General features: G+C 68.4%; 209 protein-coding genes, 2 tRNA genes and 1 riboswitch (2 of these 212 only partly in view). Of the genes, 143 read left to right on the plus strand and 68 right to left on the minus strand.

The annotated features are described in order from the left end of the window. Positions 1-1,244, minus strand: partial view of an ABC transporter ATP-binding protein gene (locus tag D7006_RS15870; RefSeq protein WP_237353712.1) — the 5' portion only. 556 nt of this gene lie to the left of the window's left edge; only the first 1,244 of its 1,800 coding nucleotides appear in the window; it begins with the start codon at positions 1,242-1,244; its stop codon lies beyond the left edge, outside the window. A 443-nt stretch (positions 1,245-1,687) separates the two neighbouring features. Between D7006_RS15870 and D7006_RS15875 the strand changes: the two genes are divergently transcribed. The 5 genes from D7006_RS15875 (at position 1,688) to D7006_RS15895 (ending at position 6,656) form a co-directional block, all read left to right on the plus strand. Next, entirely contained in the window at positions 1,688-1,948 is a 261-nt protein-coding gene (locus D7006_RS15875) for a zinc-finger domain-containing protein (RefSeq protein ID WP_169123200.1), read from the plus strand. 169 nt (positions 1,949-2,117) lie between these two features. Next, positions 2,118-3,305: an FAD-dependent monooxygenase gene (locus tag D7006_RS15880; protein ID WP_169122852.1), complete on the plus strand. Its 1,188-nt coding sequence runs from the start codon at positions 2,118-2,120 to the stop codon at positions 3,303-3,305. 232 nt (positions 3,306-3,537) lie between these two features. After that, positions 3,538-4,038 carry a GNAT family N-acetyltransferase gene (locus D7006_RS15885; protein WP_169122853.1) on the plus strand — a complete coding sequence of 167 codons (501 nt, stop codon included), beginning with the start codon at positions 3,538-3,540 and terminating at the stop codon, positions 4,036-4,038. 187 nt (positions 4,039-4,225) lie between these two features. Further along, entirely contained in the window at positions 4,226-5,446 is a 1,221-nt protein-coding gene (locus D7006_RS15890; protein WP_237353713.1) for an ABC transporter substrate-binding protein, read from the plus strand. Between the two features lie 124 nt (positions 5,447-5,570). Then, positions 5,571-6,656 carry a DUF3616 domain-containing protein gene (locus D7006_RS15895; protein ID WP_237353714.1) on the plus strand — a complete coding sequence of 362 codons (1,086 nt, stop codon included), beginning with the start codon at positions 5,571-5,573 and terminating at the stop codon, positions 6,654-6,656. Positions 6,657-6,690: 34 nt separating this feature from the next. On the opposite strand, the gene D7006_RS15900 is transcribed toward D7006_RS15895, so the two are convergent. Then, a complete protein-coding gene (locus tag D7006_RS15900) occupies positions 6,691-7,137 on the minus strand; it encodes a DUF6790 family protein (RefSeq protein ID WP_237353715.1) in 447 nt (148 codons plus the stop codon). Between the two features lie 404 nt (positions 7,138-7,541). After that, positions 7,542-8,978, minus strand: a complete 1,437-nt coding sequence (locus D7006_RS15905) for a class II 3-deoxy-7-phosphoheptulonate synthase (RefSeq protein WP_229643291.1) — start codon at positions 8,976-8,978, stop codon at positions 7,542-7,544. Positions 8,979-9,343: 365 nt separating this feature from the next. On the opposite strand from D7006_RS15905, the gene D7006_RS15910 reads away from it, so the two are divergent. Both D7006_RS15910 and D7006_RS15915 read left to right on the plus strand, forming a co-directional pair. After that, on the plus strand, positions 9,344-10,633 hold the full coding sequence (locus D7006_RS15910; RefSeq protein ID WP_237353716.1) for a multidrug effflux MFS transporter: 1,290 nt from the start codon (positions 9,344-9,346) through the stop codon (positions 10,631-10,633). 160 nt (positions 10,634-10,793) lie between these two features. Beyond that, the gene (locus D7006_RS15915) at positions 10,794-11,708 is read left to right on the plus strand and encodes an SHOCT domain-containing protein (RefSeq protein ID WP_237353717.1); all 915 of its coding nucleotides are present in this window, start codon (positions 10,794-10,796) and stop codon (positions 11,706-11,708) included. A gap of 165 nt (positions 11,709-11,873) precedes the next feature. On the opposite strand, the gene gor is transcribed toward D7006_RS15915, so the two are convergent. Beyond that, positions 11,874-13,235, minus strand: a complete 1,362-nt coding sequence (gene gor, locus D7006_RS15920) for a glutathione-disulfide reductase (protein WP_169122858.1) — start codon at positions 13,233-13,235, stop codon at positions 11,874-11,876. 154 nt (positions 13,236-13,389) lie between these two features. On the opposite strand from gor, the gene D7006_RS15925 reads away from it, so the two are divergent. Next, positions 13,390-15,504 (plus strand): glycosyltransferase family 2 protein, encoded by a 2,115-nt coding sequence (locus D7006_RS15925; protein WP_237353718.1) that lies wholly within the window; start codon positions 13,390-13,392, stop codon positions 15,502-15,504. A 239-nt stretch (positions 15,505-15,743) separates the two neighbouring features. Here D7006_RS15925 and D7006_RS15930 read toward each other — a convergent pair whose 3' ends face one another. From D7006_RS15930 to D7006_RS15940, 3 genes are all read right to left on the minus strand, one after another. Further along, entirely contained in the window at positions 15,744-16,304 is a 561-nt protein-coding gene (locus D7006_RS15930) for a DUF2059 domain-containing protein (protein ID WP_169122860.1), read from the minus strand. A gap of 24 nt (positions 16,305-16,328) precedes the next feature. Continuing rightward, positions 16,329-17,036: a ribose-5-phosphate isomerase RpiA gene (gene rpiA / locus D7006_RS15935; RefSeq protein ID WP_237353719.1), complete on the minus strand. Its 708-nt coding sequence runs from the start codon at positions 17,034-17,036 to the stop codon at positions 16,329-16,331. A 139-nt stretch (positions 17,037-17,175) separates the two neighbouring features. Next, positions 17,176-17,643 carry a hypothetical protein gene (locus D7006_RS15940; protein ID WP_237353720.1) on the minus strand — a complete coding sequence of 156 codons (468 nt, stop codon included), beginning with the start codon at positions 17,641-17,643 and terminating at the stop codon, positions 17,176-17,178. Positions 17,644-17,923: 280 nt separating this feature from the next. On the opposite strand from D7006_RS15940, the gene gph reads away from it, so the two are divergent. Next, positions 17,924-18,625, plus strand: a complete 702-nt coding sequence (gene gph / locus D7006_RS15945; RefSeq protein ID WP_237353721.1) for a phosphoglycolate phosphatase — start codon at positions 17,924-17,926, stop codon at positions 18,623-18,625. Positions 18,626-18,759: 134 nt separating this feature from the next. Next, positions 18,760-18,834, plus strand: a tRNA-Val gene (locus tag D7006_RS15950). 806 nt (positions 18,835-19,640) lie between these two features. Here D7006_RS15950 and D7006_RS15955 read toward each other — a convergent pair. The 4 genes from D7006_RS15955 to D7006_RS15975 all read right to left on the minus strand — a co-directional run bounded on the left by D7006_RS15955 (position 19,641) and on the right by D7006_RS15975 (position 22,616). Continuing rightward, a complete protein-coding gene (locus D7006_RS15955; RefSeq protein WP_169122864.1) occupies positions 19,641-19,967 on the minus strand; it encodes a hypothetical protein in 327 nt (108 codons plus the stop codon). Between the two features lie 148 nt (positions 19,968-20,115). Then, positions 20,116-20,622, minus strand: a complete 507-nt coding sequence (locus tag D7006_RS15960) for a ferritin-like domain-containing protein (protein ID WP_169122865.1) — start codon at positions 20,620-20,622, stop codon at positions 20,116-20,118. Between the two features lie 73 nt (positions 20,623-20,695). Next, complete coding sequence (locus D7006_RS25420) at positions 20,696-21,007, minus strand: general stress protein (RefSeq protein ID WP_169122866.1); 312 nt, start codon at positions 21,005-21,007, stop codon at positions 20,696-20,698. Positions 21,008-21,302: 295 nt separating this feature from the next. After that, positions 21,303-22,616, minus strand: a complete 1,314-nt coding sequence (locus tag D7006_RS15975) for a hypothetical protein (RefSeq protein ID WP_237353722.1) — start codon at positions 22,614-22,616, stop codon at positions 21,303-21,305. A gap of 366 nt (positions 22,617-22,982) precedes the next feature. Here D7006_RS15975 and D7006_RS15980 point away from each other — a divergent pair, with 366 nt between their 5' ends. Both D7006_RS15980 and D7006_RS15985 read left to right on the plus strand, forming a co-directional pair. Beyond that, positions 22,983-23,843 (plus strand): alpha/beta fold hydrolase, encoded by an 861-nt coding sequence (locus D7006_RS15980; RefSeq protein ID WP_237353723.1) that lies wholly within the window; start codon positions 22,983-22,985, stop codon positions 23,841-23,843. Between the two features lie 153 nt (positions 23,844-23,996). Further along, entirely contained in the window at positions 23,997-24,581 is a 585-nt protein-coding gene (locus tag D7006_RS15985; protein WP_169122869.1) for a L,D-transpeptidase, read from the plus strand. A 71-nt stretch (positions 24,582-24,652) separates the two neighbouring features. Here the strand turns inward: D7006_RS15985 and D7006_RS15990 are convergent, their stop codons facing one another. From D7006_RS15990 to D7006_RS16010, 5 genes are all read right to left on the minus strand, one after another. Beyond that, the gene (locus tag D7006_RS15990) at positions 24,653-24,859 is read right to left on the minus strand and encodes a cold-shock protein (protein ID WP_024278308.1); all 207 of its coding nucleotides are present in this window, start codon (positions 24,857-24,859) and stop codon (positions 24,653-24,655) included. A gap of 483 nt (positions 24,860-25,342) precedes the next feature. Further along, positions 25,343-26,359, minus strand: a complete 1,017-nt coding sequence (locus D7006_RS15995) for an ABC transporter substrate-binding protein (protein WP_237356929.1) — start codon at positions 26,357-26,359, stop codon at positions 25,343-25,345. 20 nt (positions 26,360-26,379) lie between these two features. Further along, positions 26,380-27,189: an ABC transporter permease gene (locus tag D7006_RS16000; RefSeq protein ID WP_237353724.1), complete on the minus strand. Its 810-nt coding sequence runs from the start codon at positions 27,187-27,189 to the stop codon at positions 26,380-26,382. A 3-nt stretch (positions 27,190-27,192) separates the two neighbouring features. Then, positions 27,193-28,005: an ABC transporter ATP-binding protein gene (locus D7006_RS16005; protein ID WP_237353725.1), complete on the minus strand. Its 813-nt coding sequence runs from the start codon at positions 28,003-28,005 to the stop codon at positions 27,193-27,195. Between the two features lie 152 nt (positions 28,006-28,157). After that, positions 28,158-31,151 carry a DNA translocase FtsK gene (locus tag D7006_RS16010; protein ID WP_237353726.1) on the minus strand — a complete coding sequence of 998 codons (2,994 nt, stop codon included), beginning with the start codon at positions 31,149-31,151 and terminating at the stop codon, positions 28,158-28,160. Positions 31,152-31,411: 260 nt separating this feature from the next. Here D7006_RS16010 and D7006_RS16015 point away from each other — a divergent pair, with 260 nt between their 5' ends. The 4 genes from D7006_RS16015 to D7006_RS16030 all read left to right on the plus strand — a co-directional run bounded on the left by D7006_RS16015 (position 31,412) and on the right by D7006_RS16030 (position 38,216). Continuing rightward, complete coding sequence (locus D7006_RS16015) at positions 31,412-32,245, plus strand: ImuA family protein (RefSeq protein ID WP_237353727.1); 834 nt, start codon at positions 31,412-31,414, stop codon at positions 32,243-32,245. Beyond that, positions 32,214-33,719 (plus strand): DNA polymerase Y family protein, encoded by a 1,506-nt coding sequence (locus D7006_RS16020; RefSeq protein WP_237356930.1) that lies wholly within the window; start codon positions 32,214-32,216, stop codon positions 33,717-33,719. The genes D7006_RS16015 and D7006_RS16020 overlap by 32 nt, the downstream gene beginning before the upstream one ends. Then, positions 33,692-37,015: an error-prone DNA polymerase gene (locus D7006_RS16025; protein WP_237353728.1), complete on the plus strand. Its 3,324-nt coding sequence runs from the start codon at positions 33,692-33,694 to the stop codon at positions 37,013-37,015. Before D7006_RS16020 ends, D7006_RS16025 begins: the two co-directional genes overlap by 28 nt. 175 nt (positions 37,016-37,190) lie before the next feature. Then, positions 37,191-38,216 carry a polysaccharide deacetylase family protein gene (locus D7006_RS16030; RefSeq protein ID WP_237353729.1) on the plus strand — a complete coding sequence of 342 codons (1,026 nt, stop codon included), beginning with the start codon at positions 37,191-37,193 and terminating at the stop codon, positions 38,214-38,216. A gap of 67 nt (positions 38,217-38,283) precedes the next feature. On the opposite strand, the gene D7006_RS16035 is transcribed toward D7006_RS16030, so the two are convergent. Beyond that, entirely contained in the window at positions 38,284-38,991 is a 708-nt protein-coding gene (locus D7006_RS16035) for an aldolase (protein WP_237353730.1), read from the minus strand. A 166-nt stretch (positions 38,992-39,157) separates the two neighbouring features. Here D7006_RS16035 and ltnD point away from each other — a divergent pair, with 166 nt between their 5' ends. The 4 genes from ltnD (at position 39,158) to D7006_RS16055 (ending at position 43,524) form a co-directional block, all read left to right on the plus strand. Continuing rightward, the gene (gene ltnD, locus D7006_RS16040) at positions 39,158-40,096 is read left to right on the plus strand and encodes an L-threonate dehydrogenase (protein ID WP_237353731.1); all 939 of its coding nucleotides are present in this window, start codon (positions 39,158-39,160) and stop codon (positions 40,094-40,096) included. Between the two features lie 139 nt (positions 40,097-40,235). Continuing rightward, complete coding sequence (locus tag D7006_RS16045; RefSeq protein WP_169122877.1) at positions 40,236-40,493, plus strand: cysteine rich repeat-containing protein; 258 nt, start codon at positions 40,236-40,238, stop codon at positions 40,491-40,493. Positions 40,494-40,775: 282 nt separating this feature from the next. Then, a complete protein-coding gene (gene glsA, locus D7006_RS16050) occupies positions 40,776-42,611 on the plus strand; it encodes a glutaminase A (RefSeq protein WP_371745120.1) in 1,836 nt (611 codons plus the stop codon). A 115-nt stretch (positions 42,612-42,726) separates the two neighbouring features. Then, positions 42,727-43,524, plus strand: a complete 798-nt coding sequence (locus tag D7006_RS16055; RefSeq protein ID WP_229643773.1) for a DUF2189 domain-containing protein — start codon at positions 42,727-42,729, stop codon at positions 43,522-43,524. Between the two features lie 39 nt (positions 43,525-43,563). On the opposite strand, the gene D7006_RS25425 is transcribed toward D7006_RS16055, so the two are convergent. Both D7006_RS25425 and D7006_RS16065 read right to left on the minus strand, forming a co-directional pair. Further along, positions 43,564-44,817, minus strand: a complete 1,254-nt coding sequence (locus D7006_RS25425) for an NUDIX hydrolase (protein WP_371744951.1) — start codon at positions 44,815-44,817, stop codon at positions 43,564-43,566. A 147-nt stretch (positions 44,818-44,964) separates the two neighbouring features. Further along, positions 44,965-45,717, minus strand: coding sequence for an SIMPL domain-containing protein (locus D7006_RS16065; RefSeq protein WP_237353733.1), 753 nt, complete (start codon positions 45,715-45,717; stop codon positions 44,965-44,967). 199 nt (positions 45,718-45,916) lie between these two features. Here D7006_RS16065 and D7006_RS16070 point away from each other — a divergent pair. Beyond that, positions 45,917-45,992: transfer RNA gene (locus tag D7006_RS16070), tRNA-Ile, on the plus strand. Between the two features lie 179 nt (positions 45,993-46,171). On the opposite strand, the gene D7006_RS16075 is transcribed toward D7006_RS16070, so the two are convergent. From D7006_RS16075 to D7006_RS16085, 3 genes are read right to left on the minus strand one after another with little or no spacing between them, the layout of a single operon-like run. Continuing rightward, positions 46,172-46,825, minus strand: coding sequence for a response regulator transcription factor (locus D7006_RS16075; RefSeq protein WP_229643772.1), 654 nt, complete (start codon positions 46,823-46,825; stop codon positions 46,172-46,174). Continuing rightward, positions 46,822-48,330, minus strand: a complete 1,509-nt coding sequence (locus D7006_RS16080; RefSeq protein ID WP_237353734.1) for an ATP-binding protein — start codon at positions 48,328-48,330, stop codon at positions 46,822-46,824. The genes D7006_RS16075 and D7006_RS16080 overlap by 4 nt, the downstream gene beginning before the upstream one ends. Further along, complete coding sequence (locus D7006_RS16085) at positions 48,327-49,028, minus strand: hypothetical protein (RefSeq protein ID WP_237353735.1); 702 nt, start codon at positions 49,026-49,028, stop codon at positions 48,327-48,329. The genes D7006_RS16080 and D7006_RS16085 overlap by 4 nt, the downstream gene beginning before the upstream one ends. A 508-nt stretch (positions 49,029-49,536) precedes the next feature. Between D7006_RS16085 and D7006_RS16090 the strand changes: the two genes are divergently transcribed. The 13 genes from D7006_RS16090 to D7006_RS16150 all read left to right on the plus strand — a co-directional run bounded on the left by D7006_RS16090 (position 49,537) and on the right by D7006_RS16150 (position 61,478). Beyond that, on the plus strand, positions 49,537-51,423 hold the full coding sequence (locus D7006_RS16090) for a methanol/ethanol family PQQ-dependent dehydrogenase (RefSeq protein ID WP_169122884.1): 1,887 nt from the start codon (positions 49,537-49,539) through the stop codon (positions 51,421-51,423). Between the two features lie 141 nt (positions 51,424-51,564). Beyond that, positions 51,565-52,524 (plus strand): methanol oxidation system protein MoxJ, encoded by a 960-nt coding sequence (gene moxJ, locus D7006_RS16095; RefSeq protein ID WP_237353736.1) that lies wholly within the window; start codon positions 51,565-51,567, stop codon positions 52,522-52,524. A 47-nt stretch (positions 52,525-52,571) separates the two neighbouring features. Continuing rightward, positions 52,572-53,174 (plus strand): cytochrome c(L), periplasmic, encoded by a 603-nt coding sequence (gene moxG, locus D7006_RS16100; protein WP_237353737.1) that lies wholly within the window; start codon positions 52,572-52,574, stop codon positions 53,172-53,174. 34 nt (positions 53,175-53,208) lie between these two features. Further along, complete coding sequence (locus D7006_RS16105) at positions 53,209-53,499, plus strand: methanol dehydrogenase [cytochrome c] subunit (RefSeq protein WP_237356931.1); 291 nt, start codon at positions 53,209-53,211, stop codon at positions 53,497-53,499. Positions 53,500-53,668: 169 nt separating this feature from the next. Then, complete coding sequence (locus D7006_RS16110) at positions 53,669-54,700, plus strand: MoxR family ATPase (RefSeq protein WP_237353738.1); 1,032 nt, start codon at positions 53,669-53,671, stop codon at positions 54,698-54,700. Continuing rightward, positions 54,697-55,557, plus strand: coding sequence for a DUF58 domain-containing protein (locus tag D7006_RS16115; RefSeq protein WP_237353739.1), 861 nt, complete (start codon positions 54,697-54,699; stop codon positions 55,555-55,557). Before D7006_RS16110 ends, D7006_RS16115 begins: the two co-directional genes overlap by 4 nt. A 70-nt stretch (positions 55,558-55,627) precedes the next feature. Further along, a complete protein-coding gene (locus tag D7006_RS16120) occupies positions 55,628-56,482 on the plus strand; it encodes a nonribosomal peptide synthetase MxaA (RefSeq protein WP_237353740.1) in 855 nt (284 codons plus the stop codon). After that, on the plus strand, positions 56,482-57,525 hold the full coding sequence (locus D7006_RS16125; protein ID WP_237353741.1) for a VWA domain-containing protein: 1,044 nt from the start codon (positions 56,482-56,484) through the stop codon (positions 57,523-57,525). Before D7006_RS16120 ends, D7006_RS16125 begins: the two co-directional genes overlap by 1 nt. Continuing rightward, positions 57,522-58,100 (plus strand): hypothetical protein, encoded by a 579-nt coding sequence (locus D7006_RS16130; protein WP_237353742.1) that lies wholly within the window; start codon positions 57,522-57,524, stop codon positions 58,098-58,100. The genes D7006_RS16125 and D7006_RS16130 overlap by 4 nt, the downstream gene beginning before the upstream one ends. Continuing rightward, positions 58,100-59,074 carry a vWA domain-containing protein gene (locus D7006_RS16135; protein WP_237353743.1) on the plus strand — a complete coding sequence of 325 codons (975 nt, stop codon included), beginning with the start codon at positions 58,100-58,102 and terminating at the stop codon, positions 59,072-59,074. Before D7006_RS16130 ends, D7006_RS16135 begins: the two co-directional genes overlap by 1 nt. Next, positions 59,071-59,619, plus strand: coding sequence for an SRPBCC family protein (locus tag D7006_RS16140; RefSeq protein ID WP_237353744.1), 549 nt, complete (start codon positions 59,071-59,073; stop codon positions 59,617-59,619). Before D7006_RS16135 ends, D7006_RS16140 begins: the two co-directional genes overlap by 4 nt. Then, a complete protein-coding gene (locus tag D7006_RS16145) occupies positions 59,616-60,548 on the plus strand; it encodes a YncE family protein (RefSeq protein ID WP_237353745.1) in 933 nt (310 codons plus the stop codon). The genes D7006_RS16140 and D7006_RS16145 overlap by 4 nt, the downstream gene beginning before the upstream one ends. A gap of 135 nt (positions 60,549-60,683) precedes the next feature. After that, entirely contained in the window at positions 60,684-61,478 is a 795-nt protein-coding gene (locus tag D7006_RS16150) for a DUF4239 domain-containing protein (protein ID WP_237353746.1), read from the plus strand. Between the two features lie 64 nt (positions 61,479-61,542). Here the strand turns inward: D7006_RS16150 and D7006_RS16155 are convergent, their stop codons facing one another. Beyond that, positions 61,543-63,063, minus strand: a complete 1,521-nt coding sequence (locus D7006_RS16155) for an aldehyde dehydrogenase (protein ID WP_237353747.1) — start codon at positions 63,061-63,063, stop codon at positions 61,543-61,545. A 19-nt stretch (positions 63,064-63,082) separates the two neighbouring features. Further along, positions 63,083-63,730 (minus strand): GntR family transcriptional regulator, encoded by a 648-nt coding sequence (locus D7006_RS16160; protein ID WP_169122896.1) that lies wholly within the window; start codon positions 63,728-63,730, stop codon positions 63,083-63,085. Between the two features lie 183 nt (positions 63,731-63,913). On the opposite strand from D7006_RS16160, the gene D7006_RS16165 reads away from it, so the two are divergent. The 6 genes from D7006_RS16165 to D7006_RS16190 all read left to right on the plus strand — a co-directional run bounded on the left by D7006_RS16165 (position 63,914) and on the right by D7006_RS16190 (position 69,533). After that, complete coding sequence (locus D7006_RS16165; protein ID WP_229643619.1) at positions 63,914-65,164, plus strand: ABC transporter substrate-binding protein; 1,251 nt, start codon at positions 63,914-63,916, stop codon at positions 65,162-65,164. Positions 65,165-65,423: 259 nt separating this feature from the next. Beyond that, the gene (locus D7006_RS16170; protein ID WP_169122898.1) at positions 65,424-66,284 is read left to right on the plus strand and encodes a branched-chain amino acid ABC transporter permease; all 861 of its coding nucleotides are present in this window, start codon (positions 65,424-65,426) and stop codon (positions 66,282-66,284) included. Then, positions 66,281-67,267: a branched-chain amino acid ABC transporter permease gene (locus D7006_RS16175; protein ID WP_237353748.1), complete on the plus strand. Its 987-nt coding sequence runs from the start codon at positions 66,281-66,283 to the stop codon at positions 67,265-67,267. The genes D7006_RS16170 and D7006_RS16175 overlap by 4 nt, the downstream gene beginning before the upstream one ends. Then, positions 67,260-68,003 (plus strand): ABC transporter ATP-binding protein, encoded by a 744-nt coding sequence (locus D7006_RS16180; RefSeq protein WP_237353749.1) that lies wholly within the window; start codon positions 67,260-67,262, stop codon positions 68,001-68,003. Before D7006_RS16175 ends, D7006_RS16180 begins: the two co-directional genes overlap by 8 nt. Next, entirely contained in the window at positions 67,996-68,712 is a 717-nt protein-coding gene (locus D7006_RS16185) for an ABC transporter ATP-binding protein (protein WP_229643621.1), read from the plus strand. Before D7006_RS16180 ends, D7006_RS16185 begins: the two co-directional genes overlap by 8 nt. After that, positions 68,712-69,533: an alpha/beta fold hydrolase gene (locus tag D7006_RS16190; RefSeq protein ID WP_237353750.1), complete on the plus strand. Its 822-nt coding sequence runs from the start codon at positions 68,712-68,714 to the stop codon at positions 69,531-69,533. Before D7006_RS16185 ends, D7006_RS16190 begins: the two co-directional genes overlap by 1 nt. A gap of 9 nt (positions 69,534-69,542) precedes the next feature. Here the strand turns inward: D7006_RS16190 and D7006_RS16195 are convergent, their stop codons facing one another. From D7006_RS16195 to D7006_RS16205, 3 genes are all read right to left on the minus strand, one after another. Then, positions 69,543-69,701 (minus strand): hypothetical protein, encoded by a 159-nt coding sequence (locus D7006_RS16195; protein ID WP_155982261.1) that lies wholly within the window; start codon positions 69,699-69,701, stop codon positions 69,543-69,545. A gap of 162 nt (positions 69,702-69,863) precedes the next feature. Further along, positions 69,864-70,838: an aldo/keto reductase gene (locus tag D7006_RS16200; RefSeq protein ID WP_237353751.1), complete on the minus strand. Its 975-nt coding sequence runs from the start codon at positions 70,836-70,838 to the stop codon at positions 69,864-69,866. Between the two features lie 67 nt (positions 70,839-70,905). Next, positions 70,906-71,607 carry a TetR/AcrR family transcriptional regulator gene (locus D7006_RS16205; protein WP_237353752.1) on the minus strand — a complete coding sequence of 234 codons (702 nt, stop codon included), beginning with the start codon at positions 71,605-71,607 and terminating at the stop codon, positions 70,906-70,908. 83 nt (positions 71,608-71,690) lie between these two features. On the opposite strand from D7006_RS16205, the gene D7006_RS16210 reads away from it, so the two are divergent. After that, entirely contained in the window at positions 71,691-72,512 is an 822-nt protein-coding gene (locus tag D7006_RS16210) for a crotonase/enoyl-CoA hydratase family protein (RefSeq protein WP_237353753.1), read from the plus strand. Between the two features lie 3 nt (positions 72,513-72,515). Then, a complete protein-coding gene (locus D7006_RS16215) occupies positions 72,516-72,935 on the plus strand; it encodes a DUF1330 domain-containing protein (protein WP_237353754.1) in 420 nt (139 codons plus the stop codon). A 37-nt stretch (positions 72,936-72,972) separates the two neighbouring features. On the opposite strand, the gene D7006_RS16220 is transcribed toward D7006_RS16215, so the two are convergent. Continuing rightward, complete coding sequence (locus tag D7006_RS16220) at positions 72,973-73,863, minus strand: LysR substrate-binding domain-containing protein (protein ID WP_237353755.1); 891 nt, start codon at positions 73,861-73,863, stop codon at positions 72,973-72,975. 113 nt (positions 73,864-73,976) lie between these two features. Here D7006_RS16220 and D7006_RS16225 point away from each other — a divergent pair, with 113 nt between their 5' ends. The 3 genes from D7006_RS16225 to D7006_RS16235 are packed head-to-tail and all read left to right on the plus strand — an operon-like array spanning position 73,977 to position 75,278. Beyond that, positions 73,977-74,450, plus strand: a complete 474-nt coding sequence (locus D7006_RS16225; RefSeq protein ID WP_237353756.1) for a cupin domain-containing protein — start codon at positions 73,977-73,979, stop codon at positions 74,448-74,450. Between the two features lie 7 nt (positions 74,451-74,457). Further along, positions 74,458-74,865, plus strand: a complete 408-nt coding sequence (locus tag D7006_RS16230) for a VOC family protein (protein ID WP_237353757.1) — start codon at positions 74,458-74,460, stop codon at positions 74,863-74,865. Then, entirely contained in the window at positions 74,862-75,278 is a 417-nt protein-coding gene (locus tag D7006_RS16235) for a nuclear transport factor 2 family protein (protein ID WP_237353758.1), read from the plus strand. The genes D7006_RS16230 and D7006_RS16235 overlap by 4 nt, the downstream gene beginning before the upstream one ends. Here D7006_RS16235 and D7006_RS16240 read toward each other — a convergent pair. After that, complete coding sequence (locus tag D7006_RS16240; RefSeq protein ID WP_237356932.1) at positions 75,242-76,486, minus strand: MFS transporter; 1,245 nt, start codon at positions 76,484-76,486, stop codon at positions 75,242-75,244. The two genes, D7006_RS16235 and D7006_RS16240, sit on opposite strands and share 37 nt — an antisense overlap. Positions 76,487-76,853: 367 nt before the next feature. On the opposite strand from D7006_RS16240, the gene D7006_RS25345 reads away from it, so the two are divergent. Together D7006_RS25345 and D7006_RS16250 are read left to right on the plus strand one after the other, a co-directional pair. Beyond that, positions 76,854-77,432 carry a DUF1190 domain-containing protein gene (locus D7006_RS25345; protein WP_305852676.1) on the plus strand — a complete coding sequence of 193 codons (579 nt, stop codon included), beginning with the start codon at positions 76,854-76,856 and terminating at the stop codon, positions 77,430-77,432. Then, positions 77,432-78,586 (plus strand): glutathionylspermidine synthase family protein, encoded by a 1,155-nt coding sequence (locus D7006_RS16250; RefSeq protein WP_237353759.1) that lies wholly within the window; start codon positions 77,432-77,434, stop codon positions 78,584-78,586. The genes D7006_RS25345 and D7006_RS16250 overlap by 1 nt, the downstream gene beginning before the upstream one ends. Positions 78,587-78,593: 7 nt before the next feature. Here D7006_RS16250 and D7006_RS16255 read toward each other — a convergent pair whose 3' ends face one another. Then, positions 78,594-79,196, minus strand: coding sequence for a cation transporter (locus tag D7006_RS16255; RefSeq protein WP_237356933.1), 603 nt, complete (start codon positions 79,194-79,196; stop codon positions 78,594-78,596). 85 nt (positions 79,197-79,281) lie between these two features. Continuing rightward, positions 79,282-80,154 (minus strand): undecaprenyl-diphosphatase UppP, encoded by an 873-nt coding sequence (uppP, locus tag D7006_RS16260; RefSeq protein WP_229643632.1) that lies wholly within the window; start codon positions 80,152-80,154, stop codon positions 79,282-79,284. Positions 80,155-80,597: 443 nt separating this feature from the next. On the opposite strand from uppP, the gene hflK reads away from it, so the two are divergent. From hflK to D7006_RS16275, 3 genes are read left to right on the plus strand one after another with little or no spacing between them, the layout of a single operon-like run. After that, positions 80,598-81,716 carry an FtsH protease activity modulator HflK gene (gene hflK / locus D7006_RS16265; protein ID WP_237353760.1) on the plus strand — a complete coding sequence of 373 codons (1,119 nt, stop codon included), beginning with the start codon at positions 80,598-80,600 and terminating at the stop codon, positions 81,714-81,716. Further along, complete coding sequence (hflC, locus tag D7006_RS16270) at positions 81,713-82,645, plus strand: protease modulator HflC (RefSeq protein ID WP_237353761.1); 933 nt, start codon at positions 81,713-81,715, stop codon at positions 82,643-82,645. The genes hflK and hflC overlap by 4 nt, the downstream gene beginning before the upstream one ends. Before the next feature lie 39 nt (positions 82,646-82,684). Next, positions 82,685-83,731 carry a YjbE family putative metal transport protein gene (locus D7006_RS16275; RefSeq protein ID WP_237353762.1) on the plus strand — a complete coding sequence of 349 codons (1,047 nt, stop codon included), beginning with the start codon at positions 82,685-82,687 and terminating at the stop codon, positions 83,729-83,731. 21 nt (positions 83,732-83,752) lie between these two features. Here D7006_RS16275 and D7006_RS16280 read toward each other — a convergent pair whose 3' ends face one another. Genes D7006_RS16280 through D7006_RS16295 form a run of 4 tightly spaced genes read right to left on the minus strand, consistent with a single transcriptional unit; the run spans position 83,753 to position 88,402 of the window. Next, positions 83,753-84,508, minus strand: coding sequence for an ABC transporter ATP-binding protein (locus D7006_RS16280; RefSeq protein ID WP_237353763.1), 756 nt, complete (start codon positions 84,506-84,508; stop codon positions 83,753-83,755). After that, positions 84,505-85,491: an iron ABC transporter permease gene (locus tag D7006_RS16285; protein WP_237353764.1), complete on the minus strand. Its 987-nt coding sequence runs from the start codon at positions 85,489-85,491 to the stop codon at positions 84,505-84,507. Before D7006_RS16285 ends, D7006_RS16280 begins: the two co-directional genes overlap by 4 nt. Continuing rightward, a complete protein-coding gene (locus tag D7006_RS16290) occupies positions 85,491-86,372 on the minus strand; it encodes an ABC transporter substrate-binding protein (RefSeq protein WP_237353765.1) in 882 nt (293 codons plus the stop codon). The genes D7006_RS16285 and D7006_RS16290 overlap by 1 nt, the downstream gene beginning before the upstream one ends. Positions 86,373-86,428: 56 nt before the next feature. Further along, the gene (locus D7006_RS16295; protein ID WP_237353766.1) at positions 86,429-88,402 is read right to left on the minus strand and encodes a TonB-dependent siderophore receptor; all 1,974 of its coding nucleotides are present in this window, start codon (positions 88,400-88,402) and stop codon (positions 86,429-86,431) included. Between the two features lie 107 nt (positions 88,403-88,509). Next, positions 88,510-88,709, minus strand: a riboswitch (cobalamin riboswitch). Between the two features lie 328 nt (positions 88,710-89,037). Between D7006_RS16295 and D7006_RS16300 the strand changes: the two genes are divergently transcribed. The 11 genes from D7006_RS16300 (at position 89,038) to D7006_RS16350 (ending at position 102,797) form a co-directional block, all read left to right on the plus strand. Next, the gene (locus D7006_RS16300) at positions 89,038-90,258 is read left to right on the plus strand and encodes an ABC transporter substrate-binding protein (RefSeq protein WP_169122919.1); all 1,221 of its coding nucleotides are present in this window, start codon (positions 89,038-89,040) and stop codon (positions 90,256-90,258) included. Between the two features lie 308 nt (positions 90,259-90,566). Beyond that, the gene (locus D7006_RS16305) at positions 90,567-91,466 is read left to right on the plus strand and encodes a branched-chain amino acid ABC transporter permease (RefSeq protein WP_237353767.1); all 900 of its coding nucleotides are present in this window, start codon (positions 90,567-90,569) and stop codon (positions 91,464-91,466) included. A 5-nt stretch (positions 91,467-91,471) separates the two neighbouring features. Then, on the plus strand, positions 91,472-93,463 hold the full coding sequence (locus D7006_RS16310; protein ID WP_237353768.1) for an ATP-binding cassette domain-containing protein: 1,992 nt from the start codon (positions 91,472-91,474) through the stop codon (positions 93,461-93,463). 10 nt (positions 93,464-93,473) lie between these two features. Then, positions 93,474-94,196 carry an ABC transporter ATP-binding protein gene (locus D7006_RS16315; protein WP_229643311.1) on the plus strand — a complete coding sequence of 241 codons (723 nt, stop codon included), beginning with the start codon at positions 93,474-93,476 and terminating at the stop codon, positions 94,194-94,196. A 503-nt stretch (positions 94,197-94,699) separates the two neighbouring features. Further along, entirely contained in the window at positions 94,700-94,789 is a 90-nt protein-coding gene (locus tag D7006_RS16320) for a K(+)-transporting ATPase subunit F (RefSeq protein WP_081762578.1), read from the plus strand. A 10-nt stretch (positions 94,790-94,799) separates the two neighbouring features. Beyond that, positions 94,800-96,509, plus strand: coding sequence for a potassium-transporting ATPase subunit KdpA (gene kdpA / locus D7006_RS16325; RefSeq protein ID WP_237353769.1), 1,710 nt, complete (start codon positions 94,800-94,802; stop codon positions 96,507-96,509). A gap of 1 nt (position 96,510) precedes the next feature. Beyond that, on the plus strand, positions 96,511-96,651 hold the full coding sequence (locus D7006_RS16330) for a hypothetical protein (protein ID WP_229643309.1): 141 nt from the start codon (positions 96,511-96,513) through the stop codon (positions 96,649-96,651). A 19-nt stretch (positions 96,652-96,670) separates the two neighbouring features. Further along, a complete protein-coding gene (gene kdpB, locus D7006_RS16335; RefSeq protein ID WP_237353770.1) occupies positions 96,671-98,734 on the plus strand; it encodes a potassium-transporting ATPase subunit KdpB in 2,064 nt (687 codons plus the stop codon). Between the two features lie 12 nt (positions 98,735-98,746). Continuing rightward, the gene (locus D7006_RS16340) at positions 98,747-99,355 is read left to right on the plus strand and encodes a K(+)-transporting ATPase subunit C (RefSeq protein ID WP_237353771.1); all 609 of its coding nucleotides are present in this window, start codon (positions 98,747-98,749) and stop codon (positions 99,353-99,355) included. Between the two features lie 38 nt (positions 99,356-99,393). Further along, a complete protein-coding gene (locus D7006_RS16345; protein ID WP_237353772.1) occupies positions 99,394-102,111 on the plus strand; it encodes a sensor histidine kinase KdpD in 2,718 nt (905 codons plus the stop codon). Continuing rightward, on the plus strand, positions 102,108-102,797 hold the full coding sequence (locus tag D7006_RS16350; RefSeq protein ID WP_229643305.1) for a response regulator transcription factor: 690 nt from the start codon (positions 102,108-102,110) through the stop codon (positions 102,795-102,797). Before D7006_RS16345 ends, D7006_RS16350 begins: the two co-directional genes overlap by 4 nt. 10 nt (positions 102,798-102,807) lie before the next feature. On the opposite strand, the gene D7006_RS16355 is transcribed toward D7006_RS16350, so the two are convergent. The 8 genes from D7006_RS16355 to D7006_RS16390 all read right to left on the minus strand — a co-directional run bounded on the left by D7006_RS16355 (position 102,808) and on the right by D7006_RS16390 (position 111,078). Continuing rightward, the gene (locus tag D7006_RS16355) at positions 102,808-103,716 is read right to left on the minus strand and encodes a CopD family protein (protein ID WP_237353773.1); all 909 of its coding nucleotides are present in this window, start codon (positions 103,714-103,716) and stop codon (positions 102,808-102,810) included. A 1-nt stretch (position 103,717) separates the two neighbouring features. After that, on the minus strand, positions 103,718-104,083 hold the full coding sequence (gene copC, locus D7006_RS16360; protein ID WP_210257736.1) for a copper homeostasis periplasmic binding protein CopC: 366 nt from the start codon (positions 104,081-104,083) through the stop codon (positions 103,718-103,720). 40 nt (positions 104,084-104,123) lie between these two features. Continuing rightward, positions 104,124-105,035, minus strand: a complete 912-nt coding sequence (locus D7006_RS16365; protein WP_237353774.1) for a hypothetical protein — start codon at positions 105,033-105,035, stop codon at positions 104,124-104,126. Positions 105,036-105,081: 46 nt separating this feature from the next. Then, a complete protein-coding gene (locus D7006_RS16370) occupies positions 105,082-105,501 on the minus strand; it encodes a hypothetical protein (RefSeq protein ID WP_237353775.1) in 420 nt (139 codons plus the stop codon). A 233-nt stretch (positions 105,502-105,734) separates the two neighbouring features. Beyond that, on the minus strand, positions 105,735-106,697 hold the full coding sequence (locus tag D7006_RS16375; protein ID WP_229643301.1) for an amidohydrolase: 963 nt from the start codon (positions 106,695-106,697) through the stop codon (positions 105,735-105,737). Positions 106,698-106,785: 88 nt separating this feature from the next. Then, positions 106,786-109,677 (minus strand): VCBS domain-containing protein, encoded by a 2,892-nt coding sequence (locus D7006_RS16380; protein ID WP_237353776.1) that lies wholly within the window; start codon positions 109,675-109,677, stop codon positions 106,786-106,788. A 210-nt stretch (positions 109,678-109,887) separates the two neighbouring features. Beyond that, positions 109,888-110,523: an NrsF family protein gene (locus tag D7006_RS16385; RefSeq protein ID WP_237353777.1), complete on the minus strand. Its 636-nt coding sequence runs from the start codon at positions 110,521-110,523 to the stop codon at positions 109,888-109,890. Positions 110,524-110,532: 9 nt separating this feature from the next. Next, positions 110,533-111,078 (minus strand): sigma-70 family RNA polymerase sigma factor, encoded by a 546-nt coding sequence (locus D7006_RS16390; RefSeq protein ID WP_169122936.1) that lies wholly within the window; start codon positions 111,076-111,078, stop codon positions 110,533-110,535. A gap of 451 nt (positions 111,079-111,529) precedes the next feature. Between D7006_RS16390 and D7006_RS16395 the strand changes: the two genes are divergently transcribed. The 7 genes from D7006_RS16395 (at position 111,530) to D7006_RS16425 (ending at position 118,947) form a co-directional block, all read left to right on the plus strand. Next, positions 111,530-112,603, plus strand: a complete 1,074-nt coding sequence (locus D7006_RS16395; protein ID WP_237353778.1) for a carbon-nitrogen hydrolase family protein — start codon at positions 111,530-111,532, stop codon at positions 112,601-112,603. Positions 112,604-112,684: 81 nt separating this feature from the next. Continuing rightward, positions 112,685-113,878, plus strand: a complete 1,194-nt coding sequence (locus D7006_RS16400) for a branched-chain amino acid ABC transporter substrate-binding protein (protein WP_237353779.1) — start codon at positions 112,685-112,687, stop codon at positions 113,876-113,878. Positions 113,879-114,151: 273 nt separating this feature from the next. Further along, positions 114,152-115,072 (plus strand): branched-chain amino acid ABC transporter permease, encoded by a 921-nt coding sequence (locus tag D7006_RS16405; protein ID WP_237353780.1) that lies wholly within the window; start codon positions 114,152-114,154, stop codon positions 115,070-115,072. A gap of 7 nt (positions 115,073-115,079) precedes the next feature. Further along, positions 115,080-116,273: a branched-chain amino acid ABC transporter permease gene (locus D7006_RS16410; RefSeq protein WP_237353781.1), complete on the plus strand. Its 1,194-nt coding sequence runs from the start codon at positions 115,080-115,082 to the stop codon at positions 116,271-116,273. Further along, positions 116,270-117,046 carry an ABC transporter ATP-binding protein gene (locus tag D7006_RS16415; protein ID WP_237353782.1) on the plus strand — a complete coding sequence of 259 codons (777 nt, stop codon included), beginning with the start codon at positions 116,270-116,272 and terminating at the stop codon, positions 117,044-117,046. Before D7006_RS16410 ends, D7006_RS16415 begins: the two co-directional genes overlap by 4 nt. Further along, entirely contained in the window at positions 117,043-117,804 is a 762-nt protein-coding gene (locus tag D7006_RS16420) for an ABC transporter ATP-binding protein (RefSeq protein ID WP_237353783.1), read from the plus strand. Before D7006_RS16415 ends, D7006_RS16420 begins: the two co-directional genes overlap by 4 nt. A 93-nt stretch (positions 117,805-117,897) precedes the next feature. Beyond that, the gene (locus D7006_RS16425) at positions 117,898-118,947 is read left to right on the plus strand and encodes a phenylacetaldoxime dehydratase family protein (RefSeq protein WP_237353784.1); all 1,050 of its coding nucleotides are present in this window, start codon (positions 117,898-117,900) and stop codon (positions 118,945-118,947) included. A 21-nt stretch (positions 118,948-118,968) separates the two neighbouring features. Here D7006_RS16425 and D7006_RS16430 read toward each other — a convergent pair whose 3' ends face one another. Beyond that, the gene (locus D7006_RS16430) at positions 118,969-119,862 is read right to left on the minus strand and encodes a LysR family transcriptional regulator (RefSeq protein WP_169122944.1); all 894 of its coding nucleotides are present in this window, start codon (positions 119,860-119,862) and stop codon (positions 118,969-118,971) included. Positions 119,863-120,025: 163 nt separating this feature from the next. Between D7006_RS16430 and D7006_RS16435 the strand changes: the two genes are divergently transcribed. Continuing rightward, entirely contained in the window at positions 120,026-121,204 is a 1,179-nt protein-coding gene (locus tag D7006_RS16435) for an amidase (RefSeq protein WP_237353785.1), read from the plus strand. A gap of 114 nt (positions 121,205-121,318) precedes the next feature. Beyond that, positions 121,319-122,224, plus strand: a complete 906-nt coding sequence (locus tag D7006_RS16440) for an AEC family transporter (protein WP_237353786.1) — start codon at positions 121,319-121,321, stop codon at positions 122,222-122,224. Here the strand turns inward: D7006_RS16440 and D7006_RS16445 are convergent. Next, on the minus strand, positions 122,211-123,623 hold the full coding sequence (locus tag D7006_RS16445; RefSeq protein WP_237353787.1) for a mandelate racemase: 1,413 nt from the start codon (positions 123,621-123,623) through the stop codon (positions 122,211-122,213). The two genes, D7006_RS16440 and D7006_RS16445, sit on opposite strands and share 14 nt — an antisense overlap. A gap of 25 nt (positions 123,624-123,648) precedes the next feature. Further along, entirely contained in the window at positions 123,649-124,503 is an 855-nt protein-coding gene (locus tag D7006_RS16450; protein WP_024278050.1) for an IclR family transcriptional regulator, read from the minus strand. Positions 124,504-124,797: 294 nt separating this feature from the next. Here D7006_RS16450 and D7006_RS16455 point away from each other — a divergent pair, with 294 nt between their 5' ends. From D7006_RS16455 to D7006_RS16480, 6 genes are all read left to right on the plus strand, one after another. After that, positions 124,798-125,841 (plus strand): NAD(P)-dependent oxidoreductase, encoded by a 1,044-nt coding sequence (locus D7006_RS16455; RefSeq protein WP_237353788.1) that lies wholly within the window; start codon positions 124,798-124,800, stop codon positions 125,839-125,841. A 12-nt stretch (positions 125,842-125,853) separates the two neighbouring features. After that, entirely contained in the window at positions 125,854-126,630 is a 777-nt protein-coding gene (locus tag D7006_RS16460; protein WP_237353789.1) for a DUF4286 family protein, read from the plus strand. Beyond that, a complete protein-coding gene (locus D7006_RS16465) occupies positions 126,627-127,466 on the plus strand; it encodes a fumarylacetoacetate hydrolase family protein (RefSeq protein WP_237353790.1) in 840 nt (279 codons plus the stop codon). Before D7006_RS16460 ends, D7006_RS16465 begins: the two co-directional genes overlap by 4 nt. An 11-nt stretch (positions 127,467-127,477) precedes the next feature. Beyond that, entirely contained in the window at positions 127,478-128,302 is an 825-nt protein-coding gene (locus tag D7006_RS16470; RefSeq protein WP_169122952.1) for an ABC transporter permease, read from the plus strand. A gap of 223 nt (positions 128,303-128,525) precedes the next feature. Next, positions 128,526-129,554 (plus strand): ABC transporter substrate-binding protein, encoded by a 1,029-nt coding sequence (locus D7006_RS16475; protein WP_237353791.1) that lies wholly within the window; start codon positions 128,526-128,528, stop codon positions 129,552-129,554. Continuing rightward, entirely contained in the window at positions 129,551-130,381 is an 831-nt protein-coding gene (locus tag D7006_RS16480) for an ABC transporter ATP-binding protein (RefSeq protein ID WP_371744952.1), read from the plus strand. Before D7006_RS16475 ends, D7006_RS16480 begins: the two co-directional genes overlap by 4 nt. Positions 130,382-130,447: 66 nt before the next feature. Here D7006_RS16480 and D7006_RS16485 read toward each other — a convergent pair whose 3' ends face one another. Next, complete coding sequence (locus tag D7006_RS16485; protein ID WP_237353792.1) at positions 130,448-130,747, minus strand: putative quinol monooxygenase; 300 nt, start codon at positions 130,745-130,747, stop codon at positions 130,448-130,450. A gap of 185 nt (positions 130,748-130,932) precedes the next feature. On the opposite strand from D7006_RS16485, the gene trxA reads away from it, so the two are divergent. The 3 genes from trxA to D7006_RS16500 all read left to right on the plus strand — a co-directional run bounded on the left by trxA (position 130,933) and on the right by D7006_RS16500 (position 133,133). Beyond that, positions 130,933-131,421, plus strand: a complete 489-nt coding sequence (trxA, locus tag D7006_RS16490) for a thioredoxin (protein ID WP_237353793.1) — start codon at positions 130,933-130,935, stop codon at positions 131,419-131,421. Between the two features lie 94 nt (positions 131,422-131,515). Further along, positions 131,516-131,854, plus strand: a complete 339-nt coding sequence (locus D7006_RS16495; protein WP_169122956.1) for a Rieske 2Fe-2S domain-containing protein — start codon at positions 131,516-131,518, stop codon at positions 131,852-131,854. A gap of 55 nt (positions 131,855-131,909) precedes the next feature. Beyond that, positions 131,910-133,133, plus strand: a complete 1,224-nt coding sequence (locus D7006_RS16500; RefSeq protein WP_237353794.1) for an NAD(P)/FAD-dependent oxidoreductase — start codon at positions 131,910-131,912, stop codon at positions 133,131-133,133. A 588-nt stretch (positions 133,134-133,721) separates the two neighbouring features. Here the strand turns inward: D7006_RS16500 and aroB are convergent. Then, on the minus strand, positions 133,722-135,512 hold the full coding sequence (gene aroB, locus D7006_RS16505) for a 3-dehydroquinate synthase (protein ID WP_371744953.1): 1,791 nt from the start codon (positions 135,510-135,512) through the stop codon (positions 133,722-133,724). A 409-nt stretch (positions 135,513-135,921) separates the two neighbouring features. Between aroB and D7006_RS16510 the strand changes: the two genes are divergently transcribed. The 4 genes from D7006_RS16510 to D7006_RS16525 all read left to right on the plus strand — a co-directional run bounded on the left by D7006_RS16510 (position 135,922) and on the right by D7006_RS16525 (position 142,007). Continuing rightward, positions 135,922-138,234: a PAS domain-containing sensor histidine kinase gene (locus tag D7006_RS16510; protein WP_237353795.1), complete on the plus strand. Its 2,313-nt coding sequence runs from the start codon at positions 135,922-135,924 to the stop codon at positions 138,232-138,234. Between the two features lie 246 nt (positions 138,235-138,480). Next, entirely contained in the window at positions 138,481-140,094 is a 1,614-nt protein-coding gene (locus D7006_RS16515; RefSeq protein WP_237353796.1) for a serine hydrolase, read from the plus strand. Positions 140,095-140,131: 37 nt separating this feature from the next. After that, positions 140,132-140,629 (plus strand): DUF6790 family protein, encoded by a 498-nt coding sequence (locus D7006_RS16520; RefSeq protein WP_237353797.1) that lies wholly within the window; start codon positions 140,132-140,134, stop codon positions 140,627-140,629. Positions 140,630-140,660: 31 nt separating this feature from the next. Next, positions 140,661-142,007: an AarF/ABC1/UbiB kinase family protein gene (locus tag D7006_RS16525; RefSeq protein ID WP_237353798.1), complete on the plus strand. Its 1,347-nt coding sequence runs from the start codon at positions 140,661-140,663 to the stop codon at positions 142,005-142,007. 179 nt (positions 142,008-142,186) lie between these two features. Here D7006_RS16525 and D7006_RS16530 read toward each other — a convergent pair whose 3' ends face one another. Together D7006_RS16530 and D7006_RS16535 are read right to left on the minus strand one after the other, a co-directional pair. Next, positions 142,187-142,900, minus strand: coding sequence for a sulfate transporter family protein (locus D7006_RS16530; protein WP_237353799.1), 714 nt, complete (start codon positions 142,898-142,900; stop codon positions 142,187-142,189). A 59-nt stretch (positions 142,901-142,959) separates the two neighbouring features. Then, positions 142,960-143,427 carry a DUF3574 domain-containing protein gene (locus tag D7006_RS16535; RefSeq protein ID WP_237353800.1) on the minus strand — a complete coding sequence of 156 codons (468 nt, stop codon included), beginning with the start codon at positions 143,425-143,427 and terminating at the stop codon, positions 142,960-142,962. Between the two features lie 207 nt (positions 143,428-143,634). Here D7006_RS16535 and D7006_RS16540 point away from each other — a divergent pair, with 207 nt between their 5' ends. From D7006_RS16540 to D7006_RS16575, 8 genes are all read left to right on the plus strand, one after another. Further along, on the plus strand, positions 143,635-144,273 hold the full coding sequence (locus tag D7006_RS16540) for a TetR/AcrR family transcriptional regulator (protein WP_229645541.1): 639 nt from the start codon (positions 143,635-143,637) through the stop codon (positions 144,271-144,273). Positions 144,274-144,374: 101 nt separating this feature from the next. Further along, on the plus strand, positions 144,375-145,619 hold the full coding sequence (locus D7006_RS16545; RefSeq protein ID WP_237353801.1) for an efflux RND transporter periplasmic adaptor subunit: 1,245 nt from the start codon (positions 144,375-144,377) through the stop codon (positions 145,617-145,619). Then, a complete protein-coding gene (locus D7006_RS16550; RefSeq protein ID WP_237353802.1) occupies positions 145,619-148,750 on the plus strand; it encodes an efflux RND transporter permease subunit in 3,132 nt (1,043 codons plus the stop codon). Before D7006_RS16545 ends, D7006_RS16550 begins: the two co-directional genes overlap by 1 nt. A 120-nt stretch (positions 148,751-148,870) precedes the next feature. Next, entirely contained in the window at positions 148,871-149,335 is a 465-nt protein-coding gene (locus D7006_RS16555; RefSeq protein WP_237353803.1) for a nuclear transport factor 2 family protein, read from the plus strand. Continuing rightward, entirely contained in the window at positions 149,335-149,898 is a 564-nt protein-coding gene (locus D7006_RS16560; RefSeq protein ID WP_237353804.1) for a TetR/AcrR family transcriptional regulator, read from the plus strand. The genes D7006_RS16555 and D7006_RS16560 overlap by 1 nt, the downstream gene beginning before the upstream one ends. 288 nt (positions 149,899-150,186) lie before the next feature. Further along, positions 150,187-151,317 (plus strand): methionine ABC transporter ATP-binding protein, encoded by a 1,131-nt coding sequence (locus D7006_RS16565; RefSeq protein ID WP_237353805.1) that lies wholly within the window; start codon positions 150,187-150,189, stop codon positions 151,315-151,317. Beyond that, entirely contained in the window at positions 151,310-151,996 is a 687-nt protein-coding gene (locus D7006_RS16570) for a methionine ABC transporter permease (RefSeq protein WP_371744954.1), read from the plus strand. Before D7006_RS16565 ends, D7006_RS16570 begins: the two co-directional genes overlap by 8 nt. A gap of 32 nt (positions 151,997-152,028) precedes the next feature. After that, complete coding sequence (locus D7006_RS16575) at positions 152,029-152,820, plus strand: MetQ/NlpA family ABC transporter substrate-binding protein (protein WP_371744955.1); 792 nt, start codon at positions 152,029-152,031, stop codon at positions 152,818-152,820. A gap of 9 nt (positions 152,821-152,829) precedes the next feature. On the opposite strand, the gene tam is transcribed toward D7006_RS16575, so the two are convergent. Together tam and D7006_RS16585 are read right to left on the minus strand one after the other, a co-directional pair. Further along, positions 152,830-153,603, minus strand: coding sequence for a trans-aconitate 2-methyltransferase (gene tam / locus D7006_RS16580; protein ID WP_237353807.1), 774 nt, complete (start codon positions 153,601-153,603; stop codon positions 152,830-152,832). A gap of 294 nt (positions 153,604-153,897) precedes the next feature. Then, positions 153,898-154,932: a glutamine synthetase beta-grasp domain-containing protein gene (locus D7006_RS16585; protein WP_169122972.1), complete on the minus strand. Its 1,035-nt coding sequence runs from the start codon at positions 154,930-154,932 to the stop codon at positions 153,898-153,900. Positions 154,933-155,460: 528 nt separating this feature from the next. Between D7006_RS16585 and D7006_RS16590 the strand changes: the two genes are divergently transcribed. From D7006_RS16590 to D7006_RS16605, 4 genes are all read left to right on the plus strand, one after another. Then, a complete protein-coding gene (locus tag D7006_RS16590) occupies positions 155,461-155,658 on the plus strand; it encodes a DUF2735 domain-containing protein (protein ID WP_169122973.1) in 198 nt (65 codons plus the stop codon). A 109-nt stretch (positions 155,659-155,767) separates the two neighbouring features. Next, on the plus strand, positions 155,768-156,082 hold the full coding sequence (locus tag D7006_RS16595) for a hypothetical protein (RefSeq protein ID WP_169122974.1): 315 nt from the start codon (positions 155,768-155,770) through the stop codon (positions 156,080-156,082). A gap of 225 nt (positions 156,083-156,307) precedes the next feature. Continuing rightward, entirely contained in the window at positions 156,308-158,014 is a 1,707-nt protein-coding gene (locus D7006_RS16600; protein ID WP_237353808.1) for a uracil-xanthine permease family protein, read from the plus strand. An 86-nt stretch (positions 158,015-158,100) separates the two neighbouring features. Then, on the plus strand, positions 158,101-158,766 hold the full coding sequence (locus D7006_RS16605) for a hypothetical protein (RefSeq protein ID WP_237353809.1): 666 nt from the start codon (positions 158,101-158,103) through the stop codon (positions 158,764-158,766). 4 nt (positions 158,767-158,770) lie between these two features. Here D7006_RS16605 and D7006_RS16610 read toward each other — a convergent pair whose 3' ends face one another. Genes D7006_RS16610 through D7006_RS16625 form a run of 4 tightly spaced genes read right to left on the minus strand, consistent with a single transcriptional unit; the run spans position 158,771 to position 163,875 of the window. After that, a complete protein-coding gene (locus D7006_RS16610) occupies positions 158,771-159,328 on the minus strand; it encodes a sarcosine oxidase subunit gamma (protein WP_237353810.1) in 558 nt (185 codons plus the stop codon). After that, positions 159,321-162,326 carry a sarcosine oxidase subunit alpha family protein gene (locus D7006_RS16615; protein WP_237353811.1) on the minus strand — a complete coding sequence of 1,002 codons (3,006 nt, stop codon included), beginning with the start codon at positions 162,324-162,326 and terminating at the stop codon, positions 159,321-159,323. The genes D7006_RS16610 and D7006_RS16615 overlap by 8 nt, the downstream gene beginning before the upstream one ends. Then, positions 162,326-162,613, minus strand: coding sequence for a sarcosine oxidase subunit delta (locus D7006_RS16620; protein WP_169122979.1), 288 nt, complete (start codon positions 162,611-162,613; stop codon positions 162,326-162,328). The genes D7006_RS16615 and D7006_RS16620 overlap by 1 nt, the downstream gene beginning before the upstream one ends. Positions 162,614-162,621: 8 nt before the next feature. After that, positions 162,622-163,875, minus strand: coding sequence for a sarcosine oxidase subunit beta family protein (locus tag D7006_RS16625; protein ID WP_229645530.1), 1,254 nt, complete (start codon positions 163,873-163,875; stop codon positions 162,622-162,624). Between the two features lie 488 nt (positions 163,876-164,363). On the opposite strand from D7006_RS16625, the gene D7006_RS16630 reads away from it, so the two are divergent. Genes D7006_RS16630 through D7006_RS16655 form a run of 6 tightly spaced genes read left to right on the plus strand, consistent with a single transcriptional unit; the run spans position 164,364 to position 171,815 of the window. Next, complete coding sequence (locus D7006_RS16630) at positions 164,364-165,284, plus strand: MoxR family ATPase (RefSeq protein WP_051460815.1); 921 nt, start codon at positions 164,364-164,366, stop codon at positions 165,282-165,284. Positions 165,285-165,297: 13 nt separating this feature from the next. Next, a complete protein-coding gene (locus D7006_RS16635) occupies positions 165,298-166,284 on the plus strand; it encodes a DUF58 domain-containing protein (RefSeq protein ID WP_237353812.1) in 987 nt (328 codons plus the stop codon). Then, positions 166,281-166,913 (plus strand): DUF4381 domain-containing protein, encoded by a 633-nt coding sequence (locus D7006_RS16640; RefSeq protein WP_237353813.1) that lies wholly within the window; start codon positions 166,281-166,283, stop codon positions 166,911-166,913. The genes D7006_RS16635 and D7006_RS16640 overlap by 4 nt, the downstream gene beginning before the upstream one ends. Beyond that, positions 166,910-167,968 (plus strand): VWA domain-containing protein, encoded by a 1,059-nt coding sequence (locus tag D7006_RS16645; protein ID WP_237353814.1) that lies wholly within the window; start codon positions 166,910-166,912, stop codon positions 167,966-167,968. The genes D7006_RS16640 and D7006_RS16645 overlap by 4 nt, the downstream gene beginning before the upstream one ends. After that, entirely contained in the window at positions 167,968-170,022 is a 2,055-nt protein-coding gene (locus D7006_RS16650) for a VWA domain-containing protein (RefSeq protein WP_237353815.1), read from the plus strand. Before D7006_RS16645 ends, D7006_RS16650 begins: the two co-directional genes overlap by 1 nt. Further along, entirely contained in the window at positions 170,019-171,815 is a 1,797-nt protein-coding gene (locus D7006_RS16655) for a BatD family protein (RefSeq protein ID WP_237353816.1), read from the plus strand. The genes D7006_RS16650 and D7006_RS16655 overlap by 4 nt, the downstream gene beginning before the upstream one ends. Positions 171,816-171,912: 97 nt before the next feature. Here the strand turns inward: D7006_RS16655 and D7006_RS16660 are convergent, their stop codons facing one another. Beyond that, complete coding sequence (locus D7006_RS16660) at positions 171,913-172,806, minus strand: LysR substrate-binding domain-containing protein (protein ID WP_237353817.1); 894 nt, start codon at positions 172,804-172,806, stop codon at positions 171,913-171,915. A 126-nt stretch (positions 172,807-172,932) separates the two neighbouring features. On the opposite strand from D7006_RS16660, the gene D7006_RS16665 reads away from it, so the two are divergent. From D7006_RS16665 to D7006_RS16695, 7 genes are all read left to right on the plus strand, one after another. Beyond that, positions 172,933-173,643, plus strand: a complete 711-nt coding sequence (locus D7006_RS16665) for an isochorismatase family protein (RefSeq protein WP_237353818.1) — start codon at positions 172,933-172,935, stop codon at positions 173,641-173,643. 232 nt (positions 173,644-173,875) lie between these two features. After that, positions 173,876-174,943 (plus strand): PotD/PotF family extracellular solute-binding protein, encoded by a 1,068-nt coding sequence (locus D7006_RS16670; RefSeq protein WP_237353819.1) that lies wholly within the window; start codon positions 173,876-173,878, stop codon positions 174,941-174,943. An 11-nt stretch (positions 174,944-174,954) separates the two neighbouring features. Continuing rightward, positions 174,955-175,896: an ABC transporter permease gene (locus D7006_RS16675; protein WP_237353820.1), complete on the plus strand. Its 942-nt coding sequence runs from the start codon at positions 174,955-174,957 to the stop codon at positions 175,894-175,896. A gap of 7 nt (positions 175,897-175,903) precedes the next feature. Then, positions 175,904-176,710 carry an ABC transporter permease gene (locus D7006_RS16680; protein WP_169122989.1) on the plus strand — a complete coding sequence of 269 codons (807 nt, stop codon included), beginning with the start codon at positions 175,904-175,906 and terminating at the stop codon, positions 176,708-176,710. Between the two features lie 12 nt (positions 176,711-176,722). Further along, positions 176,723-177,778: an ABC transporter ATP-binding protein gene (locus D7006_RS16685; RefSeq protein WP_237353821.1), complete on the plus strand. Its 1,056-nt coding sequence runs from the start codon at positions 176,723-176,725 to the stop codon at positions 177,776-177,778. Between the two features lie 40 nt (positions 177,779-177,818). Next, the gene (locus D7006_RS16690) at positions 177,819-178,793 is read left to right on the plus strand and encodes a dipeptidase (protein ID WP_237353822.1); all 975 of its coding nucleotides are present in this window, start codon (positions 177,819-177,821) and stop codon (positions 178,791-178,793) included. A gap of 178 nt (positions 178,794-178,971) precedes the next feature. Next, positions 178,972-179,502, plus strand: coding sequence for a 4-vinyl reductase (locus D7006_RS16695; RefSeq protein ID WP_237353823.1), 531 nt, complete (start codon positions 178,972-178,974; stop codon positions 179,500-179,502). 70 nt (positions 179,503-179,572) lie between these two features. On the opposite strand, the gene D7006_RS16700 is transcribed toward D7006_RS16695, so the two are convergent. Then, entirely contained in the window at positions 179,573-181,054 is a 1,482-nt protein-coding gene (locus tag D7006_RS16700) for a carbohydrate porin (protein ID WP_237353824.1), read from the minus strand. Between the two features lie 424 nt (positions 181,055-181,478). Here D7006_RS16700 and D7006_RS16705 point away from each other — a divergent pair, with 424 nt between their 5' ends. Further along, entirely contained in the window at positions 181,479-182,630 is a 1,152-nt protein-coding gene (locus tag D7006_RS16705; RefSeq protein WP_237353825.1) for a diguanylate cyclase, read from the plus strand. 23 nt (positions 182,631-182,653) lie between these two features. Here D7006_RS16705 and D7006_RS16710 read toward each other — a convergent pair whose 3' ends face one another. Beyond that, positions 182,654-183,574, minus strand: a complete 921-nt coding sequence (locus tag D7006_RS16710) for a LysR family transcriptional regulator (protein WP_237353826.1) — start codon at positions 183,572-183,574, stop codon at positions 182,654-182,656. Positions 183,575-183,678: 104 nt separating this feature from the next. Here D7006_RS16710 and D7006_RS16715 point away from each other — a divergent pair, with 104 nt between their 5' ends. The 8 genes from D7006_RS16715 to cls all read left to right on the plus strand — a co-directional run bounded on the left by D7006_RS16715 (position 183,679) and on the right by cls (position 193,444). Then, a complete protein-coding gene (locus tag D7006_RS16715; protein WP_237353827.1) occupies positions 183,679-184,851 on the plus strand; it encodes an MFS transporter in 1,173 nt (390 codons plus the stop codon). Between the two features lie 226 nt (positions 184,852-185,077). After that, positions 185,078-186,049 carry an ABC transporter substrate-binding protein gene (locus tag D7006_RS16720; protein ID WP_237353828.1) on the plus strand — a complete coding sequence of 324 codons (972 nt, stop codon included), beginning with the start codon at positions 185,078-185,080 and terminating at the stop codon, positions 186,047-186,049. A gap of 10 nt (positions 186,050-186,059) precedes the next feature. Continuing rightward, the gene (locus D7006_RS16725) at positions 186,060-186,881 is read left to right on the plus strand and encodes an ABC transporter permease (protein ID WP_169122997.1); all 822 of its coding nucleotides are present in this window, start codon (positions 186,060-186,062) and stop codon (positions 186,879-186,881) included. A 35-nt stretch (positions 186,882-186,916) separates the two neighbouring features. Continuing rightward, complete coding sequence (locus D7006_RS16730; RefSeq protein ID WP_237356936.1) at positions 186,917-187,747, plus strand: ABC transporter ATP-binding protein; 831 nt, start codon at positions 186,917-186,919, stop codon at positions 187,745-187,747. Positions 187,748-187,824: 77 nt separating this feature from the next. Further along, positions 187,825-189,702: an ATP-binding protein gene (locus D7006_RS16735; RefSeq protein WP_237353829.1), complete on the plus strand. Its 1,878-nt coding sequence runs from the start codon at positions 187,825-187,827 to the stop codon at positions 189,700-189,702. Further along, positions 189,692-191,065, plus strand: a complete 1,374-nt coding sequence (locus tag D7006_RS16740) for a sigma-54 dependent transcriptional regulator (RefSeq protein ID WP_237353830.1) — start codon at positions 189,692-189,694, stop codon at positions 191,063-191,065. Before D7006_RS16735 ends, D7006_RS16740 begins: the two co-directional genes overlap by 11 nt. A 16-nt stretch (positions 191,066-191,081) precedes the next feature. Then, positions 191,082-191,930, plus strand: coding sequence for a 3-keto-5-aminohexanoate cleavage protein (locus D7006_RS16745; RefSeq protein ID WP_237353831.1), 849 nt, complete (start codon positions 191,082-191,084; stop codon positions 191,928-191,930). Positions 191,931-191,998: 68 nt separating this feature from the next. Then, positions 191,999-193,444, plus strand: coding sequence for a cardiolipin synthase (cls, locus tag D7006_RS16750; protein ID WP_237353832.1), 1,446 nt, complete (start codon positions 191,999-192,001; stop codon positions 193,442-193,444). Positions 193,445-193,492: 48 nt separating this feature from the next. Here the strand turns inward: cls and D7006_RS16755 are convergent, their stop codons facing one another. Further along, positions 193,493-194,011: a MarR family winged helix-turn-helix transcriptional regulator gene (locus D7006_RS16755; RefSeq protein ID WP_371744956.1), complete on the minus strand. Its 519-nt coding sequence runs from the start codon at positions 194,009-194,011 to the stop codon at positions 193,493-193,495. Between the two features lie 139 nt (positions 194,012-194,150). On the opposite strand from D7006_RS16755, the gene D7006_RS16760 reads away from it, so the two are divergent. The 10 genes from D7006_RS16760 (at position 194,151) to D7006_RS16805 (ending at position 205,445) form a co-directional block, all read left to right on the plus strand. Further along, entirely contained in the window at positions 194,151-195,428 is a 1,278-nt protein-coding gene (locus D7006_RS16760) for an amidohydrolase/deacetylase family metallohydrolase (protein ID WP_237356937.1), read from the plus strand. Beyond that, entirely contained in the window at positions 195,425-196,288 is an 864-nt protein-coding gene (locus tag D7006_RS16765; RefSeq protein ID WP_237353834.1) for an alpha/beta hydrolase, read from the plus strand. The genes D7006_RS16760 and D7006_RS16765 overlap by 4 nt, the downstream gene beginning before the upstream one ends. Further along, positions 196,285-198,642: a xanthine dehydrogenase family protein molybdopterin-binding subunit gene (locus D7006_RS16770; RefSeq protein WP_237353835.1), complete on the plus strand. Its 2,358-nt coding sequence runs from the start codon at positions 196,285-196,287 to the stop codon at positions 198,640-198,642. Before D7006_RS16765 ends, D7006_RS16770 begins: the two co-directional genes overlap by 4 nt. Then, on the plus strand, positions 198,639-199,502 hold the full coding sequence (locus tag D7006_RS16775; RefSeq protein WP_237353836.1) for a xanthine dehydrogenase family protein subunit M: 864 nt from the start codon (positions 198,639-198,641) through the stop codon (positions 199,500-199,502). Before D7006_RS16770 ends, D7006_RS16775 begins: the two co-directional genes overlap by 4 nt. Beyond that, entirely contained in the window at positions 199,499-200,713 is a 1,215-nt protein-coding gene (locus D7006_RS16780; RefSeq protein ID WP_237353837.1) for a 2Fe-2S iron-sulfur cluster-binding protein, read from the plus strand. Before D7006_RS16775 ends, D7006_RS16780 begins: the two co-directional genes overlap by 4 nt. A 40-nt stretch (positions 200,714-200,753) precedes the next feature. Next, complete coding sequence (locus D7006_RS16785) at positions 200,754-201,908, plus strand: ABC transporter substrate-binding protein (protein WP_371745121.1); 1,155 nt, start codon at positions 200,754-200,756, stop codon at positions 201,906-201,908. A gap of 100 nt (positions 201,909-202,008) precedes the next feature. Next, positions 202,009-202,881 (plus strand): branched-chain amino acid ABC transporter permease, encoded by an 873-nt coding sequence (locus D7006_RS16790; protein ID WP_169123010.1) that lies wholly within the window; start codon positions 202,009-202,011, stop codon positions 202,879-202,881. Continuing rightward, on the plus strand, positions 202,878-203,927 hold the full coding sequence (locus tag D7006_RS16795; protein WP_229643746.1) for a branched-chain amino acid ABC transporter permease: 1,050 nt from the start codon (positions 202,878-202,880) through the stop codon (positions 203,925-203,927). Before D7006_RS16790 ends, D7006_RS16795 begins: the two co-directional genes overlap by 4 nt. Continuing rightward, positions 203,924-204,748: an ABC transporter ATP-binding protein gene (locus tag D7006_RS16800; protein WP_229643745.1), complete on the plus strand. Its 825-nt coding sequence runs from the start codon at positions 203,924-203,926 to the stop codon at positions 204,746-204,748. The genes D7006_RS16795 and D7006_RS16800 overlap by 4 nt, the downstream gene beginning before the upstream one ends. Next, entirely contained in the window at positions 204,741-205,445 is a 705-nt protein-coding gene (locus D7006_RS16805; protein ID WP_169123013.1) for an ABC transporter ATP-binding protein, read from the plus strand. Before D7006_RS16800 ends, D7006_RS16805 begins: the two co-directional genes overlap by 8 nt. A gap of 61 nt (positions 205,446-205,506) precedes the next feature. On the opposite strand, the gene D7006_RS16810 is transcribed toward D7006_RS16805, so the two are convergent. Both D7006_RS16810 and D7006_RS16815 read right to left on the minus strand, forming a co-directional pair. Continuing rightward, positions 205,507-206,871, minus strand: coding sequence for a UDP-N-acetylglucosamine-peptide N-acetylglucosaminyltransferase (locus tag D7006_RS16810; RefSeq protein ID WP_237353838.1), 1,365 nt, complete (start codon positions 206,869-206,871; stop codon positions 205,507-205,509). A gap of 141 nt (positions 206,872-207,012) precedes the next feature. After that, on the minus strand, positions 207,013-207,831 hold the full coding sequence (locus D7006_RS16815) for an N-formylglutamate amidohydrolase (RefSeq protein ID WP_237353839.1): 819 nt from the start codon (positions 207,829-207,831) through the stop codon (positions 207,013-207,015). A 104-nt stretch (positions 207,832-207,935) separates the two neighbouring features. Between D7006_RS16815 and D7006_RS16820 the strand changes: the two genes are divergently transcribed. Together D7006_RS16820 and rpsU are read left to right on the plus strand one after the other, a co-directional pair. Next, a complete protein-coding gene (locus D7006_RS16820; RefSeq protein ID WP_169123016.1) occupies positions 207,936-208,751 on the plus strand; it encodes a transglutaminase family protein in 816 nt (271 codons plus the stop codon). A 137-nt stretch (positions 208,752-208,888) separates the two neighbouring features. Continuing rightward, positions 208,889-209,173: a 30S ribosomal protein S21 gene (gene rpsU, locus D7006_RS16825; protein ID WP_169123017.1), complete on the plus strand. Its 285-nt coding sequence runs from the start codon at positions 208,889-208,891 to the stop codon at positions 209,171-209,173. Positions 209,174-209,237: 64 nt separating this feature from the next. Here rpsU and D7006_RS16830 read toward each other — a convergent pair whose 3' ends face one another. Continuing rightward, positions 209,238-209,609, minus strand: a complete 372-nt coding sequence (locus tag D7006_RS16830; RefSeq protein WP_169123018.1) for a hypothetical protein — start codon at positions 209,607-209,609, stop codon at positions 209,238-209,240. 143 nt (positions 209,610-209,752) lie between these two features. Here D7006_RS16830 and D7006_RS16835 point away from each other — a divergent pair, with 143 nt between their 5' ends. The 4 genes from D7006_RS16835 to D7006_RS16850 all read left to right on the plus strand — a co-directional run bounded on the left by D7006_RS16835 (position 209,753) and on the right by D7006_RS16850 (position 211,681). After that, positions 209,753-209,944 carry a hypothetical protein gene (locus tag D7006_RS16835; RefSeq protein WP_169123019.1) on the plus strand — a complete coding sequence of 64 codons (192 nt, stop codon included), beginning with the start codon at positions 209,753-209,755 and terminating at the stop codon, positions 209,942-209,944. A 203-nt stretch (positions 209,945-210,147) separates the two neighbouring features. Then, positions 210,148-210,357: a cold-shock protein gene (locus D7006_RS16840; RefSeq protein WP_024278120.1), complete on the plus strand. Its 210-nt coding sequence runs from the start codon at positions 210,148-210,150 to the stop codon at positions 210,355-210,357. A gap of 21 nt (positions 210,358-210,378) precedes the next feature. After that, positions 210,379-210,720, plus strand: coding sequence for a hypothetical protein (locus D7006_RS16845; protein WP_237353840.1), 342 nt, complete (start codon positions 210,379-210,381; stop codon positions 210,718-210,720). 286 nt (positions 210,721-211,006) lie between these two features. Further along, positions 211,007-211,681: a L,D-transpeptidase gene (locus tag D7006_RS16850; protein WP_237353841.1), complete on the plus strand. Its 675-nt coding sequence runs from the start codon at positions 211,007-211,009 to the stop codon at positions 211,679-211,681. Between the two features lie 93 nt (positions 211,682-211,774). Here D7006_RS16850 and D7006_RS16855 read toward each other — a convergent pair whose 3' ends face one another. Further along, entirely contained in the window at positions 211,775-212,104 is a 330-nt protein-coding gene (locus D7006_RS16855; protein ID WP_237353842.1) for a hypothetical protein, read from the minus strand. A gap of 172 nt (positions 212,105-212,276) precedes the next feature. Between D7006_RS16855 and D7006_RS16860 the strand changes: the two genes are divergently transcribed. Next, positions 212,277-212,540 carry a hypothetical protein gene (locus tag D7006_RS16860; RefSeq protein WP_237353843.1) on the plus strand — a complete coding sequence of 88 codons (264 nt, stop codon included), beginning with the start codon at positions 212,277-212,279 and terminating at the stop codon, positions 212,538-212,540. 45 nt (positions 212,541-212,585) lie between these two features. On the opposite strand, the gene oxlT is transcribed toward D7006_RS16860, so the two are convergent. Together oxlT and D7006_RS16870 are read right to left on the minus strand one after the other, a co-directional pair. Continuing rightward, positions 212,586-213,887 (minus strand): oxalate/formate MFS antiporter, encoded by a 1,302-nt coding sequence (oxlT, locus tag D7006_RS16865; protein WP_169123022.1) that lies wholly within the window; start codon positions 213,885-213,887, stop codon positions 212,586-212,588. 53 nt (positions 213,888-213,940) lie between these two features. Next, positions 213,941-214,375, minus strand: coding sequence for a cupin domain-containing protein (locus D7006_RS16870; protein WP_237353844.1), 435 nt, complete (start codon positions 214,373-214,375; stop codon positions 213,941-213,943). Between the two features lie 123 nt (positions 214,376-214,498). Between D7006_RS16870 and D7006_RS16875 the strand changes: the two genes are divergently transcribed. Then, on the plus strand, positions 214,499-215,782 hold the full coding sequence (locus tag D7006_RS16875; protein WP_237353845.1) for a mandelate racemase/muconate lactonizing enzyme family protein: 1,284 nt from the start codon (positions 214,499-214,501) through the stop codon (positions 215,780-215,782). A gap of 29 nt (positions 215,783-215,811) precedes the next feature. Here D7006_RS16875 and D7006_RS16880 read toward each other — a convergent pair whose 3' ends face one another. Continuing rightward, positions 215,812-216,861: a LysR family transcriptional regulator gene (locus tag D7006_RS16880; RefSeq protein WP_237353846.1), complete on the minus strand. Its 1,050-nt coding sequence runs from the start codon at positions 216,859-216,861 to the stop codon at positions 215,812-215,814. Between D7006_RS16880 and D7006_RS16885 the strand changes: the two genes are divergently transcribed. Beyond that, the gene (locus D7006_RS16885; protein ID WP_169123026.1) at positions 216,848-217,765 is read left to right on the plus strand and encodes an SMP-30/gluconolactonase/LRE family protein; all 918 of its coding nucleotides are present in this window, start codon (positions 216,848-216,850) and stop codon (positions 217,763-217,765) included. The genes D7006_RS16880 and D7006_RS16885 overlap by 14 nt on opposite strands. 72 nt (positions 217,766-217,837) lie before the next feature. Continuing rightward, positions 217,838-219,208 carry an NAD-dependent succinate-semialdehyde dehydrogenase gene (locus D7006_RS16890; RefSeq protein WP_237353847.1) on the plus strand — a complete coding sequence of 457 codons (1,371 nt, stop codon included), beginning with the start codon at positions 217,838-217,840 and terminating at the stop codon, positions 219,206-219,208. Between the two features lie 16 nt (positions 219,209-219,224). On the opposite strand, the gene D7006_RS16895 is transcribed toward D7006_RS16890, so the two are convergent. Further along, positions 219,225-219,896 carry a GntR family transcriptional regulator gene (locus D7006_RS16895; RefSeq protein WP_169123028.1) on the minus strand — a complete coding sequence of 224 codons (672 nt, stop codon included), beginning with the start codon at positions 219,894-219,896 and terminating at the stop codon, positions 219,225-219,227. 162 nt (positions 219,897-220,058) lie between these two features. On the opposite strand from D7006_RS16895, the gene D7006_RS16900 reads away from it, so the two are divergent. The 6 genes from D7006_RS16900 to D7006_RS16925 all read left to right on the plus strand — a co-directional run. After that, entirely contained in the window at positions 220,059-220,940 is an 882-nt protein-coding gene (locus D7006_RS16900) for a fumarylacetoacetate hydrolase family protein (protein WP_237353848.1), read from the plus strand. A gap of 31 nt (positions 220,941-220,971) precedes the next feature. Beyond that, the gene (locus D7006_RS16905; RefSeq protein WP_237353849.1) at positions 220,972-221,808 is read left to right on the plus strand and encodes a polysaccharide deacetylase family protein; all 837 of its coding nucleotides are present in this window, start codon (positions 220,972-220,974) and stop codon (positions 221,806-221,808) included. Between the two features lie 84 nt (positions 221,809-221,892). Continuing rightward, a complete protein-coding gene (locus D7006_RS16910) occupies positions 221,893-222,840 on the plus strand; it encodes an amidohydrolase family protein (RefSeq protein WP_237353850.1) in 948 nt (315 codons plus the stop codon). A gap of 88 nt (positions 222,841-222,928) precedes the next feature. Continuing rightward, complete coding sequence (locus tag D7006_RS16915) at positions 222,929-224,311, plus strand: MFS transporter (RefSeq protein ID WP_237353851.1); 1,383 nt, start codon at positions 222,929-222,931, stop codon at positions 224,309-224,311. Between the two features lie 91 nt (positions 224,312-224,402). Next, the gene (locus D7006_RS16920) at positions 224,403-225,890 is read left to right on the plus strand and encodes an aldehyde dehydrogenase (protein WP_237353852.1); all 1,488 of its coding nucleotides are present in this window, start codon (positions 224,403-224,405) and stop codon (positions 225,888-225,890) included. 589 nt (positions 225,891-226,479) lie between these two features. Continuing rightward, positions 226,480-226,607, plus strand: the beginning of a protein-coding gene (locus D7006_RS16925; RefSeq protein WP_237353853.1) for an MFS transporter. It continues 1,225 nt past the right edge of the window; 128 of the gene's 1,353 nt are visible here — the first part of the coding sequence; its start codon is at positions 226,480-226,482; its stop codon lies beyond the right edge, outside the window.

Consider the following 226,607-nt stretch of genomic DNA (forward strand, 5'->3'; position numbering starts at 1 on the left):
TGCCCGTCCACGATGACGCGCCCCGAAGAGACGTCGTGCATCCGCTGGATGAGCTTGACGAACGTGGTCTTGCCCGAGCCCGAATGCCCCACGAGGCCCACCCGCTCCCCCGCCGGGATGGTGACGGAGAGGTTCTCGTAGAGCGGCTTGTCGTGGCCGCCATAGTGGAAGGTCACGTTCTCGAACGCGATCGTCCCCTCCGCCACCTGCGCCGGCACCGCGTTGGGGGCATCGGACACGCCGACCTTCTGGTGGTGGATCTCAACCAGTTCCTCCAGCTCGTTCATGGAGCGCTGGAGATTGTGGACGTGCATGCCGATGTCACGCAGGTAGGAATGGATGACGAGGTAGGAGGTGAGCACATAGGCCACATCGCCCGCGCTCGCCTGCCCCTGGTGCCACAGCACCAGCGCCGTGCCGATGATGGACGCCTGAAGCGCCACCAGGGCCAGAAGCTGTGCCGTGCCCGCCCAGGTGGCCGCCATCCAGGTGCGGTAGGTGCGGGCGTTCCACTTGCCGAGCACCCGCTCCAGCCGCTCCTCCTCGCGGGCCTCCGCGCCATAGCCCTTCACCACGGCATTGCAGCCCACCGCATCCGCCAGCACGCCGCCGACGCGGGTGTCCCACGCATTGGAGAGGCGCGCCGCCGGGGCGACGTAGTGGACCGACAGGGCCAGCGTGAGCCCGATGAAGGCCACCGCCCCCACCGCCACCACGGCGCCCAGCACCGGCCAGTTCCAGCCGAGCAGCAGCGCCGTGCCGCCCAGCGCCACCACGGACGGGAACAGCGCCACCAGCAGGGTGTCGTGCAGCACGTCGAGGGACCACATGCCGCGCGAGATCTTGCGCACGGTGGAGCCGGCGAAGGACGAGGCGTGCCAGTCCGACGAGAAGCGCTGCACCCGCGCGAAGGCGTCCGCCGCCACGTCCGACATCATGCGCAAAGTGAGCCGCACGATGATGAAGTAGGTGGCATGCCGCGCGCTCACCATCGTCACGCCAAGGCCGACGATGGCGAGGAAGGCCATGGTCGCGAGGTGCCAGGCCGTCTCCCGGTCGGCGAGCGACAAAGCGTCGATCAGCCGGCCGGCGAACAGCGGCACCAGCACCTCGGCGAGGGTGGAGACGAGGACGGCGGCCAAAGTGGCCGCGATGATTCCCTTCCGCTTCGCCCAATGGGTGAAGAGGAAGGCGAAGATGGCGCGGAACGACACCCCGCGCTTGTGGGTCTGGAACAACGACATGACACGATCCGGCCGCGCCGCATGGGGCGCGAAAGGCCGGTCCCTGATTGGAACGGGAACGCGCGGCGCGCGACGCCGCGAAGGGAAGAGGACGGGGCGCGTCAGCGGCCCCCCGCCCCGCGCATCAGCGCAGGCGGGTAGCGGACCGCGGGCCCTTGGATGTCCGGAAAGCTAGCGGCGGGAGCCGGGCTGGCGGGGAATCACATCCGTGCAGTGGGCGCGGCGCAGAATGCCGCGTGGCACGGATGGGGCTGAGGACATGGTGTTGCTCATGGACATAACCCCTCCCTGCCGGAATGTTGATCCCGCGCGGCCCCAATGGGGGCAGCGCTTGCGGGAGGGACGGCCGATCTGCCGCGGCCTTTGCCGCGTTCCTGCCCTTCCGCAGGCGGCCATCAGACGCTAAGGTCGCGGCGCTTTTTTGGACAAGCATGGGCGGAACCATGGCGGACACCGGCATTCCCCACTTCTGCAACGACCTCGGCGTCACCGTCATCGAGGTGGGCAGCAAGGAATTCATGTGCATCGGTGCGAAGCCGCCCTTCGACCATCCGCACATCTTCATCGACCTCGGCGACGACGACGAGCACGTGTGCCCCTACTGCTCCACGCTCTATCGCTACAACCCGGCCCTCGCCGCCGGCGAGGCGAAGCCGGAAGCGGCCGTGTGGCACGGCGAGCCCGTGGCCAAGTCCGCCGCGTGACGCACCGGCCGGTAACGGCCCAGCTGACAAGACACGCGGCCTGACCGCCGCAGAACACCTCGCCGGCCTGATGCGCCTTTAGACGCATCTTGGGCCTGTTCGAGGCGGCCTGATCGCCGCCGCAAAGAAAGACTATTCGGCCGGCTCCTTCACGGAGCCGGGTCCTGCCATGGCCGATCCCATCCCCTTCCGGGCGAAACCCCGCACCGCCGCGCGCAGCGCCGTGGTGGTCGGCGCGGGTATCGGCGGGCTCGCCTGCGCCATCGCGCTACGCCGTGCCGGCCTCACCGTCCAGGTGGTGGAACAGGCGCGCAAGCTGCGCGAGGTGGGCGCCGGCCTCCAGCTGACCCCCAACGCCACCCGCATCATCCGCGAGTTCGGCCTGCTGCCGCGCCTGGAACAGGTAGCGGTCACGCCGCGCTCCCTCGACGTGCGCAGCGGTGCCAGCGGCGCCACCATCACCCGCGCCCATTACGGCCCGGCCGCCTCGCGCTACGGCGCGCCCTTCCTGGTGGTCCACCGCGCGGACCTGCAGAACCTCCTCGCCGAGGCGGCGCAGGCCGAGGGCGTGCTGATCGCGCTCGGGTCCGAGCTCACCGCCGTGGAGCCGGCCTTCGGCGGCGTGCGGGCGGTGGTGAAGCAGGGCGAGAATCTCATCGCCCACGGGGCGGACATCCTCGTCGGCGCCGATGGCGTGCGCTCGGCGGTGCGGGCGCATCTGGGCGTCGCCAAGCCGCCGGTGTTCGCCCAGCGCCTCGCCTACCGCGCCACCATTCCCGTGCCGGCCCGCCATCCGCCGGACGTGCGGCTCTATATGGGGCGCGACGCCCATCTCGTGGTCTATCCGGTGAAGGGCGGGGCGACGTTGAACCTCGTCGCCATCGTCAAGCACACCGAGCCGGTGGCCCGCTGGAGCGCGCCCGGTGACGGCGCCGCCGTCCACGCCGCCTTCGCCGACTGGGCGCCGGAGGTGCGCGAGCTTTTGAAGGCGGCGCCGCATTTCCTGTGCTGGGGCCTCTACGACATCGATCCCCTGCCCCGCTGGAGCACCGGGCGCGTGACGCTGCTGGGCGATGCCGCCCACGCCATGCTGCCCTTCCTCGCCCAGGGCGCGGCGCAGGGCATCGAGGATGCGGCGGCCCTCGCCCGCGCGCTCCAGAAGGAAACCGACGCCGCCACCGCCCTCAAGGCCTACGAGGCCGAGCGGCTGGGCCGCACCGCGCGCATCCAGTCGGAAGCGCGGCGCAACGGCATGGTCTACCACCTCTCCGGCGCCCCCCGCCTCGCCCGCGATCTGGTGCTGCGCCGGCAAGGCCCGGCGCTGCTGGACCGCTACGGGTGGATCTACCGGGCGTGAGGGGGAGTGAGCCCCCTCTCCCCTTGCGGGAGAGGAGAGGCATTCTCCCCCCGCTGGACCTTCCGCCCGCGCCATGCTATCCGCCCGCCCCATTCTCGTGAGGGGACCATGGGCCTTCGGCTTCAGCGACGACGACAGGACACGCTGCGCATCCGCGCCCGCGCCGTCACGCCCGCCTGAAGCCGGCCCGCCGAACTCGCGGGCCTTCTGCCCTGCCTTGCGAGTTTTCCCCATGACCGAGCTTCCCTTGTCCATCGCCGTGGAGACGGCCGCCGACGACGCGGCCATCGACCGGCTGCATGAGCGCACCTTCGGCCCCGGCCGTTTCGCCCGCACCGCCTTCCGCATCCGGGAGCAGACCGGCCACGAGCGCGCCCTCTCCTTCACCGCGCGGGTCGGCACCATGCTGGTGGGATCGGTGCGGCTCACGCGGATCAGCATCGGCACCACGCCGGCCCTGCTGCTCGGCCCGCTCACGGTGGAGCCGCCGTTCCAGTCGGTGGGCATCGGCGCGCGGCTGATGGAGCATGCGCTCGACGTGGCACGCCAGCAGGGCCACCGGCTGGTCGTTCTGGTGGGGGACGAGCCCTATTATGCCCGCTTCGGCTTCCGCCGCGTGCCCTTCGGCCAGGTGACTTTGCCCGGCCCGGTGGACCCCGGCCGCCTGCTTGTCGCCGAGCTGGTCGAGGGCGCCTTTGCCGGCGTGTCCGGCATGGTCAGCGGCAGCCGCTGACACGCGACGGTTACGCCCTTGGTCTAAGGCACAACTGGCGGGGCGGCTCGCGCTCCGTTAGCGTGGTAGCGAGATGCGAAACGGTTTGGCCTCAGGCCGACCGGACGACGGGAAGGACGGCACCGCCACGGTGTCGCCAAAGGCGTTCCCGCGCACCGCATCCGCGATGAAAGAGGGAGGAAGGACGATGACGTCTGGGATCATGCGGCACTCGCGCGCCCTGTTGGCGGCGGCGGCGATCGGCGCCCTGTTGACGGGCGCGGCCAAGGCCGAAGACACCACGGTGAAGCTCGGCGTGCTCAACGACATGTCCGGCGTCTACGCCGACATTTCCGGGCCCGGCTCGGTGGTCGCGGCGCAGATGGCGGCCGACGACTTCATGGCCAAGAACAAGGGCTTCAAGATCGAGGTCGTGGGTGCCGACCACCAGAACAAGCCGGACGTGGGCGCCTCCATCGCCCGCAAGTGGTACGATCAGGAGAATGTGGACGCCATTCTCGACGTGACCACCTCCTCGGTGGCGCTGGCGGTGAGCGACATCACCAAAGAGAAGAACAAGATCTTCCTCGTCTCGGGCGGCGGCACGTCCGACCTCACCGGCGCCAAGTGCTCGCCCAACACCGTGCACTGGACCTACGACACCTGGGCGCTCGCCAACGGCACCGGATCGGCGCTCACCAAGCAGGGCGGCTCGCCGTGGTTCTTCATCACCGCCGACTACGCGTTCGGCGCGGCGCTGGAGCGTGACGCCTCGGCGGCGGTGAAGGCGGCCGGCGGCAAGGTGGCGGGCAGCGTGAAGCACCCGCTCTCGAACACCGACTTCTCCTCCTTCCTTCTGCAGGCGCAGTCCTCCGGCGCCAAGGTCATCGGCCTCGCCAATGCCGGCAACGACCTCATCACCGCGGTGAAGCAGGCATCCGAGTTCGGCATCACCCAGGGCGGCCAGCAGCTCGCCGGCCTGCTCATCTTCTCGTCCGACGTGAAGGCCCTCGGCCTGCAGGCGGCGCAGGGCCTCGTGCTCACCGACGCCTTCTACTGGGACCTGAACGACGACACCCGCGCCTTCTCCAAGCGCTTCGGGGCCAAGTTCAACGGCAAGATGCCCACCAGCGCCCAGGCCGGCGTCTATTCCAGCGCCATGCACTATCTGAACGCCATCAAGGACGCCAAGACCAAGGACGCGCCCAAGGTGATGGAGCAGATGCGCGCCACGCCCATCAATGACCCGCTGTTCGGCAAGGGCGAGATCCGCATCGACGGCCGCGCCATCCACCCCATGTACCTGCTGAAGGTGAAGAAGCCCGCCGACAGCAAGGGCGAGTGGGACCTGTTCGAAGTGGTCTCCACCATCCCCGCCAACGAGGCCTTCCGCCCCCTCAAGGACGGCAACTGCCCGCTGGTGAAGTAAGACCAAGGCGGCCCCGCCGCCGATCGCGACCGGAAAGGCCCTCCCCCACGGGAGGGCCTTTTTCTTTGCCGCACGCCATGTGAAGCTGTATCTTCAATCCACCACACGCTAGGCGGGAACGGCCATGCGCATTATTGCCTCGCTCGCGCTCCTGCTGATCTCGACCGGGATCGCGCGAGCCGAGATCGTCCGCTCCCCGACCACCTGGCGGGTGGACCCGGCTCCGTTCCGCACCGACAAGGACGCGAACACCAGCATCAGCGGCGCCGCCTGCGCCACCGGCACGTCCACGTGCCTCGTGGTGAACGACGAGACGCGCTTCGCCCAGTTCTTCACCCTCGGGACCGGCACCATTTCGCCCGGCGCGGTCATCGGACTGCTGCCGAAGAAGGTCGACGGCGCCAAGATGAAGGAGCTTGACGCCGAAGGCGCCGCCTATGCGCCGCCGCGCACGCCGGGCGCGCCCGGCCATTTCTACGTCACCGGCTCCCATGGCGCCTCGCGCGAGAACGGCGTGCAGCCGTCGCGTTTCTTCCTGCTCCGCTTTCCCGTGGATGCCGCCACCGGCCTGCCCACCTTCGCCTTCGGTGCCGGTGACCCGCCGCGCGAGATCCAGCCGACCACCTCCCTGCGGACGGCGCTCGCCCGCCTGCCGGAGATCGGCGCCTATGCCGAAAAGCCGCTCGATGAGAACGGCCTCACCGTGGAAGGCTTCGCCATCCTCGACGGCGAAGCTCTGTTCGGCCTGCGTGCGCCGTGCATCGGCGGCCGGGCCTTCGTGGTGCGCGCCCCGCTCGATCCGCTGTTCTCGCGAGAGCCGGTCACCGCCCGGGCGAGCAGCCTTGCGGTAGGCGACAACACCGGCATCCGCGACCTCGCGGCCGTGCAAGGCGGCGTGCTGATCCTCACCGGCCGGAGCAATGATGCGCGGCGCGGAAAGACCTATTCCTGCGAGCGCCCCGTATCCGACACGGCAAACGACGCCATGGCCGGCGTGCCGGACGCCAAGGTCTGGTTGTGGAGCGGCAAGGACGCAGACCCGCCCCTTCTGCTCGGCACCCTGCCGGGCGTGTCCAAGGAGATGAAGGCCGAGACCCTTCTGGTGCTCGCGGAGGACGCCTCCGGCTATCGCATCCTCGTCTGGTTCGATGGCCTGCCGGACGGCGCGCCCCTGGAATTCACCGCGACCCGCCCGCAGGCCGGCAAATAGGGCCACGGGCGATCCGGCTGCGCGCACGCCACCCCTACAGCACCGCCGCCACTGCCAGCACCGCGACGATGCCAAGGTCGGAGACCATGGCGATGGTTTCGGTGCGGGTCTTGCCCGCCCGCAGCGCGTGCTTCACGCCGGCGAGGAGATAGAACAGCCCGCCACCCACCGCCGCCGGCACCAGGAAGGCCGGAAACGCGAGGGAGAGGAGGCCCAGGAGGCCGAAGGCGAGGTTGGCGAAGCCCAGTTCCTGAACGATCACCTGCGCCTTGGGATCGGCGATCTCAAAGATGGTCTCAGCCGTAAAGGCCGGCTGCGTCACCTGTTTCAGCCCGGCGAGGCCGAGCCGCGCGCCGACGCCCCAGAACACGAACCACTTCAACACCAGCCCCGCCAGCGGCCCACCCGCCACGAGCGCCTCGACGAGGATACTCGCGAGCGGGGCGATCAGCATCAGCACGAGGATGGCGGCGAGATACATGGGGCTGGGCTCCGGCGGCGCCTGTCAGCCGACAGGCTGACAGATGGCGTTGCCCTCCACAGTAGCGAACGCTGACCTGATTTGCTGCGTCATCCCCCGCCGCGTGCGGGGGATCCACCGTGGGGCTGGCCCGGCTCCAAGGCATCGAAGCGCGGCAAACGGCGAAGTGGATGGCCCGGACGAGCCGGGCCATGACGGCGATGGGGGTCGAGAGCGCTAAAAATACCCCCAGCAAAGTGGCGGCGCAGTCCAAAACGAAGAACGGCGGGCCGAGGCCCGCCGTCCGTTCATTCTCTTCGTTGGTCGAACCTGCGGATCACTCCGCCGCTTCCACCTCGTGGCGCCTGTGTACGCGGCGGATCACTCCGCCGCTTCCACCTTGTGGCGTCTGTGTACGCGGCGGATCACTCCGCCGCTTCCACCTGCGGCCGGCCGCGGGCAAGGCGCTCGCGCTTGAGCAGTTCGGCCACCAGGAAGGCGGTCTCGATGGCCTGCTCGGCATTGAGGCGCGGATCGCAATAGGTGTGGTAGCGGTCGCGCAGGTCCTCGTCCGAGATGGCGCGGGCGCCGCCGGTGCACTCGGTGACGTTCTTGCCCGTCATCTCCAGATGCACGCCGCCGGCGAAGGTGCCCTCGGCCGCATGGATGTCGAAGAAGGAGCGGATCTCCGACTGCACCCGCTCGAACGGGCGGGTCTTGTAGCCGGAGGCGGCCTTGATGGTGTTGCCGTGCATGGGATCGCACGACCACGCCACGGTGCGGCCTTCCTTCTCCACCGCGCGGATGAGGCCCGGCAGATAGTCGCCCACCTTGTCGGCGCCGAAGCGGCAGATCAGCGTGATGCGGCCCGCCTCATTGTCCGGCTGGAGGATGTCCAGCAGGCGGATGAGGCCCTCCGGGGAGATGGACGGGCCGCACTTGATGCCGATCGGGTTGCGGATGCCGCGGAAGTACTCGACATGCGCATGGTCCGGCTGGCGGGTGCGGTCGCCGATCCACAAGAGGTGGCCGGAGGTCGCGTACCAGTCGCCCGACGTGGAATCGACGCGGGTCAGGGCCTGTTCGTAGCCAAGCAGGAGCGCCTCGTGGCTCGTGAAGAAATCCGTCGAGCTCATCTCGGGATGGCTCTTGGGATCGATCCCGCAGGCGCGCATGAAGTCCAGCGCCTCCGTGATCCGGTTCGCCAGCTCTTGGTAGCGGGAGGACTGGGGCGAATCCTTCACGAACCCCAGCATCCAAGCATGGGCGTTGGCGAGGTTGGCATAGCCGCCGGTGGCGAAGGCGCGCAGCAGGTTGAGCGTCGCCGCCGACTGGCGGTAGGCGTCGAGCTGACGGCGCGGATCCGGCACGCGGGCCGCTTCCGTGAAGGCGATGTCGTTGATGATGTCGCCGCGGTAGCTGGGCAGCGTCACGCCGTCCACCGTCTCCGTGTCGGCGGAGCGGGGCTTGGCGAACTGGCCGGCGATGCGGCCGACCTTCACCACGGGCGAGCCGCCGGCGAACGTCAGCACCACCGCCATCTGCAGGAAGACGCGGAAGAAATCGCGGATGTTGTCGGCCGAATGCTCGTCGAAGCTCTCGGCGCAGTCGCCGCCCTGCAGCAGGAAGGCTTCACCGCGGGCAACCTTGGCGATCTCGGCCTTCAGGCGGCGCGCCTCACCTGCAAAAACCAGCGGCGGGTAGGAGGCGAGCTTGCTCTCGACCTCCTCAAGCTGCGCCTTGTCCGGATAGGAGGGCATCTGGAGGCCGGGATAAAATCGCCAGCTATCCGGACGCCAGCCTTCGGCGCGGCGGGAAGCCTCGGCGCCAGGGACGGGAGCGGACTGCGGGCGGGTCACCATTTGACTCTCCATTTGCATAAGGCCGGCCGGGTCCTCCGGTCGGTCCGTCCCGCTGGTGCGCCTCCGGCGTTCCTCTTGTGTTCGCGGGATCGGAAGGCGGGCTTATACACGAAGCAAGTGCGTACCGAAAGGATGCGGCGCAAGGGTGGTATGCCGCTCTGCGGCATGACCCCGAAGCAGGGCTGAAGCCCGACGGGCGCACGTCCTTCCGTGCAAGCCTTCCACCCGGGCCTTCTACCCGGGCCTTCTCTTGGCCACGCCCTTCGCCTATGAGGAGGAACGCGCCAGCGCGCTCCCGCCGTCCACCTCCGGCACCCCCTGAATGTCCGTGTCTGTTGCGGGACACGCCAACGCCCGAGCCTGTCATGTCACAGTCCCATCGCGCGCCGGCGCCGGCCTCCGCTTCTGCCTCGCGTCCGCGCGGCCCCGCGCCCGGACAGCCTGGCGCGGTCGGTCCCGGTTTCGTGGAGTTCGTCGCGCTCATCGCCCTGCTCATGGGCATGACCGCCTTCTCCATCGACAATCTGCTGCCCGCCTTCGGCGCCATCCGGGCCGATTTCGCGCTGGAAAATGCCAATCACGTCCAGGTGATGGTCTACGCCTATCTGATCGGCATCGGCGGCGCGCAATTCTTCTACGGCCCCATTTCCGATGTGCTGGGGCGCCGCCCCATCCTGTTCGCCGGCCTTGCGGTCTATGCGCTGGGCAGCCTGATCGCCCTGTTCACCCGCGACTTCAACGTGCTCATCGTCGCCCGCCTCATCCAGGGCATGGGCGCGGCGGCCGGCCGGGTGCTGGCCATCGCCATCGTGCGCGACCGCTTCGAGGGGCGCGACATGGCGCGGATCATGTCGCTGAGCATGATGGTCTTCCTCACCGTGCCGATCATCGCGCCGGCGCTGGGCAGCCTCATCCTCGTGTTCGGCTCGTGGCACCTCATCTTCGTGGCCATGCTGCTGCTGGCGCTCGCGCTGTTCGCCTGGTTCGGGCTCCGGATGCCGGAGACGCTGCATCCGGAATACCGCATCCCCTTCTCGATGCGCTCCATCGGCAAGGCCGCCATGCTCACGCTCACCACCCGCCGCTCGGTGGGCTATGCGGTGGCCATCGGGCTGATGATGGGCTCGCTGATGGCCTATGTGGGCTCCGCCTCGCAGGTGTTCCAGACCGACGTCTACCGGCTCGGCAACCTCTTCCCCATCGCGTTCGCGGCGGTGGCGGGCATCATGGCGGTGGCGTCCTTCCTCAATGCCAGCCTCGTGCATCGCCTGGGCATGCGGCGGCTGTCCCATGCCGGCATCCTCGGCTTCATCGCCGCGGGCGGGCTCATGGTGGCATCGAGCGTGATCTGGGACGGCAAGCCGCCGCTCGTGCTGTTCTGCGGCCTCGTGGCGGCGGGGCAGTTCCTGTTCGCGCTCACCGTGCCGAACTTCAATTCCATGGCCATGGAGCCGCTAGGCGCGGTGGCGGGCACCGCCTCCTCCTTCATCGGCGGCTTCACCACGCTGCTCGCCGCCGTGCTCGGCTTCGTGGTCGGCAGCAATTTCGACGGCACCGTGCTGCCGCTGGCTCTGGGCTATCTGGTGCTCGGCGCCATCGCACTCTTGTTCGTGCTGTGGGCGGAGAAGGGCAAATTGTTCGGCCACCAGCCCTAGGCGACCGAAGGCGGGCGGGCGCTTAGGCGGCATGGCTGCCCTGCGCCGGCCACGCTCAAGTGTGTCGGGGAACTGTCCGCAAGCCGTGGTAGAACACGCGCCAAAGACGACACGCCTGCGCCCTTCCGCGCCTGCCGATCGCACGACCTCAGGAGCCCCCATGCCCCAGCTCTCGCCCGAAGGCCAGGCGGCCATCAACGCCATTTCCCAGCGCACCGGCTTCAGCCCGGATGCGGTCACCTCCATGCTGTACTCGGTGATCGCCGGCAACGGTTCCATGGCCCAGTTCAACCATCCCGAATTCGGCGGGTCCGGCCAGTGGATGGCCGGCGGGATGACCATGGTCTCCGACATGTTCAACAGCTACCTCAAGGGCCGGGTGGACGGCCTGTGCAGCGAGCTGTCGAGCCTCGTCGCCAGCCAGCCCGGCCTCACCCAGAGCGGCAGCTTCCAGTCTCAGAACCAGGGCGGCGGCTATTCCGGCGGCGGCCAGTGGCAGACGAGCGGCGGCGGCGGGTTCGGGGGCAGCATGGGAAGCAGCTTCGGCGGCAGCCAGCCCAGCCTGTTCGTGCCGGATGCCTCCGGCAGCTTCAACTGGTGGCCGTCCGATCTCGGCCAGCCGGCCAGCACCGGCGCACAGAACGGCGTGCGCTACGCCTATTTCCCCGGCACGCGCCGCCTCGCCATCGATCTCAACGGGCAGGTGACCGTCTATGACAGCCTCGATCACCAGATCGGCGGCTTCTCCCAGCAGCAGGGCGGATCGGGAAGCCTGACCTTCACCAGCCAGTACGGCACGGTGTTCGTCTCCAGCCTGCCCGTCGTGAGCGGCGCGCCGCAGGCCCCGGCCTATGCGCCACCCGCACCCTCCTACGCCCCGCAGGCGCCCGTCTACGAGCCCGCGCCGCAGCCCCAGTCCTTCGCGCCGCAGCCGCAGACCTATGGCGGCGCCCAGCCGCTGGGCCAGAGCGAGATCATCTCCGCCATCGAGAAGCTGGCCGATCTCCACGCCAAGGGCATCCTCAGCGACCAGGAGTTCAGCACCAAGAAGGCCGAGCTGCTCAGCCGGCTGTGAGGGGGCGGGGCCCTCCGCTCCGCCGTCACCCGAACCGCCGTCGCCCTCCGGCCTGACCGGAGGGCCCATCCCTCCGCCGGCACCAGCCTGCGAAGTCCAGGGACAAACGGCGCCATGGGTCCTCCGGTCGAGCCGGAGGACGACGGTGACAACAGTCTTCTTCGGTCACGACGCCTTGGTGCGCAGCGTCACCAGTTCCTCGGCGGCGGTGGGGTGGACGGCGATGGTGCGGTCGAAATCGGCCTTCGTCGCCTTCAGTCCCATGGCCACGGCGGCGAGCTGGATCATCTCGCCGGCGGCCTCCCCCATGATGTGGACGCCGAGCACCTGGTCGGTCTCCCCATCCACGATCAACTTCATGAAGCTGCGCGTCTCGCGGCCGGAGAGCGTCGCCTTCAGCGGGCGGAAGCTGGTCTTGTAGATGTCCACCGGCCGCCCGGCGGCGCGGGCCGCTTCCTCCGTGCAGCCCACGGTGCCGATCTCCGGCTCGGAGAAGACGGCGGTGGCGACGAGGGAATGGTCGACCGTCCACGGCTTGTTGCCGAACACCGTATCGGCGAAGGCGTGGCCCTCGCGGATGGCGACGGGGGTGAGGTTGATGCGGTTGGTGATGTCGCCCACCGCATAGATGGAGGGCACGCTGGTGCGGCTGTGCGCATCCACCACCACGGCGCCGAGCTCGTCCAGGGCGACGCCCACCGCCTCAAGGCCCAGATTGCGGGTGCTGGGAATGCGGCCGATGGCGAGCATCACCTCGTCCACCTCCAGCTCCGAGCCATCCGAGAGAACCACGCGCTTGCCGCCGGAGATGGCCTCGATGGAAGCCAGCGTCTTGCCGCTGACGAGCTTGATGCCGGCGCGGGTCATCTCGGTTTCCAGATGCTCGCGCACTTCCATGTCGAAGCCGCGCAGCACCTTGTCGCCGCGATAGACCAGCGTCACCTCGGCGCCCAGCGCGCGGAACAGGCCGGCAAACTCCACCGCGATATAGCCCGCGCCCTGGATCAGGATGCGGTCGGGGAAGCGGGGCAGGTTGAACGCCTCGTTGGAGGTGATGGCCAGCTCGCAGCCGGGAATCTGCGGCCCGAGCGCCGGATGGGCGCCGGTGGCGAGGAGGATGTGGCGCGCCGCCACCTCCTCGCCCGTCTCCAGGATGCGCACGCGGTTCGGCCCTGCCACCACGGCGCGGGAGGCGACGATCTCCACCCCGGCGGCCTCGGCATTGCGCTTGTAGATGCCCTCGAGCCGGGCGATCTCCTTGTCCTTGTTGGCGACGAGGGTCGGCCAGTCGAACTCGGGGGCGCTCACCCGCCAGCCGAAGCCGGCCATGTCGTCGATGTCGTGGGCGAAGCGACCGGCATAGACGAACAGCTTCTTGGGCACGCAGCCGCGAATGACGCAGGTGCCGCCCATGCGGTATTCCTCCGCCATCATCACCTTGGCGCCATGCTGGGCGGCGATGCGGCCGGCGCGCACGCCACCCGAGCCGCCACCGATCACGAACAGGTCCACCTCGCGCTGTGTCATGTTTGGCTCCCGCCAGATCCCGATGCGTGGCGGGTGACTTGAAGGAGCCTCGCCGAGGCGTCAAGCAAAGTCGCCGTGGGGTGGCGGCTTGCCGCTCGCGCGCTTCGGTGCTTCAAGGCGGCGGGCGATACGGAAAGCCATCGATACGCAAGGCATGCACGACACCGAGATTCCCCCGCTCTGGCTGAAGAGCGCGCCGGCCGCGACGGGCCGCGCGGGCTTCGCCCTGCCCGCTGTTCTGCGGCTGCGTGCGCGGCGGGGTGCCCTTGCCATCGTGCTGGCGGGCGAGGGCGCGGACCCCCCCCTGCCCTTCACCTTCGCCACCGCGACGGGCGCGGCCCAAGGCGCGGCGGAAGGCGAGACGCTGCTGCCCGGCGTGCCCACGGTGGCGCTGGTGCCGGCGGGGGCCACGCGGATCGAGGTCGCGGACGCTCCGCCCGGCTTCCGGCTCGGCTACTACCCCGTTCACAAGGTGGCGCTGAAGCTGCACGCCTTCGCCAATGGCCGGTTTGACGGCCTCGGCCTGCCACGCCGCTGGAAGGCGGCGGGCGTTGCCGCCCGCACCCTGCGCGGAGCGCTCCATGCCCTCGTCTCCGCTGCCCCCGCCCGCCGCCGGGCCGAGGCCGCGCGATACCGCGCCTTCCGCGCCCGCTTCGTCGGCGACTTCGCCGAGGTGCCGGCGCCCGGGGCGGCGCCGCGGCTGAGCCTGCTCACCGACGGCGGCAGCGCCAGCGCGACGGACCTTGCCGCCTGCGCCGCAGCCCTCGCCGCCCAGACCGACCGGAATTTCGAGTGGGTGGTCGCCCTCCCGCCCGATGCGCCGCCCGCGCTCGCCCAAGCCGCCGCCGGGGCGCGCGTGGCGACGGCTGAAGGCGGCCCCGCCAAGCGCCTCGCCGCCGCGCTGGACGCTGCCGAAGGCGGGCTGGTGCTGTTCCTCGACGCCGGCGCGCAGCCGACGCGGGACGCTGTGGCGCTGATCCGCGACGCCTTCACCGGGCATCCCGACTGCGCCCTTGTTTATGCGGATGAGGAGCGGCTGGACGCGGCCGGCGCACCGCTCCACGGCGTCTATCACCCTGCCTTCAACCGGCATTTGATGGAGTCGTCGGGCTATCTCAGGCGCTTCGCCGCCCTGCCCCGCGCCGATGCCCTGCGCCTCGGCCTCGATCCCGCCGCCGGCCCAGCCGCGGTGTTCGACCTGCTGCTGCGCCACGCCTCCGCATTGCCCGAGGCGCGCATCCGCCATGTGCCGCGCGTGGCGGTGGGGCTGAAGGACCATCCGCCGGGCTTCGCGCCGGAGGAGATCGACGCGGCGGCCGCCGCGCTCGCCCGGCTACGCGGCGTCGGGGTGGACATCATCGGCCGCCACCTGCGCCCGCTCTATCCCACCCCCGCGCCGGGCCCGCTCGTCTCCATCGTCGTACCCACCCGCGACCGTGCGGCGCTGCTCTCCGTGGCGCTGCGCTCGCTCATCGCGCGGACCGCCTATCGGGCCTTCGAGATCATCATCGTCGACAACGGCTCGGTGGAGCCGGCGACCTTCGCGCTGTTCGAGGAGATCAAGGCCCTGTGGCCGGCCACCGAGGTGGTGCGGGACGACGGGGACTTCAACTTCCCCCGCATCTGCAATCTCGGCGTCGATGCGGCGCGCGGTGACATGATCCTCCTCCTCAACAACGACGTGGAGGTGATCGAGCCGGGCTGGCTGGACGAGATGGTCGCCCTCGCATCCCTCCCCGGCGCCGGCATCGTCGGGGCGAAGCTGCTGTTTCCCGATCGCACGGTGCAGCATGCGGGCGTGATCGCCGGGCTGTTCCGCTATGCGGACCACTGGTTCGCCCACAGCGCCGCCGATGCGCCGGGCTATGAGGATCGCCTGCGCGTGCGGCAGAACCTCTCCGCCGTCACCGCCGCCTGCCTCCTCATCCGCCGCGACGTGTGGGACGCCATCGGCCCGCTGGACGCCGTGCGCTTCGCCGAGGATTGCAACGACATCGATTTGTGCCTGAGGGCGCGGCGGTCGGGCTACGACGTGGTGTGGACGCCCTTCGCCACGCTCCTCCACTACGAATCCGCCTCACGCGGCAAGAAGCGCTCGCGGGAGCACCGGGCCCGGCTGAAGGCGCAGCGGGCGCGGATGGAGGCCATCTGGCACACCTCCACGCTGGTGGACCCCCACTACAGCCCCAATCTCGACAGGAAGAGCCTATTCGCTGCCCAGGCCGAGGCGCCGGAAGGCCCGCGCGGGCCGCGCACAAGCGGGGTCTAGAGGCCGCAGCGAAGGGCCGGGAGCAAGTGACCGGAGAGCGGGCCGTCATCCCCCGGCTTGTCCGGGGGATCCACGGGGTGTCCGGGCCGGCTTTCCGTATTGGCACCGCGCGAACGACGGGGTGGATGCCCCGGACAAGCCGGGGCATGACGGCGCAAGGACTGATGGTGGGAGAAATGCAAAAGGCCGGCCCCATGGGGGACCGGCCTTTTCCGTATCGGCGAAGCCGCCCGGATCGATCAGAGATCGACGCCGCGCTTCTTCATCTCGGCGCGCACGCGCTCCATGGCCTGGGCGTTGATCTGCGCGCCCCATGCCTGGATGCCCTGCACCGCTTCCTGCACGATCACCGGGCGGTCCTGCACCAGCTTGATGCCGGTGGAGCTGCGATAGAAGGCGATGGCCTCCTTCAGCTCGGCCTCGGTGAAGCGGGTGGCGTAGGAATTGGCGAGGATGTCGATGACCTCGGCCTGACGCTTCTCGAATTCCGGCCGCACCAGCACCGCGACTTCGCGCAGCTGCTTGGCGAGGTCGGGGTTGGTCTGGAGGAAGGAGAGCGCCGCGCCGTCCACGATGTTCGGGATGACGCCGTCGAAGGCGCGGCTTTCGCCGTTGGCGGTCACGAGGTCGCGGGCGAGCTGGAGCTGCGCGGCCGAAGGCTTGGCTGCGGGCGCGGCGGCGGGGGGAACCGGACGGGTCTGGGCCTCGGCCACCGGCGCGAGGAGCGCGGCGGCCGGAACCGACAGGGCCGCAGCGAGAAGAAGCTGACGGACAAGGCGGCCGGACATGGGATGACGCATGGAATTCTCCGGAAAGGGAAAAAGCTAGAAGCTGCCGGGCTCCAGCTCGGTGATGCCGTCCTTGCCGGCGAGCACGGCGCGCCGGGCGAGGCCGATGAACAGGCCGTGCTCGACGACACCGGCCACCTGCGCGACCGCCGCGGCAAGCGCTGCCGGGTCGGGAATGCGGCCGAGATGGGCGTCGAGGATCAGGTGCCCCTGATCGGTGACGAAAGGATGACCGTCGCCATCGCGACGGACGGTAATGTCACCAGCGCAGCCGGCGCTGCGGATCGCCTCGACCACCTGGCGGGTGATGGCGGCGACGCCGAAATCCACCACCTCGATGGGCAGCGGGAAGCGGCCGAGCACATCCACCTTCTTGGTGGCGTCGGCGATGACGATCATTTCGCGCGCGGCGCTGGCGACGATCTTCTCGCGCAGCAGCGCGCCGCCGCCGCCCTTGATGAGGGCAAGGCCGGGGCCGATCTCGTCCGCGCCGTCGATGCACAGATCGAGCGGGCCGGCCTCGTCCAGCGTGGCGATCGGCACGCCGAGGGACACCGCCTGGGCTAAAGTCTGCTCGGAGGTGGGCACGCCGAGCACGGTGAGGCCGCCGTGCACCTTCTCGGCCAGAAGCTCGACGAAATGCCGGGCCGTGGACCCGGTTCCGAGGCCGAGGCGCATGCCGTCGGTCACGTAGGTCAAGGCGTGGGCGGCGGCGCGGCGCTTCAGGTCTTCGGCGTGGACCATGGGATTTCCTTGCCTCAACGCCGCGCGCCGGCCCGGATGGGTCCTGCCGCAGCGGCGCTTCTTTTCTGGCGGAACGGCTTCAACCGCCCTGCTCCGGCTCTAGCCCCGATCGGAGCCGCCGACAAGCCGGCGCGACGCCTCAGCGCGCCGCCGGGGTGCAGACGAGGCTGGAATCCGTGCCGCCCGCAGCGCGCGCGGTCTCGCGCACGTAGCAGATGCTCATTTCCCCGGTGTCGCGATTCACCCGGAAGATGCCGGTTTCCCCTTCGTAATGGGTGGGCATCAGCGCGTAGTTGCCGGCCTTCTGCGGCCCCGCGCCCTCGCCCTGGGCGAAGCAGAAGGTGACTCCCACGCCGGCCGCGTTGGGCCGCTCGAACTGGCACACATTCATCTCGCCGGTCTGGCGGTTGATGCCGTAGACGCGGTTGGCCTGGGCGGAGGGGGGCGCGGCGAACTCGAATCCGGCTGCGGCGCCCGCCTGTCCCGCCGCAGGCTGGGCAGCGGCGGCTCCGATCCCGCCGAGACCCGCGGCGACGACCGCCACCGCGAGCAGCACCGCCGGATTGCGGCGCGCCGCGCGCCCGGTGCGAAAGGGAGTGGTCCGCATTCATGCCTCCTGATGGCCCATGGGCTGTGGCCCGGTCGCAGCCGTCCAGGCCACGATAGGCCGCAACCTCGGGCGCAGCCTTAAACTGCGCGCCGGGGCCGCAGCCCTCGAATCCCCGCGACGCTGGCGCGAAAAAGCGGCAGGATTTAAGGCAGAAGGCGAGGATATCCTCCGGCCGACCCTTTCCCCGCTGCCGGCGCGAGCGCACCGGAAGGGGCAGCCGAACCAGAACCCGCGGATATCGCCTGCCCCGATACCGCTTCCGGAAGGACCGCGCCCGATGACCAGCCTCACACAGCCAGCCCCCCGCCCTCTCGTCGCGTTCGATCTCGACGGGACGCTGGTGGACACCGCGCCCGATCTGCTCGACGCCCTCGACCTCGTGCTCTCCGCCCACAGGATTCCCCCCGTGGACCGCGCCGAGGCGCGCAACATGATCGGCGGCGGGGCGCGCCTCCTCATCGTGCGGGCGCTGAAGAGCGAAGGCATCGAGCTGCCGGACGACGAGATCGCCGCCATGACGCAGCGCTTCATCGCCCATTATGCCGACAACATCGCCGTGGGCTCCCGCCCTTTCCCCGGCCTCATGGAGGCGCTGGACCGGCTGGAGGCCAAGGGCGTGGCGCTGGCCGTGTGCACCAACAAGCTGGAGCATCTCGCCCGCCTGCTGCTCGACGCGCTGGAGCTGACGCCGCGCTTCGCCGTCATCACCGGCGCCGACACCTATCCCCGCTCCAAGCCCGATCCCCTGCCGCTGCTCTCCACCATCTCGGCGGCGGGGGCGGACGTGGCGCGCTCCATCATGGTGGGCGACAGCATCACCGACGTGCTCACCGCCCGCGCCACCGGCGTGCCGGTGGTGGCCGTCTCCTTCGGCTATACGGAGACGCCCCCCGGCGAACTCGGCGCCGACCGGCTGATCCACCATTTCGACCAGCTGGAAGAGGCGGTCGACGCCTTGCTGGCCAAGGCTTCCGCCTAGGCCTCCACCGGGCTCCGGCCCCGGCCGGGGCGGGTCTCCCGGCCAAATGATCCACAGGCGGACGCGGCCATCCGCGCGCCCGCCCTTGACAGGGGAGGCCCTGCGGCTCTAAACGGCCCTCCTCGCAATGGCGCGGGCGATTAGCTCAGCGGGAGAGCACTCCCTTCACACGGGAGGGGTCGCAGGTTCAATCCCTGCATCGCCCACCATTCCCTCCGCAATGACCAGAACGTATCTGTTCGCAGTCTGACTCGACGGCGACTTTCGGCTTGTATGCTTACAGACGTGCAAAGCTTCGTTGAGCTAAAGCCGGATCAATAGTTGTTTAGATGGGCGTTGCGTACCTTTTTCAACGCCGTATTTCCCAGATTCTCGGCCACCTTTAGAACGCCTCTCCAATTATCGGGAGGTCGTCAGGCTGAAGCCAGTGCTTCGCCATCGCTCCAAGGCACGATAATGCTCCGGATGAGCTAGGATGGATTACCCCCCGCTCGGTTACAACCTACGATCATCGAGTAAGCCACCAGAGGCTAGTGACGAAGACCACCATCCCGACGAACGCCACGATAGCCGGCAGCCCCTCAGCCTCTCCGCTGAGGAGACCAAGGAGTTTGAAGGACAACCTGTGTTTGGGATTTCCGGGCACTGGACACACCTCGCCTTAAAAATGAGACGATGTGTCAATCCCTTCGGGTATGGGGGCAGAAGTCGGGGATCGGGTCAATAGGGGCGCGTCACCCCAATTGTGGCCCCAATGTGCCCAAGTCGGCACAAGGGAGAGGTCGAGAGCCAGTAAGCTATTTGTAAATAAACAAAAAATGAGCGTAAGGCAGCGGTTTTCACGTGCACCCTATCCACAGGAACAGACGTGGACAAAGCGCGAATTCGAAGGAACTACGCTCCACGAAGGGAGCTTTCCGTTTCGAGTCTGGTCTCGCTCTCTGGTGACACCTTCAGAACAACGCATCTTCAGGCAGAAACGGCGCCGCGTGACTAGCGCAGCGCCCGCTCCCAGTCACTGGCAGGCGCACTCGTAATTCTTCGCGGCCACTTCCTTGCCGCCATACCCCACCCAGCAGGCGCTGCTCCATTTGGGCTTCAGATTGTAGCCGGGGCGGTAGCCGTTCATGTTGGTGGCGCAGATGTAGAATTTGTCCTGCGTCACCTGATTGCCGGGCGCGTGGACGCCGGAGTACAGCGCCGTGAGGCGGGCGGCGCTGCAGACCTGATCGCAGGAGCCACCGTTCGCCGGCTTCCATTGAATGTCGGCGGCGAAGCCGGCGGTGGGCAGGATCGGCGCGGCGAGGGTTGCGGCGACGAGAAGGGCTTTCAGGATTTTCATCGTTCCCCCAATGAATCGACCCCTGCATGGCGCAGGGAGATCGGCATCATGCACCAGGCTTGAGCGTGGGCAATCGAGCGGCCGATCGGGCCAATAAAAAACCCCGCCGTCGTACCGGCGGGGTTTTCGCGTGGGGAGGTGCGGCGGCCTATTCGGCGGCGCGCATGTTCAGCTTGGCCTCGGCGAGGCCGGTGAGCTTGGCGTCGGCGGCCTTCTCCTCGTCCAGGTTGCGCTGGAGCACGGAGGCGCAGTCGTTGCGGCCGAGCTGCTTGGCCCAGGCGATGAGGGTGCCGTAGCGGGTGATCTCGTAATGCTCCACCGCCTGCGCGGCGGCTGCCAGCGCCGCGTCCAGCACCTCGGGATCGGCGACCTCGGAGGCGACGTCCTCGGCCTCCTCGATGATGCCGTCGATGGCCTGGCACTTCACCGTCTTGGCCTCGACGCCGTGCATGCGGAACACTTCCTCAAGCCGCTTCACATGCCCCTCGGTCTCGCCGAGATGGCTCTGGAACGCCTGGCGGAGGGTGGAATTCTGCGCCTTCTCGATCATGGTCGGCAGCGCTTTCAGGATGCGCTTCTCGGCATAATAGATGTCGCGCAGGGTATGGACGAACAGGTCGTCCATGGAGTGGATGTCCTTGGAGAAAAGGCCCATGTGGCAACTCCTGTAAATATGAAGGGGAAAGGGGCGCGACCCCGGAAGGCCGCGCCCTGGGTTGGGGACGGCGTCAGCGCTGGCCGCCCTTGCGGTCCGGGTTCGACGCGGCGTCCTGATCCTGGGAGGAGCGCTTCTCCTCCTGCATGTTCTGGCCGCCCTTGCGGCCTGCCTCGGACGCGCGCTCGCGGTCCTGGGCGAAGTTGCCGCCGCCCTGCTGGCCGCGGCCGTGCTCCTGCTGGCTCTGCTGGCGGTTGGCACCGCCCGGCTGATCGCCCTGCTGGCGGTTCTGGGCGTTCGCCTCACCGCCCTTGCGGCCAGCCTCGGCGGCGCGCTCGCGATCGTTCTCGAAGTTTCCGGATCCGCCCTGCTGACGAGTGTTCATCGGTTGGTATCCTCTCTTGTGCCCCCGGCAGACAACGGGAGGCAGGGAGGATGGTTCCGGCTCGGAACATGGCAAAACTCAAGCAATCATGGCCAAAATGCGCAGCTTGAGCCCGACTGGATCAGATATCGATAAGTAATATTGACCGATATCGCTAAAGCTATGCCCTTGAAACTTGACCATTCAAGGCCAAACCTGAGCGCGACATTAGCCCAAAAACGCAGAATGCCCGGCACGCGGCCGGGCATCATGCGGTAACACAGCTCAGCGCAGCTTCAGCCGCGCCTGTCGCGCCTCAGTTGTCGTCGGCGGGGCTCACGTCGTCCAGGGCGAGGTTGGTGCAAGAGAGGCTGCCGTCCGGCTCGTCGAACGCCGTCTGGGTCAGGAAGCTGCACCGCGTGCCTTCGGCGGCAGCGATATAGGACACGAGGCGGTGGCTGATGGCCGCCACCTGGGAGGAATCATCCGCCGGCTTGAAGGCGGCATCCGCCGGGGCCTGCGGGCCGGCCTTCTTCGCCACCTTGAGATCGGTGACGAGAGGCACCAGCGAGACGGAGGCGGCGGTGTCGGCCGGCGTCACCACCGGCTGGAGCAGCACGGTGAACTGGTCCCAATTGCCCTTGGCGAGGCGGCTCGCCTCGGATTCGGCGGAGACCGTGGCCTTGTAGGCTGGCCCCGCCTCGCCCGGCACGACCGCCCCCGCCACCTTGAACTTGCGCGTGCCAGTGCCGCCCTCGGGCGCGGCGCCGGAGAGGACGCGCGCCAGCATGGTGTCGCCATAGGCCTTGAGCTTCGCCTCGGACACCTTGTCGGCCTCCATCACCTTGGCGCGCGGAATGGCGGCGAGCGCCATCTCCCCGCACAGAGACGGCAAGGTGACGGTCGCCACTAGCGGCACCTTGCGCAGATCCTGCGCGATCTTCGCCTCCGTGCCCAACGGCACGGCCACGTCCACCGAAACGTCGTCGCCGTCGCGGGCGGCGAGGCGCAGGCGGCTCCAGTAATCCTTCATCTTCACCTTCGCGGTGCCGCCCTGCTGGGGCGTGACCACGAGGTCGATCTCGGCGAGCCCGGCGGGCGCCACCGGCGTGCGGCCGAGCTCGGCGGCCTTGAGGTCCACCGTGAGGCCACCGGTGACGAGGCCGCACCAATTGTCCTCGTCGTGCTGGAGCACCAGCGCCGGCTCGGAGAAGCCGCCTTCCGGGCGGAACACCGTCACCGCCGTGAGGCCGGGGATGGCCGCCGTCTCCTCATAGATGTGGTGCAGGCCGCGCTGGTTCTCGGTGAAGGAGAGCGCGTAGCTGTCATCCCCCTGGCCGATGGTGAGGCGCAGCGCGCCGCTGGCCAGCGTGCCGGACACCGGGAGCGCGGCGCGCGCATCGCCCGCCGGCGGCGCGAGGGTGCCGGTGACCTTGCCGGCGCCGTCCACATCGAGCGTGGCGATGGCGGCGCGGTACGGCTTGAAGAAGGGCAGCCCCAGAACCATGAAGCGCTCCGAGGCGGCGCTGGCCGCCGTGGGTGCCACAACAAGGGCGGGCACGAGCGCGAGGGCGGACAGGGCGGCGAGAACCGTCCGGCGGTGGGCGGTGCGTGTCACGGAGGTGCGCATTCCGTCGCCTCTCTTTGCGATGATGGCTTCGATTCGAGCGGTGCTGTGTGGGCTCGATCTATAGCACCGCCGCATGGCGCCCCAAAGGCGGCTGGCGGGGGCGGAGAGGGCTCCTGACGGTCAGGACGAGTGAGCGCGCTGCTCCATTTTGTACCGTCATCCCCCGGCTTGTCCGGGGGATCCACGGTTTGGCTGGGTCCGCTTTCGGTTTTGGAGCACCGAGCAAATTGAGGTGTGGATGCCCCGGACAAGCCGGGGCATGACGGCCCGGAGAAGGGGCATGACCGGTTGCTCTGACCTGCCCCTTAAGCCGGCGCCCCGGCGATGCTAAAGCGGGCACCGAACACCTCGCGCCGGAACCTGACCATGACCGCACCCGCCCCCGCCGACCGCGAGGTCCGCCGCATCCTCACCCCCGACGGCATCGGCATCGCCAGCACCGCCTTCGGCCCGCCCGAGGGGACGCCGGTGGTGTTCATCCACGGCTTCTCCCAGTCCGGCCTGTGCTGGAACCGGCAGACGTCGAGCCCGGCGCTGGCCGGCCTGCGGCTCGTCACCTACGATTTCCGGGGCCATGGCGCCTCCGACCGTCCGTCCGATCCCGCCGCCTACCAGTCGGCCGAGGCTTGGGCAGGCGAGCTAGATGCGGTGATCCGCGGCTGGGGGCTGGAGCGGCCGGTATTGGTGGGCTGGTCCTATGCCGGGCGCATCATCGGCGATTATCTGGCCGTCCATGGTACCGCTGGCATCGGCGGCATCATCTTCGTGGATGCCGTGACCGCCAACGAGCGCCGCTTCTACGGCACCTGCAACAAGCTCATGCGCCTCATGTGCAGCACGGACGTGGAGGAGAACATCGCGGCCACCCGCACCTTCCTGCGCCGCTGCTTCGCCGCCCCCATTCCCCAGCCGCTGTTCGAGCAATTGCTCGCGGTGAACATGATGGTGCCGCCGCAGGTGCGCTCGGCTTTGTTCGGCCGGACGGCAGATTATGAAGACCTGCTGAAGCGCCTGGACGTGCCGGCGCTGGTGGTGCAGGGCGCGCTCGACGAAGTGGTGGCCCCGGCCATGGCCGAGCATATCGCCGCGACCATTCCCGGTGCCCGGCTGGACCTCTATGGGGGTATCGGCCACGCCCCCTTCATCGAGGCGGCGGACCGCTTCAATGCCGCGCTGGTAGCCTTTGCTGCCGCAGCGGCAGCAACTTCCGGGGCGGTAGCGCGTTAGGAGAAGACGTCTTCACACTCCCGTGGGACGGGAACCCGTTCGCCACAAAGCGGTTGCAGTCTTGTCCGTTTTGTGGCGACAAAGCGGTGTTGCCGACGTATCCGGGCGTGCTCGATGGTCGTTCGCGCTCCGGTCCATCCGAGACGCAGAGCCATGATGAAGCTGAAATCGCTTGTTTTTGCAGGCATCGCCGCGCTTGTGGCGACGGGCTCGGCCAAGGCCGACGATCGCTACGACATCTTCAATTTCAACAAGTTCTTCGGCGGCGGAAATGTCGGCGTGGTGGGCAGCACCTCGCCCATCGGCCGGCAGATGGTCTCCATCGATCCGAAATATGCGCCCGGCAACATCGTCATCAACACGTCGGAGCGCCGCCTTTATTACGTAACGTCGCGTGGCCAGGCCATCCGCTACGGCGTCGGCGTCGGCCGCGACGGCTTCCGCTGGTCCGGCGTTAAGACGGTGAGCGCCAAGAAGGAATGGCCCTCCTGGACCCCGCCGGCCCAGATGCTGCGCCGCCGTCCCGATCTGCCCCGCTACATGCCCGGCGGCATCGACAACCCGCTCGGCGCCCGCGCCATGTATCTCGGCTCCAGCCTCTACCGCATCCACGGCTCCAACGAGCCGGAGACCATCGGGCAGGCGGTGTCGTCCGGCTGCTTCCGCATGACCAATGACGACGTGGTCGACCTCTACAATCGCGTGCGCGTGGGCGCGACCGTCTACGTCCTGCGCTGAGGCCCTTTTGAAACGAAAATGGCCCGGCCGTCGTGAGACAGCCGGGCCATTTAATTCAACGCTTAAGCGCGTCAGAGGGCGGCGAGGTTCGCAGCCTTGCTCTTCCCGCGGTTGTCCGGGACAACATCGAACGAGACCTTCTGGCCGTCGTTGAGGCTGTACATGCCGGACCGCTCCACGTCGGAGATGTGAACGAACACGTCGGGGCCGCCCTCATCCTGAACGATGAAGCCGAAACCCTTCTGGGCGTTGAAAAACTTGACGGTACCCGTGGCCATGTGAGGCCTCCTGTGGGAACGCTCTCCGGGACTTCCCGAAGGCGCCGATCGCCCCGGCGGCACGCGACCATGACAGTGCGCGGCGCAGCGGGGCGCAGTTCAGGACAGGTTCGCTTTGTGGGAAGGCTTTTGCGTCGCGGCCCGAAGGAAACGAAGAAGAGGCCGTCGACGAACTTGTCCGCTCGGCTCGCCCCTTCGCTCATCCATGAAATGGAAAGCGAAGGAACGAACGCCCCTTGCCGCGGTGCGATCTGCTCGGTCGGGATCGGAGTACATCCGTCCGTCTCCCGGAAGCGTCTGCGCTCAAAGCGCGCCGCATCCGTCGGCTGGGGTTGATGCAGAGATAAGCGTCAATCGCGGCGGTTCAAGGGCGGGGACCTAAGTTTTTCGCCCGCCGCTCCCGAACCTGTCGCCGAACCCCGCCGATACCGGGGGTGAACGCCCCCCGGCAAGGTGGTGAAACACACCTGAACCGCAGCCAAATTATTTGGCCGCAGCGGCCTTCGCCACGAAGGAGCCGTCGAACGTCTTGGCGAGGTCGATCTTCGCCGCCTTCAGCTCAGGATCGAACTCTACCAACATGTTGAGGGCATTCTTCATGCCCCGCTCGGGGATCAAACCGGTGCGCGAATAGATCGGCAGCGAGTTCTTGACCGCGTTGAGGTAGAGCGTCTTGTCCCCGAGCAGATATTCCTCCGGCACCACCGCCGCCACATCCTCGGGCGTGGCCGTCTTAAGCCATTGAAGCGCCTTGTAGAAAGCGTTCACGAGCTTCTGGGTGGTGACCGGATTTTGCTCCACGAAATCGCGCTTCATGTAGAGCACGGCGGCCGGATTTTCCCCGCCGAAGATCTTCTCATTTCCGGATTCCGTGCGGCTGTCTGCCAGAATAATGACGTCCCCATCGTCCTCGAGCTTGGTAATGACGGGGTCGAGATTGGACATGGCATCGATTTCGCCACGCTTCATCTGCGCCACGGCCGAGGCTCCGCCGCCGACACCTACGTAGGAGGCATCATCCGGCTTCAGACCGTCTTTGGCCATGAGGAAATTGACGAAGAAATTCGTGGAGGAGCCCGGCGCAGTGACGCCGATCTTCGCGCCCTTCAAATCCTTCACCGACTTGATCGGCCGATCCTTCCGCGCCACCAGCACGATCCCCGGGAAACGGCCCAATTCGATAACGGAAACAATGTCCTGGCCCTTGGCCTGCATGCGGATGGTGTGCTCGTAGGCGCCCGTCACCACGTCGATGGAGCCGCCGATAAGGGCTTGCAAAGACTTGGCTCCGCCACCGAAATCGTTGATGGCGACGTCGAGCCCCTCATCCTTGAAGAAGCCTTTCCGCTCGGCGATCGTCAGCGGCAGATAATAGAGCAGCGGCTTGCCGCCGACCCCCAGCGTGAGCTTCGGCTTTTCCGCCTTCGCCGCCGGTTGGGCGCTGGCCGGCACGGCGCAGGCGAGCGCGAGCGCGGCCACCGCGAGCTTGAGCAACCTCATGATTTTCCTCCCGTTTTTCTCTACGCCTGCGCGGCCGGCGCGGGGCGCCACACCAACAGGCGGTTCTCGATTGCGCTCACCAGCGTGTCGATGATGATGACGAAGATGGAGAGCACCAGCATGCCCGAGAACACGCCGGTGACGTCAAACACCCCTTCCGCCTGGTGGATGCGATAGCCAAGCCCCGCCGCCGAACCGAGATATTCCCCCACCACCGCTCCCACGAGCGCAAAGCCAACCGCCGTGTGGAGCGAGGAGAACATCCAGGTGAGCGCGGAGGGCCAGAACACGTTCCTCATCAGCTGGCGCTCGCTCATGCCGAGCATCCGGGCATTGGCGAGCAGCGTCGGGCTGACCTCCTTAACACCTTGGTAGACATTGAAGAAAACGATGAAGAAGACCAGCGTCACCCCCAGCGCCACCTTGGACCAGATGCCGAGCCCCAGCCAAAGAGCGAAGATCGGCGCCAGCACCACGCGCGGCAGGGCATTGGCCATTTTCACATAGGGATCGAAGACCGCTGCGATCACCGCCTTGCGCGCGAACCAGAAGCCCACCAGCACCCCGCCCAGCGCACCGATGGCAAAGGCGAGCATGGTCTCCAGGAGCGTGATGCCGAGGTGATACCAGATCACGCCCGTGTAGAAGTCCTTGAAAGTACGCTCGAAAACGGCGAGCGGCGTCGAGAAGAAGAAGGGATCGAGCGGATAGAAGGGCTTGGGCGAGAGCGCCGGGATATTGACCTTCATGGTGGAGCCGAAATGCCAGATGGCGATCAGCACCACCGCCACCAGCACCTGCAGGGTGAACAGCGTGAAACGATTGCGCATGGTTCAGCTCGCGACCTCGGACTGGCGATAACCCTTCACCACTTCATCCTTCAGCGCCGCCCAGATCTCGCGGTGAAGGTGGTGGAAGGCAGGTTCCAGCCGCACGTCGATGTCACGCGGGCGGGGGATGGGCACGCGCCACTGGCCGATGATGCGCGAGGCCGGGCCCGCGCCCATGATAACCACCCGGTCGGCCAGCGAAATCGCCTCCTCCAGATCATGGGTCACGAACATCACCGCCTTGCGGTCCTGGCTCCACAGATCGAGCAGGAGGTTGCCCATGATCTGCCGGGTCTGGGCGTCGAGCGGGCCGAACGGCTCGTCCATGAGCAGGATCTTGGGATCGCGGATCAACACCTGGGCGAGGCCCACGCGCTTCCTCTGCCCGCCGGACAATTGGTGGGGATAGCGATCGGCGAAGGCAGCGAGCCCCACGCGGGCCAGCCACTTGCGGGCACGGGCGCGCGCCTCGTCCGTGTCGGTGCCGGCGACCTCAAGGCCTATGGCCACGTTGTCGAGTGCCGTTTTCCACGGGAACAGGGCCTCGGCCTGGAAGAGATAGCCGGCCGCGCGGTTGAGGCCGGCGAGAGCCTTGCCGTGGATCGTCACCGTGCCGGAGGCCGGCTTCAACAGGCCAGCGGCGGCGTTGAGAAGGGTGGACTTGCCGCAGCCGGTGGGGCCGACGATGGCGACGAACTCGCCATCCACCAGATCGAGATTGACGCCCTGCACCGCGACGAAGGGCGAAGCCGCACGGCTGGCGCCGGGGAAGGCGATGGAGATGTCGCGCAGCCCGACCGCGCATGCCTGAGCCATGCGGCCTCCCTGGACCACGCTGAAGGGTTGCACCACTGAACGTCTCCCGATCCCGCGGCCCGACCGCGCGTCCGGTTGGCCCGGATCAAGCTGACAAGGTAGCCGAGGGCGCGCGGGAGGCAAAGGTGGAGGATCGCCGGTCGCGCGTCCTCTCACCCCGGCCGGGAGAAGGTGAGGATCTCGCGCTTTCCGGCGTGGTTGGCGGGGCCGACGATGCCTTCGGTTTCCATGCGTTCCATGAGGGAAGCGGCCTTGTTGTAGCCCACCTGCAGGCGGCGCTGGATGTAGGAGGTGGAGGCCTTGCGGTCCCGCATGACGATGGCCACCGCCTGCTCGTAGAGGTCGCCGCCCGCATCAGCGATGCTGGAGCGGTCGAACACCGCCTCGTCATCGTCCTCGGCCACGGCATCCTCGTCCAGAACCACCTCGTCGATATAGTCCGGCCCGCCCTGTGCCTTGAGGAAGGCGACGACCTTCTCCACCTCGCCGTCGGACACGAACGGCCCATGCACGCGGGAGATGCGCCCGCCGCCGGCCATGAACAGCATGTCGCCCTGCCCCAGCAGCGTTTCCGCGCCCATCTCGCCAAGGATGGTGCGGCTGTCGATCTTGCTGGTCACCTGGAAGGAGATGCGGGTGGGGAAATTGGCCTTGATGGTGCCGGTGATGACATCCACGGAGGGGCGCTGCGTCGCCATCACCAGATGGATGCCGGCGGCGCGGGCCATCTGCGCGAGGCGCTGGATGGCGCCCTCGATCTCCTTGCCCGCCACCATCATCAGGTCGGCCATCTCGTCGACGATGACGACGATGTAGGGCAGCGCGGTCAGGTCCATCTCCTGTTCCTCGAACAGGGCCTCCCCGGTCTCGCGATCGAACCCCACCTGCACGTTGCGGGTGATGATCTCGCCCTTCGCCGCGGCTTCCCGGACGCGGGCGTTGTAGCCGTCGATGTTCCGCACGGCGAGGCGGCTCATCTTGCGATAGCGCTCCTCCATCTCCTTCACCGCCCATTTCAACGCGATGATCGCCTTCTTGGGATCGGTGACGACGGGGGTGAGCAAATGCGGGATGCCCTCGTAGACCGAGAGCTCCAGCATCTTCGGGTCGATCATGATGAGCCGGCAGGCTTCCGGCGTGTGCCGGTAGAGCAGGCTCAGGATCATGGTGTTGATGGCCACCGACTTGCCCGAGCCGGTGGTGCCGGCGACCAGCAGGTGCGGCATCCGCGCGAGGTCGGCGATCACCGGAACGCCGCCGATGGTCTTGCCCAGGCACAGGCCGAGCTTGGGGTGGGTATCGGCGAATTCGTGGCTGGCCAGAAGCTCCCGCAGCCACACGGTCTCGCGCCGCCGGTTGGGCAGCTCGATGCCGATGACGTTGCGCCCCTCCACCACCGCCACGCGGGCGGACACCGCGCTCATGGAACGGGCGATATCCGGCGACAGGCCGATGACGCGGGAGGACTTCACCCCCGGCGCCGGCTCGAATTCGTAGAGGGTGACGACCGGGCCGGGATTGGCGTCGATCACCTCGCCCCGCACACCGAAATCGCGCAGCACCTGCTGCAGCATGGTGGAGGACTGGTCGAGGAATTCCTCGGACAACTCATAGTCCGGCTCCACCACCGGCGGCTCGCGCAGCAGGTCGAGGGGGGGGAGGAAATAAGGGCCTTCCGCGGCCTCCGCCGCTGCAGGAGCAGGCTCGGGCAGGAGGGTTCCAACGGCCTGCACCGGAACGGGGGCGACGGCATCCAACGCTGCTGGCGCTGCTGCCGAGGCCGCGGGAGCGGACGTGGCAGCCGAATGCAGGGCGCCGAAGAACTGGGCGTTGATGCTCTGCTGGTAGGGCCGCCAGGACGCGAACGCTTCGCCCGACAGGATCGACCCGGCCGCGAGGGGTAGGGATTCATCCTCGGCTTCGGCCTCGTCCTGATCCTCGCCTTCAAGCACGGCGGCGTCTTCCGGCTCATCCTCGTCGAGTTCGGTGTCGAGTTCCTCGTCTTCCTCGTCCGTCAGGTCCGTGTCCTCGAAGACATCGTCTTCGAGTTCGTCGTCTTCAAGTTCATCGTCCTCCAACTCGGAGGAGAGTGCCCCGTCCTCCTCGTCCAGTTCGTCGTCGTCCTCGGAAAGGTCGATTTCCTCGCCCTCCTCCTCGGCGTCGTCCGTGTCGCCTTCCAGTTCGGCGACCTCATCGTCCTCGGAGTCTTCGTCCTCGAGTTCATCGTCCTCGGAGGCGTCCGCCTCGGAAACCTCGTCTTCGTAGAAGTCGGCAGCCTCCTCGGCGTCGGATAACGCCTCGAACGCCGGGGCCTCGCTCTCCACCAGGTCGTCTTCCGCATTGCCCGTCTCTGCGGGCGCAGGATCAAGGTCCTGCTCCCCGGCCGGAGCGGGCGGGGTGGCGGCGCGGCCTAGGACGACGAGGCGCAGCAGGCTCCACAGGTGATCCGGGACATCGGCCGTATCGACCTCCGAAGCTGCCTCAGCCACAGCCTGCGGCGCAATGTCAGCCTCAAGGAGCGCAGGCGCGGCCGCTTCCGTCAGAATCTCCTCGCCCGGGGCAGCCTCCGCAAGCGCGACCTCGGAAGCGAAGGGCTCACAGGCCGCCGCGACGGTTTCTTCCTCAACAGGAGGCAGGACGACGGGGGCCGCCGTCACCTCTTCCGGCGCGGCGGCGGGCGCGGCGAAGCCGGTCTCCTCGGGGATATCCGCAAGCTTGGCGACGGGCTGCGCCGCCGGCTGGACCGCATCGTCCGCCGGCTCGAACAGGAAGTGCCAGCCGCGGCTCGACCCCTGGGTCGTGACCGGGGTGGGCACCTGCGGCAGGACGGGCGGCATGCTCGGCAGCGGGGGGGCGCCCGGCTCGCGGGGGCGCAGCAGATGGTCGGGGGTGCGGGTGAAGCGGGTGTTGGCGTCGAGGGTGAACGGCCGCAGCCAGCTAGGGACCAGCTCCAGGTCGATCCAACTATTGGTTTCGACAGCCTCGAAGGCGCCGTCGTGGATGGCCGGATCGTATTCCGGAATCCGCTCGTAGAACGAGGGCAGGCCGCGCTCTGCGCCAGAATCGGCGGGAGGTGGATCGAACGAGTCGTCCGGAGCGTAGGAAGGATACGCAAAAGGTCTCGGAGGACGGTTGAAGGAAGACATGGGAATCCGAAATCCGCAGCACCGGCGCCGTTTCGAGGACACTAGGGCGGGGGCGTTAAGGGGAGGTTTGCACCTCACCACAACGGTTTCATGATACCTTATCTGTGAATCATGGGGACAAGCCCGCACCACTGCACCCGCCTGCGCCGGGTCCGCTCCAGCCCCCGCAGGCCCTGCTGCCGGACCTCCGTACGGTTGACATTCAGCCCTGCCGGAGTCCTTTTAAATGAGAACAAAATAGGAACATTTGGCGTCCATCCATGCCCTCCTTTCCCCACCCTCAGCAGGCCCAGCGCGAGGATCTGGCGGCTCTTCGCCGCCGCATCGTCGAGATGGAACGGCTGTCCGGCCTCCCGGACGGTCCCGCCCGGCCGCGCCTGTCCCTTGGGGGCTCCCTGGACGAGGCGCTGGGGGGCGGGCTGGCCCGCGATGCGCTGCACGAGGCCTTCCCGGCCGAGAAGGGCAATGCCGCTGCCGTGCTCGGTTTCGCCCTCGCGCTCGCGGCCGGCACCCGCAAGCCGGTGCTGTGGGTGCGGCAGGACATGGCAGCGCTGGAGGGGGGCGACATTTACGGCCCCGGCTGCGCCGCCTTCGGGCTCGATCCCTCCCGCCTGATCCTGGTGGCCGCCGCAGACGCCGCCGACACGCTGGGCGCCGCAGAGGAAGCCCTTGGCCATGGCGCCCTCGGGCTGGTGGTGGCCGAGCCCTGGGGATCCCCGCGCCTCATCGATCTCACAGCCACCCGCCGGCTCGCCTTGCGCAGCGAGCGTTCCGGCGTGCCGTCCCTCCTGCTGCGGCCGGGGGCGGACCCTGGCCCTTCCGCCGCCGCTACCCGCTGGCGGGTTGCTGCGGCCCCCTCTCGCGTGGCGGGGGATGTGCCGGCCTTCTGCCTCGGCCCGCCCGCCTTCGCGCTGGAAATCGAGCGCAACCGCCTCGGACCCACCGGCCACTTCACCGTGGAATGGAATGCCCATGCCCGACGCTTCACCCCGGCGCCTCGCCGCGCTCTTCCTGCCGCGCCTGCCGACCGACCGGCTGCACCGCAGCCGGCGGGGGCGTCGCATGTCGTCTTCGGCTGGCGCCGCACCGGCTGATCCGCCGCTGGTCACGGTGGAGGTGAAGGCCAATGCCCGCCGCATCGCCGCGGTGGACGCAGCCGCCGCCCGCCTCGGCCTCCATCCCGGCCTCACGCTGGCGGATGCGCAGGCCCGTGTCCCGCAGACCGAGGCGGTGGAGGCGGATGCGGCGGCGGACGCGGCACTGCTCACTGCCATTGCGTCGTGGTGCGAACGCTGGACGCCGTTCGTCGCCGTGTCCGGGCCGGACGGCATCGTCCTCGACATCACCGGCTGCGCCCATCTGTTCGGCGGCGAGGCGGCCCTGCTGTCTGCCATGACGGAACGGCTCGCCGCCACCGGGCTTGCCGCCTGCGGCGCGGTGGCCGGAACGGCGCGTGCTGCCCTCGCCCTCGCCCGCTGGCGGCCGGGACAGGTGGTGCCGGCGGGAGGCGATCGGGAAGCCGTCGCGCCCTTGCCGGTGGACGCCCTCGGCCTGGATGCGGAGGCGGGGCGGAGCCTCGCCTATCTCGGGCTGGTGCGCATCGGCGACATCGCCGGCAAGCCCCGCGCGGCGCTTGCCGCCCGTTTCGGCAGCGTCCTGGTGGAGCGGCTGGACGAGCTGTGCGGCGCTGCCTCGCCGCCCATTTCCCCGCTCAATCCCCTGCCCGTCTATGTGGCGGAACGGCGCTTCGCCGAGCCCATGGGCGACGAGGCGACCGCCCGCGCCGTGCTCGCCGACCTTGCCCGCGACCTCGCCGGCGTGCTGGAGCGGCATGGCGAGGGCGGACGGCGCTTCGAGGCCGCCTTCTTCCGCAGCGATGGCGCCGTGCGACGTGTGGCGGCGGGCACGGCGGCGCCCCTGCGCGACGGGGCACGCCTCGCCGGCCTATTCCGCGAGCGGCTGGCGGCGCTGGCCGATCCGCTGGACCCCGGCTTCGGCTATGACGTGATCCGCCTGTCCGTCACCGCGGCCGAACCGCTGGCCGCCACCCAGTCCGGCTTCGGCGCCGAGCCGGCCGGCGCGGGGCTCGACCAGCTGGTGGACACCCTCTCCGCCCGGCTGGGGCCGCGCCGCGTCACCTGCCTTGCCGCGCAGGACAGCCATATTCCCGAGCGGGCCACCGTGCGGGTGCCAGCGCAAAAAGCATGGCGCAGCCGGGAAGCACTCGCGCACGATTGGGCCGAGCCGGCGGCGGCGGACGCCCCCCTCGCCCGCCCGCCGGCCATGTTTCCCGTGCCCGAGCCGGTGGAGACGCTGGCCCAGGTGCCGGACGGCCCGCCTTTGCGCTTCCGCTGGCGGCGGGTGCTGCACGAGGTGGCGCGGGCCGAGGGGCCGGAGCGCATCGCGCCGGAATGGTGGACCGCCCTCGATGGCAACCGACCGGGCCTGACGCGCGACTATTTCCGCGTGGAGGACACGCAGGGCCGCCGCTTCTGGCTCTATCGCGAAGGCACCTACGGGCGGGAGACGTCGACGCCGCAATGGTTCCTCCACGGGCTGTTCCCGTGAGCGCGCCCGTCTATGCGGAGCTGGCCGCGGCCTCGCATTTCTCCTTCCTGCGGGGGGCCAGCGCGCCGGCCCATCTGGTGCGCACAGCTGTCGGCCTCGGCCTCGACGGGCTCGGCATCGCGGATCGCAATACGGTGGCTGGCGTGGTGCGGGCCTATAGCGCGCTGGAGGATCTGCGCGCCCTTGACGAGGATCTGGAAGCCGACGATCCAGAGGCGGATGCCAAGCGCGCCGTCGCCGCCCGCGCTCGCGCCTTCCGGCTGGTGACAGGCGCGCGGCTCGTCTTCTGCGATGGCACGGCGGACATCATCGCCTATCCCTCGACCCGCGCCGGCTGGGGCCGGCTCTGCCGCCTGCTGACCACCGGCAACCGGCGGGCGAAGAAAGGCGACTGCCATCTTTCTCTCGCCGACCTCCTCGCTGACCCGCGAGACCTGATGCTCATCGTGATGCCGGGCGAAGACGGAAGCGATCTTCCGCCCCTCCTCTCCCGCCTTGGCGAGGCCGCCCCCGGTGCAGTGTGGCTCGGCGTCGACATGCCCTTCTCCGGCGCCGACCGCCGCCGCCTTGCCGCGCTGAAGGCCATCGCCTGCACCGCCGGCGTGCCGCTGCTGGCGGTGAACGATGTACTCTACGCAACGCCCGAGGAGCGCGATCTGCAAGACATCCTCACCTGCGTGCGCGAGAGCACCACCATCGCCGAGGCTGGGCGGCGGCTCCTGGCGAATGCCGAGCGCCACCTCAAGCCTGCCGCCGAGATGGCCCGCCTGTTCCGCGACGCCCCCGAGGCGGTGGCGGAGAGCGGGGCGCTCCTCGCCCGCATCGACTTCACCCTGAAGGAGCTGAAATATGACTATCCCGAGGAGCCGGTGCCCCCCGGCTGGACGCCGCAGGCGTGGCTTGAGGAACTGACTTGGCGCTGTGCCGCCGTGCGCTATCCCGAAGGGGTGCCGGAGAAGGTGGAAAAGCTGCTGAGAGACGAACTGGCCCTCATCCGCAAGCTCAAGTACGCGCCTTACTTTCTCACCATCCACGACATCGTGCGCTTCGCCGAGAGCCAGGGCATCCTCTGCCAGGGACGGGGCTCGGCGGCGAATTCCGCCGTCTGCTACGTGCTCGGCATTACCGCCGTGGATCCCGCCGACAACGACCTCCTGTTCGCCCGCTTCATCTCCGAGGAACGGCGCGAGCCCCCCGACATCGACGTGGATTTCGAACACGCGCGGCGCGAGGAGGTGATCCAGCACATCTACGACAAATACGGCCGCCACCGCGCGGGCATCGTCGCCACCGTCATCCACTACCGCCCGCGCAGCGCCATCCGCGACGTGGGCAAGGCTCTTGGGCTGACTGAGGACGTCACGGCGCGCCTCGCCTCCACCCAGTGGGGCAGTTGGGGCCGCGATATTTCAGACGCGCACATCCGCGAGGCGGGGCTCGATCCGTCGAACCCCTTCATCCGCCGTGCGGTGGAACTGGCCGGCCGGCTGATGGGCGCGCCCCGCCACCTCTCCCAGCACGTGGGCGGCTTCGTGCTGGCCCGTGGCCGGCTCGACGACACCGTGCCCATCGGCAACGCCGCCATGGCGGACCGCACCTTCATCGAATGGGACAAGGACGACATCGACGTCCTCGGCCTGATGAAGGTGGATGTGCTGGCGCTCGGCATGCTCACCTGCATCCGGAAAGCCCTCGACCTGATGCGGGATCACGAGGGCATCGACTGGGGCCTCGCCGACGTGCCGGGCGCGCAGGCGGATGTCTATGCCATGCTCTCGCGCGGGGATTCCATCGGCGTGTTCCAGGTGGAGAGCCGGGCGCAGATCAACATGCTGCCACGCCTCAAACCGCAAAAATTCTACGATCTCGTCATCCAGGTCGCCATCGTGCGGCCCGGGCCGATCCAGGGCGACATGGTTCACCCCTATCTGAGGCGCCGCAACGGGCTGGAAAAGGTGGACTTCCCCTCCCCTTCCCCCGATCAAGGCCGGTGGGATGAACTCCACGGCGTCCTCGGCAAGACCATGGGCGTGCCCCTGTTCCAGGAGCAGGCCATGAAACTCGCCATGGTCGCCGCCCGCTTCTCTGACAAGGACGCGAACCGCCTGCGCCGGGCCATGGCCACCTTCCGCAATCTCGGCACCATCCAGGAGTTCGAGAGCATGATGGTGGAGCGCATGGTGGCGCGCGGCTACAAGCGCGACTTCGCTGCGCGCTGCTTCGAGCAGATCAAGGGCTTCGGCAGCTACGGCTTTCCCGAAAGCCACGCCGCATCCTTCGCCAAGCTCGTCTACATCTCCTCCTACATCAAGTGCCGCCACCCGGCCGCCTTCGCCTGCGCGCTGCTCAACGCCCAGCCCATGGGCTTCTACGCTCCGGCGCAGATCGTGCGCGATGCCCATGAGCACGGCGTGGAGGTGCGCCCGATCGACGTCAATTTCAGCCATCACGACAACACGCTGGAACGCCGGGAAGACGGCGCGCTCGCCCTGCGTCTCGGCTTCCGGCAGGTGGATGGCTTTCACGCCGAATGGGGCGAGCGCCTCGCAGCGGCACGATCCAGGCCTTTCGCGAGCATCGAGGACCTCGCCCGCCGCGCGCGCCTGCCCACCCGTGCGGTGAAACTGCTCGCCGATGCCGATGCCTTCCGCTCCATGGGCCTCGACCGCCGCGCCGCGCTCTGGCACGCCCGCCGCCTGCCGGATGACGACGCGTTACCCCTGTTCGCCGCGGCGGACGCCCGCGAACTGGGCGTCGAGGAGGAGGTGACGCTGCCGCGCATGGCGCGCTCGGAGCACATCGTCGCCGACTACCAGACGGTGCGCCTTTCCCTGAAGGGGCACCCCATGGGCGAATTGCGCGACCATTTCCGGAAAGAGCGCATCCTCACCTGCGCCGAGACGTCTGCGCTGAAGGACGGCGCCTTCGCCCGCAATGCCGGCGTGGTTCTGGTGCGCCAGCGGCCGGGTAACGGCAAGGCCATCTTCATCACCATCGAGGATGAGACCGGCATCACCAACATCGTCCTGTGGGAGCGGACGCTGGAACGCTTCCGACGCGAGGTGATGGGCGCGCGCCTGCTGCTGGTGGAAGGACGCATCCAGAAGAGCCCGGAGGGGGTCGTCCACCTCATGGCCCAGCGTCTCGCCGACCGCACCGCCGACCTCGCTTTGCTCTCCCGAGTGCGGCAGCCGCGGATGGAGGTGGCGCGGGCCGACGAGTTCGCCCACCCCCAGCATCCGCGCAAGCATCCACGTGACGTAAGGGTGCTTCCCAAGTCGCGGGACTTTCACTGAGCACCACGCCCGCGATGCCGCAGAGGTATCCAGCAGCCCAAGTCCGTGAGGGGGCAGGTGAAAACCCGACAAATCGGGCAAAAAAGGCACGAGGGCCCCGCGCACTTCACGATTTATCCACAAAAACACGTGAGGCTTCGAGACAGATGGAACCTAAGGCCGGGATACCGCCGCCGTGAAGCCGCTCCTCATCGTTACCGGATTTGTGGCCGCCGCCGCCGTTGGCGCAGGCATGGCCATCAGCCCGCTTCTGTCGGCCAGGGATGACGGCCCGGCGACCACCCAGTCCATTTCCCAGCCGGCGAACCCGGCTTCCGGACAGGCCGCCCAGGGCAAGGGCGCGACCGCCGCGCAGAAGAGCGCCGCCGCTGCGGCCCAGCCGGTGCCGGCCCCCGCGCCGGAGCCTGCCGCCCCGCCGCCGGTCACGCCGCGCAAGAACTACACCTACAAGTCGTTCGACGTGGATGGCTCCTACATCGCCATGACATTCGACGACGGCCCGAACCCGGAGACGACGCCGCGGCTCCTGCAGATCCTGCGCGAGCGCAACATCAAGGTGACCTTCTTCGTGCTCGGCAACATGGTCGCCAAGCACCCCGAAGTGCTCAAGATGATCGCCGACGAGGGCCACGAGATCGGCAGCCATTCCTGGAGCCATCCGCAGCTCACCCGCATCAGCCAGGCGGCGGTGGACAAGGAGCTGGGCAACACCTCCGAAGCCATCTTCCAGGTCACCGGCAAGCGCCCGATCTATCTGCGCCCGCCCTACGGCTCCATGAAGCCGACGCTGCGCAGCTACATCGAGGACAAATACGGCCTGACCATCGTCAACTGGTCGGTGGACCCCAACGACTGGAAGAATCGCAACAGCCAGGCGGTGCATGACGCCATCATGGCGCAGGTGAAGCCGGGCGCCATCGTACTCTCCCACGATATCTACGCCACCACCGTGGATGCCATGCCGCGCATCCTCGATGAGCTGGCCGCCAAGGGCTACAAGTTCGCCACGCTGTCGCAGATGGTGGCCATGGACAAGCCGCTGAAGGTGGCCCTCGCCGCCCCCGGCGCCGCCACCAAGAAGCCGAAGCCCAATGGCGCGAAGCCCGATGCGGCCAAGCCGGCCGGCACGCCCAAGCCAGCCGCCGCCGCGCCAAAACCGGCCGCGTCCTCTGCCCCGGCCCGCAGCGCCGGCGTCTACTGACGCAACAGGTTCATCCCCTCAAACGGCGCTCCGGTCCCCGGGGCGCCGTTTTTCGTTCCGGGGCTGGTCAGTCCTCGCCCGGGTGGGCATGACCGCCGTGCGCGTCGTCGTGGTCATGATGGGCATCCGGCGCCGGAAGCGTGAGGCCGAAGGTCTTCACCAGGTCGTCCACCTGCGACGGCGACAGATAACGCGGGTTAAGGCCGCGTAGCAGCAGATAGAGCTTCGCCGTCTCTTCCAGCTCCTCGGTGGCGAAGACAGCAGCCTCCAGCGTGTCTCCCGCAACCACCGGACCGTGATTGGCCAAGAGCACTGAAGTGTAGCGGCCGGCAAGGCCCCGGATCGCGTCAGCGACGGCGGGATCGCCCGGCCGATAATAAGGCAGAAGCGCAGTCTGCCCGGCACGCATGAGGTAATAGGGCGTCATGGGCGGCAAGGCCGCGCGCGGATCGATCTCCGGCAGCATGGTGAGCGCCACCGAGTGGGTCGAGTGCAGGTGCACGATGGCCCGCGCCGTGCCGCGGGTCTCGTAGAGCGCCGAATGCAGCGGGATTTCCTTGGTGGGCGGATCGCCGCTCAGGAGCCGTCCCGCAGCGTCGAGGCGGGAGATGCGCGCGGGATCAAGGAAGCCGAGGGAGGCATTGGTGGGCGTCACCAGCCATCCGCCGTCGTCGAGCCTCAGGCTGATATTGCCGGACGAGCCGGGCGTCAGCCCCCGCTCGAACAAGGAGCGCCCGAAGCGGCAGATCTCCTCCCGCAGTCTGGTCTCGTCCATGGCCGGCCTCCGCTTGTTCCGCCGACGCACAAAAGCGAAGCGGACCCCCCTTGGCAAGCGTGAACAGCACCGCGGCTAAAACGATTTGATCCCCTGCCGGCAGGCTCCTACAAAAGGCTCCGGATGCCGCCGGGCCAACAGGCGGCCGAGACACGGGGAAACGGCCATGGCCGAGCAGGCGGAAGGAACAGCGGGCAACCAAGGCGCCGGACGCGCGGGCGTGATCGGCCTCGGCTCCATGGGCTTCGGCATGGCGCAATCGCTGCTGCGGGCGGGACTCGATGTCGCCGGCTGCGATGTGGGCGCGGCCGCGGTAGAGCGCTTCGTCGCGGCGGGCGGGCGGGGTGCGACTTCTCCGGCAGAGGCGGCCGAAGGGGCGGACATGGTGGTCAGCGTGGTGGTCAACGCCGCGCAGACCGAGGCCATCCTGTTCGGGCCTTCCGGCGTCTCCGAGACGCTGCCCGAAGGCGCGGTTTTCATTTCATCCGCCACCATGGACCCGGACATCGCCCTCAGCCTCGCCGCACGGCTGGAAGCCACCGGACGGCACTATCTCGACGCCCCCATCTCCGGCGGCGCCCAACGGGCGGCGGAAGGGGCGCTTACCATCCTCGCGTCCGGCAGCGCCGCCGCCTTCGCTAAAGCCAAGCCGGCCCTCGACGCCATGGCCGCCAAGCTCTACGCGCTGGGTGACGCGCCGGGTCAGGGCGCCGCCTTCAAGATGATCAACCAGCTCCTCGCCGGCGTGCACATCGCCGCCGCCAGCGAGGCCATGGCCTTCGCCGCGCGGCAGGGGCTGGACCTGAAAAAGGTCTACGAGGTGATCACCGCCTCGGCCGGCAACAGCTGGATGTTCGAGAACCGCATGCCGCACGTGCTCGATGGCGACTACACGCCGAAAAGCGCGGTGGACATCTTCGTGAAGGACCTCGGCATCATCCAGGACATGGCGCGCAGCGCGAAGTTCCCGGTACCGGTCTCGGCCGCCGCCTTGCAGATGTTCCTCGCCACCTCCGCCGCCGGCATGGGCCGCGACGACGACGCCTCTGTCGCCCGCCTCTATGCCCGAATCACCGGCACGAAGCTTCCCGGTGAGGGGAACTGAGGCGCGGCGGGTGTCGCTTTTCTGCCGCGGCAGGGAGGTTACACTCCGTCGCGATTCGTTACCCTCGGGGAACGCCCGTGCAACCTCGCGCCGCGAGGGTCAGGCGTCGACCCGACGCAACAACACGAGGATCCTGCCGATGACCCTCTCGCTCCGCGCCTCCTTCCTCGCGCTCCCCCTTCTGGCCCTTTGCGCCGGCCCGGCTCCGGCGCAGACCGCCGCCACCCTCACCGCAGAACAGGCCCAGGCCCTGCGCACCGCCTGCTCTGCGGACGTGAAGAAGCTGTGCGGCGACGTGCAGCCCGGCGGCGGGCGCGTGGTCCAGTGCATGCAGGGCAAGAAGGAGCAGGCAACCCCGCCCTGTCAGGCCGCCCTCGGCGCCCTCAGCAAGAAATAGTCGCCGGAGCCGGCCTTAGGCGAGCGCCGTGAGGCTGGCTTTTTCCCGCCGCGCAATTGCGTGAACTGAGACGGACCGCCTCTCCGGCGGCCGGACACGGCATAGGCGTAGTGCGAGGCCGCGATCTTTCCCGGTGAGTCAGCTTGACCGCCCTCGCCTCTTCGCAGCGCACGGGCGGCGCGCGCGCTGCCTTCCTCCGCTCTCCCTCCGTCAACGCGACGGCTGTTTTGCGGCATTGCATCATGGCTCAGGTCGCGTTTCACTGGATGTGATTTGCGGAGCCTGACCTTGCCCCATCCCTCGACCACCCTCGAGACCCCGTTGCTGCGGTTCCTGAAGGACACGCACGCGGACTTCTCCCGCATCGACGAGGGCGAGGTCGCCTCCTATATCCCGGAGCTGGGCAAGGCCAATCCCGACCATTTCGGCATCGCCGTCGCCACCACGGACGGGCATGTCTATGAGGCGGGCGACACGCGGGTGCCCTTCACCATCCAGTCGGTGTCGAAGGCCATGGTGTTCGCCCTCGCGCTCGATCTGCTGGGGGCGGAGCGGGTGGAGGCAGCCATCGGCGTGGAGCCCAGCGGCGAGGCATTCAACTCCATCCGCCTTCGGGCCGACAATAAGCCGTTCAACGCCATGGTGAATGCGGGCGCCATCGCCTGCTCGGGTTTGATTGCGGAAAGCACCGGCGGGGATGCGTTCGAGCTGATCCGCCAGGCCCTCGGCCGCTTCGCCGGACGCGACCTCGGCGTGGACGAGGCGGTGTTCGAGAGCGAGCGCTCCACCGGCGACCGCAACCGCGCCATCGCCTACCTCCTGCGCACCTATGGCGGCGTCACGGGCGACGTGGACCGGCTGCTCGATGTCTATTTCCGTCAGTGCTCCGTGCTGGTCACCGCCCGAGACCTTGCGGTGATGGGCGCGACCTTCGCCAACCACGGCGTCAACCCGCTCACCGGCGTCACTGTGGCGTCGAACTATGCGGTGGCGCGCACCCTGGCGGTCATGAGCTCGTCAGGCATGTACGACTTCGCCGGCGAGTGGATCTACCGCGTGGGCGTGCCGGCGAAGAGCGGCGTCGGTGGCGGGATCCTTGCCGCTCTGCCCTCCCAGCTCGGTCTCGGCACCTTCTCCCCCCGCCTCGACATGCACGGCAACAGCGTGCGCGGCATCCGCACCTGCGAGGCGATTTCCGAAGCCTTCGACCTGCACATGCTGTCGCGGCGGGACGATGTGCGCACCTGCATCGTCGCCGATTATGATTTCCGCACCGTGCCGTCCAAGCCGGGCCGGCAGCCGCACGAGCAGGACATCCTCTCCGCCCGTTCCGGCGCCATCCGTGCCATCGAGCTGGCCGGAAAGCTCTCCTTCGCCTCCATGGACTACGTGACCCGGCGCCTCACCGACCCCGCGGGCGTGCCGGAATTCCTCATCCTCAACCTGCACCGCGTCGCCACCATCACCGATGCGGGCCTGAGGCTGCTGACCGGCCTCATCAAGAACCAGCTGCCGGCCGCCACCACAGCGGTCATCGCCGGCGTCGAGGCCGCCTCCCCGCTCACGCCCCAGCTGAAGGCCCTGCGCGAGCAGGGCGTGCGCGTGCGCATCTTCCCCACCTATGACGCGGCGGTGGAATGGGCCGAGGATCAGGTGGTGTACCGCCACGGCGGCTTCTCGCGCATCGAGGTGGAGGCGGACCTCAGCCGACAGGCGCTGCTGGCGGGCCTTTCCCCCCAGGAGCTGGCCGATCTGTCCAGGCTCGGCACCCGCGTCGTATTCCCGGCCGGCACACGGATCATCTCCGCCAACGAGCCGCCGGCCAGGGTCTATTTCCTGCTGCGGGGCATGGTCAGTGCGCGCTCGGTGGGAGACGTGCGGCTCTCCACCATGATTCCCGGCATGGTCTTCGGGGAAATGGCGCTCATCGAGCAGCCGCGCAGCACGGACGTATGGGCCGACACGGAGGCGGTGTGCGTGGAGGTGACGGCGGACCAGTTCCGCGCCTTCCAGGAGACCCATGCCCGCGCCGCCGACCGGATCATGCGCAACCTCGCCATCCTGCTCGCGGGGCGGATGCGCATGGCGACCGCCCGCATCGAGATGCTGACCGGATAAGGCCTTCCGCTCGCGCTCCGCGCCTAGCACTTTCGGCCTGCCTTGAGCGAAGCCCTTTACAACCCCCCGTTCCCCTCCCAGTCTTCTTCCAAAGAGAAGAATTCGGGAGGTGAAGATGGTGGATACGGTGGAGAACCGGCCACAGGCCGTGCAGGCGATGCCGGCGGTCCGGGCGGTGACGTTCGCGGACGTTAAGGCCTCGCTCATCGAGGGATTGTCGGACTTCGCCCGGGCCCCGGCCTTCGGCCTTGCGTTCGGCGCGCTCTATGCGGCGGGTGGTCTCGCCATCGTCGCCTGCGTCTTCTTCTTCGAGCTGGGCTATCTCGCCTATCCGCTCTTCGCCGGATCGGTGCTGATCGGTCCGTTCGTGGCGGCCGGGCTCTACGATGTCAGCCGGGAACTTGAGGCGGGGCGAGAGCCCACGTGGAACGGCGTCCTGTCCACCATCTTCGCCCAGCGCCAGCGCGAGCTGGGGTGGATGGCGTTCGTCACCATCTTCGCCTTCATCATCTGGATGTATCAGGTGCGGCTGCTGCTCGCGCTGTTCCTCGGCTTCGCCTCCTTCGCCACGCTCAACGACTTCCTGAAGGTGCTGTTCACCACCTCGGACGGCATCGCCTTCCTGGCGGTAGGCCACGTGATCGGTGCGGCGCTGGCGCTGGGGCTCTTCTCCATCACCGTCATCTCTTTCCCGCTGCTCATGGACCGGAATCTCGACGTGGTGACCGCGATGATCACCAGCGTGCAGGCGGTGCTCACCAGCCCCGGGCCGATGATCCTGTGGGGCATCTGCGTCGTGGCGCTGATCGCCATCGGCACGGCGCCGGCCTTCCTCGGGCTGATCTTCGTGCTGCCGGTTCTGGGGCACGCCACATGGCACCTGTACCGCCGGGCCGTGGCGCCGCTTCCCTGATACGGCCACGCCGGCGCGAAGGCGCGTCGGCGCACCCCCTTAGCGCTTCGGCTTGGAGGTAGACTTGGGTGCCGATTTGGGCGCGGCCGCCTTGCGAGCCTGCGCCTTCTTGCTGGCAATGGCGCTCTCCGAAGCGGACGCGAGCGGCGATTTCGCAGACTTGGCTGTCGTGGTCTTGGCTATCGTGGTCTTTGCCCCCGCAGTCTTCACAGCTGGTTTCCTGACCGGCGCAGCTTTGCCCGACGCGGATTTGGCGGACGCAACTTTTGCCGGTTTCGGGGAGGCCTTGGACTTTGCCGCCTTGGCCTTCGCCGACTTTGCGACCGTCGCGGTCCTGACCGCCTTGGCGACCGTCGTCTTGGCAGCGCCCCTGGCCCTCGCCCCCGTTTTTGCCGCCCCTGCATCGGCAACAGGGACCGGGGCTGCCTTCGCCTTTGCTGCTGCAAGCGCCTTGGTCGCCTTGCCCTTGGCGCCCTTGGTCCGGGCGACCGGCGCAGCGTCGTTCTCCTGCGCCTCATCGGCCAGCGACAGGTTTTCCGGGTCCATGGCAAGCGCCGCGCCGCCCTTCGCGGACTTCGCCTTACCCGCTTTCGCCTTGGTCTCCTTAGCCTTTGCCGACTTCGCGGCAGTCTTTGCCGGCTTCGGCTCCTTCGGCGGCTTTCCCTTCGGCGCCTCGGGCTCGGCCTCCTCGGTCGCAGCGTCCTTGCCCTTGGCGACCTTGGCTTTGCCGTCCCGGGCCTTGGTCGCCTTCGCTTTCGCCGGCTTCTCCTTGGCCTCAGACGCTTCGGCGGCGCCCGCGGCTTCGGCCTGCGCTTCCTCCCAGCGTCGCGCCATGATGGCGCCGAAGGACAGGATCAGCTCGGAGAGGTCCTCCTCCTGAACCGCTGCCGCAGCGGTCTCGATGGAGAACCAGAAGCCGTAACGCTGGAACCGTTCCGGCCACTTCTGCAGCAGGCGCTTCACCTTGAGCGGGAACACCAGAACGTCGCAAAGCACCGAGCGGGTGCCGAGGCGCTTCTCGTAGGTGTAAGAGCCGAGCGGCTCGCGGGAGACCACGCCGACGAGGCCAGCCTCCTCATAGCATTCGCGCGCGGCGGTCTTGGGCGGTGTGAGGCCCTTCATGGGCCACCCCTTGGGAATCACCCAGCGCCGCGTCTCACGGGAGGTGATGAGGCGGATCTGCACCTCGCCGTCGCGCCTGACGCGATACGGCAAGGCGGCATACTGCACCCTGCGCCCGGTCGAGGCGCCCTTGGCGACCGAAAGATGGGGCCAGTCCGACCAAGGCGCCATGGGCGATCCAGGAGCGGGGGAGCGGAAAGAGGAGCCTACGCGACCGAGGACCTCTTTCTCCGCCCGCCGACGGAAGAATCGGTCATCAAGACTGATCTATCATAAAGCGTTGCGGCGACGAAATTTCGCCGGCCGGCGGCCCGCCCCTCACTGGGGCTCGGCCTCATAGACCAGGACGGTGCGGGCCCGCACCTCGATCTCCCCAGCCTCGACCGGCACGGCCATGCGGGCTGAATCCGCCTTCATCATCATGGGCGCCGGCATGATGGGTCCGCCGCTCTGCCCCTCGGGCTGGATTGACATGATGCGCGTGAGCCGAAGCCCCGCGGCCGCCGCGACGCCCTTCGCCTGCTCGATGGCATCCTTCACCGAGGCGGCGCGCGCCTCGCCTTCCAGACGGTCGGTGTCGGCGAGGGAGAAGGAGAGGCCGGAAGCCTGGTTGGCACCGGACTGAACCACCTTGTCCAGGAGGCCGCCGAGCTTGCCGAGATCGCGCACCGTGATCCGCACCGAATTGCGCACCTCGAAGCCGATCAGCTTGGGCTGCTCGCGCGACGGCGGCTGCGGATAGGACTGCTGCGGCTGGATGGAGAAGGAGGAGGTGGAGATGTCGTTCGGCGCAATGCCGGCCGCCTTCAGCGCCGCGATCACCTCCGACACCGCCTTGGAATTGGCGGCGAGCGCGTCATCAGCGGTCTTGGCGTTGGTGACGACCCCGGTGGTGAGCACCGCCATATCCGGCGGCGCGGTGCGCTTCGCCTCGCCCACCACCGTGATGGTGGCCGCCGCAGCCACAGGCCCCGCAACGGCAAGCGTTGCGGCCAAGGCCGCCGCGAACACGGCGGCCGTACTGGCCGCGGCGCGCGGGAGGGAAACGATGCGGGCCGGCGAATGACGCATGGAAGTATCCTCGTTCGGCCCCGGGTTTTCTGTCACCGGGACTTGGATGCGCAGACGACAGCGCGAACACGGCGCCATTGCGGCGGGCCCGCCCCCGTCCCCATCCCCATCCTAAGGGCATGCGGCTCGCGGGCGGGCGGGAATCTGTTGTTCCGGAGAGGCAGGATTGATAGAGCAGCAGGAACATGCCGCACTTTGGGGGCCTGTAGCTCAATGGTTAGAGCTGACCGCTCATAACGGTTAGGTTGCAGGTTCGAGTCCTGCCGGGCCCACCAAATCTCAATGGCTTGTGGACGAAGGGCGATCTGCCGCGTCCATGTGTTCGGCGGCCAGGTACCAAATCTGCGGATGGCTTTCGGGTGACGCGTCCACTCTGGTGGTTGAGAGGGACTATCGCGATGTCCGCTGCCGACGGCAAAGGCTGTCAGGCTCGGACTCGCCGAGAGGGGCGAGACTAGTTCTTCATCCGTCCCGCGGGGGCGCCGGCCACGTACTGGATGGCGCGGTGAATCAGCTCGGCGAGGTTTGTCGCCCCGAGCTTGGCCTTGAGCTGGGAACAGGTGTTGGCCACCGTCTTGTAGCTGACGCCCAGTTCGTCGGCGATCTGGCCGTAGGCCTTGCCTTCGGCAAGGAGCGCCAGCGCCTGCAACTCGCGCGGAGTGAGGTCAGCCATCACGCCGCTCCGCCCGCGCGTGCCGAGCAGGGCCACCTCCAGCGCGAGGTCGTGGCTGATGTAGGGCTGGCCGCGCCGCACCTTTTCGAAGGCTTCGAGGAGATCGTCGGGCGAGGTGTCCTTCAGGAGATAGCCGGTCGCGCCGGCCTCCAGCGCGCGGCTGGCGATCACCGGGTCCGCATGCATGCTGAAGACCAGGATCGGCATGCGCGCCGCCTGCGCCCTCAGCCGCCGCACCAATGCGAGCCCGGCGAGGCCGCTGCCGTTGAGCGCGAGATCGACGATCACCACATCCGGCCGCTTGCGCCGGAACAGGCGATAGCCGGCCAGCGCCGTCTGAGCCTCCATCAGGTCCGAGACGCCCGCATCCTCCAGCAGGTGCCGGCAGCCCTGCAGCACGATGGGATGGTCGTCGATGAGGAGAACGCTGGTCATACCGGATGCCCTGGCCCTGAACGCACGCGCCTACCCTCGGCGGAGGACGGGGACGCGGAGGTAGAATGCCCCAACGGGATGGGAAGCTCCACAAAAAGGCGCGCCCCTCCTTCGTTGCCCCGCTCCAGCCGGCAGCTGCCGCCCAGCGCGCGCACCCGCTCCTTCATGCCCGAGAGGCCGTGGCCCATCGATGGAATGGCCGGTGGCCCCTTCCCGTCGTCCGCGACGACAAGGCGCAGCATCCCCTCTGCGCCGCGTCGCCCCTCCTCGCCGACGATGATGCGCACGGAACGGGCATTGCCGTGCTTGAGCGCGTTGGTCACACCCTCCTGCGCGCAGCGATAGACGGTCGCGTCGAAAGACGGCTCGTAGTGATCGGCGAGCACCCCGGTCTCCAGAGCGAATCGCCGCTCGGGATCGTGCTGGCGGAAATCGGCGACGAGGCTGGAAAGCACGTCCTTGAGCGGCACGTGGTCGAGCGCGGCGGGGCGGATGCGGGTGAGCAGGCGGCGGTTGGCGACCTGCATCCGCTCGACGATCTCGATGAGGCTCTTCGCCCGCGCCACCATGCGCTCGGCATTTTCAGCAGGGGCCGTGGCCGCGAGGCGAGCGAGCGAATCGGCGCTGGCCTTCAGGCCGAACATGAGCGGCCCCAGCTCGTCGTGCAGATCGCCGGCGATCTGGCGGCGCTCGTCCTCCTGCAGGCTCACGAGGCGGGCATAGAGGTGAGCATTCTCCTCCCGCGCCGCGCCGAGGGTTTCGGCAAAGGCGTTGAAGCGCTCCGCCACCTCGGCGAGTTCGCGGGTCCGGGGCGGCTCGACGCGGCAGGCGAACCCATTGTGCTCCAGTTCGTCCAGAGCACCGCGGAAGCGCGAGAGATCCCGCCTCACCTGTCCCAGGGCGACGAACAGGGCCGAGAGAATGGCGAAATTCACAGCAAGCGCGACGCTGGCGAAATCGAACACGTCGTCCCAGACCTCGGCCACCTCGTCGTCGGGAACGCCCTCGATCCGCACCCGGCCGATAAGGATGCCATCGGCCACCACGTCGATCCGGCGCGTGACCTGCGAAACGCCGATCAGACGAGCGAACCAGGAGGGCGCCGCCTCTCCATTCGCGGGCGCGCCATCGGCGGGTAGCACGGCCGGGCGCCCGTCCGGTCCCTCGAGGGAGATACGCACATGGCGCAGGTGACGCAGATGCGGCGGAAAGGCCGCCGCGAGGGTCGTGCCCTGCTCGCTGGCCACGCGCTCGGCCACCTCGCGGACCATGTTCTCGGCCATTTCGACGGAGGCCACCATCTCGCGTCCGGCCGCGACCCGCGCATTCACCACCACCACGGCGCCCGCCACCACGGCGGCGACCAGATTGATGACGAGCACAGCGCCAAGCACGCGGGTGCGCAGCGACACCCGGCGCACCGACGCCTCCGCTGCGCCCGCCTGATCGTCCGCGCCCGCGATGCCTCGCGGCAACGAGGCGCGCGTGGCGGGGTGGACGCTCATGGGTTCCTCCGTTCGGCCGCCGGCGCGGCAAGCGTGGCGAGGGCGTCGTCACGGCTCGCCCCGGCGGCCCGCAGATTGAAATAGTGCTGGCACAAATCACTATAGCCGATCCGCCTGATCGCGCGACCGACCTGGATGAAACCCCCGAGCAGCGCCTGCGGGCTTTCGACCACAGAAATTTCGCCGAGCATGCGCTCCAGCTGGAGCGTGCGGTTGGCCAGCATGCGACGGTTCTCGTCGAACACGGCGTCGGCCTCGCTCAAAAGCGTCGCGATCTCCGCCACGGCCTCGGCCGACGCGGGCGCTCCGGCCGGCGCAGACCGCGTGGCAAGAAAAACTTCGGGCGGGGTGTCATCACCCACATCAAGCCATTCTCGCGCCGGACCGCCCCGGGCAGCGACCCCTTTGGCACTCCCGACCCCGGACGGCGGCGCGGCCTCTGGAGCCGAAGCTGCGCTGGAGGCAACCGGTCGGCGCTCCTCCTCCTCACCGCACGACGCCAGCGCGAGCGCGCCTGCCGTCGCCAGAAGGCACACCGCGAAAATCCGGGTGATGGACAGCCGATGGGAAGCACGGCCATGGCACATCGGCAAAGCAGTCTCTCCCGCGTATTCTGCCGGCTTCGCCGACATCTTCACCGCCCGGCCGCCTGCATGGGCCGCGACGATCTCTGAATATTTTCTCAGAACAAGACCCATCAAGATTCCATCTTGGCGAAAACACGAGCGATATAAAGCACAACACCCCCGGCAACAGCACAAATAAACGAACCCGGGCGGGACTCGGAACGCTGCGGCATCTGTCGGCAAATAACATACTTATCAGACACTTATGGAAGTCCGGCAACCGTCTTTGCCAAGTGTTCCCACAATGAATTGCCGAATGATCGGCAGACAAAGGTGCCGATACCGCTTCAACTGATGCCACACAAGATAACGAATCATAAGAATTCAATAAGAAAAAGAAGAACGGGTCTCAGGTCGCAATCGGAGGACGACCGCCACCCTGGCCATCACCAGCTCTGCTGCCCGCAAGGTGCGAACTCCTGCGTCCCGGCCATGGGGCGGGGAGGCGAGCCATGTGCGCAAGCGGAGGGGAAGCTTCGGCTCCCGTGCCGCTCCCGCTGCCATTCGGCTGCGCGGGGAATGCACGGGTGCGGGAGGGACAAGTCCAACCGAGTGAGGAACCACCCAAGGAAAACGCCAAATGACGAGATTGTTTTCTTCCGTCTCCCTCTGTGCCGTGACCCTCGCCCTCGCGGCGGGGTCGGCGGCCGTTAGTTCGCAGGCGCTCGCCAACGACAAGCTCGTCGAACTCGCCAAGAGCGACGACAACTGGCCGATGACCGGCAAGAACTACGACGCAAACAACTACAGCCCGCAGAAGCAGATCAACAAGGCGAACGTGAAGCAGCTTCGCCCGGCCTGGTCTTTCTCGACCGGCGTGCTGTCCGGCCACGAGGGCACCCCGCTCGTCGTCAACAACGTGATGTACATCCATTCGCCTTACCCGAACACGACGTTCGCGGTAGGCCTGGATGATCCCGGCCACATTCTGTGGCAGCACAAGCCGAAGCAGAACCCCACCGCCCGCGCGGTCGCCTGCTGCGACGTCGTGAACCGCGGCCTCGCCTACTGGCCCGGCGACGGCAAGACCCCCGCGCTCATCCTCAAGACCCAGCTCGACGGCCATATCGTGGCGCTCAACGCCGAGACCGGCGCGGAGTTCTGGAAGCTGGAGAATTCGGACATCAAGGTCGGCTCCACCCTCACCATCGCGCCCTATGTGGTGAAGGACACAGTGCTGGTGGGCTCCTCGGGCGCCGAGCTCGGCGTGCGCGGCTACGTCACCGCCTATGACGTGAAGACCGGCGCGCAGAAGTGGCGGGCCTATGCCACCGGCCCGGACGAGCAGGTGAAGCTCGCCAACGACTTCAACAAGGCCAACCCCCAGTACGGCCAGAAGGGCCTCGGCACCGGCACCTGGGAAGGCGACGCCTGGAAGATCGGCGGCGGCACCAACTGGGGCTGGTACGCCTTCGATCCCGGCACCAACATGATCTACTACGGCTCCGGCAACCCCGCGCCGTGGAACGAGACCATGCGTCCCGGCGATAATAAGTGGACCATGACCATCTGGGGCCGCGACATCGACACGGGCGAGGCGCACTTCGGCTACCAGAAGACCCCCCACGACGAATGGGACTATGCCGGCGTCAACGTCATGATGCTCTCCGAGCAGAAGGACAAGGCCGGCAAGATGCGCAAGCTCCTGACGCATCCGGACCGCAACGGCATCGTCTACACCCTCGACCGTACCGACGGCTCGCTCGTGTCCGCCGACAAGATCGACGACACGGTCAACTGGGTGAAGCAGGTGGACCTGAAGACCGGCCTGCCCCAGCGCGATCCGGAATACGCGACGCGCATGGACCACAAGGGCCGCGACATCTGCCCCTCGGCGATGGGCTACCACAACCAGGGTCACGACAGCTACGACCCGGAGCGGCAGTCCTTCTTCATGGGCATCAACCACATCTGCATGGACTGGGAGCCCTTCATGCTGCCCTACCGCGCGGGTCAGTTCTTCGTCGGTGCCACGCTGTGGATGTATCCCGGCCCGAAGGGCAACAAGCAGACCTATGAAGGTCTCGGCCAAGTGAAGGCGTATGACGCCATCAACAACAAGTACAAGTGGGAAGTCATGGAGCGCTTCGCGGCCTGGGGCGGCACGCTCGCCACCGCCGGCGGCGTGATGTTCTACGGAACGCTCGACGGCTTCATCAAGGCCCGCGACAGCGACACCGGCGAGCTTCTGTGGAAGTTCAAGCTGCCGTCCGGCGTCATCGGCCATCCCATGACCTACACCCACAAGGGCGTGCAGTACGTCGCCATCTATTACGGCGTCGGCGGCTGGCCGGGCGTGGGCCTGGTGTTCGACCTCAACGATCCCACCGCCGGCCTCGGCTCCGTGGGCGCGTTCAAGCAGTTGCAGAATTACACCCAGATGGGTGGCGGCGTGATGGTGTTCTCGCTCGACGGCAAGGGCCCCTACGACGACCCGAAGGTGGGTGAATACGCTTCCGGCGGCTGACCTCCGACAACCGCCCCTTGCCGGCCGCCGTCACCTCGGCGGCGGCCGGTTTCTTCTTTCGTCACAAGCGCATCCATCGCCACCCGGATCGTCTGCCGCACGGCGGCGCGACCGGACGCGAACCAGACGGAGGCCGAACCGATGACCTGTTCTGCGAGCACACCCGCGCGCCACGCCGCGACGTCCGCCACCAGCCATTTCGTCGCCGGGGCCCTTCTCGCCGGGACGCTGGCTCTCTTCGCCGCGCCGGCGCTCGCCCAGACGGCGGAATCCGGCAAGATGTCGCCGCAGACAGCTGCCGGGGGCTCGGCCGCGCCGGCGGAGGCCGTGACGCCGCCCGATCCCTCGATCCTGCGCGTCTGCGCCTCCGAGGTGGAAGCCCCGTTCTCGCAGAAGGACGGCAAGGGCTTCGAGAACCGCATTGCCGGGGTTCTGGCACAGGCAATGGGCCGCAAGGCCGTCTTCGTCTGGACCTCCAAGCCCGCCATCTACCAGGTGCGCGACCAACTCGACACCAAGCTCTGCGACGCGGTGATGGGCGTGGACACCGGCGACGCGCGGGTGCTCAGCTCCAAGCCCTATTACCGCACATCCTACGTGCTGGTGACGAAGGCCGACCGCAACATCACCGCCGCCGACTGGAACGACCCGCAGGTCAAGGCGCTCAACCGCTTCGTCGTCCGCTTCTACTCTCCCGGCGAGACGGTGCTGAAGCGCCTCGGCAAGTATGAGGACAATGCCGCCTATCTCTATAGCCTCGTGAACTTCCGCTCCCCGCGGAACCAGTATGTGCAGGTGCCGGGCGAGCGCGTGATCTCCGAGGTCGCCAACGGCGAGGCCGACATCGCCTTCGCCTTCGCTCCGGAAGTGGCGCGCTATGTGAAGTCCTCGCAGGTGCCGCTGCGCATGAGCCTTGCCGGCAACTCCGTCACCAAGTTCGACGGCACCGAGATGCCCCTCCACTACGACCAGTCCGTCGCCGTGCGGCTTGGCGACACGGCGCTTCTCGCCGAGATCGACGCGGCGCTGGTGAAGGCCCGGCCGCAGATCGACGAGATCCTGGCCGACGAGGGGATCCCACTGCTCAAGCCCAATTCCTGATCCGGCCCGAAGCCGTCTTTTCCATCGGAATTTTTCTGGAAGGTCCAATGCACAGCCGTTTTTTGTCGCGGGGCGTCAAGGCCCTCCTCGCCGTCGTGTTCGTGTCCGGCTTCGCGCTCGCCGCGCAGGCCACACTCAACTTCACCAATACGGTGACCGGCCAGCCCCTCGATCTGTCCGATGCGCCGACCGAGGGGCGCGATACGGAGGCGGTGAAGAAGTTCCTCGCGACCGGCGTCAACATCTACGTGGAAAATCCCACCTGCCTGCCCAAGGGCAAGGATCTGTTCCTCTCCATGTGCTCGGGCTGCCACGGCCATTACGGCGAGGGCAAGATCGGCCCCGGCCTCAACGACAGCTACTGGACCTACCCGAAGAACATGACCGACCAGGGCCTGTTCGAGACCATCTTCGGCGGGGCACAGGGGCAGATGGGCCCCATGTACGGCGCGCTCAATCTCGACGAGATGCTGCTGGTGATGGCCTGGGTGCGCCACGTCTACAAGGACGATCCCAACGACGCGGTGTGGCTGACCCCGGCCCAGCGCGCGGCCTTCAAGCGCTTCAACGAAAAGGAAGATCAAACGCCGGATCTCGACAAGGCGCCGGTGTGCAAGGCGACGGCCGCGACCGCGGCCGGAAGCAAGTGAGAAGGGAGGACAACAGATGAAGCATAAGGTTCGCATGCCCATGCTCGCCGCCGCCGCCGCTTTCGCGGTCACGGCCCTCGCTGCCGGCGGTGCCGCAGCCTATGACGGCACCAACTGCAGGGCGCCCGGCAATTGCTGGGAGCCGAAGCCCGGCTATCCCGACAAGGTCGCCGGCAGCAAGTACGACCCCAAGCACAACCCGGCGGAGCTGGCGAAGCAGGGCGAGTCCATCACCCAGATGGAAGAGCGCAACAAGAAGCGCGTCGACTATTTCCAGAAGACCGGCCAGTTCGTCTACGACGTGAGCAAGATCCCGTCCAATTGATACGGCCTTTCCCGACCCCCACCAGCAAGGCTGAGCCTTCAGCAAAGCCGGGCAATCCTCCGATGGATGGTGGGCAACTGGCGCGGCCGCTCGGGACCTCCGCGCGGGACCAAAATCCCCCGCTCCCGTCGGCTGCGCCTTTCTTGCCGCAAGGCCAAGGGGACGTCTGATGCACGCCATCGCCGATCCGGACGGCGCGCTCGCCCAGTGGCGCGCCCGCGCCCTCGATTTCGAACGGGCGGTCGGGCGCATCGTGCTCGGTCAGGAACGGGTCATCCGCCTCCTGACCATCGCGGTGTTCGCCCGCGGCCACGTGCTGCTGGAGGGGGACGTCGGCGTCGGCAAGACCACGCTGCTGCGCGCGCTCGCCCGCGCCATCGGCGGCGCCTATGAGCGGGTGGAAGGCACCATCGACCTCATGCCGGCCGACCTCGTCTATGACGCCCGCGTCGGCGAGGACGGACGCCCAAGGGTCGATCCCGGCCCTTTGCTGCGCCGGGGGCCAGAGCTCTCCGTCTTCTTCTTCAACGAGATCAACCGGGCGCGGCCGCAGGTCCATGCCATGCTGCTCAGGCTGATGGCCGAGCGCACCGTCTCCGCCTTCGGGCGCGAATACATCTTCCCCTTCCTCCAGGTGTTCGCTGACCGCAACCGGGTGGAGCGTGAGGAGACATTCGAACTCCCCGCCGCCGCCCGCGACCGCTTCTTCATGGAAGTGCAGGTGAAAGCGCCGGAGGACTTCGCCGCCCGCCGCGCACTGGTGTTCGATCCCCGCTTCCACGACACCGACCTGCTGATCGCGGAGGTTCCGGAGGCGATCATCGACTACCGGAGCCTCGATCAGGTCTCCCGCGAGATCCAGAGCGCCATCCCCGCCAGCGACGCCATCGTCGCCTATACGATCGCGCTGTGGGATGCGATCCGCACCCCCGACAAGGCCGGCATTGCCCTTCCCGGTGTGCGGATGGATCGCCTTGTTCAGGGCGGGGCCAGCCCGCGCGGCATGTCCTATCTCATCCGTGCCGCCCGCGTCCGTGCCTGGCTGGAGGGGCGGGCCATCATCGTTCCCGAGGATCTGCGCGCCGTCTTCCCGGAGGTGATGGCGCATCGCATCTTCTTCGATCCGGTCTACGAGATGCGACGCGAGGAGATCTCCGCTGATCTCTGCCGCGTCGCCTTCGCCACGGTGCCCGCGCCATGACCGGGGAACCGGAAGGGGAGCACGGCGGCAACGTCGTGCCCTATCGCCTCAAGTGGCGCCCGCGCGGGGTGCGGCCCGGCGCGCACCCGGGCCAGGGCGACGGCGGCGACGGCACCTTCCGCACCCTCGTGCCGCTGGTGGCGCGGCCGGATCCGCGCCGCATCGACCTGCGCGCCTCGCTGCGCGACCCGTTCGAGGGCGTGCATGTGCGCACCTTCGCCCCACGACGCGCCACAACGGTCGCGGTGCTCACCGATCTATCCGGCTCCATGGGCTTTGATGGGACAGGCGCGGAGGTCGCGCGCCTCGCCGCCACGCTGGCCGCCTCGGCCGCCGCGACGGGGGATGAATTCACCCTAATCGGCGCCGGGGGCGACCTGCGGGAGGACGCCTTCATTCCCGCCACGCGACGCCGGGGGCTCGGCACGCAGGTGGCGGCGGTCATCTCGGCCGCGGCGCCGTCCGGGACGAGCACCCAGGGCCTCGCCACCGCAGCCGAGCGCCTGCCGCGGCGGCGCTGCCTCGTCTTCCTCGTCTCCGACTTCCTCATGCCCGAGGCCGATCTCGACCTGACCCTCGACGCCCTGTGGCGGCACGATGTGGTGCCGGTGCTGGTGCGCGACACCCGCTCCGAAGGCGACGTTCCGGCCTGGGGCCTGATGGAAATCGCCGATGCGGAGACCGGCGGGCGACGGCTCGTATTCATGCGCCCGGGCCTGAGGGCTAGGTGGCAGGCGACGGCGCGGAACAGGATCGCCGCCGTGGAGGCCCGCTTCGTCACACGCGGATACGCGCCTTTCCACCTCGTGAACCGGTTCGATGTCGATGCACTGGTCGCGTTCCTTGCCAGCCGTTAGGCCCTGCCGCAGGGCAGCCCTGGCGCTCGTCGTCGCGCTGCTCGCAGGCGCGCCCGCCCAGGCAGCGGGAGTGGACCTCTACGCACCGCGTGCCTTCGGCTATCTCATCGGCGACACCATTTCGCTGGAAGCGGTCGTGACCCTCGATGCCGGCTGGCGGCTCGACGAAAGTGCCCTGCCCCGTCCCCGCCCCGTCACCTACTGGCTCGACCTGAAGCGCCTCGACGTAAAGCCGGAGACCGCGCCGGACGGCGCTCCACGCTATCGCCTCACCCTCACCTACCAGACCTTCTACTCCCCGCTGGAGCCGCGTGCGCTCGACATCCCCGCCGTGCCGCTCGCCGCGCACAAGGGTGATGCGCGACAGACGCTGACCATCCCGGCCTGGACCTTCGTTTCCTCGCCTTTGCGCGAGCTGGTCGCCAGCCAGCGGGGCAACCCCATGGCGCTCCAGCCGGATATCCGCCCCCGCCCCTACCCCCTCGCCGGAGACGCGCGGCTCGCCGCTGCGGCGGCGGCCGTGGCCGCGGTGAGCCTCCTCGCCTTTGCGGCGGCATCGGGCTGGGGACCGTTCGCCGGCAGGCACCGCCCTTTCGCGACCGCTCTGCGCCACATGCGGAGGCTTCCCGACCTCGACACACAGCTTGGCTACGAGGATGCCCTCCAGTTCCTTCACCGTGCCTTCGACGATGCGGCGGGGTACCGGCTGTTCGGCGAGGATGTGCACGCCTTCCTCGCGGCGAGGCCCGCACTCACCGGCGAGGCCGAGACCATAGACCGCTTTTTTACCGCCTCCCGCCTCGCCTTCTTCGGCGATGCGCCCGAGACGGCCATGGCCTTGCTGCCACCCGAAGCGCTGATCGATCTCGCCCGCCGACTCGCCGCGACCGAGCGGCGGAGCAGCATCCAGAACGAGGCCGCGTGATGATCGGCCTCGATGTGGACCACCCTGCATTCCTTTTCCTGCTTCTCCTGGCCCTTCTGCCGCTCGCGACATCGCCCCTACACGGAACGCCTCTGCCGGCGGTGTCGCTGGCGCCGCGCGATGGGTTTTCCATCGCGGTTTCCCTCGGCATCAGGCTCGCCGGCGCGCTCGCCTTCGCCGCACTGGTGCTTGGCCTCGCGGGGCTCAATCTGAAGGCGCGGGAGGTCGAGCGCATCGGCTCCGGCGCCAACCTGATGCTGCTCATCGACCGTTCGGTCAGCATGGACAACACCTTCGCTGATCGGGCACCGGGCGCCGGGGAGGAATCGAAGTCCGCCGCCGCCAAGCGCCTGCTCACGGAGTTTCTCGGCCGCCGCCCGCGGGATCGCATCGGCATCGCCGCCTTCTCCACATCGCCCATCCCGGTGCTGCCGCTGACCGACCATCACGAGGCGGTGGCGGCGGCGGTGGCTGCCATCGACCGGCCGGGCCTCGCCTTGACCGACGTGGGGCGCGGCCTTGCCCTCGCACTCGACAGCTTCGACGCATCTGCGGCTTCCGGCGGCTCACGCGCCGTTCTGCTGGTGTCGGACGGTGCGGCCGTCATCGATCCCCGGGTGCAGGCCGCGCTGCGCGATTCCCTGAAGCGCTCGCCGGTGCGGCTCTACTGGCTCTTCCTGCGCACCGTTGGCTCGCCCGGCATTTTCGACAAGCCGCGCGTTCCCGGCGAGGACACGCCGCAGGCCATGCCGGAACGCCACCTCAATCTCTTCCTCGCCAGCCTCGGCGTGCCCTATCGCGCCTTCGAAGCCGGTAGCCCACAGGCTGTGGCCGACGCCATCGCCGAGATCGACCGGCAGGAAAGCCAGCCCATCCCCTATCTGGAACGCATCCCACGCCGCGACCTCGCCCGCCTGTGCTACACCGTCGCTGCCGCCGCATGCGCGCTGCTGCTGGCCGCCCGCCTCGCCGAACGCGGCCTCGGCGCGCGGCGAAGCGCCGGTTCCGATCTGACGGGTATCAACACGCGGAGGGCGGCATGAAGCTGCCCCTGCCCCGCGTGAGCCTCCGCCGCATTGTCGCACTGGCCTCCCTCGTGGTGCTGACCGTGGCGCTGGCGGCGCTGGCCATCACGGGCATCCGCATGGCCCTCCACGCCAAAGCCAACTGCACGATCGCGGGGCTAGCTGCCGGCCGCGATCTGCCGGTCGAACTCGACGCGCCCGATCGACTGCTCATGGCCCGCGCACACTTCCTCATGATCCGCGACCGGCTGGACGAGGCGCAGCCGCTCGTGGACCGGCTCGCGGCGGACCGCAGTCCGCTGGCGGTGGCCGCGCTCTACGATCTCGCCAATGCCCGCCTCGCCACCGCCATCTCGTTTCTGGAGCGCACGGAGATCGACCCCGCCGTGCCGCAGGTGCGCCTCGCCAAGGCCGGCTATCGCGCGGCGCTGGTGCGCGCGCCGGACTTCTGGGACGCCAAGTACAATCTCGACATCGCCATGCGCCTCGTGCGCGACTTCCCGCAGATCGAGCAGGACCAGCAGGACGAGGCGCAGGAGACGCCGAAACGCCTCTGGACCGACCTTCCCGGCCTGCCTAAGGGGCTGCCGTGATGGGGCGACCGGACGCCCGCACGCTCGTCCTCGCCGCGGCATTTCTTCTGGCGCTGGCGGCCATCGTCGCGCCGCAGCTCCAACGGCCGACCGATGCCTACCGGCTGCTGGCAGTGGTGGACATCACCGGCTCCATGAATGTGCGCGACTACAGCTTCGAGGGCCGCCCGGCCTCGCGGCTAGACACCGTGAAGCGCACCCTTAGCGGCCTCGCCGCCCGGCTGCCGTGCGGCTCGCGCATGGGGCTGGGCATCTTCACCGAGCGGCGCACCTATCTGCTGTTCGAGCCGGTCGAGGTCTGCGCCGACTTCGCTCCGCTCGAGGGCGCCATCGGCGCGCTCAACTGGCGGATGGCGTGGGAGGGGGACAGCTACATCTATTCCGGCCTCTATTCCGCCATCGACCTCGCCGGGCCGCTTGACGCCGACCTCATTTTCCTCACCGACGGACAGGAGGCGCCGCCGCTATCGGCCTCGGGCGCGCCTGCGTTTTCCGGCGAGCCGGGCAAGGTGCGCGGCTTGGTCGTCGGCGTCGGCGGCGTCGAGCCGGCGCCCATCCCCAAGTTCGACCGGGACGGGCGGGAAATCGGCTTCTACGCCATGACCGACGTGCCGCAGGAGAACCGCCACGGCCTGCCGCCCACCGGCTCCGAGCAGCGGGAGGGCTGGCACCCGCGCAACGCCCCGTGGGGTGCCGACGAGGCGGCCGGGCAGGAACATCTCAGCGCCGTCCGCACCGACCACCTCAAGGATCTCGCCGAAGCGACGGGCCTCACCTACGCCCCTCTGGCCGATGCCGGGACACTCGCCGCCGAAGTCGAGGCATCGGCCCGCCCCCATCCGGTCGCCGGCACCATGGACACCGCGCCGCTGCCGGGCGCCCTCGCCTTGCTGCTGCTCGCCGGGCTCTACCTCGCCCAATTGTGGGACCGGCGTCCTCTTTTCCTGCGCAACCGAAGGATTTCCGCTTCATGATCTTTGCCCGTCTTTCCCGTCGCGCCCTCCTGCCCGCCCTCGGCGTCCTCCTCGCGCTTGCCGCGCCCGCGCACGCCCACGGGCCGACCCCGCAGAAGGCCGAGGCCAAGGCCACCATTGCCGCGACGCCCGACGCCGTGTGGAAGATCGCCGGCGACTTCGCCGGCATCGGGGGCTGGCACCCCATGGTGAAGGCGGTGCGGGCAAAGGGCGGCAATGCGGCCGGCGCGGAGCGCGTGCTGGTGCTGGAAAAGGGCGAGATCACCGACGGCCTCGACGACGTGGACGCAGCCCAGCGCAGCCTCTCCTGGCGGCTCAACACCGAAAATGTGGAGGCGCTGCCGGTGAGCTTCTACACCATCACCCTCAGCGTGAACGATGCCGGCGGCAGCAAGAGCGAGGTGGTGATGGCCGGCCGCTTCTATCGCGGCGACACCTCCAACTTCCCACCCGACGAACTCAACGACGAAGCCGCCGTCGCAGCCATGACGGCGTTCTTCGAGGCCGGCGTCAACGGGCTCAAGGCGAAGGCCGAAGGCAAGTGAAATGGCCGGCCGCGCTCGCAATTCTCGCCCTCGCCTGGAGCGCGCCGGTGACCGCCGGCACGCTGCTGGCACTGTGCCAGGGCGCGGCGGAGGTGGACGTGATCGACACTGGGTCCGCCGTGGTTTCGGCCCGGGTGAAGGTGGACAAGGTGCCGGCCGGGATCGCGATTTCTTCTGACGGCACAGCCGCTTACATCACCCATCCGGATATCGGGCTTCTTACCCGCCTCGATATCAAGACACGGACGGTCGCGGCTACCGCCCATGTCGGCGGCCAGCCGTTCGGCATCGCGGCGGCGCCGGAGGGCGGGGTGATTTATGTAAGTGACTGGTCTGGCGACAGAATTCTGCGCATCGACGCCCGCAGCCTTGCCATCACCGGCAGCCTTGCCGTGGGGCGGTCGCCGGCCCATCTCGCCATCGATCCTGACGGGCGCACGCTCTACAGCGCCGATCGGGAGAGCGACGAAGTGAGCATTATCAACACCTTAGACTTCATCCGCACGGCCGTCGTCCCGGTCGGACGGGCGCCTTATGCGCTGGATGCCTCCCATCCGGATGAGGTGGCGGTGGCGGATGTGCGGAGTGGGGATATCGCACTGATAAATAAGGAAAAACAGGATGTCCGGCGCATCGACGGGATGAAGATGCCCTACGGCGTCGCGTTCGTGCCCGGACGGGGGTTGCTGCTGGCGACGGACCAGCAGGCGGGTTCGCTAAATGTCATTGATATTGCAAACGAATCTATCATTCAGCGCATCCGGCTGGGCGGCTCCCCGGAGGAGGTGGTGGTGGATGCGGCGGCGGGGCGCGCCTATGTCGCCGAATGGTTTGCCAACCGCATAACCACTTTGAATCTCGATGATTTTTCCATCGTGACACGCATGCCGGTCTGCGACGGCCCGCGCGTGATGGCTGTGGTGCCCTGACTCGAACCGGCACGGCCGGATTCGGCTCCCTTTCACCACCGGAATCGGTATGTTCAGGGCGGTGTCAGCGGGGCAGTCAGCGCACGAGTCAGCTTCTCGGGCCAGACCCCGCCCGGAACGGATCAAGAGTCGCACATGAACGCCTGGGTTGCATCGGCGGTTGCATTCGTCGCGATGGCCGTCGCGATGGCGGTGGGCATGGCCATCGGGAGCCGGCTGTCGGAGACGCGCTACGAGGACGGCTCGGTCAAGAACCTGCGTACCAGCGTCGCCATCATCGCCACAATGTCGTCCCTGCTGCTGGGCCTGATGGTGAACTCGGCCCGCTACAATTTCAGCGACGCCTATTCGGACGTGCAGAAATACGCGGCCGTCCTGCAGATCACCGATCTCAATTTGCTGAGCTTCGGCGCGCCGGCCTGCCCGCTGCGCGGCGACCTTCAGGCCTATGCGCGCCAGCTCGTGGCGGAGACCTGGATCAGCGGGGATGACGATGTATCGTCCGGCGCGGCGCAGGTGTCGGCGCTGGCGGCGCTGCTCAAGTTCGACACGGGCATCCGGAACCTCAAGGCCGCGACTTCCGACCAGCAGGACGTGCGGAGCACCCTGCTCGGCCTGTCGCGGCAATTGGTGGAATATCGGTGGAAGGTCACCGGCGTCGCCCGCACCGCCACGCCCGTCACCTTCATCTTCGTGGTCATCTGCTGGTTCGCGCTGATCTTCCTCTATTCCGGCGTGTTCGCGCCGCGCAACGCGCTGGTGCTGACAGGCCATGCGCTGGGCATGGTGGGCATCTCCGCCGCCATCTTCCTGGTGATGGAGATGGGCCAGCCCTTCACCGGCCCCATCAAGGTGTCGCCGGCGCCTGTCGAGCGGCTGCTGCTGCGCATGCAGGCGCAGCCGTGCCCGGTGGTTACGCCGCAGGGCTGAAACGGCGACGGCCGGATCGCGCAAAGCACGACCCGGCCGCCGTAGATCCCTGAGGGCACCCCGATCAGTTGAGGCGCGGCTGCTGCGACGTGCCCTTGTACCAGTCGAACGGCTTGCCCTCGGTGGAGAGCATCACCGACTTCACATCGAAATGGTCGTTGAAGCTCTCGATGCCGAACTCACGGCCGATGCCGCTGTCGTCCACGCCGCCCCACGGCGAGGCGGGATCGAGGCGGTGGTGGTCGTTGATCCAGACGATGCCGGCCTTCACCTTCGCCGCCACGCGATGGGCGCGGTGCACGTCGCGGGTGCGGATGGCGGCGGCGAGGCCGAACGGGCTGTCATTGGCGATGGCGAGGGCCTCCTCCTCCGTCTCGAAGGGGATCACCACCGTGAAGGGGCCGAACACCTCCTCGCGGGCGATGCGCATGTGGGGGGCCACATCGGCGAACACGGTGGGCTCCACGAAGAAGCCGTTCTCGTGGCCCGCCACGATGCGCCGCTGGCCGCCGGCCACGAGGCGGGCGCCATCGTCATGGCCCGCCTGCACGAAGGAGAGCACGCGGTCGAGCTGGCGCTGGGAGACCACGGGGCCGAGCTGGGTCTCGGGATCGCGCGGATCGCCGATGCGGATGGCCTTGGTCTTGGCGGCGAGGCGCTCCACGAACTCGTCATAGATGGTCTTCTGCACGATGTGCCGGGCGGCGCAGACGCAGGTCTGGCCGGCGCCGACGAAGGCGCCGAAGGCGGCATAGTTCACCGCCTGCTCCACATCGTAATCATCGAACACCATCACCGGCGTCTTGCCGCCCAGCTCCAGCGTCTGGTGGGCGAAGACCTTCGCCGCCGCCGAGCCGGCGATGCGGCCAGCCTCGGTGCCGCCAGTGAGCACCAGCTTGTTGATGTCGTGATGCTCGGCAAGGAAGCGGCCGGAATTGCCGCCGATGCCGTTCACTACATTGAACACGCCGGGCGGCAGGCCGTTGTCGCTCATCAGCTTGGCGAGGCGGAGCGTGGTGAGGGGGGTGTATTCGGAGGGCTTCACCACCGTGGTGCAGCCGGAGGCGAGCACCGCCGCCAGCGACTTGCACAGGATCATCAGCGGGTGGTTGAAGGGCGTGCAATTGGCCACCACGCCGATGGGCGTGCGGCGGGTGTAGTTGAGATAATTGCCTTCCACCGGGATCACGTCATCGCGGCGGGCGAGGGCGAGGCCGCCGAAATAGCGCAGGAAGTCCGGCAGGCGGCCGAGCTGGGCGCGGGTCTCGTTCACCGGCCGGCCGTTATTCTGGGTCTCGAGCTGGTACAGCTCCGGCAGCGCGGCCTCGAAGGCGTCGGCGATGCGGTTGATGAGCTTCACCCGCTCGCGGATGGCCATGCCGCCCCAGGCGTCGCCGTTGAAGGCGGCACGGGCGCTCTTGACCGCCGCATCCACGTCCTCGCGGGTGCTGTCGGGAATGGTGGCGATGACGGCGCCGGTGGCGGGATTCCTCACCTCCACCGTACCGCCGCCGATGCTTTCCACCTCGCGGCCGTCGATGAAGTTGCCGCGCGCCGCGATGGCGATCTCGGCTTTGGCGTTCATGGCGTTTCTCCGGTTTTTCTCAAAGGACGACGGCGTGGCGCGACAGGGCCGCGACCACCCGTTTCTCGGCATCGGCGATATGGTCCCGCAGCAGGCGGGCGGCCTTGCGGCCATCGCGGGATTGCAGCGCCTCGATGATGGCGCCGTGTTCGGCGATCAGCCGATCGGGGTCGCGCCCCTGCATGGTGCCGATGCTGACCAGCACCAGCCGGTCGGCCTGCGCCACCAGATCCACCACCTCTTCCCGCATCCGCCGGTGCGGCGAGCACATGGCCACCGCCACGTGGAAGGCGCGGTTGTAGCGGATGAAATCCGACTTCTCGGGATCGAAGGTGCGGAAGGCGTCCAGCGCCGCCAGCGCGGCGTCCGGCGCGTGGCGGGCGGCGTCGGCCGCGCAGGCCGGCTCCATCACCTCGCGGAAGCGGAAGATGTCCCGCGCATCGGCCAGCGACACCGGGTTCACCCGGTAGCCCTGGCGCGGCAGCACGGTGATGAGGCGCTCCTGCTCCAGCCGCAGCAGTGCCTCGCGCACGGGCTGCTTGCTCACCTCGAAGCGGCCGGCCAGCTCCTGCTCGCGCAGCTCCTCGCCGGGCTGGAGATGGCAGCCGAGAATCTCGTCCTTCAGCCGCGCATAGACCGCGTCCCGCAGCAGGCCGGAGCCCCCCATGGCCTTATCAGAGGCGATGTTTTGATCAATCAACATATTTCATGCCCTGACGAACTGGCGGCATCCTGAAGGAGTTATAACGACAAAACAACGGAAAATTAGCCCTTGACGGCGGTTTTGGGTTCTGCGTGAAATATCACGACAAAAAATTTAGCCGTCAAGAGCATCTCAGGGAGAGCAAAAATGCCCACACTCACCAAGCGCACCGTCGCCTGTTCGTGGCTCGCCGCGACGGCGTTGTCGGCGCTCGCGGCCCTGCCCGCGGCGGCGCAGCAGCCGCCCATCAAGGTCGGCTTCATGACCGTGCGCTCCGGCGCGCTGGCCGCTGGCGGCAAGCAGATGGAGCAGGGCATGGAATATTGCCTTGCCGAGCGGAACGGCATGATGGGCGGCCGCAAGGTCGAGCTCATCACGGTGGACACCGCCGGCCAGCCCGCCACCACCAAGACCCGCGCCCAGGAGCTGGTGGAGCGCGAGCGCGTCAACGCCATCATCGGTCCGCTGGCCGCCTTCGAGGCGCTGGCCATCGACGACTACATCCGCCAGGTGGGCGTGCCGGTGATCTCGCCCTCGGCGGCGGCTGAGGACCTCACCCAGCGCAAGCAGAATCCGTGGTTCGTGCGCGCCGTGGGCACCTCGGCCCAGGCCAACCACGCGCTCGGCGAATATGCCGCCAAGGATCTCAAGCTGAAGCGCGTCGTCACCATCGGCGACGACTTCGCCTTCGGCCATGAGGCCACCGCCGGCTTCCAGCGCGCCTTCGAGGACAATGGCGGCAAGGTGGTGCAGAAGCTCTGGCCGCCGCTCAACGTCGCCGACTACGGCAGCTACATCAGCCAGATCCGCACCGACGTGGATGCGGTCTACGCCGCCTTCGCCGGCGGCAACGGCCTGCGCTTCCTCCAGCAATATGCCGAATATGGCGCGCCGGTGAAGGTGATCGCGCAGATGACCACCGTGGACGAGGGCATCCTCAAGTCCATGGGCAAGGAAGCCGTCGGGGTCATCTCCTCCGGCTGGTACACGGCAACCCAGGACGTGCCCGGCAACAAGGAATTCGCCGCCGGCATCCGCGCCAAGTACGGCGCCGATCCCGGCTACTACACCGCCGGCGCCTATGCGGCCTGCGCCTTCCTCGATGCGGCCGTGAAGGCCGTCGACGGCAAGGTGGAGGACAAGCAGGCGCTGATGAAGGCGCTGCGCTCGGTGAAGCTGGAGAAGGGACCGTATGGCGAGGTCACCCTCGACGAATACGGCAACCCCATCATGAACGTCACCATCCGCAAGACCGAGGAGAAGGACGGACGGCTGCAGAACGTCGTCATCAAGACCTATCCGAAGGTGACGCAGTTCTGGATCTACGATCCCAAGGCCTTCCTCGCCGATCCGGTCTACAGCCGCGACTACCCGCCGGCGAAGAATCTGGGGCAGTGAACCGGGATTTGATTCCGGGACTTATCCCAGCAAAGGGCCGTCATGCCCCGGCTTGTCCGGAAGTCGGCTGTTGCCGACTTCCGTTCGTGAAGTGGGAACTCGGCAACAGCCGAGTTCCGGGGCATCCACTCCGCCGCACGCGGGGTGCATGAGTTGCTGTAGCCCGCCCCGCCACACTGTGTGGATCCCCCGGACACGCCGGGGGATGACGACCCATTAGCCATTCGCCTGGCCCCTCCTTCTTTTCCGAGGACCGATCATGACCTTCTGGGTCAGCCAAAGCCTCAACGCCCTCGCGCTCGGCGGACTGTTGTTCATGCTGGCGTCGGGCTTCAGCCTGATCTTCGGGCTGATGCGGGTGGCGAACCTTGCCCATGGCGCGCTGTTCATGCTGGGCGCCTATCTCGGCCTTGCCGCGGTGAAGGCCGGGTTCGGCTTCTGGGCGGCGGCGGCAACGGCGGCGGTGGCCGTGGGGCTGCTCGGCGGCATCATCGAGCGCACCCTGCTGCGCCGCCTCGCCGGCCGCACCCTGCCGCAGGTTCTGCTGACGCTGGGCCTCGCTTTCATCATCGCCGACGCCTGCCTGATGACGTGGGGTGGTGATCCCATGCGCCTGCCGCCGCCGCCGGAACTCTCCGGTGCCGTGCGCATCGGCGATGCGGTGTTCCCGCGCTACCGGCTGTTCGTCATCGGCGCCTCGGCGGCGGTGGCGCTGGGGCTCTGGCTGCTGGTGGAGCGCACCCGCGCCGGCGCCATGATCCGCGCGGCGGTGGACGACGTGGGCATGGCCCGCGCCATCGGTGTCTCGGCTTCTACCCTCTTCACCGCCGTCTTCTGCCTCGGCACGGCGCTCGCCGGCCTCGGCGGGGTCATCGGCGGCCCCATCCTCTCGGTCTATCCCAGCCTCGACCAGGACATGCTGCCGCTGGCCTTGCTGGTCGTCATCCTCGGCGGCGCCGGGAGCCTCGTCGGGGCGTTCGTCGGCGCCTACGCCATCGGCTTCATCTACACGTTCGGACAGGTGCTCGTGCCCGACCTTGCCTATGTGATCCTGTTCCTGCCCATGATCGCGGTGCTCTCCGTAGCGCCGCAGGGCCTGTTCGGCCGGAGGCTCGGATGAGCGCGCGCGTCCTCCCCTTCGCGGTGGCGCTGGCCGCCATGGCCATGGTGCCCCTGTTCTCCACCTCGCCCTTCTACGTGAACCTGACCAGCCAGGTGGCCATCGCCGCCATCGGCGCGCTGGGGCTGAACGTGCTGGTGGGCCATGCGGGGCTGAACTCGCTCGGCTTCGCGGTGTTTCCCGGCCTCACCGCCTATCTCGTGGCGTGGCTCTCCACCGTGGGCGGGATCGACCCGGTGGCGGCCGCCCTCTTCGCCCTCGGCGGGACGATGATGGTGTCCGCGCTGTTCGCCCTCGTCGCCCTGCGCACCACCGGCCTCGGCTTCGTGATGATCACCATGGCCCTCTGCCAGATCGTCTGGGGTGCGGCCTATCGCTGGACCTCGGTGACCGGCGGCGACAACGGCCTGTCCGGCGTGCCCCGCCCCGGCGGCGCTTGGCTGCCGCTGGAAAAGCCGGAATATTTCCTGTGGCTGTGCCTCATTGTGCTGGCACTGGCGCTCATCCAGCTCGGCCGCTTCTTCGACAGCCCGCTCGGCGTCGCGCTGCGGGGCACGCGGGACCAGCCGCGCCGCATGGGCGCGGTGGGCTATGACGTGTGGCGCATCCGCTTCGTGGCCTGGATGCTGGCCGCCGCCTGGGGCGCGGCCGCCGGTCTGCTCTATGCCTGGTATCACCAGTTCGTCAGCCCGCACATGATGGCGGTGACCGCCTCCGCCGAGGTGCTGCTGATGGTGGTGGCGGGCGGCGCCGGCACGCTCGCCGGTCCGCTCATCGGGGCGGCGCTGGTGGTGCTGCTCAAGAACCTCGCCTCCATCTGGATCGACCGCTGGGTGATGCTGCTCGGCTTCACCTTCGTCGTCATCGTCCTGCTGATGCCCGACGGCATCGTGCCCGGCTTCTCCCGCCTCACCGCGTGGCTGAAGCGGCTGCGCCCGACGCCTGCCCCCAAACTCGTGCCCCGGGAGCGCGCCGATGGCTGAGCCCGCCTTGCGCATCGACGGCCTGACCAAGCAGTTCGGCGGCCTGCCGGCCGTCGCGGACGTCAGCCTCGACATCATGCCCGGCGAGCGGCATCTGCTGCTCGGCCCCAACGGCGCGGGCAAGACCACGCTGTTCAACCTGATCTGCGGCGACCTCACGCCCACCGGCGGCTCCATCCGGCTGTTCGGATCGGAACTCGTGGGCCTGCCGCCGCGCAAGCGCACCGGCCATGGCCTCGCGCGCACCTATCAGATCCTCACGCTCTTCCCACACGAGACCCTTTGCCGGAACGTGATGCTGGCCCTGAACGGCCTGCGCCGCGACAAGTGGCGCGCATGGGCCCCGTTCGGCGCGGATGCGGCGCTCAGATCCGAGGCGCTGGCCATCCTCGACCGGGTGAAGCTCGCCGACCTCGCGGACCGGCCGGTGTCCCAGACCGCCTATGGCGATCGCCGTCGTCTTGAGATCGCCATGGCGCTGGCCCTCGACCCGCGCGTGCTGCTGCTGGACGAGCCTTTGGCCGGCCTCTCCCGCGATGAGCGGGTGATGGTGCAGGAGCTGCTCGCCAATCTGCCCGAGGAGATGACGGTGGTGCTCATCGAGCACGACATGGATGTCGCCCTCGCCTTCGCCGAGCGCATCACTTTGCTCCACCACGGCCGGGTGGTGACCACCGGATCGCGCGCCGACATCGCCGCAGATCCCCGCACACGGGAGGTGTATCTCGGTGCCTGAAGCCCTGACCCTGTCCAATCTCCACGTCTATCACGGCGAGATCTGCGCCGTGCGCGGGCTGGACATCACCTGCGCCGAGGGCGCGGTGACTGCCCTGCTCGGCCGCAACGGCGCGGGCAAGTCCACGACCCTCTCCGCCATCGCCGGCCTCAACGACGCCCGGCAGGGGCGCATCGATTTGTTCGGCACCGCGCTGGAGGGCCGCAAGCCCGAGGCCATCTGCCGGCTCGGCGTGGGGCTGGTGCCGCAGGGGCGGCGCATCTTCCCCTCCCTTACCGTGCAGGAACATCTCGCCATCGCCTACCGGCCGCCGCGCCACAAGGCGGAGCGGGTGTTCGACATCGCCTCGGTGGAGACGCTGTTTCCCCGCCTGAAGGAACGGCGACGGCAGCTCGCCGGCTCCATGTCCGGCGGCGAGCAGCAGATGCTGGCCATCGCCCGCGCGCTGGTCACCAATCCGCGCGTGCTGCTGCTGGACGAGCCGGCGGAAGGGCTCGCGCCGCAGATCGTCGCCGAGGTGGCGGAATCCATCGCCGCGCTGAAGGCGGCCGGGCTCTCCATCCTCCTCGTGGAACACAATCTGCCGCTGGCGCTGCGGCTCGCCGACACCTGTGTCGTCCTGTCCTCGGGGGAGGTGGTCTGGCGCGGACCGCCTCAGGTCCTCGCCGACGATCCCGCCCTCATGGCCCAACATCTGGGAGTGCACTGATGCTCACCGCCAACACCCGCGCCGCCGGCCTCTCCGCGCACATCACCGGCACCGGTCCCAGCATCGTGTTCCTGCATTCCCTGCTGTCCGATCGCGGCAGCCTCGAGCCCATGGTGCCGCTGCTGTCCGACAGCTTCCGGCTGGTGCTGCTCGATCTGCCGGGCTTCGGCGGTTCGCCGCGCGTCGAGGGGGGACTGGACGGTCAGGCGGATGCGGTGGCGGCAGCGGTGGCGGAGGCCTGCCCCGGCGAGACGCCGATCCTGTTCGGCAACGGCTACGGCTCGTTCCTCGCTCTCGCCACGGCCCTGCGCCATCCGCAGCTGTCGAGCGGCCTGTTCCTGGCCGGCTGCGGCGCCGGCTTCACCGAGGAGGGGCGCGGCGCCTTCCGCTTCATGGCCGCGAAGGCGGGCGAAGAGGGGCTGGAATCCATCGCCCAGACCGCCATGCTGCGCCTGTTTCCGGCCGCCATGGCGGCGCGGGTGCCGCAGACGCTGGCGGAGCGGCGCGCCGCCTTTGTCGCCACCGATCCGGATGTCTTCCGCGAAGCCTGCGGGATTCTCGCGACGCTCGATCTGAAGGAGGCCGCCCGGCGGCTCGCCGTGCCGGTGTTCGCCTGCGCCGGAGCTCTGGATGCGGCGACGCCGCCGGTGATGGCGCAAGAGCTCGCCGATCTCGTGCCCAACGGCACCTTCCACGAAATCCCCGATTGCGCGCACGTGCCGACCCTTCAGGCGCCGGCCGAGGTGGCGGTGCTGCTCACCGGGTTCGCCCGCACCGTGGAGGCGCCGCCGGAGCCGGTCGCTGCCTCCCAGGCGGGCTGAGCGCGCGCGTCAGGCGACGGTCGGCACGTCCATGGCGAGAGCCACCAGCGTGGCGCCGAGCGCGAGCAGGAAGTTAAGGCCGCCGCTGCCGCCGAACACAAAGGTGACGCCGACGCTCAGCAGACCGGCGACGACGGTGAGGAGAATTCCGAAAGCGATGCCCTTCATGGGTCTTGTCCAGAAACACGATCGGGCCAACCTGCCCGCTCTCGTCTGATGCTCCGGACGGCGGGCGGAATTTCGACGGCAAAGCGGCGACTTTGCTGCGGGCGGAGCGGGCGCCCACAGATCGACGAAACGTGATCTTTTCGCCACGGCGGACGCGGGGGCTCAGTCCGTGAAGCCGGCGACGGCGTGGGGCACGTAAGGCGCCTCCAGCGCGGCGATCTCCTCCGCCGTCAGGGTCAGCGAGAGGGCGGCCACGGCATCCGTGAGATGGCCGGGCTTGGATGCGCCGATGATGGGGGCGGTGACGCCCTTCTTCTGCAGCAGCCAGGCGAGGGCCACCTGCGCGCGCGGCACGCCCCTCGTCGCGGCGATGGCACCCACCGCGTCCACCACCTCGCGGTCACCCGCCACATAGAGCGTCTTGCCGAATTCGTCGCTCTCCAACCGATAGGTCGCCTCGTCCCACGCCCGCGCCAGCCGGCCGCGCGCCAGCGGGCTCCACGGGATCACCGCCACACCTTCCTCGATGCACAGGGGCAGCATCTCGCGCTCCTCCTCGCGATAGAGGAGGTTGAGGTGATTCTGCATGCTCACGAAGCGGGTCCAGCCGTTGAGGCGGGAAATGTAGATCGCCTTGGCGAAGCGCCATGCCGGCATGGAGGAGGCGCCGATGTAGCGCGCCTTGCCCGCCTTCACCACGTCGTGAAGCGCTTCCAGCGTCTCCTCGATGGGGGTCGCGTGGTCGAAGCGGTGGATCTGGTAGAGGTCCACATAGTCCGTGCCGAGCCGCCGCAGGCTGGCGTCGATCTCGGCCATGATCGCCTTGCGCGAGAGGCCGGCGCCATTGGGGCCGGGGCGCATGCGGTTGAACACCTTGGTGGCCAGCACCACCTCCTCGCGCCGCACGAAATCCTTCAGCGCGCGGCCGACGATCTCCTCGGAGGTGCCGTCGGAATAGACGTTGGCGGTGTCGAGGAAATTGATGCCGAGGTCGAGCGCCTGGCGGATGAGCGGGCGGCTCTCCTCCTCCTTGAGGGTCCAGGCGTGGGAGCCGCGGTTCGGCTCGCCGAACGTCATGCATCCTAGGCACAGCTTCGAGACTTCGAGGCCCGTCGCGCCGAATTTCACGTAGTCCACTGCCTGTCTCCCGCGATAGAGGCGCCCACCATGGCCGCCGGGCGCGGACTTGCAAGCACTCAATGCATCACGATACCGCGCTCGCCCGCTCCTGCCGGGGATGGGCGCGCACCAGCGCGCGCGCGGCGGCGCCCGCCTCCTCGAACCAGCTCGCATCCCGATGCACCAGCGAGGCGGAGAAGGCGCCGTCGAGCAGCAGCAGGATCTGCCGCGCCAGAGCGGTGGGGGTCGCGAAGCCCGCGCCGTCGAGTTCGCCCGCCAGCCACGTGGCGAACGCCGCCTTGTGGCGCGCGCCGATCTTCACCGCCGGATGTCCCGGGAGCGCTGCAAGTTCGGCCGTGGTGCGCAGGAAGCCGCAGCCCTTCCATTTGGGATGCCGCGCGCTCTTGGCGAGGGCCGTGAAGATGGCCGCGACCTTCTCGTCCACCCCACCCTCGGCGGCGGCGAACCACCCTGCCATCTGCGTCAGGTTGGGCTGGTCGCGGGCATCGAGATAGGCGGCGACGAGGTCGTCCTTGCTGTCGAAATGATAATAGAGCGTGCGCTTGGTAACGCCCGCTTTCTCCGCCACCGCATCCATGCTGACGCGGCCGATCCCCTCCCCGTAGAACAGCTTGGAGGCGGCCTGGACGATGTTCGCCCGCGTGTCCTTGGCGCGGATGTCCTGGGCGCGTCCGTCCTGGGCGCGCCTGTCTTGGCCGCGGGCATCGTGGGCGCGCTTTTCCTGGGCGCGCTTGTCTTGGACGCGGGCATTCGGGGGCTTCTGCATGGCCGCAAGGTATACCGTACAGTGAGTATACTCAACCGGCCGCCGCGCGCATGGTCGGCGCCTCGCTGAACGAGGAGCCATCCATGAACGCGAACGAGACGGCGCTTGTGCTGAAGACGGTCGACGGCGCCATCGCCACCCTCACCCTCAACCGCCCGGAAAAGCTCAACGCCCTGAGCTACGAGACCATCGAGACGCTGCTGCGCCACCTCGACGCCATCGAGGGCGACGACGGCGTCCGCGGCGTCATCCTTACCGGCACCGGACGCGCCTTCTCGGCGGGCGGCGACATTCCCGAATTCTCCCGCTCGGTGGCTGAGAGCCCCGAGGCGGCGCTGCGGGATTTCGTGGCGCGCGGCCAAAGGCTGACGGCGCGGGTGGAGGCGTTCCGCAAGCCGCTTGTGGTCGCGGTCAACGGCCTTGCCTATGGCGGCGGATGCGAGGTGACGGAGGCGGCGCCGCTCGCCATCGCCAGCGACCGCGCGGTGTTCGCCAAGCCCGAGATCTTGCTCGGCATGCCGCCCACCTTCGGCGGCACCCAGCGCCTGCCGCGCCTCGCCGGCCGCAAGCGGGCGATGGAGCTGCTGCTCACCGGCGAGACCTTCACCCCGCAGCGCGCGCTGGAGCTGGGGCTGGTGAATGCCGTGGTGCCCCACGACGAACTGCTGCCCCGCGCCCGGGACCTCTTGGAACGCATCCTCGTCCACTCCCCGCTCGCCGTCTCGACCATCCTCACGGCGGTGACGCGCGGCATCAATCTGCCCATCGCCGAGGGCCTGCTGGTGGAGGCCGAGCAGTTCGCCCGCATGGCCCCCACCGCCGATCTGCGCGAGGGGCTCGACGCCTGGATCGCCCGCCGCGCGCCGGCCTATCCGGGCCTGTGGACGGCGGTGGCAGAGGGCTGAGCCATGGAGGGACACACCAGCTTCACCCGCGAGACGTTCGCCGCCTTCGCCGCCAACGACCGCCCCGGCCCGGTGCACCTGCTGAACCTCATCCGCCTGCGTCATGAAGTGGCCTATGCGGACGGGCGCGTGACCACCGGCGCGGAGGCCTATGAGGCCTACAGCCGCCTCAGCGCGCCGGTGCTGGCGGAGATCGGCGGGCGCATCGTGTGGCGCGGGGCGTTCGAATTGTCCCTCGTCGGGCCGCCGGAGACCCGTTGGGACATCGCCTTCATCGCCGAATATCCCAGCCCCGGCGCGTTCGTGCAGATGCTGCGCGATCCGCGCTATCGCGAGGCCATGGCGCATCGGCAGGCGGGCGTCGCCGACAGCCGGCTCGTGCGCTTCGATCCCCTGCTCGCCGGCACCGGCTTTGCCGGGTGATGGGCGGCGCGGCATCGCCCGGTGCCGCGCCGCTCCCTCAGTCCGAAGCGCCCGGCGGCCACCCGGCCTGTGGCGCCGACCGGCCCTCCTCTTCCAGCCAGCGCGCGAGGGCCTCCACATTGCGCGGATTGCGCGGCGCCCGGCTGCGGACGAAGTGGAAGCCGGTGTCCAGCTCGATCACCGGCCCCAGCACCCGCAGGCGGCCGGCGGCGAGATGCGTGTCCAGATAACGCGCGTCGGTGAGCACGACGCCGGCCCCGGCCAGCGCCGCCTCCAGCGCCTGCGCCCGGTTCTCCACCACCATGCCGCCGGAAGGCGCTTCGCGCTTCTGGCCCGCCTGCTGCCACCAAAGCGGCCAGTCGCGGAAGCGGGCACGGGCGCGGATCACTGGCCAGCCGGAGGGCCGGCCCAGCGCCAGACCCGGCGCGGCGGCGGGCACCAGCGTCTCGCGGAAGAGAAGCCGCGCCGCCATGCCGGGCCAGTCGCCCATGCCGTTGCGGATGGCGCAGTCCACATCCTCGCCGTCGAGGTCCGCCACGCGCTGCGTGGTCAGCACCGCGATCTCCATGTCCGGATGGGCGCGCTGGAAGCGCGGCAGGCGGGGCAGCAGCCAGTTGGCGGCCAGCGTGTTCACGGTGGAGAGCCGGATCTGCCGCAGCCGCCGCTGCAACGGCGCCACCGCCGCCTCGATCCTGCCGATGGCATCGCCCATGGCGGCGAGCAGCGCGGTGCCCTCATCGGTCAGCATGGAGACGCGGCCGGAACGGGTGACGAGCCGCGCGCCCAGCTCCGCCTCCAGATCCGCGATGCGGTGGGACAGAGCGGAGCGCGATATCCCCAGCGCCTCGGCGGCCGCCCCCTGCCTTTTGTGCCGTGCCAGCGCATCGAGCGCCGCGAGGCCCCGCAGGGACGGCAGGTTGGACGACATGGACGCTTCCCCGCACGAACCGGACAGGTGAGAATTTCTCACCCATTTGAGACCAAACATCCGCTAGCTTCCAGCAGGATCTTGATTGAGGACGTCTCCATGAAGAGTGTGCCATGACCGGCCCCGCCCGCACGCCGCTTGCCGCCGAGGACGTGCCGCCCCGGCGCAAGCCGTCCAACTATCCCGCCCCGTTCGCCGCGCGCATGGCGGGCCGGGAGAAGCGGCAGCTCGGCGACGCGTTCGGCCTCTCCCGCTTCGGCGTGAACCTCACGACGCTGGCGCCCGGCGCCCAGTCCGCGCTGCTGCACCGGCACAGCCGGCAGGAGGAGTTCGTCTATATCCTCGCCGGCACGCCCACATTGCGCACGGACGAGGGCGAGTTCCTGCTCGCCCCCGGCATGTTCATCGGCTTTCCGGCTGAAGGCCTCGCCCATCATCTCGTCAACCGCAGCGAGGGGGAGGTCCGCTATCTGGAAATCGGCGACCGCGACCCTCAGGATGCGGGCGAATATCCCGAGGACGATCTCGTGGCGCATTTCTCCGCCACCGGCTGGTTCTTCACCCGCAAGGACGGAACCCCATGGTGAGGCCCGCATGATTTCCCACGTGAATGTCGGCACCAACGACATCGTTGCCGCGCAGGCCTTCTACGATCCGCTGATGGGGCGCCTCGGCTGGCGCCTGCGCTTCTTCGATGCGCCCGCCGGGCAGGCGGGATGGCAGCCGGCGACGGGCAGGTTTCCCCTGTTCCTGCTGTGCCTTCCCTTTGACGGCCGCCCGGCGGTTCCCGGCAACGGCGCCATGGTCGCCCTGCTCGCGCCTGACCGGGCGAGCGTGGACGACATCCACCGCATGGCGCTGGCCGCCGGCGGAACGGATGAAGGCGGCCCGGGCCTGAGGCCCCACTATCACCCCAACTATTACGGCGCCTATTTCCGCGATCTGGACCGCAACAAGATCTGCGTCTGCTGCCACGAGCCGGAAGAGACGGCGGCGCCATGACCCATGCCGAGGGCACAGACGTGACGCTCACGCGCGAGCAGATGCTCCACCACGCCGAAGCCTGGATCGCCGCCTGGAACCGGCGCGATGTGGAGGCGGTCCTATCCGCCTTCGCCGACAATGCGCGGTTCCGCAGCCCCTTCGCCCTGCAGGTGACGGGACACGCCGCGCTGGAGGGCCGCCCGGCCATCGAGGCCTATTGGCGGCAGGCGCTGGGGCGGATCGAGCGGCTGGAGTTCCGCCTCCTCGCCGCCATCTGCGACGAGCCGGGCCAGCGCATGGTGGTGCATTACGAGGCGACGCTGGGCGACACCACCCGCCGCGCGTGTGAGATCTTCGTCTTTCGCGGCGGGCTGAAGATCGAAGCCGAAGCGCTCTATGGCGACACGGCCGCGCTGCCGGCGTGCGGCTGAGCGGGCGCCTCGGTGGCCGCCGCGCCGGTCTCCGGCATGGCGAAGAGATAGAGCAGGAAGCCCGCCGCCGCGATGGCGGAGAGGGTAAGGAAGGCGGCGCTGTATCCCGCGGCCACGATGGTCACGCCTGCGATGGACGCCGAGAAGGCCGCCCCCAGCCCCTGCGCCGTCGCCACCGCGCCCTGGCTGACATTGAACCGCCCGGTGCCGCGCGTGAGATCGGCCACCACCACCGGGAAGAGCGCGCCGAAGATGCCGGCGCCCACGCCGTCGAGGCACTGAACGGCGAACAGCCAGAACGGATCGTTGGAGAGGGTGTAGAGCGCGCCACGCAGCGCCAGCACCGCGAAGGCGACGAGGAAGATGGGCTTGCGTCCCCACGCATCCGCCTTCGCGCCGACCATGATGGCCATGGGCACCATCACGCATTGCGCCGCCACGATGCACAAGGCGATCAGCGAGGTCGCCTGCTCCTTGCCCACCACATAGGTCAGCAACTGCCCGGTGGTGGGCAGCATGGCCGCGTTGGAGAGGTGGAAGAGGAAGCAGGTGAGCGCGAAGATCAGCAGCGGCCGGCTCGACAGGAGCGTCTTCAGGCCGGAGGGATGCTCGTGGTGGGCGGCATCATGGGCGAGGCCGCGGGCTAGCGTGTCGTCGATCTCGCGGCGCGGCACCACCAGCATGGCGCCGATGCTGAGCGCGGCCAGCACCGCCATGAGCCAGAACACCACGATGGGCCCGAACAGCACCGCCGTGCCGGCGGCGATGGCGGCGGAGACCGCATTGCCGAGATGGTTGAACGCCTCGTTGCGCCCGATGCGCCGCGCGAATGCCTTCGGCCCCACGAGCCCCAGGGTGATGCCGGAGAGCGCCGGCGGGAAGATCGCTCCCGCCATCGCCGCCAGTGACTGGCTGCCCGCCACCAGATAGAAATTGGAGAGGAAAGGCAGCGAGAGGCAGGCGACCGTCACGGCCAGCGCGCCGGCAATCACGATGGCGGGCTTGTTGCGGCTGCTGTCGATGAGCGCGCCGGCCGGGGTCTGGGCGAGGAGGCCGGTGAGGCCGGCAATGGTCATCACGAAGCCGACGGTGGCTTCCGTCCAGCCCTGTTCCGGCCCGCGCACGGCGAGCAGATAGATGGCGAGATAGGGCCCGAGCCCGTCTCGCACATCCGCCAGGAAGAAATTGAGCGCATCCAGCCCCAGCATCGCGCGGCGCGACGGCCCCTGTGCCGGCACATCCGCCGCAACGCCGCCCTGCCCCACCCCCTGAACCTCACCCGCGACCATCGGCAGCCCCCCGAATTCGTCGTTCCCCAACGCGGAAAAAGCGGCCGAAGCAACCCGCCATCACGGCGGGAAGCAGCGGCAGCGTGACAACGCCGCGGGCCACTGTCCAGATCCCGCTCGCCGCACAGCCGATTTCGCCGGTGCGGTGGACGCTGCGTCACCCGCCCCCTTTACCTTGGGAGGAGACAACCTTAGGTTCCCCCTCCGCCGTCCGGGGGAACTTGCGCGGGGGGCACTCTGCCTGCGGGGGCCTGCGTGCAGGGGGACCTGGGAGGGACGCAGCGCGATGAAGCGGTCTACTCAGATCAGCCTTGGCCTGCTTCTCGGCGGGACGGTGCTGACCTTCTACGCCTGCAGCGGCCCCGACGAGCCCGCCGAACTCATCTATGAGGGCAATCGCGCGGACGCGATCCGCCAGTGCCTCGCCGACGATTTCCCGGCGCAGACCTGCGCAACCGCCTATGCCGAGGCGCAGCGCGCCCACACCCAGAGCGCGCCGCGCTTCACCTCGCGGGCCGAATGCGAGCGCGCGACCGACAGCGCCTGCGATTTCACCGTGGTGAAGCGGTTCGACGGCACGCTCGCGGACGTGGTGGTGCCGGTGATGACCGGCTTTCTCCTCAGCCAGGCGCTGCCCGGCCGCGAGGCGAATGTGGGCACAGCGCTCTATCGCTCCCTGCAGGATCCGACCTCCTACCGGCAGCTCTCCGCCTTCGTCGGCGTGGGCGCCGGGGGCGGCGGGGGCACGTTCCTCGGCCCGACGTCTGTGGGCGGCGGCAAGAGCATCGGCGCGGGTGGCCGGGGCGGGTTCGGCGCCCATGGCAGCGGAGGCAAGGGTGGTGGAGGGAAGGGCGGCGGCTCCTGATGCGACGCCATTCCATCTCCCCGCGCCCTGACTGGCGCGCGACGGCCCAGCGGCTCGGCTTCCACTTCGCCGACATGTACGGCGCGCCCTATTGGGACGAGAGCGCCATGTTCTCGTTCACGCTCGCGGAAATCGAGGGCGCCATCGAGGATCCGAGCCGCGACCTCCACCAGATGTGCCTTGCGCTGGCCGACCGGGCGGTGGCGGACGAGCGCATCATGGCGCGCCTCGGCGTGCCCGCGGCCCATCGCGATCTGGTGGCCGCCTCGTGGCGGGCCGGCGAACCCACGCTCTACGGCCGTTTCGACCTCGCCTATGACGGCACGGGGCCAGCCAAGCTGCTGGAGTACAACGCCGACACGCCCACCGGCCTTTATGAAGCGGCCGTCTTCCAGTGGATCTGGCTGGAGCAAGCCCGCAGCCTCGGCATCGTTCCGAACGGCGCCGACCAGTTCAATTCGGTGCATGAGCGCCTCGTGGCGCAATTTGCCGCCATCGGCATCGGTCCGCGCCTCCATCTCGCGGGCATCCTGGATGACGTGGAGGATAGCGGCACGCTGACCTATCTCGCCGATTGCGCGCAGCAGGCGGGGCACAGGGTCCAGCTCATCGCCATGGCCGACATCGGCGTCGATGTCCGTGGGCGCTTCATCGATCTCGACAATCTCGTCATCTCACGGATGTTCAAGCTCTATCCGTGGGAATGGATGTTCGACGAGGCCTTCGCCGTCCACCTCGCCAGCGCCCGTTGCACCTTCATCGAGCCGCCGTGGAAGGCGATGCTCTCCACCAAGGCCATCCTGCCTTTGCTGTGGGAGATGTTTCCCGGCCACCCCAACCTGCTCCCCGCATTCTTCGCCGGCGACCCCCGCGCCGCCGCTCTTGGCGATCACGTGGTGAAGCCGCTGTTCTCCCGCGAAGGCGAGAACGTGACGCTAGTGCGCGGCGGCCGCGTCGCGACGACGCCCGGGCGTTACGGTCAGGAAGGCTATGTGGTGCAGCAAGCCGTCCCCCTCTTCGCCTCCGCGTACGGCAACGCGGTGATCGGCAGCTGGATCGTCGGCGACATCGCCTGCGGCATGGGCATCCGGGAGGACGCCTCCCCCATCACGGCCAACCTCTCCCGCTTCGTGCCGCACATCATCGTCGGCTGAGCGCCGCTCACGGCTGCGCGCGGTGCTCCTCGCGGGCGGCTTCCCACACTTCCCGGGCGGCATCGAGGTTCAGGGCGGCGATGGCGAGGCCGACGATCAGGTCGGGCCAGGCCGAGCGCCACAGAAAGGCGGTGACGGCGCCCGCCGCGATGATCGCCACGTTGGCGAAGGCGTCGTTGCGGGCGGAGAGGAAGGCGGCCTTCGTCAGGCTGCCGCGATGGTCCCGGTAGCGGGCGAGGAGGAAGGCGCAGGAAAGGTTCACCACCAGCGCGCCGAGGCCGGTGAGCGACAATGCGAGGGGCTGCGGCGCCACGGGATCAAGGAATTTGTCCCAGGCGGTCCAGAGCGTGGCGAGGCCGGGGATGAGCAGGATGAGCGCCAGCGCCATGCCCACCTTCGCCCGCGCCCGCGCCGACCAGGCGAGCGCGACGAAGATCAGCATGTTGACGCTGGCGTCTTCCAGGAAGTCCACGCTGTCCGCGAACAGCGAGACGGAGCCGATGGCCAGCGCCACCGCGAACTCCACGCCGAAATAAGCGAGGTTCGCCAGCGCCACCACCAGCACGGTCCTGCGCAGCCCGGCATGGGCCGCACCCTCCGCCTCCGTCATCGCCACCGCCTGATCCCGAGCCCGGTTCGGACCGCAAGGTGACGCGAGGCGCACGCCCTGTCGAGCGTCCGGCGGCGGGCGAGGCTCAGGAGAGCACGCCCCGCCACACCGCCACCAGCAGGAACACGCCCATGCCGATGCGGTAGAACACGAAGGGCCAGGAGGAGAGGCGCTCCATCACCCGCATCAGCGTCCAGATGGCGACGAAGGCGGAGAGCGAGGCGGTGACGAGGCCGACGCCGAGCACTTCCCAGCCCTGCATGTCGAGGCCGGCATGGTGCAGCTCCAAGAGTTCCTTCACGCCCGCCGCGAAGATGGCCGGCAGGCCGAGCAGGAAGGAGAAGCGGGCGGCATCCTCGCGGCGCAGGCCGAGGAACATGGCCGCCGTCAGCGTCGAGCCCGAGCGCGACACGCCGGGGATCAGCGCGCCGACCTGGGCGAGGCCCACCACCAGAGCGTCGGGCAGCTTGATCTGCGCGAAGGTGCGGGTGTGGCGGCTGGTCATTTCCGCGATGCCCAGCAGCAGGCCCATGACGAGGCTCGCCGCGCCGATGACCCACAAGTCGCGGAAGGACGATCCGCAGGCGTTCAGCTTGCTCTTCAAGAGCACGCCGGCAATGACGATGGGGATGGTGCCGAGGATGATGCCCAGCACGGTCTTCGGCGCGTGGGCGCTGAAATCGCCGGCGCGCACCGCCGAGATGGAGCCGCAGGCGAGCGCGCGCAGGTCGCTCCAGAAATAGGTGACCACCGCGAACAGAGCGGCGAGCTGCATGGCCGCTGAGAAGGCGGAGCCGGGATCGGGCCAGCCGAGCAGCGCCGGCACGAGACGCATGTGCGCCGTGGAGGAGATGGGCAGAAGCTCGGTGATGCCCTGGACGACGCCGAGGACGGCCACCTTGGTGGTGCCGAGGGCAACGAACCCGGTGTCCACCCCGCTGGTGCAGACGCTGGCCATGGTGTCGAATTCCGCTTGCTGTGAGGACGGCGTGACGCCTGCGGAACGATGCACGCGGGCGCGCGCGACGACAGGCGCCCCTTGCTATCTGCTTCGCCCGCGCGACGAAACCGGGCGAGGTGCGCGTTGTCACCGCAGTGCCGCAGCGGAAGACTTGCGCACCGGCGGTTGCCGGCTGCTCTCGCCCCGCCACCTCGCGGAACGGAAGCCGTGCGCCCCGCCGCCCGCGACCCCGGGGCTGCCTGAGACAAGCCATTGTAAGGGAAAGAAAATACATGCCCGCTCAAGCCCATTCCGGCAGCCGCGAGATGCCGCACCTGCGCGAGACGGAAGCAATTGCGAATGCAGATTGAAATCTTCTATGGTCCGTCGCCATCCATTGGGCCTGCACCGCCCATTACTTTAGGTAATATCAAAAATTACCTGACCTGAGGTCAGCCTGAATGGCGAATATTGAAGCCGCGCCGCCCACCCAAGAGACCCCCACCCAAGAGACGCCCGCCGAGGACACGCCCCCGCCGCCTGCGCGCGCTCCGGAACCGGTTCAGCAGCAGCCGTTCGAGGGGCTGGCGCGGGAGCAGGTGTCGGAGATGCTGCGCCTGCCCCATTTCGGGCGGCGCGGGGCGCTGGTGGCGGTGGGGCTGGTCGCGGTGCTGTGGGCGGCGAGCGGCTTCTACCGGGTGCAGCCGGACGAGCAGGGCATCGTGCTGCGCTTCGGCAGGTGGGTGGCGACGGAGCCCTCGGGCGTGCACTACCACTGGCCCTATCCCGTCGAAACCATCCTCCTGCCCAAGACCACGCAGATCAACCAGATGGTCCTCGGCTCCCGCGACGGACGGCGCGAGCGCAGCCAGATGCTGACCGGCGACGAGAACATCGTCGAGGTGGACTGCGTGGTGTTCTGGCGCATCCGCGATGCCGGCCAGTTCCTGTTCAATGTCGCCGACGCGGAAGGCACCCTGCGCGTCACCGCCGAGAGCGCCCTGCGCGAGGTCATCGGCCAGAACCCCATCCAGGCGGCGCTCTCCGACAAGCGCCAGCAGATCGCCCAGCAGACGGAAGTCGTGCTCCAGCGCCTGCTGGACAAGTATCAGGCCGGTATCGTCATCACCCAGGTGCAGTTGCTGCGCATCGATCCGCCCGCGGCCGTCATCGACGCCTTCAACGACGTGCAGCGCGCGCGGGCCGATCAGGAGCGGGCGCGCAACGAGGCGGAAGCCTACCGCAACGACATCCTGCCCCGCGCCCGCGGCGAGGCCGAGCGCATCGTGCAGGAGGCGCAGGCCTATGGCGAGCAGGCGGTGGACCTCGCCAAGGGCGAGGCGCAGAGCTTCCTCGCCGTCGAAGCCGCCTATGAGCGGCACAAGGATGTGACCCTGCGCCGCCTCTATCTGGAAGGGGTGGACGAGGTGCTGAAGCATTCCGGGCGGGTCATCGTGGACCTGTCCGCCCATGGCAGCAGCATCGTGCCCTATCTGCCGCTCACCGAGGCGGAGAAGCGCGCCGCCGCCCTCCCCTCCCCTCCCGTCGCGGATCAGGCCAGCACGGGAGTCGCCAAGTGAAGCGCGCCGGTTTCATCGCCCTCGCGGCGGGCATCCTCCTCGTCGCCTTCGCCTCCTCCTTCGCCTTCACCGTGCAGCAGACCCAGCGCGCGCTGGTGGTGCGGCTCGGCATGCCCATCGCGGTGCATGACCAGCCGGGGCTGTATTTCAAGGCGCCGCTCATCGACACGGTGATCTATTTCGAGCGCCGCCTGATCTCGCTGGAGCCCCCCGCCGAGCAGATCATCCTCGGCGACCAGAAGCGCATCGAGGCGAGCACCTACACGCGCTTCCGCATCAACGACCCGCTCGCCTTCTACCAGGCGGTGGGCGGCATCGAGCAGGGCCAGTCGCGGATCGCGCAGATCGTCAATTCGGCGGTGCGGCGCGAGCTTGGACAGGCGAAGCTGGTGGATCTCCTCTCCACCGAGCGCGACCGCATCATCGACAAGATCCGCAACGAGGTCATCGAGCGCAGCCGGTCCCTCGGCGTGGACGTGGTGGACGTGCGCCTGCTGCGCGCCGACCTGCCGGCCGAGACCAGCCAAGCCATCTACGACCGCATGAAGTCCGAGCGCCAGCGCGAGGCCAAGGAGCTGCGCGCCCAGGGCTTCGAATGGGCGCAGGAAATCCAGGCCCGCGCCGACCGCCAGCGCACCGTCATCCTCGCGGAGGCTCAGCAGAAGTCCAAGATCACCCGCGGCGAGGCCGATGCCAAGGCCTCCCAGATCCTCGGCGAGGCCTACGATCACAGCCCCGCTTTCTACACCTTCCTGCGCACCCAGCAGACCTACCGGCAGACGCTGGCGGGCGCCTCGCCCATGCTGCTGCTGTCGCCCGACGCCGACTTCCTCGGCGCCCTGACGCGCGGGCCGACCCTCGCCGACAGCGCGGGCGCCGCCACTGCGTCCGCCACCGGCCAGCCCGCGAAGAACCCGGCTAAGCCCTGACCGGCCGCACCCCGACGCATTTGAGAAGGACACCCGGCGATGGATCTCGGCGCTGACCTCTCCTGGTTCGGCACGAGCCTGAAGATCTTCCTGATCGACATCCTGCTGAGCGGCGACAACGCCCTGCTCATCGCACTGGCCTGCCGCAGCCTGCCGGCGGAGCAGGTGCGCAAGGCGGTGGTGCTCGGGGCGGCGGGAGCGGTCTTCTTCCGGCTTGTCATCGCGGCGCTCGCCGGCACGCTGATGGCGATCCCGCTGCTGAAGATCGGCGGCGGGCTGCTTTTGGCCGTCATCTCCATCAACCTCTTGGCCGGCGAATATCGGCGGCGGCGGGAAGGCGACCGGCCGGTCGAGCTCGACCCCTCCCTCGGCCAGGGGGGCGGGCTGCTCGGAGCGGCGCTGGTGATCCTCATCGCCGACGCCATCATGAGCCTTGACAATGTGGTGGCCCTCGCCGCCGTGTCGGAAGGCCATCTGAGCCTTCTGGTGGGCGGCGTGCTCCTGTCGGTGCCGCTCATCTTCTTCGGCAGCTTCGTGATGGCCGAGGCGATGAAGCACATTCCCGCCCTCACCTTCATCGGCACGGCCTTCCTCAGCTGGATCGCCGGCAGCCTCATCGTCACCGATCCGCTGTGGTCCGGCTGGGTGGCGGCAAATGCGGAAGCGCTGTTCGTGCTGGTGCCGCCGGCCGCCGCCATCTTCGTGCTCGCCAATGCGCGCTTCACGGCGGATGAGCGCATGTCCGGCGACGGGAAGCGGGAGCCGCCGCCGAAGCGCGCGCGCCTCCTGCCAGCGCGGCCGATGCCCGCCACCGTGGCGATGGCCGTGGCCGTTCCGGTCCCCGTGCCCGAACCCGTACGCCCGGCGGAAGCTGCCATCCCGGCCGCGCCCATCGCCGCCCGCGCGGAAATTCCGGTGGACGCCCCCCGCCCCCTTCCCGCCGCCCCGGTGCGGCGGCCCACCCAGAACCTGCCGCCCGCGCCCGATTATTCGGACAAGGTGATGATCTACGGGCTGATCGGGCTCTTCTGCCTCATCGCCGTGGTGATGATCAGCGTGCTCATCATGGCCCACGGGGTCGGCTGATCCGGCCCTCGTCCCGCCGCGTTATCCCCGCCGGGACCAGGGCAGCACCACCATCTCGCCGACATGGGTCAGCCGCACGGCATCCACGCCGAAGGCCTCCGCCAGATGGGCATCGTCCAGCACCTGCGCCGCTGTCCCTTCGGCGAGGAGCCGGCCGTCCTTCATCAGAGCGAGGCGATCGCAGAAGCGGCCGGCAAGAGTGAGGTCGTGCAGCACCGCGACCACCACGGCGCCGCGCCGGGCGGTGTCGCGCAGCAGGGCCATCACCTCCAGCTGGTGCAGCGGATCGAGCGCGGCGGAGGGCTCGTCGGCGAGGAGGATGGGGGCCTCGACCGCCAGCGCGCGGGCGAGCAGCACCCGCGCCCGCTCGCCGCCGGAGAGGGTATCCGCCGAGCGCCGGGCCAGCGCCTCCACCCCGGCCGCCGCCATGGCTCGCCGCGCGGCCTCATCCACCGCCGCCGAGCCGTGAGGCAGGCGCCCCAGCGCCACCACTTCCTCGACCGGCAGCGGCCAGTGGATGCGGCCGTCCTGCGGCAGATAGGCGATGGTCCGCCCAAGCCCACGCCGGCCGATCTCGGCGGCGGCGCGGCCGTCATAGAACACATGGCCGGAAGCGGGCGCCTCAAGGCCGGCCAGCACGCGCATCAGGCTGGTCTTGCCGGCGCCGTTGGGGCCGAGCAGGCCGAGAAAGGTGCCGCCTTCGAGCGCGAGGCTGAGGTCGCGCACCAGGGTCGCGGTGCCCCGGGTCACGGTGACGGAACGGGCGGCAAGATTCATGACTCCACCCCCCGCAGCCGGGCGAGGAGGAACAGGAAGAAGGGCGCGCCGATGAGCGCCGTCACCACGCCGAGCTGAAGCTCCGGCCGGGTGGGCACGAGCCGCACCACGATATCCGCCCCGAGGGTGAGCGCCGCGCCGGCCAGCCCGCTCGCCGCCAGAAGCCGGCCCGGCCGGTGGCCCACCAGCGGGCGCACCAGATGGGGCACCACGAGCCCCACGAAGCCGATGGCCCCCGCCACCGCCACGCTCGCCCCCACCGCCGCCGCCGTGCCGCCGATGACCAGCAGACGCACCCGGCGGAGCGGGAAGCCGAGGCTTTCGGCGGCATCCTCGCCCAAGGTGAGCGCATCGAGCGCCGGGCCGGTGGCGAGCACCAAGACCCAGCCCACCGCCATGAAAGGCAGCGCCAGCGCCACATGCACGAGGCTGCGGTCAGCCAGCGAGCCCATGAGCCAGAACACCAGCTCCAGCGCCGCATAGGGGCTGGGCGCCAGATTCAGCGCCAGCGCCGTGAGCGCGCCGGCGAGGCTGGAGAGGGCGACGCCGGCGAGGATCAGCATCACCGTCCCCGCCCCGCGCGCCGCGAGCGCGAGCAGCACGGCGGTCGCCGCCGCCGCTCCCATCAGACCGCCCAGGGGCAGCGCCAGCGCGAAGGAGGCGGAGAAGCCGAAATAGAAGGCGATGACCGCCCCCAGCGCCGCCGCGCCGGAGACGCCGACCACGCCGGGATCGGCGAGAGGATTGCGCATCAGCCCCTGCAAGGCCGCTCCGGTGATGCCGAGGCTGAAGCCCACCGCCCCGCCGAGGATGGCGCGCGGCAGGCGCAGCTCGGACAGCACCAGCGCCGAGAGGCTCTGCCGGCCGGCGAGAAGATCGCCGAAGGCGGCGCCAAGATCGAGCGGCGCATAGCCCACCGCCACCGAGGCGCAGAACAGCACCAGCACCACAAGACCGAGACCGAGGACGACGCGCGACGGCATCAGCGCGCCCCCTCGGCGGCAGCGTGATGGGCGCTCCCCGCCGCAAGCCGCCGGGATTCCGGGCCGGACAAACGGGCGCGGGCCGCCGCCAGCAGCACCGCCGCCTCGGCGAGGTCCGGCCCGGCGCAGGTCCACAGCCGGAGCGGCAGGGCCAGCGTGCGGTCCTTGAAGGGGGCGAGCGCCGGGTGATGCAGCAAGGCGTCGGCGAGGGAGGGCGGCGCCGTCTCCTCGGCATTCACCACCACGAGGTCGGGCGCGGCGCGCACGATCTCCTCCAGCGCGAGCTGGCCCATCTTGTCCGTCGGCAGGCGCGCCGCGAGGTTGGAAAGACCGGCCTTCTCCATCAGCTCGTCGGCCAGCGAGCCGCGGCCGGTGGTGAAGCCGTTGGGGCGCAGCACGACGGCGGTGGGGCGTGGACCCGCAACCGGCGGCAGTCGGGCGAAGGCCTCCTCCATCTGCCGCACCATGGCCGCGCCCCGCTCCGGCACGCCGAGCCGCTCCGCCACCATGCGGATCTGGGCATAGGCCTCTTCCAGCGTCTGCGGATCGCCGAGTTCCAGCACCTCGAAGCCGAGGCGGCGCAGCACGGCGGTGGCGGTACGGGTGGTGTAGGCGCCGACGAGCACGAGGTCCGGCTTCAGCGGCACCACCTCCTCCGCCAGCCCGCGATTGACCGGCACCTCGCGCGCGCGGTCCGCCACGTTGGAGGCGAGCGGGTCGCGCGCGAGATGGGTGACGGAGAGCACCTGCCCCGGATCGGCGAGCCGCAGGGCCAGCTCGTCCGTGCACAGATTGAGGGAGACGACGCGAGGCCGGGCGTGCAGCGGAACACGCGGCTCCTGCGCCCCCGCCGAAGCGCAGGCGAGAAGGGCCGCGAGCATCAGCCCGGCCGCCTTGCCCCTCACTGCCTCACCATGGGCGCTTCACCGCTCGGGCCTCACCATGCGAGCTTCACCCCGCCATAGGCACCGAAGCCGGGGGCGAGGAAGCCGTTGGGATTCTCGTAGGTCTGGTTGAACAGATTGTCGATGCGCCCGAACACGGTGGTGACGGCATTCAGCCGGTAGTTCGCGGCCAGATTGACCACGGTATAGCCGGGCTGGTCGATGTAATTCGATGTGAGACGCACGATGTCCCACCACGACGACGCATAGACGAGGCTCGCCGACAGATCGAGTTCGTCGGTGGGCCGCCAGCCGAGCGTCAGGCTCACCTTGTTGTTGGGCCGCCGCAGGGGATAGCAGGAGGTGGCGTTGATGGGCGCGCAGGCGGCGCCGAAGGGCTGGCCGGGCGGCACGTAGCCCACCACGTCGGTGTAGGTGTAGTCCACCCGCGCATCGATACGGTCCGTCACCTTCACCGCCACGAACGCCTCCACGCCCTGCGACACGGCGCTGGGGATGTTGACGTTCTGGTACGTCGCCGGATCGTAGCTGATGAGGTTGGTGATGTTGTTGTGGAAATACGTCACCCCGAACAGCACCCGCTCGCCGAACGCCTTCTGCTCGAAGCCGGCATCCCAACCTTCGCTCTCCTCCGGCTGAAGGCTCAAATTGCCGTAATAGGGTGCGTAGAGCTGGTAGAGGGTGGGCGCCTTGAAGCCGGTGCCGTAGCTCGCCTTCAGCTTGGTGCCCGTCTCGTCGAAGAGCAGCGCCGGGGCGAGGCGGAACGTGGTGTGGTCGCCGAAGCTGTCGTCGGCGTCGTAGCGCACATTGGCGGCGAAGAAGAGGCGGTTCCAGAGGTTGCCCTGGTACTCGGCATAGACGCCCGTGTCGCCGGTGGAGGCGTCCACGCTGGCATAGGCGGTGGAGGAGGTCATGGACTCGTTCCGCCGCTCGGCGCCCACCAGCAGGTTCTGGCCCGGCGCCACCAGATAGTTGGAGCGCACATAATAGACCTGCCGGTCGCCGTCATAGGTGCCGTTCACATCCGGGTTCGGCCCCACCGTCGGGTTGGAGCTGGACATATCGCTCACCCCGAAGGTGGTGACGAGGCTTCCGTCCAGCGCCGTCCACACGCCCTCCCCCTTGGTGAAGAACATGCTGGCATAGGCGGTGGAGCGCAGCGCCGCCGGGATGCCGGTATAGGTGGGCGGGGGATAGGTGTCCGGCGTGAAGGCGAGGCTGGTGTCGATGTAACGCGCGACGAAATTCACCGCGAAGGTCTCGGTGGCCTGCCAGTCGAGCCGGGTGGAGTAGGTCCAGTTGTCGTAGGCGTTGGGATTGGTGGGCCAGCCGGGCGGCACGATGTTCTGCGGTGTCACCGGCGTATCGGTGGACGAGAAGTGGGTGACGTTGAACGAATAGGCCAGCTTCTCGGTGGCGCCGGTCAGGCTCGCATACTGGTTGAAGGTGCCGAGCGCGCCGCCCTCCGCATAGGCGGTGACCTTGGGCGGCCCCTCGCCCTTCTTGGTGGTGACGGAGATGACGCCGCCGATGGCGTCCGAGCCGTAGAGGCCGGACTGCGGGCCGCGCAGCACCTCCACCCGCTCCAGGTCCGAGGCCAGCAGCTTGCCGAAGTCGAAGGCGCCGTTGGTGGCGGCCGGATTGCCGGCATCGATGCCGTCGATCAGCACCTTCACATGATTGGAATTGGTGCCGCGGATGAACACCGAAGTCGTCCCGCCCGGTCCGCCGGTCTGCACCACGTTGAGGCCGGGCAGCGATTGCAGCACGTCCGGCAGGGTGCGCTGCTGGTTGCGGGCGATGTCCTGCTCCGTGACGATGCTGACGGAGCTCGCCACCTCGTCCTCGGGCGTGGGAATGCCGGTGGCGCTGACGACGATGGTGGGAAGGTCGCCGGCATTCTGATCGTCTGCGGTCTGGGCGAGCGCGGGCGGCACACAGGCGAAGGCGAGCAAAGCCGCGGCCGGCAGCGCGCGGCGGGATCGGGACGGGGCAAGGGACGGCATGGAGAAACTCGACGGCACGGGTGGTCCGTCACCGCAAACGAGGCTTGCCCGGCCGCGAGCGGCCGAAGTCAAAACCAGCATCGGGAGAACCCCGCCCGACGTGTTCGCGCGTGACCACGGCTGACGGCAGGTCTCCTGGCTCGCGGGTCACCGCCCGTCTGCCGCCTTCCCAGGCCTTGCGACCCAGTGGCTGATGGCAGAGGACTCGCCGCTTACAGTTGCGGGGGCAGCCACGGCATTTCCGGCCAGGCCGGAGCACCGCGTTCCCTTTTGATCCCTTTCGGGAACCGTCCCGCAGACCATAGGCGGCGCCCGCCCCCTGCGTCAACGGCACGTTCGCAAATGCGAAAGACTGCGCGCAACTGCGGAATGACCGCCCGCGGTGCGGGATCGACCGATCACATCTTGCTCATTGCTTCAAAAGTGCGTGGTCCGGAATCGCCGTGCGCGCGTACTTGAGGCGTGCGACTGCCTGCAAAAACGGCAGCAGCAAAGGCCGCACCCGACATTCCGCTAGGTTATGGTGGCGCACCCGTCTCAATTCGCTTAAACGATTGAGAGCCGCCCCGCCCTGCGGGAGAGCGGGTACTACAAAAGTATAATAACCGAATAATCGGGAACACAGGGAGTAGAAGATGCGACTGAGGAGCATGGTTGCGGCTTTGGCCGCAGGCGTTGCCGTTTTCGGGCTTGCCTTTTCCGGCGCAGCTTACGCCGCCGACCCCATCAAAATCGGCCTGACTGGCCCCTTCACCGGCGGCTCGTCCTCCATGGGCGTCAGCATGCGCGACGGCGTGAAGCTCGCCGTGGACGAGGTCAACAAGGCCGGCGGCGTGCTGGGCCGTCCGCTGCAGCTCATCGAGCGCGATGACGAGGCGAAGAACGAGGTGGGCGTGCAGATCGCCCAGGAGCTCATCAACAAGGAAGGCGTCGTCGCCACCCTCGGCTACATCAACACGGGCGTCGCCCTCGCCTCCCAGCGCTTCTACCAGGAAGCCGAGATCCCGGTGATCAACAACGTGGCCACCGGCACCCTGATCTCCAAGCAGTTCGTGCCGCCGGACAACAAGAACAACTACATCTTCCGCACCTCGGCCAATGACGCCATCCAGAGCGCCATGATCGCCGATGAAGCGGTGAAGCGGCAGGGCTTCAAGAAGCCGGCCATCCTCGCCGACTCCACCAATTACGGCCAGCTTGGCCGCGCCGATCTGGTGAAGGCCCTCGCCACCATGGGCGTGAAGCCGGTCGCCGAAGAGAAGTTCAACATCGGCGACACCGACATGACCGCGCAGCTGCTGCGCGCCAAGGAAGCCGGCGCCGACGTGATCCTCACCTACGCCATCGGCCCCGAGCTGGCGCAGATCGCCAACGGCATGGCCAAGCTCGGCTGGAAGGTGCCCATGATCGGCTCGTGGACGCTCTCCATGGCCAACTTCATCGACACCGCCGGTGCCAACGGCAACGGCGCGATGATGCCGCAGACCTTCATCCAGCTGCCCGACACCCCCAAGCGCAAGGCGTTCATCGAGGCCTATCAGGCCGCGTACAAGATCGACCGCATGCCCTCGCCGGTCTCGGCCGCGCAGGGCTATGATTCGGTGCTGCTGCTCGCCGCCGCCATCAAGCAGGCGGGCTCCACCGACGGCCGCAAGGTCCGCGACGCGCTGGAAAACCTCAACACCAAGGTCGAGGGCGTCGTCACTGTCTACGACAAGCCCTTCTCCGCCACCGACCACGAAGCCATCACCGCCAACATCCCGGTGTTCGGTCTCGTCAAGGACGGCCGCGTCGTGGCCGCCCATCCGGAAGACATCGCCGGCGACAAGGCGGTGCGCGTGAAGCCCAAGAACTGAGGCTGACCGGGCCGCGTCCGAGGCAACCGCCCCGACACGCGGCCACCGTCATCCCCCGGCTCGTCCGGGGGATCCACGGGCCGGCCGGGCGCTCTGCTTGACCGGATGGAGCCGGTCCGGCGGCGAAGTGGATGCCCCGGACAAGCCGGGGCATGACGGATGATTGAGGCGCGGCTCCCGGCCCCGTTTGAGCATCCATCCACCTCCCCGCCCCACACCATTCGGACCGCCGCGCCATCGAGCGCGGCGGCCGGTTCGCCCGGAACCCTGCCCCGACGCGGGGGCCGCGCCCCCTTCCGGAGACCGTCATGAACGTCCTGTCGCAGCTCATCGTGAGCGGCATCGCCGTGGGCATGATCTACGGCGTTATCGCCTTCAGCTACCAGCTCACCTTCGCCACCTCGAAAACCCTGAATTTCGGCCAGGGCGAGGCCCTGATGCTGGGGGCTCTGGTGGGCCTCACCACAATCAATTTCCTCATCGGCCAGGCCATCGGCACGCTGTGGGCCTATCTGCTCATGCTGCCCATCGTCTTCGCCTTCGGCCTCGCGCAGGGCGCGGTGGTGGAATGGCTCGGCGTGCGGCAGGCGGTGAAGGCGAAGTCGGAAGCCGGCTGGATCATGGCGACCATCGCCCTCGGCATCATCTTCCGCAATCTCGCCGAGAACATCTGGGGCCGCGACGCCCTGCGCTTCCCCTCCCCGCTGCCCGAGGCGGCGCTCACCATCGGGCCGGTGCGCATCCAGCCCATGGAGATCGCCATCGTCCTCGGCGCGCTCGCCATCATGCTGGCGGTGGAAATCTTCAACCGGCGGTCCATCTTCGGCAAGGCCGTGGTGGCCACCGCCAACGACCGCGACGCGGCGGGCCTGATGGGCATCGACACGCGGCGCGTCATCACCTTCTCCTATGCCCTCTCCTCCATGACCGCCGCCTTCGCCGGCGTGCTCATCGCCCCCGTCACCCTCACCGGCGCCACCATGGGCGCGGTGCTGGGGCTGAAGGCCTTCGCGGTGGCCATCATCGGCGGCCTGTCGAGCGGCATGGGCGTCATTGTCGGCGGCCTCATCCTCGGCATCACCGAGACGCTCACCGGCTACTACATCTCCACCGGCTACAAGGACGTGCCCGGGCTCGTCCTCCTGCTGCTGGTCCTGTCCCTCAAGCCCTCGGGCCTGTTCGGCCGCGCCACCATCAAGAAGGTCTGAGCCCCATGCTCGCGCGCCGCCTCCTCTCCTCCACGGGGTCGCTCATCGGCCTCGCGGTGCTCGTCGTTCTGCCGTTCGTGGTGACGAGCCCCTATTATCTCCACCTGCTGGTGACCATCGCCATCTTCTCGATCCTGCTGCTCGGGCTCGATGTGGTGTTCGGCTATACGGGCGAGGTGTCCATCGGCCATGCCGCCCTGTTCGGCATCGGCGCCTATACGGCCGGATGCCTCGCCATGCATTTCGGCATCGGCTTCTGGCCGGCGCTGCCGCTGGCGATCATCGTCGCGTCGGTGTTCGGCGTGGTGCTGGCGCTGCCGGCGCTGCGCGTCACCGGCCCGTATCTCGCCATGGTGACGCTGGCCTTCGGCACCATCGTGCAGATCCTCATCAACGAGATGACGGATCTCACCAACGGTCCCCTCGGCATCAAGCTGACCACGCCCCTCTTCATCGACCTCAGGTGGCTCGGCGACACCATCCCGCTGTTCGACATGTCGCTCAAGCGCATGAAGGAAGTGGAATATTACTATATCGCCGCCATCGCGCTGGTGCTGACGCTGATCATCATCAACCGTATCCTCGCCTCCCATCTCGGCCGGGCGTTCGAGGCGCTGCGCGACAGCCCCATCGCCTCCGACTGCATGGGCGTGTCGGTCTACAAGCACAAGGTGCTCGCCTTCGTGGTCTCCGCCGGCCTCGCGGGCCTCGCGGGGGCGCTGTTCGCCTATTCCGAGCAATATATCGCGCCGAACAATTTCGGCTTCGAGCTTTCGGTGCAGTTCCTGCTGGCGGTCACGGTGGGCGGGCGCAAATCGCGGCTGGGGCCCATCCTCGGCGCGGTCATCATCGTGTTCCTGCCGAACCTGCTCTCCGACATCGAATTGTTCCGCTACATCGCCGGCGGCATCGCGCTCGTCGCCGTCATCGCCGGCGCGCGGGCCTTCGTGAAGGACCCGGAGAACCGGGTGCGCAACGCCATTCCCGTGGTGCTGTGCCTCGCCTTCTTCGTCTTCTCGCTGCTGCTGCAGAAGATCACGGACTACAAGCTCGCCGTCTTCGGCGTGATGATCCTGTTCGTGGTCTACTACCTGCCGGACGGCATCGTCGGCTTCCTGAAGCGCGCCGTCGCCCAGCTCTGGCCGAGCCTCGTGCAGACCCATGCCGTCATCCATGCCGACACCCACGGCAAGGCGGTCACCGCCTCCCACGAAGGCCATTCGGGCGTGCTGCTCCACGTGGACAATGTGGTGATGCAGTTCGGCGGCCTCCGGGCGCTGGATCAGGTGTCCATCGAGGTGAAGCCCGGCACCATCCACGGCCTCATCGGGCCGAACGGCTCCGGCAAGAGCACCATGATGAACGTGCTCACCGGCATCTATGTGCCCACGGCCGGCGCCGTCCGGTTCAAGGGGCAGGAGATGGCGGGCAAGACCTCCTCCGACATCGCCGGAGACGGCATCGCCCGCACCTTCCAGAACGTGCAGCTCTTCGCCGAGCTGACGCTCATCGAGAACGTGCTGGTGGGCCTCCACCACACCTATCAGGCGACCTTCGCCGAGGTGGCGCTGGGCCTGCCGCGCATAAGGCGGGAGGAGAAGGCGGCGCGCGAGCGGGCCATGAGCCTGCTCCACTTCGTGGGCCTCGCCGACCTCGCCAACGAGGAGGCGCGCAACCTGCCCTACGGCAAGCAGCGCCTCCTTGAGATCGCCCGCGCCCTGGCGCTCGACCCCGCCCTGCTGCTGCTCGACGAGCCCGCCGCCGGCCTCACCGCGCCGGACATCAAGCATCTCGTGGAGATCATCCGGAAGGTGCGCCACGCGGGGCTCACCATCGTGCTCATCGAGCACCACATGGATGTGGTCATGGGCCTGTGCGACACGGTGACGGTGCTGGATTTCGGCCAGAAGATCGCCGAGGGCAAGCCGGCAGAGGTGCAGGCCAACGAGCGTGTCATCGAGGCCTATCTCGGCGGCGCCGCCGCTGCGGCGGAATGAGGAGATCGCCATGCTCGAAGTGAACGATCTCGTCGCCGGCTACGGCAAGGTGAAGGTTCTGCACGGCCTCTCGCTCAAGGTGGAGGAGGGCCAGCTCGTCACCCTCATCGGCTCCAACGGCGCCGGCAAGACCACCACGCTGCGCGCCATCTCCGGCATGATCCCGCCGGAGAGCGGCAGCGTGCACCTCGGCGGGGAGGACCTGACCGGCCTGCCCTCCTTCAAGATCACCAAGAAGGGCCTCGCCCACTCGCCCGAGGGCCGGCGCGTGTTCCCCACCCAGAGCGTGAAGGACAACCTGCTGCTCGGCGCCTTCCCCCGCCTCACCGGGGCGCGGGAGCGCGGCGACGTGGACGGCGACCTCGACCGCATGTTCACGCTGTTCCCGCGCCTCGCCGAGCGCCGCGCGCAGCTGGCCGGCACCCTCTCCGGCGGCGAGCAGCAGATGCTCGCCATGGCCCGCGCGCTGATGCTGAACCCACGCGTGCTGCTGCTGGATGAGCCCTCCATGGGCCTTGCCCCGCGCCTCGTGGCGGAGGTGTTCGCCACCATCGCCCGGCTCAAGGAGCAGAAGATCACCATGCTGCTGGTGGAGCAGTTCGCCGCGGCCGCGCTGGAGGTGGCGGACTTCGGCTATGTGCTGGAAAATGGCCGCGTTGCCGCCAAGGGCCCGGCCGAGGCGTTGCGCAACGACGCCGCCGTGCGCGCCGCCTATCTCGGCCACGCCCACTGAGGGCAGCCTCCTGAACCCATGCGAAGGGCGCCCCCACGGGCGCCCTTTTTGCATTTGCGGTGCCTCGCCGACGCGTTTTTCTTTATGGGATTTTTATTTCGGCCCATCGCGGCCCGTCTCGAATCTTTATGCGCAAGGTGACACCTTTCCATCGCTGACCAGCGGCCGGGAGAAAGGTCCCCGGCGCTGCGGCCGACCGCGACGCAGGTCTTCCCGCGTATTCGCGGCCCGAAACCCTCAGAGCGCGATCCGATCAAGTTGAATCAACTTGATCGGTGAATCGCCCTCTGACTCGAAGAAAGAGAACGCGTGATCCGATCTGATTGCGATGCAATCCGATCGGCGCGCGCTCTGGAGACTGACGTCCCATGCTCGACATTCTGATGCTCGCTTTGGCGGCAGGGCTTTTCGCCCTGGCCATCGGCTACGGCTACGCCTGCGAACGGCTCTAGAGCGCGATCCGAATACAGGCCGCGAGCGCGGCCGTATCGAAGGAAAACTCCATGACCCTCGATTTCGCACTGGGAGGCCTCATCACCGTGGGCCTCCTCTTCTACCTCACCCTCGCGCTGCTGAAGCCCGAGCGGTTCTGAGGAGGCCCCGATGACCCCCAACGGCTGGATCCAGATCGCCCTCTTCTGCGCGATCATCCTTGCGCTGACGCCGCTCCTCGGCGGCTACATGACCCGCGTGTTCGCCGGCGAGCGCACCTTCCTCTCGCCCGTCCTCAGGCCCATCGAGGGCGCCATCTTCGCCCTCGGCGGCGTGGACCCGAAGCGCGAGCAGACCTGGCTCGGCTATACCCTCGCCATGCTGCTGTTCCACGTGGCCGGCTTCCTCATCCTCTACGCCGTGCTGCGCCTGCAGGACCTGCTGCCGCTGAACCCGCAGGAGATGGCGGCGGTGCCGCCGGACCTGTCGCTGAACACGGCCATCAGCTTCATCACCAACACCAACTGGCAGAACTACGGCGGCGAGAGCACGCTCAGCTATCTTGCGCAGATGCTGGGGCTGACCCACCAGAACTTCCTCTCCGCCGCCACCGGCATCGCGCTGGCGCTGGCGCTTATCCGCGGCTTCTCCCGCGCCTCGGCGCAGACGGTGGGCAATTTCTGGGTGGATGTCACCCGCTGCACCCTCTACGTGCTGCTGCCGCTGTGCATTCCCTACACCCTGTTCCTGGTGTGGCAGGGCATTCCGCAGACGCTCGGCCCCTATGTGGATGCGACCACGCTGGAAGGCGCGAAGCAGACCATCGCGGTCGGCCCCGTGGCCTCGCAGGTGGCCATCAAGATGCTCGGCACCAATGGCGGCGGTTTCTTCAACGCCAATGCCGCCCACCCGTTCGAGAACCCCACCGCGCTCTCCAACTTCGTGCAGATGAACTCCATCTTCGCGCTGGGCGCCGGCCTCACCAACGTGTTCGGCCGCATGGTGGGCGACGAGCGCAAGGGCTGGGCGATCCTCGCCGCCATGGGCGTCATCTTCGTCGCGGGCGTCGCCGTCACCTACTGGGCGGAAGCCGCCGGCACGCCGGGGCTGAATGCGCTGGGCCTCACCGGCGGCAACATGGAAGGCAAGGAGCTGCGCTTCGGCATCGTCGCCTCCGCCCTGTTCGCCGTCATCACCACCGCCGCCTCCTGCGGCGCGGTGAACGCGATGCATGACAGCTTCACGGCGCTGGGCGGCATGATCCCGCTCATCAACATGGAGCTGGGCGAGATCATCGTCGGCGGCGTGGGCGCGGGCATGTACGGCATGCTGCTGTTCGTGGTTGTCGCCATGTTCGTGGCCGGCCTCATGGTGGGCCGCACGCCCGAATATGCCGGCAAGAAGATCGAGGCCAAGGAAGTGAAGATGGCCATGCTCGCCATCCTCGTCCTGCCCCTGATGATGCTCGGCTGGACTGCGGTCGCGACGGTGCTGCCGGGAACGGTGGCGGCCATCAGCAATCCCGGCCCGCACGGCTTCTCCGAGATCCTCTACGCCTTCACCTCGGCGACGGCGAACAACGGCTCGGCCTTCGCAGGCCTCTCCGGCAACACGCCCTTCTACAACGTGACGCTCGCCGTCTCCATGTTCATCGGCCGCTTCATGATGATCGTGCCGGCCATGGCCCTGGCGGGGTCGCTCGCGGCGAAGAAGACCGTGCCGGCCTCGGCGGGCACCTTCCCCACCCATGGCGGACTGTTCGTCGGCCTGCTGGTGGGCGTCATCCTCATCGTCGGCGGCCTCACCTTCTTCCCGGCGCTCGCGCTCGGGCCGATCGTGGAGCACCTCGCGGCCGTGGCCGGCCAGACCTTCGGGGGCTGAGATGGCACGCCGCTTCCTCTCCGCGCGGGCGCAGGCCCTGCGCACCTCCGAACTCATCCTCCTCGCGACCCTCGCCGCCTTCGTCCTCGTCGCTGCCATCCAGATGGTGGTGCTCGTGGCCGGCGATGTCGCGAAACCCTGATCCTTTCCGGGAGCCATCCATGGCCAAGCCCCGTTCCAGCAGCATTCTCGACCCGGCCATCCTGGTGCCGGCCATCGGCGCGTCGTTCAAGAAGCTCGATCCGCGCGCGATGGTGAACAACCCCGTGATGTTCGTGGTGGAGGTGGTCGCCCTCCTCACCACCGTCCTGTTCATCCGCGACCTCGCCACCGGTGGGAGCGGCCTCGGCTTCTCCTTCCAGATCATCCTGTGGCTGTGGTTCACCGTGCTGTTCGCCAATTTCGCCGAGGCGGTGGCGGAAGGGCGCGGCAAGGCGCAGGCGGATTCGCTCCGCCGCACCCGCACGGAGACGCAGGCGAAGCTCCTCACCGGCACCGGCGATGACTGGCGGGAGGTGCCCGGCACCTCGCTGAAGGTCGGCGACGTGGTGCTGGTGGAGGCGGGCGACGTGATCCCCTCCGACGGCGAGGTGGTGCAGGGCGTCGCCTCGGTCAACGAGGCCGCCATCACCGGCGAGAGCGCTCCGGTGATCCGCGAGAGCGGCGGCGACCGCTCGGCCGTCACCGGCGGCACCACGGTTATCTCCGACCACATCAAGGTGCGCATCACGGCGGCGGCGGGCTCCACCTTCCTCGACCGCATGATCCACCTGGTGGAGGGCGCCGAGCGGCAGAAGACGCCGAACGAGATCGCCCTCAACATCCTGCTCGCGGGCATGACGCTGATCTTCGTCTTCGCCACCGCCTCCATCCCGAGCTTCGCCGCCTATGCGGGGGGCACCATCTCCGTGGTCGTGCTGGTGGCGCTGTTCGTGACGCTGATCCCCACCACCATCGGTGCCCTGCTCTCGGCCATCGGCATCGCCGGCATGGACCGCCTCGTGCGCTTCAACGTGCTCGCCATGTCCGGCCGCGCGGTGGAGGCGGCGGGCGACGTGGACACCCTGCTCCTCGACAAGACCGGCACCATCACGCTGGGCAACCGGCAGGCGGCCGAGTTCCGCCCGGTGCGCGGCGTGAGCCCGCAGGAGCTGGCGGACGCGGCGCAGCTCGCCTCGCTCGCCGACGAGACGCCGGAGGGCCGCTCCATCGTGGTGCTGGCGAAGGAGAAATATTCCATCCGCGGCCGCGACATGGCGACCCTCAACGCCCATTTCGTGCCCTTCACCGCCCAGACCCGCATGAGCGGCGTGGACGTGGACGGCGCCGTGATCCGCAAGGGCGCGGTGGATGCCATCCTCAGGGATCTCCAGTCCCCCGGTTCGGCCGTGCGTCCGGTTTCGCCGGAGACGCTGCGCGAGGTGCAGGCCATCGCCGAGGAGATCGGCAAGGCCGGCGGCACCCCGCTCGCCGTCGCCCGCGACGGCAAGGTGCTGGGCGTCATCTACCTGAAGGACATCGTGAAGGGCGGCATCCGCGAGCGCTTCGCCGAGCTGCGCCGCATGGGCATCCGCACGGTGATGATCACCGGCGACAACCCGCTGACCGCCGCCGCCATCGCCGCCGAGGCGGGCGTGGACGACTTCCTCGCCGAGGCCACCCCCGAGGCGAAGCTGAAGCTCATCCGCGACGAGCAGGCCAAGGGCAAGCTCGTCGCCATGTGCGGCGACGGCACCAACGACGCCCCGGCGCTGGCCCAGGCGGATGTCGGCGTCGCCATGAACACCGGCACGGTGGCCGCCCGCGAGGCCGGCAACATGGTGGACCTCGACAGCGACCCGACCAAGCTCATCGAGATCGTGGAGATCGGCAAGGCGCTGCTCATGACGCGCGGCTCGCTCACCACCTTCTCCATCGCCAACGACGTGGCGAAGTATTTCGCCATCATCCCGGCCATGTTCGTGGCCTTCTACCCGCAGCTTGGCGCGCTGAACGTGATGGGCCTCGCCTCGCCGCAGAGCGCCATCCTCTCGGCCATCATCTTCAACGCCCTCATCATCATCGCCCTCATTCCGCTGGCGCTGAAGGGCGTCAAGTTCCGGCCCATCGGGGCGGCGGCGCTGCTCCAGCGGAACCTGCTCATCTATGGCCTCGGCGGGATCGTGGTGCCGTTCGCCGGCATCAAGCTGATCGACGTCGCCGTGACCGCCCTTCACCTCGTCTGAGGAGAGCCCATCATGCTCAACAGCCTCCGTCCCGCCTTCGTCATCGTCGTCCTCCTGACGGCGCTGACGGGCTTCGCCTACCCCCTCGCCATGACCGGCGCCGCGCAGGTGCTGTTCCCGGCGCAGGCCAATGGCAGCCTCATCGAGAAGAACGGCACCGTGGTCGGCTCCGCCCTCATCGGGCAGGCCTTCACCTCCGACCGCTACTTCCACGGCCGCCCCTCCGCCACCACCGGCGCCGATCCGGCGGATGCCTCGAAGACGGTGCCGCAGCCCTACAACGCCGCCAATTCCATGGGCTCGAACCTCGGCCCCACCAACCCCGCCCTCATGGATCGGGTGAAGGCCGACATGGCGGCCCTGAAGGCCGAGAACCCCGGCGCGGCGGTGCCGACCGATCTCGTCACCACCTCCGCCTCGGGGCTCGACCCGGACATCTCGCCGGAGGCCGCCTTGTTCCAGGTGCCGCGCATCGCCAAGGCGCGCGGCCTTGATGAGGACGTGCTGCGCCGGCTGGTTGCGCACGAGACGAGCGAGCGCACCTTCGGCCTCCTCGGCGAGCCCCGGGTGAACGTGGTCGCCATCAATCTCGCGCTGGACCGCTTCGCCGGCGCCAAATAGAACAGGCGGGACCGCAGCGGCCCGGCCGGGAGACGGCAATGCCCGAAGAGCGCGAGAGCGACCACCGCCCCTCGCCGGACGCCCTCCTGAAGGAGGCGCAGCGGGAGAGCCGTGGCCAGTTGAAGATCTTCCTCGGCGCCGCCCCCGGCGTCGGGAAGACCTACGAGATGCTTGCCTCCGGCCGCACCCGCCTGAAGGAAGGCGCCGACGTGGTGATCGGCGTGGTGGAGACCCACGGCCGCCGCGAGACTCAGGCGCTGGTGGAGGGCTTCGAGATCGTCCCCCGCCGCACCGTCGCCTACAAGGGCCGGCAGTTGCAGGAGATGGACCTCGACGCCATCCTCGCCCGCAAGCCCGACCTCGTGCTGGTGGACGAGTTAGCCCACACCAACGCCCCCGACAGCCGCCACGCCAAGCGCTACATGGACGTGGAGGAGTTGCTCGCCGCCGGCATCGACGTCTATTCCACGCTGAACATCCAGCATGTGGAGAGCCTGAACGACGTGGTGGCGCAGATCACCCGCATCCGCGTGCGCGAGACGGTGCCCGACGCCATCATCGACCGCGCCGACGAGATCGAGGTGATCGACATCACCCCCTCCGATCTCATCCAGCGGCTGCACGACGGCAAGGTCTACGTGCCCGACACCGCCCGGCGCGCGGTGGACAACTACTTCTCCCCCGGCAACCTCACGGCCCTGCGCGAGCTGGCCCTGCGCCGCACCGCCCAGCGGGTGGACGAGCAGTTGCGGAGCCACATGCGCGCCCATGCCATCTCCGGCCCGTGGGCGGCAGGCGAGCGGGTGCTGGTCTGCATCAGCGAGGACAAGCGCTGCGCGGCACTGGTGCGCTATGCCAAGCGCCTCGCCGACCGGCTGCGGGCGCCATGGGTGGCGCTCTATGTGGAGACGCAGCGCAGCTTCCAGCTGGGCGACGCCGACCGCGACCGCATCGCCGAGGTGCTGCGCCTCGCCGAGCGGCTGGGGGCGGAAGCCGTCACCGTGCCCGGCGGCGCGCACATTGCCGACGACGTGCTTTCCTACGCCCGCGCCGCCAACGTCACCCAGATCGTCATCGGCAAGTCCGACCGCTCGCGCTGGTTCGAGATCCTGCACGGCTCGGTGGTGCACGACCTCGTGCGGCGCTCCGGCAACATCTCCGTGCATGTGATCGCCGGCGATGCCGGACAGCCGGCCTCCGAGGAGACGCGCGCGGCCGCCCCGCTGCCGGTGCGACGGGAGGTGCGGGCCTATGCGGAGGGCGCGTTCCTCGTCACCGCCGCGACCCTCGTCGGCGTCGCCCTGCAACGGCTGCTGGGGCTGCAGAACGTCGCCCTCGTCTTCCTCACCGCCGTGCTGGTAAGCGCAGTGCGTTCCGGCCTGTGGCCGGCGCTGGCGACCTCGGTCGCCGCCATGCTGGCGTTCAATTTCTTTTTCATCCCGCCGCTCTACACCTTCACCATCGCCGATCCGGAAAACGTGATCGCGCTGTTCTTCTTCCTGGTGGTGGCGGCCATCGCCAGCAATCTCACGGCGCGGGTGCGCGGGCAGGCGCTGGCCGCGCGGGCGCGGGCGAAGACGACGGAAGACCTCTATCTCTTCTCCAAGAAGCTCGCGAGCGCGGTGAGCCTGGACGATCTGCTCTGGGCCACCGCCTTCCAGATCGCCTCCATGCTGAAGGTGCGCGTGGTGATGCTGCTGCCGGAGGATGGCGCGCTCACCGTGAAGGCCGGCTACCCGCCGGAAGATGCCATCGACGCGGCGGATCTTGCCGCCGCCAACTGGACCTATGAGAACAACCGACCAGCCGGCCGCGGCGCCGACACGCTGCCCGGCGCGCGCCGCCTGTTCCTGCCCATGCATACCGGGCGCGGGGCGGTGGGCGTGGTGGGCATCGACAAGGACAAGGAGGGCCCGCCCCTCTCGCCCGAGGAACGCCGGCTGCTCGACGCCCTCGCCGACCAGGCGGCCCTCGCCGTGGAACGGGCGAACCTCGTCTCCGACGTGGAGAAGGCGCGGCTCGACGCCGAGACCGACCGGCTGCGCTCGGCCCTTCTCACCTCCATCTCCCACGACCTGAAGACCCCGCTCGCTTCCATCCTCGGCGCGGCGGGCACACTCAGGAGCTTCGCCGCCTCGCTCACCGAGGACCAGCGCGGCGAGATGCTGGCGACCATCGAGGAGGAGGCCCAGCGGCTGAACCGCTTCATCGCCAACCTGCTGGACATGACGCGGCTGGAATCCGGGGCCATCGTGCCCAACACCTCGCCCAACGACCTCGCCGAGATTGTCGGCAGCGCCATGCGGCGGGCGGCCGCCATCCTCAAGGACCACCGGGTGGAGATCGACCTTGCGCCGGACCTGCCCATGCTGAACGTCGATCCCGTGCTGTTCGAGCAGGCGCTGTTCAACCTCCTCGACAATGCCGCCAAATATGCGCCCGCCGGCTCCCTCGTCTCGCTTCACGGCTGGGCCGAGAACGGGCAGGAGGGCGGACATGTGACGCTGCAGGTGCTGGACGAGGGGCCGGGCATTCCGGCGGAGGATGTGGACCAGGTGTTCGACAAGTTCTTCCGCGCCCGCAAGCAGGATCAGGTGCGCGCCGGCACCGGGCTCGGCCTCGCCATCTGCCGCGGCTTCATCGAGGCCCTGGGCGGCACCATCTCCGTGGCCAACCGGGCCGACCGTTCCGGCGCCGTCTTCACCATCGACCTGCCCGCGCGGGCGCTCGCCCCCATGCTGGAGACCACCCCGTGAGCGCGGCAGTGAAGCTCCTCGTGGTGGACGACGAACCCGCCATCCGCCGCCTGCTCGCCACCGGCCTGCCCACGCAGGGCTACGGGGTGGAGAGCGCCGCCACCGGTGCCGAGGCACTGGCGCTCATGGCCGCCGGCGCGCCGGATCTCGTCATCCTCGACCTCGGCCTGCCCGACATTCCCGGCCGCGACCTGCTGCGCCGCTGGCGCGAGGAGGGGCGGACCTGCCCCATCATCATCCTCTCCAGCCGCACCGACGAGCCGGGCATCGTGGAGGCGCTCGAGGCGGGGGCGGACGACTACGTCACCAAGCCGTTCGGCATGAACGAGCTGGTCGCCCGCATCCGCGTCGCCCTGCGCCACCGCCTCCAGCAGCAGGGCGAGAAGCCGCTGTTCGTGGTGGGCGATCTCTCGGTGGATCTGGTGCGGCGGATCGTGAAGGTGAAGGACAGGGAGGTGAAGCTCTCGCCCAAGGAATACGCCATCCTGCGGGTGCTGGTGCAGCATGCGGGCAAGGTGCTGACCCATCATTATTTGCTCTCGCAGGTGTGGGGCGAGATGCACGATCTGCAATATCTGCGCGTCTATGTCCGCCAGCTCCGGCAGAAGCTGGAGGACAATCCCGAAAAGCCCCGCTACATCCGCACCGAGACCGGCGTCGGCTATCGCCTCGCGGAGCCGGAGTGAGCGCCGTCGGCTAGAGCTGCGGATCGCTCATGCCCAGCAGCGCCGCGAGGAAGACGGCGACAAGGGCCAGCGCCACCTCCATCCTGCTGTTCACCGCGATGCGCGCGAGGTCCGCCCCCCGCGTGGGCGAGCGGGCGAGGCGCAAAGCGATGTGGCGGTTGCGCAGGGCGAGGCAGACAAGGCCGGCGAAGACCGAGGCCTTCAGGATGACGATGCGGCCATAGATCGTCCCCGGCAGCGCGGCCGGCGTCTCGATATGCAGGATCGCGGCAAGCCCGCCGCCGACGCCCACCATCAGCACCGCCCCGATGCCGATGCGGGAAAAGCGCCGCAGCACGGCGCCCGGCGCTTTTCCGGCTTCCTCCGGCGCTTTCGCCCACCCGTCCAGCAGCACGATGAGCGGCAGCAACCCGCCGATCCACACCGCCGCGCCTAGCCCGTGGACGGCATGGACGGCCACCAGCATCACCGCCCGCGCCCCCTCGGCGGCGCCGGGATGGCCGAGCAGGCTTTCGCTCGCCATCAGAACGGCCCCCGCCGCCGTGATCGCCGCCAGCCTCCGCCGTCCGCGCAGGGCAAGAGCGGCGAACGCGGCCACGACGAGCACGGCCAGCCGGAACGCCATGGCCTTTCCGAACCCGGTTTCCAGCAGGAAGCCGGAGACGAGGCTCGGGTCGGCCAGGCTTGCCGGCGTGCCTGCAATGTCCACCAGCGCCGCCCCCGCCCACACGAGAGCCGAGACGAGCGCGACCGGCAGCGCGAGGAAAACCATCCGCTCCGCCGCCCGCACGGCCGAGGCGCCCGCTGCCCCGGCCCACGCCGGCACGGCGGTGAACACGAACAACGATGCACCGAGCAGCACCAGCCCCGCCGCGAAATGCGTACACCGCGCGGCGAGGATGAGGGGAAACACGTCCACCCTATTTGCCGACCTGGAAGCCGAAGCTGCCCTCGGTCTTGTGGGTGTCCACGGAGACGATCTTCCACTGCACCTTGTAGGCACCGGCCGGCAGCGCGGCCCCCAGCTTCAGCACCAGCGCCTTGGGATCGGCGCCATCGGCCGCCGCGCCCGAGGCCACGGCGGAACCGTCCGCGCGGGTGACGACGATGGAGGAAAAACGGGGCTCCACCGCCTCGCTGAAGACGAGGCGGATTTCGCTGGGACCGGCCGAAACGGTGGTGCCGACGCCCGGCACCGCCTTTTCCAGATGGGCATGAGCGAAGGCCGCGGTGGCGGACAGGAGGCCGAGGGCGGCCGCGGCGACGAGGGTTGCGATGCGCTTCATGATGGATCTCGCGAAAGGGGACGGGGAAGGGAACGGCGCCTCAGGGAAAGAGAGGCCTTCCGATGCCGTTAGGGAAGATGTCGTCCAGGAAGAAATGCAGCTGGCCGATCACGCCCACATGGCTGCCGCTCTGGGCATTGATGGGGATGAGGGCCTCAAGGCCCACCTGCACCGCGCCGTTGGACCAGATGACGCCGGGATTGATGGTGCCCGTGGTGATGCGCGCGCCGTCGCCGATGTTGGAAACCGGGGACTGGAAGCTCGCTTCCACGATGGGCGTGAGCTGCTTGATGAAGTCCGGCTGCCCGGTCATCTCGCGCACGTTCTGATTGAGGTAGGGCAGGCTGTATTGCAGCGACAGGCCCCAGGTGAGCACGCGCGGGTTGGATTCGAAGGTCAGCGGATCGGTGAGCTGGGTGGGGAGGCCGTAGCCCAGTTGGCCGGTGATGGCGAAGGGCCGCAGCAGGGCGAGGCTGTCCGGCAGGTCACCGAAGCCCTTGCCGAAATAGAGGTTGGGCGACACCGTGGTGTAGCTGTCCACCACCTTGGAATTGCCGGTGCCGCCCCATTCGATGCTGAGGCCCACCGAGAAGATGAATTCGTGCTCCGCATTGTTGAGGAGCATCCACTTGAGCGTCGTCTCGATATTGTCGAAGCCCGAATGGCCGGGGGTATTCTGCAGCCAGCCGCTCTCGACGGAGATGCCGAGCCACGGGGTGATGGTCTTGGCATATTCGAACGAATAGGAGGTGCCGCCGACCCCGTCGCCGTCCTTCAGATATTGCACGGTGGGCAAGGCGAGCTCGTCGGCCACGGCCGGATCGTCGAAGGTGAGGGTCGCCGGGAACACGCGGTCGCCCGCGATTCCATGGGCGTGCGCGGAGGGGGGATGCGCAGCGAGAAGAAGGCCTGTCAGCGCGCAAAGGCTGACGGCCCCGGGAAGCCTGGTCATGAAAAAATCCTCGTGAGAAACCCAAGGCGCGGGCGAGCGCGCCGGTTCAGGCGGCCTTGATGGCGGTCACGAGGTGGGGAGGTGCGCGCGGCGGCGGGCCGCGCTTGAAGGGAAGCTGCGTGGTGAGCTGGGCGGCCGGAAGATCGGCGCGCACCATGAGGAATCCGGCCACGGCGTCGAGCGCGACGGGGGCAGGCGGCGGCGCCAGCATCCCGTCGGCGCAAGGACAGGCGATGCAATCCGCGCAGCAGGGATGGGTCGGGGATTGATCGGGCGCGGAGGGGCCGGACTGCCCGCTCTCGTGCTCGCACAGGAGGCCGGCGGCGACGAGCCCTTCGACCTGGACCGCATTCCATCTGAGGCCCGCGGCATTGCCCGCCTGAACGAAGGCCGCGACGCCGTTGGCGAGGAGCAGGACGACGAAAAGCAGGCGCAGGATGACCGGAAGGCGCAACGCCGCGTGCACGCGTCCGGCCCATCCGGCCGCGCGGTGTCGCGCCTCACTGCCTGCCCCGCCTCCCATCCCACCCTGCGTGTGTTCGTGTCCCGAAGGCCGCGAGAATACCAGCCAAGATGAGGATGACGCAACCAACGGCCCGGTTCGTCTTGCGGCATTCGTCGAATTACAGAGAAAAACAGGAAATGACGCTGGGTAAAACTACGTCATTCCTCCCCACACAACCTGAGCGCGCGCAAAGGCTATCCGCCGAAGAACACGCGCTCAGCCGTTCCCCGCAGCAGAAAGTCCCGCTGCCCGTCGTCGAGGGGCGCCCGGCGGGCGATGAAATCGAAGGCGGCCTGAAGGGTGTTGGGGGGCTCGCGCTCCAGCACCGGCATGTCGCTGCCCCACATCAGCCGGCCCGCGCCGAAGGCGGCGACGAGGGCGACGAGTTGCGGGATCACCCGGTCGTAAGGGGGCGTGTCGAACTTGTTGAGGCCGGACACCTTCACCGTCACGCCCGGGAAGGCGGAAAGCGCCAGAAGCCGGTCCAGCTGGCGCGTGTCGCCCGGCATCACATGGGCCATGTGATCGAGGCAGACGCTCGTCGCCGGATAGCGCCGGCACAGCTCGGCCATGTGGAGGAGCGCGTCGTCGCTCATGTCCGGGCTGTCGCGCAGGAGCGGGCACAAAACGAGGTCTTCCTCCGCTGCCGTCGCCCAGATGGTCGCCATCACCGGAGAGGCGAGCCAGGATCGGGTATCGACGCCCCTCAGGCGAAAGCCCTTCACCCCGGTCGCTTTCGCCGCCCGCATGGTCTCGGCCGCGTCGGCGCGCAGGTCGTCCACCGCACCGACCACGGCGAAGGTGCCGGGGTGCGCCCGCGCGGCATCCGTCAGATAGGAGCTGTCGAAGCCGAAATAGCCGATGTGCTGCACCAGCACGACCCGCGCGACGCCGACGGCCGCCTCCCGCGCCAGCACGGTGTCGATATCGTAGTCCGGCGGATCGCGGTCGCGCGCGGTCTGGCCGTTGACCATGGGATAGCGGGCGAGGTCGCCGCCCCAGCTGTGGCTGTGGGCATCGATGAGCCCGCCGGGCGCAGCCCGTGCGCCCGAACCGATGCCGCCGGCAACCGCCAGCGCCGCCGCGCCCTTCAGCAGGCTGCGGCGATCAAGGCCGCCTCTGTCACGCGCCTCGCCCCGGCCCTCGCCTTGCGTCATCGCCTGCCTCCCGCCCGGAACAGCCGCGCCCTAGATGGGCACGGCGCGCGCCGTTCTGGCAAGGGCGCCGACCGATGACGGACGCAGATCAGATCAGCGCATCCGCGCTCCCGTGCACGGGATGAAGCACCTCATGCACATGCGCCGCCAGGGCCTGCGCCCGGTCGGACAGCTCGTGCACCAGCGCGGGGTGCGCCGACTGGGCATGGTCGAGGAGGGAGGAACCGATGGCATCGAGATAGTCGACGACTGCCGTCGGGAGATGGAGGTCCGGCAGGTGATCCGTGCCCAGCGCCCCATGGGCGTGCGACGCCGCCTCCAGCAACCCCGCCGCCCGTGCTTCCAGCGTGGCGAACACGGCGGAAAGATCGTCCGGCGCGCCGGAGACGGCCGCCTTCAGGGTCGCGAAGGGGTCGGAAACGTTGCCCTCCGTGCCCACCGATGGCTGCGCGGAGAAGGAAAGGGCCGAAACCTGCGGGCCCGCTCCGCCGCCGGTACCAACCAGCGTGATCGTGACATCCTGTGTCACCGCCGCACCGGATGCATCCGTCAGCTTGACCACAAACGTCTCCGCCCGCGTCTCGCCCTCGGCCAGCGGCGCCACCTTGGCCTCATCCACCGAATAGGACCACTGGATGACGCCGGCACCGTTCGCATCGCTGACGATCTTGGCCGTAAGCGCGCCCAGCGCGTCTGTGGGGCCGGTGACACTGGCGGTGTGGGTGTCGGAGGTGTCCGCATCGGCGAACTGGATGGTACCCCATGTCGAAAGGCTCTTCAGACCGCTCTGGTCGATGACAGCTGGCCCATGGACATTGGGCGCGCCGATCGAGGCGATGAAGATGTTATTGCCGTAGCTCTTGTCGCCGGCGACCAAGTTGGATGCCGCTGACTCAAACACCACCTGCAGGCTATCGGGCGTAAATACTGGATCGAAGCTAGCACCATCACCTGAAAAACTCGTGATTTCGCCTGTCGTGATGTCCTTTACGAAAATATCAGTGAAACCATTGGCATCACCTGGCACCAGATTGTTCGCGGCAGAAGCGAAGGCCACCTTCGTGCCATCCGGAGAAAATGCGATTAATCCGTAACTCGAATCATTTGCAACGAAATCTTGCGAGCTGGAACTGGCCACGGTCACTTCATCTGTGATTATATTTTTGACCAGCACCTGCACCGAACCGTGCGATGATCCGGAATTGGGATCCAACATGTAGGAAAGGAATGCCAACTTGGTGCCGTCCGGGGAAAAGACCGGAGCTATCGGCGTGGAGCCGCCAGCGTATGAAATGAATTTAATTTCGCCGGTCACAAGATCTTTAATGTAATAAGCTGAATCTCCGACCGCTCTCGGCCCCGCCTCAGAACCTATAGCAACAAAGGCGATCTTGGTCCCATCGGGAGAAAAGACGGGATCGTCGCTGTTGGTTCCGAATTCCTTGCCGTCAGCATAGGTCGAGATCCGGGTGACAGCTCCCGTCGACAAGTCCTTGACGAAGATATCATTGCGCCCAGTATCTCCGGAGACGAAGGGCGAGTAGGACTGAAAGGCGATCTTGGTTCCGTCTGGAGAAAAAGTCGGACGCTCGCTTGAAGAAACTCCTTGCCCGCCATTTGCGTCGGTGGAGACGCGGGTGATTGCACCAGTATCTAGATCCTTGATAAAGAGATCAGCAACTCCGTTTGTATCCCCTTGAACCAGATTGGATGCAAGCGACACAAACGCAACCTTGTGGCCATCCGGCGAAAACACGATATCGCCGGTGCTGCTCTCGTTACTGATCCGCCCTTGGGAATCGGACGAAACGACAACAACGTCGCCCGTTACGCGATCCTTGATCATGACCTGCTGATTAAAGACAGAAGGAACAGCTCCACCAGCTGGCACCGCCACGAGATTCGCAGCGCCGGATAGAAAGGCCACCTTGGTGCCATCCGGCGAAATGGTCGGCAACCAGCTCTCTCCGTTTCCGTGTTGCCCCGTCGCCGTCGCCGAAAGCAGCGCCGTATCGCCTGCCCAACTGGTCGCCCCGATCGTAGGCGCATGGTTCTCGAACGACAGCAAGACATGCGCGCTCGCCACGCCCTTGTCAGCATCGGTGACGGTGAATGTCACATCGCGCGCGCTCGTCGGTGCCGTCGGAGATGTCGAACGATAGGACACCTGGTCCAGAAGCTCGCTCATCTGGGCATCGGAAATGGCCGACTTCAAAGTGAAAGCCAAGTCGTGGCCGGACAGCCCATTGGCGGAAACGGTGCCAACCTGCTTGCCGTCGAGATACAGCTTTGTGCCGATGATGCTGAACGCACCGGCCGAGAGATAAAACTGATCGGTGGATGTTCCGCCCGTGAGATGCACACTGAGCTTGCCATTCTTGAAGCCGGTGCCGTCGGGATTGGTCACATGGGCGTCCGAGTCGATGACGACGCCGTCCATCGCGGCCGAAGGGCGGAATGCGTGCGTCGGACCGAGATCGGAGAATTTCGGCGCATCCCCCTCCGGCTTGAGCTTGAGCTGCATGCTGGCGGAGAAGGCTGGCGCGTTGGAGGAAGCAAACGCAAATGTTACGGCGCGCGCGACAGCCGATGGCGTATCACCCGAATATGAGTATGAAACGGCACGCGCCAACGCTGTGATTTCCTCAGCCATCACACCGGGCGCGAGAGTTACATTCATGTACTGATCAGTTCCGACCGTCGTCTCCCAGCCGATATAATCTCCATTATAGTATATATAAGATGTCTTATCAGGATTTTCTTGGACGGCAATGCCTCCGATCTGTGATATACTGAAATGATCGAGGGCAGTAGAGTTGGCCATACTCACCGTAAATGAAGCATCCATAAAATAGGCAGTCGGCGCCCCCGCAACCGTCACATTCGAATCCAGCACCACCGGACCCGCATTCACCGTATTCTCCGCCAGCGTCTTGCTCTTATCGAGCCCGCTGAAGCCGGTTTTCGCCTTCGCCGCCATGATCGCAACTCTCCCTGACCAGAGTTGCAATTAGGGGTAGCGAAGCGTCGTGGCGCGGTCTAGGCGGTGACGGAACGGCAGGCGGAAGACAGAGCCGGCAAGCGACCAAAGGGCAACAGTACGGAGCGGCCGCCCCGGCCGCCCCGGCCGCCCAGGGGCCGCCCGCTCGCAACCCGCTGCAATTGCTGCGCGGGAACCCAAGCTCCGGCCCTACCAGCGCAGCAATCGGCTACCCACGAGCGCGCCCACCGCCGTCACCGCCGCCACCGCGATGCTGTACCAGGTGAGGAAGAACAGCGGGGAATCGTCCACGCAATGGAGGGCGTAGAGGGCGGCGGCGATGCCGCCCGCCGCGAGGCCCGCGGCGGCGCCGGCCAGTGTCGGGTGGGTCGGGGCACCCCGCCGCAGGGCGAGAAGGAGCGCGCCCAGGGCCGGAGCGGCGATCATGGGAATGAGCGTCGTGCAATAGATGGCGTAGCGGCCCACGAGTTCGTGCCGCCACTGGCTTGCGGGCGTCGTCACCAGCTCGGCCGCAACACCCGCTGCAAGCAGCATGGCCGGCACAAGCAGGGCCCGCGCCGCACGTCCCACCCGCGCGCCGGGCTGCGACAGGCGCAGCGCCAACACCAAAGCGACTGCGGCGAGCGAGAGCGTCACCGCGAACTTGAAGGCGAGGCGCCATTCCACCAGCAGAGCGAGAAGGTGGGGCCGCGGCGAAAGACGCAGGGCGAACACGCACGCGGCCGCCACGACGCCAACGACGAGCGCGAGCGCGAGCGTGCTCCTGAAGCTGCGCACCGGCCGTGCATCGGCGGCGAGGGCGCGTATGAGGTCATCCGTCTTCACGTCGTTCCTTCACTCCTCCCTCAGGCGGGCCGAAAGGCTCGCAAAGGCGCGATGCAGCGCCACGCGCACCGCGCCGGGCGTCATGCGCATCCGCTCCGCCGTCTCGGCGACGGAGGCGCCCTCCACCGCCACCGAGCGCAGCACCGCCTGCTGCTTCTGCGGTAGCAGGGCAAGGTGCTGCTCCACCTCCATGGCCCCGGTGTCGGGCCGCTCCTCCGGCGCCGGGAGAAATTCGGCGAAATCTTCCACCGGCACCTCCACCCGCCGCCCGCGCCGGCGCAGATGGTCCACCATCTTGTTGCGGGCGATGGTCCACAGCCAGGGCCCGAGGGGGTCCTCGGTGCGCCAGGTGTGCCGCTTCAAATGCACCGCCAGCAGTGTCTCCTGCACCACATCCTCCGTCTCCGCCGTGGGCGCGCCAAGGCGGACAAGGCGGCGCTGGACCACAGTGCGCAGCGCGGGCGCGAGCTCCCGCAGCAATTGCTCATAGGCCGCGCCGTCGCCGGCAAGCGCGCTCCGCATCAATTGCGCCCACCGCAGTTCGCGGTCGTCCATCTATACGTTCCCGAAGGTCAGTTCGCAGGCGCCCACCCGAACGTTACACCCCGGACGGGCGACGCACGCACTTTTCGCAAGGATCATTCTTCGCGGCTTCCCGCAAGGCAATGGGCGAAGGCGGGGCGCTTGGCCGCGCCATGGAGACATTGGCCGCTCCCGAACGTCGCCGCGCCATCGGAAATCGTGCAAGGCGCGGTGCGCAAAGCGGGCGGCGGTCGGCTCGAAGGCCACCCTTTGCGCACCGCGCCTCATCGAGAGGCGGCGCGAAGCCGGGCAATTGCGCCCTCTCGAGGCAGAGCGGCTCCATCACCGGCCCGGGCGCCCCTCTTACACCTGCCGCATGAGAATATGCGCAAGTGCCCCTGCACATTTGCGCCCTTCCGCGCACGGGACGCCACGCCATCATGAGCCGGCGTAATCACCGCCGCCCCACTGGCAGAAGAGCCCGATGACCGTCCAATATCCCCGCTTCAAGGCCGCCGCCTGCCACGCCTCGTCCGTGTTCCTCGATGCGGACAAGACCGCCGAGAAGGCCTGCGACCTCATCGCCGAGGCCGCCGCCAACGGCGCCGCGCTGGTGGTGTTCCCGGAATCCTTCCTGCCCGGCTTCCCGGTGTGGGCGGCGCTGCAGGCGCCCATCTACAATCACGGCTTCTTCCGCGCGCTGGTTGCTGAGGCGCAGAAGCTCTCGGACGGCGCCATCCGCACCATCCGCATGGCGGCGCGCCGGCACGGCGTCCACGTCTCCCTCGGCTTCACCGAGGGCACCGATGCGAGCGTCGGCTGCATCTGGAATTCCAACGTTCTGATCGGGCCGGACGGCGCGATCCTCAACCACCACAGGAAGCTCGTCCCCACCTTCTACGAGAAGCTGGTGTGGGCGAATGGCGACGCGCGCGGCCTGCGCGTCACCGCCACCGAGATCGGCCGGGTCGGCATGCTGATCTGCGGAGAGAACACCAATCCCCTCGCGCGCTATGCCCTGATGGCGCAGGGGGAGCAGGTGCATATCTCCTCCTATCCGCCGATCTGGCCGACCCGTCCGCCCGAGGAAGAAGGCGCCTACGACCTGAAGCGCGCCATCGAGATCCGCGCCGGTGCTCATGCCTTCGAGGCGAAGGTGTTCAACATCGTCGCCTCCGGCTTCGTCGATGCCGCCATGCGGGAAGCCATGGGCTCCATGGGCCACGCGAGCCTGGGCAAGGCCAGCCTCGAGGTGATGGACAATTCCCCGCGCGGCATTTCCATGGTGCTCGATCCCACCTCGCAGGTGCTGGGCGAGGTGCTGGGCGAGCACGAGGGCATCCTCTACGCCGATATCGACACCGCCCGCTGCGTGGAGCCCAAGCAGTTCCACGACGTGGTGGGCTATTACAACCGCTTCGACGTGTTCCACCTGGAGGTGGACCGCTCCGCCCGCGAGCCGGCCTATTTCTCCGAGGGCGCCGCCATCGCCCGCGCCGCCGAGGATGGGGCGCTCGACCCCGCGGCGGACGTGCTCTTCGCCGACGGGGCGGCCTGAGTTTCCCATCCCCTCCACCGGGGCCGGCAACGACCGGCGCCGCACGGCCTGAACAAACAAACCCTTCCAGAGGATCATCAGATGGCAACGGATCGAAAGCCTGCCCGCCGAAAACTGTTCAACCTCGCCGGCGCGGCCCTCGCCGCGGTGTCGCTCGCCGCATCTCCGGCGCTGGCGCGCGACACGGTGAAGATCGCCTTCATCGGCCCGCTCACCGGCGGCAATTCCGCCACCGGCCTCGGCGGCCGCAATTCCGCGGCGCTGGCCGTGGACCTGCACAATGCCAAGCCGGACGCCAAATACACCTACGAGCTGGTACCCTTCGACGACGAGTGCAAGCCGAACGTGGGCGTGCAGGTGGCTACCAAGGCGGCCTCCGACAAGTCCATCATCGCCGGCATCACGCATTACTGCTCTGCGGTCGCCATCGCCACGGTGGACACCTACAACCGCTTCGGCCTGCCGGTGGTGGTGTGGGGCGCGGTGCTGCCGGAAATCACCTATGGCAACGACTACAAGGAAATCCACCGCGTCAACGGCACGATGATCAATGAAGGCAAGATGGCCGCGGAGTTCCTCACCAAGCAGGGCTTCAAGACTTTCGTCGTCATCCACGACACCACCGACTACGGCAAGGGCCAGAACAAGTATTTCGCCGAGAATTTGAAGCCCCAGGGCGGCGAGATCCTCGCCACCTTCCCGGTGCCGCCGGACCAGCAGGACTTCACCGCCGAACTGACCAAGGTGAAGGAGCTGAAGCCGGACGTGGTGTTCATCGGCGGCCTCACGCCCCTCGGCGTGCGCGTGCGCTCGCAGATGGACCGGCTCGGCATCCCCGCCCAGCTCGCCGGCGTCTCCGGCATCATGAGCGCCGGCTTCATCGAAGGCGCCGGCCCTGCCGCGGAAGGCACGGTTTCCTTCCACAACGGCGCGCCGCTGACCAAGTATGCCGACGGCAAGGCCTTCATGGACGCCTACGCCAAGGCCGGCTACCGCGAGGACCCGGACGCCTATGGCCCGTTCGCCTTCTCCGCCGCCAACCTCATCATGGACGCCATCGAGAAGGTCGGCCCGGACCGCAAGAAGGTGCGCGACGTGCTCAATACCACCAAGGGGTATAAGGCGCTGGTGGGCGAGATCAACTTCGACGACCACCGGCAGAACATCGTCTCCGCCAACGTCTATGTCTCGCAGGACGGCAAGTGGGTCTACTGGCCGGACAGTGCCTATGCGACGGGCACCAAGAAGCTGCCGGGCAAGGCAGCGAGCAACTGACGCCCTCCCTGTTCCCCGGACCGTCGACACCGCAGGTGGAGCGCTGATCCGGGGCCCAGGGGAAAGGTCGGCGAAGCCGGCAACCGCTTCGCACGGCCGGGGAATGGAGCCGCCTTCGGCGAACGGTTGCACTGGGCCACGGCACTCCTTCCCCTGCTCTCGCTCCGTTTCAGTCCGCCGGGGGCGCAAGGGTGGCGCCGATGGCAGACACTCCCCTCCCCCGGCGCCCTTCTTGCAGCGCGCCGGTTCCCGCTTCCCCTTGAGAGACCCGCCATGGACCCCGGACTTCTCGCCCAGTACCTGTTCAACGGGCTGATGCTCGGCACCATCTACGCCATCGTCGCGGTCGGCTTCTCGCTGTTCTTCGGCGTGCTGGACGTGATCAAGTTCTCCCACGGCGACGTGGTGACGGTGGGCGCCTTCTCCGCCTTCGGGGCGGCGGGGCTCATGGCGGCGCTCGTCACCCTCTCCGGCCCCTTGGCGCTGGCGGTGGGGCTCATCGCGGCGCTGGGCGCGGGCGCGCTCTCCGGCGTCATCATCGGCCGGCTGCTGGTGCTGCCCCTGAAGAACGCGCCGGGCGTCAACGTGCTGCTCGCAACCCTCATGGCCGGCACCGTGCTGCGCGAGGCCATCCGCCTCGGCGTGCCCAATGGCGGCAATCCCAAGCCCTTCCCGGCCCTGCTGCCGGACGGCGTGCTGAAAGCGGGATCGTTCAGCGTAGGGATCGACAGCGTCATCATCCTCCTTGCCGGCCTCGCGGTGGTGCTGGCGACCCATCTCGTCATCACCCGCACCCGCCTCGGCCTCTCCATCCGCGCGGTGGCGCAGGACGAGGAGGTGGCGCAGCTCGCGGGCGTCAGCTTCAACCGCACCGTGCTCGGCACCTTCGCGCTGGGATCGATGCTCGCCGGCCTCGCGGGGCTGATGCTCGGGCTCTACTACCGGGAGATCAACTTCAACATGGGTGTCATGCTCGGCATCATCGGCTTTGCCTGCGCGGTGGTGGGCGGCCTCGGAAGCCTCATCGGGCCCATCATCGGCGGCTTCCTCTTCGCGGGGGTGCAGACCCTCGTCACCGTCGTCCTGCCCTTCACCAGCGCCTACAAGGACGTGGTGGCCTTCGCCGTCATCATCGCCCTCATCGGCCTCTTCCCCACCGGCCTCATCGCCGAGAAATCCAGCGAGCGGGTGTGAGATGAGCATGGCGGACCTTGCCCCCTCCCTTCCCGCTGATACGGCCCGCACCGGCGGTCTCGCGCGCCTCGCCGTGGCCGCCACCGTGGCCCTGCTGTTCGCTGGCGGCGGCTTCCTGCTCCATGCCGAACAGCAGGGCCAGGTGATCGCGCTGCTCGCCGCCTTCGTCGCGGTGTTCGCGCTGGCGGAGAAGGTGCCCGTGGGCCGACGTATCGTCGGCCTCTGCCGCGCCCATCCCGGCACGGTGAACCTCACCGCCGCCCTCAGCATCCTCGCCATCGCCGCCGCGCTGCGCGAAGAGCACTACACGCTGCTGATGATGGCCACCGTCGCCCTCTTTGCCACCGCCGCCGCGGGTCTCACATTGCAGATGGCGTTTGCCGGCGTGCCCAACTTCGCCGGCGCCGCCTTCTTCGCGGTGGGCGCCTATGTGGCGGCGCTGCTGGGGCATACGGGCATCCCGCACCTCCTTGTGCTGCTCATCGCCGGCCTCGCGGCGGCGGTGCTGGGGCTCGTCCTGCTGCTGCCGGTGCTGCGCACGCGCGGCCACTATGCCGCGCTCGTCACCATCGCCTTCGGCCTGTTGCTGCGCGCCTTCCTGGAGGTGAATGACGTGCTCGGCGGCCCCCAGGGCATGAAGGTGAAATCCTTCTCTTTGTTCGGCCTCGACTTCAGCCGGGTGACCGAGATCGGGCCCTACGACGTCTCCTTCTATCTGCCCTACGCGCTCGCCTCCTGCGCCCTGTTCGCCCTCGCCTTCTTCCTGGTACGGCGGCTGGAGACCTCGTTCGTCGGCGTGGCGCTCGATGCGGTGCGCTCGGACGAGGTGGCGGCCAGCGTCTTCGGCCTCTCCATCGCCCGCTGGAAGGCCACCGCCTTCCTGCTCGGCAATGCCATGATCGGGGTCGCCGGTGCGCTCTACGGCATGATGAACGGCTTCGTGAACCCCAACAGCGCCAATTTCGGCGACAGCCTCATCATGCTGTCCATCCTCGTGCTGGGCGGGCTCGGCAATCTGTGGGGGGCGGTGGTGGCGGCGGTGGTCATCCTCGTCATCCCCGAGAAACTGCAGGCGATCCAGGAATTCCGCCTCATCATCTTCGCCCTGCTGGTCATCGCCATCCTGCGCTTCCGCCCGTCCGGCCTCATGCCGCGCGCAGTGCGCGACTTCTCCGCGCTCGTGAAGGGAGGCTCCCGATGAGCCCGCTGCTCGCCTGCTCCGGCCTCACCATGCGCTTCGGCGGCCTGACGGCGCTCGACGCCCTCGACATCAGCGTCGGCAAGGGCGAGACCATCGGCCTTGTCGGGCCGAACGGCTCGGGCAAGACCACCTTCTTCAACGTGCTCACCGGCCTCTACAAGCCCTCGGCCGGCGCCGTGCAGCTGGAGGCGCAGGACCTGTTCGCCCGCTCGGCGCAGGAGATCGGACGGGCCGGTGTCGCCCGCACCTTCCAGCGCTCGCGCCTGATGCTGGACCAGACGGTGTTCGACAACATCGCGCTGGGGGCGCTCGGTCGGCTCGACCTCAGCCTCCTCTCCGCCCTCGTGCTGCGCGGCCGCTTCCGTCGCCAGCTTTCCGAGCTGGTGGAACGGGCGACGGCCCTCACGCGCCGCTTCAATCCGCAGATCGCCGCGAACCTGTTCAAGCCGGCCGGCAGCTTCACCATGATCGACCGGCGGCGCATCGAGATCTGCCGCGCGCTCGTCGGCGCCCCGCGCCTGCTCCTGCTGGACGAGCCATCCGCCGGCATGACCCATGAGGAGACGCGGGCGCTGATGGACGACCTGCTCGCCTTCCGGGAGGAGATGCCGGACCTCGCCATCGTCCTCGTGGAGCATGAGATGGACGTCATCCGCCGCATCTCGGACCGCTGCATCGTGCTGAACTTCGGCAAGAAGATCTTCGAGGGACCGTTCGACGCCCTCATCGCCGATCGCGAAGTGCAGACCGCCTATCTCGGAGGCGCGCAATGAGCCGGCCCCAACTCTCGCACCCAGATGCGCCCCGTCCCGAAGCCGCCCGCCGGCTCTCCGTCTCCGGCGTCACCACCGGCTATGACCGGGCGGACGTGCTGCACGACGTCTCCATCGAGGCGAAGCCCGGCCGCATCACCTGCATCCTCGGCGCCAATGGGGCGGGCAAGTCCACCCTCATCCGCTCCATCCTGGGGCTGACGCCGGTGCGGCGCGGATCGGTGGCGTTCGGGGGCGACACCATCACGAATCTCGCCACCCACCGCATCGCCGCTCTGGGCATCGCTACCGTGCCGGAGGGCAACCGGGTGCTGCCGCGCATGAGCGTGCTGGAAAACCTCAAGGTCGGCGGCCTTCTGGAGAAGGACCGCCACCGTCTCGCCGAGCGCATGGAGCGCATGTTCGAGACCTTCCCGCGGCTGAAGGAACGGCGCAACCAGCTCGCCGGCACACTCTCCGGCGGCGAGCGCTCCATGCTCTCCATCGCCCGCGGGCTGATGACCGACCCGGAGCTGATCGTGTTCGACGAGCCGTCCCTCGGCCTGTCGCCCTTGTTCGTTTCGGAGGTGTTCCGCATCGTGCGGCAGCTGAAGGAGGAGGGCTACACCATCCTCCTCGTGGAGCAGAACGTGCGGCAGACGCTGGATGTGGCGGATGATGGCTACGTGCTGGCCCAGGGCCGCGTCGTCGCCTCCGGCACCAGCGCCGCCCTCGCCGCCGATGGCGAGCTGCACAAGGCCTATTTCGGCGTTCACTGACCAAGATCACGAACAGCCCGCGCGGCGCATGAGCGGGCCCACTTGGCATCGGTCGAAGACCGAGGCCGATGGCAAAAGAGGAAAACGACACCCATGGCCATGCCCGTCTATGACCGCGTCCATCCCCTGCGCAAGCCGAAGGGCTTCGAGCCGGTGGTGCAGCGCTGGTCCACCGCCTTCGCCAACAACTGCCGCGCGCTCTGCGTCGCCTTCCACGGCGTGCAGGGTAAGAGCGCGGAGGAGGTCCACGCCTCGCCCTTCTTCGGCTGGATCGAGGCGGCGCTGGCCCTGCCGGATGGCCCGACCGTCAGCGACCATGCCGCCTTCGTGGACCAGAACGGGCTCTATACCCACATCCTTGCCGCCTACTGGCTGGATGAGGCCAAGCGCGACCGCTTCCTCGCCGATCCGGTCGTCGCCGGCTGGTGGGAGGACGCCGCCCGCCTCACCGAGCCCACCGGCTATTTCCGCGAGAGCATGACCGTGCCGGTGGAGCGGCAGGAGAGCATCTACTGGCAGGACTATGCCGGCGGCCTTTCCGCCGCGCCGGATGTCGCGCTCTATCCCACCCCGTGGTGCGGCTATTACGGCGCCATGCGCGACCGCATCCCGCTCGCCGCCGCCGACACGCTGGAAAGCCCCGTCGCCGCGCTCGTGCCGGTGGAGCGGGAGACGAAGGGGGCGCGCTGGCGATTGGCCATTCCGCACAATTTCGCGGTCATCCGCTCCGCCGCCTTCTGGGGCCGGTGCGACCCCGAGCAGGCGGAGAACTACATGCGCGAGCTGCGCACGCCGCTGATGACGGGCATGGACTTCCTCAAAGAGAATGGCGAAGCCTCCGGCTGCGCCTCCCTGCGCTTCCAGCAGACCTGCGACGCGGCCGGCACGCCGGTGCTGGAAACCCACGCGCTGGGCTATTTCCTCTCCCTTGGCCATCTGGAGAACTGGGCGGAGCACCACCCCACCCACGAGGCCATCTTCTCCGCCGCCATCGCCCGCTATCGCAAATACGGCAAGGCCAACCAGCTGCGCACCTGGCACGAGGTGTTCGTGCTGCCCGAGGGCGACAAGCACCAGTTCGAATATGTGAACTGCGCACCCGGAACGGGCCTGCTGGGCTTCCTGCCGGGGGAGCGGGTGTAGGGGCGCTCACGCGCCCTCCCCTCAGAACTCCGTCAGATAGGCCGCGTCCCGCTGCACCACCTCGGCGAGGTGCTGGAGCACGGCGCGGAAGCGGCCCATGAATTCCAGATCCTCGTGGACGCTCACATAGATGTCCCGCATCACCACCACCTCGTCGGTGAGGATGGGAATGAGGCGCGGATTGCTCTTGGCCGAAAACAGCGGCAGGAGGCCGATGCCGGCGCCGCGCGCCACCGCATTCTGCTGGGCGTGCATGGAGGTGGAGCGGAACGATACCTTCAGCGGCTCCAGCACATCCAGCAGCCAGTGCACCGGCTGGATGGCGACGAGATCCTCCACATAATCCACGAAGGTGTGAGAGGGCAGTTCCGCCCGCGTCCTCGGCATGCCGAAGCGCCGCACATAGTCCGGCGCCGCATAGAGCGCGAGGCGGAAGGCCCCGAGGCGGCGCACGGCGAGGCGCTGGCCCTGTGGCGGCACGAAGGAGATGGAAATGTCCGCCTCGCGCTTCGTGAGATTGATGAGATGGCGTTCGGTGACCAGCTCCACCACCAGCCCCGGCTCCTTCTCCGCCAGCTCGGCGAACCGTTCGGCGAGATAGAAGGCGCCGATGCCCTCCATGGAGGCGACGCGCACATGCCCGCGCGGCGCGCTGGGGGCCGCCTGCAGCGTTTCCTCGACGCCCACCGCCTCTTGCTCGATGCGCTCGGCCACGGCAAACAGGCGATGGCCCGGCTCGGTCAGCACGAAGCCGTCGGGCTTGCGGTCGAACAGCTTGAGGGACAGATCCTTCTCCAGCTCGCTGATGCGGCGGGAGACCGTCGTGTGGTCCACCTTCAGCCGCCGCGCGGCGGGCATCAGCCGGCCCTGCCGCGCCAGTTCGAGGAAGAAGATCAGGTCGTTCCAGTTGAACATGGCTGAAGATCCTCGAGCGCCCGCCCGGTGATAGCAGTAGCGGGCGCCCCGCCCAACCCCGCCCCGGTTGCAGGTGTCGGCATGCGAAGACACGGGCGCGCGGATCGGATAATCCTTGTCGCCTCACCCTGCCCTCTCGCCACCCGCCGCCCACGGATCGCTCATGCCGGTGAATGACACGCTCGACGCCTTCGTCTCCCATGGCCACTTCGAGCTTGCCCCCACGGGCGTGGGGCCGCTCGACGGCCTCACCTTCGCGCTGAAGGACCTCTTCCACGTGGCTGGCGTGCCCACCGCGGCCGGGAGCCCGGCTTGGCTGGCGAGCCATGGGGTGCCGGACGCGAACGCTCCGGTGGTGGACCTGCTGCTCGGCGCCGGCGCGCGCCTCGTGGGCAAGACGCACACGGATGAGATGGCCTGGAGCCTCAACGGCGAGAACCACCATTACGGCACGCCCATCAACCCCGCTGCGCCGGGGCGCATTCCCGGCGGCTCCTCCTCCGGCTCCGCCGCGGCGACGGCGGGCGGGCTGGTGGATTTTGCCATCGGCTCCGACACCGGCGGCTCGGTGCGGCTTCCCGCCAGCTATTGCGGCCTGTTCGGGCTGCGGCCGACGCATGGGCGCATCTCCATCGCGGGTGCTGTCCCGCTGGCGCCGTCCTACGACACTGTGGGCTGGTTCGCGCGCGATGCGCAGACCTTCGAGAAGGTCGGCGCGGTGCTTCTGGGGGGCCTTGCGGCGATGCCCGCGCCGCGGCTGCTGCTAGCGCGCGATCTGTTCGAGGCCGCCGGGCCAAAGGTGACGGCCGCGCTGGCGCCGGCCCTGGCGCGGATCACGGCGCTGTATGGCGCGGCGGAAGAAGTGGACGTGGCCCATGGTGCCCTGCCCCATTGGCGCAACGCCTTCCGCATTCTCCAGTCGGCCGATGCCTGGGCAGAGCACGCCGACTGGGTGCGCGGCGCGCAGCCAGAATTCGGCCCCGGGGTGAAAGAGCGCTTTGCCGCTGCCGCCACGCTCGACCCGGCCGAGGTGGCCGAGGCGCGGGCCTTGCGGGCGCAGGTGCGGGCGCGGATCGATGCCCTGCTGGGCGACGACGGCATTCTCCTCTTGCCCACCGCCCCCGGCATCGCGCCCCGGCGCGGCACGCCTTTGGCCGATCTTGAAGCCTTCCGCGCCCGTGCCATCGAGCTTCTGTGCCTCTCCGGCCATGCCGGGACGCCGCAGATCTCGTCGCCGCTGGCGACGCTGGAGGGCTGCCCGCTCGGGCTCTCGGCCATGGCGCCGCGCGGCAAGGACGAGATGCTGCTCGCCCTGGCCACCGCCGTCGCCCATCCTCGATGATCGGTTCGAGCGGCGCCTTCCTCGGCGGATGACACTGCGCCCAACCTATTCCCTTGCGGCGAGGCCCAAGCCATTGTCCGCGGGATCGGCGGCGCGGTCCGGATGGGCATCGGGATGCACGAGATTTCTCTGATCGTCACCTGCCTCGTGATCGGCGTCCTGCTGCGCTGGTCTGGGAGACTGCCCGACACCGCCACGAAGGCCTTCGGCGGCTGGGTCATCAACGTCGCTTTGCCGGCGACCGCGCTGCGCAGCGTCCATCAGCTGAAGATGGACGATGGCTGGTGGTTGGCTGCGGCCACGCCCTGGATCGGCGCGATCCTCGCCATCCTCGTCATCGTGCCGCTCTGCCGCGCCTTCGGCTGGTCGCACCGGCGGGCCGGCGCACTGCTGCTGGTGGGCGGCTGGGGCAACACTTCCTTCGTCGGCCTGCCCATGATCGCGGCGTTCGCCGGGAGCCAATGGCTGGGGCTGGGCATCGTCATCGACCTCTTCGGCTCCTACCTCGCTCTGTCAACGCTGGGCCTCGCCATTGCCGCCGTGGCGAGCGCGGGGCATTTCGACGGGCGGGCGGTGGCGAAGCGGATCGCCACCTTCCCTCCGTTCTGGGCCATCCTGATCGCCTTTTCCACGAACGATGTGCCGCGCCCGGAATGGCTCGACCAGCTGGTCGAGGCGCTGGCCCGGACGCTCACCCCCATCGCCCTTGCGGCCGTGGGCTATGCCCTTCGACTTGATCGCTTTTCCGGCCGGGTGGGGGCGCTGGCGGTGGGGCTCGGCTATCGGCTGCTGCTGGCGCCGCTGGCCATCTTCCTGATGTATGCGGCGCTCGGACGGAGCGGCGATCCGGTGGCGCAAGTGGCGATGCTGGAGATGGCCATGCCGCCGATGCTGGGGGCCAGCATCATCGCGCTGGATCACGATCTGGAGCCGGACCTCGTGGCGCTCGTCATCGGCATCGGGGTGCCCCTCTCCATGCTCACGGCATGGATGTGGTGGGGGCTGATCATCCACCCATGACGGGCGGAACGCCCACCGCAAAGCCTTGGCAATCCAGAGATTTCAGCTGCACGCTCCCGTCGGTGACGGCGAGGCGCACCGGGCCGCCAGGGGGCTGGTGATAGAGGTCACCATGGGCGGCGAGGAAGGCGCTCTGCTCGTCCTCCGGGGCGAAGGACATGCCGTCCAGATAATGGTGGCCGTTGCGCTCCACATGGGTCAGGCCCAGCAGGGAGACGAGGGCGAGGTCCTGTTGGGTGCTGATGCCCGCCCAGGTGCAAAGGTCTTCTGCGGAAAGGAAAAATCGGCTCTCGCCCAACGCCGCGTTGCGCTTGGCGATGCGGGCGGCGTTGAGGATGGATTTGTAGAAGCCCTTGCAGGTCTTGCTGGAAACCCCGCGATATCCCAATGAGATAGCCTTGGGAAAGGCATCCAGGGTGGCGTCCGATTCGTCGATCATCACGGGCTTGAGGACGGCCAAAGCCCCCACCTCCCGCTCCAGCGCGACGGCGCGGCGGATGGGTTGCTCGATATAGAGAGTGGAGGCGCAAAGCCTTGAAAGCGCTGATGTTTCCGACATGCGCCGCCACAGTTCGACGATGCCCTCCACATCCGAATACTGCTCGTTGCCGTCCAAGGTGGCGCGATAATCGGCGGGGCCGGCATCCAGCACCGCTGCGATACGGGTGAGGCGGTCGAGATCGGCGGCGATGTCGCCGCCCGCCTTCAGCTTGTAGAAGCGGCAGCCGTAGGTTTTGACAACATCCTCAAGGGTTTGCGGCAGGCCATCGGCCGGACCTTCGAGTGGATCGGAAGACGTGAGGGCGTCCACCATGCCCACCGTGTGGCGCACGCCGATGGTATCCTGCGGCCTCAAATTGCCCAGAAATTGGGCGATGTCGAAGCCTTGGAGGTCTTCCGTCAGGCCGGAGCTAACGGTGATACCTGCCACATTGCCACGGATCATCTGCGAAAAGGACATCCCCAGCATCCGCCCGGTGGCGTCGAGGATGGCCCGGTCCACCAAAGCGGGACCGTAGGAGGCGACCAGCGGATTGAGGCCCAGCGCGGCGCAGCGCGCCTGCTGCTCACGATAGACCGCCGCGGAAAGGCCGAACGGGGTGTCGGCGGGCAGGCCGGCATAAAGCTCCAGCGCCACGTTCAGCGCCGTGCGCAGCTGCTCCACATTGTCGTCGTCGGAGAGCGCGGGATTCTTGTCGAACCATTTGGGCAGAAGACATTCGGCGGCGATGCCCACCGCGCCGCGCCCGTCCGCCGCCTCGATCCGGACGGTGAGTTCGGCCTGCCGGACCTCGCGCAGCGTGGCGACGCCGAAGCGGAACGGCATCCGCAGCTTCGCCGCGCGCTCGCGCAGGTTCGCCTCGGCCAGCCGCACACGCGGCGCCGCGTTCGCTCCCATGATTTTATCCTTTAGCTTTCGGTGGTTATTCCACCATGCGCGGGAAGGCGCCGCTGCGGGCGCGGGCCTCCAGCGGCCAGGTCTCGCCCAGGCGCCGTGTGGTCGCCATCACGAAGGAACCGCAGCTTTCGAGGTCCGCCCGGCTCATGCGGTTGGTGGGGGCGGCAAGGCTCACCACGCCCACGCATTCCGGCGCGCCGCCCAGGGTCGAGGCGAGGATGGGGGCCGCCACGGCGCCCACGCCCAGCTCGTTCTCCTCATAGCTCAGCGCGAAGCCGCGCCGCGCCACCTCCTCCAGCTCCGCCCTTATGTCGGAAATGGAGGTCTTGGAATAGGCGGTGGACGCCTCGATTCCCTGATGCATCAACAGCTTGAGCGCATCGGCAAAGGGCAGTGTCGAGAGCCAGGCCTTGCCGGTGGCGTGGGTGTGGAGGCCGATCTCCAGCGTATAGTTGGGATCGATGCGCAGCGACCTCTTGCTACCCGCAAAGGATTGCACCCACACGATTCTCTGCCCGCCCGGCTCGACGATGGCGAGGCGCACCAGCTCGCCGGTCTCCTCCGCCAGCTGGCGGAGCGCGGCGGAGCACTGGTCCAGCAGCCGGCTGGTCTGCAGGTGGCGCAGGCCCAAATTGCTGATGCGGTAGGTGAGGTAATAGCGCTGAGCCCGTTCGTCGCGCCACACCAGCATCTGCGACTCCAGCGTATTCAAGAGCTTGGAGACGATGGCCTTGTTGAGGTCCAGGCGCCGCGCGATCTCCGCCAGGGGGAAGCCGTCCACGGAATCGGCCAGCATCCCGATGATGTCGAAGGCGCGCTCCACGGAGACGATGGTCTCGTCGATCTTTTCGGGACGGGCCCCGGCCGCAACTTTCGCCATCTCATCAACCCTTCGACGCGCCACGCTTTCACTGATAACGATGTTATCCATGATTTCGAGCGTGGCAAGGCCAGATCGGCCCCGAAACAGCGGCCCTACTCTGAAAATACCCGCTTGACTCCGACTTTGGACGAATCTAGCCCTATAGATATGGGTAACGGCGTTACCCAATAAATGAGCAGGCCGGCACCCGAACCCCTCCATGTTCGGGGCGGTTCAGGCCCCGGTTCGGTGCGGTTCACCCCACCGTTCAGGTGCCATTCGAGGCCTGTCAGCAAAAATGGGAGCGGATTCGTGAGTGAACGCCTGACCTTCGACACCGTGCCGGACCTGATCGAGACCGAGGAGCAGCTCGAGGAGCTGGTCTCCCGTCCCACCCAGGGGCTGGTGGACGACTTCGCCACCCTGGACGGGGACATCATCGTTCTGGGTGTCGCCGGCAAGGTCGGCCCCTCCCTCGCCCGCATGGCCAAGCGCGCCGCGCCGGACAAGCGGGTGATCGGGGTGGCGCGCTTCTCGGAGGCGGGGTCCAAGGAGGAGCTGGAGGGCTTCGGCATCGAGACCATCCGCTGCGACCTGCTGGACGCGGAGGCGGTGGCGCAGCTGCCCAAGGTGAAGAACGTCGTCTACATGGCCGGCAAGAAGTTCGGCACCAATGACGATCCCTCCTTCGCCTGGGCCATGAACACCATGGTGCCCGCGACCGTCGCCTCCCACTTCCGCGACAGCCGGATCGTCGCCTTCTCCACCCTGTGCGTCTATCCGTTCGGCGTCGTCGCCCACAATGGCTGGGACGAGCGGGTGCAGCCGCGCCCGGTTGGCGACTATGCCAACTCCTGCGTCGGTCGCGAGCGGGCGTTCGAGTATGGCTCCCACGTGCATGGCACGCCCGGCCGCCTCGCCCGGCTGAACTATGCCATCGACCTGCGCTACGGCGTGCTGCACGACATCGCCAGCTGGGTCCATCGCGGCGAGCCGATCCCCATCCGCACCGGCCATGCGAGCGTGATCTGGCAGGGGGATTCCAACGCGCAGATCCTGCGCTGCCTGAAGCACTGCACGGTGCCGACCTCCCCCATCAATATCGGCGGGCCGGAGCAGGCGAGCGTGCGGGCCATCGCCCACGCCTTCGGCGAAAAGTTCGGCAAGGCGCCCATCTTCGAGGGCGAGGAGGAGGCCACCGGCTGGGCTAACAGCACCTACCAGGCCCAGCGCCTGTTCGGCTATCCCAACGTGCCGCTGGCCCGGATGATCGACTGGGTGGCCCACTGGGTGGAGAAGGGCGGCGCCATCTATGGCAAGCCCACGCGATACGAAGTCCGCGACGGCCTCTTCTGAGGGGCCGGCGCCATGACAAGCGAAGATCCCCACCCCGCCCCGGCCACTGGCCAAGCGCCAGCCGAAGCCCTTGGTTTTATGGGCTTCTGGGCCGACATCGATGCGGACTACGAGCTCCGTTATCAGGAATGGCACAATTGCGAGCACATGCCGGAGCGGGTGGGGATTCCCGGCTTCATCGAGGGGCGGCGCTATCGCGCCCTCCTCGGCAGCCCGCGCTTCTTCATGTGCTATGTCACAGATGGTCCCGAGGTGCTGGGCAGCCCGGCCTATCTCGCCGCGCTGAACCGCCCCACCCCCTGGACCAGCGAGTCCCTCACCCACTTTCGCAATCCGGTGCGCTCGCTGTACCGCAACCATTGCCGGGTGGGCCGCGCGGGGGGCTATGCCCCCTACATCCTCCAGCGCCGGTTCGACCATAAGGCCGATGCCGCGACGCTGGCCGGGATGGTTCGCGCGGTGGTGGGGGAGGACATCTCCGGCACGCTGTCCGGCGGGCTCTACGAGGTGGACGAGGCCATTTCCGGCATCATGACGGCCGAGCGCCGCATCTATTCCGGCGGGCCCGGGCGCCAGCAATATCTCTTCACCATCGAAGCCCTCGACCGCGACCAGGCGGAGGCGGCCGGGCGCCGGCTCGACGCCCTGATGGCCGAAGGCGCCAGCGAGATCAATCCCGGCCTCTACTGGCTGGAGAACCGCATCCAGTCCGCCGAACTGCGCCGGCCCGTCGCCGCGCCAGTGGCGGCAGTTGCGGACACCCGCATTCCCGAAAGGCTCACCCCATGAAGCTCCTGCGCCATGGCGCGGCCGGCGCCGAGCGGCCCGGCCTCCTCGCCGCCGACGGCACGGTCCGCGACCTCTCCGGTGTCGTTGCTGACATCGACGCCGCCTTCATCGCCGATCCCGCTCGGCTTGCTGCGCTGAAGGCGGTGGACCCGCTTTCCTTGCCCGTGGTGCAGGGGGAGGTGCGCCTCGCGCCGCCCTTCACCGGCATCGGCAAGATTGTGGGGGTGGGCCTCAACTATCACGACCACGCCCGCGAATGCGGCCTGCCCATTCCCGAAGAGCCCATCCTCTTCATGAAGGCCACCACCTCGCTCTGCGGCCCCTTTGATGCCATCCGCCTGCCGGAAGGCTCGGAAAAGACCGATTGGGAGGTGGAACTGGGCGTCGTCATCGGCACCACCGCGCGCAAGGTCCCCGAGGCGGACGCGCTCGGCCACGTGTTCGGCTATTGCATCGCCCATGACGTGTCCGAGCGCGCCCACCAGTTGGAGCATGGCGGCCAGTGGACCAAGGGCAAGAGCCACGACACCTTCTGCCCCATCGGCCCCTGGCTGGTGACGGCGGACGAGGTGGGCGACCCGCAGTCCCTCGATCTGTGGTGCTCGGTGGATGGCGAGATGCGCCAGAACAGCTCCACCGGCGACATGATCTTCAAGGTGGCGGAGATCGTCTCCTATGTCAGCCGCTTCATGACGCTGGAGCCCGGCGACCTCATCATCACCGGCACGCCAGCGGGGGTGGGGCTGGGGCTGAAGCCGCAGGTCTATCTCGCCCGCGGGCAGGAGGTGCGCCTCGGCATCGCCCGCCTCGGCGAGCAGCGCCAATCCGTGGTCTGAGGAGGCAAGCCATGACCGACACCCTTCTCGTCCAGTCCACGCGCGCCAACGTGCTCTCCAAGCTCATGAGCATGGATGCCATCCGCCCGCTCATCCTGGTTGCGGTGATCCTGGTGGGGTGGGATCTGGCAGTGCGCCTGCTGCGCATCCCGCCCTATCTCATCCCCGCGCCGACCCTGGTGATCGAGCAGGTCATCGCCCAGTGGCCCATGCTGCTGCGCGAAACGATGCCCACCCTCTATGCCACGCTGGGCGGCTTCGCCCTGAGTGCGCTGGTGGGCATTCCGCTGGCCATGCTCATTGCCTCCTCGAAGACGGTGGAGAGCTATCTCTATCCCCTCCTCGTCTTCTCCCAGTCGGTGCCGAAGATCGCGGTGGCGCCGCTGTTCGTGGTGTGGTTCGGCTTCGGCGTGCTGCCGAAGATCATCTCCGCCTTCCTGCTCGGGGTGTTCCCGGTGGTGGTCTCCACCGTGCTCGCGTTCAAGAGCGTGGACAAGGAGATGATCGACCTCGCCCGCTCCATGCGCGCCGGGGGCCTGCGCACCTTCATCCGCATCCGCCTGCCCCATGCCTTGCCCGGCATCTTCTCCGGGCTGAAGGTGGCCATCACGCTTGCAGTGGTGGGCGCGGTGGTGGGCGAGTTCGTCGGCTCCAACTCGGGCATCGGCTACGTGCTGCAGGTGGCGAACGGCAATTTCGACCTGCCGCTCATGTTCGCCGCTCTGTTCGTGCTCTCCATGATGGGGGTGATCCTCTTCATGGCGCTCGATGCCATCGAGCACTTCCTCATCCCCTGGCACGCCTCGCGCCGGCCGGACATCAACGGCGGGGCGTAAGGAGCGCCCCCTCCCGCCGTTGGTCGGGAAATAGGCGGCCGTCATGGCCGGGCTTGTCCCGGCCATCCACGTGGCGAGGCCGGGAGCACCCGCCCGGCTTCGGTCCCATCGGCCCGACGTGGATGCCCGGGACAAGCCCGGGCATGACGAAAGCGAGAGACGCCCCAAGCAAAGACGCAACACGACGACCCAAGCAAAACCAGAAAAACCGGTGGAGGAAACCATGATCTCGCGCAAGATCTCTCGAAGGACACTCGCCACGCACCTGTTATCCGGCGCGTTCGCCCTCGGCCTTGCCACGGCATCGACGCTGCCCGCTGCCGCGCAGGCCGGCAAGACGCCCGACAAGGCGGTGCTGATGCTCAACTGGTACGTCTATGGCGAGCACGCGCCCTTCATCCTCGGCCTCAAGAAGGGCTATTACGCGGAAGAGGGCATCGACCTCGACATCCAGGAGGGCCGCGGCTCGGCGGTGACCATCCAGGCGGTGGGCGCCGGCACGGCGACCTTCGGCCTCGCGGACATCGGCGTGATGATCAAGGCGGTGGCCAAGGGCGCGCCGGTGAAGACCATCGGCGTGCTGCTCCAGCGCACCCCCGGCGCGGTGGTCGCCCCCGAGGGCAAGATCAACGGCCCGAAGGACCTGCCCGGCAAGACCATCATGTTCACGCCGGGCGACGCCGTGACGCCCATCTGGCCGCTGTACCTGAAGAAGCTCGGCATCCCCGAGGGCGCGGTGAAGATGGTGGCGGCGGACGCGCAGGCCAAACTGAACGCCGTCGTGAACAACCAGGCCGACGGCCTCATCGGCTTCACCACCGAGCAGGGCGCGCGCCTGCCGGATATCATGAACAAGCCGGTGACCATGCTGCGCTACACCGATGCGGGGGTGAACCTCGTCTCGCTCGGCATCGTCGCCAATACCGACACGCTCACCAAGCGCGCCGACATGGTGAAGCGCTTCATGCGCGCCACCACCCGCGCGGTGGAAGAGGCGGAGAAGAACCCCAAGGCCGCCATCGACATCCTCATGGAGGCCTATCCCAAGATCGGCCTGCCGGACGCGCAGCTGCGCAGCCTGCAATATTCGCAGGCACTCTACCGCGCCTCCGACGACAAGAGCACCCGCCCCTTCCGCATGAACCCGGCGCTGATGGACGAGAGCCTCGAGATCCTCACCCAGTATGGCGGCCTCGACCCCTCCGCGCGCAGCAAGGCGCAGGATTACTTCACGCTGGAGTTCCTTCCGTGAGCGCTGCCTTGCACAGGATCGACACCCGCACCCCCGCCCCGCGCGCCGAGGCCTCCGGCACCCATATCGCCATCGCCGGCCTCACCAAGACGTACAAGACGCGCGGCGGCTCGGTGCCTTCCCTCAAGCCCATCGATCTCAACATCTCGAAGGGCGAGTTCGTGGCCATCGTCGGCCCCTCGGGCTGCGGCAAGAGCACCCTGCTCAAGCTGGTCGCCGGCCTTTTGCCGGCCACCAGCGGCACCATCACCATCGGCGGCGTGAAGGTGACGCAGCCGCCGGACGGGGTGGGCATGGTGTTCCAGAGCCCGGTGCTGCTGCCCTGGCGCACGGTGCGCGACAACGTGCTGTTGCAGGTGGAAATGCGCGGGCGGCCGGTCGCCGCCTATCGCGAGGCGGCCGCGCGCCTCCTCCACACCGCCGGCCTCGACGGCTTCGAGGAGCGCTTTCCGTGGGAGCTCTCCGGCGGCATGCAGCAGCGCGCCGCCATCTGCCGGGCGCTGGTGCACGATCCCGAAGTGCTGCTCATGGATGAGCCCTTCGGCGCGCTCGACGCCATGACGCGGGAGAAGATGAACGCCGAGTTGCAGCGCATCTGGTACGAGACGCGCAAGACCGTGCTGCTCATCACCCACTCCATTCCGGAGGCGGTGTTCCTGGCCGACCGGGTGGTGGTCATGTCCAGCCGGCCGGGCAGCATCGAGGCGGTCTACGACATCGATTTGCCCCGCCCGCGCGACCTCACCGTGATGGGCGAGCCCCGGTTCGTCCGCTACACGCAGGAGATCCGCAAGCACTTCTTCGCCCAGGGCGATCTCGACCACTAATCGTCGCCCGGAGAGAAACGGCGCCCGCCCCACACGGCGGGCGCTTTTTGTTACGCGCCTCTCTCGTCAGGCGACTTGGGCCATGCGGTGGATCACCTTGTCGGCGATCAGCGCGCCGCCGCCCGCCGCGGCGAAATTGGCCAGCGCGGCACCATCGATATGGGCGCGCCACTTGGCCTCCGTCTCCCAGGTCTCGACGAAGATCAGGATGCGCCCGTCGTCCAGCGACTGGTTCAGCTCGTAGCGCAGACAGCCGTCTTCCGTGCGCGTCTCCGCCACCAGCTTTTCCTGAAGCGCGCGCAGGGCGCTCTCCTGCCCCTCCTGCGCGGTGATGATGGCGATGACGGTGAGGGGCGCTGCGCTCATGTCTGAAATCCCTAAAGCGTTTCCCCGCGAAGTGGCTACCGGTTCGCGGACAGGAAACGCGGTCTCGATCCCGGCCGCCCGGCGCGGCCGGCGCCACCATAGCGCAAGGGTGGCAGGACGCATCCCTTTCGGCGGCCCCGTTCTTGCTCGGCCAGTCCCACACGCCCGCGCCCCGAGGAGCCGTGATGACCGAAGCCGACACCGCCGCAGCCCACACCGCCGCCGTCGCCCGCACCATCGCCTGCCCCGCCTGTCACACGGTGACGCCCGTGCCGGCCGGCGCGGATGCCCGCGCGCTCTCCTGCCCGGCCTGCGGCGGGCCGCTCTTCACCGGCAAGCCCATGACGCTCACCGCCGAGAGCTTCACCGCCCACACCTCGCAAAGCGACCTGCCCCTCGTCATCGACTTCTGGGCGGACTGGTGCGGCCCCTGCAAGACCATGGCGCCGGTGTTCGAGGCGCTGGCGGCGGAGTTCGAGCCCCATGTGCGCTTCGCCAAGGTGGACACGGACAAGGAGCGCGAGCTGGCCGACTATTTCCGCATCAGCTCCATCCCCACCCTGAGCTTCATCGCCAACCGCAACGAGGTGGCGCGGGTGGCCGGCGCCATGTTCGCGGGCGACCTCAGGCGCTGGCTCTATGATGCCCTCTCCCGCGCCGACGAGGCGAAATAGGAGCGTCGGATTTCCGACAATTGGAAGGATTCCGGGCTGGCCCTGATCTTGCGATGCGCCCTGCCGAAGCTTCAAAGGACAGGACCCGAGCGCCATGGCCTTCACTGTCATCTGCAACAAGGATGCCCTCGCCGAGGGCGCGATGGGCCTTTTCCAGGTCGGCAAGAAGAGCGTGCTGCTGGTGTGGCCGGCGGGCGGGGAGATCAAGGCCTATCGCGGCCGCTGCCCCCATGCCGACATGCCGCTGACGGAAGCCACCTTCGACGGCAAGACCCTCATGTGCACGCACCATATGTGGGGCTTCGACTGCGCCACCGGTAAATGCTCCACCCACCTCGTGCGCAATGCGCTGCACCCCTATGAGGTGAAGGTGGAGGGCGACGAGATCCAGGTGGATGTCGGGCCGGTGAAACCCGCCCGCGCGCCCGCCTGATCCCCGTCGCCGGCTCTTCGCGCCTGCCCTATGCTGGGGCCGGGAGGCTCCGGCAATGACACAAGACGCGGGGACACAGCGCATCGTCGTGATCGGAGGCGGCTTCGCCGGCCTGTGGGCCGCCGCCGCGGCGGCGCGGGCGCGGGAGCTGTTCGGCCTCGATGCCGGCGCGCTGGACATCGCCCTCGTGGCGCAGGACCCGTTCCACACCATCCGCGTGCGCTGCTACGAGGACGACCTCGCCGCCATCCGGCTGCCGCTGGACGACCTGCTCGCCCCCATGGGCGTGACGCGCATCGAGACGGCCGTGGCCGCCATCGATCCCGCCGCGCGCAGCCTCGCCACCGGGGCCGGGCCGCTGGCCTATGGCCGGCTGATCCTCGCCGCCGGCAGCGCGCTGAGGATGCCGGACATTCCCCGCGCCCAGCCGACCTTCGACGTGGACAGCTATGCCGGCGCCGAGCGCCTCGCCGCGCACCTTGCTGCGCTGGCCTCGGGCCCGCGCGATGCGGCGGCCCACGCCGCCGTGGTCATCGGCGGGGGACTGGCGGGGGTGGAGATCGCCTGCGAACTGCCGCGCCGGCTGCGCACCTTGCTGGGCGTCGGCGCCCCGGTGCGCGTCGTTCTGGTGGATCATGGCGAGATCGGTGCCGCCATGGGCGCCGGCGCCGCCACCGTCCGCAGCGCCCTCGCGGCGGCGGGAGTGGAGGCCCGCGACCATTCCGGCGTCGCCTCTGTCGAGGCGGATGGAGTGACCCTCTCCGACGGCACGACGATCCCCGCCCGCACGGTCGTCTTCACCACCGGAGCCCATGCGAGCCCCCTCACCGCCCAGTTGGGCGTGCCGCTCGACCGGCTGGGGCGGGTGGCCGTGGACGCCTTTTTGAAAGTGGAAGGCGTCGCGGATATCTACGCCGCCGGCGATTGCGCGGTGGCGGCGGCGGATAATCTCGGCCACGTCAGCGTCATGTCGTGCCAGCACGCCCGCCCCATGGGCCGCCTCGCCGGCCACAATGCGGTGTGCGACCTCGCCGGCCGGCCGGAGGACCGCGTCGCCTTCTCCGCGCCGGATTATGTGACAGTGATGGACCTCGGGCCGGAAGGCGCGGTCTACACCTCCGGCTGGGATCGCGGCACGCTGGTCGCCGCCGGCCCCGCCGCCAAGACCGTGAAGCAGACCATCAATTGCAGCCGCATCTACCCGCCCGTGCCGCCCACGAAGGACGCCCTGTTCGCCGCTGCCGCGCCGGTGCTGCAGGCGCCGCCCGCGACGAGGTGAGGGATCTCGCGCCCCGGACGCATGCAGCGACAGCGGAATGCGAGCCGGGGCCCAGCGCAAGGGACCGCCAAAGGCGCTTCCTGATGCCGGCAGTGACGAGCATTGCCCGCTGCGCGGCCCCCCTGCGCTGGACCCCGGATCAGCGCTCCGGCGGTCGCCGTCGCTTGTCCGGGGAACGAGGCGCTGGCGATACGGCAAGGCCGGTCGGGTGTTCGGGCCCGCACCACCGTCATGGCCGGGCTTGTCCCGGCCATCCACGTGGGTGGGCCGGGGGACATCTCTTCAAGCATCGTGCCTTCGGCCCGACATGGATGCCCGGGACAAGCCCGGGCATGACGGCTCTGAGCGAGGGGGATGGCAGTGAGAGCGAGACGCCCTCGCGCTCCAAGCGCCACCAGCGGCGATGAGCCATCTCGCGCCCCGGACGCATGCAGCGCAGCGGAATGCGAGCCGGGGCCCAGCGCAAGGGACCGCCAAAGGCGCTTCCGAACCTCAGCACTCTCAGGCATTGCCCCGCTGCGCGGAACCCCTGCGCTGGACCCCGGATCAGCGCTCCGGCGGTCGCCGTCGCTTGTCCGGGGAGCGGCCTCACCGCATCTCGGCGAGGAAGGCGCGGACCTCTTCGGGGTTCACGTCCTTGGCGATGAAGGCTTCGCCGATGCCGCGCACGAGGATGAAGGTCAGCGCGCCGCGGCTCACCTTCTTGTCTTGGGCGATGAGGGTCATCAGCCCGTCCGTGTCGGGCAGCTCGCCGGGTACGTCAGAGATCTTGGTCGGCAGGCCCACGGCCTCCAGATGCCGCATCACCCGCGTCACGTCCTGACCCGAGCACAGGCCGAGCTTCGCGGAGAAGGCGAACGCCAGCGCCATGCCGATGGCGACGCCCTCGCCATGGAGCAGGCGCTGGGAATAGCCGGCGCCGGCCTCCAGCGCGTGGCCGAAGGTGTGGCCGAGGTTCAAGAGCGCCCGGTCGCCGGTCTCCTTCTCGTCGCGGGCGACGATGGCGGCCTTGGCCATGCAGCTCGCGGCCACGGCGGTGATGCGCTCCTGCCCGCCGCCGATCACGCCCGGCCAGTCCCGCTCCAGGGTCTCGAACAGCGCGTAGTCGCCGAGCAGGCCGTATTTCACCACCTCGGCATAGCCGGCCTTCACCTCGCGCACGGGCAAGGTGTTCAGCGCCGCGGTGTCGGCCAGCACCAGAACCGGCTGGTGGAAGGCGCCGATGAGGTTCTTGCCCTGGGGCGAGTTGATGCCGGTCTTGCCGCCCACAGAGGAATCGACCTGGGAAAGCAGCGTCGTCGGCGCCTGCACCACGTCCACGCCCCGGCGCAGCACGGCGGCGGCAAAGCCCGCGAGGTCGCCCACCACGCCGCCACCCAGCGCGAGCACGAGGTCGCGGCGCTCGATGCGGGCGGCGATCAGCCCCTCCACCACCTGCTCCAGCCCCGGCCATCCCTTGGTCTTCTCGCCGGGCGGCACGACGATGGCGGTGTGGGGGATGCCCGCCGCATCCAGCGAGGCGGCGACGGTGGCGAGATGTCCGGCGGCCACCACGTTCTCGTCGGTGACGATGGCGACGCGCGCGCCCTTGCGCAGGGCCGTCACATGGGTGCCGGCCTCGGCCAGCAAGCCGGGGCCGATATAGATGTCATAGGGCTTGCCGGCCACGTCCACGCGCACGGTGCTGCGGGTGATCTCCCCCATGGGGAGGCCCTCGGCCTCGGCGGAGATGGCGGTGGCGGAGGAGAGGGGCGCCATGGTGCTGCCTTCGGGAAAAGCGAGGAGATGGGCGTGGACGGCGCCGATCACCTCTTCCACCACCAGTTCGTGGACAACGTCGCGGCTGTCCACGGTCACATCGGCGAGGGCGTAGGTGTCGGCCCGCTGGGCGTGCAGCGCGGCGAGCTTCTGCGCCGGGTCGCCCTGGGCGAGAAGGGGGCGGTCGGTGCGCTTCTTCACACGCCGCAGCAGGGTGTTGAGATCCGCGCGCAGCCAGACGGAGACGCCGTGGCGACCCACCGCCGCGCGGGTGTCCGCATTCATGAAGGCGCCGCCGCCGGTGGCGAGCACGCAGGGGCCGGATTGCAGCAGGCGCGCGACCACGCGCTTCTCGCCCTCGCGGAACTCGGCCTCGCCGTGGCGGGCGAAGATTTCCGGAATGCTCATGCAGGCGGCGCGCTCGATCTCCTCGTCGGCATCGACGAAGGTGAGCCCCAGCCGCTTGGCGAGGCGCCGCCCCACGGAGGACTTGCCGGCGCCCGGCATCCCCACCAGAACGATGGAACGCCGCCCGAGGCGCCGCAGAAGCTCGGGGGAGGAGATGGACCCCGCCGTCTCGGTCTCGCCGGTGCGGGGCTCGGGAAACTTCTGCGTGTGCACCGGGGGGTCCTCGTTCAGGCGCGCTCTCTGGGCGGATGGGGGATCGGACCTCAGGGAATTCCACCCTTGCCGAGCCTGCGGCTCTAGCATCCGCCGCGCGAGCGGGCAATCAGGGCTGTCCCCAGCCCCGGCGCCCGGAGGCCCCCTCCGTCCCCAGCCGACGGGCGCGCGAGGGGCAGCGCCCGAATCGCCCTCCCGGCCTACCGCCGCAAGGCTTTGCGCCGGTCACAAACCAAGGCGTGGCCGCAGTTTTATGCCTCTTGACTCACGCGGACTCTAGACAACAGCCCTCCGATTCGATTCCAATGGCCTTGATTCGGAGAGATGCGGCACGTCCCTCCAGATCGAGGACGTGGGGGCGTGGGACTTAGGCCGTCCGGTGCCCCCGGAGACCCGGAGGAGACCGGCGATGGCACGCGCCAACGCTGCGAGCGTAGGCGCGCGCGACCAAGCCATGCGGGGCCTGGCAAGGTCGATCGCGCGCCCTGCCTACCAGCGACTGCTGGATGCGGAGCCGGTCCTGCGCCGGATCGTCCCGGCCCTCATCGTGACCTTCCTCGGCGTCATCGGCGTCGGCGCGGTCGTGCAAGTGCACGCCCACCGCGTGGCCGAGCTGAACAACGCCAAGGACGACATCGCCCTTCTTGCCCTCGCCACCGCCGATGCGCTGACGCTGCGAGCGGGCAATTCGCTCGCCAAGGTGCCCGGCGCCCTCGCCGAGAGCCTGCCGCCCCGCGCCACCGAGGGCGGACGGCGCGTGTTCGTCACCGACGGGCAGGGCCACGTCGTCGCCGCCGCGCCTCCGGGGGAGGCGCCGGCCAATCTGTCCGACATCCTCGATCCCTCCCAGCCCCTCGTCATCTTCGCCGAGCGGGCGGGCGTGCTCGAAGTGCCCTACGGCACCGGCACGGCGCTCGCCACCGTGCGCAACCTCCAGGCGCCGCTGAGCCAGATCGTCTATCTCCAGCCCACCGAGAAGGCGCTGGCCGCGTGGTCGGACACCACCACGCTCACGGTGACGCTGTTCACCACCACCGGCGCGGTGCTGCTCATCCTCGGCTTCTCCTTCCACTGGCAGGCAAGCCGGGCGCGTGAGGCGGACGTGATCTACGAGACGGTGCGCCGCCGCATCGACACCGCCCTCAACCGCGGCCGCTGCGGCATGTGGGACTGGGACATGGCCCGCGGGCGCATGTACTGGTCCGACACCATGTTCGAGATCCTCGGGCTGGAGCACCGGGACGAGCTGGTCTCCTTCGGCGAGATCTCCCGCCTCGTCCATCCCGACGACGGCGACCTCTACGAGCTGGCGCAGGAACTCGCCGAGCGGCCCGGCACGCCGGTGGACCGGGTGTTCCGCATGCGCACCGCCAAAGGCGACTTCGTGTGGCTGCGCATGCGCGCCGAAGTGGTGCAGCAGGCGGGCGAGGACGGTCCTCACCTCATCGGCATCGCCATGGATGTCACCGAGGCGCAGCGCATGGCGGAACGCACCGTCACCGCCGACATGCGCCTGCGCGACGCCATCGAGAGCATTTCCGAGGCGTTCGTGCTGTGGGACAGCCAGAACCGCCTCGTGCTGTGCAATTCCAAGTTCCAGTCGCTGCACGAGCTGCCGGACGAGACCATCGTCGCCGGCACGCCCTTCGACACCATCGCCTCGGTCGGCCGCCACCCGGTGACGCGCACGCCGCTGAAGCCGGAAGACAAGCCGGAGGAAGGCTCCCGCGCGTTCGAGGCGCAGCTCTCCAACGGCCGCTGGCTCAAGATCGCCGAGCGCCGCACCAAGGATGGCGGCTACGTCTCGGTGGGGACCGACATCACCACCATGAAGCGCCACGAAGAGCGCCTCATGGACAATGAGAAGCGCCTGATGGCGCTGGTCGCCGACCTCAGGAAATCCCAGCAGACGCTGGAGCATCAGGCCCAGCAGCTCGCGGAACTCGCCGAGAAGTATTCGGAAGAGCGGAACAAGGCCGAGGACGCCAACCGCGCCAAGAGCGAATTCCTCGCCAACATGTCCCACGAGCTGCGCACGCCGCTCAACGCCATCATCGGCTTCTCGGAGATCATGGAGAGCGGCATGTTCGGCCCGCTCGGCTCGGCGAAGTACGCGGAATACTGCTCCGACATCAAGGGCTCGGGCACCTACCTCCTCGACGTCATCAACGACATCCTCGACATGTCGAAGATCGAGGCGGGCCGCATGCAGCTCGAAGTGGAGGACGTGGCCCTCGGCGAGATCATCGCGGATGCCATGCGCGTCACGGCGGTGAACGGCGACGAGAAGGGCGTGGCCATGACCATGGAGGCCGCCGACAACCTCGTCATCAAGGGCGACCGCCGCGCGCTGAAGCAGATCCTGCTCAACCTGCTCTCCAACGCCGTGAAGTTCACCCCCGAGGGCGGCCGCATCGCGGTGAAGGCGCGGGTCAACGGCGCGGCGGCGGTGATCGCCATCGAGGACACCGGCATCGGCATCGCCAAGGGCGCGCTCGCCCGCATCGGCCGGCCGTTCGAGCAGGTGGAGAGCCAGTTCACCAAGACCCACAAGGGCTCCGGCCTCGGCCTCGCCATCGCCAAGTCGCTGGTGGAACTGCACGGCGGCGCCATGCGCATCCGCTCCATCGAAGGCTCCGGCACCACCGTCTTCGTCCGCCTTCCGGTGGATGGACGGGCGGCGAACTCCAATGAGACGCCGAGGCTGGCCGCGGTGATGTGAGGGGGGCGGGCGCCTCCGCCTGACGCCGTCCCTCCCCGCCCGACACCGTTGCATCCGCCCCCTCAGCCGTCATCGCCCGCCTCGTGCGGGCGATCCACTTCGGGGCCAGAGGGGTACGCGGATTTGTGGCTAGCCCCCGTCCCGTAGCGCCACAACGGCACCGGCCCTTGCACGCGACCGCGCCGAGCCGTTAAGCCTGTCGGCTGCGGGTGCACGGCACGATGCCCGCCACCGGAGGCCGCCCCCATGACGACCCAGCGACGCCCCCTCCACACCCGCCCCCTCCTCGCCCTCGCCGCCCTCCTCGCCACGGCGCCGCTCTCCCCCGCCCTCGCCCACGACCCCATCGACGGCTCCCGGCCGCCGCCGCAGACATCGGGCGTGTCCATCCCGCCCGGCCAGATCGCGCGGGCGGTGAAGGAGATCGACTCTCTGGCGAAGGAGATGATGGAGCGCTCCGGCGTGCCCGGCCTCGCCGTGGTGGTGGTGCAGGACGGCAAGGTGCTCGCGCTCAAGGGCTACGGCGTGCGCAAGGCGGGCGAGCTCGCGACCGTGGATGCCGACACCGTGTTCCAGCTCGCCTCCCTCTCCAAGGCGGTGGGCGCGGGCGTTGTGGCGCATGAGGTTGGCAAGGGCCTAAAGGGGACGGGCCAAGCGGGCAGTGGCAAGGTGAAGTGGGACACGCCGGTGCGCACCCTGCTGCCCTGGTTTGCCCTCAGCGACCCCTGGGTCAGCGATCACGTCACCCTCGCCGATCTCTACAGCCACCGCTCCGGCCTGCCGGACCATGCGGGCGACGAGCTGGAGAGCATCGGCTTCGACCGCCGGCAGGTGCTGGAGCGCTTGCGGCTGTTGCCGCTCGCCCCCTTCCGCGCCAGCTATGCCTATACCAATTTCGGCCTCACCGCCGCCGCCGAGGCCGTCGCCACCGCCGCTGGCAAGGAGTGGGCGGACCTCTCGCAGGAGGTGCTCTACAAGCCGCTCGGCATGGCGGCCACCTCCTCCCGCTTCGCCGATTTCATGGCCCGGCCCAACCGCGCCTTTCCCCATGTGAAGACCGATGGCGGCTTCGTCTCCAAGTTCCAGCGCGACCCGGATGCCCAGGCGCCGGCGGGCGGGGTGTCCTCCTCCGCGCGGGACATGGGGAAGTGGCTCGCCTTCGTGCTCGGCAACGGCACCTTCGAGGGCAACGAGATCGTGCCCGCCGCCGCGCTGCTGCCAGCCATGCGGGGCGAGACCATCTCCTCCCCTGCTTATGCGGTGGATGCCCGCGCTGGCACCTATGGCTTCGGCTTCAGCGTCGGCGTCTCGCCGGCCGGGCGGGTGACGCTGGACCATTCCGGCGCCTTCATCCTCGGCGCGGCGACGAATTTCGTGCTGCTGCCCTCGGAGAAGCTCGGCATCGTTGTCCTCACCAATGCCCAGCCCACCGGCGCCCCCGAGGCGCTGGCCATGAGCTTCATGGACATCGTGCAGTTCGGCGGGCTGACGCGCGACTGGTACGCGGCCTATCAGCCGCTCATCATGCCCATGTACAAGCCGACCGGCGCGCTGGTGGGCAAGGCCCCGCCGCAGAAGCCGGAGCCGGCCAAGCCGCTGGCGAATTATACCGGCACCTATGCCAACGCCTATTTCGGCGATGCCACGGTGGCGGAGGAGGCCGGCGGCCTCGTGCTCATCATCGGCCCCCTGCCCCGCCGCTACACCCTCGCCCACTGGAGCGGCGACAGCTTCACCTTCCGCCCCGAGGGCGAGGAGACGTTCCCGCCGGGCACGGTCTCGCAGGTGAAGTTCGCCGACGGTCGGATGACGGTGGAGATCTTCAACGACAACGGGCTCGGCACCTTTGCCCGCAAATGAGTGCGCCCACAAGTGACGGGCTGACAGGGAGAGCGCCATGGTCTTCTGGGTTCCGCTCATCGCCTATGCGGCGGTCATCCTGCTGACGGCGCTCTCCTTCGCCCGCCAGCCGGCACCGCGCCGGCTGATCGATCTCGCGCGGGCGCTGCTGCGCTACATCAATCTCTTCCCCGTGGGCCTCATGGGGCTGTGGGGCGCGCTGGGGCATATCGTTTTCCCGGCCCAGGCCGCCGCCGCCATCGGCTGGGCGACCAGCCCGTTCCAGACCGAGGTGGGCCTCGCCAATCTCGGCATGGGGCTCGCCGGCGTCATCGCCGCCTTCTGGCGCGACTGGGGCTTCCGCGCCGCCGTGGCGGTGATGACGGCCGGCTTCCTCGGCGGGGCGGGCATCAACCACATGGTCGAGATCGCCAAGACCGGCAATTTGGCCGCAGGCAATGCCGGCCCCATTCTCTATACGGACCTGCTCACGCCGCTTTTGCTCGTCATCCTCCTCGCCCTGACCTACCGATCCGACCGGGCCGCGCGCCCGTAGGATGGAATGTAGCTGGAGCGCCTGGACGGGCATGGTGGACGAGGAACGCAACCGCTTCTCCGCGCGGGCCGCGCGCTATGCCCGGGTGGGCGCCAATGTGGGCGGGGTCGCCGCGCGCATCGCCGGCGCCCGCCTCATGGGGCTCGACCGCGACGGCAACAATGCAGCCGCCCTCGCCTCCGCTCTTGGCGGCCTGAAGGGGCCGCTGATGAAGGTGGCCCAGCTCATGGCCACCATTCCCGACGTGCTGCCCCCCGAATATGCCGCCGAGCTGCAGAAGCTGCAGAGCGACGCCCCGCCCATGGGCTGGGCCTTCGTGCGCCGGCGCATGATGGCGGAGCTGGGCCGCGACTGGGAGCAGAAGTTCGCCAGCTTCGAGCACGCCCCCTCCGCCGCCGCCTCCCTCGGGCAGGTGCACAAGGCGGTGACGCTGGAAGGCGCGCGTGTTGCCTGCAAGCTCCAGTATCCGGACATGCAGGCGGCGGTGGAGGCGGACCTCTCCCAGCTCGACGTGCTCTTCTCCATCCACCGCCGCATGGATGGCGCCATCGACACCCGCGAGATCGCCCGCGAGATTGGCGAGCGGGTGCGCGAGGAGCTGGACTATCGCCGCGAGGCCAAGCACGCGGCGCTCTATGCCCACATCCTGAAGGACGAGCCCAAGGTCCGCGTGCCCGGCACCCATGCCGATCTCTCCACCGGCCGGCTCCTCACCATGGACTGGCTGGACGGCGAGAAGATCCTCGGCTTCACCGACCATCCCTTGGCCGAGCGCAACGCGCTGGCCGAAGCCATGTTCGCCGCCTGGTGGCAGCCCTTCTCGCGCTTCGGCGTGATCCATGGCGATCCCCACCTCGGCAACTACACGGTCTTCTCGGTGCAGGGGCGGCCGGCGGGCATCAACCTGCTCGACTATGGCTGCATCCGCATCTTCCCGCCGGCCTTCGTGACGGGCGTGGTGGACCTCTATCGCGGGCTGATGGCCGGCGACGATGCGCGCGTCGTCCATGCCTATGAGACGTGGGGCTTCAAAGGCCTGAAGCGCGAACTGATCGATGTCCTGAACATCTGGGCGCGCTTCATCTACGGCCCGCTCATGGACGACCGGGTGCGCACCATCGCCGACGGGGTGTCTCCCTCAGCCTATGGCCGCAAGGAGGCCTTCACCGTCCACACGGCGCTGAAGCAGCTCGGGCCGGTGACGGTGCCGCGCGAATTCGTGTTCATGGACCGCGCCGCCATCGGCCTCGGCGGCGTCTTCCTGCACCTCAAGGCGGAGCTGAACTTCCACCGCCTGTTCGAGGATGCCATCGCCGACTTCTCCGCCGAGGGCGTCGCCGCGCGGCAGGCGGAGGCGATGAAGGTGGCGGGGCTCTAGGCCTGTCGCGTCCCGGACCAGCGACCCCGGAGGTGGAGCGCCGATCCGGGACCCAGGGGAGAAGGCGGCGAAGCCGGCAATGCCCGTCGCAATGCCCGGCCGGGCCGCCTTCGGCGAACTCTTGCGCTGGACCCCGGCTCTCCCTCCGCTCACGCTCCGGTCGGACGGGAAACGAACCGCTAAACCGCCCGCCCCTCGATCACCAGCGCCCCGTCGGCACCGCGCGCGGCCGGCAGCGGGGCGAGGCGGCGGTGGAGGTGCACCATGAAGGCGGTGCCGAACACCGGCAGGATCAGGTTGAGGATCGGCACGAACAGGATCGGCGCGATGAGCAGGCCGGCGACGAACACCGTCACCCCGTTCGCCCGCCGCAGCGCCCGCGCCTCCTCGGGCGTGCGATAGCGCATGGCGGCCAGCTCGAAATATTCCCGGCTGATGAGATAGGCGTTGGCCACGTAGAAGATGATGACATTCACCCCCGGCACCAGCAGCAGAAGCAGCGCCGCGAGGTTCACCAGCAGCACCAGCCCGAAGAAGCGCACGGAATAGAACAGCGCGCGCAGGAAAGGCTGCGGCTGGCCGGGCGGATCGTTGGGATAGGTCGTGGTCTCCACCCGCTCGGCCACCTCGTCGAGAAAGAGGCCCGCCACCAGCGAGGACACCGCCGGCATCAGGTAGACGATGCCGAACACCAGCCCCAGCCCCGCGATCACGGCCAGCGTGGTCTCGATCCACGGATAGGACGAGATCTCGACGAAGTGGGTCAGCGCCGCCTCCAGCCCCACGGCGAGGGCGATGAGCAGCGCCAGCGCCAGCCCCATGGATTTCAGCAGCACGCCGCGCAGCAGCGGCGAGAAGGTCTGGCGCAAGGCGAGAATGGCGGCGGCGAGCATGGTCATTCCTGATGGGGCGCGGGTGAGAGGTAGGGTGTGCGGCCCTCCCCCTCAAGTGGTCACAGCGTGACGCGCACCGCGTTGGTCACCTGCAGAACGCCCCACTGGTGGAAGCGTTCGGAATAGACCTTGCGGATTTCGGCGAGCTTGGCCGCCGCCTCCGGCGTGTCCGGGTGATAGAGGAGCACGAGGCGCATGCCCTCGCGCACCACCTGTGCCGTGCCGTGGGCCTCGCCCTTCACCTGCCCGTAGGCGGCGACCACGGTGAGGCCGTCGGGAAAGCGGGGCGTCACCTCGGTGGCGAGGAAGCTCTCCCATTCCTGCTCGCTCACCCCGCTGCCGTCGGCGCTGGCGAGGCCGAAGAGCAGCTTGGTCTCGATCATCACCACGCTGATGCCCGGCTTGAGCGTCGCGGGCGCGGCCTCCTCCGCGCGGGCGCCGGTGGGCAGGAGCAGGCAGGCAAGCAGAAGCGCGGCGCATCGCCACGCTTGGCGTCTCCGGGCGGAAAAGGGCATCAGAAGCGGCATCGGGAATCAGGGCTCCGCTAAGGAAGCCTGAGCATTGGCGCCCCTTCGCCCGGCCGCAAGCACCCGCCGCCGGGAGCACGGGGCCGACCGCCGCCCCAAGCCGCGAACGAACGTTCACTCTTGCGCCGCAATCGTGCCGGCAGTATGCGAACGAACATTCGCTCTCATTTCTGTCCCAAGGTGCCGACCGCGCAGATGTCACGCCCCATGCCAGAGACCGCGCTGCGCGAAACCGCCGCCCCGCGCCCCGACCACAAGCAGGAGCAGCGCAAGCGCATCCTTGATGCCGCCATGGTCTGCTTCGGCCGCGACGGCTTCCATGGCGCGTCCATGCAGAAGATCTGCGCCGAGGCGGGCATGAGCCCGGGTGCTCTCTACCGCTATTTCCCCTCCAAGGAATCGCTCATTGCCGCCATCGTCGAGGGCGAGCGGGCCGAACGGCTCGGCATGTTCGACATGATCACCAAGGCGCCGTCCGTGCTCGGCGCGCTGGCCTCCTGCCTCGGCGCCCTCCTGACCGAGGACAATATCGCCTCGGCGCGGCTGGGGCCGGAGATCATGGCCGAGGCGATCCGCAATGCCGACCTGCGCGAGGCGGTCGAGCCCTGCGAGGCGGAGACCAGCACCCTCCTCGCCCAGGCCCTCGCCACCGCGGTGAAGCAGGGCGAGATCGACCCCGCCCTCGACCTCGACACCGTCTGCATCCTGATCCAGCTCATCGGCGACGGCGTACTGCTGCATCATCAGCTCCATCCCGAATGGAAGCTGGACGCGCGGATGCCGGCCATCGAGGCGATGGTGCGCCGGATGCTGGCCCCGGCCCAACCGAAAGCGGTGCCGGAATGACACGCACAATCAAGAACTGCATCGCCCTTGCCTTGCGTCACGGGAATGCCGCGGTTCAACCGCACTTTCCCGCGCCCATCCGGAACGAGGTTTTGTCCACCATGTCCGCGTCCGTCCGTCCGGCGCTCCGTCCCGCCCGCTTTGCGGCGTCCCGCCTTGCCGTCTCGGCCTTCGCCGTCCTCGCCGCCGGCGCCCTTGCCGCGCCCCCTGCGGCTGCGGCCGAGCCTGCGAAGGCGGCCGAGACGGCCCGCGCGGCCGCGCTCTCGGTGACGGTGGTGAAGCCCCGGCCCGACACCCTGACCGACACGCTCCTCGTCACCGGCTCCATCAAGCCGCGCGAGGAGATCGAGGTGGGGCCGGAGATCGAGGGCTATCGCCTCATGGAGATTCTGGTGGAGGCCGGCGACCGGGTCCAGAAGGGCCAGGTGCTGGCCCGCCTCTCGCGCGACGTGCTGGAGACCCAGCTCGCCCAGAACACCGCCTCTGCCGCCAAGGCCCGCGCTGCCATCGCCCAGCAGCAGGCGGCCCTCGACCAGGCCATCGCGCAGGAAACCGAGGCCACCGCCGCGGTGGAGCGCACCCGCCAGCTCAGCAAGACCGGCACCTCCTCCCAGGAGCAGCTGGAGCAGCGCGAGCGCGCGGCCAAGGTCGCCACCGCCCAGGTCGCCGCCGCCCGCGAGACGCTGATCGCCGCCCAGGCGGAAGCGGTGTTCGTGAAGGCGCAGCGCGACGAGATCGAGGTGAAGCTGAAGCGCACCGACGTGCGCGCCCCCGCCTCCGGCCTCGTGCTCTCGCGTGAGGCGAAGCTGGGTGCCATCGCGCTTTCCACCCGCGCCGCGCCCCTGTTCCGCATCGCCGAGGACGGCGCCATGGACCTCGACGCCGACGTGCCGGAAGGCGCCATGCCGCGCATGAAGGACGGTCTGGCCGTCCAGGTGGTGCCGGCCGGCTTCGACGAGCCCATCGGCGGCAAGGTGCGCCTCGTCTCCGCCGAGGTGGACCGCGCCTCGCGCCTCGGCAAGGTGAAGATCGCTTTGCCCGATGACCCGCGTTTGAAGTCCGGCGCCTATGGCCGCGCGGTGATCGCGCTCGGCGAGGTGAAGGGCCTCAGCCTGCCCCAGTCCGCCGTGATGTTCGACGCGGAGGGGGCCTATGTGCTCACCGTCACCGACGGCATCGTCGGCATCCAGCGCATCACGCCCGGCCTGAAGAAGGACGGCCGCATCCTCGTCACCGAGGGGCTCTCCGCCGACGCGGACGTGGTGGCGCGGGCCGGCAGCTTCCTGCGCGACGGCGACCGGGTGACGCCGGTGCGCACGCCGCTCTCCGTGGGCGAGGCGCGCTGATGGCCCTCAACGTCTCCGCCTGGGCGATCCGCAAGCCTGTCCCCGCGCTCGTCTTCTTCTTCATCCTCACGGCGCTCGGCATCGTGCATTTCCGGGAACTCCCGGTGACGCAGATGCCGAACATCGACCTGCCCATCGTCATGGTCACCGTCACCCAGTCCGGCGCCGCGCCGAGCGAGCTGGAGACGCAGGTGACCAAGAAGGTGGAGAACGCCATCGCCGGCATCTCCGGCGTCAAGCACATCACCTCCTCCATCAGCGAGGGGGCGAGCGTCACGCTGGTGGAATTCCACCTGGAGACGCTGGTGGACCGCGCCGTGAACGACACGCGCGACGCCATCACCAAGATCCGCATGGACCTGCCCCGCTCCATCGACGAGCCGCAGATCCAGCGCATCGACATCGAAGGCCTGCCCATCGTCACCTACGCGGTCTCCGCGCCGAACATGACGACGGAGCAGGTGAGCTGGTTCATCGACGACACCCTCGCCCGCGCCCTGCAGGGCGTGCGCGGCGTGGCGCAGGTGAAGCGGCAGGGCGGCGTGGACCGAGAGATCCGCATCTCCCTCAATCCCGACCGGCTGATGTCGCTCGGCATCACCGCCGCCGAGGTCAGCCGGCAGCTGCGCGCCACCAATCTCGACGTCTCCGGCGGTCGCGGCGAGGTGGGCACGCAGGAGCAGCCCATCCGCACGCTCGCCGGCGCCTCCTCGGTGGAGGCGCTGGCGGACACCCGCATCGTGCTCTCCAACGGCCGCTCGGTGCGCCTCGGCGAACTGGGCAGCGTGGTGGACGGCGCGGCGGAGCAGCGCGTGTTCGCGCGGCTCGACGGCAAGAGCGTGGTGGCTTTCGGCGTCTACCGCGCCAAGGGCTTCTCGGACGTGACGGTCTATGACCGCGTGACCGAGGAACTCGCCAAGCTGCGCGCGGCGCATCCCGACGTCACCATCACCGAGATCGACACCACGGTCCGCTTCACCAAGTCGGACTATGAAAGCGCCATGCACACGCTGATCGAGGGCGCCATCCTCGCGGTCATCGTGGTGTTCCTGTTCCTGCGCGACATCCGCGCGACGCTCATCACCGCCCTCGCCATCCCCCTGTCCATCCTGCCCACCTTCTGGGTCATGGACATGCTGGGCTTCTCGCTGAACGCGGTGAGCCTGCTCGCCATCACGCTCGTCACCGGCATCCTGGTGGACGACGCCATCGTGGAGATCGAGAACATCGTCCGCCACATGCGCATGGGGAAATCCCCCTATCGCGCGGCCATCGAGGCGGCGGACGAGATCGGCCTCGCGGTGGTGGCGACCACCCTCACCATCGCCGCGGTGTTCGCGCCCGTGTCGTTCATGGGCGGCATTGCGGGCCAGTATTTCAAGCAGTTCGGCCTCACGGTCGCCATCGCCGTGCTGTTCTCGCTGGCCGTGGCGCGGCTCATCACGCCCTTGGTGGCAGCCTATTTCATGAAGGACACCGGCCACCGCGAGGGCCGGGACAGCCTGGTCATGCGCGGCTATGTGCGCCTGCTGGCGTGGTCGGTGCGGCACCGCTTCGCCACCATCGGCATGGGCATCGCCATCTTCGCCGGCTCCATCTGGCTGTCCACCCTGCTGCCGTCCGGCTTCCTGCCCACCAACGACATCTCCCGCGCCCTCCTCTCGGTGGAACTGCCGCCCGGCAGCACCATCGCCGAGACGCAGAAGGTGGCGGATGACATCGCCCGCGCGGCCCTGAGCCTGCCCGAGGTAAAGAGCGTCTATGCCACCGCCGGCACCGGCGGCGCTGGTGGCCTCGCGCTTTCCTCCGGCGAGGTGCGCAAGGCGCAGGTGGTCATCAACCTGAAGCCGCGCAGCCAGCGCACCATCGACCAGAAGACCTTCGAGACCCAGTTCTCGAAGACGCTGGCGGCCATGCCGGACCTGCGCGTTTCCTGGAGCCAGAACGGGCAGAACACCCAGCGCGGCTTCCAGGTCATCCTCTCCGGCAGCGACGGCGCGGCGGTGGCCGAGGCGGCGGTGGCGGTGGAGAAGGCGGTGCGCGCCGACGTGCCGGAACTCGCCAACGTGGTCTCCTCCGCCGCCCTCGACAGGCCGGAAATCCGCATCGTGCCCAAGCTGGACGAGGCGGCGGAGCTGGGCGTCTCGGTGGACACCATCGCCGAGACGGTACGCATCGCCACCATCGGCGACATCTCCGCCAACCTCGCCAAGTTCTCCGCCAAGGACCGGCAGATCGACATCCGCGTGCAGCTCGCCGAGAACGCGCGGACCCGGCTGTCCACCTTCGATGCGCTGAAGGTGCCCACCGCCTCCGGCGGCGCGGTGCCGCTCTCCGCCGTGGCGGACGTCCAGTTCGGCAAGGGCCCGACGGCGCTCGACCGCTACGACCGCGCCCGCCGCGTGGCGGTGGAGGCGGACCTCGTGGGCGACACGCCTTTGGGCGACGCCCTCGCCAAGGTGAAGGCCCTGCCCGCGGCGCAGAACCTGCCGGCCGGCGTGACCCTCAAGGAGGCCGGCGACGCGGAGATCATGGCCGAGGTGTTCTCCGGCTTCGCCATGGCGATGGCGGCGGGCCTGATGCTGGTGCTGGCGGTGCTGGTGCTGCTGTTCCACGACATCCTGCAGCCCATCACCATCCTCGTCTCGCTGCCGCTGAGCGTGGGTGGCGCCTTCATCGCGCTGCTCATCACCGGCAATTCGGTGTCCATGCCGGTGGTCATCGGCTTCCTGATGCTGATGGGCATCGTGACGAAGAACGCCATCCTGCTGGTGGATTTCGCCATCGAGTCCATGCACCAGGGCGCCGACCGCTTCACCGCCCTCATCGAGGCCGGCCGCAAGCGGGCGCAGCCCATCGTCATGACCACCATCGCCATGGTGGCGGGCATGGTGCCCTCGGCCATGGCGCTGGGCGAAGGCGGCTCCTTCCGCGCGCCCATGGCCATCGCGGTCATCGGCGGCCTCATCACCTCCACCGTGCTGTCGCTGGTGTTCGTGCCGGCGGTGTTCACGGTGATGGACGATCTGAGCCACTTCCTCGGCCGCATCTTCGGCCGCTTCATCGGCGGCAAGGACGAGCCGGACGGCCACGACCTGCCTCCGGCCCTGCACCATCCGGCCGGCGAGTAGCCCGCCTTTCATCCGCCCATCCAGCGGCCCTCCCCTCCATCCGGACGGGAGGGCCGCTTGACTTGTGCCGCCATCTGTACCATTCAGTACATTATTGACTGATCGGTACAGGAGAGACCCATGGCCCGCCCGCCGCTGCCGCCCTTCACCATCGAGACCGCCGCGCAGAAGGTGCGCATGGCGGAGGATGCCTGGAACACTCGCGACCCGGAGCGCGTCTCCCTCGCCTACACGCCGGACAGCCGCTGGCGGAATCGCTCCGACTTCCTCACCGGCCGCGCCGAGATCGTCACCTTCCTCACCGCCAAGTGGCGGCGGGAGCTGGATTATCGCCTCATCAAGGAGCTGTGGGGGCTGAACGACAACCGCATCGCGGTGCGCTTCCAGTATGAGTGGCACGATGCCGATGGCGCGTGGTACCGCTCCTATGGCAACGAGCAGTGGGAGTTCGACGCCGAGGGCCTGATGCGCCGGCGCGAAGCCTCCATCAACGACGTGGCGATCGCCGAAAGCGACCGCCGCTTCCTGTGGCCCCTCGGCCCGCGTCCGGCGGGCCATCCGGGCCTCACCGAACTGGGGATGTGATGGCACGAACGGTGGCCGAGCGCGCGGACATCCTGCCCCTCCTGGGCGAGGTGTTCCGCGAGCACGGATATGAGGGGGCGAGCCTCGCCCACATCACCGCCCGCACCGGGCTCGGCAAGGGCAGCCTCTATCACTTCTTCCCCGGCGGGAAGGAGGAGATGGCGGCCGCCGTGCTCAAGGAGATCGACGGCTGGTTCGAGGCCAATGTCTACGCCCCTCTGCGCGCGGACGAAGACCCGGCTGCCGCCGTGCGGGACATGCTGGCCCGCACCGATGCCTATTTCCGCTCCGGCCGGCGGGTGTGCCTCGTGGGCGTGTTCGCCCTCGGCGAGGTGCGCGACCGGTTCGGCGAACAGGTCGCCTCCTACTTCGCCCGCTGGCGCGAGGCGCTCGCCGCCGCCCTCGCCCGCGCGGGCCTGCCTTCCGCCGAAGCGGACGACCGGGCAGAGGAAGCGGTGCTCGCCATCCAGGGCGCGCTGGTGCTGGCCCGAGCGCTGAACGATCCCGCCGTGTTCGGCCGGGCGCTGGCGCGGCTGGGCCGGCGGCTGCTGGACGGGTTATAGTGCTACTAATATAATCAACTTAATTCAGACTTGACGCGTTCGATAAACCGAACGATATTGCCGCCATGTTCGCCCCGGAACGGATGGGCCCTGCCATGATGATGTGTCGCTGACAGCCGCTGGAGCGGCGTGAAACCGCCGAATGCCGCGCCAAGCGTGGCCCAGTCCCGGTTGCGCCGACACCCATCCCTTCCCAAGCCGCCTGTTCCCGCCTCCGCCCCTACCGCCGCTTGAACGCGCCGGGCGCAGGACCGGATTGACGAACAGCCGGTGATGCCGGAGCCTTTCATGAACGCCCCCCTGACTTTGGCGGCCGCCGTGCCTACCCTCCCCGAACCGTCCGTTTCCGCCGCCGCCCTCCCGGTGCCCGCGCGCTCGATCATCCGCTTCGAGCGGGTGGCGAAGACCTTTCCAGCGCGCCGCGGCCATGCGGCCGTGCATGCCCTCTCCGACATCACGCTGGACGTGCCGGAGGGCGCGATCCTCGGCGTCATCGGCCGGTCGGGGGCGGGCAAGTCCACCCTCATCCGCCTCGTCAACGGGCTGGAAAAGCCCACCGGCGGGCGCGTGCTGGTGGACGACGTGGATATCGGCGCCCTCGATGAGGCCGCGCTGCGCAAGGAGCGCCGCTCCATCGGCATGATCTTCCAGCACTTCAATCTGCTGGCGCGCCGCACCGCCTTCGACAATGTGGCCCTGCCGCTGGAGATTGCCGGCGTGCCGCGCGCTGAAATCAAGGCGCGGGTGGAGCCGCTGCTGGATCTCGTCGGCCTGTCCGACAAGCGCGACCGCTACCCCGCCGAACTCTCCGGCGGCCAGAAGCAGCGCGTCGGCATCGCCCGTGCCCTCGCCACCAAGCCCCGCGTGCTGCTCTCGGATGAAGCGACCTCGGCCCTCGACCCCGAGACCACCGAACAGATCCTCGCTTTGCTGCGCCGGGTGAATGCGGAACTGAACCTCACGGTGCTGCTCATCACCCACGAGATGGCGGTCATCAAGGCGGTGGCCGACAAGGTGGCGGTGATCGACGGCGGTCGCATCGTGGAGGACGGCGCCACCTATGAGGTGTTCGCACGTCCGCGCCATCCCACCACCCGCTCTTTCCTCGCCGCGCTGACCGCGAAAAGCCTGCCCCGCCGCGTCGCAGAGCGCCTGTCCGCCGAACCGCGCGACGGCCGCGACCAGGCGGTGCTGCGCATCGTCTTCACCGGCGAGCACGCGCAGGACCCGGTGCTGTCGCGGGTGTCGCGCCTGCTCTCGGTGGACGTGAACATCATCCAGGCCCAGGTGGACGAGATCGCCGGCACGCCCTTCGGCGTCATCGTGGTCTCGGTGCCCGGCGACGCCCCCACCGTGAGCGCCGTCATCAATGCCGTGGAACGGCTCAACCTGACGGCGGAGGTCCTCGGCTATGTTTGACATCACCTTCGGCCTGCTGCCGCCCACCATTGTCGACCTCATCATCGACGCCACCCAGCAGACGCTCTACATGGTGGCCGTCTCCGGCGCGCTCGGCACCCTCATCGGCCTGCCGCTGGGCGTGTTCCTCGCCACCAGCCGGGCGGGCGAGCTGTTCGCCGCGCCGTGGCTCAACCAGACCCTCGGCCTCGTGGTGAATGCGGCGCGCTCGACGCCCTTCATCATCCTCGTGGTCGCCATCATCCCCTTCACCCGCCTCGTGGCGGGCACCTCCATCGGCACCAGCGCGGCCATCGTGCCGCTGACGGTGGCGGCGGCGCCCTTCATCGCCCGGCTCATCGAGGCCGCCATCCGCGAGGTGGACCAGGGGCTGGTGGAGGCCGCGCGGGCCATGGGGGCTAGCCCCATCCAGATCGTTGCCAAGGTGCTGCTGCCGGAGGCGCTGCCCGCCATCACGCTGGCCCTCACCCTCGCGGCGGTGTCGCTGCTCGGCTACTCGGCCATGGTGGGCGCGGTGGGCGGCGGCGGCCTCGGCGACCTCGGAATCCGCTTCGGCTACCAGCGCTTCATGCCCGAAGTGATGGCGGCGGTGGTGATCGTGCTCATTCTCCTCGTGCAGGCGGTGCAGACGCTCGGCGATCTCCTCGCCCGCCGCCTCGACAAGCGCAGCCGCGGCTGAGCCCCGGCGCGCACAGTCCCTTTCCAATTCAGATGGAGGTTTCCATGAAGGCCCTGGCGCTGGCGCTTGCCGCCGGCATTTCCCTCGTCGCGTTTTCCGCCGCCGCCGAGACCATCAAGGTCGGCGTCACTCCCGGTCCGCACGCCCAGATCCTGGAGAAGGTGAAGGAAGAGGCGGCCAAGAAGGGGCTCGACATCAAGGTGATCGAGTTCTCCGACTATGTGGTGCCCAATGCCGCTTTGTCGTCCGGCGACATCGAGGCCAATTCCTTCCAGCACCAGCCCTATCTCGACAACCAGATCGCCGATCGCGGCTACAAGATCGTCCCCGTGGGCACCACGGTGAACTTCCCCATCGGCGTCTATTCCACCAAGTACAAGAAATTCGAGGACATCCCGGCGGGCTCCTCCATCGGCATTCCCAACGATCCCACCAATGGCGGCCGCGTGCTGCTGCTGCTCGCCGACAAGGGCATCATCAAGCTCAAGGACGGCGTGGGCGTGAAGGCCTCCGTGGTGGACGTGGTGGAGAACCCGAAGAAGCTGAAGTTCGTGGAGATCGACGCGGCGCAGCTGCCGCGCTCCCTCCCCGACCTCGCGGCGGCGGGCATCAACACCAATTACGCCAAGGAGGCCGGCCTCGACCCGGTGAAGGATCCCATCCTGCGCGAGGACCCCAAGGGCCCCTACGTGAACGTCATCGCCGTGCGCGCGCAGGACAAGGACAAGCCGTGGGTGAAGACCTTCGTCGAGACCTACCACTCGCCGGAGACGCGCACATTCATCCTCGAGACCTTCAAGGGCGCGGTTCTGCCGAGCTGGTGAGCGCGAGCTTTACTTCACCGCAACGATGAAGAAGCGGGGGAAGGCGAGGAGCACCTTGCCATCCACCCGCGGCAGATAGGAATCCGAGAGGCGGGCGGCGTATTCCTCCAGGAATTGCGTGCGCTCGTCTCCCTCCAGCGGGTCGATGAAGGGGCGCAGGCCGGTGCCCTTCACCCACTCCACGATGGCCGGGATGCCATCGAGCGGGTGGTTGTAGATGGTGTGCCACACGTCCACCGCCCCCGCGTGGGGCTTCAGCATGTCGTAATAGGCACCGGGCTCCGGCAGCACGGTGCGGGCGCGGGTGGCGGTGTGGAGCGTGTCCGCCCAAGGGCCGGCCATGGCGGTCTCGCGCATGGCGACATGGGACGGCTCTTCCAGATTGTCCGGCATCTGCACCGCCAGCACCCCGCCGGGCGCCAGCAGCGACATGAGGCGCGGCAGCAGGGTGGCGTGATCCGGCACCCATTGCAGCACGGCGTTGGCGTAGATGAGGTCCGCCGGCTTCGGCAAGGTGAAGGTGGAAGCGTCGCCGAGCGCGAAGGTGACGCCGGGCAGGCGGGCGCGGGCCGCCTCCAGCATGGCCGGCGAGGTGTCGAGGCCGAGCAGTTCGGCGCCGGGGAAGCGCTGCGCCAGGATGTCGGTGGAATTGCCGGGGCCGCAGCCGAGATCCACCACGAACGCCGCGCTCTGAAGCGGCACCGCCGCGAGAAGATCGCGCGCCGGGCGGGTGCGCTGGTCTTCGAACTTCAGATATTGGCTGGCGTTCCAGTCGGCGGGCATCGGCGGCTCCGGGCGCGAGGGACCAGGCAGCGCCACGGCGCGGCGCCGCAAGAGAGTTCCCTGCTTATACCAGCTTGACCGCAGAGGCGACCGGCAAGGCGCAGGTTCTCATCCCCAGGGGATGGGCTTGCCGGAGATCGGAAGGAAGATGGGGCGCGAAATGCGCGGGGCTCGACGGCGAAGGCCGGAGGGAGGCGCCGGAGAAACCGCGCGAGGCGGTCGGCAGGAAGAACAGCCCGTCACGGCCACAAAAAAACGCCACGGCGCGCGCGGAGGCACGCCGTGGCGAAGGGGTCAGGCCGCAGCCGAGACGTCGGTGGAGACCGACGAAATGGTCTTCAGGATCTGGGAGGCGATCTGGTAGGGGTCGCCCATGGAGTTCGGGCGGCGATCCTCGAGATAGCCCTTGTAATCGTTGCGGATGAAGGAGTGCGGGACGCGGATGGACGCGCCACGGTCCGCAACGCCGTAGGAGAACTTGTTCCACGGCGCGGTCTCATGCTTGCCGGTGAGGCGCATGTGGTTGTCCGGGCCATAGACGGCGATGTGGTCATCGAGGTTGGCCTCGAAAGCCGCCATCAGCTTCTCGAAATACTCCTTGCCACCCACTTCACGCATGTAGGAGGTGGAGAAGTTGGCGTGCATGCCCGAGCCGTTCCAGTCGGTGTCGCCGAGCGGCTTGCAGTGGAACTCGATGTCCACGCCATACTTCTCGGTGAGACGCAGGAGCAGGTAGCGGGCCATCCACACTTCGTCAGCGGCCTTCTTGGAGCCCTTGCCGAACACCTGGAATTCCCACTGGCCCTTCGCGACTTCCGCGTTGATGCCCTCGTGGTTGATGCCGGCGGCGAGGCAGAGGTCGAGGTGCTCCTCGACGATCTGGCGGGCGACGTCGCCCACATTCTTGAAGCCGACGCCCGTATAGTAGGGGCCCTGCGGCGCGGGATAGCCGGCCTCGGGGAAGCCGAGCGGGCGGCCGTTCTTGTAGAAGAAGTATTCCTGCTCGAAGCCGAACCAGGCGCCGGCATCATCGAGGATGGTGGCACGCTTGTTGGACGGGTGCGGGGTGACGCCGTCGGGCATCATCACTTCGCACATCACCAGGGCGCCGTTGGTGCGGGCCGGGTCGGGATAGACAGCGACCGGCTTCAGCACGCAATCCGAGCTGCGGCCTTCGGCCTGCTGGGTCGACGAACCGTCGAAGCCCCACAGCGGCAGCTCCTCGAGGCTCGGGAACACGTCATATTCCTTGATCTGGGTCTTGCCCCGGAGATTGGGAACCGGGGTGTAGCCGTCGAGCCAGATATACTCGAGCTTAAACTTTGGCATTGCAGTCTCTCTGAGCCGATGACGTGAAATTCGGGACCTTGTTTCTCGAACTCTTGATTCAGGAAGCGTCCGGCCGTGAAGGATCCACTGGCCGCGGGGGCCGGGACATATCTAGCAATCCGCGTGCCAGCCGCGGGCCCATAGCCGGACAAGGGCTTTTCCCGCCCGGCCGCAGCGTCAGCTGCCCATTGCTGCATCAGGAATCGGCCACTCTCTTGGGCGGAGCGCACACCGCGTGTGCAGCCGCTCGGTACGCGCCCGGTCGCGAGCGAAATCCGCCCCCGCGAGGGAACAAAAGGGCGGCAGCCACGCTTGGATGTGAGCACGCCGCTGCACTGCGAAAGACGCGCGTGGGCCATGCAGCAAACGCGGAAATAAAAGAGCCAAGTGACGCCAATTTATATTTGCCTAAAATTTAGGCACTAAACTAAAATATGCCCGCATTGATGTATATGTAGGGTGCAAATCATGTTATGAAGTCTGCAAGTGATGGCGCCCAGGAGGCTCATCGGACAGGAGACCGGAGTGATGACTGCGAACCACGAGCGCGAGACGGCGAAAATCTATGTCTTCCCAGTGAAGAATGGCGCGAAGAACGGCATGCTCGCCAAAGAGGCGAAATGGGCTGCCGAGATCGCCGCCGTGGGAGCCGCGCAGGCCGTGATCGGAAGCAGCTGGTATCACGAAGAAGCGGTAAAGGCCGCCGATCTCCCCAACCGCCGCTGAACGGTCGGGTTCAGGTCCGGCGCCTTGCGCGCCGGCCAACCCGCCTCCGCGATGGACCGCTTCTTGCGTGACCTCCTCCCCGAGACCTCTTCGGGTAGGACTTGCGACAATGGCCCTCGACCTCAACACAGACTGGACGAACGCGGAGCTTTCGGCCCTCATCGGCTCCGTGGTGGACGACCGCGACTGGCGTCTGGAAGTGAGCAAGGACGGCATCGCCTCCCTCGCCGACAAATCCGCCAATCCCACCGGCGCGGATTATGACGAGGGCCTGCACGGCTTCTTCGAGACCTGGATGGCCGGGACCGATTTCGTCGGCCCCTCGGCCGCCGGCGACAAGGACCTGATCGGCAAGATCGCCACCGCTCTGCGCGCCAACTATCCCACCCTCAAGGCCGACAAGTTCATCTACGTGGCGCTGTAGCCGCGCGGCCTGCCCTGGTGGCAAGGGTCCCGCGCACGGCGCGCGGGACCGGCCTCCAGAGCGCTTTCCCCTTTTTCCCAAACCCTTTAGGCTGGCCCGGCCGGTTTCCGCCGGATCGCCTCATGCGGTCACGCGCCATTCGAGATGAGTGGCGCGAGCCGCCCTGAGCGGGGTCTTGGCAGGGCAGACAAAGAGCCGCCAAGCGGCCGGGTTGGGGAGAGTGGCGTGGGAAGCGGCAGGCTGCGGTACGATCTTGAGTCTCATCCGCCGCTCCCGGTGCTCATCGGCTCGGTGGCCCAGCATATGGGCCTGATGGCGGTGACGCTGGTGTTCCCGCTGCTGGTGGCGCAGGCGGCCGGCGTCGATGCCGAGATGCAGCGGCGCTATCTCGATCTCGCCATGCTGGCCATGGGGGTGGCGACCCTCTTCCAGTGCTGGGGCCGGCCCATCCTGTTCCTGCCGCGCACCGGCTGCGGCTATCTCCTGCCCGCCGTGTTCACCGCCGCCTATCTGCCCGCCGCCCTATATGCCGCCCGCGCCGGCGGGCTGGAGGCGGTGGCAGGCATGACCATCGCGGCCGGCCTCGCCGAGGTGCTGTTCAGCCGCGTCATGCATCGCGTACGCCCCTTCCTGCCCATCGAGATCGTCGGGCTGGTGGTGATGCTCATCGGCATCATCCTTGGCGTCGTCGCCATCAAGCTGATGGTGGGCTACAGCCAGTCCATGGCGCAGGTGACCCTCACCGGCACCGGCGGCGCGGTGGTCGGCCTCGCGGTCATGATCGCACTCGCTGCCTGGGGCAGCCCGCCGCTGCGCGCCATGGCGGTGCTGGCGGGGCTGGCCGCCGGCTCGGCGGTGCACCTCGCCCTCGGCTTCGGCGCGCCGCGGCCAGAGGTGTCGGTGAAACCCCTGCTGGAGCTGATCCGCTGGCCGCTGGTGGTGCCGAGCTTCAGCGTCGGGCTGCTGCCCGGCTTCCTCGCCGGGGCGCTCGCCTGCATCCTGCGCAGCTTCGGTGACATGGTGGCGAGCCAGCGCGCCAACGATCCGCAGTGGCGCCGGCCGGACTATGCCAATATCGAGGCCGGCGTGCTGGCGGATGGCCTCGGCACCCTGTTCGCCGGCCTCATCGGCACCATGGGCCTCAACACCTATTCCGCCAGCGTCGGCCTCTCCGTCGCCACCGAGGTCAAGGCCCGGCGGGTGGGGCTGGGCGTCGGCATCGGCTGGATCGCGCTCGCCTTCATTCCCGGCTCGTCGGTGGCAGTGATGGCCATTCCCCGGCCGGTGCTCGGCGCGGCGCTACTGTTCGCCTCCGCCTTCATCGTGCTGTCCGGCATTTCCATCCTGGGCCAACGGATGCTGGATGCGCGGCGCACCATCGTGGTGGGCCTCGGCTTCCTCGTCGGCATCTCCTTCGACGAGATCCCGGATTTCTACGCCCGTGTGCTCTCCGAATCGGCGCGGGAGCTGGTCACGTCCTCGCTGGTGCTCGGCCTGTTCACGGCGCTTGCGATCAACGCTTTGTTCCGCATCGGCGCGGTGAAGAGCCATCGGCTGGTCTGGTCGCCGGGCGAGGGCCATGCGGCGCTGCACCAGTTCCTCATGGACGCCGCCGCCGCCGATGGCGCCCGCACCGAGGAGGTGGGGCGCATCGCCCAGATCGCCGAAGAATTCGCCACCGCTGCCCCCTCTCTCGCCGAGGGGCCGGTGGAGGTGACGACGCGGTTCGATGAATTCGTGCTGGATGTGTCCTTCGCCTGGGCCGGCGGCGCGCTCCAGCCGGGGCCGGCGCCGAGCTTCGATACTGGTGTGGACGAGGACGCCATGCTCAACGGCATCACCTTCCACCTCATCCAGCGGCTCGCCGACCGCACCCACCGCCGCACGCTGCCGGATGGGCGGCACGAACTGCGCTGCGAGGTGGACCAGTAGGCGGACGCCGATGGCCGGCCTCAACTGCCGGTGGTATGCGTAGTGCGGTTGGTCGCAGGATGTTTGGGGGCACGACGATGGCGGGCATGCGTACTGTCGGGGCCTGCCTCACCCTTGCCTTGGGGCTCCTCGTCCCGGCGAGCGCCACCCTGGCGGCACCGGCGTCCGGGACGACCGATTCGCAGAAATTCCAGAGCTATCTTTATTCGGATGCCTACAGGGTCGCGCTGGCGCAAGCGTGGAAGAAGGTGCCGCCGGCCTCCCTGCCCGCCTGCGCCAACCTCACCGATGGCGATGTCTCGGTGACGCTGCAGCAGGAGGTGTCCTTCGATGCCAAGGGCCTGCCCAGGTCCGGCGCGTGGTGGGGGCATTATCCCATCAAGGGCTGCGGCACGGAGCGCATCATCAACATTCTGTTCCGGGCCGAGCCCTCGGGCGTGCGCTTCCTGGTGACACTGCCGGGCCGCACACGCGCCAACATCGTGCTCCAGCGCGATGCGCTCACCTATGCCTTCATCGGCGCCGGCACCAAGGTGGCCGACTGCAAGGACATGGAGGTGGCGGACACCGCCTTCGACGGCTTCGGCCTTTCCGCCGGCGACAAGTCGGCGCCGGAGACCGGCCCATGGCGCGAGACATGGACGGTCGCCGCCTGCGGCAAGATGCTCGCGGTGCCCATGGAATTCATCCCCGACGCCACCGGCACCACCATCAACCAGCGCCCCGCCGAGGTGCGGCAGCTGAAGAAGTGAGGCCTCAGGCGAATTCCCGCGCCGCATCCTGAAGGAAGGCGTGGACATAGGGCGCGAAGGAGCGCCAGCACTCCAGCCGGAAGGCCTCCCCCACCCGCACCAGCACCACCTCCGTCTTGCCCAGCAGCGTGCGCGTGGCCGAGCCGGGCGGGAAGGCAGTGTCGGACAGGTCGAGGGCGATCCCGGCATTGAGGATGTCCGCCGCGTGCGGACCGCTCAAGAGGAACGCCGCATTGCGGTGGCCCACCGCCACCAGCGAAAAGAAGCGGCCGGCGAGATCGCTGGCGATCGCCGGCTCGGTGGCCGTCCCCTCCCCCTCGGGACAGACAAGCAGCCACTCCCCCGGCCCGAGGCGGGCGGCGAAGCGCTCCGGCCTGCCGCGCACGCTGTTGAGCGGGCCGGAGAGATCGAAGCCCCCGGCCGCTGACGGCAGCACGGCGCCGCGCGGCGCCTTCATCTGCAGCACGAAGCGGTCGGCGGCCGGCAGCACCCGCACGGCACTGGATGCCGAGGGGGCGAGGATGGGCGCGCGCCGCGCGTGGATGGCAACCGGCTCAGGCATGAACGCCTCCTTCCACAAGACCTTCCACCCTTTTGCCCTCGGGATCGAGGAACACCGGGGCCACCACCTTCACCGCCGTGAACCCGGCCGGCGTCGTCACAAAGAGCGTCTCGCCCATCCGCGCCCGCCCGCCGGAGATCACCGCCAGCGCGATGGGATGGTTGAGGGTGGGGCTGAGATAGGAGGAGGTGACATGCCCCAGCATCTTCATGGGCAGCGCCTGCTGGGTGTCGGCGACGATCTGCGCCCCCTCCTCCAGCACCGTCCGCCCATCCGCCGAGAGCAGGCCCACCAGTTGCTTGCGATCCGCCCGCGCCATGTCCGGCCTGGCGAGCGAGCGCTTGCCGACGAAATCCTTCTTCGCCTTGGAGATCATGCCGGAGAGGCCGACATCATCCGGCGTCACCGTGCCGTCCGTCTCCTGCCCGACGATGATGAAGCCGCGTTCCGCGCGCAGCACATGCATGGCCTCGGTGCCGTAGGGCGTGATGCCGAAGCGCTGGCCGTAGGCGAACAGCGCCTCCCACACGGCTTGAGTGAAATCCGCCGGCACGTTGATCTCGAAGCCCAGCTCGCCGGTGAAGGACACGCGCATGAGCCGCGTCGGCACGCCGAGAATCTCCCCCTCGCGCACCGCCATCTGGGGGAAAGCCTCCGGCGAGAGGTCGATGCCGGAGACGAAGGGGGCGATGACTTCGCGCGCCCGCGGCCCCTGCACGGCGATGACGCCCCATTGCTCGGTGATGGAGGTGAGGAAGACGTCGAGGTCCGGCCACTCCGTCTGGAGATAGTCCTCCATGTGCGCCATCACACGCGGCGCGCCGCTGGTGGAGGTGGTGACGTGGAAGCGGTCGGGCGCCATGCGGGCGACGATGCCGTCGTCGAGGATGAAGCCGTCTTCCTTCAGCATCAGGCCGTAGCGGCACTTGCCCGGCTCGAGCTTGGTCCAGCCGTTGGGATACATGCGGTTCATGAACTCGGCCGCATCCGGCCCCATCACCTCGATCTTGCCGAGGGTGGAGGCATCGAGCAGGCCGACGCTTTCGCGCACCGCCCGGCATTCGCGGGCCACCGCCGCGTGCATGTCCTCGCCCGGCTTGGGGAAGTACCAGGCGCGGCGCCACAGGGCGACGTTCTCGAACTTGGCGCCCTGCTTCGCCGCCCACTCATGCACCGGCGCGGTGCGGATGGGGTCGAAGGTCTCGCCCCGCGCCGTGCCGACGATGGCGCCGAAGGTGACGGGCGTATAAGGCGGGCGGAAGGTGGTGGTGCCCACCTGCGGGATGTCCTTGGCCAGGATCTCCGAGACGAGGCCGAGGGCGGCCATGTTGGAGGTCTTGCCCTGGTCGGTGGCCATGCCGTTGGTGGTGTAGCGCTTCACATGCTCGACGCTCTCGAACCCCTCGCGCACCGCAAGGCCGATGTCCTTGGCGGTCACGTCGTTCTGGAAGTCGAGGAAGGCGCGCACCTTCTTCGGGTCTGCATCGGTGGGCAGCACCCGCGCCGCCCTGAAGCCGGTGGGCGTGGCGGGCGCCGCCGCGAAGGCGCGGGTTGACGGAACCCCGGCCGCTTCCGCGCCGGCCGTCCAGCCCTCGGCGAGGATGCCGGCGAGGTCATAGGTGCCCTTGCACGCGCCGGCCGAGCGCTCCGCCTGCACGGACGAGCCCGGCACGAAGGCGTCGATCTCGGTGCGGAAGGTGAGCTTGCCGCGCGACTGGGAGAAGAGATGCACGGCCGGCGTCCAGCCGCCGGACATGCCGACGCAATCGCAGGCCAGCGTCCGCCGCGCGCCGACGCGCCCGGCCGAAAGCGGCGCCACGATCAGCCCGGTCACCGCCTTGCCGCCGGTGGAGCCGACCACCGTATGGCCGGCAAGAAGCTCGTTGCCGGAGAGGAGGGCCCGCTCGGGGCCGATCTCCGCCTCGGGGCGCAGGTCCACGAGGGTCACGTCCAGCCCCGCCGCCTTGGCATCCGCCGCCGCGCGATAGGCGGAAGCGCCGTTGGTGGCGAAGACGATGCGACGGCCCGGCGCGACGCCGTAGCGGTTCACATAGGTGCGCACGCTCTCGGCCAGCATGATGCCCGGCCGGTCGTTGTCGGCGAAGCCGAGCGGACGCTCATGGGCGCCGGTCGCCAGCACCACCTCCTTCGCCCGCACCTGCCACAGCCGCTCGCGCGGCAGCTTGGCGTCCGGCGCGGCGAGGTGGTCGGTGACACGCTCGGTGAGGACCACGTGGTTGTGGTTGTAATAGCCGAACGCCGTGGTGCGGTTGAGCAGCGTCGCGTTCGCCCGGCCGGCCAGTGTCTTCAGCGCATACGCCACGAAGGCCGAGGCGGTCTTGCCATCGATGGTGGCAGTGAGATCGGCGAGGAGGCTGCCGCCCATCTCCGCCTGCTCGTCGGCGAGGATCACGCGCTTGCCCGCCTCCGACGCCGCCAGTGCCGCCGCGAGGCCGGCCGGGCCCGCGCCCACCACCAGCACGTCGCAATGGGTGTTGCGATGGACGTAGCGGTCCGCATCCGGCGCGTCCGGCGCGACGCCCAAGCCGGCGGCGGCACGGATGGCCGGCTCGTAGAGCTTGTCCCAGAAGGACCGCGGCCACATGAAGGTCTTGTAGTAGAAGCCCGCCGTCAGCACGGGGGCGACGAGGTCGTTCACCTGCCCGATGTCGTGCTCCAGCGACGGCCAGTGGTTCTGCGAGGAGACCTTCAGGCCGGCCACCGCCTCCACCACCGTGGCGCGGTTGTTGGGATCGGCCCGGCCGGGGCCGCGATCCACCTGGAACAGCGCATTGGGCTCGTCGGCGCCATGGGTCAGCACGCCGCGCGGGCGGTGATACTTGAAGGAGCGGCCCATCAGCCTGATGCCGCTGGCGAGCAGCGCCGAAGCGAGCGTGTCGCCTTCATAGCCCTCGACGGTGCGGCCGTTGAAGGTGAAGGCGATGGGCTTCGTCCGGTCGACGCGGCCGCGGCCGGGAATGCGGAAATCCTGCGCCATCAGCGGCCTCCCGTGATGTCGGGGCGGGGCTCGCCCATCTCGTAGGTGGTGATGAAGGCGTCGCTCACCGTGTTGCGCAGCGCGTTGAACCAGCGGCCGCAGCCGTGGGCGTGCAGCCAGCGCTCGGCATGGACGCCCTTCGGGCTGGTGCGGGCGAAGAGATATTCGGCCCAGGCGGCGTCATCGAGGGCGTCGGGATCGGCCGGGCGGGCGATGTGCGCCTCGCCGCCGCAGCGGAATTCCACCTCGGGGCGCGGCCCGCAATAGGGACAGGGAACGAGCAGCATCTTGGGCCTCAATGCGCCACCGCCGCCGCCGCCGCCTCGTCGATGAGGCGGCCGGTGCGGAAGCGGTCGAGGGTGAAGGGGGCGTTGACGGGGTGGGGCTCGTCGCGGGCGATGGTGTGGGCGAACACATGGGCCGAGCCCGGCGTCGCCTTGAAGCCGCCCGTGCCCCAGCCGCAATTCACATAGAGGCCCTTCACCGGCGTCTTGCCGATGATGGGCGAGCGGTCCGGCGTCACGTCGACGATGCCGCCCCAGTTGCGGAGCATCTTCATGCGCGTGAACTGGGGGAACAGCTCGCAGATGGCGTCCAGCGTGTGGGTGGTGATGTGGAGGCCGCCCTGCTGGCTGTAGGAGACGTACTGGTCCGTGCCGGCGCCGATCACCAGCTCGCCCTTGTCGGACTGGGAGATGTAAGCGTGCACCGCGTTGGACATGAGCACGCAGGGGAAGCACGGCTTCACCGGCTCGGAGACCAGCGCCTGCAGCGGGAAGCTCTCCAGCGGCATCCGCACTCCGGCCATGGCCATGACCATGGAGGTGTGCCCCGCCGCCGAGACGCCGATCTTCTTCGCGCCGATCGGCCCGCGCGTGGTCTCCACCCCGGTCACGGCACCGTCCGGCCCGCGATGGATGGCGGTGACCTCGCAATTCTGGATGATGTCGACACCGAGCGCGTCGGCGCCGCGGGCATAGCCCCACACCACCGCGTCGTGCCGCGCCGTACCGCCCCGCCGCTGGAGGGCGCCGCCGAGCACGGGATAGCGGATGTCCGGCGAGATGTTCAGCTGCGGGCAGAACTCCTTCGTCTGTTCCCGCGTCAGCCACTCATTGTCGATGCCGTTGAGGCGGTTGGAATAGACGTGGCGCTTGAAGCTCTGCACGTCGTGCTGGTTGTGGGCCAGCATCAGCACGCCGCGCTGGGAGAACATGACGTTGTAGTTCAGCTCCTGCGAGAGCCCTTCCCACAGCTTCACCGCGTGCTCGTAGAGGGCGGCGCTTTCGTCATAGAGGTAGTTGGAGCGGATGATGGTGGTGTTGCGGCCGGAATTGCCGCCGCCGATCCAGCCCTTCTCCAGCACCGCGATGTTGCGGAGGCCATGCTCCTTCGCGAGGTAGTAGGCCGCGCCGAGCCCGTGGCTGCCGCCGCCGATGATGAGCACATCGTAGGCCGGCTTGGGCGTCGGGTTGCGCCACTGGCGGCTCCAGCCCTGATGGGCGTTCAGCGCCTCGGAAAGGAGGGTGGGAAGGGAGAAGCGGCGCATTTGGGTCTCTGAATGGAGAAACCGGGGGTGTCCCCTGTTCGACCGTGACAATGCGCCTGCCCGCTGCCCCGCTCTCGTGGAAATGCGACGGCAAACTGGAATGGAGGCGACACAGACGCCCGTCTCCCCTTTCGTCTACCGCTGCGCCGTCTGCCGCTCCGGCACCGGCGCGGCCCGGCAGAAAATGGCGCCATCCCTCAAAAATGAACGCAAGATAAGGTGTGACGCGGAAGCCGCGACGCTATAAGGAGCCGATGAGGCGCTCTCCCGGCGGTGGTCCAGGGGGAGCAGCCGCCCCGCCATGGCGCCGACGGGCCCCGTGGCCGAACCCGAGAGTCGAGCGCGAGCAAGAGATGAGCACGAGCCGAGACGCGTCCTTCCTCGATGCCGCACGCCGGGAGCCGCCGGCCGCCTCGTCTGCCCGTCCGCGCCCGCCGGTCATCGACCGCACCAGCCTCGCCCGCGCCTTCGACGACCTCTCGGTCTATATGAATGCCTGCATCCTCGGCCAGCCGGCCTTCGTGGAGCTGCTGCTGATCGCCGTGCTCGCCGACGGCCACCTTCTGGTGGAAGGCGCGCCGGGCCTTGCCAAGACCAAGGCCATCAAGGCGCTGGCCCACGCCATCGACCTCACCGACCAGCGAATCCAGTTCACGCCGGACCTTCTGCCCTCCGACCTCACCGGCACCGACATCTACCGGCCCGAGGACGGCAGCTTCCAGTTCCAGGAAGGGCCGGTGTTCCACAATTTCATCCTGGCGGACGAGATCAACCGCGCGCCCGCCAAGGTGCAGTCGGCGCTCTTGGAAGCCATGGCGGAGCGTCAGGTGACGGTGGGGCGCACCACCCGCCGCCTGCCGCCGCTCTTCATGGTGATGGCGACCCAGAACCCCATCGAGCAGGAAGGCACCTATCCCCTGCCCGAGGCGCAGCTCGATCGCTTCCTCCTGCATGTGCGCATCGACTTCCCGGATCTGGACGCCGAGCGCCAGATCCTGCGCCTCGTGCGCGGCGAGGCAAGGGGCGAGTCGCCGGATTTCGGCGCGCCTTTGCCGCAGGAGGTGGTGTTCGCCGCCCGGCGCGAGGTGCTGGCCGTCCACATGGCGGAGCAGGTGGAGGAATATCTGCTCCAGCTGGTGCAGGCGACGCGCCGTCCCGAGCTTTACGGCGCGGATCTCCAGGGTCTCGTCGGCTTCGGCGCCAGCCCGCGCGGCACCATCGCCCTCGACCGCTGCGCCCGCGCCCACGCCTGGCGGCGCAAGCGCGACTATGTGATCCCCGAGGACGTGCAGGCCATCGCCAAGCCCGTGCTGCGCCATCGCGTGCTGATGACCTTCGAGGCCGAGGCCGACGGCGTGACCAGCGACGACTTCATCGACCTGCTGCTCGCCCGCGTGCCGGTGGGCTGAGGCGACACACTCCATGGCCGAGCGCGATCCGCTCCGGGGCGTCGTTGCCCGCCTCGCCGACCTGGTGGCGGCGCGTCCGCGCGTCCAGGGCGGCTTCTCGGGCGGCAAGCGCGTCAGCAGCCAGCTCTACGGGGGCCACAGCTCCTCCTTCCGCGGTCGCGGCATGGAGTTCGACGAGGTGCGCGTCTACCATCCCGGCGACGATGTGCGCACCATCGACTGGCGGGTCACCGCCCGCACCGGCACGACGCACACCAAGCTGTTCCAGGAAGAGCGCGAGCGCCCGGTGCTGGTGCTGGTGGACGCCCGCGCCTCCATGCGCTTCGGCATCCGCGATTGCTTCAAGTCGGTGCTGGCGGCCAAGGCGGCCGCCGTGCTGGCATGGATCGGCATCGGCGGCGGCGACCGGGTGGGCGGGCTGGTCCTCTCCCCCTCCGGCATCATCGCGCTGCGCGCCGAGCGCACCCGCCGGCGCATCCTCGCCTTCGTGCGCTCCATCGCCGACGCCACCGCCGAGCGCCTCGGCCCGCCCGGCTCCGAACCCACTTTGGCGGAGGCGCTGGCGCGGCTGCGGCCACTGGTGAAGCCCGGCACGCTCATCTTCCTCGTCTCCGATTTCGCCGATCTCGATGAGCACGCCGCCCGCGAACTCGGCCGCATCGCGCTGGACGGCCACGTCACCTGCCTGTTCGTCTATGACCGGCTGGAGACGCAGATGCCCTCCGGCGGCGTCTTCCCCGTCACCGACGGGATATCGGTCGCCCGGCTCGACGACAGCCGCGCGGCGCAGCGGGAGGGCTATGCCCGCCGCTTTGCCGAACGCCGCGGCGCGCTGGAGCGGCTCTGCCGCGAGCGCGGCCTCACCCTGATGGACCTCGAGACGGGCTGCGACCCGGCGGAAGTTCTCAATCCCGAGCGGATGCGGCAGGCGGCGGCGTCGGCCCGTGCCGGCGCAGCCGGGGCCATCGCGCCCGGCACAGGACGGACGGTGGCGCGATGACCACGCCCGCCATCCCGCCCGCACCCACCGCGCCGGGGGCCGCCGCCGGCCCCACCCCGCTCATCGCGCCCGGGGGCGCCCCGGCGACTCCGCCCAATTTCCAGACGCCGAATTTCCTCAACGGAGCGCCGCCCACCCCGCCGGTGCCGGGCTCGGCCGAGGACCCGCTGGCGGCGCTGCGCGACATCCATCTGCCGCCCGACGTGCCGCTCTTTCCGCTGGCGCCGGGCTGGTACGTGCTGGCCGGACTGGCGGTGCTGGTGCTCATCATCCTCGCCGTGCGCGAATGGCGCTGGCGGCAGACGCTCGCCTACAAGGCCCTGAAGATGTTCGACGCCGAGGTCGGCCGCGCCGAACCGGACGACACCCACGCCGTCGCGGTCGCCGCCTCGGACGTGTTGCGCCGTCTGGTGCGCGCCGAGTCCGGCGAGGCGAAGGCGACGCTCACCGGCGAGGCCTGGGCCCGCCTGCTTGTCACCGGCCGCGCGCCCTTCGCCCCGCGAGAGGCCGCCTTCCTCGCGCGGGCGCCCTACATGCCCCCGCAGACGGCGGAGCAGGTGGCCGCCGGCAGCATCACCCCCGCCGCCCTCGCCGACGCGGTGCGGCGCCACATCCGGGCGCGCCGATGATTACGCTCGCCTGGCCCTGGATGCTGGCGCTGCTGCCGGCCCCCCTCCTCGCCCGTTTCGTGGTGCCCCGCGCCCGCGAGCAGAAGGCCGGCGCGCTGCGCCTGCCCTTCTTCGCCGCGCTCGCCCGGGCCGGGCTGGTGACGCCCGGCCGGCCGGCCTGGAGCAAGACGCGCCTCGCCGCGCTCGCCTTCATCTGGACGCTGCTCGTGGTCGCCGCCGCCCAGCCCATCTATGTGGGTCGGCCGGTGGAGGTTCCGGTGGAGGGGCGCGAGATCATGCTGGTCATCGACCTCTCCGCCTCCATGGCGCAGCGCGACCTCGCCCTCACCAAGCCCATGGACCGCCTGCAGGTGGTGAAGCAGGTGGCGGACGACTTCATCGCCCGCCGCGCCGGCGACCGGGTGGGCCTCATCCTGTTCAGCACCCGCGCCTATGTGCAGGCGCCCCTCACCCTCGACCGCCGGGTGGTGCGCGATCTGCTCGCCCAAGCCACCATCGGCATGACCGGGCGCAACACCTCCATCGGCGACGCCATCGGCCTCGCGGTGAAGACCCTGCGCGACGGCCCGGCCAAAGAGCGGGTGGTGGTGCTGCTCACCGACGGCGCCAACACCTCCGGCGTGCTCGACCCGCTCCAGGCCGCGGCCATCGCCGCCAAGGAGCATCTGCGCATCCACACCATCGGCGTCGGCTCCGATGCCGGGGAGTTCGTCCCCGGCGCGCCCATGAACCCCTCCTCGGACCTCGACGAGGGCGCGCTCAAGGCCATTTCCGGCCTCACCGGCGGCAAGTATTTCCGCGCCCGCGACCAGCAGGGCCTCGCCGGCATCTATGCCGAGATCGACAAGCTGGAGCCGGTGGCCGGCGATCCGCAATATGTGCGGCCGGCCCTCACCCTGTTCTTCTGGCCGCTCGGCGCCGCGCTGGTCGCGAGCTTCCTGTTCGCCGCCGCCTTGCTGCTGCGGATGCCGGCCCGCCGCGTGGCCGAGGCGCCCGCGCCGCGGGATGCGCCGGCTGCCGATGCCCCGGCCGTGCCGGTTGCGGAGGCGCGCTGATGGCGAGCTTCCACTTCCTGCGACCGGAATGGCTCCTGGCGTTGCTGCCGGCGGCGATCCTCGCCGCCCTGCTCCATCGCCGGCTGCGCGAGGGCAGCAATGACTGGGCGCGCGAGGTGGACCCGCACCTCCTCGCCCACCTCGCTCTGCCGGGGCGGCGCGCCTCGGGCCAATGGCCGGCCGTGCTGCTGTTCGCTGGCTGGGTCGCCGCCGTCTTCGCCATGGCCGGCCCCACCTGGCAGAAGCTGCCCCAGCCGGTGACGGGCCGGCTCGATCCGCTGGTGATCGCGGTCAATCTGTCGCCGACCATGAACGCCCCCGACGCCAGCCCCTCGCGCCTCGTCGCCGCCCGCTACAAGATCGCCGACGTGCTGCAGCGCATGCGCGGCAGCGAGGTGGCGCTGGTGCTCTATTCCGACATCCCGTTCGCCGCCGCGCCGCTGACCGAGGACGCGCACGTGGTGGCGCAGATGCTGCCGGACCTTTCCACCAGCCTCATGCGCGGCAATGCCAATCGCCCGCAGGCCGCCATCGCCATGGCCGTGGACCTGCTCAAGGGCGCCGGTGCCATGAGCGGCCGCATCCTCCTCGTCACCGACGGGCCGGGCGACGAACCGGCCAAGACGCAGGCGGCAGCGAAGGCGGCCGCGGCTGAAGGCTACAAAGTGAACGTGATCGGCGTCGGCGCGGAGGGCGCCAATGGCGCGCCGGCTTTGGACACGGCGGCGCTGACGGCCATCGCCACGGCCGGACAGGGTGCCTACACGCCCCTCACTGCCGACGACCGCGACATCGCCTATGCCCTGCCCCCCGCAGCCAGCTCGAACGGCGCCGTCACCGATAGCGAGGGCTTCACCGCCGACGTGTGGGCGGACATGGGGCCCTACGTGCTGCTCCTGGCGGTGCTGCTCGCCCCCCTCGCCTTCCGTCGCGGCTGGATCGCCGTCCTCGCGCTTGCCGCACTCGGCGGCTTCGCGGCGCCGCAGCGGGCGCAGGCGCAGCCCCTGCCCCAGGGCTTGACGCAATCCCTGCCGCAGAGCTGGGCCGATATGTGGTGGCGCCCCGACCAGCAGGGCGCGGCGGACTACGCGAGGGGCGACTACGCCGCCGCTGCGCAGAAGTTCGAAGACCCCACCTGGAAGGCCAATGCGCTCTACAAGGCCGGCGACTATTCCGGCGCCGCCGCCGCGCTCTCCCGCCTGCCGGGCGGCGACTACAACCGCGGCAACGCTTTGGCGCGCGCTGGGCAGCTGGAGCAGGCGGTGGCCGCCTACGACAAGGCGCTGGCCGCCAACCCTGACAATGCCGACGCCAAGTTCAACCGCGATCTGGTGCAGAAACTGATCGACGCGAAGAAGAAGCAAGAGGAAGACAAGCAGAAGCAGGACCAGAAGCAGAACCAGGCTGGCGGCGGTGGGCAGGACCAGAACAAGGACCAGAAGCCCGACCCCAAATCCGACCAAAAGCAGAAGCAGGACCAGAAGCCCGGGGGGGACAAGCCGCAGGACGCGCAGAACAGCCCGCAGCCGGGTCCGCTCCCCCCGCCTGCACCGCTGCCGCCGCGCCGCCCGTCCGAGCTGGCGCAGCAGCAGCCCCAGCAACAGCCGACCCAGCCGCAGTCTCCGCCGCCCCAGGAGCAGGCCAGGCAGGCGCCGCCGCCCGATTCCCCTCCGCCCCCGCTGGCGCCGCAGGACCCGTCGCAGCCGCCGCAGGAGCCGGAGGTGATGGCCGGCGACGTGCCCGCCGCGCCGGTGACGCCCAAGGCCCCGCCCCCGCCCATGCCGGACGACAAGGACAATGGGCAGGACGCGGCGAAGCAGGATCCCAACTCCGCCTTCTCGGCGCCCCCGACCGCGCCCTCCCAGGTCGCGCAGCCGAAGCCGCCCCAGCCCACGCCGCAGGCGCCGCCGGCCGTGGCCTTCAGCGACGACGACCAGAGCCGCGAGCAGGCGCTGCGGCAGGTGCCGGACGATCCCGGCGGACTGCTGCGCGCGCGTATCCGGTCCCAGTATACCGGCGGGCCCGTATTCCTCTCCGAGGGGGATGCGCAATGATCCGCGCGGCGCTCCGCACCTGCCTTTTCGCGCTCGCCCTCGCGCTGTGGGCGACGGCCGCCCCCGCCGCATCGTTCAAGGCCACGGTGGAAAAGCCGCCGACGGACCAGGGCGACACTTTCGAGCTGGTGCTCAGCGTGATTGGGCGGGACAGCCTGGAGCCGCCCAACATCAGCCCCCTCAACAGGGATTTCGAGATTCTCGACCGCGGCAAGCGCAGCCGCATGGAGAGCGTCAACGGCCGCATGGTGGAGGTGAACGAATGGGTGCTGACGCTGGCGCCCAAGCGGGCCGGCCATCTCGTCATCCCGGCCCTCACCCTCGGCAGCGAGACGAGCGCACCCATTGAGATGGACGTGGCGCCCGGCTCCACCGCCGAGCCGCCTGACGACGGCCCCATCGCCCTCTCCGTGGATGTGCTGGGCACGCCGCCCTTCTACCTCCAGAGCGAGATTCCCGTGGTCGTGCGCATGTATGACCGCGTGGGCGCCCTGGAGGCCTCGGCCGACCAGCCGGCGGCGGAGGGCGCCACCTTCACCCCCGACGGGACGCTGAAGCGCTTTTCCCGCATCTATGGCCGCCAGCGCTACCGTGTGGTGGAGCTGCGCTACATCATGCGGCCGCAGCGCACCGGCACCATCCAGATATCCTCGGTGGCCCTGCGCGCCTCCATCCCCGTGTCCCCGCCCGGCGCGCAGGAGCAGGCGCGCGCTATGGGACGCCCCGCCATGCCGTGGCTCGGCGGCGGCTTCGATGCGGGCCGCAAGGTCACGGTGTTCGCCAATCCGGTGGAGGTGACGATCCTGCCCCGCCCGGCCGGCGTCACCGGCTGGTTCCTCCCGGCACGCGCGGTGCGCCTCAAGGAGACCTGGAGCAGCCCGCCGGCCAAGGCGAAGGTGGGTGTCGCCCTCACCCGCACGCTGCGGCTGGAGGTGCAGGGCGCCAGCCCCGCCCAATTGCCGCCGCTGAAGCCGGCGGAGACGGACGGCGTGCGCCAGTATGCCGACGAGGAGCATCCCGAGGCGGCACAGGTGGGCGGCGCGCCCGGTGCCATCGCGGAAGTCCACATCAGCGTCGTGCCCACCCGTGCCGGGTCGATCACGCTGCCCGCCATCACCGTGCCCTGGTGGAACATCACCACCAACCGCGCCGAGACGGCCCAGCTGCCGCCGGTGACGCTGCAGGTGGCGGGAGCGGCCGATCCCGCCGGCATCGCCCCGCCCCCCGCACCCGCGAAAGACGCCCCCAAGCCGCAGGCGGCGCCGGCCGACGACGCCAGCCCCCTGCCGCTGCGCGATATCGCCGCCATCGCGCTGGTGGTGGTGATGATCGGCGGATTCCTGCTGTTCTCCGGCCGGCGCGCCGGGCGCAATGCCCGCGCCATTGCGGAGCCGACCGCAGGGCCCGTTGCCGCCCGACCCGCGCGCCCCGGCCGCCCGACCCCGACGCGCCCCGCCGTGCGCCGGCCGAGGCTCGCCGTGCCCGACGAGAAGACCGCCGCCGGCGCGGTGGAGGCCGCCTGCAAGGCCGGCCACGCCACGGCCGCCTATCGCGCTTACCTCGACTGGAACCGCGCCTCAGGGCCGGGCCATGCGGGCACCGCTTCGGCCCGCACGCCGGCCATGGCGGCCGCGCTGCACGAGATCAGCCGCCATCTTTACGCGGGGGATGGGGACACCTGGGACGGCCACGGCTTCCGCTCCGCGTTTGCCGCCGAGCGCAAGGCCGCCCTGAAGCCTGCCAAGGCGCGCACCGCCCGGGGTCTCGCCCCGCTCTATCCCAAGGCGCGCTGAGGGGGCTGCGCCGCCCCAAAAAGCCCGCGCGGCGATTGAGCGGAAGCAACGACGCACACCCACGTCGCCTGAGCGTACGGCGGAGCGCGTTCCCGCCCTACGTCCCGCCCCACACCCGCCGCATGTAATCGGTGAAGACCGTCACCGCCGGCGCGTGGACCGGAGTCGCCCAGGCGGCGCAGGTGATGAGCTTGTCGGCCACGTCGTCGAGGTCGCGGATGACGATGCCGCGCCGCTGCAGGTTGCGCACACAGCTCGCATAGACCGAGACCCCCGCCCCCGCCGCCACCAGGCCGAAAATGCCTTCGGAGGATGACGCCTCCTGCACAATGCGCGGGGTGAAGCCGGCGCGGTGGCAGACGGCGAAGAAAGCGGTGCGGAAGGCCCCCCAATTCTGCCCCGAGCCCAGCACGAACGGCTGGTCGGCGAGATCGGCGAGGCGCAGCACCCGCACGTTGGAGAGGGGATGGGTGATGGGCAGCAGCGCCACATAGCGGTTGTCGTCGAAGGCATAGCTCGCCATGCCCGCTTCCTCGAATGGGCCGATCATGAAGCCGATGTCGATGCGGTCTGCGAGCAGCGCCTCCTGCTGCTGCAGGGTCGGGGTGAAGGACAGTTCGAGCCGGATTTCCGGACGATAGCGGCTGAAGCTGTTGAGGAACTCCGGCAGCCGGCCGTTGATGGCGAAGTCCATGTAGCCGATGCGCAGCACACCCACCTCGCCGCCTGCCGTACGCCGCGCGCGGGTCACGGCCCGCTCCAGCCGCGCCAGCGCCTCCCGGCTTTCCGCAAGGAAGGCCTTCCCGGCCTCGGTGAGCACCACGGTGCGGGTGGTACGGGCGAACAGGGGCACGCCCACATCCTGCTCCAGATCGCGGATGAGGCGGCTCATGCCCGGCTGGGTCATGTGGGCCCGCTGGGCGGCACGGCCAAAATGCAGCTCCTCGGCGAGGAGCACGAAACAGCGGACATGGCGAAGATCAAAGCGCATCGATATTCATACCAGAAAAATCATCAATAAGGCTGAAATTAGAATTTCCCAAGCCGGCCGACCTCGCCCAATCTTCTCCCTGCGAGCCCGGTGGCAACGGGCGGAAAATCATCAGGGATCAAGGATATGGCCTTCGAGGAAGACCTCGACGCAGCGCTGACGCGCGCCTTCGAGCAGGCAACCCAGCTCTATCAGCGCAACGGCTTCCAGCGGCGGGTCGGCTTCGGCCGGCGGCCGGCGCTCATCAATGTGGACCTTGCCAATGCGTGGACCCGGCCGGGCAACCCGTTCACCTGCGAGAAGATCGACGACGAGATCATCCCCGGCGTGCAGGCTCTGCTCGCCGCCTGCCGGCGCAACGGCCATCCGGTGGTCCACGTCACCACCTGCTACCAGGTGACGGACGAGACCAAGGCCGCCACCGACATGGGCCTGTGGCACCACAAGATCCCGATCGAGGTGGTGGACCAGGCCAAGCCCGAGCTGTGGGCCATCGACAGCCGCATCGAGCCCGTGGCGGGCGAGCAGGTGCTCATCAAGAAGCGGGCCTCGGCCTTCCACGGCACCTATCTCGCCGGCTTCCTGCGCGCCAACAACGTGGACACTATCCTCGTCACCGGCGTCACCGCCTCGGCCTGCGTGCGCACCACCCTGTGCGACGGCCTCGCCGAAGGCTTCCGCACCATCGCGGTGAAGGAATGCATCGGTGACCGGGTGCCCGGCGCGGTGGCGTGGAACCTGTTCGACATCGACGCCAAGTTCGCCGACGTGGAACCCCTGGAGCGCTGCATCGCCTATCTCGACGAGGTGGGCGGCAAGTCCAAGGCGGCCGCGTGACCCTCTCCAACCGCCGTCATGCCCCGGCTTGTCCGGGGCATCCACCCGGCCGCCCGAGCCGCCACAGCAGGACGGGAGCCGCCCCGGCCCACCCGTGGATCCCCCGGACAAGCCGGGGGATGACGGTCGGTCTAAGTGCGGAAAGGGCGTTCGCACACGAGTGACTTCCCGGTGGCGCTTCCCGCGCCGCCGGCTTCTGCGTTCGACTTCAAATCATAATCCAGAGGCGAACATGACCAAGCTCATCGACCAGCTCACCGGCGCCCCCTCCCGCCGCGCCGTCCTCGCCGGCCTCGGCGCAGGCGCAGCCGCCATCTCACTGCCCGGCCTTGCGCGCGCGCAGGACAAGACCCTCGTCGTCTCCAACTGGGGCGGCGACTGGAATGAACGCACCATCAAGTTCGTGGAAGCCCCGCTCGTGGAGAGCCAGGGCATCAAGATCGTCCGCGACCTCGGCATGGAGCCTGAGCGCAAGGCGAAGCTGATCGCCGAGAAGCGGCTGCGGCGCGGCACCATCGACGTCATCCACATCAACGAGGGCGACAGCGTCGAGCTCTACGGCCAGGAGGTGATCGAGAACATCGATTTCTCCAAGGTGCCTAACTATGCGAGCGTCGTCCCCGCGCTGAAGTCCAAGCCCTTCTTCGTTCCGTGGCTCTATAGCGGCGTGACCATCATCTACAACAAGGACAAGGTGCCGAACCCGCCCAAGTCCTATGCCGAGCTATGGGACAAGAAATGGGCCGGCAAGATCGGCCTCACCAACCAGCTCTATTTCAACTACATCATGATGGCCGGCCTCATCAAAGGCGGCAACGTCACCAATACCGAAGAAGGCAAGGCCCGCCTCGTCGAGCTGAAGGAACTCACCCAGCCGCGCATCTACGCCGCGCACCAGCAGCTCGGCGCCGGCCTCGTCAATGGGGAGGTGGACATCGCGGTGAACTACAAGGCGCGCGGCCTGCAATGGGCCAATGACGGCGCCCCCCTCGCCATCGGCTACCCGTCCGAAGGCGCCATCGCGGTGATGTTCGGCGCGGCTTTGCCGAAGAAGGCGCCGAGCCCGGATTTGTCCCTGATCTATTTCAACGCCATGCTGGACCCCAAGGCCATGGCCGGCCTTGCCGGCGCCAGCTTCTACGCCCCGGCCAACAGCAAGGCGGAGCTTTCGCCCGAACTCAAGGCGAAGGTGGACTTCACCGCCGCCGAAGCCGCCGCGCTGAAGTTTCCCGATTACGCGCACGTGGCCAAGAATACGGCGGAATGGCTGGAGTGGTGGAACAAGAACATCGCCCGCTGAGCGAGGCCGACATGACCTCCTCGGCAAGTTCGGGCCCGGCAACCTCCGGCGCCACCGCGCCGGTGGCGACAGCTTCCCCGCCTGCACCGCGCGGGCGGGAGGGGCGGCGGCTCGCCCCCGCCTACGGCCTCACGGCGCCGGCCACGATCTTCGTGCTACTGGCACTGATTGGGCCGCTCGCGCTCATGTTCCGCTATTCGCTGAACCGGTTCGTGCCGGGGCAGATGATGGTGGAGGCGCTGACGCTCGACAATTACGCGCGCTTCTTCGCCGACAGCTTCTATCAGGAGGTGCTGGGCACCACGCTGTGGATCTCCGCCCTCTCCACCCTCCTCTGCCTCGTGGCGGGCTTTCCGGTCGCCTATTTTCTGGTGCGGCAGGCAAGCGACAAGTGGAAGGGCCGGCTGCTCCTGCTCATCGTGCTGCCTCTGCTCATGGGCAATGCGGTGCGGACGGCCGCGTGGATGGTCATCCTCGGCGACAAGGGCCTGTTCAACGCCGTCATCGGCGCCATCGGCATCTCGCCGGTGAAGCTGATGTACACGCCCACCGCCGTGGTCATCGGCCTCGTCTCGGTGCTGCTGCCCTTCATGATCGTGACGCTGCAAAGCGTCATCGAGGGCATCGACGCGAACCTTGAGTCCGCCGCCCAGTCGCTCGGCGCCTCCCACCTCACGGTGCTCCGTCGCGTGGTGCTGCCCTTGGCGCTGCCCGGCATCCTCGCGGGGACGATGCTCTGCTTCATCCTCTCCATGAACGCCTATGCGACGCCGGTGCTCATTGGCGGACCGAGCTTCCACATGATGGCGCCCACCGTCTACCAGCAGGTGGCCAAGGCCATGAACTGGCCCTTCGGCGCGGCGCTCGCCTTCGTGCTGATGGCGGTGACCCTGGTGCTCACCACCACCGCCAACGTTCTGGTGCAGCGCCGCTACCGGCGCTGGAGCGAGTGAGGGGCAAATGGGACTTCTCGCCGTCAACCGCATCTATGCCGCCATCACCGCCCTGGTGCTCGCCTTCGTGGTGCTGCCGCTGGGCGCGGTGATCTGGGTCAGCTTCTTCGCCAACCGCATCCTCTCCTTCCCGGCCACCGGCTACACGCTGGACTGGTACGTGCGCGCCTGGCAGCTCGATTCCTTCCGCAACGGCTTCATCACCAGCGTCGAGACGGCGCTGGTGGCGGTGGCCCTCTCGCTGGCGCTGGGCGTGCCGGCCAGCCTCGCGCTGGTGCGCTATCGCTTCCCCGGGCGCGACGCCATCCAGACCCTGCTGCTCTCGCCCATGGTGGTGCCGGGCATCGTCGGCGGCGCCGCGCTGTTCATGGCCTTCATCGAGCTGGAGATCCTGCTGGACGTGGACATCTCCGGCACCCTGCCGGGCCTGTTCGTGGCCCACGGCCTCATCGCTTTGCCGTGGACCGTGCGCCTCGTCACCGCCTCGCTGGTGGGCATGAGCCCGTCCTACGAGGAAGCGGCGCAATCGCTGGGGGCGGGCCGGCTCACCACCTTCTTCCGGGTGACGCTGCCCATCATCAAGCCGGGCATCGTGGCGGCGGCACTCTTCTCCTTCGTCATCTCTTTCATCGATCTGGAGAAGTCGATCTTCCTCGTGGGGCCGGGGCGCACCACGCTGCAGATCGCGCTCGTCTCCTATCTCGAATGGAATCTGGATTCGACGGTGGCGGCGGTGGCCACCGTGCAGATCCTCATCATCGGCGTGCTGCTCCTCGTCTCGGACCGCTACGCCCGCCTCTCCCGCGCCTTCTGAGGAGCGAGCCACATGTCCGATGTCGTGCTGCAATCCATCGTCAAGCGCTACGACGCTATGACCGCCGTGGACCACGTCTCCCTCACCATCGGCGAGGGGGAACTGGTGGCGCTGCTCGGCCCCTCGGGCTGCGGCAAGACCACGACGCTGCGCATGGTGGGCGGCTTCATCCCCGTCACCGAAGGGCGCATCCTCGTCGGCGGGCGCGACCTCACCCACCTGCCGCCGAACAAGCGCAACATGGGCTTCGGCTTCCAGAACTATGCGCTGTTCCCGCACATGAGCGTCGCCGAGAACGTCGCGTTCGGGCTGGAGATGCGCAAGCTCCCAAAGGCGGAGATCGGCGCCAAGGTGAAAACAGCGCTGGACCGGGTGAAGCTCTCCCACCTCGCCGAGCGCCTGCCCAAGCAGCTCTCCGGCGGCCAGCAGCAGCGGGTGGCGCTGGCCCGCGCCCTCGTCATCGAGCCGGACGTGCTGCTGCTGGACGAGCCGCTCTCCAACCTCGACGCGCAATTGCGCCACGAGATGAAGACCGAGATCCGTACCCTGCAGCAGCAGCTCGGCATCACCACCATCTTCGTCACCCACGACCAGGACGAAGCGCTATCGGTGGCCGACCGCGTGGTGCTCATGCGCGCCGGCAAGATCGAGCAGCAGGGCTCGCCGGACGACCTCTTCGGCCGCCCCGCCTCGCGCTTCGCCGCCGAGTTCATGGGCGTGACGAACCTGCTGCCCGGCGAGCTGGCCGGCGTCGGTCGCTTCCGCCTCGCCAGCGGCGAGGAGGTGCGCGTGCATCCGGTGGGTGTCGGCGGCGATCTCTCCCTCGCGCTGCGGCCGGAGCGGCTGGCGCTCGACGCAGATGAGCCCGACCACAACGCCCTTCCGGCGGTGGTGGACCTCGCCACCTATCGCGGCCTCGTCATCGACTATCGCGTGGCGACGGCCTCCGGCCTCGTCCTCATCGCCCGCCGCCCCTCGCCCGCGGTGGGCGGCCCCGCGCCGCTCAAGCCCGGCCAGCCGGTGCGCGTCTCCTGGCATCCCGATGCCGGCACGCTGGTGCCGGCCTGAGCCTTTCCTGCATTCTCGCGTCCTATAAGGGGGAAACCCGGTGTCCGACCTCCACGACAAGCTTATCGTCATCGACGGGCTCATCATCTCCGACTTCTCCCGCCCGGTGTTCGAGGACATGCGCAAGGGCGGCCTCACCGCCGCCAACTGCACCTGCTCCATCTGGGACAACTTCACCGAGACGATGCGCAACATCGCCCGGTGGAAGAAGGATTTCACCGCCAACGCGGACCTCATCTCGCAGGTCTACTCCACCGCCGACATCCTCAAGGCGAAGCAGGACGGCAAGACCGGCATCATCCTCGGCTGGCAGAACACCACCGCCATCGAGGATCACCTCGAATATCTCGAGCTGTTCCACGAGCTCGGCGTGCGCATCATCCAGATGACCTACAACACGCAGAACTGGGTGGGTTCCGGCTGCTACGAGAGCCGCGACAGCGGCCTCTCCGACTTCGGCCGCGACGTGGTGGCGGAGATGAACCGCCTCGGCATCCTCTGCGATCTCTCGCACGTGGGGCCGAAGACCTCGGAAGACACCATCCTCGCCTCGAAGCAGCGCGTCGCCTATTCCCACTGCCTGCCGGCCGGCCTCAAGGCGCACCCGCGCAACAAGACCGACGAGCAGCTGCGCTTCATCGCCGACAAGGGCGGCTTCATCGGCGTCACCATGTTCCCGCCCTTCCTGAAGAAGGGGCCGGCCTCCACCGTCGCGGACTATGTGGAGGCGATGGAATATGTGATCGACATTGCCGGCGAGGACATGGTGGGCGTCGGCACCGACTTCACCCAGGGCTATGGCAAGCCCTTCTTCGACTGGATCACCCACGACAAGGGCACCGGCCGCAAGCTCACCGACTTCGGCGAGGTCATCAATCCCGAGGGCTTCCGCGTGATCGGCGACTTCCCCAACCTCACTGCGGCGATGGAAGAGCGCGGCTGGTCCACCGGGCGCATCGAGAAGGTGATGGGTGGCAACTGGCTGCAACTGCTCAAGGATGTGTGGGGGAAGTGAGGAAGACTCTTTGAGGTTGCCCGCTGTGGTGCTTTGAACGGTCGTCATCCCCCGGCTTGTCCGGGGGATCCACCGGGCCGACAAAACGGCGCATCCATTCGTGAACCGGGCGAGCGGAACAGGGGATCCCCCGGACAAGCCGGGGGATGACAGTGCATGAAGCCGGAGCGAGGTACCCATGGCGAAGCCCGAAGTCGAGATCGACGTGGACCCAGAGACCGGCCGCTGGTTCGTGGACAAGATGCCCATGATCCTGGTGCCGCAGCACTTCTACAACAACAATCACCTCGCCATCGAGGCGGCACTGGGGGCGGAGGCGTTTGACGCGGCGCTGGCGCCGGCTGGCCGGCTCTCGGCCTTCGTGTGGTGCGAGCGGCAGGCGGAAATCTATGGCCTGACCGGCGCCGACGTGTTCGCGCACTACATGAAACGGCTGTCGCAGCGCGGCTGGGGGCGGTTTTCCATCCTCGCGCTCGACCCGGCGGCGGGGACGGCGACGATCCGGCTCGATCACTCCTCCTTCGTCACGGACGCGACGAAGGGGGCGGACCGCAAGCTCTGCTACATGTTCGCGCCGTGGCTTGCCGGGGCGCTGGAATTCGTGTGCGAGCAGGCGGGCGCGCCGCGCCGGCTTCAGGCCCGCGAGGTGCAATGCGCCGCTGAGGGCTTCGACCACTGCCTGTTCGAGGTGGCTCCCACCGCGGGCTGAGCGCAAGCCATTACGCCAGACGCAAAAAAGCCGGGCGACCTCGCGGCCGCCCGGCTTTTTCTTGGAATGCTCAGTAGTTGATGGTGGTGCGCACGCCGAACACGGCGGCATTCTTCACCAGCGAGATGCCGAGGGGATCGTTCGGGTTGAGCACGCCGCCGCCGGGATTCCAGATGTACTGGAAGTCGGGCTGGATGGTCCAACCCGGCATCACCTGCGCCGAATAGGTCACTTCCAGCACCGTCTCGCTGCTGCGGATGGGATAATAGGACCCGTTGTAGAGCGCGGTGTAGAGGTCGGCCTGCTGGGCCGCGTTCGTCACCCGCGCATTGCCGAAGGCGACGCCGAACGCATCGTCCTCGCGGCCCGGAACGAGGCCCTTGAAGGTGATGCCGCCATCCCAATAGAAGCCGAGCTGGTTCTGCTCGCTGGGCGCCGCCGTAACACGCCCGAAGACGCTGATGCCCTTGTCCTTGGTGCCGGGCTTGCGCCAGATCATCTGGTCGATGATGGCGTAGAAGGCGTAGTCACCCTGGATCTGCTTGGCGAGACCAATGGAAGCGGGGCTCGCCAGCGGCACGCCGAAGATGTCGTAGACTTGGCTGTTGAACGAATTGGAATTGTACCAGCCACCGACCTTGACGGTGCCGGGCAGCCAGGCGGCGTTCTCGGCCTTGTTGTAGCTGTAGGCCACTTCGCCGATCACGAACACGCCCTGATCGACGATGAAGTTCAGGCCATACTTGTTCTCTTCCTGGGGATCGCCGCAGCAAGGCGCGGGATTGCCGTTGAACAGGCCGACGAGCACGGTCCACTCGTCGTTCGGCACCCACTTCACGCGCACGCCGGGGGTGGCGAGGGGATAGGCGGGACCGCCGCTCGGCAGGTCGGCGGCGAACAGAGCCGGCCAGCCGAAGGTGGAGTTCAGGAACAGCGAACCGTTGTCCGAGATGGCGAATTCCGAATCGGCGGAGAGCTGGCCGAAGCGGATGCTCGACTTGCCATCACCGAACGCCTGCTCGATGTAGAGCTCGAACAGGCGGGTGGTGGAGAGGGCGTCCACATTGCTGACGCCCATGATGTTGCCGAGATACTGGCCGGAGAAGCCCGAGCCCTGAATCTGCAGCACGCTGGCGTGGAAGGTCGCGCCCTTCCAGTTGAACAGCTTGTCCAGATCGGCATCGAGCGAGAACTGGAAGCGGCCGTTATAAGCGGTGCCGGTGCCGAGGCCGCCCTCGGTGTTGCGCCAGAGTTCGCCGATATAGTTCACGCCGATCTTGATGCCGGCTTCCGCCAGCTTGGGACGGTAGCCGCCCCAGTCGCCGAGCCAGCCGAGCTGCGGGGCGATGGAGGGCTCCGCCTCCTCTTCCGCCGGGGCGGCGGCCGGCGCCTTGGTGGCCATGTCGGCCGCATGCGCGGTGCCGAGCATGGGGGTGCCGAGCAGCGCACCGGCGGCGACGCCGGCAAGAAGATAGCGGCCGAGAAGGGTCCGCGTGCCCGGAAGGTCCCCGCTTCTGCCGCGGGCGGCGGTCCGAAACACGGTATCCAGCATCTCTAAATCCCCCAGATCACAGCCAGCGGCGAAGCCCCGATCAGGGTCGCGCGACTGCCGAAAGCCTGAACGGCACCCGCCCGGCCCACGAAGGGCCCGCAAATCGCCGCTAGTGAGCCCGGATTGGGGGTGAGCGGCCCCGCTTTGTCAATCGGAGGAGCTCCCTTATTGATATAGAATATCTCTAAACTGGCGGTATCGAAATGCGGGCGCGATTTCGGCCCTCGCCAGAAAAACCTAGAAATTCTTTGGGCTTGCCCGACATCAACCTGTTACCACCAACCCCGCTCATACCCGCCGCGTCACCGAGGGGCATGATCGATCGTCCGGGATTGTGGTAACTATGCAACGTGCCTCGCCGGCGACAGGAAGCCAAGAACGGCACCCGGGCGTGCCATGACCGACGCCCCATGACCGACTCCCCATGACCGACGCCACATTTCTGCTGCTCATCAATTGCGCGATCGGCCTGACCTTCGCTGCGGCGTTTCTTGCCGTCTCCTGGCGCTCCTCGGTCCGGCTGGGGCGATGGTGCGCCGCCGCCTTCGCCTGCGCCGCCGCCACCGTCCTCATCGAGGCGCTGGCGCCGGACATCCCCTCCGTCCGGCTCGCGTCCACACTCTCGTTCGGATCGCTCATGGCGGCGGTCTTCTTCATCGCGGCCGGAATGCTGCGCCACTACCGGCCCGATTCGCGCCTCGGCTGGCCCGGCGCGGCGGCGCTCCTCGCGGTGGCCTTCACGGGGCTCGCCGGCGTCGATCTCCCGCGCGGAGGATGGGCGCAGGCGCTGACCTATCAACTGCCCTTCGCGGCCATGCTCGCGTTCGCCGCCGGCACGGTGCTGCGGCATTCGCCCGGGCGCGCGGTGGACCTTGTGCTTGCCGGCGTGCTGGGGCTCTGCGCGCTGCAGTTCGCGGCGAAGGCGGTTCTCATTCCGCTCGACGGGGCGGACAACGGCGTCCGCGATTATCTGACGAGCGCCTATGCCCGTTATTCGCAGACGGCCGGCAGCATCCTGTCGCTCATGCTCGGCGTGGCGCTGCTCGCGCTCGTCGTGACGGAGGTGATTGCCGAAGCCACCGGCCGGCTGGAGCGGGACGGCCTCTCCGGCGTCCTCACCCGCACCGCCTTCCTCGAACGCGCGGAGCGCCTCGCGGACACCGCGCCGCCGGGCTCCGGCATCGGCCTGCTCATCTGCGACCTCGATCATTTCAAGGCGATCAACGACCGGTTCGGTCATTCGGCCGGCGACGAGGTGATCCGGCGATTCGGCGCGGTGCTCGCCTCGTGCGCCGGTCCCGCGGATCTGTGCGGGCGGATCGGCGGCGAGGAATTCTGCCTGCTGATGCCCGCTGCCGACGCGGTAAGCCTGCTGCGCGTCGCCCAGCGGCTGAGGGAAGCGACGGAGCACTTGAGCTGGCCCGGCCTGCCCCCCGGGCATCGCGTCACCACAAGCCTCGGCGCCGCCCTGGCCGCGCAGGGCGAGCCGCTGGCGACAGCGCTGCGCCGCGCCGACATGGCGCTCTACCGGGCCAAGGCCGAAGGCCGCAACCGCGTGCAACTGGCGGACGGCTGATCCGCCCCGCCCTATTGCCACACTCAGGCCGGCGGCGCGCGGCGGAGCTTCTCGGCGAGGAAATCCACGAAGACGCGCACCCGGGCCGGCGTGTTGGCCCCACCCACGAACACCGCGTGGATGCTTTCCCGATCCTGCGGGTTGAACGCTTCGAGCAGCGGCACCAGCGCGCCACTGGAAAATCCGCCGCGCGCATTGGCCTCATCGATGTGGAAGTTGCCGACGCGGGTGATGCCAACGCCCTGCGCGGCGAGCTGCACCAGCGTCTCGCCATTGTTGGCGGTGATGTTGCCCTTCACCTCCAGCATGTAATCGCGCCCGTCCTCGCGGAACGGCCAGCCGGGCTCGATGCGGCGGAAGCTGAAATCGAGGCAATTGTGCCGGGCAAGGTCCGCCGGCACCCGGGGCGTGCCGTGGCGGGCGAGATAGGAGGGCGCGGCGATGACGGTGCGCCCGGTCTCGCCGAGGCGGCGGGCGGTCAGCGGGCTGTCGGCGAGGGGGCCGAAGCGGATGGCCACGTCCACCCGCCCGCCGAGCACGTCGGCGATCTCGTCGCTCAGCTCCATCTCCACCTCGATGTCCGGATAGCGCGCCACGAATTCGCCGAGCAGCGGCACGATGACGAGGCGGCCATGGGCCATGGAGGCGCTGACGCGGATGCGCCCGCGCGGATTGGCGCGGTCGGCCAGCGCCGCTTCCGTCTCGTCGATGTCGGCGAGGATGCGCCGGGCGGCGCGGGCATAGGCCTCGCCTTCTTCCGTGAGGCGCAACTGGCGGGTGGTCCGCACCATCAGGCGCACGCCGAGCCGCGCCTCGATGCGGGCCAGGATGCGGCTCACCGCCGAGGGGGTGAGACCCAGCTCGCGGGCCGCCCCTGAGAGGCTGCCGGCACACGCGACCTTGAGGAAGGCGGCCATCTCTCCGGTCCGGTCGGGGCGGTCCATTCGTGACTCCGGCGCACAGATGCTGGACCCGGATCGTCTCTATTGCTGCACTGCAATGTCAACCATATTCCGTGGCAACACGATTTGCCCCGGAGTTCCCTCCCATGAAGATCAACCTGCCGCTGGTGGCGCTCGCCATCGGCGCCTTCGGCATCGGCGTCACCGAATTCTCGCCCATGGGGATGCTGCCGATCATCGCCTCGGACCTCGGCGTCTCCATTCCCGCCGCCGGCCTGCTGGTGAGCGCCTATGCCTTCGGCGTGCTGGTGACCGCACCCATCATGACACTCGCCTTCGCCAGCATGCCCCGGCGCCGGCTGCTGGTGCTGTCCATGGGCATCTTCACCGTGGGCAACCTCATCTCCGCCTTCGCCGACGGCTACTGGATGCTGCTCGCCGGCCGCATCGTCACCTCCTTCAACCACGGCGCCTTCTTCGGCGTGGGCGCGGTGGTTGCGGCGAGCGTTGTGCCGGCGGACAAGCGCGCCGGGGCGGTCGCCGCCATGTTCTCGGGCCTCACCATCGCCACCATCGGCGGCGTACCGCTTGCGGCATGGGTGGGCGAGGCGGTCGGCTGGCGCGTGGCCTTCTTCGGCATCGCCGTCATCGGTGCCATCGCCATGGTGGCGGTGCGCCTCTCCCTTCCGCCGCTGGAGGTTCAGGGCGAGAGCGACATGCGCGCGGAACTGAAGGTGCTCATGCGCGGCCCGGTGCTCGCCGCATTGCTGCTGACCGTGGTCAGCTCCAGCGCCATGTTCACCGTCTTCACCTATATCGCGCCGATCCTGCAGGTGGAGACCGGCGCCGCCTCCGGCTTCGTCACCGCCATGCTGGTGGTCTACGGGCTGGGTCTCGCGCTGGGCAACTGGCTGGGCGGGCGCTTCGCCGATCGCTCGCTGGACGGCACGCTCATCGGCTCGCTGACGGCGGTGGCGGTGCTGCTGGTGCTGTTCGTGCCGGGCATGCGCTCGCACCTCGCCACGGTGCCGCTGGTCTTCCTCTGGGGCATCGCCAGCTTCGCCCTCGTGCCGCCGCTGCAGATGCGGGTGGTGCACGAGGCGTCCGAGGCGCCGCACCTCGCCTCGGCCATGAATATCGGCGCCTTCAACCTCGGCAATGCGCTGGGCGCGGCGCTGGGCGGCGCGGTGATCGATGCCGGCCTCGGCTATCCCGCCGTCTCCCTCGCGGGCGCGGGCACGGCCCTCGCGGGCCTCGCCTTCACGCTCCTCCTGCGGCGCAGCCGCCAGCGCCTGAAGGCCGCGACAGCCTGCGGCTGACGGCCCGCGATCCGGCGGTGACAGCGTCCGAAGGGGTGGCGGAATTCCGCCACCCCTTTTCTTTGCATCGGCGGATTTTCGCCCGGCGATTTTCTCGGCTCCGCAAAAAACCAACATCATCACAACGCATTAATTGAGTCCGGCGCAGGCCGCATGGCTGGCATGCGCGGTGCAATGGATGGCGCATTCGAACCGGCACCAATGCCGGGCTCCTGGGAGAAGCGCCATGCTTAAACGACTTCGCATCACCGCCACCCTTGTGTCCGCCGTTCTGATGTCCGCCGTTGCGGCGGGCGCGGCCACGGCGCAGGAAACCGTGCGGGTGGGCAACCTCAAGCTCGCCCATTTCGCCGGCGTCTCCTACATGAAGGAGATCGCGCCGAGCTGCGGCATCACCATCGATCTCAAGCTCTTTCCCAAGGGGCCGGACGTGATGCAGGCGATCCTCGCCGGGGAGCTGGACGTGGGCGCCACAGCATCCGAGGCGGCGATCTCCGGCCGTGGCAATGGCGCGCCCATCTATATCGTCGGCGGCTTCGCCAGCGGCGGCGCGCGCCTTCTGGCGACCCCCGACAGCGGCATCAAGTCGGTGCCCGACATGAAGGGCAAGCGCGTGGGCGTCACCCGCGGCTCCATCCAGGAAGTCCTGCTGGCCGCCGAGCTCGGCAAGAACGGCATGTCCGCCAAGGACATCACCATCGTCTATCTCGGCTATCCCGACCTCAACCAGGCGCTGCTGCAGAAGCAGGTGGACGCCATCATGCAGACCGAGCCGCAGTCCGCGCAGGCCATCGCCCGCGGCTTCGGCGTGGAAGTGCTGAAGCCCTACGACACGCCCATCGGCTCGCCCATCCGCACGCTGGTGATGAGCGAGAAGTTCTACAAGGAACACCCCGAGACGGCCAAGAAGCTGATGGATTGCTTCGTGAAGGCGCAGAAGACCTTCATGAACGACCCCAAGGCCGCCGAGAAGTTCGTGACGCAGGACGTGTTCAAGGGCCAGCTCACCGGCGAGGAATTCCAGGAAGCTCTCGCCAACTCGCCCTACTCCCTCGACATGAGCGCGGACCACATCCAGAAGACCACGGACGTGATGGCCAAGTACGGCGTCGGCAAGATGTCCGCCCCTGCCAAGGCCGAGGACTGGGTGAAGCTCGATCTGCTCAACGCCGCCAAGTCCGCCAACGGCGTGAAGTGAGGGCGGCCCCATGAACATTTCGCGCTTCAAGGCGCTCGGCGAGGGGCTGCTCGTGCCCGTCGCCGTGGTGCTGCTCTGGCAGATTGCGTGCTCGGCCGGCTGGGTGAACCCCATGGTGCTCCCCTCCCCCGCCGCCGTCGCGGCGCGCTGGTGGAGCTACCTCGCCCCGCTCGAACCCTTTGACCCGGCAACGGAATCGAAGATCGCGTGGATCTTCTCCGGAGAGTTGATCCACGATTCCCTCGCCAGCCTGTCTCGGGTGGTGATGGGCTTCGTCGTCGGCGCGGGCCTCGCGCTGCCGCTCGGCCTGTTCATGGGCACGAGCGATTCCATCTATCGCTATGTCAATCCGCTGATGCAGGTGCTGCGGCCCATCCCGCCCATCGCCTATATCCCGCTCTCCATCCTGTGGTTCGGCCTCGGCAATGCGCCGGCAGTGTTCCTCATCGCCATCGGCGCCTTCTTCCCGGTGCTGATGAACACCATCGCCGGCGTGCGGCACGTGGACAGCATCTATATCCGCGCCGCCCGCAGCCTCGGGGCGAGCCGCCTCACCATCTTTCGGCGGGTGATCCTGCCGGCGGCGACGCCCTACATCCTGTCGGGCGCGCGCATCGGCATCGGCACCGCCTTCATCGTGGTGATCGTGGCCGAGATGATCGCGGTCAATAACGGCCTCGGTTTCCGCATCCTGGAGGCGCGGGAATACTTCTGGTCGGACAAGATCATCGCGGGAATGCTGACCATCGGCCTGATCGGCCTTGCCATCGATCTCGCCGTCAGCCGCCTGAACAATCATCTGCTGCGCTGGCATCGCGGCCTGGAATCGTAGGGAACGCCATGCCCACCGCAACGCCCCTCGCAACCATGCCCGCCCCCTCCCCCGCCGTGATGGCGAACGCCGCCCGGCCGCACATCGTGGTGTCGGACGTCGACAAGCGCTTCGTCATCCCCGGCGGCGAGATCGTCGCCCTGAAGGACATCGACCTCACCATCAACGAGGGCGAGTTCGTGTGCCTGCTCGGCCCCTCGGGCTGCGGCAAGTCCACCCTGCTGAACGCCATCGCCGGCTTTTCGGCACCCACGACCGGCACCATCACGGTGGACGGCCGCGCGGTGAAAGATCCGGGCCCAGACCGGGGCATGGTGTTTCAGGAATATGCCCTGTTCCCGTGGATGACGGTGGCGCAGAACATCGCCTTCGGCCTTGAGATCAAGGGCATGAGCCGCGCCGAGATCGAGCCGAAGGTGAACGAGCTGCTCGCCATGCTGAAGCTCGCGGAATTCCGCGACCGCTTCCCCAAGGACCTGTCCGGCGGCATGCGCCAGCGCGTGGCCATCGCCCGCGTGCTGGCACTCGACAGCCCGGTGATGCTGATGGACGAGCCGTTCGGCGCGCTCGACGCCCTCACCCGCCGTTCGCTTCAGGACGAGCTGATCCGCATCTGGTCGGCGACGGGCAAGACCATCGTGTTCGTCACTCACTCCATCGAGGAGTCCATCTATCTGGCGGACCGCATCGTCGTGCTCACCTACCGGCCGGGCACCATCAAGCGGGATATCAAGGTGGAGCTGCCGCGCCCGCGGGATTCCGCCTCCACCGCCTTCAACGAGCTGAAGCGGGAATTGTCCGCCCTCGTCACCGCCGAGCAGCACCGCTTCGAGGAGGTCGAGGTCAAAGGCTTGACCACCGACTGAGGGCGGACCAGCATCCCCCGCGACATGGCCGGGCCACGCAAGGCCCGGCCTCACCGCCTTGAGGACGTGCGATTTCCATGCGACCGAACCGCATCACGGCCCTCGGCGCCGTGCTGTCCGCCCTGCTGGCGGCGGCTGCGGTTTTCGCCGTTCTGGAAGCCGGAGAGATGGCCGAGGCCCGGGTGGGCGAGCGCCTCGCCTCGGATGCGCGCCACCGGGCGGAAATCTATGCCCAGAGCCTCGAAGGCGCCATCGAGCGGTTCGGCTATCTGCCCGCCGCCGCCGCCCTCGATGAAAACGTGAAGCGCCTGCTTGCCACCCCCTCGGATGGCGAACAGGTGGCCCGGGTGAATGCGTATCTCGAGACGCTGAACCGCGCCGCCGGCGGCACCGTGCTCTATCTGCTGGCGCCCGGCGGCATGACCATTGCCGCCTCCAACTGGAACACGCCGGAAACCTACGTGGGCACGGATTTCAGCTATCGCCCCTATTACACCGAGGCCATGGCCGGCGGCACCGGCCGTTTCTATGCGGTGGGCACCCTCACCGGCGTGCCGGGCTATTTCATCAGCGCGCCGGTGATGGTGGATGGCAAGGTGGCCGGCGTGGTGGCGACCAAGGTCAATCTCGACCCGCTGGAAGCGGTCTGGCATGAGGCCGCCGATACCGTGCTGGTGGCGGACGAGCACGGCATCGTCTTCCTTGCCTCGGACCCGAAGTTCAAGTTCCGCGCGCTTCGGCCCGTCGACGCCACCGCCGCCGCCGAGATGGCCCGCACCCGCCAGTATGGCCACAAGTCCTATCCCCTGCTGCGCATGGGGCGGGGCGAGGATGAGGGCGGCCTGAAGGTGCTGTCGGGCTCGGACATCAGCCCCGCCGGCCTCGTGCTGCGCGACGAGAAGGATTTGCCCACCTACGACTGGCAGCTGCAGCTCTTCACCGATGCCGCGCCGGTGGTGCTGGCGGGGCGGTCCGCCCGCATCGGCATGACGCTGGCGCTGGTCATCCTCGGCCTCGTCGGCCTCTATTGGCGCCAACATCTGCGGCGCGCCCGCGAAACCCTTGCCGCGCAGGCGGCCCTCGCCGCCGCCCATCGCGAGCTGGAGGGCAAGGTGGTGGAGCGCACCGCCGACCTCTCCGCCGCCAACACCCGCCTCGCCGCCGAGATCGAGGAGCGGCGCCGCGCCGAAAGCGAGCTGCGCGCCGCGCAGGACGAGCTGGTGCAGGCCGCCAAGATGGCGACCCTCGGCCAGATGGCGGCGGGCGTGACCCACGAGCTGAACCAGCCGCTGACCGCACTCCGCGCACTGGCCGACAACACCGCCAAGCTGCTCCAGCACGGCCGCGAGGAGGATGCGGAGGCGAACCTTGCCCGCATTGCCACGCTGGTGGACCGCCTCGGCAAGATCACCGGCCAGTTGCGCGCCTTCGCCCGCCGCACCTCCAGCGAGAAGGGGCCGGTGGATGCCGCGGCGGTGCTGGCGGAAAGCCTCGCCATCCTCGCCCCGCGCTTGCGCGCATCCGGCGCACGCGTCGTCAGCGCACTGGACCCCGACGCCGTGCAGGTGATGTTCGAGCCCATCCGCCTCAGCCAGGTGCTGGTGAACCTCGTGGGCAATGCCCTCGACGCGGTGAAGGGGCGGCCGGACGCGGCGGTCCGCATTGTCTCCCATCGCGATGGTAGCCGCATCGTTCTCACGGTGGAGGACAATGGGCCGGGACTTTCGGATGGCGCGGCCGAGCGCATCTTCGATCCCTTCTTCACCACCAAGCCGGCCGGCGAGGGGCTGGGGCTGGGCCTGCCGATCTCCCTCGCCATCGCCCGCGACTTCGGCGCCACCCTCACCGCCCGCACCCGAGCGGAAGGTGGCACCGCCTTCGATCTGGCAATGGACGCGGCCGAGGCTGAAGCACATCTGACCCTTCCCGCGGAGCCGCTGCGCCATGTTTCCTGAACGCGCCTTCTCCGCCGAGACCGAAGCCCCACGCCACGCCAGCCGCCCCCGGGTGCTGCTGGTGGACGACGAGGAGATGATCCGCGTCTCCATCGAGCAGACGCTGGACCTCGCCGGCATCGACGTGGCCTCGTTCGCCAGCGCCGAGGCCGCCTTGCCCGCCATCGGCCGGGACTATCCCGGCATCGTCGTCACCGACGTGCGCCTGCCCGCACGCGACGGGCTGGAGCTTCTGGCGGATATCCGCCGGCGCGATCCGGAGCTGCCGGTAGTGCTCATCACCGGCCATGGCGACGTGGCCATGGCGGTCAGCGCCATGCGCGAGGGCGCCTACGACTTCATCGAGAAGCCGTTCGTGAGCGACGCCTTCGTGGAGGTGGTGAAGCGCGCGCTGGAGAAGCGCGCCCTCGTGCTGGAAAACCGCCGCCTGCGCACCGCCCTCGACCGGGGCGATGCCATCGAGCGGCATCTCGTCGGCCAGTCGGCGGCCATGCGGCGCCTGCGCGACGACATCGCCCAGCTCGCCTCCACCAGCGCCGACGTGCTGGTGCTGGGCGAGACCGGCGCCGGCAAGGAGCAGGTCGCCCGCGCCCTGCACGAGGGCGGCGTCCGGCGCGACAAGCCGTTCGTCGCGGTCAATTGCGGCGCCATCCCCGAAAGCATGTTCGAGAGCGAGATGTTCGGCCACGAGGCCGGCGCCTTCACCGGCGCCGGCAAGCGGCGCATCGGCAAGATCGAACACGCTTCCGGCGGCACCCTCTTCCTCGACGAGGTGGAGAGCATGCCCCTCGCCATGCAGGTGAAGCTGCTGCGCGTGCTGCAGGACCGGCGCATCGAGCGCTTGGGCTCCAACACGCCGGTGCCGGTGGACCTGCGCGTCATCGCCGCCACCAAGGAAGACCTCGGCGCGGAAGCCGATGCCGGACGCTTCCGGAAAGACCTGTTCTTCCGTCTCGACGTGGTGAAGCTCGCCTTGCCCCCGCTGCGCGAACGGCGCGAGGATATCCCGCTCCTGTTCGAGCTGTTCCTGGTGCAGGCGGCGGTGAAGTATCAGCGGCCGGTGGTGGAGGTTCCGCCCTCGCTGCGCCGCGCGCTGATGCTGGCCGACTGGCCGGGCAATGTGCGCGAGCTGAAAAATGCTGCCGAGCGCCACATGCTCGGCTTCCTCGCGCCCGATTTCACCGGCGGCGCCGCTGCCGCGCCGAGCCTCAACGAATTGCTGGACCGGGTGGAGCGCCTCGTCATCGAGGATGCGCTGAAAGCCTCCGGCAACCGCGTCTCCGCCGCCGCCCTCGCCCTCAACATTCCCCGCAAGACCCTGCACGACCGCATGAAGCGGCTGGGCCTCACCACCACCGACTGACACATCCGGACCGTTCATGACTGCTACCGCCCCCGCCGAGGCCCTCCTCTGGCCGCCCCTCGTCATCGCCAACGCGCCCAACGGCGCCACCCGCACCAAGGCGGACCACCCGGCCTTGCCCATGACCGCGGCGGAGCTGGCGCGCAACGCGGCCGAGATCGTCGAGGCGGGCGCCGCGCTCATCCACATCCATGTGCGCGACGGCGAGGGCCGGCACCTTCTCGATGCGGAGGCCTATCGCGAGGCCACCGCCGCCATCCGCCGGGAGGTGGGGGACAGGCTGGTGGTACAGGCGACGTCCGAGGCGGCGGGCCGCTACAAGGCGCCGGAGCAGATCGCCGTGGTGCGCGCCCTGCGGCCGGAGGCGGTCTCCCTCGCCTTGCGCGAGATCATCCCGGACGAGGCGCACGAGGCTGCCGCCGTCGACTTCTTCGCCTGGCTGCGGCGCGAGCGCATCATGGTGCAGATCATCCTCTATTCGCCGGAGGAGGTGCATCGCTATTCCGCGCTGAAGGGGCGCGGCGTGCTGGGAGACGGCGAGGATTTCCCGCTCTTCGTTCTCGGCCGCTACACCAGCGGACAGGTCTCCACGCCCGCCGACCTCGTGCCCTTCCTCGCCGCCGCCGGCACGCCGCCGCGGCTTTGGGCCATGTGCGCCTTCGGGCCGAAGGAGAATGCCTGCGCTCTCACGGCCGCCGGCCTCGGCGGTCATGTGCGGGTCGGGTTCGAGAACAACCTGTTCGCGCCCGACGGCACCCTGGCGGACAATAATGCCGCGCAGGTGCGGCGCGCAGCGGAGGGGGCGCGGCTGCTGAACCGGCCGCTCGCCACGGCCGATGGGGTGCGGGGACTCTACGCCGCCTGACGGCGTTCGCGCCAGCGGCGAAGATGATCTAGAACGGCAGCGCTCCTCTCACCGGGCGTGCCGCCGACATGCAAGACTCCGCCGTCATCGCCTGGGTGTTTTACGCCGCCCACCTCAGCCTGCAGATCATCTTCGTCGTCCGCGCCCTGCTGCGCCCCCATCGCGAGCCCGCCTCGCGCATGGCCTGGGTGCTGGTGATCCTGCTGGCGCCCGTGGTGGGCATGCTCGCCTACGTCCTGTTCGGCGAGGTCAATCTGGGGCGCAAGGCCGTGGAGAGCCTGCGCGCGGCCGTGCGCGCCCTGCCGCCGGCGGACGGTGTCGCCGGACCTTCGGCGGAGGCGGACATTCCCGAGCGCCATGTGCCGCTGTTTCGGGTCGGCCAGTCGGTGAACCATTTCCTGCCGGTGGCGGGCAACCGCGCGGAACTGCTCCCGGATTCCGCCTCCGCCATCGCCGCCATGGTGCGGGACATCGATGGCGCGCGGCAGAGCGTGCATGTGCTGTTCTACATCTGGCTCGATGATGCGAGCGGACGATCGGTGATGGAGGCGCTGAAGCGCGCGGCGGCGCGGGGCGTTGTCTGCCGGGCCATGGCGGATGATCTCGGCTCCCGCGCCCTCATCCGCTCCCCCTTGTGGCGCGACATGGCGGCGGCGGGGGTGCGGCTCGCCACGGCCCTGCCCATCGGCAACCCGCTGCTGCGTCCGTTCAAGGGGCGCATCGACATGCGCAACCACCGCAAGATCGTGGTGATCGACAATGCCATCACCTATTGCGGCAGCCAGAACTGCGCCGACGCCGCCTTCGCGGTGAAGGCGAAGTTCGCCCCCTGGGTCGACGTGATGGCGCGGTTCGAGGGGCCGGTGGTGCGCCAGAACCAGCATCTGTTCGCCAGCAACTGGATGGCGCAGGTGGAGGAAGACCTCGCGCCCCTCTTCGCCGAGCCCCTGCCGCCGCAGCAGCCGGGCTTCGTGGCGCAGGTGATCGGCTCGGGGGCGGGCGTGCGCTACTCGGCCATGCCGGAGATGTTCGTCGCGCTGATGAATGCGGCCCGGCGCGAGCTGGTCATCACGACGCCCTATTACGTGCCGGATGAGCCCCTGCAGGCGGCCCTCTGCTCCGCCGCCCGGCGCGGTGTGGCGACCACCATCGTGTTCCCCAGGCGCAATGACAGCTGGATCGTCGCCGCCGCCAGCCGCAGCTATTACCACGAGCTCTTGGAGGCGGGCGTCGAGATCCGGGAATATGTCGGCGGCCTGCTCCACGCCAAGACGCTGACCCTCGACGGCGAAATGACCCTCATAGGCTCCGCCAACATCGACCGCCGCAGCTTCGAGCTGAATGCGGAGAACAACATCCTCCTCTACGACCCCGCCTTCACCCGCACGCTGCGGGAACGCCAGCAGGTGTTCCTCAATGCCGCGACGCCGGTGACGCAGGACGATGCGGACGCCTACAGCGCGCCCCGCCGCCTGTGGAACAACACCATCGCCATGCTCGGCCCGGTGCTGTAGCGCTGCTGTTTTCTCAGGCGCCTATTTTTTAGGCGCCTGCTGCCGAAATCAGAGCAGATCGGACGAGGCCTGCCGTCCGCCATGGGCCGCGACGATTTTCTTCATGGCTTCAATGAATTGCTGCCGCTCCTCGGGCGTCAGCATCTCCACCGTCACCGCATGGGCGCGGCGGGCGGCAGCCTCCATCTCCTCCAGCAGGCGGCGCCCCTCCTCGGTGAGCGAGCAGCTTTGAGAGCGACGGTCGGTGGCCGACGTGCCGCGCCGCACGAGGCCCCGCGCCTCAAGGCGTTTCAAGGCCCCGGTGGTGGTGGTGCGATCCAGCGCGACAATGCGCGACAGGGTGGTCTGGTCCGCCTCGGCGTGGTCCGCGAGCGCGGACAGCAGGCTGTATTGCACCGGCGTAACCCCGAACGGGGCACACAGCTCAGAAAACAGGCTGACATGGATCTGGTGCACCCGCCGTGCGAGGAAGCCCGGTCGGTCCGCGAGCGGCCAATCCTCATGGATCACGGCCTCGGGCTCCTCCTTGGAGGCCTTTGAATTTTTACGCGTTTTCGTCACGTCCATCCCCTCCGGCGCGTGGCGCCGCTCTCGGAAAATTGATCTAAATCAAAACTGGCACGCGCCCTGCATTTGGAAAATGCGACGTATGCTTCGCTTTTCCAAGGCGGTCCCGAGACCGCACATGCATGGACGGAGACCCATGATGGCTGAACCCGCCGGCTACGATATCCTCCTCAAGGGCGGACATGTCATCTGCCCCGCCACCGGCATCAACGGCATACGCGACGTCGCCGTCCGCGATGGCCGCATCGCTGCGGTGGAGGAGACGATCCTCCCCTCCAGCGCCACGGAGACCATCGACGTCTCCGGCAAGCTGGTGCTGCCCGGCATGATCGACACCCATGGCCATATCTACCAGTACGTGACCGGCCGCTTCGGCCTCAACCCGGATATGGTGGGCGTGCATTCCGGCGTCACCACCGTGATCGACCAGGGCGGCCCCTCCTGCATGACTTTGCCGGGATTCCGCAAGTTCATCGCCGAGCCGTCCGACACCCGCATCTATGCCTTCCTCTCCGCCTATCTCGTGGGCGGCCTCGAAGGCCATTACTACCCCAACCTCTACAGCCCGGACTGCGTGGACATCGACGCCACCGTGCGCTCCGCCATCGCCAACCGGGATCTCGTGCGCGGCATCAAGGGCCATGCGGAGATCGGTGGCTTCGCCCGCTGGGGCATCCGGGTGATGGAGATGGCGGCGGAGATCGCCCGCCGCGCGGAAATCCCGCTCTACGTGCATTTCGGCACCCTCTGGGGCCTGCCGGAGAGCGGCGCCAACGGCGAGGACGCCGACACCATCCTCGAGCGCGTCATCCCGCTGCTGAAGGAAGGCGACGTGCTCGCCCATCCCTTCACCCGCCATCCCGGCGGCTTCGTGAACCAGAAGGGCGAGGTCCACCACGTCATCCAGGCGGCCCTCGACCGCGGGCTGAAGGTGGATGTGGGTCACGGCAGCCACTTCTCCTACCGCCTCGCGAAGAAGGCCATCGCCGCCGGCGTCGTGCCCCATACGCTGGGAGCCGACATGCACGGCTACAATACGCACGTCCCCGCCCCCGCCGGCACGCCGGAGGAGCACTATGACGACGAGAACCACCCCTTCAAGGGCCAGGCGCGCTTCAGCCTCACGCAGGCGATGAGCTCCATGATGGCGCTCGGCCTCTCGCTGGAACAGGTGGTGCCCATGGTCACCATCAATCCCGCGAAGATGATCGGCCTCACCGACCGCGTCGGCTCGCTCACCGTGGGCTATGCGGCCGACATCTCAGTGCTGGACGACAATCGCGGCCGCTTCCTGCTGCGCGACAACGAGGACACGAAAGTGGTGGCCGAGCGCCTGCTCACCCCCGCTTTCTGCCTGCGCGCCGGCAAGAAGTTCGACGCCGACGCCGTCATCCTGCCCCAGGCGGTGGCGGCGTGAGCCCGGCATCCGCAGCCGTTCGGCCGGCCCCGCAGGAGGTCTGGGACACCCTGTCCCAGGCCGAGCGGGATGCGGCTTACAACAACAATGCCGCGGTGAAGGACAGCGCGGCATGGGTCGAGGCGCGCGACAAGGCGGCCCCGCTTTTCCGCGCCGCCACGCCTGCCCATCTGGACATTCCCTATGGCTCTGGCGCCCGGCAGAAGCTGGACATCTATCCCGGCAAGCCGGGGGCGCCCTGCCTTTTCTTCATCCATGGCGGCTACTGGCAGCGCAACACCCGCGAGGTCTTCGCCCATTATGCGGAAGGCCTCCTCGCCCAGGGCTGGTCGGTGGCCATGCCCAGCTACACGCTGGCGCCGCAGGCACGCCTCGGCGCGATCGTCGATGAGATCGGCGCGGCGCTCGATCTCATCGGCAGGGATGGCGCGCAATATGGCCTCACCGGTCCGGTGGTGATCTCCGGCTGGTCGGCGGGCGCACAGCTGGCGGTGATGCAGCTGGACCATCCCATTGTTGCCGCCGGCCTCGCCATCTCCGGCGTCTATGAATTGGCGCCGCTGCGCGACACCTTCCTGAACGCCGCGCTCGATCTCTCGGACGCGGAGATCGCCGCCTGCTCGCCGCTCCGTCACGACCCGTCGCCGAAGCCGCTGGCCATCGCCTACGGCACGGCCGAAGTGCCGGCGCTGGTGCACGATTCCCGCGCGCTGGCGGCAAAGCGCGTGGCCGCCCATGCGCCGGGGGCGCTGTTGCCCATCCTCGGCGCCAACCACTTCTCCATCCTCGACGAGTTGCGCCGGCACGACGGTCTTCTGGTGCGCGCGGCGCTCGACCTGATGCCGGGAGCCCACGCATGAGCGAACCCCGGTCCCACGAGGGCGTCGGCGCCCGCCTTCCCCGGAAAGAAGACGACCGGCTGATGCGCGGGCGCGGCCAGTTCATCGCCGACATCCGCATGGCGGGGATGCAGGACGTGGCCTTCGTCCGCAGCCCGCTGGCGCATGCGCGCATCCGCGCCATCCATGTGCCTGACGATCTGAAGGGCCGCGTCTTCACCGCCGCCGACCTCGACGGGGTGAAGCCCATCCGCGCCGTCTCCGGCCTGCCCGGCTTCAAGGTGTCGGAGCAGCCGGTGCTCGCCACCGGCAAGGTGCGGCAGGTGGGAGAGCTGATCGCCATGTGCGTCGCCGACACCCGCGCCGAGGCCGAGGACATGGCCGCCCGCGTGGAACTCGACCTCGAGGAGCTGCCCGCCCTCCACGACATGCTGGACGCCCGCAAGCCCGGCGCGGCGCTGGTGCACGAGCACTGGGGCGACAATGTCTTTCTCGAAAGCCTCGTGAACATCAACATCGAGGCCGCCTTCGACGCGCCGGTGAAGATTTCGCGCACCATCTCCACCGCCCGCCAGTGCATGGCGCCCATCGAGGGGCGCGGCACGGTGGTGCATTTCGATCACCGCTCCGACCAGCTGGTGGTGCACACCGCCAGCCAGATGCCGCACATCGTCCGCTCGGGCCTCTCCGAATGCCTGGGGCTGGAAGAAGGACAGATCCGCATCATCTCCCCGGACGTGGGCGGCGGCTTCGGCTACAAGGCCATCCTGCTCAGCGAGGACGTCTGCCTGGGCTGGCTCACGCGGAAGATCGGCCGGCCGGTGCGCTGGCTGGAGGATCGCCGCGAGCACCTGACCGCCAGCGCCAATTGCCGCGAGCACCATTACGAAATCACGCTCTATGCCGAGCGCGACGGCACGCTGCGCGGCATCGATTGCGAGGCGAGCGTGGATAGCGGCGCCTATTCCGCCTATCCCTTCTCCGCGTGCCTTGAAGCCGCGCAGGTGGCGAGCATCCTGCCCGGCCCCTACGACTTCCCGGCCTATCGCTGCCGCACCTGGTCGGTGGCCACCAACAAGTGCCCGATCCTGCCCTATCGCGGCGTGGCGCGCACCGGCGTGTGCTTCGCGCTGGAAGTGGCGCTGGATGCGCTGGCGGCCGAACTCGGCCTCGCCCCGGAAGTGGTGCGCCTGAAGAACCTCGTGCGGCCCGAGCAGATGCCGTTCGACAACATCACCAACAAGCATTTCGACAGCGGCAACTATCCGGAAGCTCTCCGGCAGGCGCTGGACGCCATCAAGGCCGATGCGGTGCGCACGCGCCAGCTCGCGGGGGAGCCGGACGGCCGCCGCATCGGCCTTGGCCTCTCCATCTATTGCGAGCAGGCCGCCCACGGCACCTCGGTCTATTCCGGCTGGGGCATTCCCATGGTGCCCGGCCACGAGCAGGCCGGCGCGCGCCTCACCCCGGACGGCGGGCTGGAACTGCGCATCGGCGCCCATTCCCACGGCCAGGGGCTGGAGACGACGCTGGCGCAGGTGGCCCACGAAATCCTCGGCATGCCGGTCGCCCGCACCCGCCTCGTTCATGGCGACACGGCCATGACGCCCTATTCCACCGGCAGCTGGGGCTCTCGGGTGATGGTGATGGCCGGCGGCGCCGTGGCCACCGCCTGCACCGAGCTGTCCGAGCGCATCCGCCGCATCGGCGCGCACATGCTCCAGGCGCGGCCGGAGGATGTGCGGCTGGAAGCCGGGCGCGTCATCGGCCCGTCCGGCGACGTGACCATCCAGCAGGTGGCCCACACCTGGTATCGCCGCCCGCAGGACCTGCCGGCGGACGTGGACCCCCACGGCCTCGAAGTCACCGCCGGCTACAAGCCGGTGCGCGACAGCGGCACGTTCAGCTACGCCGCCCACGCGGTGGTCGTTGCGGTGGACCCCGACCTCGGCGAGGTGGAGATCCTCGATTACGCCATCGTGGAAGACGGCGGCACGCTGGTGAACCCCATGGTGGTGGACGGCCAGATCATCGGCGGCCTCGCCCAGGGCATCGGCACTGCACTCTACGAAGAGATGGCGTTCGACGCCTCCGGCCAGCCGCTCGCCTCGACGCTGGCGGACTATCTGCTGCCCGGCGCGCCGGAAGTGCCCATGCCCTTCATCGGCCACATGGAAACGCCCTCGCCCTATACCAAGTTCGGCGTGAAGGGCATCGGCGAGGGCGGGGCCATCGCGCCGCCCGCCGCCATAGCCAACGCCATCAACGACGCACTGCGCCCGCTGGGCGCGGAGATGCTGCGCTCCCCCGTGACGCCCCGGCGCATCGTGGAGCAGGTGCTGGCGGTGCGCGCCGGCGAAAGGAGCGCGGCATGAAGCCCGCACCCTTCCGCATCGAGCGCCCGCGCACCATCGCCGACGCTGTCGCGCTCCTCGCCTCGGGCGGAGACGGCGCCAAGGTGATGGCCGGGGGCCAGTCCCTCGGCCCCATGCTCAATCTGCGCCTCGCGACACCCGACCTGATCGTCGATCTCTCCGGCATCGACGCGCTCCGCTCCATGCGCGAAGAGGCCGGGCACATGGTCTATGGCGCCCTCGTCACCCACGCCGATGTGGAGGACGGCCGCGCGCCGGACGTGGGCGCGAACATTCTCCGGCGGGTGGCCGGCGGCATCGCCTATCGCGCCGTGCGCAACCGCGGCACCATGGGCGGCAGCCTCTCCCACGCCGATCCCGCCGCCGACTGGGTGAACGCTTTGTCCGTGCTCGGTGCGGAGGTGGAGATCGCCGGACCGGCGGGCACGCGCCGCCTCGCCATGGGCGCCTTCCTCGCCGGAGCGCTCGCCACGGCGCTGGAGCCGGGCGAGATCCTTGTTTCCGTGCGAGTGCCCAAGGTGCCCGCCACCGCGCGCTTCGGCTATGTGAAGCACTGCCGCAAGGTGGGCGAGTTCGCCCACGCCATCGGCGCCGTGCTGATCGATCCCACCACCGGCACCGGCCGCGCGCTGATGGGCGCCATCGACGCGCCACCCCTCGTCTTCGCCGACGCCGCGACGCTCTTCGGCGGCCAGATCGATGCCGGCTTCGCCACGCGCTTCGACGCATCCGCCGCCGATGCTGCGCTCGCCGCCGCCGGCATGGCGGACGCGGTGGACCGCCATGTGCATGTGGAGGTGCTGCGCCGCGCCGCCACGCAGGCCGCCAGCCTCTTCACCGACACGCGGAGCGCGGCATGACCGCTTCGCCAAGGCCCGAGACCATCGCCATGGGCGCGTCCCGCATGATTTCGCTGACCCTCAACGGCCGTCCCGTGACGGCCGAGGCGGAGGGGCGCACCAACCTCGCCGATTTCGTGCGTGACACGCTGAATTTCACCGGCACCCATCTCGGCTGCGAGCACGGTGTGTGCGGCGCCTGCACCATCCTCGTGGACGGTGAGCCGGCGCGCGCCTGCCTCTCCTTCGCCGGCGCCTGCCAGGGGGCCGATGTCGTCACCATCGAGGGGCTGGACGACGATCCCGTCACCACCGAATTGCGCGCCGCCTTCAATCGCGAGCACGCGCTCCAGTGCGGCTTCTGCACGCCGGGCATGCTGGTCTCCGCCCGCGACCTCGTGCTGCGCCTGCCCGAGGCGGACGAGACCCGCATCCGCCTCGGCCTCGCCGGCAATCTCTGCCGCTGCACCGGCTATGCGGGCATCGTGAAGGCCGTGGCCTCCGTCATCGCCGCACGGCGGGCACAGGGCATCGGCCCCATGACCGCCGACCGGCCTCTTGGCCCGGTGGGCGCGCGGGCGGGGGGAGCGGTTTCCGCGGCCCAGCCGGCGAGCGTTGCCATCACGGCGCTGCCGTCCTCCGTCACCACCTCCCTCGCCGAGGATTTCACACCTGCCCACAGCTTCGAACAGAGCTTCGAGGTGCCCTTCCCGCCGGCCGAGGTATTCGCCTTCTTCGGCCGCATCGAGGAGGTCGCCGCCTGCCTGCCGGGCGCGGTCATTGATGCCATGCCCTCGCCGGAAAACGTGCAGGGCGGGATGCGGGTGAAGCTCGGCCCCATCGCCACCACCTTCCGCGGCAGCGCCCGCATCGGCCGCGATGACGCGACTACGAGCGGCACCATCCATGGCGCGGGGGCGGACGGGCGCTCGCGCACGGAAGGCCTCATCCGCTATCGCGTCACGGACGGCGCTGCGCCCGGCACCGCCCGCGTGGTGCTCGACGTGGGCTACACGCTGAAAGGGCCGCTCGCCCAATTCGGCCGCCCCGGCCTCGTGCGCGAGGTGGCGGGACGTCTCATCGCCGAGTTCGCCGCGAACCTCGAGGCCCGCCTTTCCGGGAGCGAGGCCCCGCCCGCCGAGGCGCGCGGCCTCGATCCGCTCAAGCTTCTCATCTCGCTCGTTTCCGACTGCCTTGGCCGCCTGTGGCGCCGCGGCGGCCCCACTTCTTGACCCTGACTGCCCCTTTCGAGACTGGAGACCAACCATGTTGATGTCACGCCGGACGACACTCGCCGCTCTCGCCTTCAGCCTTCTCGCCGGCACGGCCTTCGCCGCCGACACCATCAAGATCGGCGTCAACGAGCCCCTCACCGGCGCCTTCGCGGCGTCCGGCACCTATGTGGTGAACGGCGCCAAGATCGCCGCCGACGAGATCAACGCCAAGGGCGGCATTCTCGGCAAGAAGGTCGAGCTGGTCATCGAGGACAACAAGAGCAACCCGACCGAGGCCGCCTCGGTGGCCGAGAAGCTCATCACCTCCGACAAGGTGCCGGTGCTGATGGGCGCGTGGGGCTCCTCGCTGACGCTGGCCACCATGCCGAAGCTGGAGGAATATTCCGTGCCGATGCTGGTGGAGACCTCCTCCTCCGGCAAGATCACCACCTCCGGCAACCCCTTCATCTTCCGCATCTCGCCGCCCTCCTCCGTCGAGGCCGAGGCGTTCGAGCCCAGCGTCAAGAAGCTCGGCCTGAAGAAGGTGGACTTCCTTGTCATCAACAACGACTGGGGCCGCGGCGCCGCCGCCGACTTCTCCAAGATGCTGAAGGCCAACGGCGTCGAGGTCGGCCTCGTGGAGACCATGGACCAGTCGGCCCAGGACATGAGCGCCCAGCTCGCCAAGCTGAAGGCCTCCGACGCCGACACCATCATGGTGACCAGCGCCGTCGACCAGCTGACCCTGCTGTTCAAGCAGATGGCGGCCCTCGGCCTGAAGAAGCGCATCATCACCACCGGCGGCTCGCAGAACCCGGACCAGATCATCGCCCAGGCCGGCGCTGCGGCGGACGGCACCATGCACCTCACCACCTTCCTGCCCTGGTGGCCGGAGAAGACCCCGAACCCCGAAGCCACCGCCTACTTCCTCGGCGAGTGGAAGAAGCGCGGCTTCGACTTCGCCGGCGCCACCGAGAGCTTCCGTGGCTATGACGGCATCCGCACCGTCGCGGCCGCCATCGCGGCGGGCGGCGGCACCGACCCGGCCTCCATCCAGAAGGGCTTCTGGAAGGTGGACTTCATGGGCCTCAACGGTCCCATCAAGTTCAACAAGAGCGGCCCGGCGGGCAAGGAGAGCGGCCAGTCCAAGCCCAACGTCTACATCATCGAAATCTCCGGCGGGAAGGTGAACCAGGTTCAGCTCGGCGGCTGAGCCGGCACTTCTCAAATCCCCGCCCTCGGGCGGCGCTTCAGGTGAGGGACGGCGAAGGTCGCCCCTCACCCTGCCCCGAACGCCAGACCGGACAGGCCAGATGGACCAATTGCTGCAACACATCTTCAACGCGCTGGTGCTCGGCGGCACCTATGCGCTCCTGGGCATCGGCCTCACCTTGATCTTCGGCATCATGAACGTGGTGAACTTCACCCATGGTGCCCTCTACACCTTCGGCGGCTACGCCATGTATCTGGCGGCGGTGGCGCTGGGGCTGAACTTCTTCGTCGCGCTGCCGGTGGCCCTCGTGGCCGGCCTCGTGCTCGGCGCGATCATCGAATTCACCCTGCTGCGGCCGCTGCGGCGCTCTGACATCGACACCACCATGCTGGTGATGATCGGCGCCGGCATCATCATGCAGTCCGGCACGCTCTGGATCTTCGGCGGCGTCGCCAAGGCGGTGCCCACGCCCTTCCCGGCGCAGCCGCTCACCTTCGGGCCGGTGTCGCTCTCCTATGTGAACCTGTTCGTGCTGTGCGCGGCGGTGGCGCTCATCGCCATCACCTACTTCACCATCAACGGCACCAAGCTCGGCCGCGCCATGCGCGCCACCTTCCAGGACCACGACACGGCCGCTTTGATGGGAGTCAACGTCTCCCTCATCTACACCGCCACCTTCGCCATCGGCTCGGCGCTGGCATCGGCGGCGGGCGCGCTGCTCGGGCCGGTCTATGTGGTGACGCCGCAGATGGGCGACCTCGCCGCGGTGAAGGCCTTCGCCATCGTCATTCTCGGCGGCCTCGGCTCCATCTCGGGTGCCACCATCGGCGGCTTCATCCTCGCCTTCGCCGAAGAGCTGGGCGCCGGCTACATCTCCTCGGGATATCGCGACGCCATGGGCTTCCTCATCATTATCGCGGTTCTGCTGGTGAAGCCCACCGGCCTGTTCGCGCGTGCGGAGCGGATCGGATGACGCGCTTCATCGCCCCCCTCTTCCTCGTCGTCTTCGCCCTGCTGCCGCTGGGCCTGACCGACCCCTATCTGCTGAATGCCCTCATCATCACGGGCATCCTCACCATCTGCGCCATGAGCCTCAACCTGCTGCTCGGCTTCACCGGGCAGCTCAGCCTCGGGCATGTGGCCTTCTTCGGCATCGGCGCCTATGTGAGCGCGCTCACCGCGCTGGGTTTCGACGTGAGCCTGCCGTTCGGCCTGCGCGTGACCCACGAGGGCGGCTCGCCGCTCCTCGGCTTCGTGCTCGCCATCGTGCTCACCGGGCTCTGCGGCTATCTCATCGGGCGGCTGTCGTTCCGGGTGCGCGGCGCCTACTTCGTCATCGTCACCATCTCGTTCGCCGAGGTGGTGCGGCTCGTGGCGCTGAACTGGGTGGAGCTGACACAGGGCCCCCTCGCCCTCACCGCCATTCCCAACATGGTGCTGCCGGTGCCGAGCATCGGCGACGTGGCGCTGCGCTCCAAGATGCAGAACTATTATCTGGTGTTGGCGGTTGGGGTGGCGAGCTATCTCCTCATCGCGCGCCTCGTCGCCTCGCGCTTCGGACGGGCCATGCGGGGGCTGAAGGAGAACGAATCCCTCGCCCTCTCTCTCGGCATCAACGCCACCCGCACGCTCACCGTCGCCGCCACCGTCTCGGCCGCGATGGCGGGGGCAGCGGGCAGCCTTTATGCCCACTACATCCGCATCATCGATCCCGACGTGTTCCTGTTCTCCTACACCGTCACCATGGTCATCATGGTGGTCTCCGGCGGTAAGGGCACCTTGGCGGGGCCGCTGGTGGGCGGCATCATCTTCGGCCTGCTGCCGGTGGCGCTGCGCCCGGTGATGGCGCCGGAAGCGCAGTGGATCGTCTACGGCGCCATCCTCATCGCCATCCTGTTCCTGATGCCACGCGGCATCGTGCCGGCACTGGAAGGCCTCGGCGAACGCATCGCCGCACGCCGCAAGGCCGGCGACAAGCCGACGGACGCGATGCCTGCCAAGATGGGAGCGAACCCATGAGCACGACGAGCAGCAGCGCCATCCTGAACGTGGAGCACGTGGGCATGAAGTTCGGCGGCCTCACGGCCATCGCCGACCTGCATTTCGACGTGCATGAGGGCGAAATCCTGAGCCTCATCGGCCCCAACGGTGCCGGCAAGACCACCGCCTTCAACATCATGACCGGCTTCCTCAAGCCCACGCAGGGCCGGGTGCTGTTCCGTGGCCGCGACCTCTCGCAGACCCGGCCGAACGAGATCGCCCGCCTGGGTCTTGCCCGCACCTTCCAGCGCACCAGCGTGTTCGCCGACGACAGCGTGCGGGACAACGTGCTCATCGGCCTCCACCGCTTCGGCGACGACACGCGCGCGACGGCCCTCCTCGACCGCCTCTTCCCCACCCCCGCCGCACGGCGGGCCGAGAATGCGGTGCGCGAGCGGGCCGAGGCCATCATCGACATGGTGGGCCTTTCCGCCCGCGCCGGCGACAAGGCCGGCTCCCTCTCCTATGGCGAGCAGCGCCTCGTGGGCTTCGCGCTGGCGCTGGCGGTGGAACCCAAGATGCTGCTGCTGGACGAGCCGGTCTCCGGCATGAACGCCTCGGAGACACAGGGCTTCGTGCGCCTCATCCGAAAGGTGCGGGACGAGGGCGTCACCATCCTCCTCGTGGAGCACGACATGCCCATGGTGATGGAGGTCTCCGACCGCATCGTCTGCCTCAACTATGGCCGCCTGATCGCGGAGGGCCCACCCGAGGCCATCCGCACCGATCCCAAGGTCATCGAGGCCTATCTCGGCAAGAGCGCCGCGAAGCTGGAGCAGCGGGAGGTGGCCCATGCTTGAGATTTCCGATCTCGTCTGCGGCTATGGACAGGTGGCCGCACTCCGGGGCATCTCGCTGACCGTCGGGGAGGGGCAGCTGGTGGCGCTGGTGGGCGCCAACGGCGCGGGCAAGTCCACGACGCTGCGCACCATCTCCGGCCTCGTGCCGGCGCGTGCCGGCTCCATCCGCCTTCAGGGCGACGACGTGACCCGCGCCGGGCCGCAGAAGATGCTGAAGCTCGGCGTCGCCCACTGCCCGGAAGGCCGGCGGGTGTTCCCGCACATGAGCGTCTCGGAAAACCTCGCCATGGGCGCCTATCTGCGCGCCAGCGATGCCGGGCTGAAGGCGGACTACGAGCGCATCTATACGAGCTTTCCCCGCCTCGCCGAGCGCCGCCATCAGATGGCCGGCACGCTTTCCGGCGGCGAGCAGCAGATGCTGGCCATCGGCCGCGCACTGATGTCGAGGCCCCGCCTCGTGCTGTTCGACGAGCCCTCCCTCGGGCTCGCGCCCAATATCGTGGAGCAGATGTTCGCCATCATCGGCTCCATCCGCGACGCCGGCACCACCGTGCTCCTGGTGGAGCAGAACGCCTTCGCCGCGCTGGAACTGTGCGACTACGCCTATCTGCTGGAGGCCGGGCGCATCGTCATGTCCGGCAAGGGTGCGGACCTCATCGACGATCCCCACGTGCGGGCGGCGTATCTGGGAAGCTGACGCCGGACTCCCGCCCCGCCGGGCGCGTCCGAACGCGGCAAGCGCATGGAGGTTGCCGCGCTCAAGGCGCGGGCGCGCCGATGGTGGCGGGTTGCAGTCGGTCGCGATGGCGGACGATCATCGCCCGGTAGAGGCCTTCGAGGGCAAGGGTGTAGGCCGACACGTCGAACAGCGGCGTCTCAAGCCGGTTGGCGTCAAGCCGTGTCTTGAGCGCCGCGAGGCGGTCGGGATCCGTGGCGATGTCGTACGCCAGCTCGAAATAGCTTGCGTGGTCCTCGGCGACCAGCTCGCCGAGGCCGACCGCGTGCAGGATAGAGCCCGCCACCCGCGACGGAAAGGTTTCCCCCGGACAGGTCACGATCGGCACGCCGGCCCAGAGCGCGTCGCTCGCCGTGGTGTGCGCGTTGAACGGGGCGGTATCGAGCATCAGATCCGCGAGCTGGAGCCGGGCGAGATGCGCCGCCTGTGGCAGGTTTGCGCCAAAAACCAGCCGCCGCGCATCGACACCATGGCGGATTGCCTCCGAACGGAGGTTGACGGCGGCATGCGGATGGTCGAGCAGCCACAGCACGCTGTCGGGCACCAGCGCCAGCAGCCGGCACCAGATGGCGAAGATGTCCGGGGAGATCTTGTAGGGCTGGTTGAAGCAGCAGAAGACGAAGCCCTCCTCCGGCAACCCGACCTCCCGCCGCCCCGGCCGGGTGCCGGGCGGCGTCCGCCGGCCGTGGGGGTGATAGGTGTGCGGCATGTAGGCCAGGGCCTCGGCATAGTCCGGAGCGCTCGTGGCGGGCGTGAGAAAACGGTCGGTGATGAGGTAGTCGCACATCCCCGCGCCCATGGTGCCGGGATAGCCGAGATAGTTCACGATGATCGGCGCCGGCCGCAGAAGAACGATGCCGCTCCGCGCCCCGGAGGTGAACCCCTTCAGATCAATGAGAATATCTACTCCGTCGGCATGGATGCGCGCGGCCGCAGCCTGGTCGTCCATGTCCGAGATGTCGATGAAGTGGTCGCAGGCCGCCATGGTCCGGCGGCGCATGGATTGGCCGTCGTCCGCGCCGAAGGAATAGGCAAGCACCTCGAAATCCGCGCCGGCATGGGCCTCCAGCACCTCGATCAGCAGGTGGGCGGTGGCGTGCTCCTGGAAATCGTTTGAGAGATAGCCGAGGCGCATCTTGCGGCCGCGCCCGTCATCGAAGGCATAGCGCAGGCCTGGGTCCGACGCCCCGGCCGCGGTCCGGCGCGCGCGGGTCCACAATTCCGAGCACGCCCGCTGCTGCTTCGCGCTCACGCCGGGCGTCGACAAGAGATGGAAGGGCGGCAGCAGATGATCGTCCTCGCCTGCGAGGATTGCGCCGATGGCGATATCTTCGGGCGCGAGATCGTCCCATTCGCAGACGCTGCGCTGCCGCACCGAGGTGGCCATGCTCACACTTCCCGTTCGCGCCTATGGCCTGCGCAGGAGAGCGACGGCCATCTGAAGTGCCGAGCGGAGGAAATCAGCCTCGATCTCGAAAGTCAGACTCCCTTGGCAAGCAAGGATTGCGCCGCGGCGGGGCCGTGAAGGCTAATCCTGAAGCAGCGCCGTGCGGTGCGCGCCCAACGCGCCCGCCTCCTCGAGCCGCGCGGCGGCGGCGGCAAACAGCGGCGCGAGCCGCTCGGCCCATTGCTGCTGGCCGTCCGGCCGGCCGACGAGATCCTGCCGGATCTCGATGCCGACATGGGGAATGCCGCGCCCCTCCCCATGCTCCGGAATGGTCCAGTCCGTCTCCTCGCTGACGGCATAGGGCTCGTTGTCGCCCACATTCAGCGCGGCATCGGCGCGCAACAGGGGCATCAGCGCCTGCGCGAACCGGGCGTCGCGATGATAGAGCAGGCCGGCGTGCCACGGCCGCACGAAGCCGGCGAAGACTGGCGTGAAACTGTGCATGGCGAGGAGTATGGCCGGCGCGCCCTCCGCCTGCCGCCGAGCGAGCTCGGTTGCGATGCGGGTATGATAGGGCAGGAAAATTTCCGTCTCGCGCGCCCGGCGATCTTCCGCACCGATCCCCTGATTGCCGGGAACGGGCGTCGCATCGCTCTCCGCCGGGATGGACTGCGCGGCGCCAAGCGGCCGGTTGCAGTCGATCAGCAGGCGAGAATAGTTCTGTTGAATGAGCGTGGCATCGAGTAAATCGGAAAGTGCGCGGCAGACGCCAGCGATGCCGATGTCCCACGCGATGTGGCGCTCGCGATCCACAGCCCCCAGGCCAAGCGTTCCCACTGACCGGGGAAGCCTGTTTCCCGCGTGATCCGCGACGATGAGGAACGCGGAACGCCCTTCGGGATTTAGTACAGTGACGGGCGGGATGTCGTCCGCCGTCAACAGTGAAACAGGCGCGCTCACGTCAGGACCTTTCCGGCTCGGGCCACGCACCTGACGCGACAGCCCCGAAGCTGCGCGCACCATAACCGATCTGCGGGCCATGTCCGCACAGAGCTGAGGCCCAGATGCTAATTCACGCCGGCTACGAGATTTCCTATGGCTGCCCGCAGCCGACACCCATGATTCTGACCCTGAGCGTCCATCCCTCGCGGATCAACGATCTCGTGAATCCGGACCGGGTGATGTTCGATCCGCCGATTCCCGCCAACACCTATCACGACAGCTTCGGCAATTTCTGCCACGTCATCTCCGCGCCCGCCGGCGGGCTCACCATGCGCACGGAATTCGTGATCCGCGACAGCGGCCTTCCCGACGCCGTAGCGCCCGACGCGCCCCAGCATGCCCTCGGCGACCTGCCGGTGGACGTGCTCCTCTTCCTTTTGGGCAGCCGCTACTGCGAGACCGATCGCCTGAGCGCGTTCGCCTGGTCGCAGTTCGGCCATCTGCCCAAGGGCTGGCCGCTGGTGCAGGCGATCTGCGATTTCGTCCATGGTCACATCGTCTTCAACTATGCCCACGCCAGCCCGCTGAAGACCGCCTTCGACGCCTACACCAGCCGGCAGGGCGTGTGCCGCGACTTCGCCCATCTCGCCGTCACTTTGTGCCGGTGCATGAACATCCCGGCCCGCTATTGCACCGGCTATCTCGGTGACTTCGGCGTTCCCGCCGATCCGGCCCCCATGGACTTCAGCGCCTGGTTCGAGGTCTATCTGGGCGGGCGGTGGTACACATTTGACGCGCGCCACAACAAGCCGCGCATCGGCCGCATTCTTATGGCACGGGGACGGGATGCGACGGACGTGGCGCTCGTGACATCCTTCGGTCCGTCGACGCTCACCTCGTTCAAGGTGATTACGGACGAGGCTCCCGCAGCCACGTAAAATGATCGGGGACGCTGCCCCATCGCTTTGGCGGCCCGTCCCCTCTACACTAACCCCATTCCGGCCTCGGCCGGCATCCGGGCGAGCGGCCAGACTTCTGGCCGGGGAACCGGGACGACCTTCAGATTGGATATCTTTTGCAGGTTCTCGTCAGAGACAACAATGTTGAGCAGGCCCTCAAGGTTCTCAAGAAGCGCATGCAGCGCGAGGGCGTTTTCCGCGAGATGAAGCAGCGCCGGGCCTATGAGAAGCCTTCCGAGCGCAAGGCCCGCGAGCATGACGAGGCCATCCGCCGGCATCGCAAGGCTGCGCGTAAGAAGGCTCAGTGGGAAGGCCTGATCGCCGCCCCCAAGCGCCGCGTGAAGCCCACCAACGCCCGCGGCCCGGCCGCCGGCTCCGCGCCGTCTTTCACGACCCGCTGATTCTCCCGCTGAACCTGCGGCCAAGAGAGGGTTTGGGGCTTCCCGCCCCGGCCCTCACCCGCCGTCAGTAGAACGGACGTGCGAGGCTGGCAGAGCCGAGGCGCTTTCCATCCGCATCGATGGCTTCAACCGTCCATGTGTAGATGCCGCCGACGCAGGGCGACCTGTAGGTAACCGCGCCTTTCGGAATGGCTCCGCGCGCCGGAAGCTGGACATCGGCACCGCCGAGCTCGCGCCCTGTGGGGCCCATCAGCGCAAACCGCAATTTGGTGGTGCCCGCCGGCACATTATCCACCTGGAATTCCGGGCTGCTCGGCCGCGGCGCGCACAGGGTGGTTCCGAGCCACGTGAAATCGAGCGTCATGTCGGCGGCGCTTGCCCAGGCAGACGGCACGCTTGCCGAAATAAGGCAGGCCAGGACGAACGCTTTTTTCATGTCAGCTCCTTCAGCTTCCGCATCGAAGCTGCGATGATCCTAGCATAAGTCGGCACCATCCCGGCCCGAAAACTGCCGGAGAAATTCGCTCGTCTCGACGAGAATTGATCCCGCTCGCGCGAAAATCGTGATACAGGGACCGAATGAATACGAAATTTGACGCCAATGGCCTGGTCGAGTTCGTCGCAGGATTCCGATCGCCTCAAGGGCGCTTCCGGATCGTCCGCATCATGCCTGAGGACAAGGGCGAGCCGAGCTATCGCGTAAAAGGCGAGCACGAGGCATTCGAGCGCATCGCGCGGGAATCCGAACTGCGGCGGCCCGGCGAAATATAGGCGGCGAATAGTTTAGGCGGGATATAAAAAATCCAGGCCTTGCTATCACCACAATAGCCTCTTATGTTCATTTGGTCTGAATTTGACGGCTGATTTTCTGGCGCCATAGCCCGCGCCTGACGATACCTCCCTTCAATTTCTAACTCTTGCGCAGCTCGATCTTCTCGGGCTGAGCACCCACGCGCGATTGAAAGGAAATCGTCATGAATATCGGTACTGTGAAGTGGTTCAACGCCACCAAGGGCTTCGGCTTCATCCAGCCCGACAACGGCGGCGCGGATGTGTTCGTGCATATCTCGGCCGTCGAGCGCGCCGGAATGCAGGGCCTGGCCGAAGGTCAGAAGCTCCAGTTCGACATCGTCCGTGACAACAAGTCCGGCAAGAATTCGGCTGGAAATCTCCAGGCGGCGTGACATCGCGCCAGCGGACCACGGATGTACTGGCCGCTGACTGATGCACAATGCATTTCGAAAGGCTCTGCCCACCCGGGCGGGGCCTTTTTCTTTTTTATTATTCCCGTTTCGAATCTTAGTTCTCGGGCTTCTCCCCGGGTCGTGTTATCGTTCGAAATGACCCCAATAACGACACATCAGAACTCGCTCTCCAGCGCCGAGAGCCGCCGCCAATTGGATGAATCCATTGAGCGGGCCATGGAGCGCAACAGGGGCGAGCTCGAAGCGGTTCGCCAGAAGAGCGCGCGTCTACGGGCCCTGCGCGAGGCGACCGAAAGCGAAGCCGTCCCCGCGCCGCGCCCCAAGGCCCGCCGCAAGGCCTGAAGCCCAAATGCCTGCGTTGCATGCCGGGACTCCGCATGACGGAGCCGCGTGGCGACGGGCAGAATTGCCACATCCCCCTCAGAAATATCCCTGCTGGACACTGCGGCAACCGTGCAAAACGGCGCCGTTGCTGGCGCATCGGGCGCATGGCTGCCCTGCGCGGTTGAGGCCGGCGCTTGCCAGCCGCTCCGCTTGGCGGCAAAGTCCGCGCCGAAAATTGTGTTTCAGCTTCGCTGGGCGGCCACGCTGCCGGGCGACGGGACAAAAGGGAAACTGCGAGATCACCATGACGGACGACGTCGCCATGTCCGGGCTCGGGTCCGGCGCTCTCAGCCGCCGCTCTTTCCTGTTCGGCTCCGCCCTCGGACTTGGTGCCCTCGGGCTGGCCGGCTGCTCGTCCGATGTCATGAGCCTCGCCGAGGCGCAGAAGCTCTACGGGCCGCTGCCCAACGAGAAATTCCCGATCCCGGCGCCGGACATCAGCAAGGTCAACCCCAAATATTACCGCCGGACCGTCGCCTACGAGAGCAATGAGGGGCCGGGCACGATCATCGTCGATCCCAGCAATTATTACGTCTATCGCATCGAGGGCGAGGGCAAGGCGACCCGCTACGGCGCCAATGTCGGCCGCTCCGGCTTCCTGTGGAGCGGCGACGCCTATGTGGGACGCAAGGGCGAGTGGGCGACCTGGACCCCGCCCAAGGAGATGATCAAGCGCCAGCCCGAGGCCGCCAAATGGGCCAACGGCATGCCCGGCGGCCTGGAAAACCCCCTCGGCGCGCGCACGCTCTATCTCTACCAGAACGGCCAGTACACGCTGTACACAATCTATGCGAGCAGCGACCCCGAGTCGATCGGCACCGGCGTCACCAGCGGCTGCGTCGGCCTGCTCAGTCAGGACATGATCGACCTCTACGAGAAGACCCCGGTCAAGACCAAGGTTGTGGTGCTGCCTGCCTGACGCGGGGGCAAACTCAAAGATCCAGCCTCAGCCCCTGATCGGCGCTGCGCCGGCGGAGGCCGCCGTCGGGGGTGCCGCCCTGTCCTTCGTGGTTCAGCTCGCGAGGCTTGCGGCCGCCAGCCCCAGCACCAGAAGGCCCGCCGCCACCAGCGCCCAGGTGCCCCAGTTCGGCGGCGCGTTGGCGTGGGCGCGATTATCCTCCTCGCTCTGGGGCTCATAGAGTGCTCCGATACTGGGATCGCCATCGGCGATGCGGTCGCCCTGCTGCGGCGGTCGCCAATCCTGCTGCGGGGTGTGGCCATTCGCCTCGTCATCCGTCCCCAATGGCGCGGCGGCAAAGTCCGGCCCGCGCACCTTGTCGCGGTTCTGGCCGGTGTCGGTTGCGTGGCGGGTCCTCTCGGCGTCGGATCCGTCTTCGGCCATGGCTAGCTCCTCCGGTTCGTCGGTTATCCGAAGGAAGTCTCCGGCGGGGCCAGACGTTCCGGCGCCGAGCCGATCCGGGCGCGACGCCGCGACGGGCGCGCCCCCTCACGCGACCAGTTCGAAACTGCGGAACCCGTCCTCGATCCAAACCGAGGCGCTGAAGCGCGAAATCGTGGCCACGGTCGCCGACGTGCTGCGCGCCCACGACATCCCCGAACCCGAGACGGCGGCCCGCGACCTCACCGCACTCACCCGCGGGATGATCGATGCCGCCGGAATGTTCGGGGAAACCGAGATCGCCTCACTTGAGCGCGCGTCCAGCGCGCCGTCTACGGCTATCTGCGGCTGGACTGAAGCCCGCGCGATGCGGGCGGGAGCGACAGTGAAAACGTCAACGGGAGGACGCCGTGGGGCTTCAAAATGGACCATCCGGTAGGGCCTTGCCGCCGCCGGATGGTCTCAGGTTGCATCGCTTCCGGGATCAGGCTCCCGACGTCGCCCGGATCCGCATGGGCTTCATCACGAACAGAATGATGAAGGCGGCGGCGACATCCATGGCGCAGGAGAGCCAGAACACCGTGTGCCAGCCGCCCGAATATTCCGCGACCACGTTGCCAAGCGGCACCAGGAGCGAGGCGACACCCTTCGCCGTGAAGATCAGGCCGTAGTTGCCTGCGGCATTCTTCGCACCGAAGACGTCGGTGGTCAGTGCGGGGAACAGGCTGAAGATCTCGCCCCAGGCGAAGAAGACCAGCCCGGTCAACAGCACGAACGCGACAGGGTTGGTGCCGAAGTGGCTGAGGGCGAAGATGCCCACCCCTTCCAGAAGGAAGGCGAAGAACATGGTGTTCTCACGGCCGAACTTGTCGGACACCCAGCCGAAGAACGGACGCGTCACGCCGTTCAGCATCCGGTCGAGAGACAGGGCGAACGTGAGCGCAGGCAGCGTCACCCAAAGCAGCGTGACCGGCGACTTTTCAAGGCCGAGGTCATGGGCGATGGGGGCGAGCTGCGCCGTTGCCATGAGGCCGCCGGTGCAGACCAGCACGAACACCGCGTACATCACCCAGAACATTCCGGTGCGGACGACTTCCTGCGGCGCACGCTCGACCTTGGCGTGGCTGACCACCGTATTGGTGGCCTTTTCGACCTGACCCCGCTGCGGCGCGCGGAACACCAGCGACAGCACCAGCAGGCCAGTGCCCTGCGCCAGGCCGAACCACAGGAACGTGTTCTGGTATCCCGAGTTGCCGATCATCGTCTGCAACGGAATGATGGTGAGCGCGGACGCCACGCCGAAGGCGCCGGAGGTCAGGCCTGCCGCGAGCCCGCGATTGTTCGGAAACCATTTCAGCGCATTGCCGATGGCGGCCGCCACGACGATACCGACCCCCAGGCCGCCTATGGCGGACGAGACGTAGAGGATCCATAGCTCGGACGCGATCGAGTTCAGCACCCACGATCCGCCGGTCATCAGGCCCGCCACGAAGGTGAGCTGCGCAGGTCCCCTGCGGTCCACGAGCCAGCCGCAGACCGGAAGAAGCCAGGATTCCGCGAGGATGAAGATCGTGAACGCAAGCTGGATGGCCGGACGCCCCCAGTGATACTTCTGATCCATGGGCAGGACGAAGAGCGTCCAGCCATACTGCAGATTGGCGACCATCGTGATGGCCGCGATTCCCACGATGAGCTGGAACCAGCGATATCGCCTGGTCGCCAGCGGATAGGTTACGCCTCCCTGATCGAGGGTATCGTCCTCGACGGCGTTAATGACAGCGGCCATCTAAATCTCCCCAGATTGTCCTGTGCTGTTCTTCTTGTTCTTGATGTATTGGCTCACGAACTCTTCTTCGCATGCTCCGCCGACACCGGCCGGGTCTCACCCGTTTCGAGCATCGTCCGCGTTGCATCGATCGACGCATAGACCCAGAAGATCTTCAGCGGCTTCTCACTGGACCCATTGCGGAAGCGGTGGGGCAGGTTGCAGGGAATCCACGTCGCATCCATCGGCTTCACCGGATGCACCTCATCGCCGACCTCGGCGAAACCCTCGCCTTCGAGGACGAGCACTGTTTCCTCGCAATTGTGGAAGTGCCACGGAATGGCGGAGCCGGGGCCGATGATCGTCATGCCGGTGAGCATCTGCTGCGACCCCGTCCCGCGCCCGACTAGCGGAATGGTCCGGTTGCCGCCGCCCCGATCGACGCTGGGCATCTGGTCCGGGCGCATGAGCGCGGGCTTGAGGTCTGGGATCGCGTTGACGGCGGTCATGGGAAGGGTCCCTGATTTGGAATGGCGAATCCGCCGTCTGCCCGGCGGCTCGCTGCCCAATCCATCACTCGGCCATCGATACCGCCAATATCAAATTACGATTCGTCATCATACCGCTCCGGCATGAGCGCGCTGGCGTTGCCCGGCCATGCCGTTTCTGTCTGCGACGCCATAAAGGATCGATATTTCAGGCACTCGCGGAAACGGATTAGGAGGAGACGACAACCGAGGATTCCGCCCGTGAACTATGACCCTCACCTTTCGTCACGGTCGCCCATCGCAGAGGCGGACGGCACCATTCGCCTGGTGCGGATGGATCTGTTTCCCGTCGCCATCCCGCTGACGCGGCCGATGAAGATGTCGGGCGTGACCATCCGCCATGCCGAGAACCTGTTCGTTCGCCTCGAAGCCGTGGATGGAAGCGTCGGCTGGGGCGAGGCGGCCTCCGCGCCAACCATGACCGGCGAGACCCTTTGGGGCATGACGGCCGCGGCGCGCCTCGTATGGGATGCCCTCAAGGGCCGGGATGCGCGTCCGCACATGGAAATCGCGCGCCGCATCCAGAGCGCTGTCTACGGCAATACCAGCGTGAAATCCGCGATCGAGATGGCGCTGCTGGACCTTCTCGGCCGCAAGCTCGGCATCGGCGCCGGCGACATTCTCGGCAGCCGCTTCCGCGACCGGCTCGAGCCCATGTGGATGCTGGGCAACGCGACGCCGAAGGAGGACGTGGACGAGGCGCGCGCCAAGTCCGAGATGGGCTACCGCTTCTTCAAGCTGAAGGTCGGCACAAAGACCATCGAGAACGACATCATCTCGGCGGTCCGCGTCCGCGAGGCCATCGGCCCCGATGCGAAGCTGTGTGCGGACGCCAATGGCGGCCTTTCGCTCGACGCCGCACGCCGCCTGATCGCGGAAGCCGGGCCCGCCCGGCTGCTCTACCTCGAACAGCCGCTGCCTGCCGAAAGCATCGACGAGCTGGCAGAGCTCAATCGCCTCGGCACGGTGCCCATCGGCATCGACGAGGGCGTCCATTCGCGAGCGGATATCGAAACCCACGCCCAGCGGGGCGCCGCAGCCGGCATCTCGCTGAAACTGATCAAGCTCGGGGGCATGATCGCCACGCTCGACTGCGCAGCGCGGGCAACCGACCTCAACCTCTCCATCAACGTCGCCGCTAAGGTAGCGGAATCGAGCCTTGCCTCCGCAGCGGCGTCGCATGTGGCCGCCGGGATCAGGGATTTCGGATGGGGATTGAGCCTCACGCACGTGTATCTGGAGCACGACCCGGTGCTGGATCCCCTGCGTCTGGCGGATGGCACCGTCGCCGTGCCGCAAGGGCCGGGCCTGGGCGTGACCGTCGACGAGGACGCGCTGCGCACCTATCAGGTGCCTGTCCCGCGATAGGGGGCACCTGACCGGGCGTCCCGCCAGCCTTAGACGTCGGCCTCGCTGCGGAACGTGTGCTTCGCATCGAGGTCGGCGACGATCTTCATCACCGCATCCTTGATGATCTGCGAGGAGCGCGACAGCCGTCGCGTGCGCGAATAGCCCAGCGCGAGGCGGCGAAATATCCCTTTCGGACCAATGGAATGGAGCGTGACTTCCCCGCTCCGGGCTTCCTCGTAGAGGATCGAGCGCGGCAGGATCGTCGTCGCGATTCCCTGGCGCACCATCAGGCGGATCGTCTCGATGGAATTGAGTTCGAGCATCACTGTCACCAGCGGCCCCTTGTGGCCGAGCAAATTGTCGATGATGGTCCGGATGCCCTGGGACATGACCAGCGGCGTGGTCGCCAGCTCGTCGAGCGAGATCGGCCCCGCCTTCCGCGATCCGCGCACGGCGACGAACATCATCTCCTCCGAGACCAGATGCTCGATGATCATCCGCCGCGTGGGCGCGGGTTCGGTGAGCACGGCCAGATCGAGACGCCCCTCGTCCAGCCAGTCCATCAAAGGCTGGCTGTAGGCCTCGCTGATGGTGAGGTCGATGCGCGGATAGTCCGACCGGATGATCGACACGAGGTCCGGCGCCACACGCGGACAGATGGTCGGCACGAGCCCGAGCGCGCAGGTGCCGCCGGGGCTTCCGGCAGAGCCGCGCACCTCGTCCTTCGCCCGCTGAACCTCCCGCAGAATCGTCTTGGCGTGCTCGAACAGTTCGCGCCCCTGATCCGTAAGGTGAATACCGCGGCTTTCCCGGATCAGAAGCTGTGCGCCGAGTTCATCTTCGAGCTGCCGCACCTGACGGCTGAGCGCCGGCTGCGCCACGTTGAGATGCTGTGCGGCCCGCGTAATGCTCCCGAACTCGGCGATTTTCGCGAAATAGTTCAAGGCCCTGAAGTCCAAGGCGGTCCCCTCCTGGAGCGGTATGGCGAGCCATGCCGAAATTGTATTTAACAGCGCGCCTCCATCAGGAATAGGTCTTTCTTCGAGGCCCGTCCACCGACGGTCTTTCGAATGGAGTCTTTCGATGCTGTTCCCCAATCCAGTTGAGCGTCTTGTCGCCGAAGTTCACTACCAGCTTCCCGAGAAGTGGCGGAAGAAGAGCCGCACTGCCTGGTCTGATCCGAACCGGGCCAATGCCGAAGTGGACAGCTTCCTCGAAGGCCCTTCGTTCGATCGCGACGGAAACCTCTTCTTCGTGGACATCCCCTATGGCCGCGTGTTCCGGCTGACGCCCGGCGGCGACTGCGATCTGGTCTGCCAGTATGACGGCTGGCCGAACGGCCTGAAGATCCACAAGGACGGACGTATCTTCATCTGCGACTACAAGGCGGGCCTGCTGCTCCTCGATCCCAAGACGGGCGTCATCGAGCCGTTCCTGGCATCGCGCAACAGCGAGGCCTGGAAGGGCCTGAACGATCTGGTGTTCGCCGCCGACGGCACGCTCTACTTCACCGACCAGGGCCAGACCGGCATGCACGACCCGACCGGGCGCGTCTACCGGCTCGATCCCAACGGCAAGCTCGACATGCTGCTGGGCAACGTGCCGAGCCCCAACGGCCTCGTGCTCAACATGAAGGAAAACCGCCTCTACCTCGCCGTCACCCGTCAGAACGCCGTGTGGCGTTGCCCCATCATGACGGACGGCACCATGTCCAAGGTCGGCACCTACATCCAGCTTTCCGGCGGCCACGGCGGCCCGGACGGCATGGCGCTGGACGAGGAAGACGCGCTGATCGTGTGCCAGCTCGGTGTCGGCGTGTGGCGCTTCGATTCCGATGGCATGCCGACGCACCTCATCACCGGCCGCGTGGGACATCATCTGACCAACGTCGCCTATGGCGGCAAGGACAACAAGACGCTGTTCATCACCGAGGCCGATACCGGCACGATCCTCAAGGTCGAAATGCCGGTCGCGGGCAAGAAGATGTACTCGCACACCTGAGCGAGACCACGCCTCTACAGGTGGCGGGGCAACCCCGCCACCTCGTCCTTCTCCTGCGATGAAGCCATAACCATGATCGTTTCCGTCAATCCCTATACCGCCCAGGAAATCGCCCGTTTCGAGGAGCACTCGGATGCGCAGATCGAGCAGGCGCTCGCCGAGGCGGTGGCGGCCCAGCGCGCCTGGCGCAAGACGTCGTTCGCCGAGCGCTCCAGGCTGCTGGTGTCGATGGCGAAAGTGCTGCGGGCGAACAAGTCCGAGTACGGAAAGATGATATCGCTGGAGATGGGCAAGCCCATCGCCGAGGCCGTGGCGGAAGTGGAGAAGTGCGCGCTGAACTGCGATTTCTACGCGGAGAATGCCCCCCGGTTCCTGGAAGACGAGGTCATCGCGACCAATGCCTCAGACAGCCGCGTCGTGTTCGATCCGCTCGGCGTGGTGCTCGCCATCATGCCGTGGAACTATCCCTTCTGGCAGTATTTCCGCTTTGCGGCGCCCGCCTTCATGGCCGGCAACGGCGCGGTCCTGAAGCACGCGAACAATGTGCCCCAGTGCGCCAAGGCCATCGCCGAAATCGTCGCGGAAGCCGGCGCCCCCGCCGGATTGCACCAGACCCTGCTCATTCCCCCGTCCAAGGTCGAACGCCTGATCGCGGATGATCGCATCGCGGCGGTCACGCTCACCGGCTCCACCGGCGTCGGTGCCATCGTCGCGGCGCAGGCCGGCAAGGCGCTGAAGAAGCAGGTACTCGAACTCGGAGGGTCCGATCCCTTCATCGTCCTCGCCGACGCCGATGTGTCAGCCGCCGCCGAAGTCGCAGTGAAGGCGCGCTTCATCAATGTCGGCCAAAGCTGTGTGAACGCAAAGCGCTTCATCGTCGAGGAGAGCATCGCCGACGCCTTCGTCGAGGCGTTCTGCGCCGCCGTCGCCCGGCTGAAGATCGGCGATCCCATGGCCGCCGACACCAACATCGGCCCCATGGCCCGCGCCGACCTTCGCGCGACGCTGCACGATCAGGTCGAGCGTTCGGTTGCTGCCGGTGCCGTGCTGCGCGCGGGGGGCAAGGCGGTGGAAGGTCCCGGCTTCACCTATGAGCCGACCATCCTCGACCACGTCACGCCCGAGATGCCGGCCTTCAACGAGGAAACGTTCGGCCCCGTGGCGGCGATCATCCGCGTGAAGTCCGCCGAGGATGCGATCGCCCACGCCAACGACACCGAGTTCGGCCTCGGCGCGGCGATCTGGACGCGGGATGTGGCGAAGGCCGCCATCTATGCCCGCCAGCTCGATGCCGGCGCGGTCTTCATCAACGGCATGGTCGCCTCGGACCCGCGCCTGCCGTTCGGCGGCATCAAGCGCTCGGGATACGGCCGGGAACTCGGGTCCTACGGCATCCGCGAGTTCACCAACACCAAGACGGTGTGGACCGGGCCCGCCCGCTAGGGCCCGACTTCACACGTCACATGCCGTCCTGGCGCAGGGCCGCGCGGACCAGCCGCGCGGTCAGCCGGAAATGCTCCATGAGCAGTTCGACGGCCTCGTTCTCGCGCCGGGCGATGGCGGCCTGCGCGATGGCCCGGTGCTCGTCCTGCTCGTTGCGGCCGGCGCGCGGGACGGTCCGCGCCGCATGGCGGTAGCGTTCCGCCGCGACATACAGCTGCGTGCAGAAATCATTGATCCAGGACGATCCCGACGCCGCCACCAGGGCCGCATGGAAGGCGCCGTGGGCCTGCTCCCATGCGGGATTGCGCTCGGTCGTGTCGTCGGAGAGATAGCGCGGAATGGCTTCCAGCCGCTGGAGCGCCGCGGTCACCCCCTCCTCCCAGGCGAGGCCCCCGCTGCGGATCGAATTGCGCAGCCCGACCTCGTTGGCCCAGCACCGCGCCAGGATCAGCTCGTCGAGGTCCTGCAGGGTGACCGAGTGGACCCGGAACCCGCGCTGGTCGCGGTGATCCAGCAGCCCCTCGCTGGCGAGCCGGTTGAGTGCCTCGCGGACCGGGCTGGCGCCGATGCCATATTGATCGCAGATGGTGCGGATCTTGAGCTTGGCGCCCGGCTTGATCGCCCCGTTGATGATATCGCTCCGCAGCCGTCCATAGGCCTCGCTGGCCAGGGTTGCGCTCTTCGTCATCAACAGTGCCGCGCTCCGTTCTTCGCCCGTGAAGCTTGGATGATCACAGCCGCTTCGTAAAGCCTGAATGATCGATAATATTGCGTTGCACAATTAAAAAATCGATATTTTTATTGACGGACTCAGAAAATCGATATTTTTTGGCGGCCAGGAGAACTGCCGATGAAACTGGTCACCTTTGTTCGCAAGCCGTCCGCCGATCCGCACCTGGGTGTGGTGCTCGATGACGCCGTGTTCGACCTCACGGCGACCGGCAAGCCTGAATTTGAGAGCATGCTCTCGCTGATCCGTGCCGGCGCCATCGATGCCGCGAAGGCTCTGGCTGAGGCGGCCCGCGGGGCGCCGGGCCTCGTGCCGCTGGAAGACGTCACGCTGCTGGCGCCGATCCCGCGCCCGGCCAAGAACATCTTCTGCGTGGGCCGCAACTACATCGATCACGTCACCGAGGGCTACAAGGCGCGCGGGCTGGACCTGAAGCTGCCTGAGTTTCCCCAGTTCTTCTCCAAGCCGCCGACCACCGTCATCGCCACCGGCGACACCATCCCGCTGCACGAGGGCATCACCAACCTGCTCGACTACGAGATCGAGCTCGCCATCGTGATCGGTCGCGACGGCCGCGATATTCCGGCTGCGGACTGGCGCAAATACGTGTTCGGCTACACGGTGCTCAACGACATCACCGGCCGCGACCTGCAGCGGCGCCATGACCAGTGGTTCAAGGGTAAGGGCCTCGACGGCAGCTGCCCCATCGGCCCCTGCATCGTCACCGACGACGCCATCGCCGATCCGCAGAAGCTCGACCTGTGGCTGGAGGTGAACGGCGAGCGCCGCCAGTCCGCCAACACCTCGCAGATGATCTTCAACCTGCCGCGCATCGTCGAGGATCTCTCGCGCGGGATGACGCTGGAAGCCGGCGACATCATCGCCACCGGCACGCCCTCCGGCGTCGGCTATGCCATGACGCCGCCCCACCCGCTTCAGCGGGGTGACCTCGTGACCTGCCATATCGAGGGCATCGGCACGCTCCAGAATCGTATCGGCTGAACGAACCGCGACATTTGAAAGGGCCCGCCGCATGACCGCAGCAACCTCCACCCCCGTCGCCTGGCCCCTGGACCGTCCGCTCGCCCTTTCGGTCAGCGTGATGCTCGAAGCCTGGAGCGACGATTCCGCGCCGGGCATCGGCCCCATGGGCAACCCGCTCAAGGCCGGCGTGCTCGACCTGCAGGGCCGCTCCTGGGCGGACTATGGCCCCAAGGTCGGCACCTGGCGCATCCTCGACGCACTCGCCGCTGCCGACGTGAAGGCGGTGTTCTACGTCAGCGGCATCCTCGCCGAGCGATATCCTGACCTGATGAAGGCCATCGTCGCGGCCGGGCACGACATCGCCGCCCATGCCTGGGCGCAGAACATCGTGCCGGCCTACCAGACCGAGGCCGAGGAGCGCGCCGACCTCCTGCGCTGCATCTCCACCATCGAGGCGACCTCGGGCCGCCGCCCGGCGGGCTGGATCAGCCCGCGCTGCACCCCCAGCGCCGTCACCTCCGCTTTGCTGGCGGAGCAGGGTTTCGCCTGGCATTCCGACATCTTCGACACGGACGTGCCCTACAAGCTGGAAACCCCGCGCGGCAGCGTCGTCGGCGTCCCGTTCACCATGGAAGTGAACGACATGCCGCTCTACATCCGCTACGGCAACGAGCCGCGGGCCTTCACCCAGATCCTGGGGCGCCTGCTCTCGCAGTGGCCGGACGCCCCCAAGCGCCCCTGCTGCCTGGACATCACCGTGCACGCGCACGTGTTCGGCCGCCCCTACGGGATCATCGAGCTGATCGAGTCGCTGCGCCTGGCCCGCCGCTACGAGGCGCTGGCGCGTCTGACCACCCACGCCGAACTCGCCGCTTTGTGTGCCTGAGTCACGCCCCTGCGCCGGCACGGCCGGCGCGGGGGATGGCGGGCCAGAGCTTTCGCCACGCATCCGAGCAGCAGGAGGCGCGCCATGGCTGCGCCAGGGCCGGTCGTTGCCATCGAGGAGCATTATCTCGATGCAGAGGTGTATGCCATCGCCGGCGGCGCCGGCGGCAGCCTCGCCACCCGCATGCGCGATCTCGGCGCCCAGCGCCTGCGTGAGATGGACGAAGCGGGCGTCGACATCCAGGTGCTCTCCCATGCGCCGCCCGGGCTTCAACGGGTTGCGGCGGCCTCGGCTGCGGACGTAGCCCGGCGCGCCAACGACCGGCTCGCCGAGGTGGTGGGGGCGCACCCCACCCGCTTCGCGGCCTTCGCCTCACTGCCCACGTCCGCGCCCGATTATGCGGCGGAGGAACTGGAACGCACGGTGCGGGAGCTGGGCTTCAAGGGCGCCATGATCCACGGGACCACGGACGGGCGGTTTCTGGACGACGCCCGCTTCTGGCCCATCCTCGAGCGGGCCGAGGCGCTGGATGTGCCGCTCTACATCCATCCGGCCCTGCCGATGGCTGCGGTGCGGCAGGCCTACATGGGGAAATATGCCGAGACCCACCCGACCTTCGCCACGGCCGCGTGGGGCTTCACCATCGAGACCGGCACCCATGCCATGCGCCTCGTCCTGTCGGGCGCGCTGGAGGCGTTTCCCCGTCTCCAGCTCATTCTCGGGCACCTCGGCGAGGGGATCCCGTTCCTCATGGCCCGCATCGACGAGGCCCTGAGCCGCGACACGCCGACGAAGGCCTTCCGCAAGCTGTTCACCGACCATTTCCACGTGACCACGAGCGGCTTCTTCTCCGACCCCGCGCTTGCCTGCTGCATCGCGGAGATGGGCGTGGACCGCATCCTGTTCTCCATCGACTGGCCCTTCGTGGAGAACGCGCCGGGCGTGGACTGGTTGCGGAAGTTCGAGCTGGGCGACGCCGACAAGGCGAAGATTTTCGGCGGCAACGCCAAGAGGCTGCTGAAGCTGGCGTGAAGACCGGCCGCAGCGAGGATGCGTGCCGGCGATCGGCGCGCTCCCTCATCAAGAACACAGATCAAAGCAATGCCGGGGAGGTGATTGGATGAAGAACATCAGTATGGGCAAGGCCGACAGCGCGCATGCGGAGGTGATCCGCGACGTCGCCGCGCGCATCGAGCGCCTGCCGTTCTCGCGCTGGCACCTGAAGGCCCGCATCCTGATCGGCACGGCCACCTTCTTTGACGCGTTTGACGCGCTCACCATCGCCCAGGTGCTGCCGGTGCTGCGGCCGCTCTGGAAGCTCAGCGGGCCGCAGGTCGGCTTCCTCATCTCGACCGGCTATCTCGGCCAGCTTGTCGGCGCGCTCGTGGCCGGCATGTGCGCCGAGCGCTTCGGCCGCCTGCCGACCATGATCGGCGCCATCTGCATCATGTCGGTGATGAGCCTCGCCTGCGCGTTTGCGTCGGACTACGAGACGCTGCTCGTCTTCCGCACCATCCAGGGCCTGGGCCTTGGCGCGCAGGTGCCGATCGCGGCGGTGTACATCAGCGAGATCGCCAAGGCGCACAAGCGCGGACGCTTCTTCATCCTCTACGAATGCGTCTTCACCTTCGGGCTGTTCGCCTCCGGCCTGATCGGCTCCTTCGTGGTGCCGCACCTCGGCTGGCAGGCCATGTTCTTTATCGGTGTCCTGCCGATCATCATCGGCGTGAGCCTCGGCTTCCTGCTGCCTGAATCGCCCCGCTGGCTCGCGAGCCGCAACCGTGTGGCAGATGCACAGGCCGCCATGGCGCGCATCGAGAGCGAGATCGAGGCCTCCACCGGCCAGAAGCTCGCGCCGCCCACCGAATGGGTGCCCGCGGACCCGCGCCGGTCGTCCTGGCGTGACCTGGTCGGTCCTGACTACATCAGGCGCACCGTGGTCGTGTGGGTGATCTGGTTCTCCACCTTCCTCATCACCTACGGCCTCGGCACCTGGCTGCCCACCCTCTACCGGAGCGTGTTCAACCTGCCGCTCGACACCGCGCTGCGGTTCGGCACCATCGGCAGCCTGATGCAGCTGGCCGGCGGACTGACGGCGGGCTTCGTCATCGACCGGATCGGCCGGCGCAGGCTGTTCATGGTCGCCCTCTTCGGGGCCGCGGCGGCGCTCCTCTCCATCTGGTTCGTCGGCCTCACGTCGGTGCCCCAGTTCGTGGTGCTCAGCGGCATCGCCTATTACTTCGCGGGCCTGTCGGTTCTCGGCATCTATCTCTACACGCCGGAGATCTACCCCACCCGCGCCCGGGCCATCGGCACCGCCCTCGGCACGGCCTGGCTGCGGCTGGCCTCCATGGTTGGCCCGCTGATCGTGGGCTTCTTCGTGGCCGATGGCATCGGCATGGTGTTCCTCGTCTTCGCGGCGGCCGCGATTGTCGCAGGCATCGTGGTCTCGGCGCTGGCCATCGAGACCACCAACCGGTCGCTCGAAGACATCTCCCGCTGAAACCGGCGCCGGCCAACCCGTGATGGGGCTGGCCGGTGCACTGCCGTGTCCGGCTTTGTTCGGGCATGACCACCGATGAGGAAGGCCCGCCATGGGAAGAGCATCGCTCGATCTCGTCACCACCCGCTGGTCCTCGACGAATGCCGAGGACCGCTTTCCCGTCGACAATCCGGCCACCGGCGACGTCTTCGCCATGGTGCAGGGCGGGGGCGCGGCGGAAGTGGACGCGGCGGTGCGGTCGGCCCACGCGGCCTTCCTCGGCTGGCGGCGGGTGCCTGCGCGCGAGCGCGGGCTTGCCCTTCTCCAGGCCAGCCGCAAGCTCGCCGAACACGCCGACGAACTTTCCGAGCTGCTCTGCCGCGAGAACGGCAAGCCGGTCCGTGACGCCAAGGCCTTCGACGTCGCCGCCCTGATCCACGCCTTCGCCTATTTCGGCAGCCTCGCCGACAAGATGAGCGGCGAGACGCTGGACATGGGCAACGTCTATTCGGTCACGGTGCGCGAGCCCTATGGCGTCGTGGCCGGCATCATCCCCTTCAACTGGCCGCCCATCCATACCGGCGCGAAAATCGCGCCGGCGCTCGCCGCCGGGAACACCATCGTCCTGAAGCCGGGCGAGCAGGCGCCGCTGACCATCATGCGCATCGTCGAGATCATCAACGAGGTGCTGCCGCCCGATCTCGTCCATGTGGTGCCCGGCCCCGGCGCCACCGGCCGGGCACTCACCGCGCATCCGCTGATCCGCAAGATCTCCTTCACCGGGGCCCCGTCCACCGGTACGGCCGTGCTCAAGGCGGCGGCGGAGCGGCACGTTCCGGTGCTGCTGGAACTCGGGGGCAAGAACCCCTTCATCGTGTTCGAGGATGCGGATCTCGATCGCGCCGTGCGCGATGCGGTCGATGCGGCCTTCTTCAACAAGGGCGAGGCCTGCACCGCCGGCTCGCGCATCCTCGTCCACGCCGACATCCACGACGCCTTCGCCGAGCGCTTCGCCGCCTTCGTCCGCCGGCTGCGGCTGGGCGAGGGAACGGACCCGAAGGTCCATGTCGGCCCGCTGATCTCGAAGCCCCAGCAGCAGAAGGTCCTGGACTATATCCGCATCGGCCTGGAGGAAGGCGCCACCATCCTCGCGCAGGCCCCGCTGCCGCAGGAGGAGCGGCTGCGGAACGGCTATTTCGTCCAGCCCACCGTCTTCATCGGCGTCACGCCCCACATGCGGATCGCGCAGGAGGAGATCTTCGGCCCCGTCACCGCGCTGATGACCTTCCGCACCGAGGAGGAGGCCATCGCCATCGCCAATTCCACCGACTTCGCGCTGGTGGCCGGCATCTATTCACGCGATCAGGCCCGGGCGAACCGGGTGGCCCGGGGGGTGGAGGCGGGGATCGTATTCATCAACAATTACAACCGCGGCGGCAACGGCACCCCCTTCGGCGGCACCAAGTCGAGCGGCTACGGGCGCGAACGGGCAGCGATGACGCTGAACGAATTCACCTATGTGAAGGCCCTGCGCATCCCCACGGGCTTCGGCGACGTGCCCCAATGGAGCGCGCTCGACGATATCGCCGAGACCAACTAGGTCGCGCCCCCCTCCGAGGTGAGAATGGTGCCCCCGCCCGTATGGGGCGGGGGATTGGTCAAGTGCGTGCGCCCGGACGAAGCTCTTCCCGCGCGCCGCAATCCGATTCAGCCGGCCCCACCTTCACCCCTGCGCAGGTCGGCGCCATGCCTTTTCGTGCGCCAGGCCGAGCCGGCTGCGGGGCGACCGATGCCGCGGCACAAATCGCGCGGGATTGCTTCAACGGGAAGCGTCGAACAACCGGCGACCACGCCAGAATATTGCGACGCAATATTGAGCGCTACCAGCAAGACAACCATGTGGTGCTGCGCCCGCAGTATACTCAATAAGTATTGAAAAATACCCAGTTGATCTTAGAGAATGCGCGCCGGCGCGTATAGCTTCACGCTGCGGCCATACCCGGACTGGAAGCGCTCCTCTCCAAACCGGAACACCATGGCGGCGCCTCGCCTGAACCCGGCCCGCATGTCTGTTCCCGCCTCGGCAGGCAACCGACAGGTGGGCATCGGGGGTCAACCTGTCGCTGACCGCGTCTCCTCGGACGATGTCGCAGCGATCAGCAACAAGCAAAACCATTGAGGAAAGCCCGATGCCAAACCGCCTTCCGCTCACGCGGGATGTCAAGGAGATCATCGACGCCGGATCGATGACCGCTGGCCGGTGGGCCGTGGTCGGACTGTGTTTCGTCATCGCCCTGCTCGACGGATTCGACACCCA

The sequence above is a fragment of the Xanthobacter sp. YC-JY1 genome (assembly GCF_021730305.1).
GTDB lineage: Bacteria > Pseudomonadota > Alphaproteobacteria > Rhizobiales > Xanthobacteraceae > Xanthobacter > Xanthobacter flavus.

Excerpts from the sequence above, each read along its gene's own strand:
- D7006_RS15875 (WP_169123200.1), top strand. The coding sequence starts at position 1,688 with ATGGCGGACACCGGCATTCCCCACTTCTGCAACGACCTCGGCGTCACC.
- D7006_RS15880 (WP_169122852.1), top strand. The coding sequence starts at position 2,118 with ATGGCCGATCCCATCCCCTTCCGGGCGAAACCCCGCACCGCCGCGCGC.
- D7006_RS15885 (WP_169122853.1), top strand. The coding sequence starts at position 3,538 with ATGACCGAGCTTCCCTTGTCCATCGCCGTGGAGACGGCCGCCGACGAC.
- D7006_RS15890 (WP_237353713.1), top strand. The coding sequence starts at position 4,226 with ATGACGTCTGGGATCATGCGGCACTCGCGCGCCCTGTTGGCGGCGGCG.
- D7006_RS15895 (WP_237353714.1), top strand. The coding sequence starts at position 5,571 with ATGCGCATTATTGCCTCGCTCGCGCTCCTGCTGATCTCGACCGGGATC.
- D7006_RS15900 (WP_237353715.1), bottom strand. The coding sequence starts at position 7,137 with ATGTATCTCGCCGCCATCCTCGTGCTGATGCTGATCGCCCCGCTCGCG.
- D7006_RS15905 (WP_229643291.1), bottom strand. The coding sequence starts at position 8,978 with ATGGTGACCCGCCCGCAGTCCGCTCCCGTCCCTGGCGCCGAGGCTTCC.
- D7006_RS15910 (WP_237353716.1), top strand. The coding sequence starts at position 9,344 with ATGTCACAGTCCCATCGCGCGCCGGCGCCGGCCTCCGCTTCTGCCTCG.
- D7006_RS15915 (WP_237353717.1), top strand. The coding sequence starts at position 10,794 with ATGCCCCAGCTCTCGCCCGAAGGCCAGGCGGCCATCAACGCCATTTCC.
- gor (WP_169122858.1), bottom strand. The coding sequence starts at position 13,235 with ATGACACAGCGCGAGGTGGACCTGTTCGTGATCGGTGGCGGCTCGGGT.
- D7006_RS15925 (WP_237353718.1), top strand. The coding sequence starts at position 13,390 with ATGCACGACACCGAGATTCCCCCGCTCTGGCTGAAGAGCGCGCCGGCC.
- D7006_RS15930 (WP_169122860.1), bottom strand. The coding sequence starts at position 16,304 with ATGCGTCATCCCATGTCCGGCCGCCTTGTCCGTCAGCTTCTTCTCGCT.
- rpiA (WP_237353719.1), bottom strand. The coding sequence starts at position 17,036 with ATGGTCCACGCCGAAGACCTGAAGCGCCGCGCCGCCGCCCACGCCTTG.
- D7006_RS15940 (WP_237353720.1), bottom strand. The coding sequence starts at position 17,643 with ATGCGGACCACTCCCTTTCGCACCGGGCGCGCGGCGCGCCGCAATCCG.
- gph (WP_237353721.1), top strand. The coding sequence starts at position 17,924 with ATGACCAGCCTCACACAGCCAGCCCCCCGCCCTCTCGTCGCGTTCGAT.
- D7006_RS15955 (WP_169122864.1), bottom strand. The coding sequence starts at position 19,967 with ATGAAAATCCTGAAAGCCCTTCTCGTCGCCGCAACCCTCGCCGCGCCG.
- D7006_RS15960 (WP_169122865.1), bottom strand. The coding sequence starts at position 20,622 with ATGGGCCTTTTCTCCAAGGACATCCACTCCATGGACGACCTGTTCGTC.
- D7006_RS25420 (WP_169122866.1), bottom strand. The coding sequence starts at position 21,007 with ATGAACACTCGTCAGCAGGGCGGATCCGGAAACTTCGAGAACGATCGC.
- D7006_RS15975 (WP_237353722.1), bottom strand. The coding sequence starts at position 22,616 with ATGCGCACCTCCGTGACACGCACCGCCCACCGCCGGACGGTTCTCGCC.
- D7006_RS15980 (WP_237353723.1), top strand. The coding sequence starts at position 22,983 with ATGACCGCACCCGCCCCCGCCGACCGCGAGGTCCGCCGCATCCTCACC.
- D7006_RS15985 (WP_169122869.1), top strand. The coding sequence starts at position 23,997 with ATGATGAAGCTGAAATCGCTTGTTTTTGCAGGCATCGCCGCGCTTGTG.
- D7006_RS15990 (WP_024278308.1), bottom strand. The coding sequence starts at position 24,859 with ATGGCCACGGGTACCGTCAAGTTTTTCAACGCCCAGAAGGGTTTCGGC.
- D7006_RS15995 (WP_237356929.1), bottom strand. The coding sequence starts at position 26,359 with ATGAGGTTGCTCAAGCTCGCGGTGGCCGCGCTCGCGCTCGCCTGCGCC.
- D7006_RS16000 (WP_237353724.1), bottom strand. The coding sequence starts at position 27,189 with ATGCGCAATCGTTTCACGCTGTTCACCCTGCAGGTGCTGGTGGCGGTG.
- D7006_RS16005 (WP_237353725.1), bottom strand. The coding sequence starts at position 28,005 with ATGGCTCAGGCATGCGCGGTCGGGCTGCGCGACATCTCCATCGCCTTC.
- D7006_RS16010 (WP_237353726.1), bottom strand. The coding sequence starts at position 31,151 with ATGTCTTCCTTCAACCGTCCTCCGAGACCTTTTGCGTATCCTTCCTAC.
- D7006_RS16015 (WP_237353727.1), top strand. The coding sequence starts at position 31,412 with ATGCCCTCCTTTCCCCACCCTCAGCAGGCCCAGCGCGAGGATCTGGCG.
- D7006_RS16020 (WP_237356930.1), top strand. The coding sequence starts at position 32,214 with ATGTCGTCTTCGGCTGGCGCCGCACCGGCTGATCCGCCGCTGGTCACG.
- D7006_RS16025 (WP_237353728.1), top strand. The coding sequence starts at position 33,692 with ATGGTTCCTCCACGGGCTGTTCCCGTGAGCGCGCCCGTCTATGCGGAG.
- D7006_RS16035 (WP_237353730.1), bottom strand. The coding sequence starts at position 38,991 with ATGGACGAGACCAGACTGCGGGAGGAGATCTGCCGCTTCGGGCGCTCC.
- ltnD (WP_237353731.1), top strand. The coding sequence starts at position 39,158 with ATGGCCGAGCAGGCGGAAGGAACAGCGGGCAACCAAGGCGCCGGACGC.
- D7006_RS16045 (WP_169122877.1), top strand. The coding sequence starts at position 40,236 with ATGACCCTCTCGCTCCGCGCCTCCTTCCTCGCGCTCCCCCTTCTGGCC.
- D7006_RS16055 (WP_229643773.1), top strand. The coding sequence starts at position 42,727 with ATGGTGGATACGGTGGAGAACCGGCCACAGGCCGTGCAGGCGATGCCG.
- D7006_RS25425 (WP_371744951.1), bottom strand. The coding sequence starts at position 44,817 with ATGGCGCCTTGGTCGGACTGGCCCCATCTTTCGGTCGCCAAGGGCGCC.
- D7006_RS16065 (WP_237353733.1), bottom strand. The coding sequence starts at position 45,717 with ATGCGTCATTCGCCGGCCCGCATCGTTTCCCTCCCGCGCGCCGCGGCC.
- D7006_RS16075 (WP_229643772.1), bottom strand. The coding sequence starts at position 46,825 with ATGACCAGCGTTCTCCTCATCGACGACCATCCCATCGTGCTGCAGGGC.
- D7006_RS16080 (WP_237353734.1), bottom strand. The coding sequence starts at position 48,330 with ATGAGCGTCCACCCCGCCACGCGCGCCTCGTTGCCGCGAGGCATCGCG.
- D7006_RS16085 (WP_237353735.1), bottom strand. The coding sequence starts at position 49,028 with ATGGGTCTTGTTCTGAGAAAATATTCAGAGATCGTCGCGGCCCATGCA.
- D7006_RS16090 (WP_169122884.1), top strand. The coding sequence starts at position 49,537 with ATGACGAGATTGTTTTCTTCCGTCTCCCTCTGTGCCGTGACCCTCGCC.
- moxJ (WP_237353736.1), top strand. The coding sequence starts at position 51,565 with ATGACCTGTTCTGCGAGCACACCCGCGCGCCACGCCGCGACGTCCGCC.
- moxG (WP_237353737.1), top strand. The coding sequence starts at position 52,572 with ATGCACAGCCGTTTTTTGTCGCGGGGCGTCAAGGCCCTCCTCGCCGTC.
- D7006_RS16105 (WP_237356931.1), top strand. The coding sequence starts at position 53,209 with ATGCCCATGCTCGCCGCCGCCGCCGCTTTCGCGGTCACGGCCCTCGCT.
- D7006_RS16110 (WP_237353738.1), top strand. The coding sequence starts at position 53,669 with ATGCACGCCATCGCCGATCCGGACGGCGCGCTCGCCCAGTGGCGCGCC.
- D7006_RS16115 (WP_237353739.1), top strand. The coding sequence starts at position 54,697 with ATGACCGGGGAACCGGAAGGGGAGCACGGCGGCAACGTCGTGCCCTAT.
- D7006_RS16125 (WP_237353741.1), top strand. The coding sequence starts at position 56,482 with ATGATCGGCCTCGATGTGGACCACCCTGCATTCCTTTTCCTGCTTCTC.
- D7006_RS16130 (WP_237353742.1), top strand. The coding sequence starts at position 57,522 with ATGAAGCTGCCCCTGCCCCGCGTGAGCCTCCGCCGCATTGTCGCACTG.
- D7006_RS16135 (WP_237353743.1), top strand. The coding sequence starts at position 58,100 with ATGGGGCGACCGGACGCCCGCACGCTCGTCCTCGCCGCGGCATTTCTT.
- D7006_RS16140 (WP_237353744.1), top strand. The coding sequence starts at position 59,071 with ATGATCTTTGCCCGTCTTTCCCGTCGCGCCCTCCTGCCCGCCCTCGGC.
- D7006_RS16150 (WP_237353746.1), top strand. The coding sequence starts at position 60,684 with ATGAACGCCTGGGTTGCATCGGCGGTTGCATTCGTCGCGATGGCCGTC.
- D7006_RS16155 (WP_237353747.1), bottom strand. The coding sequence starts at position 63,063 with ATGAACGCCAAAGCCGAGATCGCCATCGCGGCGCGCGGCAACTTCATC.
- D7006_RS16160 (WP_169122896.1), bottom strand. The coding sequence starts at position 63,730 with ATGGGGGGCTCCGGCCTGCTGCGGGACGCGGTCTATGCGCGGCTGAAG.
- D7006_RS16165 (WP_229643619.1), top strand. The coding sequence starts at position 63,914 with ATGCCCACACTCACCAAGCGCACCGTCGCCTGTTCGTGGCTCGCCGCG.
- D7006_RS16170 (WP_169122898.1), top strand. The coding sequence starts at position 65,424 with ATGACCTTCTGGGTCAGCCAAAGCCTCAACGCCCTCGCGCTCGGCGGA.
- D7006_RS16175 (WP_237353748.1), top strand. The coding sequence starts at position 66,281 with ATGAGCGCGCGCGTCCTCCCCTTCGCGGTGGCGCTGGCCGCCATGGCC.
- D7006_RS16180 (WP_237353749.1), top strand. The coding sequence starts at position 67,260 with ATGGCTGAGCCCGCCTTGCGCATCGACGGCCTGACCAAGCAGTTCGGC.
- D7006_RS16190 (WP_237353750.1), top strand. The coding sequence starts at position 68,712 with ATGCTCACCGCCAACACCCGCGCCGCCGGCCTCTCCGCGCACATCACC.
- D7006_RS16195 (WP_155982261.1), bottom strand. The coding sequence starts at position 69,701 with ATGAAGGGCATCGCTTTCGGAATTCTCCTCACCGTCGTCGCCGGTCTG.
- D7006_RS16205 (WP_237353752.1), bottom strand. The coding sequence starts at position 71,607 with ATGCAGAAGCCCCCGAATGCCCGCGTCCAAGACAAGCGCGCCCAGGAA.
- D7006_RS16210 (WP_237353753.1), top strand. The coding sequence starts at position 71,691 with ATGAACGCGAACGAGACGGCGCTTGTGCTGAAGACGGTCGACGGCGCC.
- D7006_RS16215 (WP_237353754.1), top strand. The coding sequence starts at position 72,516 with ATGGAGGGACACACCAGCTTCACCCGCGAGACGTTCGCCGCCTTCGCC.
- D7006_RS16220 (WP_237353755.1), bottom strand. The coding sequence starts at position 73,863 with ATGTCGTCCAACCTGCCGTCCCTGCGGGGCCTCGCGGCGCTCGATGCG.
- D7006_RS16225 (WP_237353756.1), top strand. The coding sequence starts at position 73,977 with ATGACCGGCCCCGCCCGCACGCCGCTTGCCGCCGAGGACGTGCCGCCC.
- D7006_RS16230 (WP_237353757.1), top strand. The coding sequence starts at position 74,458 with ATGATTTCCCACGTGAATGTCGGCACCAACGACATCGTTGCCGCGCAG.
- D7006_RS16235 (WP_237353758.1), top strand. The coding sequence starts at position 74,862 with ATGACCCATGCCGAGGGCACAGACGTGACGCTCACGCGCGAGCAGATG.
- D7006_RS16240 (WP_237356932.1), bottom strand. The coding sequence starts at position 76,486 with ATGCTGGGGCTGGATGCGCTCAATTTCTTCCTGGCGGATGTGCGAGAC.
- D7006_RS25345 (WP_305852676.1), top strand. The coding sequence starts at position 76,854 with ATGAAGCGGTCTACTCAGATCAGCCTTGGCCTGCTTCTCGGCGGGACG.
- D7006_RS16250 (WP_237353759.1), top strand. The coding sequence starts at position 77,432 with ATGCGACGCCATTCCATCTCCCCGCGCCCTGACTGGCGCGCGACGGCC.
- D7006_RS16255 (WP_237356933.1), bottom strand. The coding sequence starts at position 79,196 with ATGACGGAGGCGGAGGGTGCGGCCCATGCCGGGCTGCGCAGGACCGTG.
- uppP (WP_229643632.1), bottom strand. The coding sequence starts at position 80,154 with ATGGCCAGCGTCTGCACCAGCGGGGTGGACACCGGGTTCGTTGCCCTC.
- hflK (WP_237353760.1), top strand. The coding sequence starts at position 80,598 with ATGGCGAATATTGAAGCCGCGCCGCCCACCCAAGAGACCCCCACCCAA.
- D7006_RS16275 (WP_237353762.1), top strand. The coding sequence starts at position 82,685 with ATGGATCTCGGCGCTGACCTCTCCTGGTTCGGCACGAGCCTGAAGATC.
- D7006_RS16280 (WP_237353763.1), bottom strand. The coding sequence starts at position 84,508 with ATGAATCTTGCCGCCCGTTCCGTCACCGTGACCCGGGGCACCGCGACC.
- D7006_RS16285 (WP_237353764.1), bottom strand. The coding sequence starts at position 85,491 with ATGCCGTCGCGCGTCGTCCTCGGTCTCGGTCTTGTGGTGCTGGTGCTG.
- D7006_RS16290 (WP_237353765.1), bottom strand. The coding sequence starts at position 86,372 with ATGCTCGCGGCCCTTCTCGCCTGCGCTTCGGCGGGGGCGCAGGAGCCG.
- D7006_RS16295 (WP_237353766.1), bottom strand. The coding sequence starts at position 88,402 with ATGCCGTCCCTTGCCCCGTCCCGATCCCGCCGCGCGCTGCCGGCCGCG.
- D7006_RS16300 (WP_169122919.1), top strand. The coding sequence starts at position 89,038 with ATGCGACTGAGGAGCATGGTTGCGGCTTTGGCCGCAGGCGTTGCCGTT.
- D7006_RS16305 (WP_237353767.1), top strand. The coding sequence starts at position 90,567 with ATGAACGTCCTGTCGCAGCTCATCGTGAGCGGCATCGCCGTGGGCATG.
- D7006_RS16310 (WP_237353768.1), top strand. The coding sequence starts at position 91,472 with ATGCTCGCGCGCCGCCTCCTCTCCTCCACGGGGTCGCTCATCGGCCTC.
- D7006_RS16315 (WP_229643311.1), top strand. The coding sequence starts at position 93,474 with ATGCTCGAAGTGAACGATCTCGTCGCCGGCTACGGCAAGGTGAAGGTT.
- D7006_RS16320 (WP_081762578.1), top strand. The coding sequence starts at position 94,700 with ATGACCCTCGATTTCGCACTGGGAGGCCTCATCACCGTGGGCCTCCTC.
- kdpA (WP_237353769.1), top strand. The coding sequence starts at position 94,800 with ATGACCCCCAACGGCTGGATCCAGATCGCCCTCTTCTGCGCGATCATC.
- D7006_RS16330 (WP_229643309.1), top strand. The coding sequence starts at position 96,511 with ATGGCACGCCGCTTCCTCTCCGCGCGGGCGCAGGCCCTGCGCACCTCC.
- kdpB (WP_237353770.1), top strand. The coding sequence starts at position 96,671 with ATGGCCAAGCCCCGTTCCAGCAGCATTCTCGACCCGGCCATCCTGGTG.
- D7006_RS16340 (WP_237353771.1), top strand. The coding sequence starts at position 98,747 with ATGCTCAACAGCCTCCGTCCCGCCTTCGTCATCGTCGTCCTCCTGACG.
- D7006_RS16345 (WP_237353772.1), top strand. The coding sequence starts at position 99,394 with ATGCCCGAAGAGCGCGAGAGCGACCACCGCCCCTCGCCGGACGCCCTC.
- copC (WP_210257736.1), bottom strand. The coding sequence starts at position 104,083 with ATGAAGCGCATCGCAACCCTCGTCGCCGCGGCCGCCCTCGGCCTCCTG.
- D7006_RS16365 (WP_237353774.1), bottom strand. The coding sequence starts at position 105,035 with ATGACCAGGCTTCCCGGGGCCGTCAGCCTTTGCGCGCTGACAGGCCTT.
- D7006_RS16375 (WP_229643301.1), bottom strand. The coding sequence starts at position 106,697 with ATGACGCAAGGCGAGGGCCGGGGCGAGGCGCGTGACAGAGGCGGCCTT.
- D7006_RS16380 (WP_237353776.1), bottom strand. The coding sequence starts at position 109,677 with ATGGCGGCGAAGGCGAAAACCGGCTTCAGCGGGCTCGATAAGAGCAAG.
- D7006_RS16390 (WP_169122936.1), bottom strand. The coding sequence starts at position 111,078 with ATGGACGACCGCGAACTGCGGTGGGCGCAATTGATGCGGAGCGCGCTT.
- D7006_RS16395 (WP_237353778.1), top strand. The coding sequence starts at position 111,530 with ATGACCGTCCAATATCCCCGCTTCAAGGCCGCCGCCTGCCACGCCTCG.
- D7006_RS16400 (WP_237353779.1), top strand. The coding sequence starts at position 112,685 with ATGGCAACGGATCGAAAGCCTGCCCGCCGAAAACTGTTCAACCTCGCC.
- D7006_RS16405 (WP_237353780.1), top strand. The coding sequence starts at position 114,152 with ATGGACCCCGGACTTCTCGCCCAGTACCTGTTCAACGGGCTGATGCTC.
- D7006_RS16410 (WP_237353781.1), top strand. The coding sequence starts at position 115,080 with ATGGCGGACCTTGCCCCCTCCCTTCCCGCTGATACGGCCCGCACCGGC.
- D7006_RS16415 (WP_237353782.1), top strand. The coding sequence starts at position 116,270 with ATGAGCCCGCTGCTCGCCTGCTCCGGCCTCACCATGCGCTTCGGCGGC.
- D7006_RS16420 (WP_237353783.1), top strand. The coding sequence starts at position 117,043 with ATGAGCCGGCCCCAACTCTCGCACCCAGATGCGCCCCGTCCCGAAGCC.
- D7006_RS16425 (WP_237353784.1), top strand. The coding sequence starts at position 117,898 with ATGGCCATGCCCGTCTATGACCGCGTCCATCCCCTGCGCAAGCCGAAG.
- D7006_RS16430 (WP_169122944.1), bottom strand. The coding sequence starts at position 119,862 with ATGTTCAACTGGAACGACCTGATCTTCTTCCTCGAACTGGCGCGGCAG.
- D7006_RS16435 (WP_237353785.1), top strand. The coding sequence starts at position 120,026 with ATGCCGGTGAATGACACGCTCGACGCCTTCGTCTCCCATGGCCACTTC.
- D7006_RS16440 (WP_237353786.1), top strand. The coding sequence starts at position 121,319 with ATGCACGAGATTTCTCTGATCGTCACCTGCCTCGTGATCGGCGTCCTG.
- D7006_RS16445 (WP_237353787.1), bottom strand. The coding sequence starts at position 123,623 with ATGGGAGCGAACGCGGCGCCGCGTGTGCGGCTGGCCGAGGCGAACCTG.
- D7006_RS16450 (WP_024278050.1), bottom strand. The coding sequence starts at position 124,503 with ATGGCGAAAGTTGCGGCCGGGGCCCGTCCCGAAAAGATCGACGAGACC.
- D7006_RS16460 (WP_237353789.1), top strand. The coding sequence starts at position 125,854 with ATGACAAGCGAAGATCCCCACCCCGCCCCGGCCACTGGCCAAGCGCCA.
- D7006_RS16465 (WP_237353790.1), top strand. The coding sequence starts at position 126,627 with ATGAAGCTCCTGCGCCATGGCGCGGCCGGCGCCGAGCGGCCCGGCCTC.
- D7006_RS16470 (WP_169122952.1), top strand. The coding sequence starts at position 127,478 with ATGACCGACACCCTTCTCGTCCAGTCCACGCGCGCCAACGTGCTCTCC.
- D7006_RS16475 (WP_237353791.1), top strand. The coding sequence starts at position 128,526 with ATGATCTCGCGCAAGATCTCTCGAAGGACACTCGCCACGCACCTGTTA.
- D7006_RS16485 (WP_237353792.1), bottom strand. The coding sequence starts at position 130,747 with ATGAGCGCAGCGCCCCTCACCGTCATCGCCATCATCACCGCGCAGGAG.
- trxA (WP_237353793.1), top strand. The coding sequence starts at position 130,933 with ATGACCGAAGCCGACACCGCCGCAGCCCACACCGCCGCCGTCGCCCGC.
- D7006_RS16495 (WP_169122956.1), top strand. The coding sequence starts at position 131,516 with ATGGCCTTCACTGTCATCTGCAACAAGGATGCCCTCGCCGAGGGCGCG.
- D7006_RS16500 (WP_237353794.1), top strand. The coding sequence starts at position 131,910 with ATGACACAAGACGCGGGGACACAGCGCATCGTCGTGATCGGAGGCGGC.
- D7006_RS16510 (WP_237353795.1), top strand. The coding sequence starts at position 135,922 with ATGGCACGCGCCAACGCTGCGAGCGTAGGCGCGCGCGACCAAGCCATG.
- D7006_RS16515 (WP_237353796.1), top strand. The coding sequence starts at position 138,481 with ATGACGACCCAGCGACGCCCCCTCCACACCCGCCCCCTCCTCGCCCTC.
- D7006_RS16520 (WP_237353797.1), top strand. The coding sequence starts at position 140,132 with ATGGTCTTCTGGGTTCCGCTCATCGCCTATGCGGCGGTCATCCTGCTG.
- D7006_RS16525 (WP_237353798.1), top strand. The coding sequence starts at position 140,661 with ATGGTGGACGAGGAACGCAACCGCTTCTCCGCGCGGGCCGCGCGCTAT.
- D7006_RS16530 (WP_237353799.1), bottom strand. The coding sequence starts at position 142,900 with ATGCTCGCCGCCGCCATTCTCGCCTTGCGCCAGACCTTCTCGCCGCTG.
- D7006_RS16535 (WP_237353800.1), bottom strand. The coding sequence starts at position 143,427 with ATGCCGCTTCTGATGCCCTTTTCCGCCCGGAGACGCCAAGCGTGGCGA.
- D7006_RS16540 (WP_229645541.1), top strand. The coding sequence starts at position 143,635 with ATGCCAGAGACCGCGCTGCGCGAAACCGCCGCCCCGCGCCCCGACCAC.
- D7006_RS16545 (WP_237353801.1), top strand. The coding sequence starts at position 144,375 with ATGTCCGCGTCCGTCCGTCCGGCGCTCCGTCCCGCCCGCTTTGCGGCG.
- D7006_RS16550 (WP_237353802.1), top strand. The coding sequence starts at position 145,619 with ATGGCCCTCAACGTCTCCGCCTGGGCGATCCGCAAGCCTGTCCCCGCG.
- D7006_RS16555 (WP_237353803.1), top strand. The coding sequence starts at position 148,871 with ATGGCCCGCCCGCCGCTGCCGCCCTTCACCATCGAGACCGCCGCGCAG.
- D7006_RS16560 (WP_237353804.1), top strand. The coding sequence starts at position 149,335 with ATGGCACGAACGGTGGCCGAGCGCGCGGACATCCTGCCCCTCCTGGGC.
- D7006_RS16565 (WP_237353805.1), top strand. The coding sequence starts at position 150,187 with ATGAACGCCCCCCTGACTTTGGCGGCCGCCGTGCCTACCCTCCCCGAA.
- D7006_RS16570 (WP_371744954.1), top strand. The coding sequence starts at position 151,310 with ATGTTTGACATCACCTTCGGCCTGCTGCCGCCCACCATTGTCGACCTC.
- D7006_RS16575 (WP_371744955.1), top strand. The coding sequence starts at position 152,029 with ATGGAGGTTTCCATGAAGGCCCTGGCGCTGGCGCTTGCCGCCGGCATT.
- tam (WP_237353807.1), bottom strand. The coding sequence starts at position 153,603 with ATGCCCGCCGACTGGAACGCCAGCCAATATCTGAAGTTCGAAGACCAG.
- D7006_RS16585 (WP_169122972.1), bottom strand. The coding sequence starts at position 154,932 with ATGCCAAAGTTTAAGCTCGAGTATATCTGGCTCGACGGCTACACCCCG.
- D7006_RS16590 (WP_169122973.1), top strand. The coding sequence starts at position 155,461 with ATGACTGCGAACCACGAGCGCGAGACGGCGAAAATCTATGTCTTCCCA.
- D7006_RS16595 (WP_169122974.1), top strand. The coding sequence starts at position 155,768 with ATGGCCCTCGACCTCAACACAGACTGGACGAACGCGGAGCTTTCGGCC.
- D7006_RS16605 (WP_237353809.1), top strand. The coding sequence starts at position 158,101 with ATGCGTACTGTCGGGGCCTGCCTCACCCTTGCCTTGGGGCTCCTCGTC.
- D7006_RS16610 (WP_237353810.1), bottom strand. The coding sequence starts at position 159,328 with ATGCCTGAGCCGGTTGCCATCCACGCGCGGCGCGCGCCCATCCTCGCC.
- D7006_RS16615 (WP_237353811.1), bottom strand. The coding sequence starts at position 162,326 with ATGGCGCAGGATTTCCGCATTCCCGGCCGCGGCCGCGTCGACCGGACG.
- D7006_RS16620 (WP_169122979.1), bottom strand. The coding sequence starts at position 162,613 with ATGCTGCTCGTTCCCTGTCCCTATTGCGGGCCGCGCCCCGAGGTGGAA.
- D7006_RS16625 (WP_229645530.1), bottom strand. The coding sequence starts at position 163,875 with ATGCGCCGCTTCTCCCTTCCCACCCTCCTTTCCGAGGCGCTGAACGCC.
- D7006_RS16630 (WP_051460815.1), top strand. The coding sequence starts at position 164,364 with ATGAATGCCTGCATCCTCGGCCAGCCGGCCTTCGTGGAGCTGCTGCTG.
- D7006_RS16635 (WP_237353812.1), top strand. The coding sequence starts at position 165,298 with ATGGCCGAGCGCGATCCGCTCCGGGGCGTCGTTGCCCGCCTCGCCGAC.
- D7006_RS16640 (WP_237353813.1), top strand. The coding sequence starts at position 166,281 with ATGACCACGCCCGCCATCCCGCCCGCACCCACCGCGCCGGGGGCCGCC.
- D7006_RS16645 (WP_237353814.1), top strand. The coding sequence starts at position 166,910 with ATGATTACGCTCGCCTGGCCCTGGATGCTGGCGCTGCTGCCGGCCCCC.
- D7006_RS16650 (WP_237353815.1), top strand. The coding sequence starts at position 167,968 with ATGGCGAGCTTCCACTTCCTGCGACCGGAATGGCTCCTGGCGTTGCTG.
- D7006_RS16655 (WP_237353816.1), top strand. The coding sequence starts at position 170,019 with ATGATCCGCGCGGCGCTCCGCACCTGCCTTTTCGCGCTCGCCCTCGCG.
- D7006_RS16660 (WP_237353817.1), bottom strand. The coding sequence starts at position 172,806 with ATGCGCTTTGATCTTCGCCATGTCCGCTGTTTCGTGCTCCTCGCCGAG.
- D7006_RS16665 (WP_237353818.1), top strand. The coding sequence starts at position 172,933 with ATGGCCTTCGAGGAAGACCTCGACGCAGCGCTGACGCGCGCCTTCGAG.
- D7006_RS16670 (WP_237353819.1), top strand. The coding sequence starts at position 173,876 with ATGACCAAGCTCATCGACCAGCTCACCGGCGCCCCCTCCCGCCGCGCC.
- D7006_RS16675 (WP_237353820.1), top strand. The coding sequence starts at position 174,955 with ATGACCTCCTCGGCAAGTTCGGGCCCGGCAACCTCCGGCGCCACCGCG.
- D7006_RS16680 (WP_169122989.1), top strand. The coding sequence starts at position 175,904 with ATGGGACTTCTCGCCGTCAACCGCATCTATGCCGCCATCACCGCCCTG.
- D7006_RS16685 (WP_237353821.1), top strand. The coding sequence starts at position 176,723 with ATGTCCGATGTCGTGCTGCAATCCATCGTCAAGCGCTACGACGCTATG.
- D7006_RS16695 (WP_237353823.1), top strand. The coding sequence starts at position 178,972 with ATGGCGAAGCCCGAAGTCGAGATCGACGTGGACCCAGAGACCGGCCGC.
- D7006_RS16700 (WP_237353824.1), bottom strand. The coding sequence starts at position 181,054 with ATGCTGGATACCGTGTTTCGGACCGCCGCCCGCGGCAGAAGCGGGGAC.
- D7006_RS16705 (WP_237353825.1), top strand. The coding sequence starts at position 181,479 with ATGACCGACGCCACATTTCTGCTGCTCATCAATTGCGCGATCGGCCTG.
- D7006_RS16710 (WP_237353826.1), bottom strand. The coding sequence starts at position 183,574 with ATGGACCGCCCCGACCGGACCGGAGAGATGGCCGCCTTCCTCAAGGTC.
- D7006_RS16715 (WP_237353827.1), top strand. The coding sequence starts at position 183,679 with ATGAAGATCAACCTGCCGCTGGTGGCGCTCGCCATCGGCGCCTTCGGC.
- D7006_RS16720 (WP_237353828.1), top strand. The coding sequence starts at position 185,078 with ATGCTTAAACGACTTCGCATCACCGCCACCCTTGTGTCCGCCGTTCTG.
- D7006_RS16725 (WP_169122997.1), top strand. The coding sequence starts at position 186,060 with ATGAACATTTCGCGCTTCAAGGCGCTCGGCGAGGGGCTGCTCGTGCCC.
- D7006_RS16730 (WP_237356936.1), top strand. The coding sequence starts at position 186,917 with ATGCCCGCCCCCTCCCCCGCCGTGATGGCGAACGCCGCCCGGCCGCAC.
- D7006_RS16735 (WP_237353829.1), top strand. The coding sequence starts at position 187,825 with ATGCGACCGAACCGCATCACGGCCCTCGGCGCCGTGCTGTCCGCCCTG.
- D7006_RS16740 (WP_237353830.1), top strand. The coding sequence starts at position 189,692 with ATGTTTCCTGAACGCGCCTTCTCCGCCGAGACCGAAGCCCCACGCCAC.
- D7006_RS16745 (WP_237353831.1), top strand. The coding sequence starts at position 191,082 with ATGACTGCTACCGCCCCCGCCGAGGCCCTCCTCTGGCCGCCCCTCGTC.
- cls (WP_237353832.1), top strand. The coding sequence starts at position 191,999 with ATGCAAGACTCCGCCGTCATCGCCTGGGTGTTTTACGCCGCCCACCTC.
- D7006_RS16755 (WP_371744956.1), bottom strand. The coding sequence starts at position 194,011 with ATGGACGTGACGAAAACGCGTAAAAATTCAAAGGCCTCCAAGGAGGAG.
- D7006_RS16760 (WP_237356937.1), top strand. The coding sequence starts at position 194,151 with ATGGCTGAACCCGCCGGCTACGATATCCTCCTCAAGGGCGGACATGTC.
- D7006_RS16770 (WP_237353835.1), top strand. The coding sequence starts at position 196,285 with ATGAGCGAACCCCGGTCCCACGAGGGCGTCGGCGCCCGCCTTCCCCGG.
- D7006_RS16775 (WP_237353836.1), top strand. The coding sequence starts at position 198,639 with ATGAAGCCCGCACCCTTCCGCATCGAGCGCCCGCGCACCATCGCCGAC.
- D7006_RS16780 (WP_237353837.1), top strand. The coding sequence starts at position 199,499 with ATGACCGCTTCGCCAAGGCCCGAGACCATCGCCATGGGCGCGTCCCGC.
- D7006_RS16785 (WP_371745121.1), top strand. The coding sequence starts at position 200,754 with ATGTCACGCCGGACGACACTCGCCGCTCTCGCCTTCAGCCTTCTCGCC.
- D7006_RS16790 (WP_169123010.1), top strand. The coding sequence starts at position 202,009 with ATGGACCAATTGCTGCAACACATCTTCAACGCGCTGGTGCTCGGCGGC.
- D7006_RS16795 (WP_229643746.1), top strand. The coding sequence starts at position 202,878 with ATGACGCGCTTCATCGCCCCCCTCTTCCTCGTCGTCTTCGCCCTGCTG.
- D7006_RS16800 (WP_229643745.1), top strand. The coding sequence starts at position 203,924 with ATGAGCACGACGAGCAGCAGCGCCATCCTGAACGTGGAGCACGTGGGC.
- D7006_RS16805 (WP_169123013.1), top strand. The coding sequence starts at position 204,741 with ATGCTTGAGATTTCCGATCTCGTCTGCGGCTATGGACAGGTGGCCGCA.
- D7006_RS16810 (WP_237353838.1), bottom strand. The coding sequence starts at position 206,871 with ATGGCCACCTCGGTGCGGCAGCGCAGCGTCTGCGAATGGGACGATCTC.
- D7006_RS16820 (WP_169123016.1), top strand. The coding sequence starts at position 207,936 with ATGCTAATTCACGCCGGCTACGAGATTTCCTATGGCTGCCCGCAGCCG.
- D7006_RS16830 (WP_169123018.1), bottom strand. The coding sequence starts at position 209,609 with ATGAAAAAAGCGTTCGTCCTGGCCTGCCTTATTTCGGCAAGCGTGCCG.
- D7006_RS16835 (WP_169123019.1), top strand. The coding sequence starts at position 209,753 with ATGAATACGAAATTTGACGCCAATGGCCTGGTCGAGTTCGTCGCAGGA.
- D7006_RS16840 (WP_024278120.1), top strand. The coding sequence starts at position 210,148 with ATGAATATCGGTACTGTGAAGTGGTTCAACGCCACCAAGGGCTTCGGC.
- D7006_RS16845 (WP_237353840.1), top strand. The coding sequence starts at position 210,379 with ATGTACTGGCCGCTGACTGATGCACAATGCATTTCGAAAGGCTCTGCC.
- D7006_RS16850 (WP_237353841.1), top strand. The coding sequence starts at position 211,007 with ATGACGGACGACGTCGCCATGTCCGGGCTCGGGTCCGGCGCTCTCAGC.
- D7006_RS16855 (WP_237353842.1), bottom strand. The coding sequence starts at position 212,104 with ATGGCCGAAGACGGATCCGACGCCGAGAGGACCCGCCACGCAACCGAC.
- oxlT (WP_169123022.1), bottom strand. The coding sequence starts at position 213,887 with ATGGCCGCTGTCATTAACGCCGTCGAGGACGATACCCTCGATCAGGGA.
- D7006_RS16870 (WP_237353844.1), bottom strand. The coding sequence starts at position 214,375 with ATGACCGCCGTCAACGCGATCCCAGACCTCAAGCCCGCGCTCATGCGC.
- D7006_RS16875 (WP_237353845.1), top strand. The coding sequence starts at position 214,499 with ATGAGCGCGCTGGCGTTGCCCGGCCATGCCGTTTCTGTCTGCGACGCC.
- D7006_RS16885 (WP_169123026.1), top strand. The coding sequence starts at position 216,848 with ATGCTGTTCCCCAATCCAGTTGAGCGTCTTGTCGCCGAAGTTCACTAC.
- D7006_RS16890 (WP_237353847.1), top strand. The coding sequence starts at position 217,838 with ATGATCGTTTCCGTCAATCCCTATACCGCCCAGGAAATCGCCCGTTTC.
- D7006_RS16895 (WP_169123028.1), bottom strand. The coding sequence starts at position 219,896 with ATGACGAAGAGCGCAACCCTGGCCAGCGAGGCCTATGGACGGCTGCGG.
- D7006_RS16900 (WP_237353848.1), top strand. The coding sequence starts at position 220,059 with ATGAAACTGGTCACCTTTGTTCGCAAGCCGTCCGCCGATCCGCACCTG.
- D7006_RS16905 (WP_237353849.1), top strand. The coding sequence starts at position 220,972 with ATGACCGCAGCAACCTCCACCCCCGTCGCCTGGCCCCTGGACCGTCCG.
- D7006_RS16910 (WP_237353850.1), top strand. The coding sequence starts at position 221,893 with ATGGCTGCGCCAGGGCCGGTCGTTGCCATCGAGGAGCATTATCTCGAT.
- D7006_RS16915 (WP_237353851.1), top strand. The coding sequence starts at position 222,929 with ATGAAGAACATCAGTATGGGCAAGGCCGACAGCGCGCATGCGGAGGTG.
- D7006_RS16920 (WP_237353852.1), top strand. The coding sequence starts at position 224,403 with ATGGGAAGAGCATCGCTCGATCTCGTCACCACCCGCTGGTCCTCGACG.